This is a genomic window from Romboutsia sp. Marseille-P6047, from assembly GCF_900604535.1.
Lineage (GTDB): Bacteria > Bacillota > Clostridia > Peptostreptococcales > Peptostreptococcaceae > Romboutsia_E.
In genome coordinates this window covers 1-195,967 of the sequence record NZ_UWOT01000006.1, presented here as the reverse complement: position 1 = coordinate 195,967, position 195,967 = coordinate 1, and the positions used below count along the sequence as shown (strand labels likewise).

The 195,967-nt window shown below is 27.1% G+C and carries 221 protein-coding genes, 1 tRNA gene, 3 pseudogenes and 2 riboswitches; of the genes and pseudogenes, 176 read left to right on the top strand and 49 right to left on the bottom strand.

Going from position 1 to position 195,967, the window contains the following annotated elements; genetic code table 11:
* Positions 1-244 precede the first annotated feature (244 nt).
* The 5 genes from EIH23_RS08575 to EIH23_RS08555 all read right to left on the bottom strand — a co-directional run bounded on the left by EIH23_RS08575 (position 245) and on the right by EIH23_RS08555 (position 3,664).
* A complete protein-coding gene (locus EIH23_RS08575; RefSeq protein WP_122639877.1) occupies positions 245-448 on the bottom strand; it encodes a hypothetical protein in 204 nt (67 codons plus the stop codon).
* 110 nt (positions 449-558) lie between these two features.
* On the bottom strand, positions 559-846 hold the full coding sequence (locus EIH23_RS08570) for a hypothetical protein (RefSeq protein ID WP_122639876.1): 288 nt from the start codon (positions 844-846) through the stop codon (positions 559-561).
* Positions 831-1,736 (bottom strand): ParM/StbA family protein, encoded by a 906-nt coding sequence (locus EIH23_RS08565; protein ID WP_122639875.1) that lies wholly within the window; start codon positions 1,734-1,736, stop codon positions 831-833. Before EIH23_RS08565 ends, EIH23_RS08570 begins: the two co-directional genes overlap by 16 nt.
* A gap of 107 nt (positions 1,737-1,843) precedes the next feature.
* Positions 1,844-2,410, bottom strand: coding sequence for a replication-relaxation family protein (locus tag EIH23_RS08560; RefSeq protein ID WP_122639874.1), 567 nt, complete (start codon positions 2,408-2,410; stop codon positions 1,844-1,846).
* Positions 2,411-2,416: 6 nt separating this feature from the next.
* Positions 2,417-3,664, bottom strand: coding sequence for an FtsK/SpoIIIE domain-containing protein (locus EIH23_RS08555; protein ID WP_164489027.1), 1,248 nt, complete (start codon positions 3,662-3,664; stop codon positions 2,417-2,419).
* Positions 3,665-3,911: 247 nt separating this feature from the next.
* Here EIH23_RS08555 and EIH23_RS08550 point away from each other — a divergent pair, with 247 nt between their 5' ends.
* Complete coding sequence (locus tag EIH23_RS08550; RefSeq protein ID WP_164489026.1) at positions 3,912-4,355, top strand: nucleotide excision repair endonuclease; 444 nt, start codon at positions 3,912-3,914, stop codon at positions 4,353-4,355.
* A gap of 5 nt (positions 4,356-4,360) precedes the next feature.
* Here EIH23_RS08550 and EIH23_RS08545 read toward each other — a convergent pair whose 3' ends face one another.
* From EIH23_RS08545 to EIH23_RS08535, 3 genes are all read right to left on the bottom strand, one after another.
* A complete protein-coding gene (locus EIH23_RS08545) occupies positions 4,361-5,284 on the bottom strand; it encodes a hypothetical protein (protein ID WP_122639871.1) in 924 nt (307 codons plus the stop codon).
* A 394-nt stretch (positions 5,285-5,678) separates the two neighbouring features.
* Positions 5,679-5,906 (bottom strand): helix-turn-helix domain-containing protein, encoded by a 228-nt coding sequence (locus EIH23_RS08540; RefSeq protein WP_122639870.1) that lies wholly within the window; start codon positions 5,904-5,906, stop codon positions 5,679-5,681.
* A 334-nt stretch (positions 5,907-6,240) separates the two neighbouring features.
* The gene (locus tag EIH23_RS08535; RefSeq protein WP_122639869.1) at positions 6,241-6,567 is read right to left on the bottom strand and encodes a helix-turn-helix domain-containing protein; all 327 of its coding nucleotides are present in this window, start codon (positions 6,565-6,567) and stop codon (positions 6,241-6,243) included.
* Between the two features lie 272 nt (positions 6,568-6,839).
* Between EIH23_RS08535 and EIH23_RS16310 the strand changes: the two genes are divergently transcribed.
* The 46 genes from EIH23_RS16310 to EIH23_RS08340 all read left to right on the top strand — a co-directional run bounded on the left by EIH23_RS16310 (position 6,840) and on the right by EIH23_RS08340 (position 33,800).
* Positions 6,840-6,980 carry a hypothetical protein gene (locus tag EIH23_RS16310; protein WP_164489025.1) on the top strand — a complete coding sequence of 47 codons (141 nt, stop codon included), beginning with the start codon at positions 6,840-6,842 and terminating at the stop codon, positions 6,978-6,980.
* A gap of 9 nt (positions 6,981-6,989) precedes the next feature.
* Positions 6,990-7,835, top strand: a complete 846-nt coding sequence (locus EIH23_RS08530; RefSeq protein WP_122639868.1) for a phage replisome organizer N-terminal domain-containing protein — start codon at positions 6,990-6,992, stop codon at positions 7,833-7,835.
* Positions 7,819-8,508: an ATP-binding protein gene (locus EIH23_RS08525; RefSeq protein ID WP_164489024.1), complete on the top strand. Its 690-nt coding sequence runs from the start codon at positions 7,819-7,821 to the stop codon at positions 8,506-8,508. The genes EIH23_RS08530 and EIH23_RS08525 overlap by 17 nt, the downstream gene beginning before the upstream one ends.
* 25 nt (positions 8,509-8,533) lie before the next feature.
* A complete protein-coding gene (locus EIH23_RS16735; protein WP_279265839.1) occupies positions 8,534-8,656 on the top strand; it encodes a hypothetical protein in 123 nt (40 codons plus the stop codon).
* Positions 8,631-8,777, top strand: a complete 147-nt coding sequence (locus EIH23_RS08515) for an aspartyl-phosphate phosphatase Spo0E family protein (protein ID WP_122639865.1) — start codon at positions 8,631-8,633, stop codon at positions 8,775-8,777. The genes EIH23_RS16735 and EIH23_RS08515 overlap by 26 nt, the downstream gene beginning before the upstream one ends.
* Positions 8,752-9,132 (top strand): single-stranded DNA-binding protein, encoded by a 381-nt coding sequence (locus EIH23_RS08510; RefSeq protein WP_122639864.1) that lies wholly within the window; start codon positions 8,752-8,754, stop codon positions 9,130-9,132. The genes EIH23_RS08515 and EIH23_RS08510 overlap by 26 nt, the downstream gene beginning before the upstream one ends.
* Positions 9,133-9,208: 76 nt before the next feature.
* Complete coding sequence (locus EIH23_RS08505) at positions 9,209-9,580, top strand: hypothetical protein (protein ID WP_122639863.1); 372 nt, start codon at positions 9,209-9,211, stop codon at positions 9,578-9,580.
* An 82-nt stretch (positions 9,581-9,662) separates the two neighbouring features.
* Complete coding sequence (locus EIH23_RS16305) at positions 9,663-9,821, top strand: hypothetical protein (RefSeq protein ID WP_164489023.1); 159 nt, start codon at positions 9,663-9,665, stop codon at positions 9,819-9,821.
* 1 nt (position 9,822) lies between these two features.
* Positions 9,823-9,996, top strand: coding sequence for a hypothetical protein (locus EIH23_RS16300; RefSeq protein ID WP_164489022.1), 174 nt, complete (start codon positions 9,823-9,825; stop codon positions 9,994-9,996).
* Between the two features lie 112 nt (positions 9,997-10,108).
* Positions 10,109-10,891 (top strand): NUMOD4 domain-containing protein, encoded by a 783-nt coding sequence (locus EIH23_RS08500; RefSeq protein ID WP_164489021.1) that lies wholly within the window; start codon positions 10,109-10,111, stop codon positions 10,889-10,891.
* A 366-nt stretch (positions 10,892-11,257) separates the two neighbouring features.
* Positions 11,258-11,479, top strand: a complete 222-nt coding sequence (locus tag EIH23_RS08495) for a hypothetical protein (protein ID WP_122639861.1) — start codon at positions 11,258-11,260, stop codon at positions 11,477-11,479.
* Positions 11,480-11,557: 78 nt separating this feature from the next.
* Positions 11,558-11,881, top strand: a complete 324-nt coding sequence (locus EIH23_RS08490) for a hypothetical protein (protein WP_122639860.1) — start codon at positions 11,558-11,560, stop codon at positions 11,879-11,881.
* Between the two features lie 9 nt (positions 11,882-11,890).
* Positions 11,891-12,301, top strand: a complete 411-nt coding sequence (locus tag EIH23_RS08485) for a YopX family protein (protein WP_122639859.1) — start codon at positions 11,891-11,893, stop codon at positions 12,299-12,301.
* Positions 12,302-12,315: 14 nt separating this feature from the next.
* On the top strand, positions 12,316-12,528 hold the full coding sequence (locus tag EIH23_RS08480; protein WP_122639858.1) for a hypothetical protein: 213 nt from the start codon (positions 12,316-12,318) through the stop codon (positions 12,526-12,528).
* Between the two features lie 133 nt (positions 12,529-12,661).
* Positions 12,662-13,054, top strand: a complete 393-nt coding sequence (locus EIH23_RS08475) for a YopX family protein (RefSeq protein WP_122639857.1) — start codon at positions 12,662-12,664, stop codon at positions 13,052-13,054.
* Positions 13,055-13,079: 25 nt separating this feature from the next.
* Positions 13,080-13,211 carry a hypothetical protein gene (locus EIH23_RS16730; protein ID WP_279265837.1) on the top strand — a complete coding sequence of 44 codons (132 nt, stop codon included), beginning with the start codon at positions 13,080-13,082 and terminating at the stop codon, positions 13,209-13,211.
* Positions 13,212-13,232: 21 nt separating this feature from the next.
* The gene (locus tag EIH23_RS08470) at positions 13,233-13,664 is read left to right on the top strand and encodes a nucleoside 2-deoxyribosyltransferase domain-containing protein (RefSeq protein WP_122639856.1); all 432 of its coding nucleotides are present in this window, start codon (positions 13,233-13,235) and stop codon (positions 13,662-13,664) included.
* 19 nt (positions 13,665-13,683) lie between these two features.
* The gene (locus EIH23_RS08465) at positions 13,684-13,872 is read left to right on the top strand and encodes a hypothetical protein (RefSeq protein ID WP_122639855.1); all 189 of its coding nucleotides are present in this window, start codon (positions 13,684-13,686) and stop codon (positions 13,870-13,872) included.
* A 22-nt stretch (positions 13,873-13,894) separates the two neighbouring features.
* Positions 13,895-14,053 (top strand): hypothetical protein, encoded by a 159-nt coding sequence (locus EIH23_RS16295; protein ID WP_164489020.1) that lies wholly within the window; start codon positions 13,895-13,897, stop codon positions 14,051-14,053.
* Positions 14,054-14,146: 93 nt separating this feature from the next.
* The gene (locus EIH23_RS16290) at positions 14,147-14,299 is read left to right on the top strand and encodes a hypothetical protein (RefSeq protein WP_164489019.1); all 153 of its coding nucleotides are present in this window, start codon (positions 14,147-14,149) and stop codon (positions 14,297-14,299) included.
* Positions 14,300-14,319: 20 nt separating this feature from the next.
* Positions 14,320-14,580 carry a hypothetical protein gene (locus tag EIH23_RS08460; protein ID WP_122639854.1) on the top strand — a complete coding sequence of 87 codons (261 nt, stop codon included), beginning with the start codon at positions 14,320-14,322 and terminating at the stop codon, positions 14,578-14,580.
* 14 nt (positions 14,581-14,594) lie between these two features.
* Positions 14,595-15,230: a DUF5651 domain-containing protein gene (locus tag EIH23_RS08455; protein WP_122639853.1), complete on the top strand. Its 636-nt coding sequence runs from the start codon at positions 14,595-14,597 to the stop codon at positions 15,228-15,230.
* A 4-nt stretch (positions 15,231-15,234) separates the two neighbouring features.
* Positions 15,235-15,693 (top strand): sigma factor-like helix-turn-helix DNA-binding protein, encoded by a 459-nt coding sequence (locus EIH23_RS08450; RefSeq protein WP_122639852.1) that lies wholly within the window; start codon positions 15,235-15,237, stop codon positions 15,691-15,693.
* 232 nt (positions 15,694-15,925) lie between these two features.
* A complete protein-coding gene (locus EIH23_RS16285) occupies positions 15,926-16,117 on the top strand; it encodes a hypothetical protein (protein ID WP_122639851.1) in 192 nt (63 codons plus the stop codon).
* Positions 16,062-16,667, top strand: coding sequence for a tyrosine-type recombinase/integrase (locus EIH23_RS08445; RefSeq protein WP_122639850.1), 606 nt, complete (start codon positions 16,062-16,064; stop codon positions 16,665-16,667). The genes EIH23_RS16285 and EIH23_RS08445 overlap by 56 nt, the downstream gene beginning before the upstream one ends.
* A gap of 232 nt (positions 16,668-16,899) precedes the next feature.
* Positions 16,900-17,202 (top strand): HNH endonuclease, encoded by a 303-nt coding sequence (locus EIH23_RS08440; RefSeq protein ID WP_122639849.1) that lies wholly within the window; start codon positions 16,900-16,902, stop codon positions 17,200-17,202.
* 86 nt (positions 17,203-17,288) lie between these two features.
* On the top strand, positions 17,289-17,675 hold the full coding sequence (locus tag EIH23_RS08435) for a hypothetical protein (RefSeq protein ID WP_122639848.1): 387 nt from the start codon (positions 17,289-17,291) through the stop codon (positions 17,673-17,675).
* On the top strand, positions 17,672-19,357 hold the full coding sequence (locus EIH23_RS08430; RefSeq protein WP_122639847.1) for a terminase large subunit: 1,686 nt from the start codon (positions 17,672-17,674) through the stop codon (positions 19,355-19,357). Before EIH23_RS08435 ends, EIH23_RS08430 begins: the two co-directional genes overlap by 4 nt.
* 16 nt (positions 19,358-19,373) lie before the next feature.
* Positions 19,374-20,522, top strand: a complete 1,149-nt coding sequence (locus tag EIH23_RS08425; RefSeq protein ID WP_122639846.1) for a phage portal protein — start codon at positions 19,374-19,376, stop codon at positions 20,520-20,522.
* Positions 20,523-20,524: 2 nt separating this feature from the next.
* Entirely contained in the window at positions 20,525-21,256 is a 732-nt protein-coding gene (locus EIH23_RS08420; RefSeq protein WP_243113357.1) for a head maturation protease, ClpP-related, read from the top strand.
* 2 nt (positions 21,257-21,258) lie between these two features.
* Positions 21,259-22,476, top strand: coding sequence for a phage major capsid protein (locus tag EIH23_RS08415; RefSeq protein ID WP_122639845.1), 1,218 nt, complete (start codon positions 21,259-21,261; stop codon positions 22,474-22,476).
* 14 nt (positions 22,477-22,490) lie between these two features.
* On the top strand, positions 22,491-22,754 hold the full coding sequence (locus tag EIH23_RS08410; protein ID WP_122639844.1) for a head-tail connector protein: 264 nt from the start codon (positions 22,491-22,493) through the stop codon (positions 22,752-22,754).
* The gene (locus EIH23_RS08405; RefSeq protein WP_122639843.1) at positions 22,747-23,052 is read left to right on the top strand and encodes a phage head closure protein; all 306 of its coding nucleotides are present in this window, start codon (positions 22,747-22,749) and stop codon (positions 23,050-23,052) included. The genes EIH23_RS08410 and EIH23_RS08405 overlap by 8 nt, the downstream gene beginning before the upstream one ends.
* Positions 23,045-23,401, top strand: a complete 357-nt coding sequence (locus tag EIH23_RS08400; protein ID WP_122639842.1) for an HK97 gp10 family phage protein — start codon at positions 23,045-23,047, stop codon at positions 23,399-23,401. The genes EIH23_RS08405 and EIH23_RS08400 overlap by 8 nt, the downstream gene beginning before the upstream one ends.
* Positions 23,394-23,753, top strand: coding sequence for a tail completion protein gp17 (gene gp17 / locus EIH23_RS08395; protein ID WP_122639841.1), 360 nt, complete (start codon positions 23,394-23,396; stop codon positions 23,751-23,753). Before EIH23_RS08400 ends, gp17 begins: the two co-directional genes overlap by 8 nt.
* A 9-nt stretch (positions 23,754-23,762) precedes the next feature.
* Positions 23,763-24,245, top strand: a complete 483-nt coding sequence (locus EIH23_RS08390; RefSeq protein ID WP_122639840.1) for a hypothetical protein — start codon at positions 23,763-23,765, stop codon at positions 24,243-24,245.
* A 126-nt stretch (positions 24,246-24,371) separates the two neighbouring features.
* Positions 24,372-24,704 carry a hypothetical protein gene (locus EIH23_RS08385; protein WP_122639839.1) on the top strand — a complete coding sequence of 111 codons (333 nt, stop codon included), beginning with the start codon at positions 24,372-24,374 and terminating at the stop codon, positions 24,702-24,704.
* 56 nt (positions 24,705-24,760) lie between these two features.
* Entirely contained in the window at positions 24,761-24,997 is a 237-nt protein-coding gene (locus tag EIH23_RS08380; protein ID WP_122639838.1) for a hypothetical protein, read from the top strand.
* 3 nt (positions 24,998-25,000) lie between these two features.
* Positions 25,001-27,169 (top strand): phage tail tape measure protein, encoded by a 2,169-nt coding sequence (locus tag EIH23_RS08375; protein WP_122639837.1) that lies wholly within the window; start codon positions 25,001-25,003, stop codon positions 27,167-27,169.
* Between the two features lie 11 nt (positions 27,170-27,180).
* Positions 27,181-27,570: a hypothetical protein gene (locus tag EIH23_RS08370; protein ID WP_122639836.1), complete on the top strand. Its 390-nt coding sequence runs from the start codon at positions 27,181-27,183 to the stop codon at positions 27,568-27,570.
* Positions 27,567-30,158: a phage tail spike protein gene (locus EIH23_RS08365; protein WP_122639835.1), complete on the top strand. Its 2,592-nt coding sequence runs from the start codon at positions 27,567-27,569 to the stop codon at positions 30,156-30,158. The genes EIH23_RS08370 and EIH23_RS08365 overlap by 4 nt, the downstream gene beginning before the upstream one ends.
* Positions 30,159-30,171: 13 nt before the next feature.
* Positions 30,172-30,411 carry a hypothetical protein gene (locus EIH23_RS08360; protein ID WP_122639834.1) on the top strand — a complete coding sequence of 80 codons (240 nt, stop codon included), beginning with the start codon at positions 30,172-30,174 and terminating at the stop codon, positions 30,409-30,411.
* 12 nt (positions 30,412-30,423) lie between these two features.
* On the top strand, positions 30,424-32,430 hold the full coding sequence (locus EIH23_RS08355) for a CD1375 family protein (RefSeq protein WP_122639833.1): 2,007 nt from the start codon (positions 30,424-30,426) through the stop codon (positions 32,428-32,430).
* A 56-nt stretch (positions 32,431-32,486) separates the two neighbouring features.
* The gene (locus EIH23_RS08350) at positions 32,487-32,711 is read left to right on the top strand and encodes a hemolysin XhlA family protein (RefSeq protein WP_122639832.1); all 225 of its coding nucleotides are present in this window, start codon (positions 32,487-32,489) and stop codon (positions 32,709-32,711) included.
* Between the two features lie 13 nt (positions 32,712-32,724).
* Positions 32,725-32,991, top strand: a complete 267-nt coding sequence (locus EIH23_RS08345; protein ID WP_122639831.1) for a phage holin — start codon at positions 32,725-32,727, stop codon at positions 32,989-32,991.
* A gap of 2 nt (positions 32,992-32,993) precedes the next feature.
* The gene (locus EIH23_RS08340; RefSeq protein ID WP_122639830.1) at positions 32,994-33,800 is read left to right on the top strand and encodes an N-acetylmuramoyl-L-alanine amidase; all 807 of its coding nucleotides are present in this window, start codon (positions 32,994-32,996) and stop codon (positions 33,798-33,800) included.
* A gap of 920 nt (positions 33,801-34,720) precedes the next feature.
* On the opposite strand, the gene EIH23_RS16725 is transcribed toward EIH23_RS08340, so the two are convergent.
* The gene (locus EIH23_RS16725; RefSeq protein WP_279265836.1) at positions 34,721-34,855 is read right to left on the bottom strand and encodes a hypothetical protein; all 135 of its coding nucleotides are present in this window, start codon (positions 34,853-34,855) and stop codon (positions 34,721-34,723) included.
* Between the two features lie 216 nt (positions 34,856-35,071).
* Between EIH23_RS16725 and EIH23_RS08335 the strand changes: the two genes are divergently transcribed.
* Together EIH23_RS08335 and EIH23_RS08330 are read left to right on the top strand one after the other, a co-directional pair.
* Positions 35,072-36,061: a hypothetical protein gene (locus tag EIH23_RS08335; protein WP_122639829.1), complete on the top strand. Its 990-nt coding sequence runs from the start codon at positions 35,072-35,074 to the stop codon at positions 36,059-36,061.
* Positions 36,062-36,369: 308 nt separating this feature from the next.
* Positions 36,370-36,618 (top strand): hypothetical protein, encoded by a 249-nt coding sequence (locus EIH23_RS08330; RefSeq protein ID WP_122639828.1) that lies wholly within the window; start codon positions 36,370-36,372, stop codon positions 36,616-36,618.
* 366 nt (positions 36,619-36,984) lie between these two features.
* Here EIH23_RS08330 and EIH23_RS17200 read toward each other — a convergent pair whose 3' ends face one another.
* Positions 36,985-37,161 carry a VanZ family protein gene (locus EIH23_RS17200; RefSeq protein WP_122639882.1) on the bottom strand — a complete coding sequence of 59 codons (177 nt, stop codon included), beginning with the start codon at positions 37,159-37,161 and terminating at the stop codon, positions 36,985-36,987.
* Entirely contained in the window at positions 37,149-37,424 is a 276-nt protein-coding gene (locus EIH23_RS17195; RefSeq protein WP_442970290.1) for a VanZ family protein, read from the bottom strand. Before EIH23_RS17195 ends, EIH23_RS17200 begins: the two co-directional genes overlap by 13 nt.
* 889 nt (positions 37,425-38,313) lie before the next feature.
* On the opposite strand from EIH23_RS17195, the gene EIH23_RS08315 reads away from it, so the two are divergent.
* The 4 genes from EIH23_RS08315 to EIH23_RS16280 are packed head-to-tail and all read left to right on the top strand — an operon-like array spanning position 38,314 to position 39,653.
* Complete coding sequence (locus EIH23_RS08315) at positions 38,314-38,877, top strand: hypothetical protein (RefSeq protein WP_124097563.1); 564 nt, start codon at positions 38,314-38,316, stop codon at positions 38,875-38,877.
* Between the two features lie 31 nt (positions 38,878-38,908).
* A complete protein-coding gene (locus EIH23_RS08310; protein WP_122639825.1) occupies positions 38,909-39,124 on the top strand; it encodes a hypothetical protein in 216 nt (71 codons plus the stop codon).
* A 4-nt stretch (positions 39,125-39,128) separates the two neighbouring features.
* Positions 39,129-39,458, top strand: coding sequence for a hypothetical protein (locus tag EIH23_RS08305; RefSeq protein WP_122639824.1), 330 nt, complete (start codon positions 39,129-39,131; stop codon positions 39,456-39,458).
* Positions 39,459-39,476: 18 nt separating this feature from the next.
* The gene (locus EIH23_RS16280) at positions 39,477-39,653 is read left to right on the top strand and encodes a hypothetical protein (protein WP_164489018.1); all 177 of its coding nucleotides are present in this window, start codon (positions 39,477-39,479) and stop codon (positions 39,651-39,653) included.
* 37 nt (positions 39,654-39,690) lie between these two features.
* Here EIH23_RS16280 and EIH23_RS08300 read toward each other — a convergent pair whose 3' ends face one another.
* Positions 39,691-40,113 (bottom strand): helix-turn-helix domain-containing protein, encoded by a 423-nt coding sequence (locus EIH23_RS08300; RefSeq protein WP_122639823.1) that lies wholly within the window; start codon positions 40,111-40,113, stop codon positions 39,691-39,693.
* Complete coding sequence (locus tag EIH23_RS08295) at positions 40,092-40,712, bottom strand: ABC transporter ATP-binding protein (protein WP_122639822.1); 621 nt, start codon at positions 40,710-40,712, stop codon at positions 40,092-40,094. Before EIH23_RS08295 ends, EIH23_RS08300 begins: the two co-directional genes overlap by 22 nt.
* A gap of 443 nt (positions 40,713-41,155) precedes the next feature.
* Between EIH23_RS08295 and EIH23_RS08290 the strand changes: the two genes are divergently transcribed.
* The 9 genes from EIH23_RS08290 (at position 41,156) to EIH23_RS16915 (ending at position 50,826) form a co-directional block, all read left to right on the top strand.
* On the top strand, positions 41,156-42,895 hold the full coding sequence (locus EIH23_RS08290) for an ABC-F family ATP-binding cassette domain-containing protein (protein ID WP_122639821.1): 1,740 nt from the start codon (positions 41,156-41,158) through the stop codon (positions 42,893-42,895).
* Between the two features lie 450 nt (positions 42,896-43,345).
* Positions 43,346-44,014, top strand: coding sequence for a YkgJ family cysteine cluster protein (locus EIH23_RS08285; protein WP_122639820.1), 669 nt, complete (start codon positions 43,346-43,348; stop codon positions 44,012-44,014).
* A 144-nt stretch (positions 44,015-44,158) separates the two neighbouring features.
* The gene (locus EIH23_RS16275; protein ID WP_164489017.1) at positions 44,159-44,296 is read left to right on the top strand and encodes a hypothetical protein; all 138 of its coding nucleotides are present in this window, start codon (positions 44,159-44,161) and stop codon (positions 44,294-44,296) included.
* Positions 44,297-44,579: 283 nt separating this feature from the next.
* Positions 44,580-45,770, top strand: a complete 1,191-nt coding sequence (locus EIH23_RS08280; protein WP_122639819.1) for a DUF819 family protein — start codon at positions 44,580-44,582, stop codon at positions 45,768-45,770.
* A 264-nt stretch (positions 45,771-46,034) separates the two neighbouring features.
* On the top strand, positions 46,035-46,331 hold the full coding sequence (locus EIH23_RS17105; protein WP_122639881.1) for a metallophosphoesterase family protein: 297 nt from the start codon (positions 46,035-46,037) through the stop codon (positions 46,329-46,331).
* 304 nt (positions 46,332-46,635) lie between these two features.
* Positions 46,636-47,970 carry a magnesium transporter gene (mgtE, locus tag EIH23_RS08270; protein WP_122639818.1) on the top strand — a complete coding sequence of 445 codons (1,335 nt, stop codon included), beginning with the start codon at positions 46,636-46,638 and terminating at the stop codon, positions 47,968-47,970.
* Between the two features lie 117 nt (positions 47,971-48,087).
* A complete protein-coding gene (locus EIH23_RS08265) occupies positions 48,088-48,777 on the top strand; it encodes a response regulator transcription factor (RefSeq protein ID WP_122639817.1) in 690 nt (229 codons plus the stop codon).
* Positions 48,764-50,167 (top strand): sensor histidine kinase, encoded by a 1,404-nt coding sequence (locus tag EIH23_RS08260; protein ID WP_243113356.1) that lies wholly within the window; start codon positions 48,764-48,766, stop codon positions 50,165-50,167. Before EIH23_RS08265 ends, EIH23_RS08260 begins: the two co-directional genes overlap by 14 nt.
* Positions 50,168-50,230: 63 nt before the next feature.
* Positions 50,231-50,326, top strand: a riboswitch (guanidine-I (ykkC/yxkD leader).
* Positions 50,327-50,541: 215 nt separating this feature from the next.
* Positions 50,542-50,826 carry a hypothetical protein gene (locus EIH23_RS16915; RefSeq protein WP_330566201.1) on the top strand — a complete coding sequence of 95 codons (285 nt, stop codon included), beginning with the start codon at positions 50,542-50,544 and terminating at the stop codon, positions 50,824-50,826.
* Positions 50,827-50,931: 105 nt separating this feature from the next.
* On the opposite strand, the gene EIH23_RS08250 is transcribed toward EIH23_RS16915, so the two are convergent.
* Positions 50,932-51,525 (bottom strand): sugar O-acetyltransferase, encoded by a 594-nt coding sequence (locus EIH23_RS08250; protein WP_122639816.1) that lies wholly within the window; start codon positions 51,523-51,525, stop codon positions 50,932-50,934.
* A gap of 329 nt (positions 51,526-51,854) precedes the next feature.
* Between EIH23_RS08250 and EIH23_RS08245 the strand changes: the two genes are divergently transcribed.
* Positions 51,855-52,262 (top strand): nitroreductase family protein, encoded by a 408-nt coding sequence (locus EIH23_RS08245; protein WP_243113355.1) that lies wholly within the window; start codon positions 51,855-51,857, stop codon positions 52,260-52,262.
* On the opposite strand, the gene EIH23_RS08240 is transcribed toward EIH23_RS08245, so the two are convergent.
* Positions 52,215-52,658: a MarR family winged helix-turn-helix transcriptional regulator gene (locus EIH23_RS08240; RefSeq protein ID WP_122639815.1), complete on the bottom strand. Its 444-nt coding sequence runs from the start codon at positions 52,656-52,658 to the stop codon at positions 52,215-52,217. The genes EIH23_RS08245 and EIH23_RS08240 overlap by 48 nt on opposite strands.
* 89 nt (positions 52,659-52,747) lie before the next feature.
* Positions 52,748-52,903 (bottom strand): hypothetical protein, encoded by a 156-nt coding sequence (locus tag EIH23_RS16270; RefSeq protein WP_164489016.1) that lies wholly within the window; start codon positions 52,901-52,903, stop codon positions 52,748-52,750.
* Between the two features lie 171 nt (positions 52,904-53,074).
* Here EIH23_RS16270 and EIH23_RS08235 point away from each other — a divergent pair, with 171 nt between their 5' ends.
* The 17 genes from EIH23_RS08235 (at position 53,075) to EIH23_RS08160 (ending at position 69,128) form a co-directional block, all read left to right on the top strand.
* The gene (locus EIH23_RS08235) at positions 53,075-54,016 is read left to right on the top strand and encodes a DMT family transporter (protein WP_122639814.1); all 942 of its coding nucleotides are present in this window, start codon (positions 53,075-53,077) and stop codon (positions 54,014-54,016) included.
* Positions 54,017-54,095: 79 nt separating this feature from the next.
* Positions 54,096-54,210, top strand: a riboswitch (FMN riboswitch).
* Between the two features lie 231 nt (positions 54,211-54,441).
* Entirely contained in the window at positions 54,442-55,515 is a 1,074-nt protein-coding gene (gene ribD / locus EIH23_RS08230) for a bifunctional diaminohydroxyphosphoribosylaminopyrimidine deaminase/5-amino-6-(5-phosphoribosylamino)uracil reductase RibD (RefSeq protein ID WP_122639813.1), read from the top strand.
* A 9-nt stretch (positions 55,516-55,524) separates the two neighbouring features.
* Entirely contained in the window at positions 55,525-56,172 is a 648-nt protein-coding gene (ribE, locus tag EIH23_RS08225; RefSeq protein WP_122639812.1) for a riboflavin synthase, read from the top strand.
* A 17-nt stretch (positions 56,173-56,189) separates the two neighbouring features.
* On the top strand, positions 56,190-57,383 hold the full coding sequence (locus EIH23_RS08220) for a bifunctional 3,4-dihydroxy-2-butanone-4-phosphate synthase/GTP cyclohydrolase II (protein WP_122639811.1): 1,194 nt from the start codon (positions 56,190-56,192) through the stop codon (positions 57,381-57,383).
* Between the two features lie 24 nt (positions 57,384-57,407).
* Positions 57,408-57,869 (top strand): 6,7-dimethyl-8-ribityllumazine synthase, encoded by a 462-nt coding sequence (gene ribH, locus EIH23_RS08215; RefSeq protein WP_122639810.1) that lies wholly within the window; start codon positions 57,408-57,410, stop codon positions 57,867-57,869.
* A gap of 171 nt (positions 57,870-58,040) precedes the next feature.
* Positions 58,041-58,817, top strand: a complete 777-nt coding sequence (locus EIH23_RS08210) for a sulfite exporter TauE/SafE family protein (protein WP_122639809.1) — start codon at positions 58,041-58,043, stop codon at positions 58,815-58,817.
* Between the two features lie 386 nt (positions 58,818-59,203).
* Entirely contained in the window at positions 59,204-59,500 is a 297-nt protein-coding gene (locus EIH23_RS16910) for a GNAT family N-acetyltransferase (RefSeq protein WP_306666837.1), read from the top strand.
* A 133-nt stretch (positions 59,501-59,633) separates the two neighbouring features.
* Positions 59,634-60,407, top strand: coding sequence for a histidinol-phosphatase HisJ (hisJ, locus tag EIH23_RS08200; protein WP_122639808.1), 774 nt, complete (start codon positions 59,634-59,636; stop codon positions 60,405-60,407).
* A gap of 125 nt (positions 60,408-60,532) precedes the next feature.
* Positions 60,533-60,667 (top strand): hypothetical protein, encoded by a 135-nt coding sequence (locus tag EIH23_RS16720; protein ID WP_279265833.1) that lies wholly within the window; start codon positions 60,533-60,535, stop codon positions 60,665-60,667.
* A gap of 126 nt (positions 60,668-60,793) precedes the next feature.
* The gene (locus EIH23_RS08195) at positions 60,794-61,363 is read left to right on the top strand and encodes a sugar O-acetyltransferase (protein ID WP_122639807.1); all 570 of its coding nucleotides are present in this window, start codon (positions 60,794-60,796) and stop codon (positions 61,361-61,363) included.
* Positions 61,364-61,445: 82 nt separating this feature from the next.
* Positions 61,446-61,982, top strand: a complete 537-nt coding sequence (locus tag EIH23_RS08190; protein ID WP_122639806.1) for a flavodoxin family protein — start codon at positions 61,446-61,448, stop codon at positions 61,980-61,982.
* 299 nt (positions 61,983-62,281) lie between these two features.
* A complete protein-coding gene (locus tag EIH23_RS08185) occupies positions 62,282-62,893 on the top strand; it encodes a pyridoxamine 5'-phosphate oxidase family protein (protein WP_122639805.1) in 612 nt (203 codons plus the stop codon).
* A gap of 2 nt (positions 62,894-62,895) precedes the next feature.
* Complete coding sequence (locus EIH23_RS08180; protein ID WP_122639804.1) at positions 62,896-64,440, top strand: ABC transporter permease/substrate-binding protein; 1,545 nt, start codon at positions 62,896-62,898, stop codon at positions 64,438-64,440.
* An 11-nt stretch (positions 64,441-64,451) separates the two neighbouring features.
* Positions 64,452-65,195 (top strand): ATP-binding cassette domain-containing protein, encoded by a 744-nt coding sequence (locus EIH23_RS08175; protein ID WP_122639803.1) that lies wholly within the window; start codon positions 64,452-64,454, stop codon positions 65,193-65,195.
* A gap of 262 nt (positions 65,196-65,457) precedes the next feature.
* On the top strand, positions 65,458-67,236 hold the full coding sequence (locus EIH23_RS08170) for a 1-deoxy-D-xylulose-5-phosphate synthase (RefSeq protein WP_122639802.1): 1,779 nt from the start codon (positions 65,458-65,460) through the stop codon (positions 67,234-67,236).
* A 122-nt stretch (positions 67,237-67,358) separates the two neighbouring features.
* Positions 67,359-67,706 (top strand): winged helix-turn-helix transcriptional regulator, encoded by a 348-nt coding sequence (locus EIH23_RS08165; RefSeq protein WP_122639801.1) that lies wholly within the window; start codon positions 67,359-67,361, stop codon positions 67,704-67,706.
* 84 nt (positions 67,707-67,790) lie between these two features.
* Positions 67,791-69,128 carry an aminopeptidase C gene (locus EIH23_RS08160; protein WP_122639800.1) on the top strand — a complete coding sequence of 446 codons (1,338 nt, stop codon included), beginning with the start codon at positions 67,791-67,793 and terminating at the stop codon, positions 69,126-69,128.
* Between the two features lie 40 nt (positions 69,129-69,168).
* Here the strand turns inward: EIH23_RS08160 and EIH23_RS08155 are convergent, their stop codons facing one another.
* Entirely contained in the window at positions 69,169-69,861 is a 693-nt protein-coding gene (locus EIH23_RS08155; RefSeq protein ID WP_122639799.1) for a YoaK family protein, read from the bottom strand.
* A gap of 257 nt (positions 69,862-70,118) precedes the next feature.
* On the opposite strand from EIH23_RS08155, the gene EIH23_RS08150 reads away from it, so the two are divergent.
* The 3 genes from EIH23_RS08150 to EIH23_RS08140 all read left to right on the top strand — a co-directional run bounded on the left by EIH23_RS08150 (position 70,119) and on the right by EIH23_RS08140 (position 75,104).
* A complete protein-coding gene (locus tag EIH23_RS08150; RefSeq protein WP_122639797.1) occupies positions 70,119-71,525 on the top strand; it encodes a YfcC family protein in 1,407 nt (468 codons plus the stop codon).
* Positions 71,526-71,712: 187 nt separating this feature from the next.
* Positions 71,713-72,696 (top strand): aldo/keto reductase, encoded by a 984-nt coding sequence (locus EIH23_RS08145; protein ID WP_122639795.1) that lies wholly within the window; start codon positions 71,713-71,715, stop codon positions 72,694-72,696.
* An 83-nt stretch (positions 72,697-72,779) separates the two neighbouring features.
* Entirely contained in the window at positions 72,780-75,104 is a 2,325-nt protein-coding gene (locus EIH23_RS08140) for an ABC transporter ATP-binding protein/permease (protein ID WP_122639793.1), read from the top strand.
* Between the two features lie 53 nt (positions 75,105-75,157).
* Here EIH23_RS08140 and EIH23_RS08135 read toward each other — a convergent pair whose 3' ends face one another.
* Together EIH23_RS08135 and EIH23_RS08130 are read right to left on the bottom strand one after the other, a co-directional pair.
* Positions 75,158-76,201 carry a sensor histidine kinase gene (locus EIH23_RS08135; RefSeq protein ID WP_122639791.1) on the bottom strand — a complete coding sequence of 348 codons (1,044 nt, stop codon included), beginning with the start codon at positions 76,199-76,201 and terminating at the stop codon, positions 75,158-75,160.
* Positions 76,191-76,868, bottom strand: coding sequence for a response regulator transcription factor (locus EIH23_RS08130; RefSeq protein WP_122639789.1), 678 nt, complete (start codon positions 76,866-76,868; stop codon positions 76,191-76,193). Before EIH23_RS08130 ends, EIH23_RS08135 begins: the two co-directional genes overlap by 11 nt.
* Positions 76,869-77,044: 176 nt before the next feature.
* On the opposite strand from EIH23_RS08130, the gene EIH23_RS08125 reads away from it, so the two are divergent.
* Together EIH23_RS08125 and EIH23_RS08120 are read left to right on the top strand one after the other, a co-directional pair.
* Positions 77,045-78,814: an ABC transporter ATP-binding protein gene (locus EIH23_RS08125; protein ID WP_122639787.1), complete on the top strand. Its 1,770-nt coding sequence runs from the start codon at positions 77,045-77,047 to the stop codon at positions 78,812-78,814.
* Positions 78,807-80,570 carry an ABC transporter ATP-binding protein gene (locus EIH23_RS08120; RefSeq protein ID WP_122639785.1) on the top strand — a complete coding sequence of 588 codons (1,764 nt, stop codon included), beginning with the start codon at positions 78,807-78,809 and terminating at the stop codon, positions 80,568-80,570. The genes EIH23_RS08125 and EIH23_RS08120 overlap by 8 nt, the downstream gene beginning before the upstream one ends.
* 253 nt (positions 80,571-80,823) lie before the next feature.
* Here EIH23_RS08120 and EIH23_RS08115 read toward each other — a convergent pair whose 3' ends face one another.
* On the bottom strand, positions 80,824-81,171 hold the full coding sequence (locus EIH23_RS08115; RefSeq protein WP_122639783.1) for a phage holin family protein: 348 nt from the start codon (positions 81,169-81,171) through the stop codon (positions 80,824-80,826).
* A 243-nt stretch (positions 81,172-81,414) separates the two neighbouring features.
* On the opposite strand from EIH23_RS08115, the gene EIH23_RS08110 reads away from it, so the two are divergent.
* Positions 81,415-85,629 (top strand): acyl-CoA dehydratase activase-related protein, encoded by a 4,215-nt coding sequence (locus tag EIH23_RS08110; RefSeq protein WP_122639781.1) that lies wholly within the window; start codon positions 81,415-81,417, stop codon positions 85,627-85,629.
* A gap of 78 nt (positions 85,630-85,707) precedes the next feature.
* On the opposite strand, the gene EIH23_RS08105 is transcribed toward EIH23_RS08110, so the two are convergent.
* The 5 genes from EIH23_RS08105 to EIH23_RS08085 form a co-directional block, all read right to left on the bottom strand.
* On the bottom strand, positions 85,708-86,055 hold the full coding sequence (locus EIH23_RS08105) for a DUF1540 domain-containing protein (RefSeq protein ID WP_122639779.1): 348 nt from the start codon (positions 86,053-86,055) through the stop codon (positions 85,708-85,710).
* A gap of 117 nt (positions 86,056-86,172) precedes the next feature.
* Positions 86,173-86,742, bottom strand: coding sequence for an HD domain-containing protein (locus tag EIH23_RS08100; protein ID WP_122639777.1), 570 nt, complete (start codon positions 86,740-86,742; stop codon positions 86,173-86,175).
* 37 nt (positions 86,743-86,779) lie between these two features.
* Complete coding sequence (cdd, locus tag EIH23_RS08095; RefSeq protein ID WP_122639775.1) at positions 86,780-87,202, bottom strand: cytidine deaminase; 423 nt, start codon at positions 87,200-87,202, stop codon at positions 86,780-86,782.
* Between the two features lie 12 nt (positions 87,203-87,214).
* Positions 87,215-87,886: a Crp/Fnr family transcriptional regulator gene (locus tag EIH23_RS08090; protein ID WP_122639772.1), complete on the bottom strand. Its 672-nt coding sequence runs from the start codon at positions 87,884-87,886 to the stop codon at positions 87,215-87,217.
* A 133-nt stretch (positions 87,887-88,019) separates the two neighbouring features.
* Positions 88,020-88,880 (bottom strand): LysR family transcriptional regulator, encoded by an 861-nt coding sequence (locus EIH23_RS08085; protein ID WP_122639770.1) that lies wholly within the window; start codon positions 88,878-88,880, stop codon positions 88,020-88,022.
* Positions 88,881-89,117: 237 nt separating this feature from the next.
* On the opposite strand from EIH23_RS08085, the gene citD reads away from it, so the two are divergent.
* The 16 genes and pseudogenes from citD (at position 89,118) to EIH23_RS08030 (ending at position 99,358) form a co-directional block, all read left to right on the top strand.
* Positions 89,118-89,402 (top strand): citrate lyase acyl carrier protein, encoded by a 285-nt coding sequence (gene citD / locus EIH23_RS08080; RefSeq protein ID WP_122639768.1) that lies wholly within the window; start codon positions 89,118-89,120, stop codon positions 89,400-89,402.
* 12 nt (positions 89,403-89,414) lie between these two features.
* Complete coding sequence (locus EIH23_RS08075; RefSeq protein WP_122639766.1) at positions 89,415-90,317, top strand: aldolase/citrate lyase family protein; 903 nt, start codon at positions 89,415-89,417, stop codon at positions 90,315-90,317.
* Position 90,318: 1 nt separating this feature from the next.
* Positions 90,319-91,869: a citrate lyase subunit alpha gene (gene citF / locus EIH23_RS08070; protein WP_122639764.1), complete on the top strand. Its 1,551-nt coding sequence runs from the start codon at positions 90,319-90,321 to the stop codon at positions 91,867-91,869.
* 137 nt (positions 91,870-92,006) lie between these two features.
* Entirely contained in the window at positions 92,007-92,177 is a 171-nt protein-coding gene (locus EIH23_RS16905; RefSeq protein WP_330566200.1) for a hypothetical protein, read from the top strand.
* A 108-nt stretch (positions 92,178-92,285) separates the two neighbouring features.
* Positions 92,286-92,435 carry a hypothetical protein gene (locus EIH23_RS16900; RefSeq protein ID WP_330566199.1) on the top strand — a complete coding sequence of 50 codons (150 nt, stop codon included), beginning with the start codon at positions 92,286-92,288 and terminating at the stop codon, positions 92,433-92,435.
* A gap of 15 nt (positions 92,436-92,450) precedes the next feature.
* Positions 92,451-93,683: a hydroxylamine reductase gene (gene hcp / locus EIH23_RS08065; protein WP_330566204.1), complete on the top strand. Its 1,233-nt coding sequence runs from the start codon at positions 92,451-92,453 to the stop codon at positions 93,681-93,683.
* Between the two features lie 237 nt (positions 93,684-93,920).
* Positions 93,921-94,559: a hypothetical protein gene (locus EIH23_RS08060; RefSeq protein ID WP_122639762.1), complete on the top strand. Its 639-nt coding sequence runs from the start codon at positions 93,921-93,923 to the stop codon at positions 94,557-94,559.
* A gap of 37 nt (positions 94,560-94,596) precedes the next feature.
* Positions 94,597-95,148 (top strand): hemerythrin domain-containing protein, encoded by a 552-nt coding sequence (locus EIH23_RS08055; protein ID WP_122639760.1) that lies wholly within the window; start codon positions 94,597-94,599, stop codon positions 95,146-95,148.
* A gap of 18 nt (positions 95,149-95,166) precedes the next feature.
* The gene (locus tag EIH23_RS08050) at positions 95,167-95,460 is read left to right on the top strand and encodes a cupin domain-containing protein (RefSeq protein ID WP_122639758.1); all 294 of its coding nucleotides are present in this window, start codon (positions 95,167-95,169) and stop codon (positions 95,458-95,460) included.
* 254 nt (positions 95,461-95,714) lie between these two features.
* Positions 95,715-96,155 (top strand): annotated as a pseudogene (locus EIH23_RS16895) (ABC transporter ATP-binding protein).
* A gap of 9 nt (positions 96,156-96,164) precedes the next feature.
* The gene (locus tag EIH23_RS16890; protein ID WP_330566198.1) at positions 96,165-96,362 is read left to right on the top strand and encodes a hypothetical protein; all 198 of its coding nucleotides are present in this window, start codon (positions 96,165-96,167) and stop codon (positions 96,360-96,362) included.
* Positions 96,349-96,573, top strand: coding sequence for a hypothetical protein (locus tag EIH23_RS16440; protein ID WP_206425651.1), 225 nt, complete (start codon positions 96,349-96,351; stop codon positions 96,571-96,573). Before EIH23_RS16890 ends, EIH23_RS16440 begins: the two co-directional genes overlap by 14 nt.
* Positions 96,486-96,710 carry an FtsX-like permease family protein gene (locus EIH23_RS17100; protein WP_334294988.1) on the top strand — a complete coding sequence of 75 codons (225 nt, stop codon included), beginning with the start codon at positions 96,486-96,488 and terminating at the stop codon, positions 96,708-96,710. The genes EIH23_RS16440 and EIH23_RS17100 overlap by 88 nt, the downstream gene beginning before the upstream one ends.
* 17 nt (positions 96,711-96,727) lie before the next feature.
* A complete protein-coding gene (locus EIH23_RS08040) occupies positions 96,728-98,206 on the top strand; it encodes an ABC transporter permease (protein WP_206425649.1) in 1,479 nt (492 codons plus the stop codon).
* A 193-nt stretch (positions 98,207-98,399) separates the two neighbouring features.
* Positions 98,400-98,513: an FAD-dependent oxidoreductase gene (locus EIH23_RS16565; RefSeq protein ID WP_122639757.1), complete on the top strand. Its 114-nt coding sequence runs from the start codon at positions 98,400-98,402 to the stop codon at positions 98,511-98,513.
* Positions 98,474-99,358 carry an FAD-dependent oxidoreductase gene (locus EIH23_RS08030; protein ID WP_330566203.1) on the top strand — a complete coding sequence of 295 codons (885 nt, stop codon included), beginning with the start codon at positions 98,474-98,476 and terminating at the stop codon, positions 99,356-99,358. The genes EIH23_RS16565 and EIH23_RS08030 overlap by 40 nt, the downstream gene beginning before the upstream one ends.
* A gap of 50 nt (positions 99,359-99,408) precedes the next feature.
* On the opposite strand, the gene EIH23_RS08025 is transcribed toward EIH23_RS08030, so the two are convergent.
* The gene (locus EIH23_RS08025; protein ID WP_122639753.1) at positions 99,409-100,350 is read right to left on the bottom strand and encodes a helix-turn-helix transcriptional regulator; all 942 of its coding nucleotides are present in this window, start codon (positions 100,348-100,350) and stop codon (positions 99,409-99,411) included.
* Positions 100,351-100,443: 93 nt separating this feature from the next.
* Between EIH23_RS08025 and EIH23_RS08020 the strand changes: the two genes are divergently transcribed.
* Positions 100,444-100,971: a dihydrofolate reductase family protein gene (locus tag EIH23_RS08020; RefSeq protein ID WP_122639751.1), complete on the top strand. Its 528-nt coding sequence runs from the start codon at positions 100,444-100,446 to the stop codon at positions 100,969-100,971.
* A gap of 63 nt (positions 100,972-101,034) precedes the next feature.
* On the opposite strand, the gene EIH23_RS08015 is transcribed toward EIH23_RS08020, so the two are convergent.
* The gene (locus tag EIH23_RS08015) at positions 101,035-101,601 is read right to left on the bottom strand and encodes a TetR/AcrR family transcriptional regulator (protein ID WP_122639749.1); all 567 of its coding nucleotides are present in this window, start codon (positions 101,599-101,601) and stop codon (positions 101,035-101,037) included.
* 224 nt (positions 101,602-101,825) lie between these two features.
* Here EIH23_RS08015 and EIH23_RS08010 point away from each other — a divergent pair, with 224 nt between their 5' ends.
* The 9 genes from EIH23_RS08010 to EIH23_RS07970 all read left to right on the top strand — a co-directional run bounded on the left by EIH23_RS08010 (position 101,826) and on the right by EIH23_RS07970 (position 115,957).
* Positions 101,826-102,527: an ABC transporter ATP-binding protein gene (locus tag EIH23_RS08010; protein ID WP_122639747.1), complete on the top strand. Its 702-nt coding sequence runs from the start codon at positions 101,826-101,828 to the stop codon at positions 102,525-102,527.
* Between the two features lie 9 nt (positions 102,528-102,536).
* Complete coding sequence (locus EIH23_RS08005; protein ID WP_122639745.1) at positions 102,537-105,695, top strand: ABC transporter permease; 3,159 nt, start codon at positions 102,537-102,539, stop codon at positions 105,693-105,695.
* 282 nt (positions 105,696-105,977) lie between these two features.
* The gene (locus EIH23_RS08000) at positions 105,978-109,037 is read left to right on the top strand and encodes a ligand-binding sensor domain-containing protein (protein ID WP_243113354.1); all 3,060 of its coding nucleotides are present in this window, start codon (positions 105,978-105,980) and stop codon (positions 109,035-109,037) included.
* Positions 109,038-109,475: 438 nt separating this feature from the next.
* A complete protein-coding gene (locus tag EIH23_RS07995) occupies positions 109,476-110,081 on the top strand; it encodes a DUF3786 domain-containing protein (protein WP_122639744.1) in 606 nt (201 codons plus the stop codon).
* Positions 110,082-110,265: 184 nt separating this feature from the next.
* Complete coding sequence (locus EIH23_RS07990; protein WP_122639742.1) at positions 110,266-111,888, top strand: peptide ABC transporter substrate-binding protein; 1,623 nt, start codon at positions 110,266-110,268, stop codon at positions 111,886-111,888.
* Positions 111,889-111,972: 84 nt separating this feature from the next.
* Positions 111,973-112,926, top strand: a complete 954-nt coding sequence (locus EIH23_RS07985; RefSeq protein ID WP_122639740.1) for an ABC transporter permease — start codon at positions 111,973-111,975, stop codon at positions 112,924-112,926.
* Entirely contained in the window at positions 112,919-113,932 is a 1,014-nt protein-coding gene (locus tag EIH23_RS07980) for an ABC transporter permease (protein ID WP_122639738.1), read from the top strand. The genes EIH23_RS07985 and EIH23_RS07980 overlap by 8 nt, the downstream gene beginning before the upstream one ends.
* An 8-nt stretch (positions 113,933-113,940) precedes the next feature.
* The gene (locus EIH23_RS07975) at positions 113,941-115,023 is read left to right on the top strand and encodes an ABC transporter ATP-binding protein (protein ID WP_243113353.1); all 1,083 of its coding nucleotides are present in this window, start codon (positions 113,941-113,943) and stop codon (positions 115,021-115,023) included.
* Entirely contained in the window at positions 115,016-115,957 is a 942-nt protein-coding gene (locus tag EIH23_RS07970; protein WP_122639734.1) for an ABC transporter ATP-binding protein, read from the top strand. The genes EIH23_RS07975 and EIH23_RS07970 overlap by 8 nt, the downstream gene beginning before the upstream one ends.
* 34 nt (positions 115,958-115,991) lie before the next feature.
* Here the strand turns inward: EIH23_RS07970 and EIH23_RS07965 are convergent.
* Positions 115,992-116,067 (bottom strand) — tRNA-Asn (locus EIH23_RS07965).
* 158 nt (positions 116,068-116,225) lie between these two features.
* Positions 116,226-116,453 (bottom strand): hypothetical protein, encoded by a 228-nt coding sequence (locus tag EIH23_RS07960; RefSeq protein ID WP_122639732.1) that lies wholly within the window; start codon positions 116,451-116,453, stop codon positions 116,226-116,228.
* A gap of 329 nt (positions 116,454-116,782) precedes the next feature.
* Between EIH23_RS07960 and EIH23_RS07955 the strand changes: the two genes are divergently transcribed.
* Both EIH23_RS07955 and EIH23_RS07950 read left to right on the top strand, forming a co-directional pair.
* Positions 116,783-117,592 (top strand): HAD family hydrolase, encoded by an 810-nt coding sequence (locus tag EIH23_RS07955; protein WP_122639730.1) that lies wholly within the window; start codon positions 116,783-116,785, stop codon positions 117,590-117,592.
* A gap of 198 nt (positions 117,593-117,790) precedes the next feature.
* Positions 117,791-119,134, top strand: coding sequence for an MATE family efflux transporter (locus EIH23_RS07950; protein ID WP_122639728.1), 1,344 nt, complete (start codon positions 117,791-117,793; stop codon positions 119,132-119,134).
* Between the two features lie 110 nt (positions 119,135-119,244).
* Here the strand turns inward: EIH23_RS07950 and EIH23_RS07945 are convergent, their stop codons facing one another.
* Positions 119,245-119,811, bottom strand: coding sequence for a cupin domain-containing protein (locus EIH23_RS07945; protein WP_122639727.1), 567 nt, complete (start codon positions 119,809-119,811; stop codon positions 119,245-119,247).
* 236 nt (positions 119,812-120,047) lie between these two features.
* On the opposite strand from EIH23_RS07945, the gene EIH23_RS07940 reads away from it, so the two are divergent.
* The 12 genes and pseudogenes from EIH23_RS07940 to EIH23_RS07890 all read left to right on the top strand — a co-directional run bounded on the left by EIH23_RS07940 (position 120,048) and on the right by EIH23_RS07890 (position 131,348).
* Complete coding sequence (locus EIH23_RS07940) at positions 120,048-121,172, top strand: aldo/keto reductase (protein ID WP_122639725.1); 1,125 nt, start codon at positions 120,048-120,050, stop codon at positions 121,170-121,172.
* Positions 121,173-121,288: 116 nt separating this feature from the next.
* A complete protein-coding gene (locus tag EIH23_RS07935; RefSeq protein WP_122639723.1) occupies positions 121,289-121,675 on the top strand; it encodes a MerR family transcriptional regulator in 387 nt (128 codons plus the stop codon).
* Between the two features lie 368 nt (positions 121,676-122,043).
* Positions 122,044-122,511 (top strand): hypothetical protein, encoded by a 468-nt coding sequence (locus EIH23_RS07930; protein ID WP_122639721.1) that lies wholly within the window; start codon positions 122,044-122,046, stop codon positions 122,509-122,511.
* 153 nt (positions 122,512-122,664) lie between these two features.
* The gene (locus tag EIH23_RS07925) at positions 122,665-123,735 is read left to right on the top strand and encodes an ABC transporter ATP-binding protein (RefSeq protein WP_122639719.1); all 1,071 of its coding nucleotides are present in this window, start codon (positions 122,665-122,667) and stop codon (positions 123,733-123,735) included.
* On the top strand, positions 123,735-124,616 hold the full coding sequence (locus EIH23_RS07920) for a carbohydrate ABC transporter permease (RefSeq protein WP_122639717.1): 882 nt from the start codon (positions 123,735-123,737) through the stop codon (positions 124,614-124,616). The genes EIH23_RS07925 and EIH23_RS07920 overlap by 1 nt, the downstream gene beginning before the upstream one ends.
* Positions 124,617-124,624: 8 nt before the next feature.
* On the top strand, positions 124,625-125,443 hold the full coding sequence (locus EIH23_RS07915; RefSeq protein WP_122639715.1) for a carbohydrate ABC transporter permease: 819 nt from the start codon (positions 124,625-124,627) through the stop codon (positions 125,441-125,443).
* Positions 125,427-126,722, top strand: coding sequence for an MBL fold metallo-hydrolase (locus tag EIH23_RS07910; RefSeq protein WP_122639713.1), 1,296 nt, complete (start codon positions 125,427-125,429; stop codon positions 126,720-126,722). The genes EIH23_RS07915 and EIH23_RS07910 overlap by 17 nt, the downstream gene beginning before the upstream one ends.
* A 15-nt stretch (positions 126,723-126,737) precedes the next feature.
* Positions 126,738-128,000 carry an ABC transporter substrate-binding protein gene (locus EIH23_RS07905; RefSeq protein ID WP_195251926.1) on the top strand — a complete coding sequence of 421 codons (1,263 nt, stop codon included), beginning with the start codon at positions 126,738-126,740 and terminating at the stop codon, positions 127,998-128,000.
* A gap of 73 nt (positions 128,001-128,073) precedes the next feature.
* Complete coding sequence (locus EIH23_RS07900; RefSeq protein ID WP_243113352.1) at positions 128,074-129,435, top strand: bifunctional metallophosphatase/5'-nucleotidase; 1,362 nt, start codon at positions 128,074-128,076, stop codon at positions 129,433-129,435.
* 330 nt (positions 129,436-129,765) lie between these two features.
* A pseudogene (locus tag EIH23_RS17190) lies at positions 129,766-129,972 on the top strand (GNAT family N-acetyltransferase); the annotation flags it as partial.
* Positions 129,973-130,194, top strand: a complete 222-nt coding sequence (locus EIH23_RS17095) for a hypothetical protein (RefSeq protein ID WP_243113351.1) — start codon at positions 129,973-129,975, stop codon at positions 130,192-130,194. It abuts the pseudogene before it with no gap.
* A gap of 296 nt (positions 130,195-130,490) precedes the next feature.
* Complete coding sequence (locus EIH23_RS07890) at positions 130,491-131,348, top strand: deaminase domain-containing protein (protein ID WP_122639710.1); 858 nt, start codon at positions 130,491-130,493, stop codon at positions 131,346-131,348.
* Between the two features lie 22 nt (positions 131,349-131,370).
* Here EIH23_RS07890 and EIH23_RS07885 read toward each other — a convergent pair whose 3' ends face one another.
* Together EIH23_RS07885 and EIH23_RS07880 are read right to left on the bottom strand one after the other, a co-directional pair.
* A complete protein-coding gene (locus EIH23_RS07885; RefSeq protein ID WP_122639708.1) occupies positions 131,371-132,222 on the bottom strand; it encodes a MurR/RpiR family transcriptional regulator in 852 nt (283 codons plus the stop codon).
* A gap of 64 nt (positions 132,223-132,286) precedes the next feature.
* A complete protein-coding gene (locus EIH23_RS07880) occupies positions 132,287-133,138 on the bottom strand; it encodes a Cof-type HAD-IIB family hydrolase (protein ID WP_122639706.1) in 852 nt (283 codons plus the stop codon).
* A gap of 354 nt (positions 133,139-133,492) precedes the next feature.
* Here EIH23_RS07880 and EIH23_RS07875 point away from each other — a divergent pair, with 354 nt between their 5' ends.
* From EIH23_RS07875 to EIH23_RS16875, 14 genes are all read left to right on the top strand, one after another.
* Complete coding sequence (locus EIH23_RS07875; protein WP_122639704.1) at positions 133,493-134,059, top strand: hypothetical protein; 567 nt, start codon at positions 133,493-133,495, stop codon at positions 134,057-134,059.
* A gap of 213 nt (positions 134,060-134,272) precedes the next feature.
* Positions 134,273-134,728: a hypothetical protein gene (locus EIH23_RS07870; RefSeq protein ID WP_122639702.1), complete on the top strand. Its 456-nt coding sequence runs from the start codon at positions 134,273-134,275 to the stop codon at positions 134,726-134,728.
* A 328-nt stretch (positions 134,729-135,056) separates the two neighbouring features.
* The gene (locus EIH23_RS07865) at positions 135,057-137,375 is read left to right on the top strand and encodes a hydratase (RefSeq protein WP_122639701.1); all 2,319 of its coding nucleotides are present in this window, start codon (positions 135,057-135,059) and stop codon (positions 137,373-137,375) included.
* A 211-nt stretch (positions 137,376-137,586) separates the two neighbouring features.
* A complete protein-coding gene (locus EIH23_RS07860; RefSeq protein ID WP_122639699.1) occupies positions 137,587-138,699 on the top strand; it encodes an AI-2E family transporter in 1,113 nt (370 codons plus the stop codon).
* Positions 138,700-138,944: 245 nt separating this feature from the next.
* Positions 138,945-139,778 (top strand): peptidoglycan recognition protein family protein, encoded by an 834-nt coding sequence (locus EIH23_RS07855; protein ID WP_122639697.1) that lies wholly within the window; start codon positions 138,945-138,947, stop codon positions 139,776-139,778.
* Between the two features lie 143 nt (positions 139,779-139,921).
* A complete protein-coding gene (locus EIH23_RS07850; protein ID WP_122639695.1) occupies positions 139,922-140,431 on the top strand; it encodes a GNAT family N-acetyltransferase in 510 nt (169 codons plus the stop codon).
* Between the two features lie 253 nt (positions 140,432-140,684).
* A complete protein-coding gene (locus EIH23_RS07845; RefSeq protein ID WP_122639694.1) occupies positions 140,685-141,296 on the top strand; it encodes a hypothetical protein in 612 nt (203 codons plus the stop codon).
* Between the two features lie 5 nt (positions 141,297-141,301).
* Positions 141,302-141,655 (top strand): lysozyme inhibitor LprI family protein, encoded by a 354-nt coding sequence (locus EIH23_RS17185; protein ID WP_442970289.1) that lies wholly within the window; start codon positions 141,302-141,304, stop codon positions 141,653-141,655.
* Between the two features lie 93 nt (positions 141,656-141,748).
* On the top strand, positions 141,749-142,342 hold the full coding sequence (gene rbr / locus EIH23_RS07840) for a rubrerythrin (RefSeq protein ID WP_122639692.1): 594 nt from the start codon (positions 141,749-141,751) through the stop codon (positions 142,340-142,342).
* Between the two features lie 371 nt (positions 142,343-142,713).
* Positions 142,714-143,004 (top strand): hypothetical protein, encoded by a 291-nt coding sequence (locus tag EIH23_RS07835; RefSeq protein ID WP_122639690.1) that lies wholly within the window; start codon positions 142,714-142,716, stop codon positions 143,002-143,004.
* Between the two features lie 649 nt (positions 143,005-143,653).
* Entirely contained in the window at positions 143,654-144,178 is a 525-nt protein-coding gene (locus EIH23_RS07830) for a flavodoxin family protein (protein WP_122639688.1), read from the top strand.
* Between the two features lie 300 nt (positions 144,179-144,478).
* A complete protein-coding gene (locus EIH23_RS17180; protein ID WP_122639687.1) occupies positions 144,479-144,805 on the top strand; it encodes a VanZ family protein in 327 nt (108 codons plus the stop codon).
* 256 nt (positions 144,806-145,061) lie between these two features.
* On the top strand, positions 145,062-145,346 hold the full coding sequence (locus EIH23_RS16880) for a sulfite exporter TauE/SafE family protein (RefSeq protein WP_330566197.1): 285 nt from the start codon (positions 145,062-145,064) through the stop codon (positions 145,344-145,346).
* Between the two features lie 71 nt (positions 145,347-145,417).
* Positions 145,418-145,606, top strand: a complete 189-nt coding sequence (locus tag EIH23_RS16875; RefSeq protein ID WP_330566196.1) for a hypothetical protein — start codon at positions 145,418-145,420, stop codon at positions 145,604-145,606.
* 263 nt (positions 145,607-145,869) lie between these two features.
* Here the strand turns inward: EIH23_RS16875 and EIH23_RS07815 are convergent, their stop codons facing one another.
* Complete coding sequence (locus tag EIH23_RS07815) at positions 145,870-147,075, bottom strand: MFS transporter (protein WP_122639685.1); 1,206 nt, start codon at positions 147,073-147,075, stop codon at positions 145,870-145,872.
* 130 nt (positions 147,076-147,205) lie between these two features.
* On the opposite strand from EIH23_RS07815, the gene ilvA reads away from it, so the two are divergent.
* From ilvA to bcp, 4 genes are all read left to right on the top strand, one after another.
* On the top strand, positions 147,206-148,408 hold the full coding sequence (gene ilvA, locus EIH23_RS07810; RefSeq protein ID WP_122639684.1) for a threonine ammonia-lyase: 1,203 nt from the start codon (positions 147,206-147,208) through the stop codon (positions 148,406-148,408).
* A gap of 139 nt (positions 148,409-148,547) precedes the next feature.
* Positions 148,548-148,736, top strand: coding sequence for a hypothetical protein (locus EIH23_RS07805; protein WP_122639683.1), 189 nt, complete (start codon positions 148,548-148,550; stop codon positions 148,734-148,736).
* Positions 148,737-148,903: 167 nt separating this feature from the next.
* Entirely contained in the window at positions 148,904-149,941 is a 1,038-nt protein-coding gene (locus EIH23_RS07800; RefSeq protein WP_122639681.1) for a branched-chain amino acid aminotransferase, read from the top strand.
* Positions 149,942-150,051: 110 nt separating this feature from the next.
* Positions 150,052-150,507, top strand: coding sequence for a thioredoxin-dependent thiol peroxidase (bcp, locus tag EIH23_RS07795; protein WP_122639680.1), 456 nt, complete (start codon positions 150,052-150,054; stop codon positions 150,505-150,507).
* A 46-nt stretch (positions 150,508-150,553) separates the two neighbouring features.
* On the opposite strand, the gene tpx is transcribed toward bcp, so the two are convergent.
* The 3 genes from tpx to EIH23_RS07780 form a co-directional block, all read right to left on the bottom strand.
* Positions 150,554-151,039: a thiol peroxidase gene (gene tpx, locus EIH23_RS07790; RefSeq protein WP_122639679.1), complete on the bottom strand. Its 486-nt coding sequence runs from the start codon at positions 151,037-151,039 to the stop codon at positions 150,554-150,556.
* A gap of 56 nt (positions 151,040-151,095) precedes the next feature.
* Positions 151,096-151,926, bottom strand: coding sequence for an FUSC family protein (locus tag EIH23_RS07785; protein ID WP_122639677.1), 831 nt, complete (start codon positions 151,924-151,926; stop codon positions 151,096-151,098).
* A 99-nt stretch (positions 151,927-152,025) separates the two neighbouring features.
* Positions 152,026-152,325 carry a DUF1540 domain-containing protein gene (locus EIH23_RS07780; RefSeq protein WP_164489015.1) on the bottom strand — a complete coding sequence of 100 codons (300 nt, stop codon included), beginning with the start codon at positions 152,323-152,325 and terminating at the stop codon, positions 152,026-152,028.
* A 122-nt stretch (positions 152,326-152,447) separates the two neighbouring features.
* On the opposite strand from EIH23_RS07780, the gene EIH23_RS07775 reads away from it, so the two are divergent.
* On the top strand, positions 152,448-153,314 hold the full coding sequence (locus EIH23_RS07775; protein WP_122639673.1) for an aldose 1-epimerase family protein: 867 nt from the start codon (positions 152,448-152,450) through the stop codon (positions 153,312-153,314).
* A gap of 48 nt (positions 153,315-153,362) precedes the next feature.
* Here the strand turns inward: EIH23_RS07775 and EIH23_RS07770 are convergent, their stop codons facing one another.
* The 3 genes from EIH23_RS07770 to EIH23_RS07760 all read right to left on the bottom strand — a co-directional run bounded on the left by EIH23_RS07770 (position 153,363) and on the right by EIH23_RS07760 (position 155,849).
* Positions 153,363-153,683 carry a (2Fe-2S)-binding protein gene (locus tag EIH23_RS07770; RefSeq protein WP_122639671.1) on the bottom strand — a complete coding sequence of 107 codons (321 nt, stop codon included), beginning with the start codon at positions 153,681-153,683 and terminating at the stop codon, positions 153,363-153,365.
* Between the two features lie 104 nt (positions 153,684-153,787).
* Positions 153,788-155,014, bottom strand: a complete 1,227-nt coding sequence (locus EIH23_RS07765; protein ID WP_122639669.1) for a deoxyguanosinetriphosphate triphosphohydrolase family protein — start codon at positions 155,012-155,014, stop codon at positions 153,788-153,790.
* A 76-nt stretch (positions 155,015-155,090) separates the two neighbouring features.
* Positions 155,091-155,849: a DUF6873 family GME fold protein gene (locus tag EIH23_RS07760; protein ID WP_122639668.1), complete on the bottom strand. Its 759-nt coding sequence runs from the start codon at positions 155,847-155,849 to the stop codon at positions 155,091-155,093.
* Positions 155,850-155,982: 133 nt separating this feature from the next.
* Here EIH23_RS07760 and EIH23_RS07755 point away from each other — a divergent pair, with 133 nt between their 5' ends.
* Both EIH23_RS07755 and EIH23_RS07750 read left to right on the top strand, forming a co-directional pair.
* Positions 155,983-156,513, top strand: a complete 531-nt coding sequence (locus EIH23_RS07755; RefSeq protein ID WP_122639666.1) for a hypothetical protein — start codon at positions 155,983-155,985, stop codon at positions 156,511-156,513.
* A gap of 205 nt (positions 156,514-156,718) precedes the next feature.
* On the top strand, positions 156,719-157,312 hold the full coding sequence (locus EIH23_RS07750) for a 3D domain-containing protein (protein WP_207734771.1): 594 nt from the start codon (positions 156,719-156,721) through the stop codon (positions 157,310-157,312).
* Positions 157,313-157,350: 38 nt separating this feature from the next.
* Here the strand turns inward: EIH23_RS07750 and EIH23_RS07745 are convergent, their stop codons facing one another.
* Both EIH23_RS07745 and EIH23_RS07740 read right to left on the bottom strand, forming a co-directional pair.
* Positions 157,351-157,902 carry a hypothetical protein gene (locus EIH23_RS07745; protein WP_122639664.1) on the bottom strand — a complete coding sequence of 184 codons (552 nt, stop codon included), beginning with the start codon at positions 157,900-157,902 and terminating at the stop codon, positions 157,351-157,353.
* Between the two features lie 68 nt (positions 157,903-157,970).
* Entirely contained in the window at positions 157,971-158,216 is a 246-nt protein-coding gene (locus tag EIH23_RS07740) for a small, acid-soluble spore protein, alpha/beta type (protein ID WP_122639662.1), read from the bottom strand.
* Positions 158,217-158,310: 94 nt separating this feature from the next.
* Here EIH23_RS07740 and EIH23_RS07735 point away from each other — a divergent pair, with 94 nt between their 5' ends.
* The 4 genes from EIH23_RS07735 to EIH23_RS07720 all read left to right on the top strand — a co-directional run bounded on the left by EIH23_RS07735 (position 158,311) and on the right by EIH23_RS07720 (position 165,629).
* Complete coding sequence (locus tag EIH23_RS07735) at positions 158,311-158,538, top strand: YgjV family protein (protein WP_122639660.1); 228 nt, start codon at positions 158,311-158,313, stop codon at positions 158,536-158,538.
* Positions 158,539-158,660: 122 nt separating this feature from the next.
* Positions 158,661-159,212 (top strand): glycerol-3-phosphate responsive antiterminator, encoded by a 552-nt coding sequence (locus tag EIH23_RS07730; protein ID WP_122639658.1) that lies wholly within the window; start codon positions 158,661-158,663, stop codon positions 159,210-159,212.
* Between the two features lie 226 nt (positions 159,213-159,438).
* Complete coding sequence (gene glpK, locus EIH23_RS07725; RefSeq protein WP_122639656.1) at positions 159,439-160,968, top strand: glycerol kinase GlpK; 1,530 nt, start codon at positions 159,439-159,441, stop codon at positions 160,966-160,968.
* A gap of 317 nt (positions 160,969-161,285) precedes the next feature.
* Entirely contained in the window at positions 161,286-165,629 is a 4,344-nt protein-coding gene (locus EIH23_RS07720; protein WP_122639654.1) for a 2-hydroxyacyl-CoA dehydratase, read from the top strand.
* A 61-nt stretch (positions 165,630-165,690) separates the two neighbouring features.
* On the opposite strand, the gene EIH23_RS07715 is transcribed toward EIH23_RS07720, so the two are convergent.
* Complete coding sequence (locus EIH23_RS07715) at positions 165,691-166,101, bottom strand: hypothetical protein (protein ID WP_122639652.1); 411 nt, start codon at positions 166,099-166,101, stop codon at positions 165,691-165,693.
* 393 nt (positions 166,102-166,494) lie between these two features.
* Here EIH23_RS07715 and pxpB point away from each other — a divergent pair.
* The 6 genes and pseudogenes from pxpB to EIH23_RS07685 all read left to right on the top strand — a co-directional run bounded on the left by pxpB (position 166,495) and on the right by EIH23_RS07685 (position 172,104).
* Positions 166,495-167,211, top strand: a pseudogene (pxpB, locus tag EIH23_RS07710) (5-oxoprolinase subunit PxpB).
* Positions 167,212-167,213: 2 nt separating this feature from the next.
* Positions 167,214-168,242 (top strand): biotin-dependent carboxyltransferase family protein, encoded by a 1,029-nt coding sequence (locus tag EIH23_RS07705; protein ID WP_122639651.1) that lies wholly within the window; start codon positions 167,214-167,216, stop codon positions 168,240-168,242.
* The gene (locus EIH23_RS07700) at positions 168,232-168,651 is read left to right on the top strand and encodes an acetyl-CoA carboxylase biotin carboxyl carrier protein (protein WP_122639649.1); all 420 of its coding nucleotides are present in this window, start codon (positions 168,232-168,234) and stop codon (positions 168,649-168,651) included. The genes EIH23_RS07705 and EIH23_RS07700 overlap by 11 nt, the downstream gene beginning before the upstream one ends.
* A gap of 17 nt (positions 168,652-168,668) precedes the next feature.
* On the top strand, positions 168,669-170,009 hold the full coding sequence (locus tag EIH23_RS07695; RefSeq protein ID WP_122639647.1) for an acetyl-CoA carboxylase biotin carboxylase subunit: 1,341 nt from the start codon (positions 168,669-168,671) through the stop codon (positions 170,007-170,009).
* Positions 170,010-170,040: 31 nt separating this feature from the next.
* Complete coding sequence (locus tag EIH23_RS07690; protein ID WP_122639645.1) at positions 170,041-170,814, top strand: LamB/YcsF family protein; 774 nt, start codon at positions 170,041-170,043, stop codon at positions 170,812-170,814.
* Between the two features lie 21 nt (positions 170,815-170,835).
* On the top strand, positions 170,836-172,104 hold the full coding sequence (locus EIH23_RS07685; RefSeq protein WP_122639644.1) for an Nramp family divalent metal transporter: 1,269 nt from the start codon (positions 170,836-170,838) through the stop codon (positions 172,102-172,104).
* Between the two features lie 51 nt (positions 172,105-172,155).
* On the opposite strand, the gene EIH23_RS07680 is transcribed toward EIH23_RS07685, so the two are convergent.
* Together EIH23_RS07680 and EIH23_RS07675 are read right to left on the bottom strand one after the other, a co-directional pair.
* Positions 172,156-172,368 carry a hypothetical protein gene (locus EIH23_RS07680; RefSeq protein WP_122639643.1) on the bottom strand — a complete coding sequence of 71 codons (213 nt, stop codon included), beginning with the start codon at positions 172,366-172,368 and terminating at the stop codon, positions 172,156-172,158.
* 628 nt (positions 172,369-172,996) lie between these two features.
* Positions 172,997-174,196 carry a cation:proton antiporter gene (locus tag EIH23_RS07675; RefSeq protein WP_122639642.1) on the bottom strand — a complete coding sequence of 400 codons (1,200 nt, stop codon included), beginning with the start codon at positions 174,194-174,196 and terminating at the stop codon, positions 172,997-172,999.
* 261 nt (positions 174,197-174,457) lie between these two features.
* On the opposite strand from EIH23_RS07675, the gene ymfI reads away from it, so the two are divergent.
* Positions 174,458-175,195: an elongation factor P 5-aminopentanone reductase gene (gene ymfI / locus EIH23_RS07670; protein WP_122639641.1), complete on the top strand. Its 738-nt coding sequence runs from the start codon at positions 174,458-174,460 to the stop codon at positions 175,193-175,195.
* A 48-nt stretch (positions 175,196-175,243) separates the two neighbouring features.
* On the opposite strand, the gene EIH23_RS07665 is transcribed toward ymfI, so the two are convergent.
* Positions 175,244-175,444: a hypothetical protein gene (locus tag EIH23_RS07665; RefSeq protein ID WP_122639640.1), complete on the bottom strand. Its 201-nt coding sequence runs from the start codon at positions 175,442-175,444 to the stop codon at positions 175,244-175,246.
* A 557-nt stretch (positions 175,445-176,001) separates the two neighbouring features.
* Here EIH23_RS07665 and clpB point away from each other — a divergent pair.
* Positions 176,002-178,599, top strand: a complete 2,598-nt coding sequence (gene clpB, locus EIH23_RS07660) for an ATP-dependent chaperone ClpB (protein WP_122639639.1) — start codon at positions 176,002-176,004, stop codon at positions 178,597-178,599.
* Positions 178,600-178,687: 88 nt separating this feature from the next.
* On the opposite strand, the gene EIH23_RS07655 is transcribed toward clpB, so the two are convergent.
* The gene (locus tag EIH23_RS07655) at positions 178,688-179,539 is read right to left on the bottom strand and encodes a YitT family protein (protein ID WP_122639638.1); all 852 of its coding nucleotides are present in this window, start codon (positions 179,537-179,539) and stop codon (positions 178,688-178,690) included.
* A 209-nt stretch (positions 179,540-179,748) separates the two neighbouring features.
* Between EIH23_RS07655 and EIH23_RS07650 the strand changes: the two genes are divergently transcribed.
* The 7 genes from EIH23_RS07650 (at position 179,749) to EIH23_RS07620 (ending at position 185,188) form a co-directional block, all read left to right on the top strand.
* A complete protein-coding gene (locus tag EIH23_RS07650; protein WP_122639637.1) occupies positions 179,749-180,390 on the top strand; it encodes a histidine phosphatase family protein in 642 nt (213 codons plus the stop codon).
* 14 nt (positions 180,391-180,404) lie between these two features.
* Positions 180,405-181,610 (top strand): NAD(P)/FAD-dependent oxidoreductase, encoded by a 1,206-nt coding sequence (locus tag EIH23_RS07645; RefSeq protein ID WP_122639636.1) that lies wholly within the window; start codon positions 180,405-180,407, stop codon positions 181,608-181,610.
* Positions 181,611-181,620: 10 nt separating this feature from the next.
* Entirely contained in the window at positions 181,621-181,986 is a 366-nt protein-coding gene (aroH, locus tag EIH23_RS07640) for a chorismate mutase (RefSeq protein WP_122639635.1), read from the top strand.
* A 26-nt stretch (positions 181,987-182,012) separates the two neighbouring features.
* A complete protein-coding gene (gene cmk / locus EIH23_RS07635) occupies positions 182,013-182,663 on the top strand; it encodes a (d)CMP kinase (RefSeq protein WP_122639634.1) in 651 nt (216 codons plus the stop codon).
* 17 nt (positions 182,664-182,680) lie between these two features.
* Positions 182,681-183,277 carry a lysophospholipid acyltransferase family protein gene (locus EIH23_RS07630; protein WP_122639633.1) on the top strand — a complete coding sequence of 199 codons (597 nt, stop codon included), beginning with the start codon at positions 182,681-182,683 and terminating at the stop codon, positions 183,275-183,277.
* Between the two features lie 10 nt (positions 183,278-183,287).
* On the top strand, positions 183,288-184,127 hold the full coding sequence (locus tag EIH23_RS07625; RefSeq protein ID WP_122639632.1) for a 4-hydroxy-3-methylbut-2-enyl diphosphate reductase: 840 nt from the start codon (positions 183,288-183,290) through the stop codon (positions 184,125-184,127).
* A 98-nt stretch (positions 184,128-184,225) separates the two neighbouring features.
* Complete coding sequence (locus tag EIH23_RS07620; RefSeq protein WP_122639631.1) at positions 184,226-185,188, top strand: magnesium transporter CorA family protein; 963 nt, start codon at positions 184,226-184,228, stop codon at positions 185,186-185,188.
* 300 nt (positions 185,189-185,488) lie between these two features.
* Here EIH23_RS07620 and EIH23_RS07615 read toward each other — a convergent pair whose 3' ends face one another.
* The gene (locus EIH23_RS07615) at positions 185,489-186,604 is read right to left on the bottom strand and encodes a tyrosine-type recombinase/integrase (RefSeq protein ID WP_122639630.1); all 1,116 of its coding nucleotides are present in this window, start codon (positions 186,602-186,604) and stop codon (positions 185,489-185,491) included.
* Between the two features lie 234 nt (positions 186,605-186,838).
* On the opposite strand from EIH23_RS07615, the gene EIH23_RS07610 reads away from it, so the two are divergent.
* The 4 genes from EIH23_RS07610 (at position 186,839) to trmB (ending at position 189,634) form a co-directional block, all read left to right on the top strand.
* Complete coding sequence (locus EIH23_RS07610) at positions 186,839-187,435, top strand: GNAT family N-acetyltransferase (RefSeq protein ID WP_122639629.1); 597 nt, start codon at positions 186,839-186,841, stop codon at positions 187,433-187,435.
* Between the two features lies 1 nt (position 187,436).
* Positions 187,437-188,501 (top strand): leucine-rich repeat domain-containing protein, encoded by a 1,065-nt coding sequence (locus EIH23_RS07605; RefSeq protein WP_122639628.1) that lies wholly within the window; start codon positions 187,437-187,439, stop codon positions 188,499-188,501.
* A gap of 76 nt (positions 188,502-188,577) precedes the next feature.
* Positions 188,578-188,901 (top strand): Fe-S cluster assembly protein HesB, encoded by a 324-nt coding sequence (locus EIH23_RS07600; protein ID WP_122639627.1) that lies wholly within the window; start codon positions 188,578-188,580, stop codon positions 188,899-188,901.
* 82 nt (positions 188,902-188,983) lie between these two features.
* Entirely contained in the window at positions 188,984-189,634 is a 651-nt protein-coding gene (gene trmB / locus EIH23_RS07595; RefSeq protein ID WP_122639626.1) for a tRNA (guanosine(46)-N7)-methyltransferase TrmB, read from the top strand.
* 60 nt (positions 189,635-189,694) lie between these two features.
* Here trmB and EIH23_RS07590 read toward each other — a convergent pair whose 3' ends face one another.
* The gene (locus tag EIH23_RS07590; RefSeq protein ID WP_122639625.1) at positions 189,695-189,967 is read right to left on the bottom strand and encodes a hypothetical protein; all 273 of its coding nucleotides are present in this window, start codon (positions 189,965-189,967) and stop codon (positions 189,695-189,697) included.
* Positions 189,968-190,145: 178 nt separating this feature from the next.
* Here EIH23_RS07590 and EIH23_RS07585 point away from each other — a divergent pair, with 178 nt between their 5' ends.
* The 5 genes from EIH23_RS07585 to lexA all read left to right on the top strand — a co-directional run bounded on the left by EIH23_RS07585 (position 190,146) and on the right by lexA (position 194,624).
* The gene (locus tag EIH23_RS07585) at positions 190,146-190,802 is read left to right on the top strand and encodes a hypothetical protein (RefSeq protein ID WP_122639624.1); all 657 of its coding nucleotides are present in this window, start codon (positions 190,146-190,148) and stop codon (positions 190,800-190,802) included.
* A 129-nt stretch (positions 190,803-190,931) separates the two neighbouring features.
* Positions 190,932-191,192, top strand: coding sequence for a stage V sporulation protein S (locus tag EIH23_RS07580; protein ID WP_122639623.1), 261 nt, complete (start codon positions 190,932-190,934; stop codon positions 191,190-191,192).
* 150 nt (positions 191,193-191,342) lie between these two features.
* Positions 191,343-191,540, top strand: a complete 198-nt coding sequence (locus tag EIH23_RS07575; protein ID WP_122639622.1) for a small, acid-soluble spore protein, H family — start codon at positions 191,343-191,345, stop codon at positions 191,538-191,540.
* A 1,104-nt stretch (positions 191,541-192,644) separates the two neighbouring features.
* Positions 192,645-193,826 carry a tyrosine-type recombinase/integrase gene (locus EIH23_RS07570; RefSeq protein WP_122639878.1) on the top strand — a complete coding sequence of 394 codons (1,182 nt, stop codon included), beginning with the start codon at positions 192,645-192,647 and terminating at the stop codon, positions 193,824-193,826.
* A 162-nt stretch (positions 193,827-193,988) separates the two neighbouring features.
* Positions 193,989-194,624: a transcriptional repressor LexA gene (gene lexA, locus EIH23_RS07565; protein ID WP_122639621.1), complete on the top strand. Its 636-nt coding sequence runs from the start codon at positions 193,989-193,991 to the stop codon at positions 194,622-194,624.
* A 76-nt stretch (positions 194,625-194,700) separates the two neighbouring features.
* On the opposite strand, the gene deoD is transcribed toward lexA, so the two are convergent.
* Positions 194,701-195,420: a purine-nucleoside phosphorylase gene (gene deoD, locus EIH23_RS07560; protein ID WP_122639620.1), complete on the bottom strand. Its 720-nt coding sequence runs from the start codon at positions 195,418-195,420 to the stop codon at positions 194,701-194,703.
* A gap of 161 nt (positions 195,421-195,581) precedes the next feature.
* Here deoD and EIH23_RS07555 point away from each other — a divergent pair.
* Positions 195,582-195,967: DUF4829 domain-containing protein (locus tag EIH23_RS07555; RefSeq protein ID WP_122639619.1), on the top strand; the 386-nt coding region annotated here is incomplete at its 3' end.

The window sequence follows — 195,967 nt, the reverse complement described above, 5'->3', positions numbered from 1 at the left end:
AAGTAATATGTTGATAACTTGCTAATTTATGTTAGTAACCCTGTTGATATCGTTATGTACTGGTAATGTCAGTTCTAAAATCATATATAATGTTTAAATTTCAATATCGACATAAAATAATAAATTTTATGTTATTTGTATTTTTATGTTTTTTTAATCTGCTTTATTTGATTTATTAATATCGCTAAAAGTAATACTAATAAATAACTTAGTATTACCTTTAAACGTATAACATAATATTCCACTATCTTAATGTCCAACCATTAAATAGTTTAGGGAATATATATTCAACTATGCTTAACCAGCATTTAAATGTTAGTCCAATAATTACTATTGCAGTAATAGTTACTATAGCTAAAATTAATAAAGCAATTAAAGTTCCCATTTTACCATTATCCTTTTCAAATTTTTCTAACACTAAAATTGATTTTACTATTAAATTTTCCATAAAAAATACACCGTCCTTATTTTATTGTTGAATTTAATAACCGAATGGTGTATACTCATAGTTGCGAAGTATGGGGCATACACCTTCGGGTTGTGTCTCTTTTTTTATTTTTATAAATCTAAATCCTCAATATCAAAATCATATTCTACATTAGGCGTTTTATTTTCATTGTCCTTATCATTATCATTTGAAGTTTCAATAACTCCTATTTTATTAATTAATTTATTTGCTATTTCATCTAAGTGATTTTCTAGAGATGAATTAATATAATTTTCTTCTCTTTTCTTTTCTACACTAGCTAAGTCTTTCAAAAATGCTGTTTTAGAACTTTTACTTACAATGTAATTATAAAGATCCTCCTCTTTATCCGTAAAAGTTACTCTTATTTCTCTTGCCATTTTTTCACTCCTATTTTATAAAATCCTTTAGCATTAGATTTTATATCAGTTACTGGTATAGTTTGAGGATATAATTTCTTAAAGGTTGGATATACTTTCTCAGCACCACCACCTGTAAGGATTATATTTGTATTTGATAAGTTTGGATATAAACCTCTTAACTCATTTACTATTGTCTTTATACTTTGTAGCATAATTTCATTTTTGTAAGATGTATCTTTATTTAATAAATCTTTATCGCCATCAAAGTATTTTTTTGCATCTGCTAAAGTTATATCTAGATTATACGGCTTATTGCTTAGTGCCTTTCTAGCAACCCTATATAAGTCTAATAACCCATACTTAATTGACTCTCCACCTATGAAGTTATAACTCTCATTGAATTCTGCTATATCAGTAGTACCTCCACCGATATCAACTACTAATGTATCAAGCCCCTTTTCACATTGAGCCATAACTCCATTAGCCTTTAATCCATATGATTCTGGAACTACTAATACGTTATCTATATATATTTGTCTTTTATTATCATTTATAGATATTTTTCTAAAATTATTTTCTTTTATAAATTCCTTTAGTTCATCCTTTCTGTCATTGTACTGTCCTGCTGGTATACCTATAACAAGATTTACATGATCTTCTTCCGTAACTTTTGCTATTGTATAAAACATTAGTGGCAAGAAGTTTTCTTTTTCATGTTTAACTAAATTATTTTCAAATTCCCCTTGCTCAACAACATATTTTTTACCTTCAAACTCTATTACATCATTTGAGCCAAGTTCATTTATATTTGTGTACTCCTTTATTCTACTTTCAATAATCTTATGATTATCATTTGTAAATCCTATAGTAGTTATATTTCCTACATCAATACTTACTATTTCAACCATTTTTCTCCTCCAAAATTGTTAGTTATTTTGTAACTCATATTTATAATATACACTATATTTTCGCATCTGTAAATATATTTATTACAAAATTTTCCGTAATTTTGTAACTATATTAATTTTTCTAAATTATTTAAGTCTAATTTTATATTTATAATATTAAAATTAGTATGCTTTGAGACATGTTTATTGCTTACAACAATGATATCTGGAAACACAGGGAATACATCTTTCCACTTTCGGCTATAGTAAAGTTTTTCATATTTATCTAAATCGAATTTTTTTCTATTTTCAACTTCTACAAAATAGATTTTGTTTTGTCCATTAACATTTATAGCTATAAATGCATCTGCTATTATATTTTCTAATTTATAGGGAACTTTATATTTTAATAAATTTATATTATTAACTTTTAACTTTGATATGAATTGTGAGAGTATTAATGCATGTTTTAAGTTAATTGGCTTTTTTCTAACATAATGTATTTTTTCTGTGATTACATTCTCTTGGTATGATCTTATATATCCATGTTCGGATAAATACTTTAATCGTCTTTGACATGGTCTAACACTTGAATTAAAATATAAATCTGAAATAGTAGTAGTAGTAGCAACTTTAAAATCCTTTAAAAATTGTATAATTTCTTTATCTCTATCTGTAATAATAATTTTTTTCATAATATTTTATATATTGTCTAAAAAACTCAAATCTTCTAATATATTCGTTTTTAAAGGCTTTTCTTTTTTATTACTATCTACTTTATTATTTAAGTGCTTATAACCGCTATACGGCTCTTTTACGGCTTTTATATTTGATATATATTTTCTAGTCAGTTCCTTTACTTGTTGATCTGTTATAAAAAATGATTGAAACTCAACTATATAAGACCCTCTTTTAATAAGTCCATGTCCTTTACCTCTTAATTTATCTGCACCTTCTTGATCCAATGCAACTATACTATTCTTACTATCTTCACATTTAAATACAATTCTGTTGTTTATGTTCGCCTTCACAACATTGTCTATTACGTCATTTGAGGGTCTTTGGGTTGTAAGAAATACATAGCACCCACTAGCTCTAGAGATAGCTATAAGTTGCTTTAATAATTTCATAGCTGTTTTCCTTTTATCCTCTAATAGTAGAACAATTTCTTCTACATAAAGTATTTGGTACTTTAGTTTCTTAACTCCTGGAAGTCTATTGTATTCAAATATACTTGTTACGTTATTTTTCATAAATAAATCATATCTATTATTTGTTTCTTCTAACAGATCTGCGATAACTTCTGTTGTATCTTCGACTGTATATACAAATTTCTTGGTATGCTTTAATTTAGAAAATAAATTTAACTCAACTCTTTTTAAATCACATAGATATAATTCTAATTCACCAGGACCATATAAATTTGATACACTTGTTAATATTGACTTAGTACATACAGATTTACCAGAACCAGTTGTACCAACAATATAAGTATGCGGATCTTCTTTAAGGTCTAATATTACCTTTTCATTAAGACTTTCTCCTATAGGGAATTTAATACCTTCTGTCTTTTCTTTTATTGGTAGTTTGTATGGTATATTATAGTTCAATTCTTTTGTTATAACCTCAATCTCTATATATCCCTTACGCTCCCTTATATCTATTTTGTGTCTCAATTGAAGTTCAAGTGATTCTTTGCATTTTAAAAAATTTGATAATCCTAAACCTATTGGTGCTGACATTAAATAAATATAACCTTTATCGCTTGAATAAATTTTTATTTGCTTTGGGTATTGATCCTTTTTATTCTTTAATTCGACAGTCTTAAAAAATGTCTCAATATTAAATTGTTCTTTTATATCTAATAACTCATACAATAACTTTTTTGATACTTTTGCTACATCAAATATACAGTCAACTAAAGGCTCTAAAATATTCTCGCTACTCATAATAATCCCCCTTATATAATAAATAATGAGCATTAGAGGTATATAAACTATAGGTATTAAAGTTAAACGGGGTGTACGTTCTTATAAATGCCTAAATAGCTTATTATTTACGAACGTACAATATCTAATTTAAATCTAAAAGTGTTACCTCTGAACGCACACTTTGAACGTACACTATAATTTATTCTACTAACTTGTATAACATTCCTATTTAATGCCCAAAATAATTTTAAAGGGGTGTATATTAATGCTAAATCAAAAATCATATGTATATAGATTTATCGATAAAAATAAAAAAATAATTTACGTTGGCAAAACCAATAATCTAGATAGAAGGTTTGGTCAACATTTTAATAAAGGCGGCCATCTTCCAAAAGAATGTTATAACTCTGTTTGGAAGATGGAATATATAAAAGTTGATAGTGAGTTAAATGCACTATTACTAGAAACTTACTATATAAACAAATACAGACCTAAGTATAATAAGTTAAATAAAACGTACAAAGCCACATCTACTAAAAATGTAAATCTTAAGGAGATAAGTACTAATTGGAAAACATTTAGAATAGTTCATCCATCATTATCTCCGAAAGATCATGTACATAAAAAGCTAACTCTTAAGCAAAATATAATTTTTTACTCTATAGCAGTTGTATCTATAGCGATAGTCACAGTTATATATTTTAGATAAGGCATTTAATTGAATTTTTCTTTTTGACTATCCATAAGCAATTTTTCTAATTCATCAGGTGTATATTTAGAAAAAGTATTATTTACATTATGAGCTCTATTTTTAGGAATAAATATGCTTTCGTTAACATCAGATCTACTATAAAAATTCTTATCATCATTATAAATTTTTTCTAACAAAGAAAAATATTCTCCTTTTTCTTTTAAAAATATATCTATTGCTTTTTCTAACCTAGAGGAATTAAATTTTTTACATTTATTTTCCTTGTTTTTTGAATTGATAATTAAATGAGTTCTTTCTTCTATTAGTTTTATATTTATATGCTTTTCTTTATCTTCACTACAGCTAAAATCTTTTGATTTTTGCTTATTATGTGTAGTAGAAGAATAAGTATTAATAGTAGAAGAATCTATAGTACATTTTTGTACCACGGTGTCCGTAGTACATTTTTGTACCACGGTGTCCGTAGTACATTTTTGTACCACGGTTATATCATCACTTATTAGCATCTTAAAAACTACTGGATTTATATGCACATATATTTCACTTTTTACTCTACCTTTATCATCTCTCTCAGTAGATTTATTTCTAAGTAGTACTTTAGAAAGGCTTCCGCTAAGCATTCTTTTAATTTTTTGCTTACATGCCTTTGTATACTTTTTATCTAGTTCGATTTTTTCAACGCTTGAAAGCTCATCATAATCTGAAATAGTATATTTAGGGTGTGTTGTAAATAGTATTGGCAGTTCTTGTATTAAGTAACTATAACTTATCCAATAACCCATATCATTTACTTGTTTTATATATTTCTTTTTCATATCAGCTGTATTTTTAAAATCTACAAACCATCTAAGTAAAACAAGATCTTCTGCATTAAGACCTAATGTAATTGCATTTTTCTGATTAAATCCTTCGATTGTGTATTTCATATATTATTTCCCCCTTATAATTAAAAAAACCTTGATACTTTTCATATCAAGGCTTAAAGGACAAATTTAAATACACAAATTTAATCTATATAGTTGAAATACTAACATAATTATGCTAATATTATTACATAAATTAATAAGTATATAAAATAAGTCTACTAAAAACTACTTGATATCTGGTTCATATCATTTAGTGCTTTAACTTCGAGTTTGCGCTCTTAGTTAAGCAGTAGGCTTTTTTTATGTTTAATTTTAATTCAATAATAAAACTAAATGTAAAAAATGTCAAATAAAAAATGAGGTTATGTGTGCAAACTAATACGGTAAGTTATATAATTAAAAATTTTATACAATAAAAAGTAACACTAATAGTTTATATAAACTAGATCTAGTGTTACTTTTTTAAATACAGATATATATTTTTTATATTAGTTCTACCTAATAGGTAGTCAGAGCTTACACCAAAATAGTCAGCAGTTTTATTTATTATATCTTCAGTAGCTGCAGTCTCACCATTTTCTAATCTAGATAACGCTCTTTGGGTTATATTAAATACTTTAGCTAATTCAACTTGAGTAAGTTTATGTTTTTTTCGTAGCTCTTTTAATCTTTTATTAAACATTATACACCTACTAAAATATATTTTTATAATTAATATTTTAGTATATTTTTACCATATATTGTAATCTATTGACCTTCGAGACGAAAAACGTCTAAAATGATTAGAGGGTTGCAAGATAAATAGTAAAAAGGTAATATAAAATAGAATAGATGTTCTATTGTGTAGAATATATCTACATAGTTACAGGGAGGAATAATTAATGAATTTAAGTACCGAATATTTTTTACTGCTAATGAGCAAATTAAAAAAAAAGGATTATAAAAATTACAAAAAAATAGTAAATAAGATACTTAAAGATAAAAAAAGAGAAGATTGATTACCAATCTTCTCTTTTTTATTTTGTTAATAGCCTCAAAGTATCCATTATATTTTTTTTCATTGAATCATCAAGTTTTTCATATAAACAAGCAAGTTCACGTAACTCTGGATCATCTATATCTAACTCATCAATAATATCAATAAACATATCTCCTTCACCAGCGATAAGCCATGATTCATTAACTCTATATACTTTAGAAATATCCTTGATAACTCGATTTGGAATATTTCTTGCTCCATTTTCATAAGAGGCTATTTGACTTTGACTTATATTGATTTTTTCGCCGAACTCTTTTTGAGATAAGTTCTTTAATTTTCTTAATTCTCTTAATCTATAATTCATTATAGCAACCTCATTTCATCAAAAATTATTAAAATATTATATATTTTATATTCTATTTTGATTTTATTTAAGTTAAGTATAATATAAAAAAAATCGCAATGCAATTAAAAATAGTAAAAAACTCTTGCTATATTCTAAAATTCGACAAATAAATACATAGCCTATAAATAAAAAATATTGAAATGCGATAAAAAACTATTGCAAAAAATTGGCAGGTATAATACTATTATATTGTAATAAAAAAATATTACAAGGCGATAAATGGAGGGAATATGACGAATAAAGAAAGAAAAGAAGATATAAAAAGGTTTGTAGAACTTGCAAAAATTCTTAGAGAAAAAGATCCAGTTAAATTTAATAGAATTTACGGAAAGATAGAAGGACTTACAGAAAAGATGGAAAAAGGAGAATAGTAAATAAGAATGTCAAATAAGAAGTATTATTGGCTAAAGTTAAAAGAAGACTTCTTTGAAGAAGATGCAATAGCATGGCTTGAAGAACAAGAAAAAGGAAAAGATTATTGCTTATTTTACTTAAAGCTATGTCTAAAATCTTTAAAATCAAATGGGTTATTAATAAGAAATGTTGGAAGTATGCTAGTTCCATATGATGCAAAGACTTTAGCAAAAATTACGAACACAGATATGGACACTGTAAGAGTTGCAATGGATATTTTAACTAAAATAGGATTAATTCAAATTTTAGAAAATGGAGAAATATTTATAACTCAATTACAAAATATGGTAGGATCAGAAACAAAATGGGCCGAAAAGAAAAGGTTACAAAGACAAAAAAAGGACAATGTCCCTAGGTTGTCTGGACAATGTCCGATAGAGAAAGAGATAGAGAAAGAGATAGAGAAAGAGATAGAACAAGATACAGATAAAGATAATGTTGTTGTAAATTGTTTTAAATATGCTCAAAAAGTAGGAGTACTTTTAACTCCTTATCACTATCAAGAATTAGTATCTTATATTGAAGATGGTGTAGATGATAATCTGATTATAAGAGCTATTGATATAGCAGTTGGAAGTGGAAATAGAAATTTTAATTACATAAAAGGAATAATCAATAATTGGTTAAGCAGTAATATAAAAACTCTTTTAGAAGCAGAAGATCATAAAAGAAAGTTTAAAAAAAGTAAATCTATAGGAGAGAAAGATGGAAAGTATCAAGACTATGCAAAACACTTGGATTCAAAAGTTGAGGGAGGATTATCAACAGAAGAAACAATCAGGGCAGCTGCAGAACTTGGAATCGAATTATAAATGCAATAAGTGCAATGATAAAGGGTACACAATTATAAATGAAGATGGAACCGAAGCAGTTAAATTTTGTGAATGTAGAGAAATTACTTTAGCAAAAGAAAGATTAGAAAAAAGTGGAATAGCTGATAGGGTTAAAACTAATACATTTAAAACTTATAAAGTAGATAATGATGCAAGAAATAGCGCAAGAAATATTTGCATAAAGTATATCACTGATTTTAATAAAGAAAAGTCTCTACTACTCCAGGGGCAAGTTGGAAGTGGGAAGACACATTTAGCAATAGCAACTTGTAATAAACTTTTAGAAAAGTATTCAGTTAAGTATATGAGCTATACCAAAGATATAAATGAACTTAAGTTTAACATGACTGATACTGATTTTTATAATAAGAAAATTAGTGAGTATAGAAATACAACAGTACTGTTTATAGATGACTTATTCAAAGGTTTTGAAAAAGGAGATTACTCAAGGGCTAGAGCTGAATTAAGAATAATATACGATATTGTGAATTTTAGATACGATAATAAAAAATCAATGATTATAACAACAGAATTAAGCGTAAATCAGTTATTAGATTTAGATGAAGCATTAGCAAGCAGAATAATTGAGATGTCGAGAGGATATAGACATGAATTTAAAGGCAGAGAACTTAACTATAGAATATTTGGATAGATTGACGATTTTAGAAAAGGCTGAGATGGTAAAGAATCGCTCAGAGGATATCTTAAATAGCAATAAAAGTATAAATAAATTAGATGCATTCAATAAAGCATCAGAAATGTTGAGGGGAGAACATGGAGAAGTTAAGAAAAGAACTTGAAAAAGCTTTTGAGAAAGAGGGGTTAACTCAAAATACATTAAAAATGAGTATGGAGTTAGATATATACATAGCGAAAGAGCAAAGGAGAAGATTAAATGAACAATATATCAATTGTAGGTAGATTAACAAAACAACCGGAACTTAGATACATACCAGGAACAGGAACTGCAGTAGCAAGTTTTACTGTTGCTGTTGATCGAGATTATATAAAGAATGATGGTTCAAGAGAAACAGATTTTATACCAGTTGAAATTATGGGGAAAAAAGCTGAGGCATGCGCTCAGCACTTAGTAAAGGGGAGCTTAGTATCTCTTAGTGGATCATTAAGAGTAGATAATTATACAAAAGATAATAAGATTATGTCATTTACAAAAGTTGCTGCTAAAAATTGTACATTCTTAGATAACAGAAATAAAATTAATGAGAATAAGAAAGAGTTCGATGAAATAGATGATACAGACATTCCGTTTTTATAGTGAATATAAGTATCTGAAGAATAATAATATCTCCAGGAATTACCCAGTAGAGAAAAATAAATAAAGGAGTAGAAAAATGAGTTTTTTAGGATTTTACAGTGAAAAAGAAGTAGAAGAAATTAAAAATAAACTTAATAAAGATTATAAAACATTAAGAGCGTGTAAAGAGGTTGAGATTAATAGCTTAAATTTAGAAAAAGAAAATTTACTAGCAGAGATAGAAGAAATAAACGAAGAGCATAGCAAGATCATTGAAGATTTAGAAAAACAAGTCAAAGAACTAAAAAAACAAGTATTTATTTTGAAAAATTTATTACATTGTGATGCAGATAAAGAAATAAATAGATTAGAAAGAATAGCTAAAAGAACTAAAAAGATAAGAGTTAAAAAGAAATGTGAATCTAGTATTTTAGACTATAAAATGAGGAAGATGGCATATGGACAATAATCAAATTACAGGAGTAATTATATTTGTGATATTGATTATTTACACAGGGATTGTAAATTTTTTTAATAAAGAGGGGAAATAGATGGATAATTTAGTTAATTTATTCGAATGTTTAAAACTTAGATGTGGGTATTGTGGAATAGAAAAGTATGAGATATATATAGATTCAGTAGATGGGAACTATACATGCAAATGTGGGTCTCATACTTTTACACCTTTAAACTTAGATTTGGGAGAGTAATATGAAGTTAACAGAAAATTTTATTACACAAGATAATCCTAATTTATCAAATTGGGGACATGCAAGAACAACATTAAAAGGTACATATAAAAGTGAATATTGCAATGAAGTTAAGAAATATAAATTAAGTAAAAAAGAACTTGAAGTATATTTAAAAGATATAGATAGAAAATAAATTCCTCGTAGAAAATAACTAAATATATTAATCAATACTAAGTATCTACTTAGTTGCACTAGGATTAATTTATGGGGATAAAAGGTAGGTTTAGTTTGGAGGGGTGAGTACGTTGTTATATTTGTATGATGCTAGATACAACTTAAAAACAGAAACAACGTTAGAGAAAATATCAAAATTATTAAAGAAAAAAGAAATTGATTTAAGTAGAGATATTAACACTTTAGAAAAAGTAAAGAAGTGGTATATCGTAGATGAAAGTGTAGATGTAAAGGAACTAAAAAAGTTATATGAGAAAGAAGTATTCAAAAATGAGGTATGGAAGGTTATAGAAGGTTCTGATGATAAATTCTTAGTTAGTAATTATGGAAGGTTTAAGCGAATATACAAGAACTCTCCAAATGGAAAGTTTATAATGCCTTATTATCAAACAAGAAAAGTTAATGTAAATAAAAATAAGCAGTTTATAAAAGTTAAATTTAAAGAAGTTTATAAGGAATACTCTGTTAGTAGGATAGTAGCTTATCACTTTGTAGAAATATTTTATGATGGATATGGATTTACTAGTGAAAGCAAGCCGATTAAATATAAGAATAAAAAGTTTGAGGACTTAGTTGTATATCATAAAAATGGATTAGTATATGACAACTATCATGCAAATTTAGAATTTTTAGATAGAGAAGATCTTGCGAAGAAAACTGCTCATAAGTCTAAAGGAGGAAGAATTATAGTAGCAATAGATGCAGAGACAGGGGATATAATAGATTACTTTAAGTCAACAAGGCATGTAGAAGCTAATTTACCAGTTAGTAAACAAGCTGTATCAGATAGTCTAAATAAAGTATGGAAAACTAATATAGTTGGTGGAAAATATATATTTGAATATGAACAATAATTTATCGGGCCATATTATTTGGTCCGATAGTAAAGAAAAGAGGAGTTTTAATTTATTAAAACGGAGCAATTAAAACTTTTAGGAAATATTATAGAGTTTCCTAAGAATCAAGAATTTAAAAATAAAGAGATACAAGATAAGTTTTATGTTGCAACAGAACTTCTAAGAAGCATCATAGAGAAAGATCATGAGTTTAATATAACAGTTACAAGGGATGCAGCGTTAGAGGTATTTGAGGAACAAGATGAAGAAATAAAAGATTTATTAGTTATAAGTACTAGCAAAGAATTTGAAAGAAAACTTAGATATAAAGATAAAAGTTATTTTTATGCAACAGGTGATGAATTTAAATAGAAGGTGGAGATTATGAAATTTACATTAAAAATAGTTTTTAAAAATGGATATGTTCATTCGAGTAAGCATATATGGGAAGATGTTAAAAATAAAAAAGAATTACATAATAAATTTTCTAGATTTATAACTTCAAATGAAAATGCGTTTTGTATGGAGGGGGGAAATAGTATTCATTACTTTATTAAAAGTGAGATTGCTTGTATTTCAATAAATATCGAGGAAGATGAAAAATAAATAAAAATATATAAGGATCATACTGTTGAAGCTAACAATATGATCCAGTGCAAAAAAAGTATTTAGGTGGTGGAGATTATGAAAATAGGACAAGAGATAATAGTAAAAAATGATTTTAAAATAAATACGATAGTTAGTGATAAGGTCAAAACTGTTAAAAAAGGTGATAAGGGATTCTTAGATAGTACAGGATTTTTACATCTAGTAAATGGTGCAGGAAGCGGGAAAATAGTCAAAATAGATGATATAAAAGTTAAAGGATATGACCACAAAAACATAGCAAAAATGATATATAAAAGACTTAATAACACATTTTTAATAGAGACGATTCTAGAAGATGATGGATATGAAGTTGAAGATATTTTAGATGAAATTGAAGATGTTCTAACAGATATACTATAGGAGGGTACTATGAGAAAAATTAAATTTAGAGCGTATAGCAAGTCGTTTAATATCATGTTTGATTATGATATGTTACAAATAGCTACAGCGGAAATGGTAGATATATGCAATGAAAAGTTAAAAGTAAAAGTTCCAGAATCAACGAATATACAAATGGGATTGTTTTTACCAACTGAAGATGAAGATTTAGTATTAATGCAATATACAGGATTAAAAGATAAGAACGGAAAAGAGATTTATGAAGGTGATATTTTAGATTACGGGACTTATGGTAAATTTGAAGTTCTTTATAATAAGGGTTCATTTAAGATTCGAAAACTTAAATTTGAAAATGGTAACGTACATTTCTTAGAGGAATGCTCTTTTGATGATATAAAGGTAATAGGAAATATATATGAGAATTCGGAGTTATTAGGTTAAAAGGGAGGCTTTCTATGGGTAAGAGGTATAAGTATTATTTCAAAGTATTAAATGATGAATTATTCGGTGGAGAAGGTTCAGAGGGTTATATGCATATAGCTGTTAATGATAAATACGATAACCCGGTTGAAATAGCAAAAAATAAATTCTATGTGACTAAGTATTCAAATGATGTTGAAATAATTGAAATATCAGAAGAAGAATATTTAGAAGCTACAGAAGAGTAGCAAACAAAACAATAATTTTAGTTTATAAGGGTAGAGTATTATAACTCTATTCTCATATGATAATAAAGGACCAGGAAAAGTTGCTAGAGTTAAAATGAATCAGATTAATGTTAGAAAATAGGTGGTGGAGATTATGAGAGAAATAAAGTTTAGAGGATATTCAAAAGAAAAACTAATAGGTTCTCAATGGATTACTAATGGGTATGGAGTATCAAAAATCAATTATACAGATGGAACGAGTTCAGTTCATTTATTAAGTCCATATGGAGACTATTTGGTTGAAGAAGATTCAATAGGTCAATACACAGGTCTTAAAGATAAGAACGGGAAAGAAATATGTGAAGGTGATATTATTAAATATTCACATAGTATCGTAGGAACAATAATCAGAGAAGTAAGAATTAAGTACGGAATGTGGGGAATAGAGGGTATGACCAAAGGAACTCAAATACCCTTTGCCAATCTTCTTGAAAATGAATATGAGGTTATAGGAAATAAATTTGAAAATCCAGAGTTATTAGGTTGAAAGATAGGGTTTAAGAGGAGAAGTTATGAATAAACAAGAAATAATAAGATTTATATATGATATTATAAAATGTAATGGCAAAAACCTAGATTGCATAGGCAAAGATTGCTATCTATGTATTTCTGAAAAAATAGCATACTATATTAAATATGAATAATTATTTTAAGAGGAGGAGATTATGAAAAAAGTATTTTTAGGTGGAACTTGTAATGGAAGTACTTGGAGAGAAGAATTAATAGAGTTATTAGAGATAGATTATTTTAATCCAGTTGTAGATGATTGGACAGAGGAGCGCATGAAAGAAGAAATAAGACAAAGAGAAACATGTGATTATTGCTTATATGTAATAACCCCTAGAATGACAGGAGTATATAGCATAGCAGAAGTAGTTGATGATAGTAATAAAAGGCCAGAAAGAACAGTATTTTGTGTCTTAAAAGAAGATGTAAACCCAGCATTGAATTATACGACAGCAATTGGAACATCAACACATATATACTTTAACAAAGGACAATTAAAGTCTTTGGAGCAAGTGGGTAAGATGGTGAGAAAAAATGGAGGAAAGTATTTTAGAACATTAGAAGATGTTGCAGAATACTTAAATGCGTAGAAAAGAGGAGTTTTTAGTGATGAAAAAAAGACCTTTAGATTATAGAAATGATATAAAAAAATGTAAAGAAAAATTATATGCACACATGGAAAATGATGATTATGTTAGTCCTCAAATGCTAGATGAAGCTTTAGCGGTAATTAATGCTCAAAATGGCTATATTAAGTGGTTAGAAAAAGAGCATGGGGATTGGCTGAATAATATTTAATTAGATTAGGTGGTGGAGATTAATGGTTCATAGACTGATAAGTTCGATTAAAGATAAAGACGGAAATAGACATGAAGTGATATCTACAAGAATGAAGTTTGAAAGTTATAAGCTTTTTCATAAAAGACATGACTTAAAAGTTCAATCAAAGAGATATAAATTGAGATGTTTAAGTAAATAAAAAACATATTTTAGGTAGTGTAGCACCTAACCAATACCAGCAGACTACACCTTGCACCATGACTGGTATTTAAACGAAAAAAGTAGATTTTATATGAATCCAATAGAAGTTATAGATAAATTAATAGAAAATAAAACAGACCTAATGGATGTATTTGGAGAAGATTACAAAGCCATGACTGAAACTATTCAAGAGATGTTTGAATTTAATGGATACAGATTAATAGTCGAACAATTAAAACAATAATTTTAATAAGGTGAAACAATATGGAAATAGTTAAAATTGGAGAAGTATACTCAGATAGCATAAGGGATCTATCTGTTTTACATAATTTTATTTTTATAAATTCAGAAATTCATGCTCAAGGAGATATGATACTACTTAGGTTAAGAGCAAAATATGAAAATAAGTTTAAGAAGACATTTAATAAATTTAACGTTTTAGAGGAAGAAGAGCTTAAAAAAGAGTTTACGGAAGAAATGGAACATGTATATAAAAAATATGAAGGCAGAATAAAAATAATTTAATGGTGGAATAACACATGAAAAAATATTTAAATTCTAATGAAATGCTAGATATATTATTTGTATATCACTTAGCAGATACAAGTGAGAAGATCGTTGAAAGCTGGACAAGTAGAAGTAATATGACCAAGAATGAGGCAAAGTATCTTAGAACCTCAATTACATACGCTCAAAAGTTTCTGACAGGAGTTAGGGATAGATTAGATAATAAAGAACAAGAAAAACTTTCCAAGAGAACTATTAAAGCATCAGAGAAGCCTATAATATTTGTAGATGAATGGATGAAACAAAGAGTTATGGGAACTTATGAAAAAGAATTAGAAATAGTTAAAATAGGAAGAAGTAAATTTAAAAAGGTGGCATTACTTGCAATGAAAGCAGTTTGTGAAGATTGTACCGACAGCTTTGCTACTTGTAGCCTATATGATATATTTGAAGATTGTTTAATGCCGCGAGCAGATAGGGAAAAGAACTGTCCATATTGTTTCTTATCTAAAGAAAAGGAAGAACAAAGGCAAGAAAATCTAAAAAGACTAGAAGAAGAAAAAAGGTTGAGAGCAGAACAAAAAAGCAAGAGAAAGCAGAGAAAGCAAAAAAATAGATATGATGAAGAAGATGAAATAATAGAATATAATTTTAAGACTAGAAGGTGATCTTATGAGTATTGAATTAGTTTATATAAAAAAAGTAGAAAAGGAACTTGAAAAACTAAAAAAAGATTTAAGTAAAGTTAGATCTTGGGAACTTGAAATAAAAGTACTAAAAGAAAAGTTAAACTCATATAAATCATCAGGATTTAGCCTAACATCAAGATCGAGTGATGTAGTTACATTAGATGATATATTAGCAAGAGATGAAACCAGACTTAACACTTTAGAAAGTAATTTAGATTATATTAATTATAGATTAAATAAATATAAGGCATCTTTAAATGTATTAAATGACAATGAATATGAAGTAATAAATAGACGATATTTATCTGTTGAGTGCAAGCGTAATTCTTATGAAAAGATTGCAAAAGATATGCACTACTCACACATGACAATTAAAAGATGGCATGACTCTGCTATAAAAAAAATAGCAGAATATCAGTACGGGAGCATTGAAATTGCATAAATGTTATGAAAGTGTTATGAAAATGTTAAAAAGTAGTTAAGCACTTGTTATAAAAACAGTGTTACTATTGTAGAGTAGAAAGATATAAAAGTTAGAACAAAAATTAATATTTCAACAACGTATTAGGCTATAGACATTATCGACAAAAATTAGCAAAATTAAAAAAGTCAAAGTGAATAAAAATACCATCTCAACTCCAGGGATGGTATTTTGCCGTTTAAGGAGAAGTTCTATGAAAGTATGGAAAGATGCAAGCGAAATTAGTATGATCCATGAATTAGAAGATAGACACTTAAGAGAGATTGACAAAGAAATGAGAAAGAAACCTAATTTTGATAAGAAGAAAGGAGGTTCAAAATGCTTTAAAAATGAAAAAAGTAAAAAGACCTTCAAGACCAATAAAAGATATAAAAAGGGTTTTTGATATCCAGGATTATTTAAGGTATAAAAGTGAAAGAAACTATATACTTTTTATATTAGGAATAACAACAGGGTATAGAGCTGGAGATTTAGTTGAATTAAAGGTTAGAGATGTAAAAGAAGCGTTGAGACGTGGGAAATTCGAAATTATGGAAGGTAAGAAGAAAAATAGCAAAAATATAAGAGAAAGAAATAGAAAGCCACGTTCAGCTGAAATATTACCAGAAGTTGAAAAAGAGTTAAAAAGATATATAAAAAATAAAAAAGATTATGAATACATGTTTCCTTCTAGGAAAGGCAAAAGTCATATTAAAGTAGATAGAGTAACAGCAGTATTAAAAGAAGCAGCAGAATATTTTGATATGGATGATATAACGGCACATAGCATGAGAAAAACATATGCATACACAGTATATATGGAAAATGGATGTGACATTATAGCAGTAAAGGAAATGTTAGGACATAGCTCTATAGAAGAAACAAAATTATATTTAGGATTAGATAACGATAAGTATCATCAATATAGTCAAGCATTAAGAAGACTAATTAGATGATATTTTTTTATTTTTTACATTTGAATGTCTTATAATTTGGTGATTATTTATTCAAGGTTACAAAATGAAGATATATATAAGAAGAAAAATTACAAAATGAATATGGTATTCCCTAAGAAAACCATTGATTCAAAAGGTACAAACACAGACGATAACTGGATTACAAATAATAATATTCGTATAAATATTAGGCTTTTTTAGTACAGTTTTAAAACACTAAATGAGGTGGAGTATGGCTCGAGAATTTAGTAGAAAGTTTTATAAAAGTAAAGCATGGAAACAATGCAGAGAATATATATTCAATAAGTATCATGGGCTATGTAACAAATGTGGAGAACCTGGAGAAGAAGTACATCATGTTACATGGTTAAGTCCTAAGAACATAGATAATCCAGAGATAACATTAGGAGAAGATAATCTAGTATTACTTTGTAGAAACTGTCATGTAGCGATACATAGGAAAGTAAACGCAACAAAAGATGAATATACATTCAATGAGAATGGGGAATTGGTTCCTATTGAGACCCCCCTATAATTTTTTTTATAAAGGCTCATAGGAGACCGTCGGAGTGGACCTATATTTTCCTCCACATGAAATTTTCAAAATTAGGGAGGGGTAAAATGAAAATCAAAAATGAACAATTATTACAGAAATTAGAAAAAGAAAAAAAGATTAAAACTGAAATAAATAGACTTAAAAAAATATATAAAGATTTTCCAAAAGAAAAGGTTAAGGTCCTAGAAGGGTTAATTCAAGAAGCAGCATTCATGAAAATATCACTTGAAGAAATGCGAGAAGATTTATTAACTAATGGTTTAACTGAAATATTTGAGCAGGGATCCCAAAGTTTTGATAGAGAAAGACCTCAAGTTAAAATATATACAACCTTTATGCAAAGATATTCTAGAGTAATGAAACAGCTTATAGATCTTTTACCAGAAGAAGAGAAAAAAGAAGAAGCAGATGAACTATTAGCCTTTTTATCAAAAGGGAAGATTAAAAAATGACAGGTACGTATATAGAAGAATACTATCAAAAAATTCTATCTGGTGAAATAGTTGCTTGCCAAAGAATAAGGCAAGTATATGCTAAATTAGTTGATGATATATATAATCCTAAAGGTGATTATATATTTGATTTAGAATTGAGCCTTAAGCCTATTGAGTTTATAGAAACATTTTGTAAACAAGCTCAAGGAGCTATGGGTACAACTTTAAAATTAGAATTATTTCAGAAGGCAAAATTTCAAGCGATATTTGGGTTTGTACATAAGGACACAGGGCTTAGAAAATATAAAGAAAGCTTAACTATAGAAGGTCGTAAGAATGGAAAGACTACAGAACTTGCTGCAGTAAATCTTTATATGCTTATAGGAGATGGAGAAGGAGCAGCAGAAAATTATTGTGTTGCTACTAAACTAGAACAGGCTCAAAAGTGTTTCATGGAGATTCATAACATGGTGAAACAGTCTCCTTTACTTAGTAAGCATATAAGAAAAAGAAAATCTGACTTATTCTTTAATCCAACTTTATCATTTATAAAAGCATTAGCATCTAATTCTAATGGTCTTGATGGACTTAATGGACACATGATAACTATAGATGAGTTGGCAGCTATTAAGAATAGAGATTTATATGACCTAATGAAACAGTCAATGACTGCAAGGAGACAACCTTTATTATTTTGTATAACTACAAATGGATTTGTTAGAGAATCTATATTTGATGCTCAGTATGATTATGCTTGTAAAGTTTTAGATGGATATACAAGCAATGATCCAGATAAAGTAGTTGATGAGACTTTTTTACCATTTATCTATGAGTTAGATGATAAAGATGAATGGGATAAAGAGGAGCGTTGGATAAAAGCTAATCCTGGATTAGGAACAATAAAGAATATACAAGATTTAAGAGATTTTGTTAATAAGGCTAAAAATGATCCATCATTTAAGGCTACAGTTATGGTTAAAGATTTTAACATGAAGGAAAACTCATCTAGTGCATGGCTTAGATGGGATGAACTTAATAATGAAACTAAGTTTAATATAAAAGATATGGGATTCAGGTATGGAATAGGATGTTTTGACTTGGCAGAAACTACAGACTTAGCAAGTGCAAAAGTTTTATGCATGAGACCTAATGATGAAAACATCTATGCAATGTCAATGTACTTTATTCCAGAAGGAAAACTTAATAATTTGGAAGATAATAAGGAAGCTGACGGAGTTCCTTATAAGTTATGGGAAAAGCAAGGATTATTAAGAGTATGTCCTGGTAATAAGGTTAATAAATTTCATATGTTAGAGTGGTTTAAAGAAATTAGAGATGAATATGATATTTATATTCCTTGGATAGGATATGATCCTTGGCATGTTGATGATAGTTTATTACAGGCATATGAAAATGAATTTGGGAAAGAAGCAATGATTAAAGTTAGACAAGGAGTTCTTACTTTATCATCTCCTATGAAAGAGCTAAGAGCGGATTTAATGGCTCATAGAGTTATATACAATAATAATCCTATAGATAAATGGTGTTTATCTAATACAGAGATAAAAACTGATATAAACGGGAACATTCAACCTATAAAAGGTGTTGATAGTAGAAAACGTATAGATGGAGCTGTCAGTTTAATTATAGGTTATGTTGTATTAAAAGATAAGATGTCGGAGTATCTAGCTATAATTTAGATAGGAGGTGAGAAAAATGGGGATACTAAGTAAGTTTTTCAATAAAAGTCCTTCATTAACTAGATATGAAATGATAACAGATAAAGGAAATGGATTTTATGCTTGGAATGGTAAATTATATCAATCTGATATAGTGCGTTCTTGCATAAGACCGAAAGCTAAAGCTATAGGTAAGCTAGTTCCTAGTCATATAAGGAATTCTGCAGAAGGATTTGCAGTCAATCCAGAACCGTATATTAGATTTTTACTAGAAGATCCTAACCCGTATATGACAGGACAAGTGCTATTTGAAAAAATAACAAATCAACTAGAATTAAATAATAATGCCTTTATATATATACATAGAGATGAAAATAATTATCCTATGGAATTGTATCCTATAATAGCTGATAGTATAGAAGCCTTATATGATAAAGATGGTTTTTTATACCTAAGATTTAATATGAAAAATGGCAAGATAGTTAGTTATCCTTATGAGGATATAATACATATTAGAAAAGATTTCAATGAAAATGACATATTTGGAGATAGTCCAACAAAAGCCCTTACTTCATTGATGGAAATAGTAAATACAACAGACCAAGGTATTGTAAAAGCTGTTAGAAATGGCGGTATAATACGTTGGTTACTTAAATTTAATCAAACTCTTAGACCAGAAGATATGGAAGAGCAGACTAAAAAGTTTACTGATACATTCTTAAATATTGAGAATAGTGGAGGAGCCGCTGCTACAGATTCCAAGTTTGATGCTAAACAAGTAGATCCAAAAGACTATGTACCTAATGCAACTCAAACTGAAAAAACTGTACAACGTATTTATTCATTTTTTAATACAAATGAAAAAATAGTACAAAGTAAATATACTGAAGATGAATGGATTTCATATTTTGAAGCTGAAATAGAACCGTTAGCTATGCAGTTAAGTAATGAATTTACTAGAAAAATATTTACTAGAAGAGAAAGAGGATTTGGTAACAAAATTGTATTCGAAGCGTCTAATTTACAATATGCTAGTATGTCTACTAAATTAAATTTGGTTCAAATGGTAGATAGAGGTTCATTAACACCGAATGAATGGAGAGGAGCTCTTAATTTGCCTCCAATTGAAGGTGGAGATATAGCAATAAGAAGATTAGATACGGCAGTTGTGAAAGGGGGTGAGTAATATTGATATTTGTTGATGTAAAAGGTGAAGTAGTCGCAAGTGGTAATGAATGGCTTTACTCTTGGTATGGAATACAGGCAGTATCGCCTAAAATGGTACAAAATACACTAAGTAGAGCAAATGGTCAGCCTATAACTGTTAGAATCAACAGTGGTGGTGGAGATGTATTTGCTGGATGCGATATCTATAACATGCTTAAAACCTATCAAGGTGATGTAACAATTGAAATTCATGGACTATGTGCAAGTATAGCAAGTGTTATAGCTATGGCAGGTAAATGTAAAATGTCTCCTCTTGCAGAAATTATGGTACATAATGTTTCAACACAAGCTAGTGGAGATTATAGAGATATGGAGCATACTGTAGAAGTATTGAAAAAGGCAAATAAGACAATTGCAAATGCTTATATAATGAAAGCTGGACTAAATGAAAAAGAAATTAAGCAAATGATGGATAAAGAAACGTGGCTTACAGCAGAAGAGGCACTAGAGTTAGGACTTATTGATGAAATAATGTTTACCAATGAAAAAGTAGATAAATCAATGGTAGATTTATTAAAAAATAGTGCAGTAAGCATGTGTAATTCAATAGGTAAGATAGATAATAATCTACTTCAAAGATTTAGAAACTTTAATCCAATAATCAATCAACCTAAAGAAAATAAGGTTGATATTTTTATGCAAAAAAAACTAGAAGCACAATTAAAATTATTAAAATTAAAAGGAGAAATATAAATATGAATAAAGAACAATATTTACAACTAAGAAATGGGTTATACAATGAAGCAGAATCATTTATAAATGAAGGGAAAATAGAAGAAGCTAATGCTAAAATGACAGAAATAAAAGATTTAGACAATAAGTATGAACAAGAAGCTAAAGCAGCAGCTAATTTAAATGCATTAAAAGATAATTCTAAAATAACAAATATAGCTAATAATTCTAGAAATGTAGCTGGAGCAGTAGTTTTAGATACTACTAATAATACAACTACAGAGGATTTAACTAATACAGTAGAGTACAGAAAAGCATTTATGAATTATGTATCAAGAGGTATATCTATGCCTAAAGAATTTGTAAATTCAAATGAAAGTACTAAGACTACTGATGCATCAGTAATGATACCTACAACTGTATTAGAAAAAATAATAGAAAAAATAGAAGCTACAGGTATGATATTACCTTTAGTAACTAGAACATCTATAAAAGGTGGAGTAACAGTTCCAACATCTACAGTTAAACCAGTTGCATCATGGGTATCAGAAGGAGCGACAAGTAACAAACAAAAGAAAGCAGTACAAGGAACTATAACTTTTGCTTATTATAAATTAAGATGCGCAGTATCTATGTCTTTAGAAATGGATACTATAGCATTACCTGTATTTGAAAAAACTCTTATAAATAATGTCGTTGAAGCTATGACAAAAGCTATAGAACAATCTGTAATATCTGGAACTGGCGTAGGTCAACCTAAAGGGATATTAACTGAAACTCCAGTTGAAGGACAATCTATAGATATAGCTAAGGCTGAGGGATTAGAATATGACACTTTAATAGAAGCAGAAGCAGCATTACCATTAGCGTATGAAAGTGGAGCACTATGGTTCATGACTAAAAAAACATTCATGAAATTCCAAGCTATAAAAGACTCTACAGGACAACCTATAGCTAGAGTTAATTATGGAATAAATGGAGCGCCGGAAAGAACTTTATTAGGAAGAAAAGCAATATTAAATGACTATATGGAAAGCTATGTAGAGTCTCCAGAATCAGATAATAAATTTGCTTTCTTATTCAATCCAAAAGATTATGTATTAAATACAAATTTAAATATGACTATGAAAAGATATGAAGATGATAATACTGATGACCAAATAACTAAAGCAATAATGTTAGTAGATGGTAAGGTGTTAGATAAAAATTCATTAGTAATATTAACTCATAAATCAGTTTAAAGTAGGTGATTCTAATGTTAGAATCAATAAAATTGGCACTACGAATAAAAAGTAGTGCCTTTGATGAAGAAATAGATGATTTAATATCAGAAGCTAAGTTAGATTTAAAAATATCAGGTGTAGTTAAAATAGATGAGTATGATCCTTTGATATCAAGAGCAATTAAAACATATTGCAAAGCTAATTTCGGATTAGATAATAAAGATAGTGATAGATATCAAGAATCTTATGAATCGTTAAAACAACATTTAAGTTTGTGTGGTGAATATAATGAGTAGTTTTGATGATGTATTAGAATTAATAAAGATTACATATTCACAAAATGAAATAGGTGATAATGTTGAATCTAAAGAATATAAAGAGATATTTGGTAAGAGAAAAAGCATTAAACAGAGTGAATTTTATCAAGCACAAGCTAGTGGATTTAAACCTGAATTTAAGTTTGAAATAAATTCATTTGAATATGAAGATGAGACACAAGCAAGGTATAATAACAAAGAATATAAGATAATTAGAACTTATGAAGTAAGTGTAGATAAGTTAGAAATTATATTAGAAGGTGCTGTAAATGGCTAAGACTAGGTCAGAGCAAAAATCATATATTTCAAAAGTTGATAAGGCTAAAAAGAAAATACAGGAAAAACCTGAACGTGTATATAACTTCATTGGACAATTTTTAGCTAGTGAAGTAAGAAGAAAAGCACGTAGGAGAAGTGGTAAGTTAAGAAGAAGTATACAATATTGGGCAAGGAAAAGAGAAAAGGACTTACTAATTGGTAGTAAGTCCTTTTACGCACCTGCATGGGAACTTGGTAATAGTCAAATGAGAGCAGAGCCTTTTTTGATGCCTACAGTTCTTGAAAATGTTGATACAATTACTACTTTAACAAAACAAGTATATAGTGAGCTGAATAGTGATGAATAAATTACTTGAATTAATATTGAAAACTTTAAAAACTAAGCATTCAAGAGTGTATCATGAAAATGCACCTAAAAATGTAGAATATCCATATATCGTATTTAATATAAACGATGGATTAAAGAGCCATAGAGATGATTTAATATTAATAATCGATATATGGGATAGAAATGACTCATCAATGCGTATAGAGGATTTAACAGATAATATTGATAAGTTATTAGATGAAGCAAATTTACCTAATGAATTTGTATTACCGACATTTTATAGGCAACAAAGATTAAAGATTGAAGATGAAGATAAATCATTAAAGCGAAGACAACTTCGATTTAATGTACAGACATATTTTAAAAAGTAGGAGGTAACTATGATAATTTTAGGACATGGAGTATTCTCTATTGGTGAAAAAGATATAGCTGTTACTAGAGGTGGTGGTCAATTTGTAGTTGAAAGAGAATATAGAGATATAGAAGCAGATGGTGATAGAGGTACTGTAAAAGGTCGAACTATAATAGACAAATCTGTACCTAAGCTTACAATAAATGCTCTTAGCATGTTACCAGAAGATTTTACGAGTTATTATCCTGGTATGAAATCAACAACAGATACTAATACAACGGTAACTGGTAAAACAGATATATCAACAGAGGATTATAAAACTGTAAAATGGACTGGAAAAACTAAGGCAGGAAAAGGAGTTATTATAACCCTTAAAAATGCAATAAACCTTGAAAATCTTGACTGGACTTTACAAGATAAAGATGAGGTTATACAAGCATTAACATATGTAGGAACATATGATGAAGGAGAATCAGAAACTGAACCTTGGGAAGTTGAATTTATAAAATAATTTATAAAAATAGCACTATTAATTTGGTGCTATTTTTTTATTTAAAAATTGACTTAAATAAATCATTTTTGAGGTACTTAGAAAAATAAAGAAAGGTATTTATACCTTTAAATTCGGAGGGAAGATATGAAATTAAGAAAGTTAAACGGAAATGACATATTTAAAATGTCTAGAATACTAAAAAAAATTGATTTTACAGTAGATATGAGTGGAGTTACTGTTGGTTCAAAAGATACTGAATCTATGCAAATAAATCTAGGTATAAACATGTTTAAAAATGTACTTGAAAATTTACATTTAGCTCAAGATGAAGTTAATGATTTCTTAGGTGATTTATATGGATGTTCTGGAGAAGAATTCGGTAATAAAGAGTTAGATGAAGTTGCAGAGGTAATAGTTGAATTTAAAAATATGGTTAAAGGTAGCAATTTTTTTACGCTTGTAAGCAAATTGATGTAGATGATTGCCTAGATCTCCTATTAAGTAGATATTCAAATATTGATTATATTCTTAATATGGAGTGGGAAAATGCGATAAGGCTTATTAATAAAGCATATGAAAAAGAATTTGATAACAAGGCTTTTAGTATGTGGCTTACTTTATATCCTAATATGGATAAAAATACATTTGTAAGCTTTAGTGATTATAAGAGTAAACTTATAATTCCGACTACAAATACACTTTCTAGTATGGATGACATATTAAGAGATGTTGCTGAAATAAGGCAAAAGAAAGCTAGAAAGGAGGTCTAATATATGGAGATTTTCAAACTGTTTGGGAGCATCGTTATTAAAGATGAAGAAGCTTTAAAGAAACTTGATTCCATTGATAAAAAAGGTAGTGGAGTTGGAAAAACCTTTGATAAAATGAGACAAGCAGGTGAAAAGATAACTAGTGTAGGGAAATCACTTACAGTAGGAATAACCTTACCATTAGCAGGCATAGCAGCTGCAAGCGCAAAGACTGCAATGGATTTTGATGCAGGTATGAGGGAAGTATCTGCTATATCTGGTGCAACTGGAACTGATTTAGAGAAACTTAGTAAATTAGCTAAAGAAATGGGAGCTAGTACTAAGTTTAGTGCTACTGAAAGTGCAGAAGCATTAAAATATATGGGTATGGCAGGATGGAAAACGCAAGATATGATGGATGGTTTACCTGGTATTCTTAGTCTTGCAGCTGCAGGTGGAACTGACTTAGCAACAACTAGTGATATAGTTACAGATGGATTAACTGGTTTGGGATTGTCTGCAAAAGATACCCAAGGATTCGTAGACATAATGGCTGCAACCTGTTCTAATGCAAATACTAGTATAGAGTTAATGGGTGAAACCCTTAAATATGCAGGACCAGTAGCAGGAACATTAGGTATAGAAATGGAAGACTTATCTTTAGCGATCGGCCTTATGGGAAATGCTGGAATAAAAGGTAGTGCTGCAGGTACTGCATTAAGAGGAGGTTTAACAAATCTTGTAAAACCTACAGATTCTATGACTGCTGCTATGGAAAAATATGGTGTTGAGTTAGTAAAAAATGATGATGGATCTGTAAGTCTTATGGGAACAATGATGAATCTTAGAGATAAGATTGGATCTTTAGATGAAACAACACAAGCTAATGCGCTTGCTACTATATTTGGTAAAGAGGCTATGTCAGGATGGGCTTCTATTGTAAATGCGAGTAAAGAAGATTTCGATAAATTAGCATTTGCAATAGGCGATTCATCAGGGAAAGCGAATGAAATGGCGGATACTATGATGGGAGGAGCTAAAGGAGCACTAACAGAAATGAAATCTGCCCTAGAAGGGGTAGCTATAACTATTGGAGAAAGAATGTTACCTCATATAGAAAGGGCCGCTGATTTTGTATCTAAACTATGTACAGGATTCCAAAATCTTAGTCCAGAAACGCAAAACGTCATATTAGTTATAGGTGGACTTTTGGCCGCACTTGGTCCAGTTTTAGTTATATTAGGTATACTTGTTTCATTTGTAGGAAATGTAGGACTTGCATTTACAACATTTTCTCCAATTATCTCAAATGCAGGTGGAGTTGTAGCTTTTCTTAGTGGAGGAATAAGCGGACTAATAGGGACAATGGTAAGCTTACTAGCACCAATATTGGCTGTAGTAGGAGTTGTTGGTGTATTCGTAGCAGCTATAGTAAAGGCTTATAATGAAAATGAAAGTTTTAGAAATAAGGTAAATGAAGTATTTTCACAAATACAATCAATAATATCTAATGTTATGTCAATAGTGAAGGATGTAATATCTATGGCATGGGGAGTAATAAAGGTTGTATGGAATAATGGATTAAGTCAAATATTAGGTTTAGCAGCTAGTATTCTTACATCTATAGTTGGTTTCTTTACGTCTAAGTTAAATACTGCTACTAGCATTGTTAAAACGGCGATATCACTTATTAAGGCAGTTTTTAGTGGTGATTTTCAAGGCGCAGTTAATATAGTAAATACTGTTCTTCAAAAGATAGTTAATGGATTTAATGAAAAAATGGAAAGTGCTAAAAATAAAGTCAATAATGCGATTCAAAAAATTAAATCATTTTTTAATTTTAGTTGGTCCTTACCTAAGTTAAAATTACCTCATATAAATATTAGTGGTAAATTTAGTTTAAATCCTCCATCAGTACCAAAGTTCGGTATAGAATGGTACAAAAATGGAGGGATAATGATGAATCCTACAATGTTTGGGTTCAATCCTATGAGTGGGAAAGCTATGGTAGGTGGAGAAGCAGGTCCAGAGGCTATATTACCATTAAGTAAATTACCAGGTATATTAAGAGAAGCTGGTATTGGTGGAGGAATAAATCTTAATATAGAAAATTTTATAAATAACAGAGAGCAAGATATAGAAAATTTAGCAGAAGAGCTTGCATTCTATTTGCAACGAAAAGGAGCATTTTAGGAGGTGGTTAGATGAAAGAATTTACTTTCAATGGAGTAAGTAGCAGAAATTTTAATTTAAAGGTGAAAAAATCTAATCATCTTTCAAAAGCTAAAAAAAGAATTGAGTTAATAGAAATCCCTGGTAGAACTGGGGATTTAATTGTTTCTGATGGAAGTAGAGAAAATTTAAATTTAGAAATAGTAGTTTATTTAGATGCTAGGGATTTAAATACTAAAGAATATTCAGATAGGATTGACGAATGGCTAAATGGCCATGAAGGATATAAACCTATTGTATTTGATGATGGAACTAAATTAGACGCAGTATTTATAGGACAGATAGATTTTGAAAATATAGTTAAAAACTTTGAAGAAGTAGTATTGTTATTTAGTGCTAAACCAAGTGAGGTGATTAAATGATACCTAAGCTACATGATAAGACAGGAACAGTTATAGGAGAATTAACAGATTGTTTAAAAGGTATAACAATAGAAGAACGAAATGGTATGCTTGAAGCAGAGATAACATATCAATTATTTTCACCTCATTGGGATAAACTTATTAGAGGTAATATATTTACTGCAGATGTTAATGATAAAATTAAAAATCAACAATTTAGAATATATAAAGTAGGTAAGACAATAAAAGGTGTATTTAATGTTTATGCTAGACATATTTCTTATGATGCACAAAGGGATATGACAGAAGGATTAGATATACAAAATCAAAGTTGTGAGTATTGCTTAAATATGATATTTAGAAACTCACAGTTCTCTCAAAAGTTTAAAGGGCATTCAGATATAGTTAATGCTCAAAACTTTAAAATAGGACCTACAAAATTATTAAGTGCAATAGGTGGAGTACGAGGATCTATAATAGATACATTTGGAACTGGTGCTGAAATATTAAGAGATAATTATGATTTTTATGTATTAAATAAACGAGGACATGACAATGATGTAATTATAGAATACTCCAAAAATATGACTGGACTTGATTATACTGAAGATGAAGAAGGTTTAATAACTAGGATTAAAGCTATAGCTAAATATACAGCAGAAAGTGGAGAAGAAACTGAAATATTTACATATGTAGATAGTCCTAAGATATTAGATTATGAAACACCTTTTATAGAGACTATAGATTTTAGTGATAAATTTGAAGATGAAGAAATCCCAACGACTGAAAAATTAAAAATATTAGGAGAAAAATATTTTAAGAATAATAAATGTGACTTCGTAAAGTTTAATTACAAAATATCTTTTATACCTCTTAGTAAATGCGCAGGTTATGAAGATATACAAGATAAAATAGAACTATGTGATACAGTAGGAATTAAAGATTATAGATATAACTTAGATACTAAAGCTAAAGTAATAAAGACTACATATGATTTTTTAAGAGAGAGATATGATAGTATGGAGGTTGGAGAACCAAGGACTACCCTAGGTGATGTTGTAGGTGGAGGAAGCGAAGAATCTAAACCAGGACCGCCTGGTCCACAAGGACCTCCCGGGGCAGATGGGAATATTGGAGATTTCCCCAACAGTTTACCAAGTGTACCTGTTTTATCTAGTAAACTATATGGATTTTCTAGTATTGAGCTTAGTTGGACTTATGAAAATAAAGTCTATTACAATTATGAACTATATGCAAGTAAGATAAAGGACTTTACACCTAATGTATTTGACTTAATACATGCAGGACAAACAAGTTCTTTTTTATTTCAAGCAAAACCTAATGAAATCTGGTATTTCAGAGTATGTTGCGTGAATAGTCATGGAAATAGAACAGAATTTAGTTCTCAAGTTGTAGTTACTACTAAAAAAGTAGATGATTTAAGTAATTATGTAGATAATATGGCTATAAATGATGCTCTTATAGGCACTTTATCACTTGAGAGAGGTTGGATAGGTCAATTAAGAGGTAACTGGATAGATGCAAAGAACTTATCTGTAACAGATGGTAATGGTAAAAGAACTTTAGATATAGATAGTTTTGGGAATGTGAATATAACAGCTACTAACATAAAGATGATAGTAGATGGAGAAGAACAAGGAATAGTTGGTCAATCTCAATTTATACAAAATAATAAAGAATTTGAATTTAAAATAACAGAAAGCACTAGTCCGAACTTAGTGCCGAACAGTTCTTTTGAAAAAGAAGAAGTCTATACTAAAAACCATCCCTTTATATTAGATTGGACCAAAGGTGGAGATGGAACTTATCCTTCTACAATAGATGGTGGAAAAGCAATATTAATATATACCAATGGAGGAGATAGTTATTTTGTTAAAGATACAGCTATAAAAATAGACCCAAATTCAACATATACTATAAGTTTTTACTATTGCTGCACTCATGGTAGAAATGGAAGTAATTATATATTTATAAATGGAAACCCTGTACATATTCCAATAACATATATAGGCGATAGAGCTTGGCACAGATATGAATTTATTTTTAATACACCTGAGAATGTTGATGGAATAACTGCAATTAGACTTGGTATTGTAGCTCAAGAACGTTGTTGGATATTATTTGATAATGTTCAAATAGAAAAACGTAAGGGTGCATCAACATATAGGTATATGCAAAATGAAGTGTGCAACGGGAATGGATTTATTGATAGTGAAGGCATAGGATTTAAGCATGAAGATGGTAGCTATACTAAGATGCTAACTAACGGATTAATGCGATATGTAGGCAGCACTGGATATTCATATCATTATCTTACTTACATTGGTAAAACTCAAAAGTTAGATTTAAACCCTGTAACAATACAACTTCCTGATGATTTTAAGGGTAAGGATTTCAAAGTGAATCTATCTATAGAAGAAATAGCTAATCCGGAAGGGTGGATGGTACAATCATTTCAAGTATTAGTTCAAAATATAGATAATTCAAATGCTACATTTCAGATATATGGAGGTTCTCAATCACAGTTATATGATGGAACTCAAGGTACAATGAAGCCTACTACAATTTCATACACAGTAACTGCATAAGGAGTGATATTAAATGAAGTTAGAAGAATATAAAAATAAGATGACATTGTTTTATTCTAAAAGAACTGGAGAGATACAGACATTTTGTACAGGGATTCAAGATATGAATCTATTCGGTGATAATAAAGAAGATTATGATGTTATTTGGGATTTTATAGTAATAGATTATAATAATAAAATTCTTAATAATAAAGATATGTTTTGTGTCGATTTAAGCAGTAAAACATTAAGGTTAAAAGAATTTAAATTTTAAGAAGGTGACTCAATGGCTAAGCGAAATATTAAATTTAATTTAGACTTCTCTAATAAAGATATTCTCCCTAAGTTCAATATAAAGCAGTTTGATAATGCTTTAATTACTATCTCAACTTACTTAGAAGGGAATATATTCAATCCTACAGGTAATACTTGTAAGCTTTATGTAAGTATAGGTAAAGAAGTTTTCTTACAGGAAAGTAATATAAGTGTATTAGAAAATGCAATAAAAATAGATTTAGATAAGAATATAATTAGTGAAGGCGGAAAGGGACTTGGAGAATTAGAGTTATCAGATATTAATGGAATTCTAACAAGTGCTACTTTCTTATTTAATATTGATTCTAAAATAGGAGAAGGCTCAACAATACCTGGACAAGTAGAGGGGTTTATTGCAAAGCATGAAAGATTAATTAAAGAATTTAAAGAAGAATATAATAGTAGGCTTGAGATCATACAAACTGAACTTAACACTAATACGAATAGAATAGATCAAGTTGAAAGTAAAAATGAGGAACAAGATTCAAGGCTTCTTGATATTGAGGAGAAGAACAAAGTTCAAGATGTATATATACAAGGTTTATTTAATGAAAATAAAGATGGAAGGTTAACTATAGAGGGTGAAGGAAATTCTTTAAAGTTAGAGGGTAGTAAAGAAGGACTTGTTACCATCGATAAAGTAGTTGGAAATACTTTAGTTAATGAAGAAATGCAGTCTACCTTTGAAAACTGTAAAGTAACACAAGAAATGGTTGAAAGCGGTGAAGAAAGTGTAAAGAATTTAGGTAAGTATAAATGTGAAGTTGTGATAAATGGTAAGAATTTATTAGGGTTGCAAGATGTTACTCAAACATTAGATTTAACAGGTTCATTATCACCTCAAAGCGGTGTTAGTAAAGGTTCAATAATATACAAAAATGTTGATGTATCTAGTTTTAAAGGACAATACATTTTAAGTGGCGACTTTACTTTAGATAGTAATAAATATAATTTGAAAGTAATATGTCACAACATAGAAAATACAAAAAATACACATAATGATAGCTACAATTATTTGATTCAAAAAAACGGAGGTAAAGAATTTAACTTTAATACAACTATAGACTTAACTAATTATAAATATATAACTATAACAACAGGTAACATTGTACCATTGGAAAGTAAAATTTATACGGTTAAGGTAAATAAACTTCAAATAGAGGAAGGAACACAAGTAAGTTCACACGAACCTTATTATTACTCAACTAAAACAATATATCTAAATTCACCACTACACAAAAGTGATGAGATAGTTTACATTGATGGTGAGCTAAAACATTATCATAAGATGGGTAGATATTTATTATCACATAACAATGATATAAGAATGTATGATAATAATTTACCTAATTATAATAAATATGGTTTAGCAATGACAGGTTATAAGTTTAAACCAAATGGTGAAGGATGTTGTGATAAAATACCATATATTCAAAACAATTCTGATGATATATTTCATGTCAGACTGGATGGCACTAAACCTTATGGAGGTCTAACACTATGGTTGCCGAAACAATATGGTTCTACAGTTGATGAACTAAAAACATATATGAGGGATAATAACATTGAATATAATCTAATCCTAGAGTTAGCAGAACCTTATTATGAAACAATAGATACAGATAGGTTATTACTAGAAATACCCAATAATGCAACTGTAAGCGTTAAGAGTGTAGTTCCAGTTCAGTCTATGGCTGCTAGCTATACTAATGGAATACCTAACGTATATGGTTTACAAGAAACAAATCAAGTTCAAGATGATTTGATAAATATATCACTTTTAGCGACTGATGAAATGTATACGATGTTAGAACCTATATTAGAATCAATACCACAAGTAATTAATAACGAAAGGACGATGAGTAAAATGGTAGATATGTACGTAGCTATGGTTATAAGAGGACTTAAAACAATAGAGGATGTTCCTGCGAGATATAGAAAAGAAGTACAAGATATATTAAATAAATTAGAAAAGTAGAACTTGTTACAGGTGAGTAATTAAGTTCTTTTTTATTGTATATAAAGGAGATTGTTATGGCTGAAGACACTTCACAAGAAGTTAGAGAACGTCTAATTAGAATTGAAGTTCTCTTAGAGAATATAAATAAAAATCATGAATTGAAGAATGAAATTATAGAAGAAAAAATAAAAGTAGCAAATAATAGAATATCTGACTTAGAAAATAGTAATACATGGTTATGGAGAGCAATAGCAGGTGCTTTAATTAGTTCTGTTATTGCTCTTTTAATAAAATTTTAAAGGAAGGTAATTTATGAAAATAAACTGGAAAGTAAGATTTAAGAACCCTTTATTTGTAGCACAATTAGGAATGAGTGTATTAGTTCCTATATTAGCCTATGCAAACTTAACAGTACAAGATTTAACAACGTGGAAAGCACTTGGTGATTTATTGCTAGGTGCTTTTTCTAATCCATATGTATTAGGATTAGTTGTTATAAGTGTTTATAATGCAATTTTAGATCCTACAACAAAAGGTATAAATGATAGTTTAAATGTATTAAATAAGGAGGTAGAGTAATTATGAATTTTTTAATAATGGCAGGGCATTCAGATAATGGGTATCTAGGTAGTGGAGCAGTAGGAATTATAAATGAAAGTACAGAAACTAGAAGAGTTGGACCAGTAGTAGTTGATTATTTACATAAATTAGGTCAAAATGCTACATATTTAAAATTGGATAAGCCAACAACTTCTTCATACCTTAATGATCAAGTTAAATTAGCTAACTCAAAAGGTGAATTTGATTGCGTCGTACAAATACATTTTAACGCAGGAAGCAAAGATGCAAATGATGAACAAGCTGGAACAGAAACTTATTATCGAAGTGAAAATGGCAAAATATTTGCAGTAAGAGTCAATAATAAGTTAAATGAATTATTTAGAAAAAGAAGTACAGGGGCTAGAAATGATAAACCAAATCTATATTGGCTTAAGTATACTTCTTATCCTGCAATACTTATCGAAGTGTGCTTTGTAGATGATAAAGATGATGTTAGAGTATACCAAGAAAATTTTGATAAAATATGTAGGCTTATAGCAGAAGGTTTAGCAAATAAAACGATACAAGAGTTACCTGGTGATTTTAATCCAATAACATATTTAAAATTATATAAGGACGTGTTGCTTGAGTGTATGCATAAATCTACATTTAAGCCACTTGATCATTATAAAGAATTTGGTGCTAAAGAAGGAAGAGTATATAATAATGATATAGATTATTTATTCGCATATGAAGATGTATTGTTAGCAGTAAATAATAATTCAAGTCTATCTGCAGAAAAGCATTATTTAGATAACGGTAAAAATGAAGGTAGAAAATATAAATAGATACAATATACATACAAGGAAAAATAAAGGCTTTTTACTTTTATTTAAACGTATCTGATGAAAAATAAATATCAATGATATAATATAAAAAAGGGATTTAATCCTTCGAGAACTTATCGACCCAAACTTACATGAGGTGAATTGTAAGAGCTTTATTAGTGCTTAACTAACATAAAAAGGTAGCCATTCCCAACTTGGCTACCTTTTATTTTTATTGTTGATAATTACAAGTAATATGTTGATAACTTGCTAATTTATGTTAGTAACCCTGTTGATATCGTTATGTACTGGTAATGTCAGTTCTAAAATCATATATAATGTTTAAATTTCAATATCGACATAAAATAATAAATTTTATGTTATTTGTATTTTTATGTTTTTTTTAAAAAAATACAAATATGATATACAAATTAAAATTAAATATGCTATAATATATCATACCCTTTGTTTATCGCTAAAGAGTCTATAAGTAGGGTTTGTGACTCTACCTCTTAGAATCTTTCAAAAGATTGTAATCGTGAAAAAGCACTCTTTAATAGAGTGCTTTTTATTTTATTTATTTCTATAAAAAAAGTGTCCCCCGGGGACACTTTTTTAAATTTTAGATTGATTAGTATATAAATCTGTTTGTTCATTTAAGAATTTTAACTCTAATTTTAAATTATTAACTTCTTTCATATCATTTGTATTTTTATGTTTAAAAAAAATACAAATATGGTATACAAATTCAAGTTAAATATGCTATAATATTCCAAACCCTTTGTTATTGATAAAGAATCTATAAGTAGGGTTTGTGACTCTACCTCTTAGAATCTTTCAAAAGATTGTAATCGTGAAAAAGCACTCTTTAATAGAGTGCTTTTTATTATATCGAAATTTACTTTTCGATGTTTTCTTACCATTACTAACTCTTTTACAATCTAATCACAACCAAATTCTTTACAATCAATATTTTCCAATAATTCGCCTGTTGCAATAGCTTTTCTAAAAGTAGAGTCTTTTAGATTATATTTTTGAGTTACTTCTGCAAATAATAATACTTCAAATGAGCACATGTATTTTATATACTATCTTTTCCTAAAAAATATATAATTGGTAGCTTTATAATTTCTACAAAATATTCCATTTTTACATACTTAACGACCAATTACGTTAAAACCATTTACAAATTCAGCTTTTCATAATATCTTTTTAAAAGAAGTCTGGTAATTGCTACTAATAATTTTTAGGGGGAATCATTATAAAAACAAAAAAATAAAGGAGAATTTAGAATGAAATTTAGTAAAAAAATTTATTGCGGAGCTATAATAGGTAGCTTACTATTAGGGAACTTAAGTACACTAAATGCATATGCAGATGGCTATAAGGAGGTTAAAGTTGATAACTTGCAGGTATATACAGATAAAAACGAAGTCTTATCTAAAGAAACACCTATATCAAGCATTGAATACAAAGGTGATTCTCTAAATATAATTAATGCAAAAAGTAATGAGAATATAATTTTTCATAATGATGGAAAACCAATAGAGACAAACTTATTTGAAGATAAGCAGGGTAATGAGCTTTTCGCAGTATCACTAGATAATGAAAATGGACAAAATATATACACTTATCATATGGCTGATACAGATGAGGTAAACATAAACGATACAATATCTAAAATACAAAAAGAAGAATTCAATGTAAGAAATACAACAAGAGCTCTTACTGGAGATGGAATGTATTCAGAAGGTTTTAAATGGGATTTTTATGCTACAATCAATGGAGCGAAGCAACAACAGGGAAGTCTATCTACTTCAGTGCTTATGAAGAGGGATCGTGCTAGTTCAAATACACAATCAATTTGGTCTGTAGAAGAATCATCTCAGCTATTATCTCGTTCAAATAGAGAAATAAAAAATCATGTAGTTAGAATGGATGTAAATCAATCTACCCAAATATTACATGACTGGGGTCCAAGAGCTCAAACTAATGGAGATAAATTAAGTGTTAGTCTTGGAGGTTTATCAAATCCTAAAAGTTGGTCTTTTAGTATAAAAGGATTTGGATTTGTTGATCATTCAAGACAAGGAAGCAAATATGGCAGATGGGAATTTATTAATAAAGGAATATATCCATCTAGGGAGCTTAATGTAAAACCGGGTATAACTGTTACCAATAAAAAAGGTAATTTAATAGTTAAACTAAGCCAAACAGTACAATTCTCTAAAAGTAGCCATCAAACAGGTGTCATTACTATAACAGAACCAGATTTTAAGTAATTACAAAATATCTTATTAACCTATAATGATATAATCTTATTTTGTATATTTACAACGTTAATCAAAATTAAATAATCCAAGTTGTAAAGTGTGCACTTATATAAACTTAAATTATTTTAATTTTCAGATCATAAATTGTTTCATATGTTGTTGAAGAATTTTTAAGATACATTAGTCATCAATAAATAACTCAAAATATTAGAAATAATTGGTAAAATATCCTTGTATAGTTAATACTCGTTTTTAGGACTCTAAAATGAGTATTAACCATCTTTTACCTTTTACTAAAAGAAAAGGAGACATTTTTTATGAAAATAGATAAAATTCTTAAAGTAGTATCAATTATAATTGGATTTGTAGGAGTTATACTTGGACTTTATACATTTTCAATGGATTTAAGATGGATGCTAACATCAAAAAACTTTGAATTAATATTAAAGTATGTATTTATAATAAGTGGCTCTATTATAACTGCATTAATAATATATGGGTTTGGAGAAATGTTAGAGTTATTATATAAAATCAATGAAAATTTATCAAAGCAAATAGAAAAATAGATACGCTTGTGATTTATATTATTGAAAAAGTCATCAACTAAATCTGAATAAGATAAACCTCGTAGAGTTGTACCTATGAGGTTTATTTTTTTAACACTATTCAAGTTGGTTCTAAGGTTAAAATAATTGGTTCTAACTATGCAACAGGGCAAACTATACCAAATTGGGCAAAAAGTAAAATTTATACGATTAGTAAAATAGATGGAAATAAGGCTCTTATACAGGAAATTACTAGTTAGGTATATATTTCAGATTTGAAATTAGCATAAAACTAAGGGATTAATGAAAAAAATAAAGGGCTTAGAATCGATTCTATGAGGTCGATTTTAAGCCCTTTTTATATAAATTCAATTTAATATAAAATTTTTATTCACCCTTTAAAATTACTTTTAAAATATTACAATACAATATATACCCTAATAATGATCCTAATAAATTTAATAATAAATCATTGATATCAAATACTCTATATGGTGCTCTTATCCATAATAAACATATTATTAATTGTGATAATTCAATTAATAAGCTAGTTAAAAAGAATATTTTATTAAAATTTTTATATCTTTACATTTTTCAAATGATAAAGGAAGTAAAAATCCTAAAGGTATAAACATTACGATATTTCCAATTACTTGCTTTATAAAAGAAAATTTATCCATTTTGATAAAATCGTTGAATGGAATTAAATTTAAATAATAATTATTATATGAAGCTAGCTGAAGTGATTCAACACCAATTTTATCTAATGGTAATGGTAATATTGTAATATGGAAAACTATTACTCCGTAAAAATATAATAATGTAATATAAAATATTTTTTTAAAATTATATTTGGATTTTTTTAAATATATAAAAGAACACTATATAAAATTATCGAAATTAAAAATGTAAATAAACTTTTTTCTAACCACATATTATTGAGAAATTGTACCTGAAATAGTTCCAGGAACATTTCTTTGAGCCTTTCTTAATATTAAGTAATGCTTTCCACTTTTACTTGGTGTAAAACTTGTAATTATATCGATATAACTTTTATATGATTCGCTTGTAAAATAATGCTCTCTTACACTTCCTACTGTTGTTTTTCTTCTAACTTCAATATAAGCCTTCTCGGTAGCTCCTAAGTTTGTATTAGTTACTTTAGCAGTAGCTGAAATTTTAGTATATTTAGCATTTAAGTCATAATATTTTCCGTTAGCTCCACCATCTATAATATTTCCATTGCCCCAAGTTCATGAAAAATTTGCTGAATACGCTAAGCAAGTTCCTGATAATGTAAATATCATTATCAAGCTTGAAACCATAATTGCTTTGATTTTTTTCTTTTCATAATTATTTCCTCCTCAAAATTATTCTTAGTAATTTATTTAATTCCTTCAAATTATATTATTAATGACAAAATTTGCAAATAGTTTTAACATAACTGGTCGTTAAATGTGCAAAACTAGAATATTTTGTAAAAAAATATACGATTTAACGATTAAAACTTATGTAATATAAAAAAATAGAAATTATAAAATTCTAATAAAAATCTACCTATTCCAACAAATTCAATTCCATTTACATTTATATCTATGTCTTAAAGTTGTCGAAATATAAGTAGTTTTATCTAAAGTATTTACACAACAGTAAATTATGATATTATTAGACTTAAATAAGGAATATCTTAGGAGTATATATATGAAATTTTAAAAAATGAAACTAATGTTATCTGTAATGTGTTCAGTATTAATTGTAGGAGTTAACGTTAATAAGTCATATGCAGGTTATAATCGAAACATTGACAATTTAAGAGTTACTTTAAAGGTTAGGAGTTCACCTTCAATATATTCAACTCATATAACTACTTTAGATGCAGACAAAGATGTAGTAGCAGGTAGTGACTCAAGCTCTAAAAGATGGGTAACTGAAGGTGGTGTTAGTAGGCTTTGGTGTTCATATGCTTACCCACAATTATCAAATGGAAAGTATCTAAATAATACTCGAGGATGGATGTGTGTATCTGAGACAGGTATAAGTAATGGTAGTTATATTGAGTCAACAGGTGGAGCTGTTATAACTCCTTCTTCAGGTGGATACTTATACCAAAATAGTTCATTAACATCTAAATATCCTACCAAATATGCACGTGGAACAACATTTGGTCCTGGTCAATTTTATTTTCAACATAGTGCATCAAATTTAAATGCTTGGGAAGTTAGACCTGGTGGAGTACTTAAATACATGGATGGTTGGTTGACAAATGCTTTTAACAAATAATATTTACAATGTTATATGATAAGGAGAGGTTATGTTAATTAAGAGGAAAATAACAACGATAGCAGTAATAGGGTTAGTACTCATATCTAGTGGTGTTATAAGTAAAGCTAATTATGATGAAAATGAAATATCTAAAAATAGAGAAATTGTAAAAACTAGTTATGAAAATTTATTAACGGCAGATGGAATAGATCATGTTAGAATAACATATGCTAATGGGGAATATGTAGATATAGAGAGATACTGAAAGAATGTTAGATCAAACAGACCATTATCATGAAAATGGAGAATTAATGTCTCGAATATTAATATTGAATGAAGGATCAGAGGCAATATCAATCGGAAATGACAACGGTGTATATTCAGGCTTAAGACAAGAGCTAACACATGATATAATTAAAGAAAATAAGAAAATGCTAAAAATATCTATGGTAGAATCTTATTTTACCTCTGATATTGAATCTGGATTAGATATTAATTGGGAGTCATCATATACAGAGGATGATAATATTATTAAATATTCTAGCAAAAACCATAATATATATATAGATAAGAATGATAATAGAGTATTAAAGAGATAGATTCTATCTAATGGAGAATTGTATCAGACTATAGAATATGATTTTATTAATAGAAATTCAAGAAGTGGTCAAGAATTATTTAGAATAGATAGTCCATTGACATCAAAAATGAGAAATTCTATAGACCTTAGTAATATTGAAATAACAGATAGTAAGGCTGAACCTGATGTTCCACTTAAAGATGCCAGAGGATAGCTGTATTAAAAATAAAATACTAGGGATAACTTTATCCCTAGTATTTTATTCTATAATAAATTAAATTATTTTTTATTTTATTATAGGTAGCATAACTCATAATTGATCCATTGAACCAAAATCTAAGCGAACCATGTGTTACACCTAGCAATTTAGCGGACTTGTCCATTGTGAAGTTATTATTTTTAATCCAAAGTTTTAAACTATTTATAAAGTTATCATAGTTCCAAACTAAATGAGTATATCCATCTCTACAAAGATAATTAATATCAAAGTATTCTGATAAAAGTTTTAGTATAGATATTGACGGATAATATCTGCCGACTTCATAAGCACTTATTATACTATTTGTAACATTGCATATAGATGCTAAATCTTTAATATCAAGATTCTTATCTAATCTAGATTTTCTAAGCCTTCCACCAAATGTATTTTCATTTATTTCATCCTTAATATACATGGAAATATTTGTATTTTTATCAATAGAGCATCTGATATATCGTGGGTAACCATAATAGTTGATTTATGTTCATTTTTTATAATCTTATATACATCATCATTTACTAAAAGTCTTGTTTGATAATCAAGTGCAGAGAATGGTTCATCTAAAAGTAATATACTAGGATTTACAGATAGTGTACGAATAAGAGCAACTCTTTGTCTCATACCACCGGATAATTCTTTTGGGTACATAGTTCTAAAATCCCAAAGGTCGTATGTTTTTAAAAGTCTTTCAACTCTTTTCATAGCTTCAGGTGTTTTTTTATGTTGAATCTCAAGTCCTATAGTTATGTTATCCATTATATTTCTCCATTCAAGCAAATGGTCTTTTTGAAACATATATCCTATAGTTCCATCAATTTTTACTTCTCCTGATGTTGGTTCCAATAATTTTGTCAAGATGTTTAAAATAGTAGATTTTCCACTTCCAGATGGTCCAAGGAGTGTTAGGATTTCACCTTCTTTTAGAGTGAAGTTTACGTCTTTTAAGACTTCTAGTTCACCGTCTTTACCATAGAAGATTTTGTTAAGTTTTTTTACGTCTACTATTGTTTTCAATATATCACCCCCTGTTATCTATATAGTTTATTGTATTAAAATTAGGGGAAATTTGTACCAATTTATAGGTTTTATTATTATATTAAAATTATTTAGGTAGATATTTTGATTAGAATTAGGTAGATATTTTGATTAGAATAGGCATTAATTTATATTTAGAATTGAAAGTAATTTGGAAATAATTAGTAGGTAAAATGGGAATCAGAATGAGGTATTATATTTGTAAATTATATCAATAATAATTTAATTAGCTTATATTTCTGGAATTAAAATAAGGATTATAAAATGATTGAAATTTGTCTAAAAAAGTGTTATGCTATCAACAGTAAATTTAAAAAGAATATCGTTACTACATATATAATTAACTTCAGAATTACGATTGATTATATATAGAAGAGCTTATTTTTATAAGCTCTTTTTTAATGATAAAGAGAGGTAATAATATGATAAAAGTAGATAATTTATCCTACTCATTTCCGCAAAAGGATCTATATAATAAGGTTTCATTCACATTAAAAGAAGGTCAACATTGCGCTTTTATAGGATCTAGTGGTAGCGGAAAAAGTACACTTATAGATATAATTATGGATCCAGAAAGATATATGTTCGATGGTAAATTAGAAATATACCCAAATTGTAAAATTGGATATGTAAGCCAGTTCTCGCAACTAGACAAAACAAAAGAAACTACAGTTTTTGAATATATAGGTGAAGAATTTATTAAACTACAAAAGGAAATAGAATCTATTTGTAATGAAATGGAGACATCTTCAGATATTGAAACGTTATTACAAGAGTATCAAGAAGCTTTAGATACATTTGAAGCAATTGATGGAGATGATTTCGAAAATAATATTAATAAAAAATTAAATCTTGCAAATCTAAATAGGCATAAAGATAGAATGATATCTGAACTTAGTGGTGGAGAATTTAAACTTGTACAAGTAATTAAGGAAATGCTTAATAATCCAGACTTAATGGTTATGGATGAACCAGATGTGTTTTTAGATTTTGAAAACCTTAATTCTCTTAAAAATCTAATTAATTCATATAAAAAAACAATGTTAATTATTACGCATAATAGATACTTGTTAAATCATTGTTTTAACAAAATTATTCATCTTGAAAATACAGAGATTCAAGAATTTGATGGAAGATATATTGATTATAATTTCTCATTACTTCAAACTAAAATTGAGTTACAAGAACTTGCTATTGCTGATGAGGAGGAAATTGAGAGAAATGAAGCTTTAATCAATGTATTAAGAGAGAAAGCAACTTATAATCCTGATGCTTCTAGAGGTAGAGCTTTAAAAGCTAGAATTAAAATACAAGAAAGATTAGAAGAACGTAGAATTAAAGCTCCATTTGTAGATATTAAACAACCTAATATTAATTTACTTACTAATAATGAAATAGAAGAAACTATAGCTTTAAAAGTTAATGACTTTAGTGTTGTTTTTGATGAAATCCTTTTAGAAAATGTTAATTTTGAGATTAAATCTACTGATAAAGTAGCTATTATTGGAACAAATGGTGTTGGAAAAACTACTTTACTAAGATCAATATTTAAAAATAATAATGAGTGTATTGAAATAAATGATAATATTGAAGTTGCTTATTTATCTCAGATGCAAGGTGAAATATTAAATGAGTCTAATACAATACTTGAAGAGTTTTTTGAAGTAGGATTTAAAAATTACAGGGAAGTTAGATCATATATTTCAAGATATGGTTTTGAAGAAGAGGTTATTGAACAAAGGATAGAATCCTTATCTGGAGGAGAAAAGAATATACTACAACTGGCTAAAGTTTCTGCTAGAAAGGCCAATATGTTGCTTCTTGATGAGCCAACAAGTCATTTAGATACTTATTCACAAATAGCATTAGAAAAAGCTATAGAAAATTATAATGGAGCTATTTTAATGATTTCTCATGATTATCACTTTATAGTTAATTGTATGGATTATGTTTTAATGATAGAAGATAAGACCATTAGAAAAGTTAGCATGAAAAAATTTAGAAAAATGATTTATGCTACTCATTTCGATAAAGATTATTTAGAAATTGAGCAAAAGAAAAAATCCGTTGAAACTGAAATAGCATTGGCTTTAATAGATACTGATTTTGAACGTGCAAAAACTTTATTAGAAGATTTAGAAAATCTTATTAAATTACTTTAATCTATTTAAAAATATGTTGGTATAATTATCAGCATATTTCTTATAATTTGTATTTTAAGTATATTATATATAGTAAATAAAAGGTGTGAACAGTTAAAGGTTCACATCTTTTATTTTAATTAAGAAATTTTATAAATTATTAAAATTAAGCTTCAAATTATAAATTTAATTGAAGAAATCATTATATCACCAATTGATTAAATAAATTAAGAATATATTCATACGATAGATAAATAAAGTCAGAATATATCTCAATATATAATATGGATAAAATACAAATTATGACACAATATCTATATTTTTAGTAACCTAATAAAAGAGGATATAAATTAAAAATTATTTTAAATATAGAAAATACGAACTGATATAAGTTGTAAGAATATTTTCTGTGTGATAATATTTTATTTAGTATTTAATAAAATCTAAATAATAAATGAGGATGAGAAATATATGAAATCTATAAACATACTAGAAAAGATATCAGATGGAAAATTATATGATATTGATGACACAGTAAAAGCAGATACATGTGGTTGTAATGGTTGCAGTGATTGTTGTTATGATATTGGTGAACTAGTAGTGCTTACACCCTTTGATGTATATGAAATAGTTAATTATTTAGGTGTAGAGTTTGTTGAATTACTAGGAGATAAGATTGAATTAATTGAAAGTAACAAAATTTTATTACCGCATTTAAAGATGAAAGATGATAATAAAAGATGCAGCTTTTTAAATAAAGAATTTAGATGTATGATTCACTCTAAACGACCAAACATTTGTCGTTTATTTCCACTTGGAAGGGTATATAAAGATGATGACTTTAAGTACTTTTTACAAGTAGGAAATTGCCCTAAGACTGATTTAAAAGATGTTAAAGTAAGAGACTGGATAGGTATTGAAAACTATGATGAAAATAAAATATTTATATTAGAATGGTATAAATTTATTAAAGCATTAACCTTCCGTTTGAAATTCGTCAGAGATGAAGAAGAATTAAATGAAATTAATCAATTTATATTAGATAATTGTTATAATATCAAGGTAAAAGAAGGAGAGAGTTTTTACTCTTTATTTGAAGAAAATTTACCTTATGTAAAAAATAAATTAGGAATTATTTAAAAGACAAACAGATATCTATTGTGGCTAAGCAATATTAGATATCTGTTATTTTGTTTATGTAAAAATACACTGATTATAATTGTTAAATACTGTATATTATTGTACTATTATAATAGTTTCGATTATATAAATGGGGAGGGTATCATGGAACTTTATACTAACGGTATTTTATATATGGGGATCTTTAGCATGATTTTTAATGGATTAATAAAAATTATGGCTATATATACAATGTATTTAACTATAAAATCTTTTAAAATATATATAAGTAAAAATTCATAATAGTTATATGGTTTTGGATAATATTAAATGAAAAATATAGATCTAATTATGGATAAAACTAATAAAAATAGATAGATATATTGAGTATGCAAAATATCTATCTATTTTTATTAGTTTTTTTAATACCATGTTCTTTGATTTATAATTTAAATAAAGTAGATAAATAATACATTAAAGTTAAGGTCCACTATACAGTAAAAAAGTAAGTATAGTGGTTCTGTAAGGAAATACATTCTATATGGTAAAATCTAGCTGGATTAAAAAGTAAAGAGGAGAAGTTAATATGAATTCATTAATAAGTAGTGATAACACATGGATGTTATGGACGTTCTTAGTGGTTTGGTCTGCTATAAGTATAGTATTAGAACAAAAATACAAGTGGGCATCTAAAGTAACAGGAGCAATTATAGCATTATTAGGAGCAATTATATTTGCAAACTTAAAAATAATACCTACAGAAAGTGCTGTGTATGATTCGGTATGGTCATATGTAGTACCAGTTGCAATACCACTATTATTACTAAAAGCAGATATTAAAAAAGTTAAAAATGAAAGTGGAAAAATGTTAGGTGCATTTCATATATCAGCTTTAGGTACAGTAGTAGGTACGTTTATATCAGCATTTTTACTAAGCTCATTAATACCACATGTAGCTGAGATAGCTGGTATGATGACTGGATCATATATTGGAGGAGGAGCTAATTTTGTTGCTATGACAAATGCTTTTAAAACTCCAGAAAATCTAACTAATGCAACAATAGTAGCAGATAATTTAGTTATGGCTGTGTATTTTTTTGCAACTATGTCAATACCTTCGATACCATTCTTTAAGAAAAAATGGGGTATGGCTACAGAGGGTGAAGAAAGTATTAGTGGAAGTTCTACATATTGGACTAAAAAAGAAATATCATTAAAAGATATAGCTATATGCTTAGCAATTGCCTTTTCAGTAGCAAGTTTATCTAACTTATTGTCTGAGTTCATCTCATCAATAATACCTACTTCAAATATACTATTAAAAATGGCTAATTCTATTTTTGGAAACATGTATTTAATAATGACAACATTAATGTTAGTAGTAGCAACAGTATTTTCTAAACAATTAGACGAAATTAATGGAGCAGAAGAAATAGGTACGTTTTTAATTTATTTATTTTTCGTAGTTCTTGGAGTACCTGCATCTATATCAGAAATAATAAAAAATGGTGCTTTTATATTAGTTTTCTGTATACTAGCAGTGTTTATACATTTAGTTGTAACTTTAGGAGTGGGAAAATTGTTCAAGTTTAAACTAGATGAATTATTACTAGCATCAAATGCTTGTATAGGAGGTCCAACAACTGCTGTAGCTATGGCTATAGCTAAAGGGTGGAATAGTTTAATAGTACCTACAATGATAGCTGGTGTATGGGGATATGTTTTAGGAAATTACGCTGGAATAATTGTTGGAAATATACTTCAAGTTATTTTATAGTATGAGTTATAAATATAATACCAATAAAGTCCAGTAAATAATATTTACTGGACTTTATTGGTATTATATTTAGATTTAATTAATACGAGTTTTATAATTGCTTATATTTTAATTTTAAAGATATAAAAATACAATTCAAACTTATACAATGGTATAATGAAAGAATAAAATAATAATTATTTAATATAAACTATATAGGAAAATTTTATGAAAGATAAGAGTTATATGTAGCTATATATGTGAATATTTTAATGAACAAAGTAAATCATCCAAATAGGAGGAGTCATAAATGAATATTTAAAAGAAAACTCTAGAGAAGCAGATGAAGTTACGAGTGGCTTAGATAAAGATATACTAGTTTGTGGACATACTCATATACCATATGCAAAATATTATGGTGAAAAACTCCTTGTAAATGTAGGTAGTATAGGAAAGCCAAAAACTAATAAACCTGATGCAAATTATGTTATTATAGATATATCAGATACGAATGTTAAAGTTGAAATAGTGGAAGTAGCTTATGATTTTGCAAGACTTATAAGGGAAGGTAGTGCAAAGTAAAATAAATAACTAATTTAAATTTAAGAATAGAATATTTAAAAAATTGAGAATTTAAGATAGTAATAAAAAATAACTGTATCTAAGATTATAAATTATTAGGTACAGTTATTTTTTATTACTATCTTCATAAGTTCTACATATTTATTTCATATAATTGATTAATAAAATAAAATGAAAGGTTGTGATTTATATGGACAGTGATCCTCTACTGATAAAAAATAATAAAAATATAAAAATAGAGTTCATATATTATATCACAAAAAGATTACTTAAATGATATGAACTCTATAAAAGGGAGATTATCATGGTACAAGTAATAAGCAATTTAATAGAAGAAAGAAAAATATTAGAGCTAAGTGAGTATTTTCAAGGATTAAACTCAGTAGACATAGCTAAAGATATGATTTATTTAAGTGGAGAAGAAGTAGTATTAGCATTTAGGATACTACCAAAAGATGTAGCTGCAGAGGTTTTTTCATATTTAGATAAAGATATGAAGCAATATATAATACAGTCAATTACAGATAGTGAAATAAAAGAAATAGTAGATAAACTATTCTTAGATGATACAGTAGATTTTATAGAAGAATTACCATCTCATATCGTAAAAAAAGTTTTAAAAAATACTTCAAAGGAAAAGAGAGAACTTATAAATCAATTTTTAAAGTATAATGAAAATTCTGCGGGATCAATAATGACTATAGAATTTATAGATTTAAAAGAAAGTATGACGATTAAGGAAGCGATAAACTATATAAGATATGAATGTCTAGATAAAGAAGATGTTGATACTTGTTTTATAATTGATAAAAATAGAAAATTAAAAGGAGTACTACCTTTAAGACAATTAATTTTAAATGATGAAAATACTATTATAAAGAACATAATGGATAAAAATATAATCACTTCTAAAACTATAGAAGATCAAGAAGTAGTTGCATCTGAATTTAAAAAATATGACTTAACATGTATGCCAGTAGTAGATGGTGAAAATAGATTAGTAGGAATAATAACAGTAGATGATATTATAGATATAATTGATAAAGAAAATACAGAGGATTTTCAAATAATGGCAGCTATGAAACCTAATGAAGTTCCGTATTTAAAGACTCCAGTTATAGAGCTTGCAAAACATAGAGTTATTTGGCTTTTAGTTCTTATGATATCTGCAACCATAACAGGCTCAATTATTAAAAAATTTGATGATGTATTACAATCTGTAGTAATACTTGCAGCATTTATACCAATGCTTATGGATACTGGTGGTAATGCAGGGTCACAATCTTCAACTTTAGTAATAAGAGGCCTAGCGTTAGGTGATATAAAAATAAAAGATTATTTAAAGGTTATGTACAAGGAATTTAGAGTAAGTTTAATAGTTGCATCTATTCTTACGATTGTAAATTTCTTAAGAATATATTTATTAGAAAAAACTGATTTAATAATTTCTCTTACTGTGTGTGGAAGTTTATTTTTCACAGTAATAATAGCAAAGGTTGTAGGAAGTTTACTACCAATTATAGCAAAGAAATTGAAGTTTGATCCTGCAATAATGGCCAGTCCACTAATAACTACTATAGTAGATGCCTTTGCTCTAATGGTATACTTCACTTTTGCAAAAACTCTCTTAGGAATTTAGGAATATAGAGGGCTATTTTAGATATCCATTTTTATATTTTAGTTGATAGTTTAATATTAAAGTGATTGTACGTTATACTATAGTTAGCAGATAAATTTGAATTTTAGGAGACTTTATATGGTTAATATATTGGTTGTTGATGATGAGAAAAAAATTTGTGAATTTGTGAAGGCTTATTTGGATAAGGAAGGATATTGTACTTCTGTTGCTTATGATGGAAATACTGCTATAGAGTATTTTAACAATGATAAATATGATTTAGTTATATTAGATAGAATGCTTCCAGATATAAGTGGTGAGAACATTTGCAGGTCTATTAGGAATAAGTCTGAAGTACCTGTAATAATGCTTACTGCTAAAATTGAAGATGAAGATAGAATAGAAGGGTTTGATTTAGGTTGTGATGACTATTTGTGTAAACCATTTAATGTAAGGGAACTTGTACTTAGAGTTAAGGTTATTCTAAAAAGAAGTAAAAACTTAAGTGATAAATGTGATAGTGGTATTATAAAATTTGGAAATGAAATTGAAATAAACACTTCATCATATGAGGTTAAGGTAAGAGGTAAATTTATTTCTTTAACTAGTACTGAGTATAAAATATTATTAATGATGGCATCTAATCCTAAAAGAGTATATACAAGAGTTGAGATTTTAGATAATTTAGTAGAAGGATATTATGAAAAAGACGATAGAGTTATTGATAGTCATATAAAAAATTTAAGACAAAAAATAGAAGTAGACCATAAAGACTGTAAAATTATACAAACTGTATATGGTATAGGGTATAAGTTTGGGCTTAAATAATAAAGTTATATCTCTAAGAAATAAAATAATAATATCTTTTGCAATAATAATGACTCTAACAGTTTTAGTAATAACCGTATTTGTAAGAAGAACTTTTGAAAATGAGTTTGGAAAATATGTAGATGATAGTAACAAATCTGAGGTTGAACATTTAATAAATTTTGATTTGAAAAATATTTACAAGGATAAAGTATGGGATATTGATTTAATAAAAGGTTTATGCGAAGACTCCATAGGAAAAGGGATTGCCTTAGAAATATACGATATAAATAATGAAGTTATATATGGAATATTTGAAGATGAAAACAGTTTATCCAATAAGATATTAAATAATATAAGAGAAAATATGGAGAGTATAGAAGATAATTGGAGTGCTAGATTAAAGGAATATAAGGTTGATATATATGGAGAAAATAATAATATAGTTGGATATGGACAGATATTATATTATGAATCACTATATTATATGGAAAATGATATTATGTTTCTGAATATAATAAATACTTTTATGAAAATTATAAGTATTATATCCATAGGTAGCGTGATTATAATATCTTTAATCATTTCAAAGTCAATATCAAGTCCTATAGAAAAAGTATCTATGATGGCTAAAACTATTGGTGATGGAAAATATAAAAATAAAGTTGAGTACAAAAATAATATAAAAGAAGTTAAAGAATTAGTGGAATCCATAAATAAGCTATCTTACAAATTAAATGAACAAGAGCAGCTGAGAAAAAGGATAACTACTGATGTAGCTCATGAACTTAGGACACCACTCACTAGTATTCAAGGTCATCTAGATGCAATGATAGATGGAATTTGGGATATGACGACAGATAGACTTGTAAGTATAAGAGAAGAAGTAAGTCGCTTAAGTGATTTGGTAGGTAGTCTTAGACTTTTATCAAAATATGATAGTGAGAAAAATGCTCTAAACAAATCTAATGTTAATTTACAGAAACTTATACAAAATATTGTATATAACTGTGAAAGTGCTGCTTTAGCTAAAAATATAAAAATTAATTGTAATTTAGCTAAAATAAATATTAATATTGATAAAAATCAGTTTTCTCAAGTTATAGTAAATTTATTATCTAATGCTATTAAGTATACTAATAGAGATGGGGAAATAAATATAAAATCATATGAGGAAAAAGATAATGTAATTATATCTATTAAAGATAACGGAGTTGGAATTCCAACAAGTGATATAGAATTTATATTTGAAAGATTTTATAGAGTTGATAAATCTAGAGATAAAGAAACCGGAGGTATAGGAATAGGTCTTACTATAGCAAAAAGTATAGTACATGCTCATAATGGAGACATATATGTAGATAGTGAATTGAACAGAGGAAGTATGTTTACAATAATAATTCCTAAATAATTATATATATATAGTTGCTTTGATATTGATAACATGATATTTTTTGAAAAAATCAAGTTTTATATTTTAGTTTTCTAGGGTTTCGCAGTTTATAGCTGGCTGCTCCGAGAGAAAACGCACAGCTTACTGTGTACACGGAACGATAAAAGCCTGGGAGATATTTTTTATAATACTCCTATGGCTTTTTTTTATTACTATTTTTAAGGAGGGGTTGAGTAGTGAATAGTTTTACGCATAAAGATATTTATATAGAAGATGGGAAAAGAGTATTAGAGATTAATATATTGCCAGAGAAATATTGCAATTTTGATTGTATATTTTGTCCTATAGGTAGATAAAAAAATAAGCTAGATACTCAAATATTATTTGATGGTGTGGATAATTTATTAAGTGAATTAGAATGTATTATAGACGAAAGTAATGCAGAGTTAATTTTTATTAACTCAAAAGGTGAAGTTTTTGTAAATGATAAGATTAGTGATATTATAGATTTTATAAAAAGTAAGGGATTAGTTATAAGGCTACTTTCTAATGGATATTTATTAGGTAGAGATGAGTATAAATATATTGCTAATAAATGTGATGAAGTTAAAGTAGAAAGAATGGATGATGATATATTTAAGAAAAAGTTAGGGATATCAGATGAAAGATATGAGTAAGTGTCCAAGGAATTATTAGAAATAGTAAAATAGTATATAATAAAATTAACTGTACCTATAATTAAAAAAAATAAATGATTAAGTACAGTTAATTATTTTGATTTACTATTTATTTAAATTATTTAAATCCCATTTGTCAGCATCTGTAACTTCTCTTAATACCTTGCAAGGATTACCTACAGCTATAACACCTTTAGGTATATCTTTTGTAACGACACTTCCAGCACCAATTATACTACCTTCTCCTATAGTTATACCTCCTAGGATAGTACAATTTGCACCTAACCATACATTATCTTCAATATTGATTGGCTTTGAATCACCAAAACCTTCAGATCTTTGTGTTGCATCAATGGCATGACCTGCACATGAAATACAAGTTCCAGGACCTATGAATACACCGTTACCTATATAAATAGGAGATGTATCAAGCATTACACAATTATAATTTACAAATGCCATACCGCTAAAATGTATATTAAATCCATAATCGCACTTAAATGTTGACTCTATAAAAGTTAAAGGAGTACTTGTACCTAAAAGTTCTTTTATAATATCTTGTTTTCTTTTTTCATTGTCTGGTCTTAAATTATTAAATTCCCATAGCAGATTTTTAGCTTTTGATTTTAAATCTGGACTTATGTCCTTATAGTGATAAATATAAGGTTTATTTTTTTTCATTTCTTCTGTAAAGTTCATAGTTTTATATATTAACCTTTCGTTTAAATTTATACTTTATTTTATTTATATAAACTTGTATATTATTAAAATTATATCTCAATAAACTTAATTTTGTTTATAAAATTATGTATAGTTATCATCAACGTAAATACATAAATTCAAAAATAACTTACATGTTATTATAAAGCAGATAACACTTAGTATAAATATAGTTCAATTTAAAAATTTTTTTTTATAATTATGCCCTTCTAATTAAATTATCATTATATTATACTAAAAATTCCAAATAATCCATAATATAAAAAAGTTTGACGTCAAATTAATTTTATAATTAAAGGAGTACAACTATGAATGTTATAGAAGCAATAAAAATGCGTAAAAGTGTAAGAAAATTTAAAGATGAAGTAGTACCAAAAGAAGATATATTAAAAATGTTAGAATTAGCAACTGAAGATCCTTCACCAAAGCATCAACAAAATTGGAACTTTGTTGTACTAACTAATCGTGAGATAATTAATAAAATGGCTGATATAGTAACGAAAAGTCATGAAAGATTAGGTGAAATAGCAAAGACTGAAAAAGATAGAAAAATACATATGAGTGTAATAAAATATTATACATGCTTTAGAAATGCTCCAGTAGTACTGGTATATGGTTCAGAATATAAAATGATAGAGTATAAAATACTAAAAGATAATGAGGCATTTTTATTTTTTATTTTCAGTTTTAAAGTTTGTGCTAAGCTTTCTAAGTAATCTTAAAAACTCTTCTTTTTTCTCTTTAGTAAAATTTTTATAAGCAGTTTCTCTTACTTGTGATGAAATAAAATTAAATTTATCCTCAATGTCTATAGCTTTTTGAGTTAAGCTTATATATGTAACACGTTTATCTATAGCTGACTTTTCTTTTTCTATATATCCTAAACTTATAAGTTTATTTACTAGTGAAGTTACTGTAGATTTATCTTTACCAATTTTTTTAGCTATCTCTTTCATAGTTAGTTTCTTATCACTTTCATAAAGAGCAGTTAATATATTACCATGTGTTGGTATTAGGTCAGTTAAATTATTTTCTTTTAATTTATTTTCAATGAATTTTATCATATTAGCTTTAGTTCTACTAATAAAATAAATAATATATTTATCCTTCATATCAATTCTCCAATCTAGATAAGCTATATTTATCTTTATATATAATACCATATTTAAATAGGTATTTTCTTAATTAATTATTAGCAGATTCAATAAAATTTACTATCTTTATGCCAATACCATCTTATATAGTATTCATAGAATAAACAAAAGTTATCTGTGTATATAAGTAAGGTGAAGTCAACTATAAAATGCTTTAATATTTCTACTAAATTATTATCTAACTGTACTTTATCTACTTGCATTTTTTAAACCTCATTAATATAGTTACAGCATTAAGCAATATATTAATTGTCATATGTGTAAATTATTAGTAAAATTATTGAAGAGTCGAAATTATAAGATAATATTTATAAGTTTGATTTTGGATTATATTATAGACTAATAAAATTTTAGCAAAGGAAAGGAAAAAATCTATGATAAGTAATTTACGTATGAAAGGTATAACTTTAGTTATGCTTGGAGCTATGTTATGGGGAATATCTGGAACCGTAGCTCAATTTTTATTTCAACAAAACGGTTTTACCCCAGAATGGCTAGTTGTTGTTAGGCTATTAGCATCGGGGATATTATTACTATTTTTAGGTTTAATTAAAAAAGATAAAGGCATAAAAGAAATTTGGAAAAATAAAAAAGATAGAACAAATCTTATATCATTTAGTATATTAGGAATGTTAGGTGTTCAATATACTTACTTTGCTGCAATTAAGCATGGCAATGCGGCAACTGCGACTATACTTCAATATTTATCACCAGTAATTATTACGTGCTATATGGCATTTCGTTGCAAGAGGTTACCTAAGTTAAATGAAGTTTTTGCTATAGGTTTGGCAATGATTGGCGTATTTTTCATAATTACGAAAGGTGATATACATAGTTTATCTATATCAGAATTAGCATTATTCTGGGGATTAGCATCAGCTTTTGCTTCAGCATTATACACACTTCAACCTATAGAGTTATTAAAAAAATATAGTTCTACTACAATTGTTGGATGGGGGATGCTAATTGGAGGTATAGCTTTTAGTTTTATAAATCCACCATGGAAGTTTAGTGGAGTAGTTTCTATATACTCAATTGTAGGTGTTGTTTTTGTTGTTGTATTCGGTACACTTATAGCATTTCAATGTTATTTAGAAAGTTTAAAGTATATACTTCCAACAGAAGCAAGTACATTAGGATCGGTTGAACCTTTATCAGCAGCATTTTTATCTGTAATATGGTTAAAAGATCCATTTGGATTTATGGATTTTTTAGGTATGACTTGTATTATTGTTACAATTATAATATTATCTTATGTTAAAAAAGGTAATAAAGACGAAATAAGTGAAAATAGTTTATTAGATACGAAGTTATAAAATATTAATTAAAAAATATAGTTTAAAGTTTTTGTTGACAATCCAAAATCAGTAATATAAAATTTAATTAAAATTAAATATAAATCTTCAGGGCAAGGTGAAATTCCTTACCGGCGGTTATAGCCCGCGAGCCTTATGGCAGATTCGGTGAAACTCCGAAGCCGACAGTAAAGTCTGGATGGAAGAAGATTAAAATAATTGATACTATAATAGGTATTATTTATTGTCTTGCAAATTTTAGCTCTGAAATCATTGATTTCAGAGCTTTTTAATTTTACGTACATAAAATACTTTAAGGCAAGCAGCTTATTAAACAATAGCTTTATTAAATATACTTAAATAGTAAATATATTAAAATCAACTTCCTACCTCCTGAAATTAGCCAGGAGGTTTTTTAATAGTAAAATTTATATAAGGAGGTTAACATGGATGAATATTTTATGAATATGGCAATAGATTTAGCACGTAAAGGAGAAGGAAGGGTAAGCCCCAATCCTTTAGTAGGTGCTGTAATAGTAAAAAATAATAAAGTGATTTCTACCGGATATCACAAACTATATGGAATGGAACATGCAGAAATTAATGCAATAAATAATGCAAAAGAACCTCTTGAAGGAGCAACAATTTATGTAACTTTAGAGCCATGTTCTCATTATGGAAAAACTCCACCATGTGCTTTGACTCTGATAGAAAAAAAGTTCAAAAGAGTAGTTATTGGAATGAAAGATGTAAATCCAATAGTTTCTGGAAATGGCATAGATATGCTATTAAAAAATAATATAGAAGTTAAAGTTGGAGTATTAGAAAAAGAATGTAAAGAACTAAATGAAGTATTTATTAATTATATTAAAACTTTAAAACCTTTTGTTTTATTAAAATATGCTATGACACTAGATGGAAAGATTGCAACTTTTACTAAAGATTCTAAGTATATAACTTCAGAAAAATCTAGAAAAGAGGTACATAAGCTTAGAAACAAGTATAAAGCTATAATGGTTGGAATTAATACAATACTTAATGATAACCCTCTTTTAAATTGTAGAATAGAAGGCGGAGTAAATCCTATTCCAATTATAGTGGATTCAAATTTAAGAATACCAATGGATTTAAATATTTTTAATGTTCATGAAAAGATAATAGTTGCTACTATATCTGATGATGAAGATAAGATAAATAAATTAAAATCTAAAGGCGTTGAAATAATAAAGACTTCTAATATAGATAATCAAGTAAACCTCAGTGAATTAATGATTAAATTAAAGGAAAAAGAAATAGATAGCATTTTATTAGAAGGTGGTTCAACTCTTAATTACTCAATGGTTAAGTCTAATTTAGTAAATAAGGTCATGTCATTTATCTCGCCTAAAATATTAGGCGGAAAAACATCGCCAACTCCTCTTGGAGGCAGGGGAATAGAGTTTGTTAGAGATGCTATAAAATTAAAAAATATAAATCAATATATTATAGATGAAGATATTGTCATTGAAGGATATTTATAAGGAGAAATTATGTTTACAGGAATAGTAGAAGAAATTGGAGTGGTAAGAAGTATAAAGAATGTAAATGGAGGCAAAGAAATCTGCGTACACTGTAAAAAGATACTTACTGATATAAAGTTGGGAGATAGTATATCAACCAATGGTGTATGTGTAACTGTAACTGATTACTATAAAGATAGTTATACCTTCTATATAATGGAGGAAACTATAAGAAGAAGTAATTTAGGAAATCTTAAAGTAAATGATATTTTGAATTTAGAAAGAGCTTTAAAGGTAGATTCTAGATTTGATGGTCATATAGTTAGTGGACATATAGATTCATCGTGCATTATTTCAAATATAGAAAAATCACCTACAAGTTTGGATATATTTATAGAGGCAAATGAAAATATCTTAAGGTATATAGTAAAAAAAGGTTCTGTAACTATAGATGGTGTAAGCTTAACAGTTGTATATGTTGATGATTATAGATTTAAGGTATCTATAATTCCACATACACAAGAAGAAACCACTTTATATAAAAAGCAAATAGGGGATTATGTAAATATTGAATGTGACATTGTAGGTAAATATATTGAGAAGTTTTTAAAAATAGATAATATATCTAAAAAATTAAATATAAATAAAGAGTTCTTATCTAATAATGGATTCATGTAAATTTTAAAGGAGGAAGTATGTTAAATAGCATAGAAGAAGCATTAGAAGATTTTAAATTAGGAAAGATGTTGATTGTAGTTGATGATGAAGATAGAGAAAATGAGGGGGATTTAGTAATAGCATCGGACATGGTAAAAGATGAAGATATTACATTTATGTTAAGATACGCAGGTGGTCTTATATGTACACCTATGGCTAAAGATTTATTAGATAGATTAAATATAAAAAGTATGGTTTATGAAAACACAGATTCGCATAACACAGCATTTACAGTTTCTGTAGATTATATAGATACTACAACTGGAATTTCATCGAAAGAAAGAGCTTTAACTATTAAAAAACTTATAGATAAAAACTCAACGGAGCATTCTTTTAAAAGACCTGGTCATGTATTTCCTCTAGCAGCTAAAGAAGGAGGAGTACTTGTAAGAAATGGTCATACAGAAGCAGGTGTTGATTTAGCTAGAATATGTGGATTTTCTCCTAGTGCTGTAATCTGTGAGATAGTTAAAGATAATGGAGAAATGGCTAGACTAGATGATTTAATAAAGTTTTCAAAGTGTCACAATATAAAGATAGTATCTATAAAAGATTTAATTGAATATAGACTAAAAAATGAAAATTTAATGCTAAAAGTTAGTGATTCTAAAATGCCAACTAAATATGGAGATTTTAGAATATATGGATTTGAAAATAAATTAACTAAAGATCATCATATAGCTATTGTCAAAGGAAATATAGAAAATAAGGATTCGGTATTATGTAGAATACATTCAGAATGTTTTACAGGCGATATACTTGGTTCTATGAGATGCGATTGTGGAAATCAATTACAAGCAGCTCTTAAACTTATAGAAGAAAATGAATCTGGTGTAGTAGTTTATATGAGACAAGAAGGTAGAGGAATTGGGCTTTTAAATAAAATAAAAGCTTATAACTTACAAGATAATGGACTTGATACAGTTGAAGCTAATTTAGCACTTGGATTGCCTGTAGATTCAAGAACTTATTATGAGGCATGTCATATTTTAAAAAAACTGAATATTAAGAATATAAGGTTAATGACAAATAATCCTGATAAAATCAAAGATGTTGAAAAGTACGGTATTAATGTAAATAAAAGAGTAATTTTAGATTTAGATTTAAATGAAAAGAATAAAGATTATTTAAAAACTAAGCAAGATAAATTAGGTCACTTATATACAGTATAAAGAAAAATAGGAGGATAAATATTTATGAAAATTATAGAAGGACACTTAATAGGAAAAGATTTAAGAATAGGAATTGTAGCAGCTAGATTTAATGAATTTATAGTTTCAAAATTAATATCAGGTGCAATAGACGGACTTAAAAGACATGGAGTAAATGAAGATGATATTGAAGTAGCTTATGTTCCAGGATCATTTGAGATTCCATTACTTGCTAAAGCTATGGCAAAGTGTAATAAATATGATGCAATTATAACTTTAGGTTGTGTCATAAAAGGTGCAACACCACATTTTGATTATGTTTGTGCAGAAGTATCTAAAGGTGTGGCATCAGTAGGAATTGAAAGTAATATTCCTGTTATATTTGGAGTACTTACGACAAATTCAATAGAACAAGCAATAGAAAGAGCAGGAACTAAAGCTGGTAATAAAGGATATGATTCTGCACTTACTGCAATAGAGATGATTAATTTAGTAAAACAATTTTAATTATAGAGTTTAGATGTATTAAAGTTAAAATTATAGATTAATATAAGATAAAAACACCAAATATTGTATTTTCTACATAGCAATATTATAATATAAAAAGCATAGTGACTAGAATTTATATTACAAAGTATATAGTATAAGAAGTAAAAGTAGAAGGAGAAGAGACACAGTATGTTATATTTAGTTTACATTTTTGCAGGATTAGGGGCAGGAATTGTAACAGGACTTGCAGGACTTTCTGCAGCAGTAGTTATAACACCTTTATTAGTAAGTTTATGTAAATGGCAAAGTTATGATGCTGTAACGGTAGCACTAGCAGCTGATGTACTTGCTAGTATGTTGACAGCCTACACTTATTATAAAAATAAAAATATTGACTTAAAAAATGGAATCCTTGTTACAATTACCGCTTTTATAGGAACTATTATTGGTAGTTATAGTGGATTTCTTTTTTCCCAGTCGCAGCCAGATGGTCTAGGGTATATTTCTATGGCAACTACCATTTTACTGGGGATAAAATTTTTAGTACAACCTATTGAAAAAGGTTTTGGTGCAGAAGATGGTTCAGAACAAATAAATCATAAAAAAATTGCAACAGCAATGTTCTTTGGATGTGGAATAGGTTGGATTTGTGGTTTTACAGGAAGTGGTGGAGGAATTTTAATGCTTACAGTATTTACATTACTTCTTGGATATAATTTAAAAGTAGCTGTAGGTACAAGTACTATGATTATGACTTTGGTCGCTTTAACAGGAACAGTAAGTCATATTTCTATGGGTGCTAAAATACAACCATTACCTATGCTGTTAGTTATCATTTCTTGTGTTATAGCTGCTTATGCTAGCGCACAATTTGCAAATAAGTGTGAGATTAAAAAGTTAAATAGAGTCGTAGGTATATGCCTTGCAATTCTTGGGATAATAACTATTTTAATAAAATTGATATAAATAGAAACTTATATTAAATGATTAGTAGAAAAAACTATGAGATAATATGCAATAGTAATATGGTATAGAGCGTTAACTCTATACCATATTTAATTATAATATGATGAGAATAGTTTTAGAGATAAAAATTAATACATCCAAGGAGAGTATATGATAAATATAGTAATAAGAAAAGAAGAAAGAGATTTTAAAGAAGTCAAAGTAATGATTAAAAATCATTTGAAAGTTCAGAACACACAGATAATAATGAACATAATTTAGTAGAAAAGCTTCGTAAATCGGATAACTTTATAGAAGGATTATCCTTAGTAGCAAAACATAATGGTAAAATTATTGGACATATAATGTCAACAAAACTGGATATAGTATTTTAGAATGAAAAATATATGTCTTTAGCATTAGCACCTCTTTCTGTTCATCCGGATTTTCAAAAAATGGGGGTTGGTAGATTACTTATAAAAGAAACTTTTAAAATAGCTAAAGAATTAGGTTATGAATCTATATTTGTTCTAGGTAGTGAAAAATACTATCCTAGATTTGGATTTGAGAAAAGTACAAATTTTGGTATAAATGCACCTTTTGAAGTACCAAGTGAAAACTATATGGCTATAGAGTTAATTAAAGGAGCATTAGAAAATGTATCTGGAGATATAGTTTATGCAAAAGAATTTTTTGAAGTTTAGAATATATTAAATCAAGAAAACAACTTAAAAATAGGTCAGGAAGTTTGTTTAGAAATTTCTAAAGTTGATATTAAGTATTTAGGAAACAAAGATAATAAAGAAAATTTAACAATAGCTGTATAGGGGTAAAGATATGAAAGATGGACACATACATACGCCATATTGTCCTCATGGTAGTAAAGATAAACTAGAGGATTATATACAAAAAGCAATAGATGTAGGATTAATTGAAATTACTTTTACAGAACACTTACCACTGCCGAATAACTTTGAAGATCCATCACCTAAAAAAGATAGTGCAATGGATGAAGATGATATATTAAGTTACTTTAAGGAAGTTAATTTTTTTAAAGATAAATATAAAGATAAGATTAAAATAAATGTAGGTGTAGAAGTAGACTATATAGAAGAATACGAATATGAGATAGAAAAAATGTTAAATAAGTATGGTAATTATTTAGATGATTCTATATTATCAGTACATATGATAAAAATAGGTGAGAAGTATTATTGTATAGATTTTAGTGCTGAAGAATTTTTAAAGATAGTTACTAAGCTAGGTTCTATAGAAAATACTTACAATAAATATTATGAAACATTAAAGTTAGCAATAAATAGTGATTTGGGAATATATAAACCCAAAAGAATAGGTCATTTAAATTTAGTTAGAAAGTTTAATAAGTTATTTCCATATGATTATGATGGAAATAAGCGACTAGATGAAATTATTAATCTTATATGTGAGAAAGATTATGAGCTAGATTTTAATACTTCTAGTATTAGAAAAGTATATTGTAGAGAACCGTATATACATGGATATCTACTAGAGCTTGTAAATAAATATAAAATTAAAACCGTTTTAGGTTCAGATTCACATAGTTTTGAAAGTGTAGGATTTAATATATAACTCAATTTTAGCTGTTACATCAAATATTCTCTTATATTCTCTGCTAAATTGAGATAGGGTTTCATATCATAGTTCATAATAAACCAATTTATATGTTATTTTATTATTCTCATAAGAGACAATTGATGAAATTTTCAACAAGATCTATATTATTTATAATGGATGATAGAGCGCATTATAAATTTTTTAGTGAAAATGCTTATGATAAAACAGATAAAACTCCATTTAATAAATTGGAAGAATTTTTTTATCAAATTTAAAATAAGTATAAAAATAACTCTATAATAGTACTTTACTATAATAGAGTTATTTTATTATGGTTATTTAGAACGTATATTTTGATAATAAAGTAAATTAATTTTTTAATAAAGAAAGGTGATAGAAAAATGGAATTAAAAGAGTATTTATCATATTTAAATCAAGGAAAGAAGGTAACTGAAGGTTCAAAAGTCCATGAATTTATGCATAAATTATCACAAGAAGCTTTAAAGATTACATCAGTATTAAATAATGAATATCATGAAGCTCATGAAATTAGAGAAATTTTTTCTGAGTTGATTGGCAAGGCAGTAGATGAAAGTTTTGGACTGTTCCCACCATTTTACACTGACTGTGGTAAAAACATAGAAATAGGAAAAAGAGTATTTATAAATGCTGGATGTAAATTTCAAGACCAAGGAGGCATAATTATAAAAGATAATGTTTTAATTGGTCATAATGTAGTATTAGCTACACTTAATCATGAAATTGATCCTAATAAACGAGGAGATATGTATCCATCACCAATTGTTATAGGAGAAAATGTATGGATTGGATCGAATGCCACAATTTTACCAGGAGTAACTATTGGTTATGGTTCTATCATTGCAGCCGGTGCAGTTGTAACTAAAAATATTCCTAAGAATGTTGTTGTTGGAGGTGTTCCAGCAAAAGTTATTCGTAAAATTGAGAAGTAAATTATAAAACTAGTTGACTTGAAGTTAACTCTAAGTACTATCATTAATTTGTAAAACACAATAAATTAGGGGGGATTAAAGAGTGAGCAAAAAAGTATTGGTATTATCAGCAAGTCCAAGAAAAAATGGGGATTCTGAGATTTTATGTGAACAATTTATAAATGGGGCTAGAGAATCTGGTAATGATATAGAAAAGATATTTTTAGGAGATAAGATTATTAATTATTGTATAGCTTGTTATAGATGTAGAAGAGATGGAGTATGTGTTCATAAAGATGATATGGCTAGTATATTGCAAAAAATGATTAATGCAGATGTAATAGTAATGGCAAGTCCAGTTTATTTTTATACTATGGATGCACAGATGAAAACTTTAATTGATAGAACCGTAGCAAGATACACAGAGATTACTAATAAAGATTTTTACTTAATAGCAACTGCAGCAGATCTTAATAAAGCAATGCTGGAAAGAACTTTCGATGGATTTAGAGGATTTATGGATTGCTTACCAGGGGCAAAAGAAAAAGGCATTATTTACGGAGTAGGTGCTTGGCAAAGAGGAGATATAAAAGAAAGTAAAGCTATGAAAGAAGCGTATATAATGGGGAAATCAGTTTAATAAATAAAAGAAGAAGTTGATGATGAAGCATACAAAATGCTTAAATAAAATTAAATAAATTATAAAAAAAGCTAGTTTGGAAATTAATTTAAACTAGCTTTTTTATTCTAATACTTAGATAAAAAAATAAATACACATCTTAACTTATACATATATTTTATTCAAGGCTATTTTTGAAAATTACTTAATAGTTATCTACTTAATAGTTATCTATAGCAAACTATACAACATTAATGGGTGTACTTAATAAAGTATATAATTTGATTTAAATTTTAATTAGGGAAAGAGAGGTATATGTTATGAATGCTAATAAATGTCTAAAGCTTTTACGTGAAATTAAAGACGTTGCTTTAGCAACAGTTGATAAAAATGGAAATCCTCAAGTGAGAATTATTGATGTAATGATTGTGGAAAATGAAACTTTATATTTTGTAACAGCAAGAGGTAAAAACTTTCATAGTCAATTATTGGAGTCAAAGAAAGTTGCAATTGCAGGTTTAACTAAAAATTATGAGTCTATTAGATTAATGGGAAAAGTAAGTTTAGTTAAAGAACAAAGTAAATGGTTAGATCGTGTATTTGAAGAAAATACAGTTATGAATGATGTTTATCCAAAGGATAGTAGATATATATTAGATGTTTTCTATATAAATGAAGGAGAAATTGAATACTTTAATTTAAGTAAAAGTCCTATTTATAGAAAAACATTTTCTTTAAAAAGTAAAAATATATTTAAAAAAGGATTTTATATAACTAATGATTGTATAAAGTGTGATAAATGTAGAAAAAACTGCCCTCAGCAATGTATTACTAAGGATGAACAATACTTAATCAATCCAAATAATTGCTTACATTGTGGATTATGTTTTGAGAAATGTCCTACAAAAGCAATTATTAAGGCAGGTGAATAGGTGTGTTAAGTGAAATGATAAATTTACTTCAAGAAAAAAGTGCATTTTTTATAAACTTACTATGTCAACACTTACAGATATCATTTATTGCAGTAACAATATCTTGCATTATTGGTTTAGTTATTGGAATTATTATTAGTGAATTTAAGAAGAGTTCTAAATGTGTATTAGGTATTATTAATTTTTTATACACCATACCATCAATATCTTTATTAGGGTTTTTAATACCTTTTTCTGGTATAGGAAATAAAACAGCCATTATAGCATTATCTATTTATGCATTATTACCAATGGTAAGAAATACATTTACAGGAATTGAAAATATTGATGATGCAGTAATTGAAGCAGCTACAGGTATGGGAAGTACAAGACTTCAAATTATATATAAAATAAAATTACCTTTAGCAATGCCAATAATTATGTCAGGTATTAGGAATATGGTAACAATGACAATTGCATTAGCCGGAATAGCATCTTTTATTGGAGCAGGTGGATTAGGTATTGCTATATATCGAGGCATAACTACTAATAATACATCAATGACAATAATAGGAAGCTTATTAATAGCAATTTTAGCACTTATTATTGATGGAATACTAGGAGTTATAGAAAGAATAATTATAGATAAAAAATCTAATTTACAAATAGATTTAAAAATTTTTATATCAGCTATTGTGTTTATATTTTTAATTATTGGTGGTTTAACTTTTTATAAGAATAAAGATAATAACCAAGTTATACATTTAGCAACAAAGCCAATGACAGAGCAATATATTATTGGGGCTATGATTAAGGAAATGATAGAGGAAAAAACAGATATTAATGTAGAGGTAACACAAGGTGTTGGAGGCGGTACATCTAATATTCAGCCAGGAATGGTAAGTGGTGAGTTTGATATGTATCCAGAATATACTTCAACAGGTTGGAATATGGTATTAAAGCATGATGGTTTTTATAATGAAGAAATGTATGATGAGTTAGTAAAAGAATATAAGGAAAAATTTAGTTTTACATGGACTGGTATATTAGGTTTTAATGATTCTTATGGAATAGCTGTAAGAAAAGAAATTGCAGATAAATATAATTTAAAAACATATTCAGACTTAGCCAAAGTATCAGATAAATTAGTTTTTGGTGGAGAGTATGATTTCTTTGAACGACCTGATGGATACAGTGCACTTTCCGAAAAATATAATTTTAAATTTAAAAAAACTATGGACTTAGATATAGGATTAAAGTATAAAGCAATTAATGAAGGTAAAGTAGATGTTATGGATATATTTACTACAGATGGACAGTTAACTGAATCAGGTGTTATTGTATTAAAAGATGACAAAGAATTTTTCTCCACAGCAATGGGTGCTATGGTTGTAAGAAATGAAGTATTGGATGAATATCCTGAATTAGAAGATGTTTTTAGTGAAATGGAAGGAATACTAAATGATAGTGAGATGGCAAAATTAAATTATATGGTAGAGACAGAAGGTATGGATGCAGAAACTGTTGCACATGAATATTTAGTAAAAATAGGTATTTTAAGTAAATGAGGTGGGGTTATATGAAAATTACAATTGAATTCAAGAATATAAAAAAAGTATATAAAGATAAAGTAATTTTAGAAAATTTTAATCTATCAATAATGAAAGGTGAATTTTTAAGTGTAGTAGGAAGTTCAGGATGTGGGAAGACTACACTATTAAAGATGGTAAATGGATTAATTACTCCAGATAAAGGTAAGGTATTTGTTCATGGAAAGTGTACTCAAGACGTAGATATTATAGAATTAAGAAGAAATATCGGTTATGCAATTCAAGGAAGTGTATTATTTCCACATATGAGTATAGAAGATAATATCTCTTATGTACCAAATCTTTGGAATAAAAGAGATAAAAATAAAACTAAAGAAGCAGTAAAGAAATGGATAAAAATAGTTGGATTAGATGAAGAACTATTAAAAAGATATCCAAATGAATTAAGTGGTGGTCAGCAGCAAAGAGTAGGTATAGCTAGAGCACTTGCTGCATCTCCTGATATATTACTTATGGATGAACCATTTGGAGCTGTGGATGAAATTACTCGTTCTAGCTTACAAGATGAAATTATAAGAATACAAAAAGAAGAAAACATTACTATTATTTTTATTACACATGATATTAGAGAAGCATTAAAGCTTGGAAGTAAAGTTTTAGTTATGGATAAAGGAGGGATTCAACAATTTGGTACGCCTAGTGAAATATTAAATAATCCTAAGAATGATTTTGTAAAGAAGCTTATTGAAAGAGAAGTAAGTTATATTAAATAAAAAATGACCTAAATATATTTTTAGGTCGTTTTTTTAATTATTTTTATACTTTTCTCCCAATGAAAGCATAGATTTAAGAATAGGCTTAAGGCTATATCCTGTTTCAGTAAGACCATATTAAAGATCTCATTAGCTTAGGCTATAAATTTTATTTTGATTAATAAATTTAAAAAAATTTAGAATAATCTATTGACTTGGAGTTAACTCTAGGAATTATACTTTTCAATGTGATAAGAAAGAGATAATCAACTGGAGGAGAGATATGTCATTAAATATTTTAAATAAAGTTAATGAACCTAAAGATTTAAAATCTTTATCAAGAGAAGAATTAAATTTATTATCTTCGGAAATAAGAGATGTATTAATTAAAAAAGTAAGTACAACAGGAGGTCACTTTGGACCAAACTTAGGTATGGTAGAAGCAACTATAGCACTACATTATGTATTTAATTCACCAGTAGATAAGTTTGTATATGATGTGTCACATCAATCATATACACATAAAATACTAACTAGAAGAAAAGAAGCTTTTATAAATCCTGAAAAGTTTGGAAGTATCACAGGATATACAGAGCCTAGAGAAAGTGAACATGATTTCTTTACAATAGGTCATACATCAACTTCAGTAAGTTTAGCTTGCGGACTTGCAAAAGGAAGAGATGTAGTTGGAGGAAAAGAAAATATTATAGCTATAATAGGTGATGGTTCTTTAAGTGGAGGAGAGGCTTATGAAGGTTTAAATAATGCCGCATCATCTAATAAAAATATAATAATATTAGTAAATGATAATGATATGTCTATAGCAGAAAACTATGGTGGATTATATCAAAACTTAGCCATACTTCGTGAAAGTGAAGGAAACGCAGAAAATAACTTTTTCAAGTCATTAGGATTTGAATATCACTTTGTTAAAGATGGAAATAACATAGAATCTTTAATAGAAGTTTTTAAAAAAGTTAAAGATACAAATCATCCAGTAGTAATTCATATGCATACTGTAAAAGGTAAAGGATATGAAGATGCAGAAATAAATAAAGAAGCATTCCACTGGGTAATGCCATTTGATTTAGAAACAAAAGAATTAAAATTTGCTGGCCAACCTGTTAAATCTTATGCAAATATAACAGAAGAATTTTTAATAGAAAAAGCAAAAAAAGATAGTAGCATAGTAGCAATAACAGCTGCTACCCCAAGTATAGTAGGAGTAAACGGTTTTAGAACTAAACTAAAAGATCAATATGTAGATGTTGGTATAGCAGAAGAACATGCAATAGCACTTGCATCAGGTATAGCAAAAAGAGGAGGTAAACCAGTAGCATCATTCTTAAGTTCATTTATACAAAGAACATATGACCAATTATCTCAAGACCTTGCTATAAATAATAATCCAGCAACGATTATGGTTTATTGGGGAGGAATAAGTGGGTCAGATATAACTCACTTAGGATTATTTGATATACCTTTAATATCTAATATACCGAATATAGTTTACTTAGCACCAACTACTAAGGAAGAACATCTTGCTATGGTTGAGTGGGCTATAGACCAAGAAAAGCATCCAGTAGCTATACGTGTTCCTAATATGGAAGTTATATCAAGTGGGGTTGAAGTTGAACCTAATTTTTATGATTTGAATAAGTATGTCAAAGTTGAAGATGGAAATGAAGTTGCAATAATAGGCCTTGGATCATTCTTCCATTTAGGTAAGAAAGTTCAATATAAATTAAAAGAATTTGGTATTAATGCTACATTAATAAATCCAAGATTTATAACTGGCTTAGATGAAGAGTTATTAAATGAGCTTAAGAAGTATCATAAGCTAGTGATAACATTAGAAGATGGAATACTTGATGGTGGATTTGGTGAAAAGATATCAAGATTCTATGGTGATTCATCTATGAGAGTATTAAACTTTGGTGCAAACAAAGAATTTACTAATAGTGTTCCATTAGAAGTATTATATGAGCGCTATCATCTAACTGAAGAATTAATAGTTAATGACATAGAAAGAGTACTTGAAGATTTAAAAATATTAGGGTAATATAAAAACAAGTGGTTAGCTCAATATTGAGTTAACCACTTGTTTTTATATCAATGTTATTAATAATTTAAATTAAGAAGTTATGCTAATCTATAGATTATTTTAATAAAAGGAGAATAAATATGAATGAAATACAATTAGAAGAAAAAGAAATTGATGTAAGACCATTTGCATATGCAATTTCACTAATTAGTGGTAAGTGGAAAATGCACATATTGTTTTGGCTATGGAAAAAAGAAATTCTTAGATATAGCGATTTAAAGAGAGCATTGGGTAAAGTAACACATAAGATGCTAAGTAATCAACTAAAGGAATTAGAGAGTGATAGTATTATTATAAGAAAGGAATATCCACAAGTACCTCCAAAAGTGGAATACTCACTTTCAGATACTGGTAAATCTATGATGCCTATTTTAAATTCACTATGTAAATGGGGACATGAATATGTACCTAAAGATTACAATTTATAAATAAATTGTAATAGACTTATTTACACTGGAATAGTATTTAAAAGGATATATACCTAAACATGATTAATAAAATAGAGGTGGATTATGACTTTTAAATCAATAAATACAAAAATTCTAGATGAACTTGAATATATGTTTGACAAAGAAACACAAAATATTATAGCTATGAACATGGTAAATAAATCAGGTGTAAGTGCGGCTATAAGAGATTATGATCTTAAGCGTAGAATGCAATATACATTTTCCATTGATATAGAATCTGGAGAAATAACAAATCAAAAAAGGGCTGGACTATGCTGGGTATTTGCGGCATTAAATACTATGAGATTGGATGTTATGAAGAATCTTAACTTAGATAATATGGAACTTTCTCAAAGTTATATATTATTCTATGATAAACTAGAAAAATCTAATTATTTCTTAGAAAGTATTCTAGAAACATTAAGAGAGCCTACAGATAGCAGATTAATTAGTTTTTTATTATCAGCACCTCTTAATGATGGTGGTCAGTGGGATATGTTAGCAAATCTAGTTAGAAAGTATGGTGTTGTTCCAAAGGATGTAATGCCAGATACTTTTGTATCAACTTCTACAGATGAAATTAATCCATGGCTTACAAAAAAATTAAGAGAATTTGCATGTCAAATAAGAAAATCTTATAATTTAGGTGAAAGTATAGAGGAACTTCGAGCTAAGAAAAAAGATATGATGGCTACAATATATCGTATGCTTTGTATATCTATAGGAAAGCCTCCAAAGAAATTTACTTGGGAAGTTAAAGATAAAGAGAACACTTTTATTAGAATTAAGAATATTACACCAAATCAATTCTTTGAAGATTATGTAGATTGGAATTTAGATGATTATGTAAGTATTATTAATGCACCTACAAATGACAAACCATTTAATCATAGTTATACTATAAAATTCCTTGGTAATGTAAAAGAAGGAAATATTATAAGACATTTAAATCTTCCAGTTCAAGACCTAAAGAAATTAGCAATTAATCAGTTAAAAGATGGAAATGTGGTCTGGTTTGGATGTGATGTAGGTCAATTTCTTGATAAAGAATATGGATCTATGGATATTGATGGAGTTCAAGCTAATAAATTATTTAAAACTGAGTTTGCTATGAATAAAGCAGAAAGACTTGATTATGGTGAGAGCCTTATGACTCATGCTATGGTATTTACTGGAGTAGACTTAGAGAGATATGATGAACCTATTAAATGGAAGGTAGAGAATAGTTGGGGAAACGATAGTGGGAATAAAGGATTTTATATAATGTCTGATAAGTGGTTTTCTGAATATGTATACCAAATTGTAATAAATAAGAAATATTTAACAAAAGAATTAATAGATCAATACGAATCAGATCCGATTGTTTTACAACCATGGGATCCTATGGGTTCATTAGCATAAACCTTAAATAAAAAAGCAATAGCAACTAACTATTGCTTTTTTATTTAATAATATCATATGTATGTATCCATATCATTTGAGATAATAATATGATACTAGGAATCCATACAGACTTAACACTTATAGAAATCGAAATTAAAGTACCTAAAGCAGCTCCTAGAGCAAATGAAAATGTAAGTACAGTGAATGTAATTAGCTTTATTGTATAAAATTTATTCTCTTCTTCTAATGCATCGTATAAAAACTGTCCTATAGTTCTAATATTTCCTGTACATATAGTTGTACTGTACCCAACACCTAGACACTTTTTAAACAGGCATAATTGATATCCCATCCAAAAAGATACTAAGTTCGTAACTATAAAATCTAATACAGATAAAGGTATAAAGCCAATACTAAACAACCCTATTGACTCTATAAGTAAAGCTATTTTTCTCCAATTTCCTTTATACTTACTTTTTTTTATTAAATATGCAACATATTCAGAAAATGCAGCACCTAATACACAAGCTATAATAGGAATAAAGAAGTTAAGCGCATTTTTCCAATTTCCAAGAGCAATATTAATCCCTAATTTAGACATATTAGCAGTATGCATATTTGCTAGTATTTCATTTCTTGTAATGTAAGTGTAAGCATTCATAAATCCTCCGATAATAGTCATTATAATTAAGAATATTGGATTTTCCCAAGGAGGTATTTTTTTATCATTATTATCTTGTTTTCTATTCATATAATTTTACCTCTTTTATATTCTAACATTTGTGATAGTTAGATTTTACTTTTGATTATAGTATGTTAAATAATATTCTCATATACGTGTATATGTTAGAATTAATTTTTTATCTAAGTTATCCTTATAATTAACGCTAAAGATTTTTAAATAAAGTATACATAAATAACATGATTATAAATTGAAAATATTAATATATAAAAAATTAATTTATGGGGAAATTAATAAAAGTAATAGGAATTAAAGGAGAAATAAAAATGACTACAAATGACAAAAAGGTATTTAAACTACCAAGTGCGTATACTGTTTTATTAGCTATAACCACTATTATAGCTATAGTAACTAACTTTATACCAGGAGTTAGAGGTGCAAAATTATCTGATTTTGTTATGGCTCCTATAAATGGTCTATTAGAAGCAATTGATATAGCTATATTTGTTTTATTAATTGGCGGATTCTTAGGTGTAACAACAAAAACTGGTGCTTTAGATGCGGGAATAGGTTCAGTTGTTAGCAAGTTAAAAGGAAAAGAATTAATACTAATACCGGTACTAATGTTCCTATTCTCTTTAGGTGGAACTAGTTTTGGTATGGCAGAAGAAACAATAGCATTTACAGCTCTTGTTACAACTACAATGATAGTTGCAGGATTTGACCCTTTAGTATCAGTGGCGACATTAATTTTAGGCGCAGGTTGTGGTGTTTTAGGTTCAACTGTTAATCCATTTTTAGTTTCGACAGCAATAGGAGCTCTAAATGGTGTAGGAATAGATGCTAACCAAGTGATAGTAATAGGTACAGCAATAGCATTATGGTTAGTATCACTACTTATCTCAATATACTTTGTCATGAGCTATGCTAAAAAAGTTCAAAAAGATAAAAGTGCTACATTATTAACAGATGATGAATTCCATCGTGCAAAAGAAGCATTTATAGGAGATAAATCAAGTGATGATGTAATAGAATTTACTTCTAAAAGAAAAGTAGTTCTTGCATTATTTGGATTTACATTCTTAATAATGGTAGCAGGGATAATACCTTGGGAGAAATTTGGTATAACAATTTTTAATAATACTTCATTTTTGACAGGTTCTTCACTTGGTAATTGGTGGTTTTCTGATTTAGGTATGTGGTTTGTAATTATGTCAGTTATCATAGGATTAGTTTATAGAATGAAAGAAACAGAAATAGTTGTGGCTTTTATAGATGGTGCAGCAGATATGGTAGGTGTATCATTAGTTATAGGTGTATCAAAAGGAATATCTGTAATAATGAGTTCAACAGGATTAGATAACTATGTTTTAAACTCTGCATCTTCAGTACTAAGAGGAATGTCACCTATAATATTTACAATAGTTGCTTTATTAATTTATATAGTTTTATCGTTCTTTATACCATCTACTTCTGGTTTAGCAGGATTATCAATGCCAATATTTGGACCATTAGCAGTTAGCTTAGGGTTTCCAGCAGAAGTAGTTATATCAATATTCAGTGCAGGTAGTGGTATAGTAAACCTTGTAACACCAACGAGTGGGGTTATAATGGGAACACTTGCAATTGCAAAAGTAGATTATGCAACTTGGGTAAAATTTGTTACTAAAGTTATAATAACAATATTTATAGCATCAGCAATTATATTATCAATAGCAATGATGCTTTTATAATAACTTTAAATAACCTAAAGTTATGTACTTAACATAATTTTAGGTTATTTTTTATTAATGAAAAAATTTTTAATTGTATGTAAGTAATTAATAGGAATAGAAGGTTAAAAATTTAATTTTGTATTGACTTAGAGTTAACTCTAAGTATTAGTATATTAAGAAAGGAAGCAAATTATAGGGGGTATTTATGAAATATACAAAATTAGGAAATTCAGACTTAGAGGTTTCAAGAATATGTTTAGGTTGCATGGGATTTGGGGATGCAAGTCAAGGTATGCACTCATGGACACTTAGTGAAGAAAAATCTAAAGAGATTATAAAGAAAGCTCTTGATGTAGGTATTAATTTTTTTGATACAGCAATAGGATATCAAAATGGTACGAGTGAGATATATCTTGGTCGTGCATTAAAGGATTTAGCTAATCGTGAAGATGTTATTATAGCTACAAAATTTCCAATAAGAAGTCAAACAGAAATAGACTCTAATGTTAGTGCAAAAGAACATATTAATAATATGCTTAATCAAAGCTTATCTAACCTTGAAACTGATTACATAGACTTATATATATATCATATGTGGGATTATAACACACAAATTGAAGAAATAATGAAAGCTTTAAATGAACAAGTCCTAGCAGGGAAAATACGTTATATTGGTATTTCAAATTGCTTTGCATGGCAATTAGAAAAGGCAAATAGCATAGCGGATAAAAATGGATGGAGTAAGTTTATATCAGTTCAAAATCATTATAATTTATTATTTAGAGAAGAAGAAAGAGAAATGGTAACTTGTTGCAAGGAAAGTAATATTGCTATGACACCTTATAGCTCACTTGCATCAGGTAGATTAGTTAGAGATATATCACAAATAACTAAAAGATTAGAAGAAGATTCATTTGCTAAGAGTAAATATGACTTAACTGTAAATCAAGATAGAATAATAATAGACCGTGTTGCAGAAATAGCACAGAAAAGAAATATGACAAGAATACAAGTAGCTCTAGGTTGGTTATTATCAAAGACAACATCGCCAGTAGTTGGAGCAACCAAACTTTCTCATATTGAAGAAGCAATTAAGGCTATTGATGTAAAACTAACAGATGAGGAAATAGAATATTTAGAAGAACCATATATACCTCATAAATTAGTTGGAATTATGGCTCAAAAGTAATATTTTAAATTATTTTTTTAAAGTTAATGTTAAGTTCATGTTTAAGATGTAGTATTATATCATAATTTACAGGAGGAGAAAATATGCTTACATTAAAAAACATAAGAAAAAGCTATACCACTGGGGACTTTACACAAATAGCACTAGATAGTGTGTCAGTAAATTTTAGAAAAAATGAATTTGTTGCCATATTAGGTCCAAGTGGTTCTGGAAAAACAACATGTTTAAACGTTATAGGTGGACTTGACAAATACGATAGTGGAGATCTTATTATAAATGGAAAATCCACAAAGGAATTCAAAGATACAGATTGGGATGCTTATAGAAATAACTCTATAGGATTCATTTTTCAAAGCTACAATTTAATAAACCACTTAGACATAATTTCAAACGTAGAGATGGGGATGACTCTAAGTGGTGTATCTCAGAAAGTAAAAAGAGAAAAGGCACTAGAGGCTCTTGAACGAGTTGGATTAAAAGATCATGTTCATAAAAGACCAAATCAACTATCTGGTGGGCAGATGCAAAGAGTTGCTATAGCTAGAGCATTAGCAAATGACCCAGATATAATTTTAGCGGATGAACCTACAGGTGCACTTGATACTAAAACTAGTGTACAAATTATGGAATTAATAAAAGATATAGCAAAAGATAAGTTAGTAATAATGGTTACTCACAATCCAGAGTTAGCTCATAATTATGCAGATAGAATTATAGAGTTTAAAGATGGAAATATAGTATCAGACTCAAATAAGTTAAATGAAGGAATACGTGATGGAGCTTATTCATTAAAGAAAACAAGTATGAGTTTTTTAACAGCCTTAAAGTTATCTTTTACTAATATTAAAACTAAAAAAGGAAGAACATTTTTAACAGCTTTTGCATCGAGTATAGGTATAATAGGAATAGCGGTAATACTTAGTTTATCTTCAGGTTTTAACACAAAAATAGAAGAAGTTCAATCTGATACTTTAGCAGAATATCCTATAACAATATCTCAAACTTCTCAAGAAGTAGATATGGAAGCTATGCATAATGAAATGGCAAGTAATGCTGCAGGTAAAAAAGAATATGTTGATAGTAATGAGGTATTTTTATATGACCAAAGTGATACTATAAAAACTCATAAAAATAATTTTAGTGATGACTTTTTAAACTATTTAAATAATATAAATAAAGATATTTGTTCTAGTATTGGTTATACAAGAATAGCAAATATGAATCTTATAAGTAAAATAGATGATAATTATAAAGTATCATCATTTACAAATCAAAGTAATAATTCACCTATGCCATCAACTTATATATCATCTTATCCAGAAATGATAAATGATAATGAAGGTTCTTACATAGAAAAGAATTATGATGTATTAGCTGGAGAATACCCAACTAAGGATACTGACTTAGTTCTTGTAGTAGATTTTAAAAATAGAATAGATAAAAATACTATAAAATCTATTGGGTTAGATATAGAAGACTTAGATAGTATAGATTTTGATGATTTAGTTGGAATGGAATTTAAGCTTATAGATAATAATGACTACTATGAAGAAACTTCTTTTGGAACATTTATGCCTACAACTGATTTAGAAAAAGCTTATAATAGTGATAATAGTATAACTTTAACAATAAAAGCTATAGTTCGTGAAAATGCTAATAGTGGAGTTGGTATGTTAGCTAATGGAATAGCATATAGTGATAAGCTTACAGAATTAGTAGTAGATAATGCACTAGATTCAGAGATAGTAAAAGCACAAAAAGATGCTGACTTCAATGTTCTTACTAGAGAGGCAGTAGATGAAGAAAATAAATCGTCTCTAATATCTTACTTAGGTGGGGATTCTACTCCTTATGCTATTATGATTTATCCAAAGAACTTTGATGCAAAAGATCAAGTTGTAGATTATTTAGATGCTTACAATGATAAAGTAAAATCAGCAGATGATGAGATTGTATATACTGACCTAGCTCAAGCTATGTCTGATATGACGGGTGGTATAATGGATGGAATAACAATTGTATTAGTAGCTTTTGCATCTATATCATTAGTTGTTTCATTAATAATGGTTGGTATAATCACATATATATCAGTATTAGAAAGAACAAAAGAAATAGGTATACTTAGAGCTTTAGGTGCAAGAAAGAAAGATATAACAAGAGTATTTAATGCAGAAACATTTATAATAGGTTCTTGTTCGGGATTATTAGGAATATTCTTAGCATGGGCATTAACATTCCCAATAAACAATATTCTTTACCAAATGACTGATTTAGAAAATGTTGCTAATTTAAATCCAGTACATGCTGTTTCATTACTAGTAATAAGTGTAGTACTTACTATGATTGGTGGATGGATACCAGCAAAATTTGCAGCTAAAAAAGATCCAGTGGAATCTTTAAGGAGCTAAAATTAAAAATAGAGGTACTATCGATAAAGATAGTACCTCTATTTTTAATTTTCCTAAATTGGAAGATATACATTGAATGTTGTTCCTTTATTTATATTACTTTGAATAGTAATTTCACATTTACATAAATCTAGAATTTTTTTTACTAAAGTCATTCCAAGGCCATTACCTTGTAAATTTCGAGAGTTGTCACCTTGATAAAACTTATCAAAAATTCTATCTTGAACTTCCTTACTCATTCCAATACCGTTGTCACTTATAGTAACACAGATACCTTTAGATGTAGTTTTTAATCTAGTTACAATCAGTCCATCATTTGGAGTAAATTTAATAGCATTGCTAAATATATTTAACCAGACTTGCATTAGTAAATCTTCACTTCCATAGTAATTGATACTTTTTAGATCCATATCAATGTCTATATTTTTTTTAGACCATTGAGTTTCAAGTAATAATAGAGATTGTCTAAGCTGTTCATCTAAAGAAAAATATTTTTTATCAGGTATAATTTCTTGAGTTTCTAGTTTAGATAGTTTAAGAATATTTCCAGAAAGAGATGATATCTGTCTAGAACTATCTAAAATAATTTTAGTGTATTCCATTCTTTCCTCTTCTGTTAAACTATTATCTTGTAATAATGTTGCATAGCCTTCAATAGCTGCTATAGGTGTTTTAAATTCATGAGAAACATTTATGATAAAGTCATTTCTTAATGTTTCAATACTACTTAATTCCTTAACCATTTTATTAAAAGATGCATTCATATTATGAATGTCAGGTGGATGAGTATTCTCATCGAGTCTTATAGAAAAGTCACCTTTTGCAACCTCATTTGTAGCTTCAATCAACTTATTTACTGGCTTCATAAAATTATTAGTTAATACACCTATAATTAATGTAAATGTAGAAGCTAGAGCTATGTTTATTAATATAAATAGACTTATACCCCAAAAAGTACTTAAATTTTCATTATTAGCCACGTCTAATTTTGTTCCTATAGAAAAACCTAAACTAACTACAAGTAAAATAATAGACGAAGTTAGAAATATATTCATTAAAAATGGAATCCATATATGTGATGGTTTTCTAAATCTCATTTTTTGTCACCTTATACCCTAATCCTCTTACTGTAATAATTTTAAAGTCAGGATTATTCTCAAAACGTCTTCTAAGTCTGTTTATATGAACATCTATAGTTTGTACATCAGAAGGGCTATCTAATCCCCAAATTTCATCCATAAGTTGATTTCTAGTAAATACCTTATTAGGATAAGATAAAAGTTTATATAATAGATAAAACTCTTTTTGAGTTAAAACTATAGTTTCGCCATCCCTAGTTACAGATAAAGAGTCATAGTCTAAAACTGTTTTTCCTGCAACTTGTTTTTTATCTTGGACGATTTTACTTCTTCTTAGAAGGGCATTAACTCTAAGTATCATTTCATTAACATCAATAGGCTTTACCATATAGTCATCTATACCAATTAAGAAGCTTTTTTGTTTTGAATGAAAATCATCTTTTGCAGTAATCATTAGAATCGGAATTTCAGAATTTACTTTTCTAACTGAATCTGTGAATTGATATCCATCCATTTTAGGCATCATTATATCGGAAATAATTAAATCAACATGGTTATTTTCTAAGATATTAAAAGCTTCAATACCATTATGAGCACTATACATATTAAATCCTTGCTTAGAAAGAATGGTATAAAATAATTTATTTAATTTTTCATCATCTTCAACTAATAAAATATTAATCATGATATCACTCCTTTGTAATTTTAATTATATTAGATTATGTTTAGTAGTCAATATATATAAATATGAAATAAAAAAGTTCATTTTTAGTTCATCTTCAATTAATCTTTAGTTAATTTTTGTATCATAAAATAGCTAATATAATATTTACTGATTTAATTAAGAAAGGAATAAAAATAATGTTAAAAATATTAAAGTATTTAACAAGAAAAGACTGGTCGTTTATATTATGTAGCTTTATATTTGTGGTTTTACAAGTATACTTAGATTTAAAACTGCCAGATTATATGTCTGAAATAACAATGTTAGTTCAGACACCAAATAGTGAGATAAGTGAAATATTAAGTTCTGGGGGATATATGTTACTATGTGCTCTTGGGAGTTTAGTAGCATCATTTATAGTAGGATACTTTGCAGCAAAGATTGCTACAAACTTATCATGGACTCTTCGCTCTAAGTTATATGATAAGATTGAAGGATTTTCATTAGCAGAAATAAATAAGTTTTCTACATCAAGTTTAATAACACGTTCAACTAATGATATAACTCAAATTCAAAATATAGGAGCTATGGGTCTTCAATTAATAATAAAGGCTCCAATAACAGCAATTTGGGCAGTATGCAAAATATTAGGTAAAGGATGGGAATGGACTGCCGCTACTGGTGGGGCATTATTAGTATTATTATTTATTATATTAATAATAATGATTTTTGCATTACCTAAATTTAAAAAGATACAAAAATTAACGGATAGACTTAACTTAGTTACTAGAGAAAACTTAACTGGAATTAGAGTAGTGCGTGCATATAATGCCGAAGGATATCAAAGCGAAAAATTTGAAAAAGTAAATAATGATTTAACAAATAATAACTTAGTTATAAATAGAGTTATGTCAATAATGCAACCAGGAATGATGCTTGTAATGAATGGTTTGTCACTAGCTATATATTGGATAGGCGCGTACTTAATAGATGGTGCTAATATGATGGATAAAATGGGCTTGCTCAGTGATATGATAGTATTTTCATCTTATTCAATGCAAGTAATAATGGCATTCATGATGCTAACTATGATATTTATAATGCTACCAAGAGCTTCTGTATCATCTAAGCGTATATTAGAGGTTTTAAATACAAGAGAAAGTATAATAGATGGAAACAAAGATATTAAAAATATTTCAAAGACTGGTGAGATAGAATTTAAAAATGTTAGCTTTAAATACCCTGATTCTGAAGAGTCTGAATATGTACTACAAGATATAAACTTTAAAGTTAATAAAGGTGAAACTGTTGCGATAATTGGTTCAACAGGCAGCGGTAAAACTTCATTAATAAACTTAATACCAAGATTTTATGATGTCAGTGAAGGTGAAGTTTTAGTAAATGGAGTTAATGTAAAAGATTATAAACAAAAATCCCTTAATAACATATTAGGGTATGTTCATCAAAAAGCAGTTTTATTTACTGGAAGTATAATGTCAAATGTTGCTTATGGTGATAATGGTAAGGATATTTATTCTGAGAATGATGTGAAAAAAGCAGTAAAAATAGCTCAAGGAACAGAGTTTGTTGAGAAGATGACTAATACTTATAGTGCATCTATTTCTCAAGGAGGAAAGAACGTATCTGGAGGACAAAAACAAAGATTATCAATAGCAAGAGCAATCTGTAGAAGGCCAGAAATTTATATATTTGATGATTCTTTCTCAGCACTTGATTATAAAACAGATAGAAAACTACGCTCAGTATTAAAATCAGAAATAAAAGGAGCTACAAACTTAATAGTAGCTCAACGTATAGGAACTATAATTGATGCAGATAAGATAATAGTTCTAGATGAAGGTAAAATAGTGGGTATTGGAACACATAATTATCTTATGAAAACATGTAAAGTTTATCAAGAAATAGCATATTCTCAACTTTCAAAGGAGGAGTTAGTAAATGCGTAGTAAGAATAAATTAAGATCAGAAGGTGGTTTATTAAACCTTATGAGATATATGAAAAAATATACAACAGCATTAGTTTTTGCATTAATATTTGCAATAGGAGGATCTATAATCACAGTTATAAGTCCCAATAAACTAAGTGAAGTAACTGATATAATCACAAATGGTATAATGACGGGAATTAATATAAATAGAATAAATGAGATAGGTATGTTCTTAGTTATACTATATGCGATTAGTATTACATTATCTTACTTACAAGGATTTATAATGGCAACAGTAACTCAAAAAACAACTAAAAAGTTAAGAAGTGACATAAGCGATAAGATAAATAGATTACCACTAAAGTACTATGATAAAACTACTGTTGGTGAAGTTTTAAGTCGTGTGACTAATGATGTAGATACAATAGGTCAAACATTAAATCAAAGTATGGGAACTTTAGTTAGTGGTATATCTTTACTTATAGGTTCTTTATATATGATGTTTGTTACAGATGTAACTTTAACAATTACAGCAATACTATCTACTGCTTTTGGATTTGCACTAATGATGATGATAATCTCAAAATCTCAAAAACATTTTGAAAATCAACAGCGTCTTATTGGTGAGGTAAATGGTCATGTAGAAGAAGCATATACAGGTCATAGTGTAATTAAAGTGTATAATGCTCAAGAAAAAACAAATAAAGAATTTAAAGATTTAAATAATAAGCTTCGTGAAAGTGGATGGAAGGCACAGTTTATATCAGGTCTTATGATGCCTTTAATGACATTTATAGGTAACTTTGGATATGTAGCAGTGTGTATAGTTGGAGCCATGCTTGCTTTTAATAATAAAATAACTTTTGGTGTAATAGTAGCATTTATGATGTATATTAGATACTTTACACAACCACTTGGTCAGCTTGCACAAGTTGCTACCAGCTTACAATCTAATACAGCAGCATGCAAACGTGTATTTGAGTTTTTAGATGAAGAAGAAATGATTAATGAAAGTGACAAAAACATTTATATTGAAAATATAGAAGGTAATGTTAGTTTTGAAGATGTTAAATTTGGATATAACGAAGATAAATTAATAATAAAAGATTTTTCAGTGGATATAAAATCTGGGCAAAAGGTTGCCATAGTAGGTCCTACTGGAGCAGGAAAAACTACTTTAGTAAACTTGCTTATGAAGTTCTATGATGTAAGTAGTGGACTAATTAAAATAGATGGAGTCCCTATTCAAGAATTAAGTAGAGAGAAAGTTTATGATTTATTCTGCATGGTACTTCAAGATACTTGGTTATTTGAAGGAACTATTAGAGATAATATAGTTTACAATAAAAAAGATGTTTCTGAATCTGTTATAGTATCTGCTTGTAAAGCTGTTGGAATTGACCACTTTATAAGAACATTGCCTCATGGATATGATACTGTATTAGATGATAGCACAAATTTATCAGATGGACAAAAGCAGCTAATTACTATAGCGAGGGCAATGGTAAAAAATGCACCTTTATTAATATTAGATGAAGCAACAAGTTCAGTAGATACTCGTACTGAAGTTTTAATTCAAGAAGCTATGGATAAATTAACAGTAGGTAAAACTTCTTTTGTTATAGCTCATAGATTATCAACTATCAAAAATGCTGATGTGATATTAGTTATGAAAGATGGAGATATAATTGAAAGTGGAAATCACCATGAATTATTAGAAGCTAAAGGATTTTATGCAGAATTATATAATAGTCAATTTGAGAAGGCAGGTTAATAAAAAATAAATATATTACTACCTTTTTATAAGGAAAGTATATATTATTCTAATTACATGAATATAAATTTATAATGCAATTAAAATTTATATTATTAATAAAAGTGTGCAAATTACTACAGTTTACTTTATAATATACAATAATTGTGTATAGAAATCATGCTTATATTTAAAATATGATACGTATGTAATATTTTAAATATAAGCATTTTATATTTTCTAAAATCATTATTTATAAATTATCATTAAATATTTATCTATCTGAATCTAGTACATTATAAAATATGGTATTGGCAATAGATAAAAGTATAGAAGCTATGATGGCGTTAAAAAGTCCATATAGATGAGCTCCATTAACTATAGAAAAAGCTAACTTTAATACAATACCGTTTATTACAAATGAAAATAGACCTAAACTTAAGAAAGTAATAGGTAAAGATAAAAGTTGTAATATTGGTTTTAAAAATGTATTCAATAATCCAAATATTAAAGTTAATATTAATAAAGCTTTTAAAGAACCAATATATACGCTACTCATTAAATTAGATACTATAAACAATGAAATAGCGTTAATAACAATAAATAAAGAAAATCTTTTCATAGAATTCAACTCCTTTTTTAATTTTAATTATTATAAATTTTACTCATTTCTATACTACCTAAAGTAAGTATAACTAATATACTATATTTTATTATGTTAATATACTTTTATTTACAAAATTTAAAATCTAAAAATCTAACTTTTTATAACAAATTTTAAGATTTTAATATGAAAAATAAGTAGAAATTTGATATACTTAATTATTGTAGTATACAGACATCAAGCATATCTTAAGGAGGAAGAATGAGTAAATTATTAAGGATAGGAATTGATATAGGTTCTACAACTATAAAAATGGTAGTTATAGATGCAAAAGATAATATTATATATAAAACATATAGAAGACATTTAGCGGATATAAGAAATGCATTTATGAAATGCTTAAATGATTCTAAAGAATATATAAAGGACAGTAAATTAATATTTTCTATAGCAGGTTCTGGTGGTATGAGTTTAGCTAATGACTTAGATATAGATTTTGTACAAGAAGTAATAGCAAGTACTAAAGCTATACAAGTAAATAATCCAGATACAGATGTAGTAATAGAACTAGGTGGAGAAGATGCAAAAATTACTTATCTACAAGGTGGAGTAGAACAAAGAATGAATGGTACTTGTGCAGGTGGTACAGGAGCATTTATAGATCAAATGGCTGCTCTTTTAAATACAGATGCAAGTGGATTAAATGAGTTAGCTAAAAACTATTCTCATATATATCAAATAGCAGCTAGATGTGGCGTTTTTGCTAAGACAGATGTTCAACCTTTAATAAATGAAGGTGCAAGAAGAGAAGATATAGCAATATCTATTTTTCATGCAGTAGTGGTTCAGACAATAAGTGTACTTGCTTGTGGTAGACCAATAAAAGGAAAGGTAGCTTTCTTGGGTGGACCCCTAACATTTTTATCAGAATTAAGAAAACGATTTATAGATGTTTTAGAACTAGAAGATAAAGATATAATTTTCCCTGACGATTCAGAACTATATATAGCATGGGGAGCAGCTTTATCATGTGAAAAAAGAAATATAACTGACTATAATACAATTTTAAATAAATTAGAATCTATAGCATGTAATTGTGAAGAAAAAACAGATAGCTTAGAACCATTATTTAAAAATGAAAAAGAGTATAATGTTTTTAAAGAAAGACATAACAAAAACAAAGTCAATCATTTATCTATAAAAGAAGCTAAAGGAAATTGTTATCTTGGAATAGATGCAGGTAGTACAACTACTAAAGCAGTTTTAATAAATGAAAATGGAGATATACTTTACTCTTATTATGCTAGTAATAAAGGAAATCCAGTAAATTCCACTATTGGAATATTAAAAGAGATATATACAAATCTTCCTAAAGAAGCTAATATTGTAAATTCTGGTGTTACAGGATATGGAGAAGCTTTATTGAAAGAAGCATTTGGAATAGATGTAGGAGAAATAGAAACTGTTGCACATTATAAGGCATCTAAATTTTTCTGTGAAGATGTAGATTTTATACTAGATATAGGTGGACAAGACATGAAGTGCTTAAGAATAAGTAAAGGAACTATATCAAGTATAACTTTAAATGAAGCCTGTTCAGCAGGATGTGGTTCATTTTTACAAGCTTTTGCCAAATCACTAGGACTTGATATACAAGATTTTGCCAATAAAGCATTATTTGCTAAGTCTCCAGTCGATTTAGGTTCAAAATGTACTGTATTTATGAATTCTAAAGTAAAACAAGCTCAAAAAGAAGGTTTTACAGTAGAAGATATATCAGCAGGGCTTGCTTATTCAGTAGTTAAAAATACTTTATACAAGGTTATAAAATTGAGAAATCCAGATGATTTAGGTGAAAACATAGTAGTTCAAGGTGGAACTTTCTATAATGAAGCAGTACTTAGAAGTTTTGAGCTTTTATCAAGTAGAGAAGTTATAAGACCTAATATATCGGGGCTTATGGGAGCTTTTGGAGCAGCAATACTCGCTAAAGAAAGATTTACTAAAGATCATAAAACTACTTTAGCAACTCTTAAAGAAGTAGATAACTTAGAAATAAAAAATAACACTGTAAGATGTGGTAAATGTTCGAATAACTGCTTATTAACGGTAAATAGATTTGGAAATAATAAAAAATTTTTATCAGGTAATAGATGTGATGAACCATTGGCTACGGCTAATAAAAATGATAATTTACCAAACTTATATCAATATAAATATGATAGAGTATTTTCATATAAGCCATTAGACAAAGATAAAGCTAAAAGAGGAACAATAGGAATTCCTAGAGTACTAAATATGTATGAAAATTATCCATTTTGGTTTACAATATTCACAGAATTAGGATTTAGAGTAGAATTATCAAGTGAATCTTCTAAAAATATTTATGAAAAAGGATTAGAATCTATAGTATCAGAAACTGCATGCTATCCAGCTAAAATGGTACATGGTCACGTAGAAGATTTAATAGAAAAAGGAGTAAAAGATATATTTTATCCATGTATAATCCATGAAGTTAAGGAACAAGAGAATGCAGATAATTGCTTTAACTGTCCAGTAGTTACTTCTTATGCAGAAGTTATAAAAAATAATATGGAGACTATAAGTGAAAAAAATATAAACTTTATGAGTCCATTCTTACCGATTAGAGATAAGAAAAAGCTTAAGAAAAGACTAGTAGAAGAATTAAAGAAATTTAATGTTACAAAATCAGAAATAAGTAAAAGTGTAGATAAGGCCTATGAAGAGCAAGATCGTTTTAAGGAAGATATAAGAAAAAAAGGTTCAGAAACACTTAAATATATAAGTGAAAATAATACAAAAGGAATACTATTAGGTGGTAGACCATATCATATAGATCCAGAAATAAACCATGGTATACCAAAACTTATAAATAGCTTAGGTCTAGCTGTATTTACAGAAGACTCTTTAGCATACTTAGGAAATGTAGTAAGACCACTTAATGTAGTAGATCAATGGGCATATCATTCGAGATTATATGCATCATCTACTTATATTGCAAATAGAGATGATATTGAATTAGTACAGCTTACTTCATTTGGATGTGGTCTAGATTCTATAACAGTAGATCAGGTACAAGAAATACTCGATGTTCATTCTAAGATTTATACGAATATAAAAATAGATGAAGGAAGTAATTTAGGGGCGGCAAGGATAAGACTTAGATCCCTAAAGGCAGCAATTGATGAAAGAGAATTAAATAATGTAGTAAGAGAAATAAAACAATTACCAGAAGTTAAACCATTTATAAATCCAGGTAAAAATAAAACTCTTATTGTACCAGAATTTTCACCTATACACTTTGAAGTAATACATGCAATGCTTAGACAAAATGGTTATGATGTAGTTCTTTTAAAGAATAGTGAGAATGTAGTAAATGAAGGTTTAAAGTATTTAAATAATGATATATGCTATCCAGCTGTAGTGGTTATAGGTCAAATCATAGATGCTTTAAAATCGGGTAAATACGATTTAAGTAATACTTCAATATTACTTGCACAAACAGAAGGCCAATGTAGATTTACAAATTATGTAAAGTTATTAGAAAAAGGATTAAAAGATGCAGGAATTGAAGATGTACCGGTATTATCACTTAGCCTAGCTGGTGTTAAAAAAGAAAATGCTCTTGAAGGCCTAAATTTCGAAATTCTTAAAAATGCTATAATAGGTATGATATATGGTGACTTATTAACTAAAGTACTTTATAGAGTTCGTCCTTATGAGAAAGTAAAAGGAAGTGCAAATAAACTTTATGAAAAATGGTTAAAGATTTGTCAAGAATCATTTAAAGGTATGAACAAAGAGATATATAAACAAGTTATACATTATATGATTAAAGACTTTGAAAATTTACCTAAAGTAGATATAGAAAAGCCTAAGGTAGGTATAGTTGGAGAATCTTTGGTTAAGTTAAGCCCAATAGCCAATAATAATATAGTTGATATGCTAGAAAGTGAAGGAGTAGAAGTTGTTTCCAATGATTTATTATCCATGTTTTTAGCACCAGCTTATAATAATATATATAACTATAAAAACTTAGAAGGTAGCTTAATTGGTAGTTTAAAAGGGAGGTTTACTATTAAATTTATTGAACAATACCAAAAAATATATATAGATGCTTTAAAAAATAGCAAATTATTCTATGTATCTGAGAGAATAGAAGATACAGCTAAAAATGCTAGAAAGATAGTATCACTAGGGAATCAATCAGGTGAAGGTTGGAAGTTAGCAGGAGAAATAATGGAGCTTACCCATTGGGATGTAAAAAATATAGTATGTATGCAACCATTTGGATGTTTACCAGCTCACGCTAATACTAGAGGTGCTATTAAAGCACTAAAGAAGCATTGTAAGGGACTAAATATTGTACCTATTGAATATGATCCAGGATCAAGTGAAGTTAACCAAATAAATAGAATTAAACTTATGCTTGCAAGTGCATTTAATAGAATATAATGAGAAAAGTCCAGCAAATTATTTGCTGGACTTTATCATGTATCGTAAGCTCAGATACATTAATGTGTTTTTATAATGTTAAATATGTTTTTTATAATTAAAAGTGTCACAGTATGTATTGTTTTTATCTATTTGAACACTTTTTGCATGACAGTTTTTATTTTCGTTATATATACAATTATGAGCTTCACATTTTATATCACTTGGTTTTGTAATTGAGTTACTTGAACTATTTACAAAAGTACCATTAGCTTTATTATAAAATGCTCCATTATCATTTTCTAAAATTTCTGCAAAAGTTAAACAAGTAGTTCCTTCAACTGATACAGCACCAAGTCCACTTACATGTATATTTCCTGCTTTACACTTAAGATCTTGATTATATGCACATTCAGTTGCATTACACTTTAAATTTTCTGTTTGCATTTTATTTACCTCCTTAAGAAATATCTATTTTATTATTTCCAAAAGGTAAAATATAATTCGATTATATATTTTTAAAATATATAAAATACAATATTAAATATAGGATATGTTAAGTAGTTAAGATTCATTTTTTTGAGATATTTTTTCTTTAGTTCTTTTGTCTATTTCTTTTTTTAGTTCTTTTAAATAAGGGGAAAATCCAATCTTATCTACACCATAAGTAAACTGCAAATCATATTCTAGTGGAATCCAAGTACTAATATCCGCTTCGTTATGCTGAATAACTGCCTCCAAGTTATCTAATGCTTTATAAAGTTTAGCTTCATCAGTTTTGCGTTCATTCATTTCTTTTAAAAGTTCTGTGAATTCTTCACGATAAGGAGTAGGGAAGGTTTCAATCCAGTTAAAAAATATTTCTTCTTCTTTTTTACTATCTTCTTCTTTTTTCTCAAAAGTAGGAATATCACCAGTAAAGGCCTCACCTAAATCATGAATTAAACACATACGAATTACCTTATCCATATCAATATTAGGAAATTCATCACGCATTAATAATGCCATTAATGCAATACGCCAGCTATGCTCGGCTACACTTTCATTGCGTCCGCTAGATGTCCATGAGTGCCTAGTATTACATTTTAGCTTTTCTGCTACTGTTAATATTTCTAGAAATGTTGATGTATTCATTTAAATTTACCCATATAGGTTTTTATTTAAAAAATATTTAGTCTAAGTTTTTACCAGTAAATGCCAATGGTAAAAGTTCTTCTAATGTATATTCTAAATATTCATCTGTGCTTTTTGCAATAATTATTTTGAAATTTTTTAAATTACAAAACTCTGCCATTACTTGTCTACATACAGCACAAGGAGCACAAAAATCTCCTTCTCCAGCTTTTACACCTTCTTTATTACCTACAACTGCTATAGCAGTAAAATCTTTTTCTCCTTCAGAAATCGCTTTAAAGAAAGCAGTTCTCTCAGCACAGTTTGTTGGAGTGAATGCTGCATTTTCAATATTACATCCTTGATAAATTTTACCACTAGCCCCAAGTAAAGCTGCACCTACATTAAAGTTTGAGTATGGAGTATAACAAAACTTTTGAGCATCAAATGCTTTTTCTATTAGTAGCTTTTTATTAATCATATAATTGTCCTCCTAATTTTCATTAAAGTTGTCTAATATAGAATGATTACTTTTAGGTGGAAAAATCATATTAACAAGCTTATCAAAATCCTTAACTCTTATAAACCCTTTATTATATTCGATGATATTATCCTCAATGAGCTCTTTTATAACCCTATTAACACTTCTAATATTTGATCCAACACCTTCGACTAAGATGTCTTTATGGACTAAATCTAAGTCATACTCATCTAAAAACTTCCATAAAAAGAAAAGTAATCTATGTTTTAGAGAATAAGCAATATTTGCCTTACTATTAATAGATGTATGATACATTCTCTGAGAAAGTTGAATATTTATATATAAAGAAAAATCACTATCAGATTTAACCCATTCTAAAAAATAATTTTTAGGTATTTTAATAACATCACAAGGTTCAATTGCTTCTACATAGTTTAGTATTGGTTTATCAATAAAAACTTCTAATTCACCGAATAATTCATTTTCACAATAAATGTTTTCTAAATATTTAATTCCAGTGGGTGTTAGAGAATAAACTTTAACCTTACCTTTTTTTATTATATATACAAAATTAGCAGTTTCATTTTGTGATAAGATCTTATCAAAAGTATTAAATGTTAAATTAATAAAGTTATTTTTTATATAATTAGGACAAGTATCTAAAAAATAAGATAAGTTGTTCATATGTATTCTCCTTATTAAATATAATGTAAACAAATTATATCATATAACTTATTATAAACAAGATATAGACAATAAATTAGGGACAATTGTCCAAAAACAAAGAATGCAAAAGTAAACTAGGTAAAACAAAGTTTTAATTATCTTTGTTAGAAAGTATAGTTCTAATAAATAGCTCAACTTGTGGAAACTTATAATAAGAATTTTTATATAAAATATAAGAATTTCTTACAAAAGGAGTACCATCATTAAAATATAAAGGCTTTTTATAGCCTTCAAACTTATCTAAACAAACTTGTGGAAGGACACTCCAACCTATACCAGCTTCACACATTTCCAAAATAACCTCTATATTATCAATATCTAATCTAGATGAATTCATAAGCAGATTATTTTCATTAAACCATTTCTTTATTAAACTTTGAAAAGCAGCGTCAGTATGCCGATTAATATATGGTAGAGAATTAAGATTATCAATATCGAATTCATTTTGGTAAACAAAGTAAACTTGTTCCTCTTTTAAAGGTATTTTTCCCTCATCCCAATTAAAGTCGCCTCTAACTATAGCAATAGAAATTTCGTCATTTTTTAACATGTTAAATATATTTATACTTTTACTTACAATCATTTTAATATTTACATTTGGATAATTTAGAGTAAAGTCTCTAATAACAGGTGGAAGTTTATAATTTGCATAGTTTACAGAAACTCCTATGTTTAAATTGCCACTAATAGTTCCTTTATTAGAAGATATATACTCCTTCATATCTTTTATGCTGGAGTTAATTGTTTTTATATAGGGTACTATAGATTCTCCGAAAGGAGTAAATAAGACTCCTTTTTTTGAGCGCAATATAAGTTCAAATCCTAGTTCTGATTCTATATTTTTTATTCTTTTTGTTAAAGTTGGTTGTGTTAAATAAAGCTTATTTGCAGCTTTTGTTATATTTTTAGTTTCGTGCAAAGTTAATATAATCTCGTAATCTTTTTCGTTCAAGTTAAATTCATCCCTTCTAGAAGTTTATTAAATATGTATGTCATAAATATTATAACATTCAAATCAAAAGATATTAATATTTTACAACCATTCCAAAATGGAATGAATAATTATAAAATTATACTATTTTACTAATTATTCATAAATTGATATATTAGGGGTAATAGAGAATGTATACAAAAATAAAAAAATGTATACATATAATTGTTAAATATGAAGTCAAAAAGGAGAAAAAGTATGGAATTATTAGTTACGGCTACTGCTGGTACACTAGAATCAAGTGATATTCAAATTATATTAGAGCCAAATGATAATGGAATAGTTATTGAACTTGAGAGTACAGTAATGGCTCAGTTTGGAGAGCAAATTGAAACTGTTATAAAAAAAACACTAGAATCTTTAAATGTAGAAAATGCAAAAGTATTTGCAAATGACAAAGGGGCTATAGATCCTGTAATAATAAGTAGAGTACAGGCTGCAGTATATAGATCTGCTCAAAATAATGACTATAAGTGGAGATAAGGAGATATAAAAATGAAATTAAGACGTTCGATGCTATTTGTTCCTGGAAATAATCCTGGAATAATAAGAGATGTTCATATATATAAGCCAGACTCAGTAATGTTTGACTTAGAAGATGCTATTGCAATAACAGAAAAAGATTCTGCAAGATTTTTAGTACATAACATGTTAAAAAAACTTGGAGAATACTATAAAGAATTAGGAATAGAAACTGTAGTTCGTATAAATGGACTTGCTACAGAGTTCTGGCAAGAAGACTTAGCTGCTGTAGTAAGTGCTGGTGTTGAAGTTGTAAGAATACCTATGACTGAATCTGTAGAAGATGTTATGGCAGTAGATGCTGAAATAGAAAAAATAGAAAAAGCATGTGGAATGGAAGTTGGTAGCACTAAAATAATGGTTGCTATAGAAACTGCTCTAGGAGTAATGAACTGCTTTAATATAGCTAAATCTCCAACTAAGAGATTAATAGGTATGGCATTAAGTGGAGAAGACTTTGTAACAAGTATGAAAACTACAAGAACTCCAGAAGGTGACGAATTATTCGTAGCTAGAGGAATGATAGCTATGGCAGGTCGTGCTTGCGGACTTGAAGTATTAGATACAGTTTATGCTGACGTTAATAACGATGAAGGATTCTTAAAAGAGGCTAACCTTATAAAGAGAATGGGATTCGGTGGTAAGTCACTTATACATCCAAGACAAGTTGAACTTATACATGATGTTTACACTCCAAGTGAAAAAGAAATAGCTAAGGCTCAAAAAATAGTTGATGCTACAGCTGAAGCTTTAAAGAATAACTTAGGGGTATTTACAGTTGATGGTAAGATGGTAGATAAACCAATAATAGAAAGAGCTCAAAGAGTGTTACAACTTGCTGAAGCTGCAGGTGTATTAGTTGGAGGTGAAAATTAATATGCAAACTAAAAGAGTAAACGACGAAATGTTAAAAAACATAAAAGGTTATGAAAATAGAAAAGCTTACGTTGCACCATTTAGTAGTTTAAGTGCTGATAAATTAGGTAATGTTGACAGTGACAACTTAAAGGAGCACGTAAGAAGAACAAAATTAGTTTCTTCTTTAAGAGAAGCTATAGAAAAATGTGAAATAAAAGATGGAATGACAATATCTTTCCACCACCATTTTAGAGCTGGGGATAAGTTATTAATGCAAGTTGTTGATATATTAGCAGAAATGGGAGTTAAAAACTTAAGAATAGCTGCTTCTTCATTAACAAGTGCTCATAATGGTCTTGTTGCTCACATTGAAAACGGTGTCGTAAATAGAATAGAAACTTCAGGACTTAGAGGAAAATTAGCTCAAGCTGTTTCTGAAGGAATACTTGAATATCCAGCTGTTATACGTTCTCATGGAGGTAGAGCAAGAGCCATATCTTCAGGAGATGTTAAAATAGACGTAGCATTTTTAGCTGCATCTTCAGCCGACTGCATGGGGAACGCTAACGGTGTTAAAGGAAAATCTATATGTGGTGCTATGGGATATGCTAAGGTTGATGCACAATATGCTGAAAAAGTTGTAGTTGTAACTGATACATTAGTTCCTTATCCAAATTTCCCACAAAGTATACCTCAAACTCAAGTTGACTATGTTGCAGTAGTTGATGAAGTTGGAGATTCTTCAGGAATAATGTCTGGAGCTACTAGATTTACAAATAACCCTAAAGAGTTATTACAAGCTAAGAGAGTTGTAGATGTTATGAAAGCTTCTGGATTATTCGTAGATGGATTCTCAATGCAAACTGGTTCTGGTGGAGCATCACTTGCTGTTACTAGATTCGTTAAAGAAGAAATAAAGAAAAGAGATATAAAGTTAAGCTATGCATTAGGTGGTATAACAGCACCAATGGTAGAGTTATTAGAAGAAGGTTTAGTTGATCAGTTATTTGATACACAAAGTTTCGACTTAACTGCAGCTGAATCAGTAGGAAGAAATGAAAAACACGTTGAAGTAAGTGCTGACTTCTACGCTTCTATAGGAAATAAATCGGCAGCTGTTAACAAATTAGACTTTGTTATATTATCAGCTCTTGAAATAGATACAGATTTCAATGTTAACGTAATATCTGGTTCTGATGGAGTTATAAGAGCAGCGTCAGGTGGACACAGTGATACAGCTGCAATGGCTAAAATGTCTATACTTGTTGCACCACTAACAAGAGGTAGATTATCTACAATAATAGATAAGGTTACAACTGTTGTAACTCCAGGAAGTACAGTAGACGTAGTTGTTACAGATTACGGAGTAACTGTTAACCCAGGTAGAAAAGACTTATTAGAAAAGTTCAAAGCTGCTAACCTTCCATTAATAACTATGGAAGAATTAAGAGCTATGGCTACAAGATTAGTTGGAACACCAAAAGAAATAGAGTTTACAGATGAAGTAGTTGCTGTAGTTGAATACAGAGATGGAAGCATCATAGACACTATAAGAAAAATAAAAAAGTAGATTAAGTATAAAAATCGATGGATAAGTTTTTCCATCGATTTTTTTTATTTATACGAAAATCATAATAGTAATATATATTTTATACAGATTTAGGGAATTATAAATTAGTACTTAAAAATATATAAGGAGAAATAAATATGGAGAATAACATGGCAATAGAATATCCAATGTTTTGCTATCAATGTGAGCAAACAGCTGGAGGAAAAGGATGTACTAAGATTGGTGTTTGTGGTAAAACACCTGAAATAGCAGTACTTCAAGATTTACTTATATTTCAAATAAAAGGAATAAGTTGTTATGCAAAATAAATAGTTGAAAAAGGTGAAAATGTAGATAAAGATATAGTTAGTTTTGTAGAAAATTCATTATTTACAACTTTAACTAATGTAAATTTTGATGCAGATGTACATGTAAAAATGTTAAAGGAGTCTCAAAAGATAAAAGAAACTTTAAGAAGTAAAGTTGGAATCATAAAAAATAATACAGAACATGCTACATATAACTTAAGTGATACAAAGGCTGAAATGTTAAAAGATGCAAAAAAAGCAGGTATAATGTATGATTAACAATTAGACCCAGATATACGATCATTAAGACAAACTATAGTATATGGTTTAAAAGGAATATCAGCATATGGTCATCAAGCAAGAGAACTTGGATATTATGATGATCAAGTAGATAATTTTTACATAAGAGTATTAGAAGCAACAACTGATGATAATTTAGGTGTAGAAGAATTAATAAGATGGACTATGAGAACTGGAGATATGAGTGTTGCTGTTATGAAAAAGTTAGATGAAGCTAATACTACAGTTTATAAAAATCCATCACCACATAAAGTAAATGTGCATATGAAAAAAGGTCCATTTATAGTAGTATCAGGACATGATTTATGGGATTTACAAATGTTACTTGAACAAACAGAAGGTAAAGGAATAAATATATATACACATGGTGAAATGATACCTTGTCATGTATATCCAGAATTAAAAAAATATCCTCATTTAGTAGGTAACTTTGGTGGAGCATGGCAAGACCAACAAAAAGAATTTGATAATATACCTGGATGTATATTAATGACAACTAACTGTTTAATGAGACCTAGAGAAACATATAAAGATAGAATTTTTACGACAAGTGTAGTAGGATGGGACGGAGTACAATACATAAGCGTAAATGAAGACGGTAAAAAAGATTTTACTCCAATAATAGAAAAAGCTCTAGAACTTGGTGGATATGAAGAAGATCAAGAACCTCATGAAATATTAGTAGGATTTGGACATCATGCAACACTTTCTCATGCAGAAGAAATCGTTAATGCAGTTAAAGAAGGTAAAATAAGACATTTCTTCTTAATAGGTGGATGCGATGGAGCAAGACCTGGAAGAAATTATTATACTGAATTTGCTAAAAAAGTACCAAAAGATTGTGTGATACTTACATTAGCTTGTGGTAAATATAGATTCAATAAACTAGAATTTGGAGAAGTAGCAGGGCTTCCAAGACTATTAGATGTTGGTCAATGTAATGATGCTTATTCAGCAGTTAGAATTGCAACAGCACTTGCAGATGCTTTTGGAACTGATGTAAATGGATTACCATTATCGTTAATAATATCTTGGTATGAACAAAAAGCAGTAGCAGATTTATTAGCATTATTATCTCTTGGAATAAAAGGAATATACCTAGGACCTACACTTCCTGCATTCTTAAGCCCTAATGTACTTCAATATTTAGTTGATACATTTGATTTAAGAACAATAAGTACACCAGACGATGATTTAAAAACTTGCTTACAACAAGGATTAAAATAAAAATATATGTTATTTAATTATGTATAATTAAGCTCTAAAAATAACTGTAGAATAAGAATTTGAATAATTTAAATTCCTAGGTACAGTTATTTTTTATTTTATTAAAATTTGTAACTTATGTTACAGAAATATAAACTAAACTATTATATATTCAATTACAGTAATCACAAATGTGATTACTTAAATTAAGAAAATAAAAGAGTATATAAAATACACTTTAAAATAGGAGGAATAAAAATGAGTTTATTTTTAGGAAAGATACATTATTGGTTATTTAATAAAATATTATGGTTTGAAGGATTAGAAGATGAAATAATTAAATTAGCTAAAAATGAAGGTTTAGATATAGAAAGTTTAACAAATGAAATTAATCTAAAATATGAAGAAAAACTTCCAAATAAAAATTTAGAAGATATGATAGATACTGGTAATATACACGGATGGTTACAAAGTAAAATACATTCAGCAGAAGGAAGAATGGCTATATTAACAAAATCTATATTAAAAAATAATGAAAATTCACTAGCAAAAATAGAAAAAATATATACATTTCAAGGTATTAAAGCAGCTAAAGAAGTTAAACAAAGTAAAAATCTTACAACTGCGACAGAAATATATACAAGTATTAATGACTATATATTAGATGGTATGCCATGCGATAGAGTAAATCAAATAATAACTTCAGAAGATGATAAAGTAGAATGGATAAGAAGAATATGTGTACACAAAGATATATGGGATAAAGAAAATATTGATGTTGATATATTCTATAAATTAAGAAATTTATGGATAAAAGCTTTTGTAAGTGAAGTTAATAGTAATTTTAATTATATTGAAAAAGAAGATAAAACTTATGTTATAAGTAAGAAAAATTAAAAGTATACAAAAATAATATACAACAGGGAGATTTCGAATGAATGCAATAGAAATAATGAATGAAGAACATCAATATATAAAACGTATGCTAAAAGTAGTTAGAGCTGTAAGTTTTAAAGTATTGCAAGGTGAAGATATAAATTATTATGATTTTGAATTAATAATAGATTTTATATCAAATTATGCGGATGCTCATCATCATAAAAAAGAAGAAAAGATGCTTTTTAATAAGATGATTGAAAACTTAGGGGAGGTAGCTGAAAGAGTTATAAAAAATGGAATGCTTGTAGAACATGAATTAGGTAGATTATATATAAGAGACTTAAAACAAGCTTTAGTAAACTTAAAGTCAGGTTATGAAGAATCTAAGTTAGATGTAATAGCAAATGCTATATCTTATACGCATTTACTAGAAAGACATATTGATAAAGAAGATAAAGTCATATATAAGTTTGCACAAAGAGAACTAGATAAAAGTATATTAAGCACAATAAATGAAGAGTGTATAGAATTTGAAGAAAATAACTTAAATGTTAAGGATAGATGTATATTAATACTAAAAAACTTAGAAAATAAATATGTTAAATAAAATATGGAGGTAATTAATATGAATCCTATAAATATAAATAAAATAGATACAAATAGAGAGTTTTTAGTAGTAAATGAAAAATTTAAAACCTTATTTTTTAAATTTGAAAAAGATAAAGGACTTCCAAATCATTCACATAATGGTTATGCGACTATACAAGTTTTAGATGGTATTATAGATATAGAATTTGTAGGCGGAGAAAAATTTGAATTAAGAGAAGGGGATTTTTTACCTTTTGATGCAAGAGTAGAACACAATGTAATAGCAAGGGTAACAAGTAAAGTACTAGTTACGATATCTTTTTATTTATAAAGATATTATATTACTATTAATAAGCTTTGTACAATGTTACATAAATGTTATATTAGATATAAATACTGTAAGGTTAATGGATGGAAGCAAAGTTATTTAAAATATAAAATAATATTGTAATAAAACTTAATTGAATTTGGAGGAAGTTATGTTAAAAGTAATAAACTTAAAGAAAGAGATTAGAAATAGTAAAAATACATTTGAAATCTTAAAAGAAATAAATTTAGAAGTAAAAAAGTGAGTTTATTTCTATAATGGGACCATCGGGAGCAGGGAAAACTACTTTATTAAATATTTTATCAACAGTAGATAAGCCTACATAAGGAAATGTATATTATGAAGGTAAGGATGTAGGTAAATTAAATAATAAAGAACTATCTAAATTTAGAAGAGAAAATATAGGATTTATATTTCAAGACTATAATTTATTAGATAGTATGAGTATAGAGGATAATATTGCTTTGCCACTTATTATTTCAAATGAAAAGCAAGATAAAATAAAATCAGAAGTAATGAGACTCGCTAAATTATTTGGAATAGAAAATCAACTAAAAAAATATCCATATGAATTAGCGGGTGGTAAAAAACAAAGAGTTGCAACAGCTAGAGCACTAATAACATCACCAAGTATTATATTTGCAGATGAGCCTACAGGAGCACTTGATTCTAAATCTTCAACAGAACTACTAAGTTGATTAAATAATATGAATAAAAAGTTTAATGTTACTGTTATAATGGTTACTCATGATCCATTTAGTGCAAGTTATTCTAAAAAAGTAATATTTATAAAAGATGGAAGATTAAATGCAAGAATAGATAATAGTGGAAATAGAAAAGAGTTTTATAACAATATAATGAATTTACTTACTGCTATGGGAGGTGAAATAAATGAAATTGTTTAAATTGTCATTAATGAATTTAAAGCAAAATATAAAAAACTATGGAATGTATATATTCTCAATGATACTTTCTATTGTAGTTTTTTATAATTTTGAAACCTTAGTATTTAGTAATCAATTTAAGCAATTAGAAAACTTAGAAGTAGCATCATCTATAGCAGGAGTATCAGCAGTAGTGCTTTCTTTATTTCATATTCAAGTAGATTCTTTATAGAACAAAGAAAAAAAGAATTTGGAATTTATACTTTTATGGGTGTTGAAAATAATAAAATAGCTTTTTTATTTACTCAAGAAGGACTATTAATAGGAATAGTTGCTCTTGTTGGAGGTATATTGGGGGGGGGATTATAAGTAATAAATTATTTTTAATGGCACTAGCTAAGATTTCATTTGTAAATAAGTCAATTAAATTTGAAATATGTATGCCAGGAGTAATAATAACATTAATTATGTTCTTAGTTATATTGGTATTTGTATTTATAAAAGAATATATAAGTTTAGTAAATACAGATATAACTAAGCTTATATATGCAACTAGTATATATCAAAATGAAAATAATAAAAATAAAACTTATAAAGGTATACTAGGACTTATTGTTATAATAATAGCTTACGTTATTATACTTTATTATAAGAAATTTAATATACAGTTTCCAATTGCTATAATGATTACAGTTCTAATGGTTATACTAGGAACAACATTATTATTTAAAGGATTCTTTACTTTTATAGTTTCAAAACTAATAGATAATAAAAACTTTTTATATAAAGGAACTAATGTACTTAGTTATAATAATATAATTTTTAGGATAAGAGATAATAATAAGGTTTTAGGTCAAATTGCAATTCTAATAACATGTTGTTTAACTTCAGCTATAGTAGCAATAACAACTAAAAGCTTATTAGTACAAGGAAAAGATAGTGAGTATCCATATAGCTTGACTTATATAGGAGATATAAATAATGAAGTTGTAAATAATGCAATTAATTTAAGTAAGGAAAAAATAGATTATAAGCTTACTACAGAGGTCATACCTTATGAAGTAGAATCTTCTCAAATACCGCTTGCAAATAATATTAATATAATAAAATTCTCAGAGATTGAAAATATAGTAAACAATAGAGAATTAAATGATAAAATATTAAAGCATAATTTAAAAAACAACCAAGCATTATTAATTCTACCTAAAAACTATGTTAATGGATTTAACTTTAATATAAGTATAGATATAAATGGAGAAAAATTTAATATAATTGATTCAGCTCCACTTAGTTTGTTTGGACTATTTAAAGAAAATAAGATAACTTTAGCAGTAAATAACAGTGCTTACAATGAGTTAAGTAAAACAATAGGAAAAGATAAGTTTAATATAACTACGATTACATTAAAGAACTTTGATAATACAAAAGAAATAGCAAGTTATATAAGAAATAATAGTGATATAGATTTATATAGTGTAAATGAATTTAATCCCAATGATTATGGATTTATAAATGCAATTTACTTTATAGGACTATTTTTAGCATTAGTGTTTGTTATATCTGTTGGAAGTATAATGTACTTTAAATGCATATCAGACGCTAGTAAAGATAAGAGAAGATTTGATATTTTAAGAAGAATAGGAACAAATCAAAAATATATAAATAAAGCTATATATAAACAAATTGGTATTTTCTTTATGATTCCAGCATTAGTATCTACTCATAGTATAGTAGCTGGATATGCTATAACTGATTTGTTTAATCAAAATAGTATATTACTAACTTCAACCACAATAGTTAGTTTTTTAGCTATATACTTAATATATTATATATTAACAGCTAGAAAATATATAAAGTTTAACTAAATAAGATATAGAAATATAAAAATCTAGTTATTAGTAAAATTAAAGCTTTTAACTAGATTTTTACTTTATATTAACTTACCTAGATTATTATAAAATCAAGTATAAATAATATTATTATAAATACATTAATAAATGAAAATAATAAATACAAAAGATATAAATTTATAAATGAACTTGATAGGAGATAATTGACATGGATAAGTTATATGACGTAATAATAATCGGTGGAGGACCGTCTGGATTATCTGCTGGAATTTATGCAGGAAGATCAGTCTTAGATACATTAATAATAGAAAGGAATACTTAGGTGGTCAAGCTGTTACAACTTTTGAAATTGTAAATTATCCTGGAATAATAGAAACTGATGGACCTAGTTTAATTGATACTATGAGAAAACAAGCTGAAAGCTTTGGTGTTAATTTTGAGTATAGTGAAGTAATATCTATGGAGTTAGATAAAAAAATAAAAATAATAAAAACTAAAAATGCTGTTTTTAAAACTAAATCAATTATAATTGCCACTGGAGCAAAGCCTAGAAAAGTAGGTTTTAAAGGTGAAGATAAATTTTATGGAAAAGGTGTGTCTTATTGTGCAACTTGCGATGGTAACTTTTATAGAAATTTAGATGTATTCGTAATAGGTGGAGGATATTCTGCAGCTGAAGAATCTTTATTCCTTGCAAGAATTGCAAGAAAGGTGACTATATTTGTTAGAAAGCCTAAGTTCTCTTGTGCAAAATCTATTGCAAATAGAGTTTTAGAAAATGATAAAATAGAAGTTAAATTTAATACTGAAATAGTAGAACTAGGAGGAGAAGCTCAACCAACATATATAGAGTATATAAATAATATTACAAATGAAAAAAGTAGATATGAACTTTCAAAAGAAGATAGAGCTTTTGGCTTATTTGTTTTAGCAGGCTATATACCAGCTACTGATATATTTAAAGATATTATAGATTTAGATGATTATGGATATATTACCACTGATGATAATATGAATACAAATATAAAAGGAGTTTATGCTTGTGGAGATTTAAGACAAAAATCCCTTAGACAAGTAGTTACAGCAGTATCTGATGGAGCAATAGCTGCAACTGAATGCGAAAAATATATAGACGAAAATAAACATTTATTTAAAGATATATATTAAAAATTAAAATTATAAATAAAATATACCCTAATTTATAGGAGATATTTTATTTATAATTTATATAAGTTAATTATATCTAAAGCTTTTCTTTTTATTTCATCTATAGCTTCAATAGGGTGTATTATTTCAATATCCTTACCATATCCAAAAGCAAATTCTATTCCTTGAAATAAAGAATCAAAGCTTATATCAATATAATTGTTATTTTCTTTAAGAATAGTAATAAATGGCCTTGATTTTATATGATTTATAATAGAAGGATTAACCTTAAACGTAAAATTATATTTAGGTATTAAATTTTTAAATTTAGTTGTACTACATTTCCAATAATTTTCTAAATTAAAACATTTAGGTCTATCAAACTTTTCTTTATTTAAAATTACAGACTCAATAGAGCTAACTTTATAAGTTTTGATAATGTCATTATTTTCACCTATAACATACCAAGTACCTCTTTTACAAACTAGACCAAAAGGCTTTAAGATTACTTCTTTTGTTTCATCTATTTTTCTATATATCATTTTTAAGATATTATGATTCCAAATTCCTTTTTGCAAAATACCTAAAACATATTTATTAGTAGTAATAGGGCTTTTGCTCCAAGTATGCATATCAATATAAATGTAGTTTTGAATATTTTCAATTTCTTTTATCTGATCAATAGAAGAATTTTCTAGAATTTTTAGCATAGTAGAATCTTTTAATTTTTCAATACCTAAGTCCTCTAAAATTTTATTTCCAGATGGTAAAAATAAAGAATAAAGTTCATTTTTATTAATGCCAGTTAAATTAGTTTTATAATCACCTAAAAGCCTTATGCCGCCATTAGTTCCTCTATTGGTGAATATTGGGATACCTAGGGAACTTAAAGAGTCGATATCTCTATAAATAGTTCTAACAGATACTTCTAACCTTTTAGCTAAATCACTTGCTGTTAATTGTTTATGTATTTGTAATAACATTAAAATTGAAATTAATCTATCTGCTTTCATAAAATTTCCTCTCTAATATGACATAAGATGTCAGTTATTATATATTATAATCTATTTTCTATCAATATATAAGTATAATAAAGGAGAATAAATATGAATGGAAAAATAATACTAAACTTAGCAATGAGCATAGATGGATATATAGCAGATGAAGAGGGTGGATATAATTGGATAATTGGAAATAACAATAGCTTGCTAGATACAGAAAATAAATGGAGCCATGATGAGTTTCTAAAAGATATAGATATAGTAGTAATGGGAAAAAGATGTTATGAGCAAAATATGCATAAAGAGTACAAAAATAAGAAGGTATACGTAGCAACTTCAGAAGATAAAGAAGATTTTGATAATATTCATTTTATAAATAATGAAATATGTAATGTAATATTAGACTTAAAAAATAAAGGGCAGAATATATACTTATTCGGCGGAGGGGTTCTTATAGATGAATTTATTAAAGAAAATATTATAGATGAGTATATATTTGGAATAATACCTACAGTTCTAGGAAAAGGTAGACCTTTATTTTTAGGTAATAATACTAAAATAGACTTACATTTGGATTATTATTCAATAGAAGATGGAATTATAATTTTAAAATACTTAAAGATAAATAAGTAAACTAAAACTATAGCTGTAAGCATTAGTATAAGCTTATAGCTATAATTTTAATTTAATAAGTAATTAATTGAAGCAATTATGATTTAGTTTATTTATATCATTTATTATTTTAACTATTTCACTAGGCGATTCAACTATATCATTTTCTAGCCATACCTGTATAATAGCTAAAATACCACCAACGGAATATCTTATTAAATAATCAAAATTAAATTCATTAATATTATTAGATCGACTAATAACTTGCTCAATATTTGCTTTACTTGATATATATAATATTTTATCAATTATTCTAGAATCTCTTTGTCTACAGAATAATATTTTGCATAAATCTTTATTTTTAGCAATTAACCCAAGTACTTTTATTAACAATGCATCTGTATATTCCTCAAAAGGCGTTTCATTTAAATATTCAATTACTTTATCAAATAATTCATCTTCCATAGATTGTAAAAGATCAAATGCATCATTATAATGAGTATAAAAAGTTCCTCTATTAATATCGGCCTTTTTACATATATTAGTAACTGTAATTTCATGAATTTCATTCGTTTGAAGTAATTCAATTAAACTTTCCTTAATAACCTTCTTAGTATATATAACTCTACGATTTCCTTTAACTCCAGACATCTAAATACTCCTTAAGATAAATATTTTATATAAGTCAATTTTAAGTAAGATGTTATTAAATAAACAAAAAATAAAAAAATGTCTATTTAATAACGGTATGGTTTTATATGACTATTGTCTATAATTTCTTAAATATTTATAATATATTATAGTATTAAATATACAAAGTGTCTATTTAATAACTTGTATAACAATATGTATTTATCATAAAAAGGGAGGTTAAAATGTCATATATAGAAGTTATTGATACATATAAGAGATATAAAGTCGGAGACGATATAATAGTAGCTAATAACGGAATTAACTTTTCTATTGAAAAAGGGGAGTTTGTTGTAATATTAGGACCAAGTGGTGCAGGAAAATCTACTGTACTTAATATACTTGGTGGAATGGACTCATGTGATGAAGGTAAGATTATAATTGATAAAACAGATATATCAAAGTTTAGTAATAAGCAACTTACTAAATATAGAAGACATGATGTAGGATTTGTATTTCAATTTTATAATTTAGTACAAAACTTAACAGCGAAAGAAAATGTAGAGTTAGCCACACAAATTTCAAAGGATTCGCTTGATGTAGATGAAACACTTGATTTAGTAGGTCTTAGTCATAGAAAAGATAATTTCCCATCTCAATTATCGGGTGGTGAACAACAAAGGGTTTCTATAGCAAGAGCAATTGCAAAGAATCCTAAAATTTTACTTTGTGATGAACCAACAGGAGCACTTGATTATAAAACTGGAAATCAAGTTTTAAAAACGCTACAAGATACTTGCAGAAATACGGGAACTACAGTTATTGTGATTACACATAACTCAGCAATAGCACCAATGGCTAATAGAGTTATAAGAATTAATGATGCGAAGGTCAGAAGTATTGAAGTAAATGAAAATCCACTTCCAATTGAAAATATTGAGTGGTAGAGGTGAAATGTGAAAAATAGTAAAGCATATAAGAAATCCATTATAAGAGAAATTTTATCTTCAAAAGCCAGATTTGCTTCAATATTAATAATTATTTTGTTAGGTGTAGCTTTTTATGCAGGAATTAAATCATCTGGTCCTGATATAAATGAATCTGTAAACGAATTTTATAATAGTCAAAAACTTATGGACAGTAAAATAGTATCAAGTTTAGGATTGACAGAAGGTGATTTAAACTTACTTGAAAATAATGATAAGATACTAGATTACTATGCTTCTCATACAATAGATGCTAATCTTACTAATAAAAATAGTGTAGTAAAATTTATGGAGTATAATAAAGATAATAATATAAATGACTACATTATATTAGATGGAAACCTACCTCAAAATAGTGGTGAAATAGCATTAGATGAACAAGCTTTAAAGGTAGATAAGAGTTTGAAAATTGGAGATACTTATGTAATTGATACAGATGAAGAAACTATGAATTCTTTTAAGCAAAAGGAATTTAAAATCGTTGGTATAGTAAGAAGTCCTATGTATATGGAAAAAGAATCAAGGGGAACAACAACTATTGGAAAAGGGACTATTGATTACTTTGCTTTATTAAATAGTAAAGACATAGAAGTGGACGCTTATACAGAAATATATGTAAGATTTAAAAATCTTCAAAACATAGACACTTACAGTGATGAGTATAAAGATAAAATGGAGGAAAACACTAAATATCTTGAAGCTTTATATTCAAAAAGAGGTTTAGAGAGAGTTGAAGAAATAAAGAAAGACGCTCAAGAAGAGCTTGATAAAGCGTATAAAGAAATAAAAGAAAATGAATCTAAACTTTTAAGTGCTCAAAAAGAAATAGAAGATGGTAAAGTAAAGCTTGAAGATGGTAAAGTTAAGTATGATCAAAGTTTAAAAGAATATAAAAATCAGATAAAAGAAGGTGAAGCAAATATTTCACAAGGAAAAAGTGAAATAAGTGCAGCACAAAGTGAGATTGAAAAGCAAAAGAAATCTATTGAAGAAGGTAAACTTAATCTTATCAATGCCAAGAATACATTAGATAATACAAAACAAGAGTTTTTAAATTTAGGTATTGATCCAGATCAAGATTTAAATGATTTAAAAAATAATATATCTAGTGAAATGCCTAATTTTGAAACTTTACTAGATGGAATTGTAAGTTATCAAGAAGGTAAAGTACAATATGAAACACAGTTAAGTGTACTTACTGAAGGTGAAGTAAAACTTAAAGAATCTCAAGAACAGTTAAATAGTGCCAAAGCTGAACTTTCAAAAGGAGAAATTGAACTAGAGAAAGGCAAACTAAAAGGACAAGCAGAACTTGATAAGGCTAAAGTACAACTAGCAGATTCAGAAAAAAGTTTAATTGATGGTGAAAAAGAAATAGATGAAAATAAAGCTAAATTAACTGAAGCTAAAGAAAACATAAAAAAAGAAGAGGATAAACTTAATGATATAGAAGAAGGAAAGTATTACTTCTTTGATAGAAATGATAATGTTGGATATTCGGGTCTTAAAGATGCAATAAATAGTTTAGATAGTATAGCATCAGTTTTACCAGTATTTTTCTTCTTAGTAGCTATTATGATTTGTTTAACAACAATGACAAGAATGGTAGAAGAAAATAGAGGTGAAATAGGAACTCTTAAAGCCCTAGGATATAATAACTTTGAAATATCTAGAAAGTTTGTAGTTTATGCATCTTTAGCTAGTATCATAGGTAGTGTACTTGGTATCTTAATAGGATGTACTATACTTCCTAATGTAATTAATGAATCATATAAAAGTTTATATAATTTACCAAGATTAACTGTATACTATTATCCATCATATATAGTTCAATCTATATTAATATCAATATTATGTACAGTTGGTGCTGCACTATTCGTATTAAGTGTTGAACTTAAAAGTACACCATCTAATCTTATGAGACAAAAGGCACCAAAGCTAGGTAAGAAAATACTATTAGAAAGAATTAAACCTTTATGGAGTAGGTTAAACTTTAATCAAAAAGTTACATTTAGAAATATCTTTAGATATAAGCAACGTATGATAATGACAGTACTTGGAATCTCCGGGTGTATGGCAATGCTTATTACAGGATTTGCCCTGAAGGATTCTAATACAGTTATACTAGAAAAACAATTTGATAAATTATGGAAGTATGATGCTATGGTGATTTTTGATGACACTTATAATAAAGAAGAAAATAAAGAATATAACAATACTTTAAATAATTTAAAAGGATATGAAAGTAAATTAAATATACATCAAGAATCGGTTACATTTAGTAAAGAGGGAATGAATAAGCAAAGTGTTAGTTTATATGTTCCAGAAAGTACAGATAGGTTTGATAATTTCATAGTATTAAATAATAGAAAATCTAGGGAAAAATATAAAATATCAGATGATGGCGTTATTATAAGTGAAAAGTTAGCTAATTTATTAGGTACATCAGCTGGTGATACCATAACTATGAAAGATGAAAACAATGACTTATTAGATGTAAAAGTTTCTAATATATCTGAGAATTATCTGTCACATTATATGTATATGTCTCCTTCATATTACAAAGAGATATTTGGCAAAGATGCAGAGTACAATTCACAATTTTTAAACTTTAATAAAGGTATAGATAAAGAAGAAGTTTCTAATAAGCTTATGGATTGTGAAAATGTTATAAATGTTACATTAATGTCAGATATAAAAGCTTCTAGTGAAGAATCTAGTGCAAATTTAAATATGGTTATGTTAGTAATAATAATATCTGCAGGAAGTCTTGCTTTTGTAGTTTTATACAATTTAAATAACATAAACGTATCAGAGCGTATAAGAGAATTATCTACTATAAAAGTATTAGGATTTTATGATAATGAAGTTACTATGTATATATTAAGAGAAAATGTAATACTTACATTATTTGGAATACTAGCCGGATCATTCTTAGGAAAGATACTTCATGCCTTTATACTTTACACATCAGAAACAGACACTATGATGATGTATCCAGATATATTTATAAATAGTTATGTATTTTCTGCTTTAATAACAATGTTATTCTCAATGATAGTTATGATTATGATGCATAATAAGTTAAAGAAAGTTGATATGATAGATGCGTTAAAGTCTAATGAATAATAATAAATTAAAAGAGCAATTATTTTATAGTTTAAAATAATTGCTCTTTTATAAGAATGCAAAGCGAATTTATTTGAAATTATTATATATAGATAGAATAAATATTTTTTTAATATAAAATTATCTCCATGTTAATTCTAACTAGCATAATAGATTAAATTAATATATACTGAAATAGTAAATAGCAAAAAAACAGAAATTTGTCTTAATATCAAAATTTAAAGGTGAATTATGATAAAATAAATATATAAAAATGATTTTAGTGTATTTATATTTTCATTTATGAAAGTTGATACAAGTTATGCAAATATAAGTGAAAGTCTTAACTTCAAAAATATAACAATTGAAGATGGATTATCTCAATCAACAGTAGAAGCTATATATCAAGATAGTAGAGGATATATATGGATAGGCACTAATGATGGTTTAAACAGATATAATGGATATGAGTTTAAGCATTATAAACACGATAAGTATGATGAAAATTCGATAGCAAATAATTATATAGTTGATATTATAGAAGATAAAAATGGATACATATGGGTTTCAACGATAGGAGGACTAAGTAAAATAAATCCTGATACAGATAAGGTAAAGAATTACTATTCAAAAGAAGATAGTGGTAATTTATCTAATAATAACTTATGGCAAATTCTTTGTACTAAAGATAATAAAATAATTGCATCTACAGTAGATGGTCTTAATTTATATGATGAAAAAAATGATAAGTTTGTTAGGGTTTTAGAAAATGAACTTCCTAGTCAATATATATATTCGGTTAAAGACGATTTATATGGGAATATATGGGTTGGAACAGATAATGGATTAATAGAATTAAATAAAGATTTAGAGATAATTAAACGATATGAAGATACAATTGGAAATAGTGAAGTATATAATATATATGATGATTCAAAAGGGAATATATGGATTTGTACATTAGATAATGGATTATTTAAGATAAAATTAGATGATAAAAGTATTGATAACTACAAAAATAGTGAAAATAAATTTTCAATCCCAAGTAATAATACAAAAGATATATTACTTGATTCAAAAGGAAAGCTTTGGATTGCTACTGATAAAGGTATTTGTAACTTTGATTATGAGAAAGAAGTATTTACAACCTATAATAAAGAACCATATGAAAACAATAGTTTGATAGATGATGAAACATTTTGTTTACTAAAAGATAGCAGTGGACTTATATGGGTAGGTACTTATAGTGGTATATCATTATTTAATCCAAATAGTAACTTTATTCATTTTAAATCTAATCCATATGATGAAAATAGTTTAAGTGGAAATATAATTCATGGTATATATGAATATGATAATAAAACGTTATGGATAGGTACTAATGAAAATGGAGTAAATGTTATAAATGGAGATATAATAAAACATTTAAATAAAGAAAATAGTAATATTATTAGTGACTTAATAGAAGATATAACTGGATTTAATAACTATGTATTTATAGGTACGAATGAAGGATTATCGGTTTTAGTTCAAAATGATGATAAAGGGTATACTATAACCAATTATACAGATAAAGATGGTTTGCCATCAAATAAAATAAGGTCTTTATTTATAGACTCTAAAGGTTACCTATGGATAGGAACTAATAAAGGATTAGCGATATTAGATGTAAATAATGAAAAAATTATAGATGTTACATATATACTTGATAACATAGGAGTATCAGATAAATTTATAAGAGCTGTATATGAAGATTCAAAAGGAAATTATTATATTGGATGCTTCTTAGAAGGAGGATTAATTAAAATAAATCCAGACACTAAGGAGTATAAAATATATCAAAATAATGATAATGATAGTATAAGTAACAACTCTATAAGATATATAACTGAAGATTTAAATGGAAATATATTAGTTGGAACTAGTCATGGTATTAATATCCTAAATTTAAGCACAGATAAATTTAAGCATTATACAGAAAATGATGGTTTAATAAATAATACTGTATATGGAATATTAGTTGATAAAAATAATGATATATGGATGAGTACAAATGGTGGTATATCTAAATTTTCAATCAAAGAAGGAGCATTTAGCAATTTTACAGTTACAGATGGTATTCAGTCTAATGAATTTAATGGAAGGTCATGTTTTAAAAGCAAAGATGGATCTATATATTTCGGTGGTATAAATGGATTTAATGTTCTTAATATAGATGATATAGAGTTATCTACATTTGAGCCAAAAGTTATATTTGATAACTTTGAGATAAATGGTATAAATGAAAAATATATATCAAATATAAAGCTTAAATTTAATCAAAATAATATAAAAATAAGCTTTTTTACAAATGACTATAAAAATACAAAAACAACTAAATATTACTATAAGTTAGAAGGCTTAGAAGATAATTGGAGTGTAACTAATAGCAATTCACTTGTATTTGCAAGTTTAGCACCAGGAGATTATACTTTAAAAGTAAAAACAATAACACATCATGGAGTAGAAAGTGAAGAAAGCTCTGTAATTTTTACTATTAATCCAGCTATTTGGAAAAGTAAATATGCTATATTCATTTATTATATTTTAATAATTTTAGCAATATATGCATATGCAAATAAGGTTAAAAAGTTAGATAGATTAGTTAATAAAAGAACTTATGAGTTAAGAAAAGAAATGGATAAAAATGAACAATTGTTCAATCAAGTACTAGAATTAGAAAAAAATAAAAATAATTACTTTATTAATCTATCACATGAGCTGAGAACTCCTTTGAATGTATTAAGTAGTATAAATCAATTAATAAGATCATTTATTAAAAATGATAAATTTATAACTATTGAAAAACTTTCTTATTATATGGATATAATGGATAGAAACTGTAATAGATTATTGGGATTAATAAACAATTTAATTGATTATACAAAGATTGAAAATAATAACTATATAATACATAAACAAAGAGAAGATATAGTTTATTTGGTTGAAGAAACAGTTCTTGATATGAAAGATTATATAGAAGAAAAAGGACTTGAATTGATTTTTGATACTGATGTAGAAGAAAAGTCAATTATATGTGATAAATTTGATATAGAAAGGTGTATTATAAATTTAGTTGGCAATGCTGTTAAATTTACACCGAAAGGAGGATTAATTGAAGTATTAATAGAGGACTTAGGTGATAAAGTAAAGATAGTTGTAAAAGATAATGGAATAGGTATTAGTGAAGAAAATCAAAATATAATTTTTGATAGATTTAATCAAGTGGTAGATAAAAATTCCGAACAAAAAGGTGGAAGTGGACTGGGACTTACTATAACTAAACAACTTATTGCACTTCATGGTGGATATATATGTAAATAGTAAAGTTGGTTTAGGGAGTGAGTTTATAATAGTACTTCCTGTATACAGTGAGTAAATAATATAACAAATAATTATATATAACAATTGAAGAGCTAAATTATTGAGTAATAATTTAGAGAGTATAGTTAATAAAATAAAAGTAAAAATACCTAGTAGAAATAAAGATAATATATAAAAAAGAAATTATTGTATATGAATTTTTCTATTAGAAATGATATTTTTATAATAAGATATGTTATATTGATAAAATAAATAAATTAACATAGAAAACAATATGAAAAATATATTACTAGTAGACATATATTATTGTAAAATTGAAAAATAATTATTTTATATGTAACGAGAAAATGAAGGATGATACTATGAAAGGATATCGTAGGTTACAAGAATTAATATAAAAATTATAAAATTATTATATAGGGGTAAGGGAGATTATATATGGAAAGTAATTATAAAGTTGCATATAAAAATGAATGGTATAGATTAAAAAAACTAGATCCATTTGATATATCAAAAAGGCTAGATGTAAAGTATAACAAAGAAAGCAAGCAATTTATTGTAAATTTTTTAAATGAAGATTACATATTAGACATTGAAACTGAAACAATACATAGAGAAAAAGATAAACATGAGCCACTAATTGATGACTCTATAATTATATTAAACTATCTTACATACTCAACTGAAAATATAAACAAAACTAATAAATGGGTAAGCTTAAAAGAAATTCCAAATGGAGGGGCGTTATTTTATCCAGCTTTTTATAATACATCAATAAAAAAACTTATAAATATATTTGGGTATAACATTGATGAATTTGAAAAACGAGTAGTAAACTTAGGAGCAAAATATATTAAATTAGGTGATAAAGGATATGAATTTAAAATACTTCCTAAAATAAGTATCTGCATAGCAATATGGGAAGGTGACGATGAAATTTCACCTAATGCTACTATCTTATATGACTCATCAATATCATATTTAGTACATATAGAAACGGTAATTGGAATAGGGTATTCTATATCTAATAAACTAGTTAATTAAATAAATTATAATAAGCCATAGATATAATTACAAAGTCTTAATTATACCTATGGCTTTTAGTATTAATATAGAGTAAAGCTAAAGAATTGAAATTTAATAAAAATTCAGAAAATTAAGAAAAATAATTGACCTTTTTAAAACATAAATATACAATTAATATATATATTAAATAGGGGGACGTACAATGAAAAGAAGATTAAAAAAAATATTAGTAACATTATGTTCATTGACAATGGTATTTTCTTTAGTCGCTTGTAGCTCATCAAATGATTCATTTGATGGAAAAACAGTTACTTTAGCAAAAGAATTAGATATTATATCGATGGATTCAAGCTATGCTACAGACGGATCATCTTTTGAGGCAATTCAAGCTACAGTTGATGGATTGTTAACAGTAGATGCAGACGGAAATATTATTCCTGCATTAGCTAAGGATAAAGCAAAGATAAGTGAAGATGGATTAACTTATACTTACGAGTTAAAAGATGCTAAGTGGGATAATGGAACAACAGTAACTGCAAATGACTTTGTATATGCTTGGCAAAGAACAGCTTCAAGCGCTGATGCAGAGTACAATTATTTATATGGTGAAGATGGAGCATGTATTGCTAATGCAGATGCCGTAACTTCTGGAGAAAAAGAAGCAAGTGAACTAGGGGTAAAAGCTATAAATGATACTACTTTAGAAATAACACTTTCTAAGCCTTGTGCATACTTTGAAAGCTTAATGTCTTTTCCTGTATTCTATCCAATAAATGAGGCATTTGCAACAGAAAAAGGTGATCAATACGCATTAACACCAGAAAATATGCTTGCATGCGGTGCTTACAAAATGACTAGTTGGGAAACTGGTAGTAAGTACGTTTTAGAAAAGAATGAATCTTATTATGATGCAGATGCAGTTAAGGTTGATAAGTTAGTATTCAATATTGTAAAAGATTTATCAAGTTCTGCTTTAGCATTTGAAAGTGGAGACGTTAATTTTACTAAGTTAAATAAAGATTTAGTTGATAAATATAAAGGCTCAAGTACATACACAGAAGTGTTAGAAGGTTATTTATGGTACTTCCAGTACAACTATGCAAATGAGTATTTAGCAAATGCTAATATTAGAAAAGCTATTTCTTTAGCAATTGATAAAGAAGACTTAGTAAATAATGTATTAAAAGATGGTTCTATAGTTGCTAATGGTTTTGTTCCTACTGAACTTACAACAGGTCCAGATGGAAAAGATTATAGAGAAACAGCACCTACTTATATGGAAACAAATGTAGAAGAAGCTAAAAAAGCTTGGGAAGCTGGACTTAAAGAATTAGGAGTAGAGTCAATTACACTTTCTATGTTATTTGATAATGCAGATCCTGCAAAATCTGCAGCTGAATACCTTCAATCTAATTTACAATCAACACTTGAGGGGCTTACTATTGAAATGGTAGCTCAAGAAAAGAATAATCGTATAGAAATGCAAAAAGCACGTGATTTCGACATATCATTAACTCGTTGGGGTCCTGACTATGCTGACCCTACGACTTATCTTTATTTAATGACTACTGGTAACTCATATAACTATGGAGATTACTCTAGTGCAGAATATGATGAGAAGATTAAAGAAGCTAGCAATGAACAAAATATGGAAACTAGATGGCAGTTATTAAAAGATGCTGAAGGTATCTGTATGCAAGACTATCCAGTGGCTCCTATATTCCAAGTTGGAGGAGCTAGCTTAATAAGCGAAAATGTAAAAGGTATTGAAACTCATGCTGTGGGTGTACCATATATCTATAAAAATGTTGAGATAGTTGAGTAATAGAAATTAAGTATTATATACAGACACATTGTGGTGTTTTTCCATAATGTGTTTGTTTATTAGGAATAGAAAGTAGGGGAATTTATGGATAAATCGACGTTTAAATATATTGGCAAAAGATTAGTTATGTCAGCTATTACACTTATGATAATAGTATTTGTACTATTTGTTATGCTAAAACTTATGCCAGGTACACCTTTTAATGATGAAAAGTTAACAGAAACACAAAAAGCTTTAATTTATGCTAAATATGGATTTGACAAACCTATATGGGAGCAATTTGTAGTGTATTTTAAAAATATGTTAAGTGGTGATTTTGGAATTTCTTATGGTATTTCAAGAAATCTTCCAGTATCAAGTCTTGTTTTACCTCGTATATCAATTAGTTTTGGTATAGGATTAGCAGCTGTAATATTAGGTACGATTTTAGGAATTTTATTAGGGATATTTGCAGCTCTTAATCGTAATACAGTTTGGGATTCGTTATCTACAGTAGTTGCAGTTTTTGGTGTTAGCATTCCATCTTTTGTATTTTGTTTAATTTTACTTATTATATTTGGAGTAAAAATGCCTGCACTACCAATACTTTATAATTCTTCACATCCAATAAAATCTGCAATTATACCAGTGATAGCGCTTTCTGTTTCTGTAATTGCTAATGTAGCTAGATTTACAAGAAGTGAGATGATTGAAGTTATGGAAAGTGATTATATACTTTTAGCAGAGTCTAAGGGATTAGACAGAAGAACATTAATAAAAAAACATGCTCTTAGAAATACTCTTGTTCCTATAATTACTGTTCTTGCGCCAATTTTAGTAGCCCTTATGACAGGAAGTATGGTAATTGAACAAATATGTGGTATTCCAGGTCTTGGAAGTTTGTTAGTTCAAGCTATAACTGTAAATGACTATAATGTTACAATGGCAGTAGCTTTTATATACAGTGTTATGTATGTGGTAATTATGTTATTAGTTGATATTTTATACGGAATAATAGATCCAAGAATTAGACTAGGAAAGGAGAGTAGCAATGAGTAGTGAAAAATATGAATTTAAAAATGATGATTTTGAGTTAGTTAGAGATAAACATGATATTAATAAAGATGAAGTTATTCCTGATACTCCTTTTTTTAAAGATGTTTTAAATCGTTTTACGGATAATAAAGGAGCTATGATTGGTGGTATATGTATTTTAGTTATTGTTGCTCTTGCTATTATATGTCCTATGATTAGTAAATATAAATTTGATAAAGTTTCAACTAGTGAGCAATCAATGGCACCTAGAATTCCTATTATAGAGAAAATTGGTATATTTGATGGTGAGGTAAATAATGTAAATAAATATGATAACCCTGATTTTAAAGATACATATCATTATTTTGGTACGGATACACTAGGACGTGATTTATGGACTCGTGTATGGTCAGGTTGTAGAATTTCTTTATATGTTGCAATAGCAGCTGTGTTTATTGATATTTTTATTGGAATGTTATATGGGCTTATTAGTGGATATTTTGGAGGTGTTGTAGATAATGTAATGCAACGTTTCCAAGAAATTATAAATAGTATACCAAGTTTAGTAATTTTAGTATTATTAATGCTAATATTTAAGCCTTCTTTATATACAATAATTTTAGCTTTAATGCTAACTGGATGGATTGGCATGGCTCGTATTACAAGAGCTCAAGTTTTAAAAATAAAAGAACAAGAATTTATTTTAGCATCTAGAACTCTTGGAGCAGGTGACTTTTTCATAATATTTAAAGAAGTTCTTCCAAATATTTTTGGTCAATTGATAATTATGTCAATGTTTTCTATACCAAATGCAATATTTTATGAAGCATTCTTAGCTTTTATAGGTCTTGGAATACCAGCTCCTACTGCATCACTTGGGACACTTATTAATGAAGGATATAAATCTATTTTAGTATCTCAATATATGGTTATTATTCCAGTTATAATTCTTGCTTTATTGATGCTAAGTTTTAACCTTATGGCTGATGGACTTAGAGATGCGTTTGATCCAAAAATGAAAGAAATGTAGGTGTTATTATGGGAAAACAAAGAGTATTAAAAATTAGAGATCTTTCAATATCTTTTAAAACAGGAAGAGGAATGATAGATGCTATTCGAGGTATTAAATTGGATTTATTCAAAGGTGAAACTATAGCCATTGTCGGAGAATCAGGTTCTGGTAAATCAGTAACAACAAAGGCAATTATGGGAAATATAAGCTCAAATGGAGTGATTAAAAGTGGATTGATTGAGTTTACATATGATAAAGAAAATGATGGTAACTTAGTTGTAGAAGATATAGTCAAATTAAGTAAAAAAGAGATGGGGAAAAATATTTGTGGTAGACGTATTGCAATGGTATTCCAAGATCCTATGACAAGCTTAGATCCTACTATGACAATAGGAAAACAAGTTATGGAAGCTATGATATATCATCATCATTTATCAAAAGAAGAAGCTTTTAATAAAGCAGTAAATCTTTTAGAGGAAGTTGGAATTGTAGATGCTAAAAAACGTATGAAAAATTATCCACATCAATTAAGTGGTGGTATGCGCCAAAGAATAGTCATAGCTATTGCACTTAGCTGTGAGCCTGAGGTATTGATTTGTGATGAACCAACAACAGCCTTAGATGTTACAATACAAGCTAAAATACTTGAACTTATTAAAAAAATTCAAGTGGAAAGAAATTTATCTGTAATATATATTACTCATGATTTAGGAGTTGTAGCTAAGGTAGCCGATTATGTTGCTGTTATGTATGCAGGAAAAATTATTGAAAAAGGAAGTATAGAAGAAGTATTTTATGATCCAAGACATCCATATACTTGGGGGCTACTTAGCGCTATGCCTGATTTAGAAACGGAAGATGATGAGTTATACACTATTCCAGGAACACCTCCTAATCTTATACAAAAAATAGATGGTGAAGCCTTTGCTCCTAGAAACTTTTATGCATTAAATATTGATTATCGAAAAGAAGCCCCAATATTTAATGTAGGAGGAACTCATCGTGTAGCTAGCTGGTTATGTCATGAAAATGCACCAAATATAGAAATGCCAGAATCTTTAAAAAAACGCCTACTTAAAATGAGAAAGGAGGCTGGTCTAAGTGAGTAATGTGGAACCACTATTAATAGTTGAAAATTTAAAGCAACACTTTAAAGTTAATCGTAAATTTACGGTAAAGGCAGTAGATGGTATTTCTTTTGAGATATATCCAGGAGAAACCTATGGACTTGTTGGAGAATCTGGCTCTGGAAAATCTACAACAGGACGTAGCATAATTAGATTATATAAGCCAACATCAGGAAATATAATATTTAATGGAAAAAATATATCAGGAAAAATGAGTAATGAGGAAATAAAAATACTTAGAACTAAGATGCAAATGATATTCCAAGATCCTATGGCATGTTTAAATCCAAGGAAAAAAGTATTAGATATTATTGGAGAAGGACTAGATATTCATAAAATGTGTGCATCAAAACAAGAACGAGATGAAAAAGTATATAATATATTAGAAAAAGTAGGATTAAGCAAAGAACATGCATATAGATATCCTCATCAGTTTTCTGGAGGGCAAAGACAACGTATAGGAATTGCTAGAGCTTTGATTATGGACCCTGATTTAATCATTGCAGATGAAGCAATATCTGCCCTAGATGTGTCAATACAAGCTCAAGTTGTAAATCTTATGAAGAAAATTCAAAAAGAAACTAACACGGCATATTTATTTATAGCACATGATTTGAGTATGGTTAAGTATATATCTGATCGTATTGGAGTTCTTCATTTGGGTTATATTGTAGAGACTGGTACTACAGAGGAGATATTCTCAAATCCTATTCATCCATATACAAAATCACTATTAAGTGCTATTCCTTCTCCAAATCCTATTGTTGAAAAACAACGTGTTACATTTAGTTACGATGCAAAGGAAGAAGGTGTTGATTATTCTAAAGGTGTAGAGCATTTAATTGAAGGTACACATAGTGTTTTAGCAACAAAAGAGGAGTTAAAAAAATGGGTGAGTGTGGCTAAGTCAAAATAAAAAAACTCTTAGTTTAAACTAAGAGTTTTTTTATTGGCGGGAATAACAGGACTCGAACCTGTGCCCCATTGATTAACAGTCAATTGCTCTACCAACTGAGCCATATTCCCAAATATTTTATATAAAATAGAAATTTTTTAACTGTCCCTTACAGTTATTATTTTAACTAGTTTATTTAATTTTATTAATATTTTATATTACAAACTAATGAGTAGCAATATAAGATGATCTTTTTACTATTAAAATATACTTTATTTTATAAACTATCTTATTTTACTAATTTTACTAACTCCTTATAAATTGCATTAGTTTTATTTGAATTATTTTCATTAAAAATAATTACCAAATCTTTAGTAGTAACTCTTATAAAAGGGCTTACTTTATTATGGATACATACTTTGGATTTAAAATTATCTCCATTAACTTTATAAAATCCATTATTGGTATTAGGAGTATTACTACCTGAACCTCCTGAAAGTATTACTTTATCAAGCAACTATACATTGGTTATATCCTCTATATTGTAAATAGAGTTCATGATTTTAATTGAATTATTATACATTACTATTGATGTTAACTTTGAATCCATTTGTTTAAATAGAAAATTTACTGATAATTCAATCCCTAAAAATATTATAAAAATAAATATTAAACTATATTTTTTCACTTTATTTATATAAACTCCCCTTTATTCTATATATGATAATAGTAAATACTATTTTAGCGGAATCCTCTCAAATTGACAAGAAAGTTCTATTTCTATAAAATAGTAAAAGAGAGAGCAAAATATAAAATGATAATGACTAATAATGAAGGGGGATTATTATGAGAAAAGCGGTATTTTTAGATATAGATGGAACCTTAATAGATTGTTTTGCAGGTATTAGAGATATTACACCAAAGGTAAAAGAAGTAATACGTAATTTACAATCAAGAGGAGATTATGTATTTATTGCAACAGGAAGGCCGTATGCTTTTTTAAGCAAAGAAATAAGAGATTTTGGTTTTGATGGATTTGTTTTAGCTAATGGTGCTCATGTAATGATAGATGGAAAAACGATTCATAGTAAGCCTATGAATAATGAATTTATCAAAGAATTAGTATCTAAATTAGATCAAGATAATATTCAATATGTATTAGAAGGTGAAAAATACTCATATGTAAAAAATGAACATAAAGAATTACATGATTTTTATGATAAAGTGGGTATGTCTAAAAAGTATTTTAAGAGAGAATACAACCTAGAAGAGCTTGATATTCATAAAGTTGAGATGCTATGCCTTAGCAAGGATACTATGAATAAATGTGTAAAGTTTATAAATAATTTTCCAGAGTATGGATATTTTAGTAGTATAAATCAGATACATCTTGAATTGTACTTTAAAGAAAGTACAAAGGCAGCAGGTATATTAAAAGCATTAGAATATATTAATGTACCTATAGAAAATACTTATGCATTTGGAGATGGAGAAAATGATATCGAGATGCTATCAACAGTTGGGTGTGGTATAGCAATGGGGAATGCTAATAATGACGTTAAAAAGTATGCAAAAGAAATTACAGACACAGTTTATAATGATGGTGTAGCTTTAGGGATTGAAAAATATATACTACAAAAAGAAAATGCTTTATAAATAAATGAAAAAGTGAGATTCATGAAAATTTAGTACTTTTTATGCAGATCACTTTATTAATTAGAAAAACATTGAATAAGTTTAAGCAATATGATATATTATTTAATAATTGAGAAATATTATCAAAGTCAAAGGGATTTTACAAATTATACAGTTAAAAATCTCATTGGCTTTTTATTTTTATTGGGAGGATTTTAGATGACAAGTAATCAAATGACTGAAGGTAATATAGCAAAGCAGATTACTTTATTTGCTATTCCTATACTAATATCTAATCTTTTTCAACAGCTATATAATACAGTAGATGTTGCAATAGTAGGTAGATATGTAGGTGCAAATGCATTAGCGGCAGTAGGGTCATGTAATTTAATAGTAGTATTTATGATTTACTTTTTTATAGGTATATCGAATGGAGCAAGTGTTATTATTTCTCAATCTTTTGGGAAAAATGATAAAGATAAAATACATAAATCAGTTCATACTATAATAGCGCTTAGTTTAATATCTGGCTTTTTACTTATGGTTTTAGGCTTAACGTTTGGTGGTATGTTTTTAAGATGGATAAATACACCAGATAATGTATTGACATTTTCAATTACATATATAAAGATATATTTTATAAGCATGATACCTATGATGATATTTAATATGGGGAGTGGTATATTAAGGGCTGTAGGAGATTCCAAGACACCTCTATACTACCTTGCAATATCAGGAATTACAAATATAATTTTAGATATAGTATTTGCAGTTGTATTTAAACTTGGTGTAGCAGGAGTAGCAATGGCAACAACTATTGCACAATTTGTTTCTTCTATATTAATTTTAATTAAGCTTATAAAAACTAGTGAAGTGTATAAATTATTTATTAATAAAATAAAAATAGATTTTAAGATTCTTAAAGAAATTTTATTAATAGGTATACCTACTGGTATACAGTCAGTTTTAGTTTGCTTTGCAAATACAATAGTTCAATCAAAGGTAAATATATTTGGGTTAAATGTAATGGCAGGATATACAATATATTATAAGATTGAAGGATTTATATATATGCCAATTTCAGCTATTGCTTTAGCTGTATCAAATTTTGTAGGTCAAAATGTAGGTGCAAGTGAATTTGATAGAGTAAAATTAGGAAAAAATATAAGTATGATAATATGCGTTTCTTTGACTATTATCATAGGAAGTATAATATTATTTAATGCAAGTGATATTATAAGAATCTTCTCTAAAGACTTAGATGTAATTAATGAAGGTAGTAAGTTTATATATTGGATAGTACCTATTTATAGTATATATGCTATAAATGAAGTTTTAATGGGCGTAATGAGAGGTGCTGGAGAAACATTTATTCCTATGATAATTGGAACTATATGTATGTGTGGACTTAGAATATTATGGCTAAGTGTTATGATATCTCATTATAAAGATATAAATATTGTTTACTTAAGCTATCCTATTACATGGATAGTTACAAATATATTTACAATTATTTACTACTCTAAAGGTAACTGGTTAAGTAAAAATTTTAGATATGAATAATATAGTTTTCAATTGAATATGTATATAAAAGTAAAATACTCATACATAATTATATATAATTATGTATGGGTATTTTATATCAATTATAAAGTTATATAACCATCCAGTATTTATTTTTTAAGTGAATCTGTTTTAGTTTCATGCATAGTGTTATTTGCGAATTCAGGTGGTGCATATGTTATATAAAGTTTAAGTGGAACATTTCCTAAGTTTAAGATAGTGACCCACTTACAAGAAGGTATTATAACAGATGAATTTTTATTAATGTATGTTTGATAATCGAGTTCATTCTGACTAGTACCGATTTTTATAAGTCCTGTACCAGATGATGTATGTATAAATTGATCACTTGTTTTTGTTAGGTAAGGATCTACTGAGTATGATACTGGAATGCTCATTAATACAATTTGTAAGTTATTTCCTGTCCAGATTACTGTTCTAAATCTATTATTCTTTTCAGCAGCATTTTCAAGATTTACTACAAGTGGTTCGGGTCCATAATCACTTAGCTTGATACTATTCTTTTCAGTATTAGGCTGATCGATTTCTCTCTCATTCCATAGATTATTTTGATACATATAAAACATTTGTGGATTTGACCATGCAAAATATGGATATCTGTTATATATTTGTGAATTACTGTAATAATTATATAATCTTATAAGATTATAATACATACTTAGTTACTCCTTTTAAATACTTTAAAAATTTTTAGACTCTAAAATATTGTATGATAAAGATTATTATAAATATGTAAATATACTGAGTATATTTAGAGATATTAGGTATTGGATAAAAAAGAGTATAAGTAAAATCTAGATTAATATGAAATTTACTTGACTTAGAGCTAACTCTAAGTACTAAGATTAATATTGTAAGATATAAATAAATTCATACAAAGGGGGATTAAAGTATGGCAAAAAAATTGGGATTAGGATTTATGCGTTTACCGCTTATAGATGAAAATAATCAATCAAATGTAGATATAGAACAAGTAAATAAGATGGTAGATACTTTTATAGCAAGAGGATTTACTTATTTTGATACGGCATATATGTACCATAACTTCGAAAGTGAAAATATACTAAGAGAAACATTAGTAAAGCGACATAAAAGAGAAAGTTTTACTGTTGCAACAAAAATGCCTACTATGTTTTTGAAGAATCAAGAAGATTTAGAAAGAATATTTAATGAGCAATTAGAAAAAACAGGTTTAGATTATTTTGATTACTATTTACTTCATAATTTAGGGGTTACAAATTATGAAACAGCAAAAAGATTTAATGCTTTTGAATTTATAAAAAATAAAAAGGAAGAAGGAAAAATAAAACATATAGGATTTTCATTCCATGATAGTGCTGATTTATTAGATAAGATATTGAGTGAGCATCCAGAAGTAGAATTTGTTCAATTACAGATTAATTACTTAGATTGGGATAATGAAAGTATTCAGTCTAGAAAATGTTACGAAGTAGCGACAAAACATAATAAGCCAGTTATAGTTATGGAGCCAGTAAAAGGTGGATCACTTGCTAAAGTACCTAAATACGTAGAAGATTTATTTAAAAATTATAATGAAAATATGTCAGTAACCTCTTGGGCAATTAGATTTGCTGCAAGTCATGAAAATGTAATAATGGTTCTCAGTGGAATGTCTTCTATGGATCAATTATTAGACAATACAGCATATATGAAAAACTTTAAAGCTCTTAATAATGAAGAGTTCGATATAATTAATAAAGCAGTTGATATGATTAATAATTCAATAGTAGTTCCTTGTACTGCATGTCAATATTGTGTAGAAGGTTGTCCCAAAAATATACCAATACCACAGTATTTTGCGCTTTATAATACTGAAAAACAAGAATTTAATAGAGGGTTTTCCACACAAGGAGTATACTATAAAAATCTTACAAAGAGATATGGAAAAGCATCAGAGTGCGTAGAATGTAATAAGTGTGAAAGAAGCTGTCCTCAACATATAAAAATCACAGAATTTTTAAAAGATGTAGCTAAAACATTTGAAAGTGAAGAATAAATATAAAATTGATAGAAGTATATTTATTTAAAGTAGGATATTATGGTAAAATTATGTGAAGAACATAACCTATCATATCAATACATCAATCAGTTAATAAAAAAGGAGTGCAGTTTATGACAATAACAGAAGTAAGTAAAAAGTATAGAATTTCAGCAGACACAATTCGTTACTATGAAAGGATTGGTTTAATACCTCCTGTAAATAGAAAATCTAGTGGAGTTAGAGATTTCACTCAAGAAGATTGTAACTGGGTTGAATTTGTAAAGTGTATGAGAAGTGCGGGATTATCTATAGAAATATTAATTGAATATGTTACTTTATTTAAACAAGGAAACAATACTATTAAAGCTAGAAAAGAACTACTTATAGATCAAAGAAATCAGTTAGCTGATAAAATTAAAGAAATGCAATTAATTTTAGATCGTTTAGATAATAAAATTGATAGATATGAAGATAGAGTTTTACTACATGAAGAAAAGTTAAGAAAGAATGATAATTAGTAAGTTTCATATAAATTCATAATAGTATAAAAGCCATTCAATTACGTTAAGGTAAGATGTAATTGAGTGGTTTTTTAGTAGTTGAGGAGTAGAGTCTAAAGAAGAAACAAAATTTTGCCCTAATTGTGGAAAAGAAGCAACACGGTTAACAGATAGACCACAATTATTAGATGAAACTCAAATTAAGCAAGCTAAAGCTAAAAAAGAGAATTTCGCATATAAATATGAGTATATAAAAAAATGAATGATTTAGATGATGATATAAGTAAATCATATTATCTATATGAAGAAAACTATTTGACTACTCTAAGGATCATTCTGGGGTAAGTTTTGATATTGTAAATGAACAAAGCAATAATTTATTTAGAATGTTAGGTGAAGATAGTTTAGCATTAGGATTTGTATGCGGAGATTATGAAGGGGCAGTAAATAAGGTTTTAGTAAAACAAGATAAAGCATATATAGTATCTAAATATACTATTGATATAGATAAACTTCTTCAAATGCAACGTATTGACTATAAAAGTAATTATAAGAGTATAGAAATACTTAATAAGTGTCGGAATGAAAGGTATAAAGAAAATCAACACAAAGGTATGTTCTCTGGTTATATTGATTTTGCGTGGAAGCTAATAGATAAAGGCCTTGGATATACCACGTGCTTTTTAGCTGATGAGTTTAAAAATAAATATAATTTAGAGTTGTATTCTTTATTAGATTCTAGAGGGAAAAATATAACAAGAAATACCTGGTTTATATATTCAAAAACAAAGAAGTTTAATAAAATAGAAGAAGAATTTATAAAATTTATACAAGATAAAATGATTAGTATATAATGTAAAACATTTAAATTCATTGAAATATCAATATCTTAAGTTAAAAAAAAAATAGTAGTATTCATAAAAAATGAATACTACTATTTTTTTTTATATTTAATAATAAGATTCTTAATTTGAAGAAATAATATCTTTATGAGAGGTGAGAAATACATGATACATATAAATAAACTAAGAAAAGTTTATGATAATGGATATGAAGCATTAAAAAGTATTAACCTTGAAATAAAAGAAGGAGAGCTAATATGTTTACTAGGTCCTAGTGGATGTGGAAAAACAACTATATTAAATTTATTAGCGGGTCTATTAGATCCTACAAGTGGAGATATTAAATTTGATAATGAATCTATTATAAATAAGCATCCTAAAGACCGTAATATAGGATTAGTATTTCAAAATTATGCGCTATATCCACATATGACAGTTTTAGAAAATGTTATGTTTCCTTTAACTGTTGGCAACAAAAAGAAGCCAAAAGAAGAAGCTATGAAAATAGCTAAAGAGTATATGAAAATAACCAGCATAGAAGAATTAGCTAACAAAAAACCTGGAGAAATGTCTGGAGGTCAACAGCAAAGAGTTGCGATAACAAGAGCACTTGTTCAAAATCCTAAAATATTACTTTTAGATGAACCACTTAGTAATTTAGATGCAAGACTTAGATTAAAAATAAGGGAAGAGATAAGAAGGCTTGTAAAAGAAATAGGTATTACTACAATATTTGTAACTCATGACCAAGAAGAAGCTTTATCGATAAGTGATAGAATAGTTCTAATGAATCAAGGTATTGTACAACAATTTGATATACCTCAAAATTTATATTTAGAACCAGCAAACTTATTTGTAGCAAAATTTATGGGAAACCCAATTATCAATATTTTTGAAATGCATAAAGAAGGAGATATGCTAGTTGGAAAAGATTTTTCTATAGATTTAAATTTACTTACAAAAAATAGAATAAAAGAAGATTTTAATGAAAGTAAATATATCATTGGTATAAGGGCAGAATATTTTGTTGTAAGTGATAATTCATTATTTAAAGCAAAAATAGAAACTGTTGAATTAATAGGTAAAGATTGTATATTAAATTTTAAAATTAATAATAAAAATGCAAAATCAATTACAGATATAAATCAAGGTATATGTGAAAAAGATGAAGTAGGATTTGATATTGAATATGGAGGCATTTATATATTTAAAGAAGACGGAACGAGGGTTTACTAATGAAGAAGCTAAAATATAGTGCAGAAAATGTACCACATGCATGGTTATACCTATTACCATCTTTAATTATAATCATAATATTTCATGTATATCCATTGATAAAAACATTTATTATATCTTTTCAAAAAGGTACTTTAAATAACTTAGTGTTTAATGGTATTAAAAATTATCAAATAGTATTAAGTGATCCTAAATTTCATAAAGCAATAATCAATACAACTTTGTACGCATTTACAGTAGTGCCAATAGGTGTAATTATTGCAATGATTATAGCATTAACTATTTTTGAAAAAATTAAATATAAAGATATTTTTGAGACTATATTTTTCATACCATACTTAACAAGTATTATAGCTGTAGGGATAGTATTTAGATTTTTACTAAATAAAGATTATGGATTTATAAACTATCTATTAGGATTTATAAATGTGGGGCCAATAAACTTTTTGGACAATCCTAAAATGAGTATGTTTACCTTAATCATATTTGGTATATGGTCAGGTCTTGCATTTAATATAATAATATTAATTTCAGGACTTAGAAATGTAAATGAAAGTTATTATAAGGTTGCAGATATGTTTGGAGCAAGTAAATCAGAGCAATTTTTTAGGATAACTTTACCTCAAATGATACCAATTATTACATTTTTATTGATGGTTAACTTTATAAATGCATTCAAGGTATATGCCCAAGTTTTTGCTATATTTAATGGAAAATCGGGAATCGCAGATAGTGCTACTACAGCAGTATTTTATATTTTTAATAAATTCTACGTTGAATATCGATATGGGCAAGGTATGGCAGCTGCAGTTATATTATTTGTTCTTATACTTATATTTACGTTAATTCAAAACTATGTATTGAAGAAAATATCTAAGTAGGTGAAAATATGGAAAAATTTAATTCAGTTATAGCAAAAATATTTATATTCATTATGGCGATTATAACATTATTTCCATTTGTATATATGATTTTATCAAGCTTAATGACTTTTCAAGAGGCGACTAGTATACCTCCAACATTGTTTCCAAAGTCTTTTCAATGGCAAAACTTTAAAGAGGCAATGAAGCAAGCTCCTTTTGTTAGATATTTCTTTAATACAGTTTTTGTAGCAGGGGTATCAACACTTGGAACATTAATAACATCTGTACTATCAGCATTTGCACTAGTAAAGTTAGAGTTTAAATTTAAAAATATACTATCAATGGCAATGGTTACTTTACTAATGGTGCCATATGAAGTTACAGTATTTACAAATTATCAAACAATAGCACAACTAGGATTATTAGACACATACACAGCTTTAATTGTACCATCACTAGCAAGTGTGTTTTATATATTTTATTTGAGAGGTTATATTTCAAGTATTCCTATATCTTATTATAAAGCAGCTAAAGTTGATGGATGTAGTGACTTAGAATTTATTACAAGAATACTAGTACCCCTTATAAAACCATCATTATTCACAATGGGAATACTTAGCTTTATAGGTGGATGGAACTCTTTCTTATGGCCAATACTTGTAACTAATAGCAAAGAAATGAGATTACTTAGTAATGGATTAAGTGCATTTGCAACAGAAAGTGGAACAAATGTTCAGCTACAAATGGCTGCATCTACAATAGCGATAGTACCTATATTAATAATATATTTAATATTTAGAAAAGAAATAATTAAAGGAGTTGCTAGCAGTGGTATTAAAGGATAAAAAAACAAAAATAACGTTTCATAATGGAATACTAACTATTGGAGGGACAATTATAGAAATTGTCTATGAAGATAGCCATATATTCTTTGATTTTGGAAGTGAATATAATCCAAGTTCTAAGTTTCAACCATCTAATTTACAAGAATTATTAGATGAAAAATTAGTACCTTATTTAAATAACATGTACGACCCAAGTATTCCTCTTAAGGGATATAAATCAAGTGAAGATAATTTTAAAAATACTGCTGTGTTTTTATCACATATGCATTTAGATCATTCAAAAATTATAAATTACTTGAATCCTAATATAGACATATACACATTAGAAGGTACAAAGTCTTTACTTAATACATTAAATGTAAATAATGATTTTCTCTTTCCTCTTTATAATAAAGGAAAATCAAATACTAGGGATATAATTGGAGTAAAAGAAAATGAAATAATTGAAGTAGGAAAAATAAAAGTAAAAGTTATGCCTGTAGACCACGATGCATATGGTGCATGTGGGCTACTTATAAAAACTCCTGATTTAGTTATTTCTTATACAGGAGATATAAGATTACATGGATATAGAGAAAAAGATACTTTACAGTTTTGTAAAGAAAGTGAAAACTGTGATGTTTTATTAATAGAAGGAGTTACAGTTTCATTTAAAGATTTTGATGATGAGAAGGATGAGAATGACGTATGTAATGAAAATGAGCTGATAACAAAAATTAATGAAATTGTAAATAATAATCCTAACAAGCAAATAACATTTAATTATTATATATCTAATATAGAAAGGATTTTAAACATAATAAAAACTAATACAAGAAAGGTTGTATTAGATGCATATTATTCTTATGTTTTAAAAGAAGCTACTGACTATGAATCATATTACTATAAATTAGATGATAAAGATTATGGATTAAATCCAGAATATGAAATTGGTTTTGAAGAGCTATTAAAAGATGAAAGTAAATATATGTGGCAATTAGATAATTTAGCTCTTAAAGATTTTAATGGATTAAAAGAAAATGGAATTTATATTCACTCAAATGCAGTTCCTCTAGGACCATTTGATCCTAGTTATGAACCTTTTGTAAATAGATTTAAAGAAAAAGATATAGAATTTATAGCAGTATCATGTAGTGGACATGCTCATCCAAGAGATTTAATAAAGATAATAGATTTAATTAAACCTAAACTATTAGTTCCAATACACTCTTATAAGCCTGAAAAGCTTTATAACGAGCATGGAGAGAGATTATTACCAAAGAAAAATCAAACAATTTAAAGGAGGCATAAAATAATGAAATTTAAGACTTTAGTACCACTAGTGTTATCACTTAGTTTAATGGTTGGTTGTTCTGGAAAAAAAGAAGATACATTAAGTAATAATGAAGAAATAGTTACGGAGTTAAACAATCCTGTTGAAATTACTTTCTGGCATGCAATGAATGGTGACCAAGAAAAAGCACTACAAGAATTAGCAAATAATTTTACAAAGGAAAATCCTAATATAACTGTAACTCTTCAAAATCAATCTAGTTACCCAGATTTACAGCAAAAAATAACTGCGACAATGGCAAGTCCTAAGGATTTACCAACGTTAACTCAAGCCTATCCTGATTGGCTATTAAATGCAATAGATGAAAACTTAGTAGTTGACTTAAAACCATATATAGAAAATGAAACTATTAAGTTTGATAATTATGATGATATAGTAAAAGGATTTAGAGAAGCATCAACAATAGATGGTAAGATATATGGAATGCCTTTTAATAAATCAACAGAAGTTTTATGGTATAACAAAACATTACTTAACAAATTAAATATAGCTGTACCAACAACATATGAAGAATTTGCAAAGGCATCAAAAGAAATTTATGAAAAAGAGAAAATAGTTGGTGGAGGATTTGATTCATTAAGTAATTACTATACAACATATTTAAAAAATGAAGGTGTAGTATTTAATCAAGATTTAGATCCAACAAGTGATAAATCATTAAAAGCAGTAAATTATTACTTAGATGGAATAAAAGGTGGATATTTTAGAATAGCAGGAACGGACAAATACTTATCTGGACCATTTGGAAATGGAACAGTAGCATTATATGTTGGTTCTAATGCAGGTGAAGCCTTTGTAAAAGAAGGTGTTGGAGATAAATTTGAAATAGGTGTTGCTCCATACCCATCAAAAGAAGTAATGCAACAAGGCACAGATTTATTTGTTTTTTCTAGTGCAAGTGCAGAACAAAAAACTGCAGCATATGAATTTTTAAAATTTTTAACAACAAAAGAAAATCAAATAGCTTGGGCTAAGAAAACTGGATATATTCCTGTTAGAGAAAGTGCTATTACATCAGATGAATATAAAAATTCAGGAAGTTTAATAGCTCCGATTGTAGCTGATGCAACTAGTGATTTATTTACAAATCCAGTTATAAAAGGTATGGATAGTGCATTCCGTGAATCTAATACAGTATTAGAATCAATACTAGCAGATACAAAATCAGATGTTAAAGATAAGTTAGAAACATTTAAATCTACTTTAACATCTATTTGGGAATAAATAAGTAACTAGGGCGTTTTCTTATCTAAAGATAACGCCCTAGTTTTAATTATATAAGAAAGGAATAAAGTTTATGAAAATTGTTATATATCAAACTAGTGATTTACATGGGTATATTTATCCTACAAACTATGTAAAAGATCAACCATTAGGTTTTTTAAAAATTGCTAGTTATATATTAAAGGATGAGAAAAAATTTGATGCATCTTTAAAAGTAGACTGTGGTGATTTAGTTCAAGGTTCCGCACTTACACATTATTTATCTAAACAAAATATAAATGAAAATCCTATAATAAAAGGATTAGAAGCTATAAATTATGATGTTTATGTATTAGGAAATCATGAATTTAATTATGGATTAGATTACTTAAAAAATGCATATAGCTTAGTATCTGATAAGATAATAAATGCTAATATAAAAGGTCTTCCTTTTGATACTAAACCATATAAAATATTTGAATTTGGAAATTTTAAAATAGGATGTATAGGCTTTACAACTTCTTATATACCTAATTGGGAGCAAGAAGTAAATATAAGAAATTTAGATTTTTTAGATCCTGTAAAACAATATAAAAAGTATGAAGAAGAATTAAAAGATAAATGTGATTTTATAATAGTTTGTTATCATGGAGGATTTGAAAAGAGTTTAGATGAAGATATGACTCCAACAGAAGCACTTACAAAAGAGAATCAAGGTAGTGAACTATTAGAAAACTTTAACTCTATAAATATGATATTAAGTGGACACCAGCATCGTGCATTTATAACGAAGATAAAGAATGTAATTTGTTCTCAGCCAATGAATAATGGACAAAGCTTTTCCAAAATCATTATAGACACTGATAATAAGGATATAACTTATGAATTAGTAGATGTTAGTAGTTTAGATAATGAAATAGATAATAAACTAGAAAATATATTTAAAGATACACAAAAAGATTTAGAAGTTTATTTAGATCAAGTTATAGGAGAATTTGATAAAGATATGAAAGTAGATGACATATTTTTAGCAAGATTAAAAGGTCATCCTTTTATAAATTTCTTACATCAAGTTCAGTTAGATGTTTCTGGTGCTGATTTTTCTGCCTTATCTGTATTTGACAGTGCTATAGGATTTTCAAAGAAGATATCTATTAGGGATGTTTTGATAAATTATCCTTACCCAAATACATCAAAGGTACTTTCTATTACAGGAAAGCAATTAAAAAAAGCTATTGAAAAAAGTGCAACTTACTTTGTAATTGAAGATAAAAAAGTAGTAGTAAATAAAGAGTTTCTTGTTCCAAAAGTTCAACATTATAATTATGATACTTATGGTGGTTTAGATTATAAAATAGATTTATCTAGAAATTTTTATGACAGAGTTGTTTATATGAAAAAAAATAATAAGGATATTTCTATGGATGAAGATTATACTATTGTTTTAAATAACTAGAGCTAGCAATACATCTATTTATCCTGCATATGAAGGGTGTAAAGTAGTTAAAGAAATTAATTTAGATATGAGTGAGGTAATTATTGATTATATTCAAAAAATAGAAATTATTGTTAATGAAAAAAATTACTTTATAAAAGCTAATTTTTTGATATTGAATATATATATATTTACATGATATTATATATCAAATAATATATACGAAAATTAGAAGAGGTAAAGAATGAAGTTTATAAGAATAGAAGCAAAAGAAGATCCTTATCATGATGACGCAATGAATATATATATAAATAGTTTCCCTATATTTGAGCGAAGGACAGAAAAGATCAAATAGATGTATTAAAGAATGAAAAATATAAATGTAATGTTGTCTGTGATAATAATAAAGTAATAGGGATATTATTTTATTGGGAAATTAATAGTTATAGGTATATAGAGCATTTTGCAATAGATAAAAATTTAAGAGGAAAAAGTTATGGAAGTAAAATATTAAAAGAATTTTGTGAAGAAAATAAAACTACTATATTAGAAATTGATATGCCAGTAGATGATATATCAATTAAACGATTAAACTTTTATTCTAATTTAGGATTTAAGATACAAGAATTTGAGCATATTCATCCTCCTTATAGAAAAAAATATGATGGACATAGATTGAAAGTAATGAGTTTTGATAAAAATCTATCTAAGGTAGAATATGATGAATTTTGTATATTTTTAAAAAGCGTAGTAATGGAATATTCAGAATTTAATGACTAATATTATGATTAGAATAAGTTATAAGATGAAAGAGGTTAAATATACTTAATGTTGTATTTAAGCCTCTTTTTTAATCATAAGGAAAAAATAAATCTCAAGATAAACTTAATATGAGAAATTAGTTAGAAATATGATAAAATAATATCTTATGAAACTATAAAAAATAATGAGGTAGACATGACATCAAGGAATATTGACCACAAGAATAGAAAAAAGAAAAGATAAAAATAAGTAATATAAAAGATTTTAACAATGCTTTAAAAAAAGAAGGATATAATATAAATCAATTAAATGAAATGAATTATAAGCAAGAACTTGCAAGTATATTTAATGTAGATATAAGTCTAATAAATTATTTGTATCAGTGTATAGATAATTCTAAGGTTACTTATAGAGCAAGGGATGTTAAACATTTTATTGATTATGTGGAAAAAATATTAATATTTGAAAATGAAGATGAAAAGTCAAAGATTAATGAGTTGGAAGAAAAAATAAGCAAAGACTATCTATACTCCAAAGATATAGAATTATTAAAAAAGATGATTCTTTCTAAGCAAAGTAATATAGAAGAAAAGTATGATGATAAAACTCAAGTTAAAACAATATTAATGGATATACCAAAAAATTTAGATTCTAAATATATTAAACCAGAGAAAGGGTCAGTTGAGTATCATCAACATATAAATAGTAATATACCAAGAATGAAAAGATTATTAAGAAATATGAACAAATACATAAAATGTGAAGATGATAAAATTTTTAAAATAAATCAAAGTAATACTCTGCAGGATTCAATAAATATAGCGGTAGTAGAATATGATAATCAAGAATTTAAGGCAATAAGTGGTAGTAATGAAATTGTAGATTATTGTAAAGCACCGCCAATAGATAAGCAATTTTTTAGAAGTAGCAAAGTTAATAAGTTAGGAAAATTAGGCATAGGTTACAATAGAATTAATGACAGTGAAAAAAAGATCTTTGAAGAAATACATAAAAAAATACAATCTAAAGAATTAAGAAACAAAGGAAATCTTACGTTATATAGTAAGTGGGAACCATGCCCAAGTTGTTATTTTGTAATTAATCAGTTTTGTAATGAGCATCCAGATATAAATGTAAAAATAAAATATATTAAAAAATATGGAGAAGTGTAAATAAATTAGAATAAAAATATATTTATTTTTTATTAGATAATTTATTATATGTATTTAGTTTATATTTTATATTTGCATTATAATTCAATTTAAAAAATTGTGTATACATACAATCTAAAATGTATAATAAGGATAGCCTTGTTGAAAATGATGAGATTTTATTGAAATGGTTTTCATTTGAGCTTAGATATAATTGATAAGTTGCATATTTATTAAGAGGGTTTTCATTAGTAGAAGAAATTAAAATAATAGGTGTTTTATTATTTTTTAATATTTCAGCTATATTTTGCATTATAGCACCCCTTCCTTCAAATGATACTATTATTGCAACATGATTTTCATCACTACTAGAAGCTGTTAAACGCTGATGATATTCTTCTATAGGAACATTGATCAATCTTCCTATTTCTTGCATCTGGAACTTAAAATTTTCAGCAAAGTAAATATTACCAGCAGATGTATAAAAGTCTATATGCTTGGAGTCTTTTAACGCATTAGAAATTAAATTTAACTGATTAATATCTATTAAATTTAATGAAGATATAAGGGTTTGTTCATATAGTTCTTTCATCTTTAATATGACTTCATATTGTGTTTCATTTCCGTTAAAAGGATAGTTATAGTCGATTACGTTTTTTTCATTAAGATATTCATTAATAGATGAAGAAACCTGTATTTTTAAATCTGACAAACCTAATAAATCTAGCTTTTGGCATAATCTATAAATTGTTGAAGTTGAAATAAAGCAAGCATCACTAATTTCACTTGCACTCATTTTTATAAAATTCTCAGGATTATTCTGCATATACTTAGCTAATATTTTTTCATTTTCAGTTAAGCTAGTTAATTGATTTAATTTATTAAAAATGTTCATGAAGATCACCTCATGAACATTATACAGTATTTTGTAAAATTTTAGTGTTATAAATTTATCTAATTTAAATATTAATACAATCAAAATAATCACTTAATGCATGAGCAATACCATCATCTTCATTAGATAAAGTTATTTTATTAGATACAGACTTTAAATCATCAACAGCATTATCCATTGCTACTCCTATACCTACGTATTTAATCATAGATATATCATTGTGTCCATCTCCAAAAGCAATCATTTCATCACTTTTGTAACCCATAGGTACTAATACGCTATCTAGTGCCTTAGCTTTATCAATTCCTTTAGCTGTAAATTCAAAGTAGAAAGGTGAGGTAAACATACAACTTAAAATATCTTTAAATGGTTCCATTATTTCTATATAATTTTCTTTAAGGTACTTAGAATCACCAGCAGTTAAAATTTTATTTAAAGGATAGGTGGCAAAGCTAGCTAGATCGTGTTCTTCACATAACTTAAAGTTACCACCACGAGATTCGTACTGAATCACATTAAAAGGTTTACCATCATGTTCTATTTCATTATCAAAAACATTATTTACGTATAAGTAATCTTCTTTATCAATCATAGGCTTAACCTTAAATTTCTTTAGATGTTCTAGTACAGCTTGTCCATGTTCAATGCTAATAGTTTCATTAAATAAAACCTTGTTAGTTTGGCAATAAACAACTTTAGATCCATTAAAAGAAACTAAAAGACCATTATTTTTATCCATTTTCAATTCTTTAGCAAAATCTATTAAGCCAGATGTAGGTCTTCCAGAAGCTAAAACTAATTTTGCTCCTGATTTTTGTGCATTAATTAAAGCATCTTTAGTTTTTTTAGTTATTATTTTTTTATTATTAGTTAATGTTCCATCAACATCCATAATAATCACTTTTATATTATTCATAAAAATTCCCCCTGTCTATTTTAATTATATCGGTATTATTTTATAAATAAATATAATGAATTAAAAATGAATAATATATGTCAAAAACAAATAAGAAAATAAGAAAACAATGAAATAAATTTATCACAGAATAAAATAAACTTAACAAAAGTTAAATTTATAAATCTATATATATATTTATAATGATTATTGAAAAAAATATATATAATATCGAAAAATATACAAAAAGCTTATAATATCGAAAAATATACAAAAAGCTTATAATATGGAAAAAATATTAACAAAATATACTATAAAAGCATAATATATATGGATAGCAGTTAGAAGCTATCAATATATTATGGAGGTAAAATAATGGCTTATTATAGCGATAGAGATAATTATAAAGAGTATAAAAATGATAGAAATAGAGATTATGGATATAAATATGATGATTATGAAGAAAAAGGATATAAACATGGAGAACATGAATGCAATTATAATGATGTAAAAAGATATAAAAATTATAAAGAAGTACAAGGTAAAAAATGTAATATGAGAAAAGATAATTATTATGATAATTACTATACTAGATATAATAACTATTATACAAAAGAATGTAATCATGTAAAAGATTATTATAGAGATGTAAATATATATCATTATAGTCAAGAAACAATATATGAAGGATGTGAATATTTAGGATCAACTACAGTAAAAGATTGTGAAAAAGGATATGGACAAAAAGATGGACAAGACTTCGGTCCAAAATTTGAAAAAGGATATGGAGAAAAATATGAACAAGACTTTGGTCCAAAATTTGAAAAAGAATATGGACAAAAAGATGAATTTGATTGTGGATATAGACCTATGGATAAAGATGATGATAAATTAAAATGGAAAGATATGTGTCCTTGCAAAAAAGGTGGAGCATGGAAGTAGATTAAAATAAAAATCTAGTTTCATAGATTGAATATGTTCATCCTAAACATATAAGCTAAATATAAGTTTGAGTTGAATATTTAAATCTATACATGTCTAAAAAAGTAAAAAAATGAAAAATATATTAACAATATTTATAATAAAGTCATATTATATATGGATAGAAGTTAAAAGCTATCAAATATATATTATTATTATTATGGAGGTAAGACAATGGGTTATTGTTGCGATAGAGATAATTATAAAGAGTATAAAAATAAGGATTATAGATATAATGATTATGAAGAAAAAGGATATAAACATGATGAACATGAATGTAATTATAATGATGTAAAAAGATATAAAAAATATAGAGAAATACAAGGTAAAGAATGTAATATAAGAAAAGATAATTATTATGAAAATTACTACACTAGATATAACAATTATTATGTTAAAGAATGCAACCATGTAAAAGACTATTATAGAGATGTGAATATATATCACTATAGTCAAGAAACAGTATATGAAGGATGCGAATATTTAGGATCAACTACAGTAAAAGGCTGTGAAAAAGAACATGGACAAAAACCTGAATTTGATTGTGGATGTAAGCCTATGGATAAAGATGATGATAAATCAAAATGGAAAGATATGTATCCTTGTAAAAAAGATAAAGCATGGAAATAGATAGTATGAAAATAGATTAATCTAAGAATCTAGTTTCTTAGATTAAAATAAATTAAACCTAACTTATATTTTAAATATAAGCTAGGTTTAATTTTATTATTTAAAAAGCTTTATATATAACAAATACATATTCATTATAAACATAATTTTTAATTTTTAATTTATAAAATTTATTAATAAATTTATAGATAAAAGGTAATTTCAAGAATAAAAGTAAAAATGTACTATAATATAAAGAAAATGATAAGTCTATCAGTTAAAGAGTTAATGTATTAAAACTTATATAATTGGCATATAGAATTTATATTAAAAGGGGGAAATAATATATATGATATCTGTATATAAGAAAGGAGCGTATTTGCTTAAGGGTATGGAGATAGTATCAGAAGAAGATACAGAAAAAGTAAATTCGCTTAAATTAAATTTAAAAAAATATGAAGCTAAAAAAGGTACTATAACATATTCAATTTTAAGTAATCATAATATTTCAGATAACATGGATAGACTTAAGATTAAATTTGATGCTATGGCATCACATGATATAACTTTTGTTGGTATAATTCAGACAGCTAAGGCATCAGGGATGAGGAAATTTCCAATACCATATGTACTTACTAACTGTCACAACTCATTATGTGCAGTAGGGGGGACAATAAATGAAGATGATCACATGTTTGGACTATCAGCAGCTAAAAAATATGGAGGAATATATGTTCCTCCTCATATATCTGTTATTCATCAATATATGAGAGAAATGATGGCAGGATGTGGGAAAATGATTTTAGGTTCTGATAGCCATACTCGTTATGGAGCGCTTGGAACTATGGCTATTGGAGAAGGTGGTGGGGAGCTAGTTAAGCAATTACTATGTAGTACTTACGATATTAGTTACCCAGAAGTAGTAGGGGTATACTTAACTGGAAAGCCACAAAAAGGTGTAGGTCCACAAGATATAGCTTTAGCTATAATAGGTAAAGTATTTAAAAGTGGATATGTTAAAAATAAAGTAATGGAATTTGTAGGTCCTGGAATATCTAATCTTTCTGTTGATTTTAGAAATGGAATAGATGTTATGACAACAGAAACTACTTGTTTAACTTCTATATGGAGAACCGATGAAGAGGTTAGAATGTACTTAAAAGTTCATAATAGAGAAGAAGATTATGCTGAGTTAAATCCAGATGAAGTAGCTTATTATGATGGAATGATATACGTAGATTTAAGTATTATAAAACCAATGATAGCATTACCATTTCATCCGAGTAATGTTTATGAAATAGACTACTTAAATAATAATTTAAAAACAGTATTAAAAGAAATAGAAGAAGAAGCAAATAAATTATTTGATAACCAAGAAATTGAATTTAATTTAAAAGATAAAATAGTAGATGGTAAGTTAAGAGTAGATCAAGGAATAATTGCAGGTTGTGCTGGTGGAACATATAGTAATATAATGGAAGCTTCAAAAATAATAAAGAATAAAAGTTGCGGAAATGGAGAATTTTCTTTATCAATATATCCATCATCGCAACCTATTATGTCAGAGCTTATCAAAAGTGGAGCTGCAATAGAACTTATAAATTCAGGGGTAATAATAAAAACTGCTTTCTGTGGACCTTGTTTTGGAGCCGGGGATACTCCAGCGAATGGGTCATTTAGTATAAGACACACAACAAGAAATTTTCCAAATCGAGAAGGTTCAAAGCCAGGAAACAATCAGTTATCATATGTTGCATTAATGGATGCAAGAAGTATAGCGTCAACTGCAGCTAATGGAAGAATATTAACACCAGCTACTGATTTTGATATAGATTACTTAGATAATTATAGTTATGAATTTAATCAAATATCATATCTAAATAGAGTTTATGATGGATACAGTAAACCTAATAAAGAAGCTAAGTTAGTATATGGTCCTAATATAAAAGATTGGCCTAAAATGAGTAAACTTACAGACAATATATTATTAAAAGTTTGTTCTAAAATAATGGATGAAGTAACAACTACGGATGAGTTAATACCCTCAGGAGAGACATCTGCATTTAGGTCTAATCCCCTAGGTCTAGCAGAGTTTACACTATCAAGAAGAGATGAGAGGTATGTACCAAGAGCAAAAGAAATATATGAAGTAGAAAAGTATAGAATAAATGGCGGAAATCCTATAGAAAAGGATTTTGATTTGGCTGAAGCTTATAAGAAGATAAAATCAATAGATAATTTCAGTAATATAAATATTGAAGATATAGAAATAGGAAGCGTTATTTACTGTAACAAACCAGGTGATGGTTCAGCTCGTGAGCAAGCAGCAAGTTGTCAAAGAGTTATAGGTGGGCTCGCTAATATTTGTAAAGAATATGCAACTAAGCGTTATAGATCTAATGTTATAAATTGGGGAATGATACCATTTCAAACTAATGAAGAACCAGAGTTTAATATAGGGGATTATATATTTGTTCCTAACATAAGGCAATTACTAGATAAAGATATGGAGAATATAAAGGCTTATGTAATAGGAAATGAAGTAAAAGAAATAAACTTATATATATCTAATATGACATATGAAGAAAGAGAAATAATTAAGGCAGGATCTCTAATAAATTACAATAGAAGTCGTAACTTAGATACAGTTAAGGCACAGCATATTTAATCTTGATATGGAAGTTATTGAAATGGTGAATTTATAATAAATTCACCATTTTTTAATACAAATTTAATAGATAAGTAACATACTGTGCTAAAGCTTTCTTGATATACAGTGTACAGAGAATTTAATTTAAAAGAATTTAAATAATATATAATTTATTACAAAATAGGAAGAATATAAATAATGTAAGAAGTATGGATTATAGGAGGAAATAATGATTAAATTAAAAAATCAATTTTTATTAGCTACATATATAATGATATTTCTCTTGTTTATTATAAAGCCAGCGCTTGTACCAAGTATAATAAGTAGGATAATAATTGCATTTAAACCATTTATAATCGGTGGAGTAATCGCATTTTTAATAAATATACCAATGAAAATTATAGAAGAAAAATTAGTAAAACCACTTCTGAAAAGTCATAAGAAATATGAAAATTTATCAAGAACAATAGCGTTGGCATTAACTTTAATATTAATTTGTCTGGTAATAGCTGCGTTTATAAATTATATAGCGCCTCAACTTATAGAGAGTGTAACTACTTTAACTAATAGCATACCAGATTATATAAGTTCAGTTCAAAGTTTTATAATGGAAAAATCAGATAAATTAAATATATTTAATGATATTAAGATAGATATTCCTTCAATGGTTCAGAAGTCGATGTCTTATATTGGTAACTTAATGAATATGTTTATATCGAATTTATTTAACTTTACACTTGGTATTACAAATTTGTTTATTAATTTTTTCTTAGGAATAATAATAGCTATGTATATATTGCTTACTAAAGATACCCTTGCATTACAATTCAAAAAAGTTATATATGCATTTTTTAGTGAAAAAGTATGTGAGAAAATTATGTATATTTTAAAGTTAGCTAATCGTAAATTCTCTAAATTTATTTTAGGTCAATCTACAGATGGATTAATTCTTGGAACTATATTTTTTATAGTATTTTCATTTGTAAAAATACCGTATGCATTACTTATAAGCATAATGATACCTATACTTAATTTTATACCCATATTTGGTACATATGTAGGTATTTTGATATCAGCATTTATTATACTTATGGTAAAGCCTTCAGCAGTTATATTATTTTTAGTACTTATCATAAGTATTCAGCAGTTAGATGGAAAATTTGTATATCCAATAGTTGTTGGTAATTCTTTAGGACTTCCTTCGTTATGGATATTATTTGCAATTATAGTTGGAGGAAATTTATTTGGAGTTATAGGTATGATAATAGGCATGCCTCTTGTAAGTGTTATTTATGAGTTATTTGGAGATTATGTAAATAAGAGAATTAAGCATAAAAAGTAGTTATAAAATAAAAAAGTTATGATTTAAAATTAATAAAATCATGACTTTTTTATTTTAAACATTCCTAAAATATAAACTCCTAGTAGATGTAATTATGTTAATAAAATATAATGAATAAAACTTATAATAAAAGTATCATTAGAAAAATGATTTTCATATATTATAATAGGCTCAAATATGCCTAATTTTGCTACCTTTAATTAAAACTTATAGAAATAATACCAAATATATGGAGGTATAAATATTTGAATATAACAACTAATTTTTTAACTATAAATAAATATTCAAGACCAGGGACTAAGAGAAGTAAAACTACAAAAATAGCATGGCACTATGTTGCAAATCCTGGAAGTAGCGCATCAGCTAATAGAAATTATTTTCAAAATAGTAAGGTATATGCTAGTTCTCACTATATACTAGGATTAAAAGGAGAAATACTTTATATAGTTCCAGATGATGAGATAGCTTACACAACTAATAGTGCAAATAGCTATAGTATAGGTATAGAATGTTGCCATCCTACAAGTGATGGGCATTATAATGATGCTACTTATAACTCAATGGTAGAATTAGGTGCTTATTTATGTGAAAAATATAATCTAGACCCAACTGATGATATGATTAGACATTATGATATAACAAGAAAAATTTGTCCAAAATGGTTTGTAGATAATCCAAATGCTTGGATTAAGTTTAAAAATGATGTTAAAAATAAAATGAATAGAAGTACTTCAGATGATGATAATGGTAACATAATTCATATCTCACCTAATACAAAATCTGATTGGGTTAAAGAGTTACAAACTTATTTAAACAATGCTTATAGTGCAAAACTAAATGTTGATGGTTATGTAGGTCCGAAAACTTATGCAGCCGTAAAAAATAGAGTTGTAGGAAAAGGATATATAACGAAAGGAACTCTTGTATCTTTATTACAAGAAGCTTTAGGAGATTTAGATATAGATGGAAGTTGTGGACCTAAAACTATTGCTAGAATAAAAGAATATCAAAAAAATAATGGATTAGCTATAGATGGACTTTTTGGCCCTGACAGCTGGAAAAAATTGTTTAATATGTAATATAAATTTGTAGTATATAAGTAATAAAAAGAGAATCTATATTAAGATATAGATTCTCTTTTTATTGATTAAAAATAGATATTATGGTATATCTATTGAAGAGTATATATATTTATTAAGATATATTAAAAAGGAGAATTAGTATGAAGTTTAGGAGAGCAATTAATGAAGATGTGTTTGGTATAATGAATATTATCAATCAAGCTCAAGTTTATTTTAAAGAACAAGGGATAGATCAATGGCAAAACAACTATCCTAATATTGAAACTATAAATAATGATATTGAAAATGAATATAGTTATGTATTATTAAAAGATAATGAAATTGTAGCTACAGCAGCTATTTCTTTTGATGGAGAAAGTACATATGATTCTATTTATGATGGTGAGTGGTTAAGTAATGACGATTATGCTGTTATTCATAGAGTAGCAGTAGATAATGCCTATAAAGGATTAGGTTTATTATCTGAAATTATTAGATATGTAGAGAAAATTTGTTTAGACAAAGGAATTAATAGTATAAGGATAGATACACATGAGGAAAATATATCAATGCAAAGATCACTTAATAAAAATAGATTTAAGTATTGTGGATTGGTACTTTTAGACGATGGAAGTAAAAGAATAGCTTTTGAGAAGATTCTAAGTATATAATATAAAGAAATAATAAAATTTAATTTATTCATAGTTAAATAGAAGTCGGATACTATTGTTATGAGTGTAGTTAAGCTTGTGAGAACACAATCTTAACTACACTTTTTTATAACTTTAAATAAATTTCATAGAATAAGAATTAGAAATGTATGACAGTATAGAATTTATATTATTTTAGGTAAAAATAATATAATAATTAAGTAAATATATAGTAAAATATACTATAATTTATAAAAGGGGGGATAAATAAAATATGAGATGCACAACTTGTAAAAATAGATTAGATGAAGATGCTAAATACTGTAATAATTGCGGACAAGATATAAATTATACAATGATAAATAAAAATGAGTATATGTTAAAAGCTATAATAATAATACTTATAATTACAATATTAAGTATGACATTTACTATATTAAAAATTATAGAATATATGAAAACATCAGAAGATAATATTAGTAATAGTCAAAAGAGTCAATTTATAGAAGAGAGTAGCCAAGAAGAACAAAATCAAAAAAATTCTCAACATATAACTAATTTAGTAAGCACACAAAGAATTGAACAAATTAAAGATACACATATATCACAAGAAGAAGCGTTAGAAATTTGTAAACAAAAGTTAAGTAATATAATGGATACTACCTATTTTAATATAGGAACGGATGAATCTGGACTTAATAGTATTATAGAATTAAATGGATCAAAATATTATTGTGTATATATAATTAATTCAGATGAAGATATAGATTTTAGATTTTGTATAGATAGTATAACAAAAGAAGTATATTATTCAAATGAAGATAATTTTGATATTTTAATTCCTATAGAAGAATATATAGAGGAATGTAAAAAAGAAATAATCTAGAATATATAAAAGAAGAATATTTAAATAGAATTTATATAATAAGTAATGAAGAAGAAAGTGCTTTAGAAAAATTTAACAGTGGGCTAAGTAGTAAAGAGTATGGAGATATATTATATTCATTATATCAAAAATATGACTTAGTTTTAAATGAAATATATAATGATTTAGAAATATATTTACCTAGTGAAAAAATAAAAATTTTAAAAGATGAAAAAATAAAATGGATTAGTGAAAAAGAAGAAAAGTTAAATATAGAACATAGTGATTTAGAAGATAATTTAAGTTATATAGAAGTTAATGAAATGTTATGTAGTTTAACAAAAGAACGATGTTATGAATTAATTGAATGTATAGAATAATATAGTATACTTCCTTTTATTTAAAAATGAATAAATTCAAAGGGTTATAGGAGATAATAATAAAAGAATTTACCATAAATAGGAGGAAATAAAATGAACTTATTAAAAGATAGCATTACAAAAGTTAATTTAATGAGAGCTTTTGCAGGAGAAAGTCAAGCTAGAAATAGATACACTTTTGGAGCATCACAAGCTAAACAAGATAAATTAACTTTAATAGAGCAGGCATTTTTATATACTGCAGATCAAGAAAGGGCACATGCAAAAGTATTTTTTAACCATCTTAAGGAACTTTCTGGAGGAACTATACACATAGATGGAGGGTATCCTGTAGAGGTTTTTGATAATATAGTTCAGACACTAAGAGCTGCTCAACATGATGAATATCAAGAATATGAAGAGATTTATAAAAACTTCGCAAATACAGCTAGAGAAGAAGGTTTTATAGCTGTTGCTAATAGCTTTGAGCAAATATCTCAAATTGAAAAAACTCATGGAGATAGGTTTGGGGATTTTGCCCAAAAGATTGAAAGTGGAACATTATTTAAAAGTGATAAAGAAGAGCAATGGATTTGTTTAAATTGTGGTCATATTCATACTAGTAAAGAAGCACCTAAATCATGTCCTGTATGTCAACATCCACAAGGATATTTTATATTATATTCAAAATCACCTTTTGAAAACTAGAAAATAGTGACTTTGAAATAAAATACATAAATTTATAACTATTTTAAATATTTAACTTGAGATTGATATAAAAAAGAACTAGGTAGTTAGAATACTTAGTTCTTTTTTATATCAATTTTCATTTAATGAGTTTGTAAGATAAAGTATAATATTATATACTTTATAAATAAATATAACATATGGAGTGAAATTTACTTTTGAATAGTATAATATGTGAACGTAGAATATATCAAGATAATAACAAAGTGCACACTCATCCATATGGACAGTTGATTTTACCTATTAACGGAAATATTAATATAGAAACTAACTAAAAATTCTTAAGTATAGGAAATGAATCTATATTTTTTCTTCCTCCAAATTGTGAACACTTGTTTAATGCTAATAAAATTAATGAATTTTTAGTTCTTGATATACCGACTAATTATCTAAAAAAATGTGATATGAATAAAATAGATGGAGGTAAAGAGATTATATTTGATGATAAGTGGAAATCAATAAAGCATCTATTTTTTAGTGAGTCTCAAAAAAAGAAAAGCTCTTCTTCTATAAATAATTTATTCATGTATTGTTATGAAATGATAATTAATGAAAATGAATTTAAGTCTATTAAATATATAAATGAACATTATGCAAAAAATATTTCAATTAAAATAATATAGCAAAGTATAAAAAGTTGTATAAATATTTATTAACTTATCAATATATGTACAACTTTTTATGTTTTATCCATATTCCTAGTAGGAATATGGATAAAACATAAAATAAAAAACTAATTATAAAAATTAAAATTCAATAATCAATTATAAATAATCACCATGGTTTAGACCAAGGTGCATAGTAATACTCTTCATTCCAAACAAGGTCTGTACTTACTCTAAATAATCCACCAGAATAAAAAATATTAATTACTTCTATATTATTTGCTAAGTCTGTATTTAAAATGACATTATAATCATCAACTTTAAATACAGTATCATTACCAGTAGGCTCATCCAGAGATACATAAAATATAGGTCCATATCATGAACTAATTTGTTGAATATAAACCATAAAATATTTTTCTATAAGATTATAATTATTAAACATATCATCTAGATTAGACTTGGCTGGATCAGTTATATTTATAATCATAATTATTCTCCTTATGTTTTGACATATAAGTATTTTACCAAATGAAAGTAATTTTTAACCTAATAAAAAATGAACTTGTTCTTAAGCGAAATATAGTAAGAAGTAGTGTAATATAAAAGTTTTTATAAGAATATATTATTACATACAAAGTTAAGTTAAATAAGTGAGGATTTTTATATGTGGAAGAATATACTTGTCATTACAGGTAGCCCAAGGAAAAAGGGCAATAGTGATCTAGTTGCAGATGCATTTATATCAGGTGCTAGAAAAGTTGGTCATATTGTAAAAAAAGAGCAAGCAGCTTTTCTTAATATAAAACCATGTCAATCATGTAGACAATGTTTTCAAAATAAAAAAGCATTTTGTATGGATGATGATTTTAATAAAATAGCACCATTAATAGAAGATGCAGATATAGTAGTATTTTCAACTCCACTTTATTGGTTTTCATTTCCATCACAACTTAAAATGTTAATAGATAAGTTTTATCCATTTTCTATAGGGAAAAGAAGTTTAAAAGGGAAAGAATGCGCAATATTAGTATGTGGAGAAGACATTAATGATAGTGCTTTTGATGGTATATTGGACTCATATGATTTAATAGTTGATTATTTAAATTGGATGGATATAGGAAAGCTATATTTTAAGGGATTAAATGAAAAAGGTGATATAAAAAATACTGAAGGTTTAAAAAATAGCTGAAGAATTTGGAATGAGTGTATAATTTATATAGTAAACGTATATTTATTTAAATTAATTATTAAAAGTTGATTTAATCCTATGTTTAGACAATTTTCGCACCGATGTTATGATAAAATTGTAATGAGTTATGAATAAAATAATAAGTAACAATATTAAAGAGGGAGAATTGTCATTTAGGGAGAAGTCAAATATGCATTTATTTAGATTGAAGGGTTTATTAGCTTTATGTTTATTAATTTGGATAATTACAAGAATTATAATATTAATGAATAAAAGTAAAAATAAGATTAGAATTAGAATATGGGAAGAAGTTTTGACAAGTATATTTACAATATATATATTTATACTTGTAAGAATTACTATTTCACATATACATACTGGAGTAAATATATTAATTTATCACCATTTATCATATATTTATGTATAAAGTATGAAAATAGAAGAAGTTTAAAAAAGTCTATTTCAACATCTTTTCTAATATCATTCACAATAGAACTAAGTAAGTTAGTTATTAATATTTTGTATATATCAAATTTAAAAATCTTTTATCCAGAAGATTTAATACTAAATATACTAGGTGGATCTATAGGTTGGTTTGCTTTTAATATTTTATATAAGGAAAAATAAAGAATATAATAGAGAGAGTATATATAAATGAAAAAAAACCTATTATTAATGCTTAGATATAATTAAATACCTAAATATAAACAAAATGGTTAACAAGTTAACTATTTTAAAGGAGGGTATATGCAAGATTATATTATTGAGATGGCACAGATAATAAAAAACTTAACTGAAGGCATTGGAGAAGAAGAACTTAAAATTTTCACTAAAGTTTTATAGAAATGAGTAGTAATTTTATAAAAGAAGGAGAAATATAAATATGTTATTTTCATTGTTAATATATACTATAGCAGGACTTGCAAGACTTTCTGCAGCTGTTATAATAACACCAATGATTACTACAATTTTAGGATTTAATGCATATGAAGCAATAGGAATAGCATTAGTTAGTGATGTGCTAGCATCAGCCGTATCAGCATATACTTATTATAAGAATAAAAATATAGATATAAAAAATGGCATAGTTATGCTTGTAACTACACTAATATTTACAGCAATAGGTAGTTACCTAGCCTCACTAGTCCCTCAAAAAAACATTAGGTAATTTTTCTATATATATGACATTACTTTTAGGTATAAAATTTATAGTTAAACCAGTTATAAAAGCAGACATAGTTGAAGAAATTATCTATATCATCAGAAAATGTTAGTATAAAAGTGGATATTAAAAATAAAAAATATATAAAATCAGCAATATCAGGATGTATAGTAGGATTTATTTGTGGATTTATAGGTGCTGATGGAGGAATGATGATGTTAATCATCTTAACTAGTATCTTAGGGTCTAATTTAAAACAGCTGTAGGCACAAGTGTGTTCATAATGTCGTTTACTGCATTTACAGGAGCCGCTAGCCATATGGTTATTTGAGGATTAGGTGATAGTATAGCTCTTATAACTTGTGTAATAGCTACTTTACTTGGTGTATGGGTAACATCTAAGTTTGCTAATAAAGCTACTCAAGAAAAACTTAATAGTGTAACGGGAATAGTTTTAGTAGTATTAGGTATATTAATGTTAGGAATAAAATTCTTTGGATAAAAAATAGCCTTGTATATTTTTACAAGGCTATTTTGTCGTTTTAATAAATAATGAATAATAAGTAACTGTTATTACTAGATATATTAACCAAGCAGTTTTATATCCATAAGATGTATCTGCTATTAATCCAGATAAAAATGGTCCAATAGAAGCACCTATTGTCATAAACATATTAGCTATACCGAATATAACAGAGTAGTTATCATCAGAAAAAATTTTACTCACACCAAATGCTGGCCAAATAGAAGATATACACATAGTCATTCCATAGAATATTGCAAACAAATAAGCAAATATAGGTTTATTAGCAATAAGTAAAAATATTATACTTATAATAGTTATGATACCAAGACCAGTTAATACTTTTCTAGTTTTAAATTTATCAAATAATATTCCTCCAATTATATTTGCAATAAGTCCAACTACTGCTAAAATTGAACCTATATTAGCATTGAAATTAAGTGGATAACCTAAAATAGATAAGTAAGATTGTATATGTTGCTTAATTCCAGCAAAACTTATTCCCATTAAAAAAAGTCCTATTGTAAAAGACCAAAAACTTGGAGTTTGAGATATCTCTTTAAAATTTAAATTTTTATTATTTAAATTATCATCATAATCATTTCCTAATTCTTTAGCCTTTATATAAGCATGAGAAGGTCTTCTTGCTATAAATAAACTAATTATAAGAGATACTACTAAAACGACTGATCCTAATAATAGGTAAACTAATCTATAATTATAATTTTCTAATATTCTAGATACAAATTGCATCCAAAAAAATGTACCTGTACCAATTCCAGCAAAAACTATACCCATTATAGAACCTTTTTTATGAGGTTCAAACCAATCAGATATCATTGTAGAAATTGGTATTGTTGTTAATCCACATACTCCTATAGAAACAATTATCCCAATAAGATAAAAGTTAAATATACTATTGGCAAAACCGTATAATATATATCCACCTCCTGCTAATAGAGAAGATAGAGTCATTATAATTTTTATATTAACTTTATTTAGTAAAGTACCAATTACTGGTGAACATATAGAAATTGTTATGGCATTAATTGTAAATAAAAAAGAGTATTCACTTATAGTAAATCCTCGAGCATGTGTAACTGGAGCTATAAGTATAGTACTTACACTATTGATTATACTAAAAGTAGTCGCCATTAATATAAATCCTGATACTTCAATTACATATTTATAATTACTATTATTATTAGTCATAGAATTCTTCCTTTCAAAAATAACTTATGTATATTTATAATTCCCCAAGCTTAATAAAAAATGTAAAATATAAAATTTGATTATTGGAAAATATATATTTGTGTAAAAAATAAGCAATAGGAGTGAGAACATGACAAATATCACACTAAAAGATATACAAGATGCAAAAAAAGTTATACAAGGTATTGTAAAAAAGACTGATATACTAGAAAGTGTAAAACTAAGCAATATGACAAATGCTAATATTTATTATAAATGCGAAAATTTACAAAAAACTGGTTCATTTAAATTAAGAGGTGCCTGTAATAAAATAGCTAATTTAACAGAAGAAGAAAAAGCCAATGGAGTTATAGCATCAAGCGCTGGAAACCATGCTCAAGGTGTAGCATTAGGTGCAACAATGAATGGGATTGATGCAACAATAGTAATGCCATCAACTGCGCCACTTGCAAAAGTAACAGCAACTAAAGGATACGGAGCAAAAGTTGTTTTAGATGGATTAGTATATGATGATGCTTATGCAAAGGCTGTTGAAATACAAAAAGAAACTGGAGCAACATTTTTACATCCATTTAATGATAAATATGTCATAGCTGGTCAAGGTACCATAGGACTTGAAATATTTGAACAATTGGATTATAAAGTTGATACTATAATATGTCCAATTGGAGGTGGCGGTCTTATTTCAGGAGTAGCTATAGCTAGTAAAGCTCTTAATCCTAATGTTAAAATAATAGGGGTACAAACAGCAAATATACCTTCTATGCATGAATCCATAAAACATGGAAAAGTAACTACTGCTTTCAAATCAACATCAATTGCAGATGGTATATCAGTTAAGACTGTAGGAGATATTACTTTTGAAATAGCAAAAGATTTAGTAGACGAAGTTATATTAGTAGAAGAAGATGAAATATCACAAGCACTATTATTTTTAATGGAAAATCAAAAGGTAATTGCAGAAGGATCTGGAGCTGTAACAACTGCTGCAATACTGAGTGGTAAGTATAAACCTAAAGAAAATGAAAATGTAGTATGTATAATATCTGGTGGTAATATAGATGTTAATACTCTTCAAAAGATAATTTCTATTGGACTTACTAAAAGTGGTAGAAGATATTCATTTGAAACTGCTATACAAGATAGACCTGGTGGATTAGCAGAGCTAAGTAAAATAATAAGTGCCCTTGATGGTAATATAATTACAGCAAATTTATCTTCAACAGGAGATATAGGTAAGTTAAATGCTAAAATGACAATAGAAACATTTAATCATGAACATATAGCTAAAATAAAAAAAGCTATAAAAGATGCTGGATTTGAAATAATGTAAATTTCAATAATATAAATTTAGGTTATTGAATATAGTATTAAGAGCAATCATAATTTTTATGTATTGCTCTTTTTATATTTAATAAAAGAATTAAAAAAGAATAATAAATAAGTAACAATAAATAAGGAGGGATAGTAAAATGAAAAACTTAAAACTAGACCATGATGAAATGACTTTATTAAAGGAAATAGTACATAAATATAGTAAAGAATCAGAAGATAAATACTATAGACTTATAAATACATCTATAACTGAAGAAGAGAACAAAACACATGCTACAGAGAAAAAAATACTAGATAAATTAATAAGTAAATTAGATAAAAAGTAATAAAAAAGGATTCTCCTTTTAGAGAATTCTTTTTTATTACTTTTTATCATGTTTACAATATAAATAATATTTATAAAAAATACAGAAATTAAAATAATAATAACATACTTTGAAACTATGTTATTATATATTAAAAGTACAATAAAGTTTGGAAAGAGGGAATAAAGATGGAAAAAGCAAATATAAATTGGGGTGAACTAGGTTTTAATTACCAAAAAGTAGATAAAATATATGTATCTTATTGGAAAGATGGTAAATGGGATGAAGGATCACTTCAAGATGATGATAAAATATCTATAAGTGTAAGTGCTACATCTCTTCACTATGGACAACAATGTTTTGAAGGACTAAAAGCATATACAACTAAATCTGGAAATATACAGTTATTTAGACCAGATATGAATGCTAAAAGACTACAAAATAGCTGTAAAAGAATATTAATGCCGGAAGTTCCTATAGATAAGTTTATAGATGCATGTCTTAAAGTTGTAGAAGCTAATGAGAAATATGTTCCACCTTATGGGACTGGAGCAACGTTTTATTTAAGACCATTTGTTATAGGTACAGGTGATAATATAGGAGCAGGACCAGCGCCAGAATACATATTCTGTGTATTTGGTATACCTGTAGGTCCTTATTTTAAGGGTGGATTTAATCCGGTAAAAATGACTACTGCTAAATTTGATAGAGCAGCGCCTTATGGAACTGGTGGAGTAAAAGTAGGAGGAAATTATGCTTGTGGAATGCTACCTCATCAAATAGCTGTAAATGATGGATTCGCAGATTGCATATATCTAGATCCAGAAACTCACACAACTATTGAAGAAGCTGGAACATCTAACTTCTTTGGTATAACTAAAGATAATAAATTTATAACGCCAGATTCACCATCAATTCTACCAAGTATAACTAGAAATTCATTACTTACAGTAGCTAGAGATTATTTAGGAATGGAAGCTATAGAAGGTGAAATAAAAATAGATGATATAGATATGTTTGAAGAGGTTGGAGCTTGTGGAACGGCAGCTGTTATAACACCAATAGGAAGTATAACTTATAATGGTAAAAAGCGTATATTCCATAGTGAAGAAGAGGCCGGACCAAAGATTACTAAATTATATAATACTTTATATGGAATACAATTTGGAGATATTGAAGCACCAGAAGGATGGATAGTAAAATTACAAAAACAATGTGCTAAGTAATAAATTTATTAAACTAAAAGATGCTAAAATATTTTAGCATCTTTTTTGTTTTAAATATTAAATTATTTGGTATAATATGTAATAATAATATTAATATAGGAGAAAATTTTATGTTAGAAGCGGGAATAAAAGCACCAGATTTTAAACTACAAGATAAAGAAGGAAACTTAATAAGTTTATCAGATTTTAAAAATAAAAAAGTAGTACTATATTTTTATCCAAGAGATAATACTCCAGGATGTACTAAGCAAGCTTGTTCATTTAGAGATAATTATGATGAATTTAAAAATAAGGATGTAGTAGTAATAGGTATTAGTAAAGACAGTATAAAATCTCATGAAAAGTTTGCAACTAAGCATGAGTTACCATTTATTTTATTATCAGATCCAGAACTTGAAGCTATAAAAGAATATGATGTATGGAAAGAAAAAAAACTATATGGAAAAGTAAGTATGGGAGTAGTAAGAACAACATATATAATTGATGAAAACGGAATTATAGAAAAAGTTTATGATAAGGTTAAAACAGATAAAAATGTAAGTGAAATACTTGAATATCTAAGATAATGTAAAAAATGTAGTTACTTATATAAAAATAAGTAACTACATTTTTTTATTTTAAAGATTCTAATGCTTTATCATAATTAGGTTCTTCAGTTATTTCATTTAAATATTCTATATAAGTTATTTTATTATTTTCGTCTACAACAAATACGGCTCTAGATAAAAGACCTAATTCATTTATGTAAACGCCATATTTTTTACCAAAATCTCTATATTTATAATCAGATAAAGTTTTCACTTTATCAATACCAGCACCACCGCACCATCTACCTTGAGCAAATGGTAAGTCCATAGATATAGTGTATATAGTTACATTATTAAGCTTGCTTGCTTCAGTGTTAAACTTTCTAACCTCAGTATCACATACTGGAGTATCTAATGATGGAACTGTTAAAAAAACTTTTTTACCTTTTGTATCATTTAATTTAAAATCATTTAAATCATTATCAGTAACTGTAAAGTCAGGAGCAGTATCTCCTACCTTAACTTGTGTACCATGTAATGTTAGTGGTGAACCTTGAAATGTAACCTTCATGTATTTATACCTCCTATTATTTAATACCATACTATTATTCCTATTTTATATATTTTTTATTTCTTAAATATATTATCAAAGTTAAAATTCTTATTAGAAGCACAAGATAATAAAAATGAAATACTATTTATATGATAATTAAAAATAGAGTTGTAACAAGTAGTATTTTCTTTAGATGGATTTTTTTCTAATAAATATAATCCATGAGTATGATGAAGTATTTGCTCACAAATATAAAAATATAAGTGAATTTGTTTTAAATCGATATCTCCATTTGAGTAAGTTACTTCATCTATAAGTTGAGTATAGTAATTTTCTAGGTTATAAAACTCATTTTTGTATTTAGAGTATGATGAAAAATCTTTTTTTTCTAACATAGTGTAAACTAAAGAAATACAATCATCATGCGTTAAATTGAACGAATTAAATAAATACTTTAAATATTTTTTACGGCTTATACCATAATTAACTAACAACGCAATTAAAATACCTACCATAGTATCAAATGTACGCATTATAGAATAGTGCAGTGGATTACTTTTACCAATACCTATAATAATTGCAGCAAAAGTAACTGAAGCTATTCCTGCTGAATCTGAAATCCCAATTAATGTACAAAGATGTATTATAAAAATAACTCCAAGTGAAGAACTAATAATGTTGCTTTTTATGAATAAAGCAAATGCATATCCGACTAAACCACCTAATAAAGTTCCGATAATTCTAGAGTATGCTTCTGAAACAGAACTTTTCATTGTATTCTTTATAGAAAATATACATACGGAAACAGTGTACACTGGTGTTTCTATAATTCCATACTTTCCTGCTAATGTAGCCAGAAATACTGCTATTCCAGTTTTAATAGTCCTTAATCCAATCTTTTTCATAAAAGGCCTCTCTAAAATTTGATAATATATGCTTTAATTACAGTAAAAGTAGCTCATTAAATAAAGACCTATCTCTTTAATTTAGAGATAGGTCTTTATTTATTTACATATAAAAGTATCGCAACATGCATTATTTAAATTAATATGAACACTAGTAGCTGTACAAATATAATCACTATTATAAGTACATTTTTTTGCTTTACATTTTATATCACTAGATGTAGTAAAAGTATTACTAGTATTATTGCTAAAACTTCTATTAGAATCCTCAGGTGTAAAAGTAGCACAAGTAGTATTTTTTGTAGATGTTGCATCACTTCCTAATATTTCTATGCTGCCTGCATAACAAGTTCCTGATGTATTATAAACACAATTATGTACTGAACAATTTAAAGTCATAATATTTACCTCCATAAATTAATCTATACTTTATTATTTCTAAAAAATTTTCCAATTATACTATAAAATATGTATATATATATTACTATATAGATATATACATATTTTATAGGAGGGAATATATGAATATATTGCAAAACAAAAATTTAATAGTAGAATCTAACTGTTCTGGTGCAGAAATTACTAGAATATATTCTAAAAAAAGTAAAAGGGATATATTATGGTGTGGTGATAATACATATTGGGGAAGACGCTCACCAATATTATTTCCTATAGTAGGAAGATTAAAGGATAATAAGACAATTATTGAGGATAATATATATTATATGAATCAGCATGGGTTTGCAAGAGATATGAACTTTAAAATAATTGAAGAAAGTGAAAATTCTATATCATATCAGTTAATTTCAAGTAATGAAACCAAATCTATGTATCCTTATTCATTTGAATTAACAATTAAATATACCTTAATTGATTCTACTATAGAAGTAGAGTGGACAGTTAATAATAGTGACACTAAAGATATATACTTCTCAATAGGTGCACATCCTGCATTTAATATTCCTATGAGTGATAATGAAGCTATTGAAGACTATTATCTAAAATTAATATGTAGAGATGGAGTAGAAAATATTACTCTAAATGGTCCATATTATGAAACTATAAAAAATATAGATAATATAGACATTATAAATTTAAATCCAAATCTATTTAAAAACGATGCTTTAATTTATACTAACATAGATAAAGTCTCTATTTTTAATAAGGAAAATAAAGAGTGCTTAAATGTGGAACTTAAAGAATTTCCATTAGTAGGTATATGGAGTCCTTTTAATGATGGTAGTATTGCTCCATTTATTTGTATAGAACCTTGGTATGGTTTAGCTGATAATATTAATACTGACTACCAATTTAATAAAAAAGCATTCATAAATAAATTAGAAGTTAATAAAATACTTAATACTTCTTATAAAATAAATATTTTCTAATAAAATAAAAGACACCTACTGCAATATAAGTAGTAGGTGTCTTTTATTTTATCTCTTTAATTCTATTACATTTTCAACAAGTACTTTACATCTTCCACAGCATGAACCAGCTCCTGTTATATCTGCAACCTCATCTGTAGTATTAGCTCCATTTTTAACAGCATCAACAACTGATTCTAATGAAACTCCTTTACATCCACATACAGATGCTAATATCTTTTCTATTTCATCTGCACATCTACCACATCCTGTAGCAGCACCAGTTGCTTCTTTAATTTCATCAAGAGTACGAGCACCCTTAACCATTGCCATTCTAATATCTAAATAACTAACTTTTTTACAGTGACATATTATTTTATCTGCAGCCATATCTAACTTCTCCCTTATATATAAATTATAATGTAATATTATGATTATAATATTACATTATAATTTATTCCCAATCAATGCTTTTTAAAACATTTTTTGACAAATTAGAATTGTAGTATTTCATTAAATATTTTTATAGCAAAGGCATCTGTCATAGATGAAACATAATCAACTATAGACTGATAGTAATCATCTTTATTTTCTAAATTGTATATTTTTTTATTATTATATTTTTTACCTCTTTGATTATCTTTATAATTAGTACTATATTTTATAAGCCACTTAGAAAAACTATCACATAAATTAGGATATATATCACAGTGTTCATCTAGCTTTTTTAATGTATTTATACCATCATACATAGAATCTATAGTTTCTAAAATTGTATTTATAACTAACTCAACATATTTTTGAAAATTGCTAAGCCTACTGTGATAATATATATTTTTATAGCAAAAAGCTTTTATACTATCCATAAATTCAAAATAATCATTTGATAAAGTGATTCCATCTTTAATACTACTATTTTCACATAAATTTGTTACTAAATTATGTACTATAACAGTATTATTTATTTTATTAAAATCAGGTATATTAAACTTCTCAGTTATGCTATTTAATTCTTTTATTTGATTTTGAGTTAATATTTTAAGTCTAAGAGCGTCCTCAATATCTCTTCCTAAATAAGATATTTTATCAGATATTTTAACAACGCAACCTTCCCAAGTATATGGAGAAACTTGTCCAGGTTTAGATATTAAGTTTAAATCTATTTTATTTTCTCTTGGAAATAAAGGCTTTGATTTTACCTCACCACAATGACATATAATACCATCCCTAACTGCATAGGTTAAATCTAAATTTATTTCTTCATCAATTTGAGTGGGCAAAGTTTCGATTACATCAGCAAAACGCAAACTATTTTTTTCATGCCAAAATTTGTAATTAAGCTTCTTACTAGTAAAGTTACTTAAAACTCTTTCACCATCATGACCAAAAGGTGGGTGACCTATATCATGACCAATAGATATAGCCATTGTAAGTTCTGTATTTAATCCAAGATAGTTTGCAATAGAATAACTAACAGATGACACATGTCCAACATGCTCCATTCTAGTACAGATATGATCGTTATTAGTGGCAAAAAATACCTGGGTCTTATGCTTAAGTCTTCTATAAGAATTAGAGTGAAGTATTCTGTTATAATCTCTATTAAATTCACTTCTAATATCATTATTACGCTTGTATATTAGGTCATCTCTAAATATACAAGCACTGTATTTATCATTATTTTCTTGAATAGCTACATTTTCAAATTTTCTTTTCCCCATAAAAGCTCCCCTAAATAAAGTATTATTCAATAAAATTATATCAGCAGTTATAATTTTATTTTTATTGTAGTAATATTTATGTATTAATTACACATAAAGGTATAAGTGAACCTAAATCTAATAAATCCTCATTACTTAATGAAAGTATGTTTTTACTTTTACTGCTTACAAATTCTAAAATTTTATCATAGTCAGGATGATTTTTTATATTACCAAAGAATGCTATTATATCTTTAGATATTAATCCACTACATCCTCCTATAAATCCGTAATTTAAATCAAATAATTGGATATGTCCTTTTTCTATTAATAAACAATCTATATTATATTTTCTTACAGAATTATATATACCTTCATCTGAAGTTATTATAGAATTATCATCAACTATACATATAGAGCATTTACAATATCCTTGATTAACATTTATTTTAATAAAATTATTATCATCTAAATATTGTAATATTTTACTATCTGTATAATTAAAATTATGTATAGCAATATTCCCTAATATAGCTACATTATATTGAATATTGTTAGGATATTTATTGCTTATAATTGAGTTTCCTTTTATTACATTAAAGCCATATTTTTTTAGTTCCTTATTATAAAAATCATATACGTTAGGTGCTACTACTATATTATTATCGTTTAACTTACATACAGTTATATCAGGATGATGCTTTATAGCATTATATGTTTCTTCACATGAAGGTGTTTTTATTATATTTATATTCATTTCTTTTAATTTATTTTCCATATTCATTGGAATTCTTTTATCTACTATACCTAATAATAAATTGTCTTCAAGAATAAATGATTTTTTTACAAATTTCATATTTAATCTCCTTAATTTTGTTATTACATATATTATTATAAATTATATTTAATTAAAACTATAAATTATATTTAATTTATGATATATTATAATTTCCTAAAGACATAAAAATAGACAATGGAAGGAATTATATATGGAACCAATAAGATTACACCCTAATGAATTTAAATTAACTAATTTTATAAATTATTATAAAGATAACTATGATGAATTACTTTCTGAATATCCTAACTATGTATCTAGAATATGTTTAATAGATAAGGATTATATGGATGTAGTTACTTTTGATGAAGATTATGAAGAATTAAGTGATGCAAATGATTATGAAGAGTTATTATTAAGTGAGCAGTATGCACTTCATTTTGTAATAGGTAAAACTACTGAAAATCAAGAATCAGTTGAATTTATAGATGGTAAGACACAAGGATTAAAGCATTACATTGATGATGTATATGAAGAAGATGTAGTAAAAGATATCGGAGATCTTAATTTAGATTTAGATCACTTAATAGGATTACTATTTGATATTGAAGAAGATGACCTTATTATAAGTGTTGTTAACTTTGAACACGGTGGAGAAATGTCTACACCGAGAATAATAGAAGTAGATGATTGTGGAGATTTAGATGAAACTATAAAAAACTTCATAAATAGATTTATGTAAAAAAAAGACTATCTCAGTAAAATATAACATTAAATGAGATAGTCTTTTTTTACTTTTTGAAGTTATACAAAAAATGAGAACGAAGGCAATTATAAGTAATTTCCTAAAAGCTATATAAAAAGGGCAAGGGGTAGTGTATAATACAAAACAAGAAGTAACAAAATTGTAATTTGACAAAATAAATTTTTCATCTAGGAGGCAATTTATGAAAAGAATGCTACTTATGACGGCAGCTGCTATGACTTTATTACTTACCCCGTGTGGATTATCTAAATCATATGCTGCAGAAAACTCATCAATAAACATAGAAAATACAATAATAGGACATATAAATGCATACACAGTAAACTTTAGAGATGGAGCTAGTTTAGATGCTAATATATACTATACATTAGATAAAAATGAAGAACTTCAAATAATTTCAAGTGAAGGAAATTGGACAAAGGTAATTCATAATAACCAAACTGGATATATATACTCTAAATATGTTACTAAAGATACTAAAGATATTGAAGTGTCAGATATAGAAAATTATTCATCAATAACTGTAAAAGCTACAGCATATGCTGGAGACACTATAACTTCAACAGGAACTACTCCAAAATGGGGAACTATAGCAGTTGATCCAAATGTTATACCTTATGGAACTAAAGTTTATATACCAGAATTTGATATGATATTTATAGCAGAAGATACAGGTAGTGCTATAAAAGGAAATAGAATAGATATATTTATGTATACAGAAGATAATTGTAATCAATGGGGTGTCAGGAATATAGAAATATATATAATATCATAAAAATAAAGGTCTTACATATTTGGTAAGACCTTTATTTTTTATATTTTATTTCCTGAAACTAAAAACATTAAAATATTATGCTTATCTTCACTTACTTTAAACTTACCTTCCATTCTACAATATATAAATACTACTAGACTTATAAATAATATATGACTTATAATACTATACTTAAAATTAAAATAATTGAATATATTCATATATATTCTACTTGTATAAACTAAAACTATGCTTAGTGTAAGAAATTCTAAAGCAAGAAACAATTCTTTAAAGTTATTTTTTATTATATCATTTATTAAGTTACTTTCATTATACAATTCATCTTGTAGATCTATATTAGTTGTTACAATCAAAACATCTAGTCTATGCTTTACAAATATAAATGAATATTTTAATACTCTTAATATATAAAATCCCATTATACAATATAATCTTATGTAGATATAGTTTAAAGCGTAGTTTAAGTAAGAAAATTTATATAGTATGTTTATAATCAATATATCTAATATCAAAAAAATTAAGTTTCTTATAAATATTCCTTTTTTATTAAATTTAGGTTGATACATAAAAAAATATTTATTTTTACTCATAAAATTATCTCCCATTATATTTTATATACACTATAAATTATAGGAATATTTATTTGATTTAACAACAATTACTTAGGTCTATAGTTATTTAAAAGAGACTTTTCTGCCATTTCCACTAAATTCTTAGTCATTTTACCACCAACCTGTTCTCCTGCAAGTACATTTTTAGCGATACCTTCTAATGTATTTTGGGGACTATTACATTCTACTTTATCATTTAATTCATCATAACTATATCCAAGTTCATTAGCTACTTCCATCTTCATCATATTTAAAGCTACTTTTGCATTTGAATTATTTATTTTATTTTTCATAATAAAATACACTCCTATGATTATATTTTAACAATAGTTTATACATATAACTGAAATTTATTAAGCATAATAAATAAAAAAAGGAGAAGTTGTTATGTTCGATGTAGCACCTATAGAATGGGTTGGATATCTAGCATCTATTTTAATCGTTGTATCACTAACAATGACAGATATAATGCGATTAAGAATAATAAATACACTAGGATGTATATGCTTTGTTATATATGGTTTATCTGTAAAAGCGTATCCAGTAGCCTTATCTAATCTAGCAATAATATTAATAAATTTCTATAACTTATATCAACTCAAAAATAATAAATAAAATAATATATTATAAAAATAAAGACATAAATTTATGTCTTTATTTTTATCTTTTACTTAGTTTTTTCAATTAAAATGATATAATATAGTCGTTGGATAATTAAACATGGGGGTAAAGTATAGATGAAAGAACTATTAGAGGTTAATCCTATAATTGGAGCTATAAAAAGTGATGACTGTATTGAAAGAGTAATAAATTCAGATTGTGAGGTAGTATTTCTGTTGAATGGAGATATAATTACATTAAGAGATAAGATAGATTTATTACATAAGAATAATAAAAAAGTATTTGTTCATATAGATATGATTACTGGGATATCTTCTAATCCAATAATTATAGATTATCTAAAAAAAGAATCAAATCTAGATGGAATTATAACTACAAAAACTAATATTGTAAAAAGAGCTGTTGAATTAAACATAGATGTTATTCAAAGATTTTTCTTTATAGATTCTATGTCTCTTGAAAATGCTATTGAAAGCTTAAGAAAGGTTAAGCCTCAAGCTATAGAAATTATGCCAGGTATTATACCTAAAGTTATAAAAAGAATCAATAAGGAATTTAGTAATATCCCTATAATTTGTGGTGGGCTTATTGATGAAAAAGAGGAAATAATAAAAGTTTTATCTTCTGGAGCTATGGCAGTATCAACTAGTAAATATGAAATTTGGTAGAAAAAATTAATTAATAAAGTAAAAAAGCTCGTTATATATATAACGAGCTTTTTGATTGACAAGGAAAATGTTTTCTATTAATATTTAATTAAGTTAATATTACGGCGAGAGATGAGAGAGCCATAGTCTTTACTATAGGCTTTTTGTGTTTATTTATGCTTAATATTAACTAGTATCTTTAAATAAATTAGTGAATAATTATTATATAATAAATGGGGGTAAAAATATGAGTAAGAAATACATAATGGCATTAGACCAAGGTACAACTAGTTCAAGATCAATACTATTTGATAAGTCTGGAAATATAGTAGCAACAGCACAAAAAGAATTTACACAAGTATATCCACATCCAGGTTGGGTAGAACATAATCCAATGGAAATATGGGGATCTCAAAGTGGGGTAATGAGAGAAGTTTTAGAAACAAACTATATATCTCCTAATGAAATAGCTGCTATTGGTATAACTAATCAAAGAGAAACTACAATAGTCTGGGATAAAAATACTGGTAAACCTATATATAATGCTATAGTATGGCAATGTAGAAGAACTTCTGAAATATGTGATGAATTAGAAGCTAAAGGGTATAAAGATATGATAAAAGAGAAAACAGGTCTTATACTAGATGCCTATTTCTCTGGAACTAAAATAAAATGGATACTTGATAATGTTGAAGGTGCAAGAGAAAAAGCTGATAATGGAGAGTTATTATTTGGTACAGTGGATACATGGCTAACTTGGAATTTAACTAGAGGTAAAGTTCATGTTACTGATTATACTAATGCTTCAAGAACAATGCTTTATAATATAAAAGAATTAAAATGGGACGATGAAATATTAGAAATATTAAATATACCTAAGAGTATGTTGCCTGAAGTTAAACCTTCAAGCTATATATATGGGTATACTGATGAGAATATGCTAGCTGGAGCTAAGATACCAATAGCAGGTTGTGCAGGAGATCAACAAGCTGCATTATTCGGTCAGACTTGTTTCGAAGAAGGTAGTGCTAAAAACACTTATGGAACAGGATGCTTTATGTTAATGAATACAGGAGAAAAACCTGTTGAATCTAAAAATGGATTAGTAACAACTATAGCATGGGGAGTAGATGGAAAAGTTGAGTATGCTTTAGAAGGAAGTATATTCGTAGGAGGAGCAGTTATTCAGTGGCTAAGAGATGAATTAAAGATATTATATAATGCTAAACAAAGTCAATTCTATGCTGAAAGTGTTGAGGATACAAATGGTGTATATATAGTTCCTGCATTTACAGGTCTTGGTGCACCACACTGGGATATGTATGCTAGAGGATGTGTAATGGGACTTACTCGTGGGGCTAATAGAGAACACTTAGTTCGTGCTGCTTTAGAATCTATAGCATACCAAGTTAAAGATGTTCTTCATGCTATGGAAGAAGACTCAGGATTGAAATTATCAAGCCTTAAAGTTGATGGAGGGGCAAGTTCTAATGACTTCTTAATGCAATTCCAATCTGATATATTAGATACAAATATAAATAGACCTAAAGTAGTTGAAACTACTGCTCTAGGAGCTGCATACTTAGCTGGTCTTGCTGTAGGATTCTATGAAAGCAAGGCTGATATTAAAAATTCTTGGATAATGGATAGAGAATTTACTCCAAGTATGAATGAAGATAAAAGAAATAAACTATATAAAGGATGGAAAAAAGCAGTTAAAAGATCTCTTGAATGGGCAAGAGAGGATAATGAAGAATTAGTAAAGTCTGAGTGTTAAGAATTAAAATTTCTAAAATTTACTGATAATTAATTAAATAGTCTATATAAATAATGAGATCCAAGAAATCGTTTTATTTAATTATTGACAATGGTTAATATCAGACTAGATAATAAAAGCCTTTCTATAAATTTATAGAAAGGCTTTTTAGTTTGACTTATTCAGATAATAAACTTAATAATTATAAATTAAAGAGGAATAAGTCCTAATTTGGATTTATTCCTCTTTAATTTGTATTTAAAAATTATCACATTATTTATAATTTTCAAGAGTATATATATTATATAATGGTATTTATGTAATATGGGGGAATGACTATGAACAATGTTTACAATATTGGTATTGATATAGGTTCCACTACAGTTAAAGTAGTTGTTTTAAAAAATAGAGATATAATTTATAAAGAATATACTAGACATTATTCTGATGTAAAAAAATCAGTAAGAAAAGTAATTAATAATATCTATGATGAATTAGGGAATATAAGAGCACGTATATTAATGACTGGTTCTGGAGGAATAAATATAGCAAAAGAAATTAAAATAGAGTTTGTGCAAGAAGTCATAGCTAGTACAAAAGCAATTGAAACTTTTAACCCAGAAGCTGATGTTGTTATAGAACTTGGAGGAGAAGATGCAAAAATAACCTATTTAACCGGTGGAATAGACCAAAGAATGAATGGTATTTGTGCCGGAGGAACTGGTGCCTTTATTGATCAAATGGCGTCACTATTAAAAACTGATGCTAAAGGTTTAAATGAACTTGCAAAAGGCTATGCTGTAATTTATCCAATAGCATCTCGATGTGGTGTTTTTGCTAAAACAGATATACAACCACTTATTAATGATGGGGCTAATAAAAGTGATATCGCTATGAGTATTTTTAATGCAGTTGTGGTTCAAACAGTAAGTGTATTATCATGTGGAAGACAAATAAAGGGTAATATAGCTTTTTTAGGAGGTCCATTATATTTTTTATCACAGCTAAGAGAAGCATTTAAAAACAATCTAAACTTAAAAGATGAAAATATAATATTTCCAAATAATGCTCAGCTATATGTTGCAATTGGAGCGGCATTGTTATCTGAAAAAGAAGATAGTATAGATTTAAAAACACTACTTTTAGAAATAGATAAATCACAAGAAAATATAACTTCAAATACAGACACTTTACAACCTTTGTTTTTAAATGAAGAGGAATATATAAATTTTATAAAAATACACGATAATAGCAATAAAGTAAAATATAAAAATATAAATGAACACTCTGGAAATTGCTACTTAGGTATTGATGCAGGTTCTACAACTACTAAAGCAACTTTGATTGATGATGATTGCAATATATTATATACATACTATAAAAGTAATGAAGGAAAGCCATTAGATTCAGTTATATATATATTAAAGGATATTTACTCTAAGCTTACTCCTAATAGTAAAATCGTTAACTCTACTGTTACTGGTTATGGAGAAGGATTTATAAAAAAAGCTCTTAGTATAGACATAGGTGAAATAGAAACTATAGCACACTATAAAGCAGCTAAATACTTTAATCAAAATGTAGATTTCATATTAGATATAGGCGGACAAGACATGAAATGCTTAAAAATAAAAAACGGTGTTATTGACAGTATTATTTTAAATGAAGCATGCTCTGCAGGCTGTGGTTCATTCTTAGAAACCTTTGCTCAATCATTATCTATGGATATAAAAGAATTTTCTAAAAAAGGCATCTACTCTAAAACTCCCATAGATTTAGGCTCTAAGTGTACGGTATTTATGAACTCTAAAGTAAAGCAAGCACAAAAAGAAGGTGCAAGTGTATCTGATATATCTGCTGGACTTTCTTATTCTATTATAAAAAATGCTTTATTTAAAGTGATCAAATTACACAATATATCTGAAATTGGTGAAAATATAGTTGTCCAAGGTGGTACTTTTTATAATGATTTAGTATTAAGAGCATTTGAGAAGCTTATAAATCATCATGTTATAAGACCTAATATATGCGGACTTATGGGAGCGTTTGGTTCAGCATTAATATCTAAAAATCAATATATTGACGGCTATAAAACTACTTTAATTAAAGAAAGTGATATAGATAATTTAAAATTTGAATCGTATGTAAAAAGATGTAATGGTTGTTCAAATAAATGCTTGTTAACTGTAAATGAATTTAATAATAAGGACATATATGTATCTGGTAACAGATGTGAAAAAGGGGAACTAATTATTAATAAAAAAAATACAAAACATACAGACTCAAAAAATGTAATTAATTTGTTTAACTATAAATACAATAGAGTATTTGAATATAAACCACTAAATATAGAAAAAGCATATCGTGGTGAAATAGGTATACCTAGATCCCTCAATATATATGAGGATTACCCATTTTGGTTTACATTTTTTAGTGAACTAGGCTTTAGGGTTGTTTTATCTAACAGATCTTCAAAAAGCGTTTATGAAAAGGGTATAAGCTCAATTGCATCAGAAAGTGTTTGTTATCCTGCTAAAATGGTTCATGGCCATATTGAAAATCTAATTGAAAAAAATATAAAAAATATATTTTATCCATCAGTTGTATATGAAACTTCAGAAGATAAATATAGCGATAATCATTTCAATTGTCCTGTAGTTACTTCTTACTCTGAAGTTATAAAAAATAATATGGAAAGCTTAAAATCTAATAATATAAATTTCATGAATCCATTTGTAACTATTAATAATAAGAAAAAACTAAAAAAAGTCCTTTATGATGAATTATATCATAAGTTTAATATTAATAAATCTGAAATATCTAATGCAGTAGATAAAGCAAGTATAGAACAAGAAAACTTTAAAAGTGATATCCAATATAAAGGTTTAGAATGCTTAAAGTACTTAGAAGAAAACAATAAAAAGGGTATTGTATTATGTGGAAGACCATATCATATAGACCCTGAAATAAACCATGGTATACCAGAATTAATAAATTCTTTAGATATGGCAGTACTTACAGAAGATTCAATCTGCCATTTATCGAATTTAAAAAGACCTCTAAGGGTTGTAGATCAATGGGTATATCATTCTAGATTATATAAAGCAGCTGATTTTATAAAAGATAAAACTTACTTAGAATTAGTTCAATTAAATTCCTTTGGATGTGGGATAGATGCTGTGACTACAGATCAAGTTCAAGAAATATTACAACAAAAAGGAAAAATATATACTTTAGTAAAAATAGATGAAGGTAATAATTTAGGTGCTGTAAAAATAAGACTTCGTTCTTTAAAGGCTGCTATTAAAGAGAGAGATTTAAATAATTCTATCTCATTAGAATCAAAAATAACTGAATATAAAAGAAGTCCTAAAGATCCTTTAAGAAATACCATATTAGTACCTCAGATGGCACCTATACATTTTGATTTATTCGAAAAAGCAATTAATCTAAGTGGTATAAATTTAGAGGTTCTAAAAGACACAAATAAAGAGATTATAGAAGAAGGTCTAAAATATGTAAATAATGATGCTTGCTATCCAGCTATTATTACTATTGGTCAATTAGTAAAAGCCTTGAAATCAGGTAAGTATGATTTAAATACTACCTCAGTCGCTATAACACAAACAGGTGGAGGATGTCGTGCAACTAATTATATTGGTTTTTTAAGAAAAGCAATTAAAGATGCTGGTTTTAAAGATATACCAGTAATATCGCTTAATGTTAGCGGATTAGATGGTATAAATATAGCTAAAAAAATAACTCCTAAGCTAATAAATCGTTTATTTATGGCTTGTATCTATGGTGATTTATTGATGAAAGTTCTTTATAGAGTAAGACCCTATGAAAAATATAAAGGAAGTGCTAATCAATTATTTAATAAGTGGATGGATATCTGTAAAGATGCCTTAATAGATTGTAAAATATCTAAATTTAAAGAAAATATTAAAAATATAGTTTATGAATTTGATAATTTAGAAGTAGTAGACATGCTAAAACCTAAAGTTGGATTAGTAGGAGAGATACTTGTTAAGTTTCACCCTATAGCAAATAATAATTTAGTTGATATAATAGAATCTGAAGGTGCTGAAGCTATTGTACCAGATTTAACTAACTTCTTTTTAACATGTGCTTATAATACTAACTATAAAAATGAATATTTAGAAGGTAGATATAAGAATAAGCTACTTGGAAATTTATTTATTAAAATTGTAGATATATATCAAAATGTATATAAAAATGAACTAAAAAAGAGCACGCGATTCTCACCTCCAGAACATATTAAAGTTATTGCTGAAAATACAAGTTCCGTAGTATCTATTGGAAATCAAACGGGAGAGGGATGGCTACTTACAGGAGAAATGATAGAGCTTATACATGAAGGAATTAATAATATAATATGTATGCAACCATTTGGATGTTTGCCAAACCATATTGTTGGTAAAGGACCTATAAAAGAATTAAAGAGATTATATAATGATGTAAATATAATACCTATAGATTATGACCCTTCAGCAAGTGAGGTTAATCAATTAAATAGAATAAAATTAATGCTTTCTAAGGCTTTTAAGAGTATTGATATTACAAATAATAGTAATTTAGATTTAAGTGAAAAATATTCAGATTTTAATGATAAAAAAATGTATAAAATTAATCTTGATAATGTTAAAGTTAACAATTAATAAAAGGCGTGTATATAAATACATTAGTATTTATATACACGCCTATATAGAATAACATAAATTATTTTTCTATATACATAAACTCGGTAAACTTTTTATAGTCATCATACTTTTCGTTAATTATCTTTATATAAAACTCTTCAGATCTAAAAGAAAACATCTCTTCATAAGATTTATAATTTAATTTAATTTCGTCTCTAACATCTGATATATCTTTTTTTATTTCTACTACGTTTTTTATTTCAGCTTTATCTTGTAGATTTGGATTGTACTTTAATTCAAATTTATATATTCGCCCACATTTAGAGCATACTGCTATTATTTGACTTGATAATCCTACTAATGTACTAGTAATATCTTTCTCTATTGAATTGGAGTGTGTAAATAACACTCTGTATTTTTTCGAGTCACCACAAGTGCAAATCGTCTTTTCTAAGTCAGAATTAAATATGTATCTTGGAGTATATATCATAAGTTTGCCTCCTTTTAAAATAATTCTTATATTTCAATATAATTGTATCACCTTATAGTCCTACTTTCATCATATGCTAAAAAATAATCTTTATTAAAAAAATAATAATCATATAAAGGTTAATATATGCTTAATAAACAAATAATTGAAGCTTATTTCAGATATTAAGTCAAAAAAAACAGTGTTTTTAAAATGCTAATTTATTTATCATAGTAAAATATAGTTATATAGTTGCAAATTCATACTAACTTTATATGCTTTGTTTTTATATAATCTTAAAATTGCAAGTTCTATAAAATTTATTGCAATTTTATTTATTGATGTACAATTTATAAAAAGAATATTTAGAAAATTCTTAAACCGGTGCGCATCTAAAAAAGGAGGGATTTACTTATGAGATTTTTAACAGTTGGTGATTGTGCTATATCAGTTGAGTTTGGAAATGAAATCAATGCTGAAATAAATAATAAAATAATAGTTTTTAATAATATAATAAAAGATTCTAATATTAATGGAATTATTGAAACTGTACCATCATTTAGATCGTTACTAGTTTATTATGATCCTTTAAAATTGTATTTTATGAAATTAAAGATATATTATCCAACCTATATAAAAAATTAGATATAAAAAAACAATAACAAAAGAATTATAGAAATACCAGTTTGCTATGATAAAGATTTTGGTGTCGATTTAGAATTTGTTGGAGATTATACAAATCTTTCTTTAGATGAAGTTATTAAGCTTCATAGCGAGAAAGAATACTTAATTTATATGTTAGGTTTTTTACCTGGATTTGCTTATTTAGGAGGAATGAATAAAAAATTAAATACTCCAAGATTAAATACTCCAAGATTAAATTTAGAAGTAGGATCAGTAGGAATCGGTGGAGAGCAAACCGGTATATATCCATTAGTTTCTCCTGGGGGATGGAGAATCATCGGTAGAACACCTTTAAAACTATATGATATAAATAGAGAAGATACTATATTATATAAAGCTGGAGATTATATTAAATTCATACCAATAGATAAAGACGAATTTTATGAAATAGAAAATTTAGCTAATAAAGGTAAATACGAATTGAAGATACTTGAAAGGAGTGCTTAACATTGGGAATCATAATAAGAGAAGGAGGATTATATACCACAGTACAAGACCTTGGAAGAATAGGATATCAAGATCTTGGATTTTCGGTATGTGGTGCAATGGATAAAAACTCACTTAAGATAGCTAATATGTTAGTTAATAATAAAGATAATGAGGCATGCTTAGAAGTAACTTTAGTTGGTCCTATTTTAGAATTTACTAAAAATAATATTATTGCGATTACCGGTGGTAATCTACAGCCTAAGTTAAATGAAATTAAAGTAGATATGAATAAGGCTATAGTAGTAAAAAAAGGAGATATATTATCTTTTGAAAGTGCTATTGATGGAGCTAGATCTTACATAAGTTTTTCTGGTGGGCTTGATATACCGACTATTATGGGGAGTAAATCTACAAATGTAAAGTGTTCGATAGGTGGATATAATGGTAGGACATTAAAAAAAGGTGATTTTATTAAATTTAAATCACCTAAAGAATACATACCTAATTTTGCATCAAAAAATATTATTAATAATGAAACCTACGGCAATAAGGTTATTTTAAGGGTAATATTAGGTCCGCAAGATGATGCATTTACAAATGAAGGATTAAATACATTTTTATCATCTACATATAAAGTTACAAAAGAGTTCGATAGAATGGGTTGTAGACTTAATGGTCCCGAAATAGAGCATAAAAAACAAGCTGATATAATTTCAGATGGAATAGTACTAGGATCTATACAAGTTCCATCTCATGGTAAACCTATAATAATGCTAACAGATAGACAAACAACTGGTGGATATACCAAAATAGGAACAGTTATATCGGTTGATATATGCAAATTAGCTCAATGTAAAACTGGAGATATCATAAACTTCAAACAAATATCTTTAGAAGAAGCTCAAGTCTTATATAAAGAAGAATATTTTAAATTTGAAGAGATAAGGAAGCAAATAAATAAGCCTTGTGTTGAAATTTTAAACCCAAGAGTTACATCAATAAAAATAGAAAAGTTACTAATTAAGGGGAGATTAAATAATGGAATATGATAAATTATTAGAATTAATAAATGTAATAGGAACATCTTCTTTAACAAAATTCACTTACAAAGAAGGAGATATGAAAATAGAATTAGAGAAAAAATACGAAAATACAAATCAAATACTTAAAGAAGATAGACAATTAAGCAAATCTTTAATTGAAAACAATAATACTAACTATGAATATATAAAATCACCTTTAGTCGGTACATTTTACAAATCACCATCTGAAAATGAAGATGCCTTTGTCTCAATAGGAGATAAAATTAGTAAAAATCAAGTTTTAGGAATAATAGAAGCAATGAAGGTTATGAATGAAGTTACAAGTAATGTTGACGGAATAATAGAAGATATTTTGATAGAAAATAATGAAACTGTAGAATACAGTCAAGTATTATTTAAAATTAAACTAATTTAGATATTGGAGATTTAACTATGTTTAATAAAATACTAATTGCAAATAGAGGAGAAATTGCAGTTCGAATAATAAGAGCTTGTAAAACTTTAAAAATAAAAACTGTTGCTATTTACTCTGAGGCAGATGTAAACTCTCTTCATGTAGAATTAGCTGACGAAAAGATTTGTATTGGCCCAGCAAGTCCTAAAGAAAGTTATTTAGATATGAACAAAATTATAAGTTCTGCTTTAGTTACGAATTGCGATGCAATACATCCAGGATTTGGATTTTTATCTGAAAATAGTTCTTTTGTAAGTTTATGTAAAGACAATAATATAAAATTTATAGGTCCAGATAGTAAGGTAATAGACTGTATGGGGAATAAATCTCAAGCTAGAAATACAATGATTAGTGCAGGGATTCCGGTTATACCTGGAAGTGAAATACCAATATATAAAAGCGAAGATGGAAAGAAAGTCGCAGATAAAATAGGATACCCAGTCATTATAAAAGCTTCTTCCGGAGGAGGAGGAAAGGGGATGAGAGTAGTTGAGTTAGAAAGTGATTTTAATAAATTATTTAACTTAGCTCAAAGAGAATCATTAAATGCATTTAATGATGACACAATGTATATAGAAAAATACATAAAAAATCCAAGACATATAGAAATACAAATACTAGCCGATCAATATAATAATGTTATTCATCTCGGAGAAAGAGACTGTTCTATACAAAGAATGCATCAAAAGATGATTGAAGAGTCCCCTTCGCCTATTATTAACGAAAACTTAAGAACAACATTAGGAGAGTATGCTGTTAAAGCTGCAAAAGCTGTTAATTATGAAAATGCAGGTACTGTAGAGTTCTTAGTAGATAATGAGTTGAATTTTTATTTTATAGAAATGAATACTAGAATTCAAGTAGAACATCCTGTTACAGAAATGGTTACAGGCATAGATTTAATCAAAGAACAAATTAAAATTGCTTACGGATATAAACTATCTTACACTCAAGATAATATTAATATTAATGGTCATGCAATAGAATGTAGAATAAATGCCGAGGATCCATCAAAAAACTTTATTCCCTCTCCTGGAAGAATAAATACACTTCATCTTCCTGGCGGTAATGGAGTAAGAATTGATACATCAATATATTGTGGATATGAGTTACCATCCTGTTATGATTCCATGATTGCAAAGATTATAGTACTAGGAAATGATAGAGACGAAGCTATCGAAAAAATGAAAGTCTCATTGGATGAGTTGGTTATAAACGGAATAGAAACAAATGCAAATTTTCAATATTCAATTATGAATAACAAGATTTATATAGAAGGTAGAGCAAATACTGGATTTATAGAAGATCTATTATCATAATATAAAATACTAATTATAATGAGGTATAAAAATGTTAAAAGTTGATTTAAATTGTGACTTAGGAGAAAGCTTCGGAAAATATCAATTAGGTTTAGACGAAGACGTAATAAAGTATATATCATCAGCTAATATAGCTTGTGGATTTCATGCATCAGATCCATTAGTTATGGAAAAAACAGTAGATTTAGCTAAAAAAAATAATGTATCTATAGGAGCTCACCCAGGTTATCCTGATTTGTTAGGTTTCGGAAGAAGAAATATGAATATATCTTTAGATGAAGCTAAAGCATATATAAAGTATCAATTAGGTGCACTTTATTCATTTTGTAAATGTAAAAATATAAAGTTATCTCATATTAAACCACATGGTGCATTTTATAATATGGCAGCTGTTGACTATGACCTTGCAAAAAGTATCTGTGAATCTATATACGAATTTGATAAAGAGATTATTTTATTAGGACTTTCTAATAGCCAAATGATTAAAGCTGCAAATGATATAGGAATTAGGTATGCTAGAGAAGTTTTTGCAGATAGAGCTTATGAAGATAATGGTTCCTTAGTCGATAGGAGTAAGGATGGTGCCCTCATAGCTGATGAAAGTTTAGCTGTATCCAGAGTTATAGAAATGATAAAGAATAAAAGAGTCAAGACTATAACTGGTAAATACATAGATATTGAAGTTGATTCAATATGTGTTCATGGAGATAGCATTAAGGCATTAGAGTTTGTTAAGACTATAAAAAATAAATTAGAGAATGAAAATATAAAAATAGCACCATTAGATGACATTGTAAAAATTTAAAAAGAAGAAGGGAGTTTTTATATGGAAGCACTAAAAGAAAATAATATAAAAAAAGAAAGTATATTAAAAGAAAGATTAAAAAATATTGGCCCAGGAGCCTTAATAGCAGCAGGATTTATCGGACCGGGAACGATAACTACCGCTACAAAATCCGGTGCAAGTAGTGGGTATACTTTGTTGTGGGCAATGCTATTTTCTACAATAGCTACTATCATATTTCAAGAAATGGCTGCTCGGCTTGGAATCGTAACTCAAAAAGGTCTTGGTGAGAATATAAGAGAGAAAATATCAAATAAAACTCTTAAAGTAATTGCTATATTTATAGTAATAGTTGCAATATTCATAGGTAATATAGCCTATGAAACTGGAAACTTAGTTGGTGGTTCAATAGGTTTATCTACATTAATGCCATCAATACCAAACACAATTTGGGCTCCAATTTTAGGACTAATAGCATTTGTACTTTTATGGTCAGGTAATTATAAAAAAATAGAAAAGATGTTAATTGGCTTAGTATTAGTTATGAGTGTTACTTTCTTTACTACGGCAATAGTATCAAAGCCTGACTTAGGATCAATCATAAAAGGATTGTTCATCCCTAGAGCAGGTACTAATGATTGGTTAACAATAGTTGGTCTTATAGGTACAACTGTAGTTCCCTATAATTTATTTTTACATGCTTCTACTGTATCAGAAAGATGGAAAAATGTAGAAGATATAAAAAATGCTAGAATAGATACAGTTTTATCTATTGGATTAGGTGGATTAATATCTATGGCTGTTATAATATCAGCATCAGCTTCTTTTTATGGTAGTGGTATAGATATAGATAGTGGAGCAGTTATGGCGCAGCAATTAGAACCATTATTAGGTTCTTGGGCAAAATGGTTCTTTGGTATAGGTTTATTTGCAGCTGGTTTCACTTCTACAATAACATCTCCACTATCTGCTGCATTTGCTACAGCAGGTGCTCTTGGATATAAAAAAGACATGAAGAGTATGAAGTTTAAATCTATATGGATGGTAGTTCTTGGTGTGGGTATAATATTAAGTGCTTTAGGAATGTCATCAAGCCCTACAGAATTAATACTTATAGCACAAGCTGCAAATGCTGTAATACTTCCTATAATAGCATTGTTTTTAATATTAGTATTAAATCATAAAGATTTAGGAAAGTATAAGAATAAATTATGGAATAATGTTTTAGGTATATTTATATTAGGTGTAACTTTAGTAATAAGCTATCGTTCATTATTATCGTTTATAACAGCATTGAAAGGATTATTTTAATAACAATATAATAAAAGGCTTACTTAAATATAGTAAGTCCTTTATTATATATTAAGACATTAAAAATATAAGATCTACGAAAATACCAATTATTGAGCATAAAATATTTTCGATAATAAGTATTTTTGCACAAGCCTTATTATATTGAAGTATTTTACAAGCAAAAACTATTCCAAACGAAATAATCAAGGGTCTAAAACCTGTAACATTTATTAATGAACAAATAACAGCTAGATAAAAATACCCTATATATCCGATTTTCATTTATACTACCTCCTTGAAAGTAGTATTATATACTTTATACTATTTAATTTATTATGTTATTTTGAATATACTCTATACTGTCTTCTATTTTATTAAATATCTTTTGCGATATAAGCATTCTTTCAATACCTTTATATTTAATATAATTATCAAAAACCTTATCTACATTTATATAAATCTTATTTTTTATTTTATTTATATAAATACATCTTGTGTAATCATATTTAATATTAAAATTACAATTTTATTTGACTTTGTTTGTAATAGCTTATAATTACCTAAATTTATATTAGACTTTATTATATCAAGCATAAAATATAACCTCCAAAGCTTTATGTACAGAGATTATTTCCAATTTATACTTAATTTAATCTTATATCTTAGATTAAATTGCATATATAACAAAAAAGAACAAATGTTTGCATAACTAAAATTGGCACTTTTATATAAATTAAAAATAAAAACTAATATTCAATATAAAATATATACTAGATACAATTATAATATTTGTTTACTAAGAATATGTGATAGTATTTAAGGAATATAGGTAGATAATAGATATTTTATAGACATGATTAACTTTTATAAAATAATAAGTAAAGGCTAGTAGTGCATTATCTACCAGCCCTTATTGTTGTAACAGACTTTTCTTTATGTTTAAAAAAGCAAATTTTAATAATATAGGAGAAATAATTGTAGTGGCTACGACAACAATTATAACGGGACCTAACATAGATGTTGATATTAACCCTATTGCAGCACCTTTGCTTGCTACTATAAGTGCAACCTCACCTCTAGATACCATACCGATACCTATTTGAATAGATTCCTTATTAGAGAACTTACATAATTTAGCTCCAATACCTGCACCAATTATTTTAGTGATAATAGCAATTATAGTTAAAATTACTGCAAATAATATGACATTTAAATCCATTTTAGGTAATACTACTTTAAGTCCTATACTTGCAAAAAATACAGGAGATAATAAAGCATATGAAACTATATTTAATCTATTCGATATAAACTCTTTTCTATCAATATTAGATAGAACTAAACCTGCAATAAAAGCTCCTGTTATATCAGCAACACCAAATACTTCTTCTGATATATAAGATAATAATAAACAAAATACAAAAGATGCTATTATAAACCTTCTTCTATCTCTGTTTTCATATCTTGACCAAGCCTTAAATACTTTATAAGCTATAAATCCTACTACCCCTACAAAAATAAAGAACACAATTATTTTAAAAAGAACTAAACCTATACTTATTGATGTATCTTTTAAGCTAGTTACAATAGTTAGAGCTATAATTCCCAATATATCGTCTATAATTGCAGCTCCTAGTATAGCTGTACCTGCTTGTGTATTTAATTTACCCATTTCTTTCAATGTTTCTACCGTAATACTAACTGAAGTTGCAGTTAATATTATTCCTATAAATATATTTTGCAAAATAATACTACCGCTAGTTTCGTTATATAATTCTGGAATTCTAAAGAAGTGAGCAAATAAAAATCCTCCTAATAGAGGAATTACAACACCAAGTGAAGCTATTATAAATGAAGCTTTTCCAGTACTCTTAAGTTCTTGTAAATCTGATTCAAGACCTGCGCAAAACATCAAAACAATAACACCTAATTCTGATAATTGTATTATAAAATCTGTTTCACTTAATACATTAAACATAGCTGGCCCAAGTATTAACCCTGCCAGTAGTGCACCAACCACTTGAGGCATTTGGAACTTTTTTGTTATTATTCCAAGTACCTTTGTACTTAACAGTATTAGAGCTAAGTCTAATAAAAAATTATATGACAGCATTTAAACCCATCCCCTTTTTCTCACATAATATTAATATCGGTTGGAAACATCTTTAATAGTTAGTCTAGTTATGTGAGTTAACTTTGTCAACTTGATTTAGCAATAAATAAATCATTATATACTTTATCTTACTTAAATAAATTACATATAGTTACTCTAAAAATAATATTTTTAAATAAAATGTTTAAATATAAAAAAATATATTATTTTGATATAATAAACTTTATAAGTACTTATAAATTAATACATAGGAGGATATATATGAATAAAAAGACAGTATTAATTACAGGAGCTTCAAGAGGTATCGGAAGAGCTATTGCAAAAACTTTTGCAGAAAATAACTATAATGTGATAATAAACTATAATAAATCAGAAGAAGAAGCTAAAAATTTATATAATGAACTTAACGATAAAGGATATTCAGTTAGAATTTTTAAAGCTGATGTTTCTAATATAATTGAAGTTAATTCATTGGTAAATTATTGTATAGGCCAATTTGAAAAAATAGATGTTTTAATCAATAATGCAGGTATAAGTAAAACAAATTTATTTACAGATATTACTTATGAAGAATGGAACGAAGTCATGAATGTAAATTTAAATAGTGTATTTTATACAACTAAAAAAGCATTACAATATATGATACCTGAGATGAGTGGTAAAATAATAAATATATCATCTATCTGGGGGATAGCAGGTGGTGCATATGAAGTTCATTATTCAGCTTCTAAAGCAGCATTAATCGGGATGTCAAAAGCTTTAGCTAAAGAACTTGGACCTTCTAATATAACAGTTAACTGTATAGCACCTGGTGTAATAAAAACAGATATGTTAAATAATATAAGTGATGATACTTTAGATATGCTAAAAGAAGAAACACCTCTTATGAGACTTGGAACTCCTGAAGATATCGCAAGATGTGCATTATTTTTAGCAAATGAAGGTGGAGACTTTATTACGGGTCAAGTAATAAGTCCTAATGGTGGATTTATAATATAAATAAGTAAAAGGATGAGTTTGTAAATGCTATCTCATCCTTTTACTTATTTATTCATTTATATCATCAACTTTTTTACCTTCAGGATATGGATTATTGCTATTTATAACTCTAAATCCTACTATATCTGTGGTTTCACTATCAGTGCTTTCTTCAATATCTAAAGCATCTTTTATTTGTTTACTTTGATCGTCATATTTATTTAATACAAGTTCTTCAGTCATTGTATCCATATCTTTTATTTTTTTCATTTTATCCTCCTTTATATTATATAAAATTATATATCTATAAATTAGGTTTATATTTTAATAAAATATATATTCAAGAAAATAAAACTTTATTTTGAATAATTTAATACAATATGGTTACTATATTAGTAGTAGATAATTACTTATCTACTTTCTAAGCCTACTATACAAAGCCTAGAGTATTCTATCCGTTTACTAGTATCCTTTGGAGGTTTAGAATAAATGCTTAGGTGACTGCTTACCTGAAAAATAAGCTATTAGATATGTTAAAAGTATTAATATACCCAAATTAACACTTGTGATTAGTTAATGTATCTTTAACCAAAGGAAAGATAAGAACTAAACCCACAAATCATATTTAATAAAGCATAGGGGAAAAAGAGTAGCCTATAAGTTATTCTTTTGTAAAAAGCATTAGATTTGATAGAAAATTCAATCTAATGCTTTTTATTTTGTTAAAATAAAACTATAATAAATTTATGTAGATTAATATTAATTAGTTAGTTTTTGTAAATACTATAAAAAATATCTATTATATAGATATAATTGGAGGGATTTAAATGGATATAGAAAGAATGACTGTAAGAGTTCAAAAAGCTTTAAATGAAGCTTATAATGAAGCTGTAAAGCATCATAATCAACAAGTAGACTCAATACATTTATTTGCTGCTTTAGTTAATCAAGAGGATGGCCTTATCCCTAATATCTTTGAAAAGATGAATATATCTATTGAGTCTTTAAAACAAACTATCGACTCTGAATTAAATAGGCTTCCTCAAATATACGGAGAGGGTGTAAGTTCACAAGGTGTAACTGCATCTAGAAGAATAAATGAAGTTTTAATAAAAGCTGAAGACATATCTAAAGAATTTAAAGATTCATACATAAGTGTAGAACATGTAATGCTTGCTCTTATAGATATGGAATCTAATTCTAACGTTGGTAAAATATTAAAACAATATAATATAAATAAAAATGACTTTTTAAATGTATTATCTCAAGTTAGAGGTAATCAAAGAGTTGAAACTCAAGATCCAGAAGGTACTTATGAAGCTCTTGCTAGATATGGTACTAATTTAGTTGATTTAGCTAAAAAGCATAAATTAGACCCTGTTATAGGTAGAGATGAAGAAATAAGAAGAGTTATTAGAATACTTTCAAGAAGAACTAAAAATAATCCAGTTTTAATTGGTGAACCAGGAGTAGGGAAAACTGCTATAGTAGAAGGTCTAGCTGAGAGAATAGTAAGAGGAGATGTTCCTGAAGGTCTAAAAGATAAAGTCATTTTTTCTCTAGATATGGGTGCATTAATAGCTGGTGCTAAATATAGAGGCGAATTTGAAGAGAGGCTTAAAGCTGTACTTAAAGAAGTTCAAAGTTCTGAAGGTAAAATAATATTATTTATAGATGAAATTCATACTATCGTTGGCGCTGGAAAAACAGAAGGATCTATGGATGCAGGGAACTTAATAAAACCAATGCTTGCTCGTGGAGAATTAAATTGTATTGGTGCAACTACGTTTGATGAGTATAGACAATATATAGAAAAAGATAAAGCTTTAGAAAGACGTTTCCAACCAGTTATAGCTGATGAACCTACCGTTTCAGATACAATATCTATTCTTAGAGGCTTAAAAGAACGTTTTGAGATACATCATGGTGTCAGAATACATGATAGTGCAATAGTAGCTGCTGCTAAATTATCAGATAGATATATATCAGATAGATTTTTACCAGATAAAGCAATCGATTTAATAGATGAAGCAGGTGCTATGATACGTAGTGAAATAGATTCAGTTCCAACTGATTTAGATATCGTAAGAAGAAAGTTATTTACATTAGAAACTGAAAGAGAAGCTTTATTAAAAGAAAATGATGAAAAAAGTAAAAAGAGATTAGAAAAAACAATTAAAGAAATAGCTGAATTAAAATCTAAAAATGATGAAATGACTGCAAAATACGAAAAAGAAAAAGGTCAAATACTAGAAATAAGAAATTTAAAAACTCAATTAGATGAAGCTAAAGGAAATGTTGAAAAATATGAAAGAGAGTATGACTTTAATAAAGCAGCTGAAGTTAAATATGGAGTAATACCAAAGCTAGAAGAACAAATAAAAGCATGTGAAGAAAATATGCAAAAAAGTTATGAAAATGCTTTATTAAAAGAAGAAGTTACTGAAAATGAAATTTCTGAAATTGTTGCTAAATGGACAGGAATACCAGTTACAAAGCTAATGGAAGGAGAAAGAGAAAAGCTTCTTAAATTAGAAGATGACCTTCATAACAGGGTAATTGGTCAAGATGAAGCAGTAACAGCTGTTGCTAATGCAGTAATTAGAGCAAGAGCTGGTCTTAAAGATGAAAATAAACCAATAGGTTCATTTATATTCTTAGGACCTACAGGTGTTGGAAAAACAGAACTTGCGAAAACTTTAGCTAATAATTTATTTGATAGTGAAGAAAATATTATTAGAATCGATATGTCTGAATACATGGAAAAACATGCAGTATCTAGACTAATAGGACCTCCTCCTGGATATGTAGGATATGAAGAAGGTGGTCAATTAACAGAAGCAGTAAGAAGATCTCCTTATTCAGTAATATTATTTGATGAAATAGAAAAGGCTCATGAAGATGTATTCAATTTGTTTTTACAGATATTAGATGATGGTAGACTTACAGATAATAAAGGTAAAACTGTAGACTTTAAGAATACACTTATAATAATGACATCAAATATAGGAAGTAGCTATTTATTAGAAGCTAAAAATGGTTATATAAACGAAGAAACAAAAGAATTGGTAATGAATGAAATGAAACGTAGATTTAAACCAGAGTTTTTAAACAGAGTAGATGACATAATTATGTTTAAACCTCTTGATAAAAATGAAATCAAGAAAATCATCGATATCTTTATGTCTGACTTAAGAAGAAGATTAAGTGAGAAAAATATATCTGTAGAAGTTACTGATGTTGCTAAAGATATAATGGCTAAAGAAGGTTATGATCCTGTATATGGTGCAAGACCACTTAAAAGATATATAGGAAATACTTTAGAAACTATTATAGCGAGAATGATCATAGCAGGTACAATATATAGTGGTTGTACTATAGTTGTAGATGGAGAAGATGAAAATATAGATATACATGTTAAATAAATAATATATCACTTTAGATAAATAATAAAAATAGCAATATGTTAGTGTACTAAATCTAAACATATTGCTATTTTTTATATGCATTTAATTAAAGTCTTTTAAATCCTTCTCCTATTGTTTCAAATGTATCACTTATTATTATAAAAGCATTTGGGTCTATAGTCTTTACCAACTTTTTCATAGTTACAACTTGTTTTTTTGATACTACAACTAAAAGTACATTTTTATTATTTTTAGTATAGAATCCTTCTCCTTTTAAAATAGTAGCTCCTCTATCAAGTTCTTCCATAATTGAGCTTCCTATTTCTTGATATTTATCAGATATTATAGTGAAAGAACTTGATGTATTTATACCTTCTACTATAATATCACTTACCTTTACAATTATATATAATGCTATAGCAGAATAAAGAGCAATTTCTATATTTCCACTTACTATACCAGAAAGAATTACTATTACTCCATCAGCACATCCCATAAGCATCGATATACTAATAGATGGCATAAATTTATTAGCTAATACCCCAATTAAATCGGTTCCACCTGTACTACCATTTATTCTAAATATTAATCCTAAGGAAATACCCATTATAATTGCACCTGATATAGTTGATAATAAAACATCATTTGTTATATGAATAGATCCTAATCCTTCTGTTAATTTTAATGATAAGGTAAGAAATGTTATACCTAAAGCTGTTTTAAATGAATCTTTTTTACTTAAAATTCTATAAGCAAATAAAAAAAGAGGTATATCTACACTTATATTAATTAGCCAAATAGGTATTCCTGTAAGTGTACTTACTAATATAGATACCCCTGTTAACCCACCTGGCGCTATATCATGAGGATCAAAAAACATATTTATAGATATTGCCATAAGTAAGCAACCTATAATTAATATAAAAACATCACTAATACTTAGTTTTGTATTTTTCATATTGCCCTTCCTCCAGTTATAAAATTTATATTATATATATTTCTATTAAATTAATTTCATACCTTCTTATAACTTATATGTTTAACTTAACCAATAACCTCAGTCATATACTCGAATTCAAAGTTAAAATATCTTTATTAAATAATATATGATATAATAAAAAGTTGGTAAAAGCTAAAAATAAATAAAAGATGATTTAGGAGGGCATTATGGCAAATACATTTTACATAGTAAGACATGGTGAAACTAATTGGAATATACTAGGTAAAACTCAAGGACATGGAAACTCTAATCTAACACAAAAAGGTAAAGAGCAAGCATCAACACTTGCCAAGAGTATGAAAAAATATCCTATTAATTATATATATACTAGTGATTTAGGTAGAGCTATAGAAACTGCAGATATAATTGCAAATGAATTAAATCTAGAAGCTAAGCAAACTTCAAGTTTAAGAGAAATGGGATTTGGTGTATGGGAAGGCTTATTAATAGATGAAATAAAAGAAACTTATGGTGACATGTATAGTATATGGAGAAACTCTCCTCACTTAGTAGATATTCCAGGTGGAGAAACCTTATCTATAATTAGAGATAGAGTTAATGAATTTATAACAGAATTAAATGAAAAGTATGATAATAAGCATATAGTCTTAGTAAGTCATTCAGTAACTGTAAGAGTTATTCTTTTATCTTGTTTAGCTTCAGGACTTGAAAATATATATAGAATAAAACAAGATAATACAGCTTTAAATATTGTTGAATTTAGAAACTATGGTCCTGTTGTTATAAAAATGAATGATACAAGCCATTTTAAGACTAATTACAATACCAATAAATCAGCATTAGAATAAAGGAGAGTACCTATATGGCAAAAGTTATAGTAGTTGGAGGAGGACCATCTGGTATGATGGCAGCTCTAACAGCTTCAAAACAACATGAGGTTACATTAATAGAAAGAAATAGTGAGTTAGGAAAGAAACTTAAGTTAACTGGTGGAGGAAGATGCAATATAACTAATAATAGAGATATTGAAGAATTCTTTGAGAAGGTAGTTAATAATAAAAAATTCTTATATAGTAGTTTTTATACATTTACAAATAGAGATTTATTAAACTATTTTTCTAATAAAAACTTAGAGTACAAAGTTGAAGAACATAACGACCAAAAAGTTTATACTAAAAGTGACAAAGCTGAAGAAGTAATAAATACTTTACAACATGATTTAATAAGTAACAACGTAAATATAATGTATAATACAAAAGTAGTTGATCTTATAGTTGAAGATAGTATTGTAGTAGGAGTTATAACTGAAAATAATAAGCGTATATTTGCAGATAAGGTTATTATCTCTACTGGTGGTAAGAGTTATGAAAGTACTGGTTCTGATGGTTTGATGTATGATATTTTAAAAAGATATAACCATACTGTAACTCAAATTTACCCAGCTTTAATTCCTCTTACTATAGAGGAGCATTGGATAAAAAACTTACAAGGAATATCACTTCAAAAAGTCGAATTATCTTGTAAAAAGAAAAAGATATCTAAAGTAGGAGATATGTTATTTGCACATTTCGGCATTACTGGACCTTGTGTACTTATAATGTCATCATATATTAATAAAATGCTTTCCAATGGAAAGGTAATACTTACAATAGATACTTTACCTAATATGAGTATAGAAGAACTCTCTAGTATTTTAAGAGAAAATCCTAATAAAAATGTAATTAATAATTTAAAAGGAGTTCTTCCTCAAAATTTCTTAAAGGCAATATTTGATGTCCTTAACTTAAGTGATAAAAAAGCTAATGAACTATCTAAAAAAGATGAAAATAGAATTCTAGAGTATTTAAAGAATATGCAGCTTACTTGTAATGGTTCTTTAAGTATAAAAGCTTCTCAAGTAACTAGCGGAGGTATTTCTGTTAAAGAAATAAATTCATCTACTTTAGAATCTAAAATAATCAAAAATTTATATCTTACAGGAGAAGTTATTGATATAGATGCTGAAACAGGTGGGTATAATCTACAAATAGCATTTTCAACAGGTTATCTTGCAGGATTAAGTGTATAGGTGATATATTATGAAAGTTTTAGCAATAAGAGGAGCGACAACGGTTAATTACAATACCAAAGAAGATATTTTAAAAGAAACAACATTGCTTATAAATGATATAATAAAAAGTAATGGTTTACATAGCGATGATATAATAAGTATGTGCTTCACTATGACAAGTGATTTAGATGCAGCATATCCGGCAGTTGCTGTTAGAGAGAATTTAGAATTAATTGATATACCTTTACTAAATTTTGAAGAAAAATATATAGTTGGAAGTTTAAGAAAATGTATAAGAGTATTAATTTATATTAATAGCAAAAAAGAAAAAAAAGATATAAATCATATTTATTTAAATGAAGCTAAAATTTTAAGACCGGATTTAATAAAATAAAATTAGACAAAATAGGAGAAACAAGTATGAATAATTTAGTAATAGCAGTTGATGGACCAGCAGGCGCAGGAAAAAGTACAATAGCGAAGATAATAGCAGAAAAGCTAAATATAAACTATATAGATACAGGAGCTATGTATAGAGCTATAACTTATAAATGTTTAAAAAACAACATAGATATAAATAATGAGGAAGAAGTTATAAAGATAGCTAAGAATACTGACATAGACTTTAGAGACAATAACCTATATCTAGATAAAGAAGTTGTTAAAGAAGAAATAAGAACTATGGAAGTTAGCAATAATGTTTCAAATGTAGCTAAAATAAAAGAAGTTAGATATCTTATGGTAGATGTCCAAAGAGAAATAGGTCAAAGAAACTCTGTTATATTAGATGGAAGAGATATAGGTTCTTATGTATTCCCTAATGCAGACTACAAATTCTTCTTAGTAGCAACACCAGAAGAAAGAGGAATGAGACGTTTCAAAGAACTTACTGAAAAAGGATATGAAACATCTTTAGAAGAAATAATAAAAGATATAATAAAGAGAGATGAAATAGATTCTAATAGAGAATTTGCTCCGTTAGTAAAAGCTGATGATGCTATAGAAATAGATACTACTGGAAAAAGTATAACTGAAGTAGTTGAGTCTGTTTTAGCGAAAGTAAGTCTTTAAATATAAGGGGAGATAGAATGAATTTTTATAAATTTACAATTAAATCATTTAAATTATTTTCTAAAACATTTTTTAAATATAGAGTCATAGGGGCTGAAAATATTCCTAATGAAGGTAACTTAGTAGTTGCAGCTAATCATAAGTCTAACCTGGACTCAATATTTATTGCAGCTGCAATTGAAAATAGAGAAGTAGCTGCAGTTGCAAAAAAGGAATTATTTAAAATAAAACCATTATCTTATATTTTAGATAAATTAAATGTTATACCTATAAATAGAGAAAACCCTGATATATCTACTATAAAAAATATTTTAAAAGCTATAAAAAATGGGTATGTATTAGGTATATTCCCTGAAGGAACAAGAATTAAAGAACCAGGATTTGGAGAAGCTAAAGCTGGTTTATCTATGTTTGCAATAAAAGGAAAAGCTGTAGTGGTTCCTATATCTATAATATCCAATTATAAACTATTTAATAGGGTTACTATATATATAGATAAACCTATATCATTTGAAGAATATTATAGAGAAAAACTTACTACTAAAGATTATGAGAGATTATCTCAAAATATATTAGAAGTAATAAAGGAAAACTACTATATAAATTCAAAATAGGAGATAACATATGAAAGTTAAAATATCTAAAAATGCTGGCTTTTGCTTCGGTGTAAAAAGAGCTATGAATATGGCTTGGAACGAATTAGAACAAAGAGACAGTGGAGTATATGCCTTAGGTCCACTTATTCATAATAAGCAAGCTGTATCAAAGTATGAAGAAAAAGGCCTTAAGACAGTTGATAATCTAAATGAAATACCATCTAATGAAAGTGTAATAATAAGATCTCATGGTGTTGGAGAAAGTGTATATACAAAGTCTGAAAGTAAAGAAATTACTATTATAGATACAACTTGTCCTTTTGTAAAAAAGATTCATAATCTAGCTAAAGACTATAGTGATAAAGGTTACAAGATAATAGTGATCGGAGATAAAAACCATCCTGAGGTAATAGGTATAAATGGATGGTGCAAAGAAGATGCTATTATAATAAAAACTTTAAATGAAATCGATGATATAGACTTTGATTTAAATAAAAAATACTGTGTTGTATCTCAAACGACAATAAATCCTGAATTATATAATTCTATAGTAGATAAACTTTCAAAAATATTAGATGATGTTATATATAAAAATACAATATGCTCAGCTACAAAAGAAAGACAACAATCAGCTAGAGAATTATCCAATGAAGTAGATTGTATGATCGTTATAGGTGGTAAACATAGTTCAAATACTCAAAAACTTGTAGATATATGTAAGGATATAGTTCCTACATTTGCAATAGAAACGAAAGATGAACTAAATAAAGAAGATTTAGGTAAATACAATGTAATTGGTGTTACAGCTGGTGCATCAACTCCAGATTGGATAATATCGCAAGTTATAGATTTTATCCAATCTATATAAAAAAGAGAAGCTTAAGCTTCTCTTTTTTCTTTTGTAGTATAAAATATTCTAAAACTCACATATTAAAGTAAGACGTAAAAATCTTAAAAGGTGATTATATGCATATACTAGATTTAACATCTAATGAAATGTTAGATAATATTGATGATACATCTTATAAAAAAAGTAACTATAATCTAATATTATGTACTCCAGATGAGTTAAAGTCATTAAAAGATACATTAGAAATAGATGAAGTTACATTTGATGAGTGTTTAGAATTTGATGATAGTATGAAGTTAGACATATTTGAAAAATACGATTTTATAAGTCTAAATACATACCAATTAGATAAAAGAACACTTCTTCTTGAAGAGATAAATATGTATTTGTCAGATAAGTTTATATTAATAGTTGTGAAAGAAGATCATTTTTTATACGATTATATAAAAGATTTGATGAGTAATAAAAGGTTTATAAATTCAAATCCTACAGTTGTACTTTATAGAGTGAACTATTTAATATTTAAAAAGATAATGCTAAATGGATTTGAAAATTTAGAATTAATAGAAGATATGATATTAGAAATGGAAGACAATATAATGAATGGAACATCAGATAAAAATATATCTGATATAAATGAAATAAGAAATTTAACTAGAATTATAGTAAAAAACACAAGACCATTACTATACATTGGTGACAGGATATTAAAAGAGGATATAAGATATATGAAGAGTTCTAAAATGAAAAAGCATGGTATATCATTAGAAAATTTACAAAATATTGATTTTGGGATAGATAAGCTATATAGTTTTGCTATATCTACAAGAGAACTTGCTGATAGGTTATTAGACATATACTCTTCACAAGTAGCAGAGAAGACTAATTCATTAATAACAAAACTTACTATATTGACAGGTATAGCTTCTCCCCTTACAATTATTACCGGTATATATGGTATGAACTTCAAATATATGCCAGAACTAAATAATCATTATTCTTATTTTATAACTTTATTAATTATGTTGGCAATTGTCATTGTAAGTTTAATCACACTAAAAATCAAAAAAATACTCTAAGTTTACATAATAAAGTTATTTTAAACATAGAGTATTTTTTTATATAAAAAAAGTTGGTAATTTATTAAACTTAGTTTTGATAAGCGAATTTTTATAAATTTTATGAAAATTATCTAAAAAACTTCTATTTTTTTGTTTATTTTTAGCAATTTCTATTATTAGCCTCTAAAATCGATTTTAAGGACATTTGTATTTTTTACGATTAAATACATTATGTATTTTCTGTAATGTATTTAAAATCGAATATAGAAGGTGGATTTTTTTACGATTCCCTATTATGTTTACCATATTAATATTATGTTAACTAAGTTTAAATAGACTTTCTGAAATTTTATCTGAAGCTTCTTTATCCATTTCTTTAAGTACATGAGAATATATATTAAGTGTAGTATTGATATTAGAATGACCAACTCTTTCTGATATCACTTTTATGGGAACTTTAGAGTTTATAAGTAAAGTTACATGAGAATGCCTTAAGTCATGAAATCTTATATGATCTAAATTATTTTTTTCTAAAAATCTAGAAAACTTCCTGCTGAGTACATCTTGAGCTATAGGCATACCATTATTATCAAAAAATATAAAATTATTATCTTTTTTGATAATACCTCTCAATTTAAGCTCTATGCATTTACGTTTGTGTTCTCTTAGTAAGTTTATGATTTCTAATGGAGCAGATATAGTCCTTATAGATGCATCTGTTTTAGGGCTTTTTAAAATAACCTTTCCATTAGAGCGTACAGTTATCTTATTTATTGTTATATGCTTTTCTTCAAAATCTATATTGTCCCAAGTTAAACCTAATATTTCTGATATTCTCAAACCCAATCCAACAGCTAGCACTATAGGTAGCTCTAACTCTGTATTCTTAGATATGTTCAATAATTTCAACATATTTTCTTGATTGTATATCTTATTTTTGAATTTTTTAGACTTTGGAATTTCTATATATTCCACTACATTATCTCTAATTAACTTAAGCCTATAAGCTCTTCTTAAAGCTAAATTTAAGATATTTATATGTATTTTTATAGTTTGAGGACTTAATATTCCTACTAAATCATCTACATAGTTTTGTATGTGAATAGGTTTTAAGTCTTCTAATTTTATGCTTCCTATTATGGGGATTATATATTTATTACAAATTCTAAGGTAATTATTATATGTAGTTATAGATAGATTTTCTTTATATTTTTCTAAAAACTCTAATATGTGATTTTTTAATGTTACCTTATTAGGAGTTAAAAAGTCATCATTATAAATTTCATCTTTTAACTCAACTAATCTTTTATTTGCATCTCTTTTCTTTTCGAATGATCCCATATTTTTCTGCTTTTTCTTTCCGCTCTCTGGATCTTTATATTCTAAATAAACTATATAGTTTTTACTTCTTTTTCTTATAAAAACAAAACTCATGTTATTCCTCCAAATTGTTTTATATAAATGATTTTATCATAAAACTTCTACAAAAAACAGTTTAAAATTCTGACATATAACTGACATAAAAGAAACTTCGTAGTATAAACTCGTTGAAAATACGCATTTATTAAAAAATGGCATAAAAGTATATATTTTATGTTTCTATGAACGAATATATTCTCTAAATCATAAAGTATATAGAAAGTTATATAAACTCAAAGGGGGTTGAGTATGAAAAACAATACTTATCCTCAAATGAAAATTATAAAAACTAATCGATGTATATTAAGACCTGCAACATTAGAAGATGCAAATGATATGTTTGAATACTACAGTCAAAGCAAAGTTGTTAAATATCTCCCAATGCAAAAGCACAATACCATAGCAGATACAAAAAGATTCATCAAAACATTCTTTTTAAGCAACTATAAAAAAGGAAATATCGGTCACTTCGCTGTTGTATTCAAAGAGAATAGTAAAACTATAGGTAATGTAGGATTCAATAACATAACCAGCACTTCTAAAGAAGGAGAAATAGGAATATGCATCAATCCTAAATATTGGGGCCTTGATTTATCATCAGAGTTAGCTTTAGCTATGTTAAGATATGGATTTGAGGATCTTAATTTACAAAAAATAATAGCGATTACATTTGAAGACAATAATTATTCACGAAAATCTCTTGAGAAGCTTGGTTTTAACTACTTAGGAGTATTTAAGAAGAACCTTCATTCTTCTATATCTAGTCTAGTAACTTGTCATAAGTACGAAATGTCACAAGAGTATTATTTTAAAAGATTAAACAAAAAATATAAAAGGAATGATTAATTTGGCGAATGTTAATGACGATAATTGGATAAATAAACATTTAAAATTTTCTATAGCCCGAGCGTGTAACAAAAAAGAAAAAGATATAACAAAAGAATTTCTAAGTAAGTTGACAGAGCTTAACTTATCAGAGCAAAGCATAAAGAGTTTACATGGGTTACAATATGCGAGAAGCTTAAATAATCTTATCCTTAATAAAAACTACATTAAAACAGCAGACGAAATAAGTAATTTATCAAATTTAGAAAATCTAGAATTAAGCGAAAATAGAATAGAAAATATCTCTTTTTTACCTAAACTAAAAAAACTTAAAAGTGTCAGTTTGGATTATAACAATATACGCAACATCCCCAATTTATCAGAATTAAAGCACCTAGATTTAATAAATATCTCCAATAACCGTATAGATGATTTTTCTTTTATGAATTCCCTAGTAAATAAAGAAATAAAAATAATAGCCAGCGAACAATTAGTATGCTTAAATCCTATATTTGTAAATCAAGGAGACAATTACATTTTTAAACCCACTATAATATGGGAGGATAATAACATTATTTCTTGCAACAACGTACAAGTTACCGGTAAGTACAGTGATTTATATACAGATGAAAGACCTTCACTTTTATATTCTATTTCAAAAATAATAATAAAAAATATTTGTTCAGACTGCCTTGTTAAAGCGGATTTTTATCACGAGGTTCCTTTTTTTAAGTCAGGTTTATTAAGCGGAGTTCTTATACAACCATTACTTTTAAATGTAAGTAATGCTTCTTTTAGCTTAGAGAGTACAAATCCTAATATATATTCTATATCAGGAAAACTAGTTCTTAACGATTCTGATACATTAAATAACAAAGTAATTACAATAATAGATTCTAACGGTAATAAATATTATAGCACTACAAATAGTAACGGAATGTATACTTTTAATAACTTAAAAGAAGATAGATACACATTATTATTTCCATTTCTTAATGATTATAACTATGTAACTCCAAGCTTATATGTAATAAATTTAAAAGATAAAAAATCTATCAATATCGATGCCTTTGTATCTTCTGTTTAGATAAAATAAAATGTTTGATTCTTTTTTATAATGGTATATAATATATATATCTAAGAAATAGAGAGGAATTGATTAAATGAAAGTTACTTTACCACAAACAGCAATCGATACATTAAACAAAATAATAGGAGAAAATGCAGATAAACCATCAAGCATAAGAATATACTTTGCAGGTTTTGGATGCAGTGGTCCATCATTTGGTCTTGCTTTAGATGAGCAAAATAGTTCAGATGTAACATTTGACCATGAAGGATTACATTTCGTAATGGATCAAGCAGAATACGCTCAATACGGAGACGTGACTATAGAAGATACTGGATATGGATTCAGAATAGTAGTAGAAAACATGCCTGAAGGTGGCGGCGGTTGCAGTGGAGGATGCTCTGGTTGCGATTGTTAATTAGATTATATTAATAGAGTATTGGCTTAAAGCTAATACTCTATAATTTTTTACAAATTTATTACAACTTAAGGAGAGGCCAATGAGAAGAAGAAAGAAAAAAGGATCCGATGAGAAATTAATCAGTTATACAAATTATGTAATAAAAGAAAATATAGAAGATTTAAAAGGTAATTGGAGTCTAAAATTTAAAAATGAAAATCCTATATATGTAGAATTTGGTACAGGAAGAGGAAAGTTTATAACAACTTTAGCAAAGCAAAATCCAAATATAAACTATATAGCTATGGAAATTAAAGAAGAAGTACTATTAAAAGCTGTAGAAAAAGCAGATGAGGCCAAGTTAGATAATATCCTATTTGTATGGGGGAATGTAAACAATATTCTAGACTCCTTTGATAAAGGAGAGATAAGCCGAGTATATGTTAATTTTTGTGATCCATGGCCAAAGAAAAGGTGGTCAAAAAGAAGGTTAACACACTCTAACTTCCTTGATAAATATAAAGAAATACTATCAGACGAAGGAGAATTACACTTCAAAACTGACAACCAAGACTTATTTGAATTTAGTTTAAATGAAATAGCTTCTAACAATTGGTTATTAAAAAATATATCACTAGATTTAGCTAAGAATACAGAGATAAACAATGTAACTACAGAATATGAAGATAAATTTATGTCACAAGGTATGAAAATATTTAGATGTGAAGCTTCTAAGCGACTTACATTATAATTAAACTACAAAGCACCTAAATAGGATAATCGAAGTTCAATTATCCCATTTGGGTGCTTTTTAAAATAAATTTCGATCTCTAGTAGTAGAATAAACTCCTAATAATACAACAGCACAATATATAGCATATAATGCAACCTTTACTTCTTGTATTGTTACTGTAGTAGATATTTCATTACCTTCTGGTAAAACTACTAATATAGCCGATATACCTATAAGTAATGGATTTATAACAATTTGTTTATCAGTTCTTAATATCATTATTTTACCTATCCAAATAATAGTTAATACTATAAATGCTATTTTAAGTACAAATTCTGCAGTATCCAACATAATAAAACGCCTCTCATTCGGTGGATTAACACCATCGTAAATTAATTTAGTTTTCAGTATATAAATTATAATACTTTTCATAAAAAATATAAATAGAAAATTAACAATAAATAGAATATGATATATTTATAAGTTTTAAATCATACTTATTATTATACATATTATTAGGGGGGATAACATGAATTCGCATTTCTCAAACTATTACACAGAAGCTCTCGGTGCAATAATTGGAGTTTTTACAAGTTTATACGCCTATTTGAATGGTTGGATGTATGTATACGGAAATATAAATAGAAATTTCGATTCATTAAGCTTTGGAGGAGTAATTGCCAGTTACTTTTTATTGCCGCTTTGTGTAATTATGTTGATTCTATCAGCAATAAACACATATACAAACGAAAAATATATTTTCAATATACCAATAAGTACTATAAATAAAGCTATATGCATTATAACTGTTATAATTGGATTATTAGGAGCTAAAGCTTACTTTTTAATACCTTCAATTTTTATTTTATTCAACATATATAAGGAATGGTTTAAAGTAAAAATTAAGAGGATAAATGAAGAAAGTGTCAATAATGATGAAGGAGAACAAATGTTCTTAACAAAATCATTCTCCAATAAAATATTAGAAAATGATCTTGAAAATGTATTTTTTACAGAACAAGAAAAGGAATTAGCTCTAGAAAAAGAAATAAAAACACTAGCAACAAAAAAAGTCATGGCATTAGAGCTTTTAGAAAAAAAATCTGATCCTCAATTTATAATGGAAATTACAGGTTTAACATTAAAAGAAATCCAAGAATTAAAAAAGCAAGAAGCTAAAAGCTAAATTCACTTATATTTAATAATATATGTATAAAAATTAAAGGTATTTTTTAGTTTAATATCGAAGTATAATTTAAACAAAGTTAATTTAGTACTGTAGATATTTTAAATAATACAAAAGGAGGATATTGAAATGGAAGTATTAAAAGTTTCATCAAAATCTAATCCTAATTCTGTGGCAGGAGCTCTAGCAGGAGTACTAAGAGAAAAAGGAAACGCAGAAATCCAAGCTATCGGTGCTGGCGCATTAAATCAAGCTATAAAGTCAGTAGCAATTGCAAGAGGATTTGTAGCTCCAAGTGGTATGGATTTAGTTTGTGTTCCAGCTTTTACAGACATTGAAATTGACGGAGAGCAAAAAACAGCTATAAAATTAATAATAGAACCTAGATAATAATTAGGATAATAAATAAAAAAGCAACAAGCTATTTTTAAGCTGTTGCTTTTTTATTTACTTATAAACTTGATCAAATGCATAAAATAATCTTTAATGGTAAGTATAAATAAAGTAATAAAATAGTATATTATCATTTAGGAGGATTTTATGCAATTAAGAAGAGCTATGGAGATAGTAAATTCAAAAGATTCAAATACAAATGTCAATTCAAAGATTTTCTATAAAGAGAATCAGGTTAATATCATAAGTGTAGATAACAATATTGGTACTGCATATGTTGAATCTATGGATGGAAACTATAAATATGAAGTAAGCCTAGAACAATTAAATGAAGTTTTATATTAAATTACATACAAATAATTAATTAATGAGAATTTACTTAGTTTATTTAAATTTTATGAAGCTAAACTAAATAAATTCTCCTAAGCCTAAAATAGTTTAATCTTAAAGCTATAGCTAGTAATCATAAATATTATTATTTTTAAGTAGTAATTTCTAAATCGTTTGTTTAATTCCATTCTAAAAAATAGGTTAGTCTAGTAGGGTAATTTGATAGAGAAGGGTTTTATTAAAATCGTCAAATAGGATTAACTTAATATGAAGCTATATATAATGAAAAGAAAGTAAATGTGTTAAAGGTTAAAGTTTATAAAATAGAATAAATAAATGATCATATCTTATTAAAACAACTCATGAATCCGATAAATTAAAGTAAATAACAATATTAACCATATTTAATTAAGTAAAATGAAATTTCTACGACGGAGCGAATTAATTTTATTAAGTTTAAATTAAAATCAAGCAATCTTAATAAAAATACAATTTTTCACACATATATATACATACGTAATGATATTTTGAATAAATTTGTAGATATATGTATATAAATATCTATACATATATAATGCGTAAGAATATACATTTTATAACATAGTTGCTGTAAATTAAATTTATATATGTATATAAAAACTAAATATATATAATATCTGCGTATATGTATGTACAAAGGAGTAGTTATAATAATCAACATATAACTAGTTTCTAAATGTATATTTAGGGAATAGTTATATAAATAAACATTATATACAGTACTCTTAATATAATTTTTTAGTATTTTTTAAATTTATAAATGTATACTATTTTTTCTCTTCACTCTTATTTTATTCATATTCATATTCAAAATCTGTATATAAATGTAAATATAAATTAATAATTAATAAACTTCATATAATTTTATTTATATATAATACTTAGTTATTTTAGTTATTTTAAATTTTTTTGATCCTTACAATATATTTATATAGATATATTATTTATTTTGTATACATACATATTTAATTTTAATATCTATCTAATCTCTTCTTATCTTTTATCCATTGAAAGAAAAAAACTAATATGATATTTTATATTATTATACACATAATAATTAATTTGAAATTTAGGATTATTTTGAACAAGGATAAAATCTTAAAAATTAACAATAAATCAGACAAACCAGATAATATAGTTATTAGAGATAACAACATTGTGGAAAAATGTATTAAAATAGAAAATCAACTACCTAAGTTTATGAAAGATTATTTCATATATCTAAAAGGCTCTGTAGCCGTTTCTACGCGTTATGCTTACCTTGAAGATATAAACTTCTTTTGCACTTATTTAGTCGAGTCTCAGGAGCTTACGAGAGCTGAAAGTACAAAAGATATAACTCTTGAGGAATTTAATTCTATAAAAGCAAGAGATGTTAATCTATTTCTTGGAGATTATTGTAGTAGATACTATAAGCATACAGAAAAAAATACATTAATATTTGAAAATAACAATAGAGCTTTAGCTAGAAAAAAATCATCTCTGTCTACCCTATTTAAATTTCTTTATAGGAATGAACAATTAGAAAATAACATTACAGATGGATTTAACCCAATTAAGCTTCCTAAGCCTCAACCGGATGCAATAAAAAGGCTTGATATTGATGAAGTTACTAAAATGCTAGATGCAGTAGAAAGCGGCGAAGGTCTTACTGAAAAAGAAAAAGTATATTGGAAAAAGACTAAGCTTCGTGACAAGGCTATCTTAGCATTATTCGTAACCTATGGACTAAGACTTAATGAGCTTAGAGAACTTAATATTTCTTCTTTTAACTTCTCTAGAGGTGAATTTAAGATTTATAGAAAAAGAGGTAAAGAGGTTCTTATGCCTATAAACCATACATGCGAAACTGTTGTAAAAGATTATATTTTTAATGAAAGGCCTAAAAGCGAGTCGTTAAGTGATGATGTTAAGGATGCTTTATTCTTATCTCTTCAGAAAAAAAGGATTACACCTAAGTCTATTAGAGATCTTGTGAAAAAGTATACGTCTATTTCTATGGATACATCTAGAAATAAAGGATATAGTCCACATAAATTAAGAGCCACTGCTGCTACTTCTTTAATACAAACAGGTTTTTCTATTTATGATGTTCAAAATCTACTAGATCATGATAATGTTACAACTACCCAACTTTACGCTGCTCATAAAAAGAATGTTAAGCGTGATATTGTTAATAACTTCGAATGGGTTGATGACAATGATAAACTTGAATCTATAAAAGAAATTGAAAATGACATAGAAACCAATGAATCTTTATAAATTTTGCTTACTAATATGTATTTAACTTATTTAGAACAAACGTTTGTGAAATCAAGCTTCTTGTGTTAAAATATAATTATAAAAGCTTAATTAGATTATATTACGTTGGAAATTTTAAACGTTATTTAATACATCATTTATAAATAGAAGGGAGTTGATTTTATGTATTTAGACTTAAGTGAAAAACAACTAGGTGTACTAGAATTTATTAAAGAACAACTTATTGCAAAGGGATATCCACCTTCTGTAAGAGAAATATGCGCTGCTACTGGTGTAAAATCTACATCAACAGTTCATGGATATTTAAACAAATTAGAAGAATTGGGATATATCAGAAGGGACCCTACTAAACCTAGGGCAATTGAGATATTAGATGATACTGTAGGATATAACGTATCAGGATTTAATCAAGAGGTTTTAAACTTACCTCTAGTTGGTCAAATAACTGCTGGTGAACCAATATTAGCCCAAGAAAACATAGAGGAATATATTCCGCTACCTGCAAACCTTATACATGGTCATGAAAACTTTTTATTAAAAGTTAAAGGGGAAAGCATGATTAACGCAGGTATATTAGATGATGACTATTTAATTGTTGAAAAGAAAAACATTGCATTCAATTCACAAATAGTTATTGCTCTTATAAATGGAGAGGTTTCTACTGTTAAAAGATTCTTTAAAGAAGGGAATTATGTAAGATTACAACCTGAAAATGATTTTATGGATCCAATACGTGTTGAAGCTAAAAATGTAGAGATTTTAGGTGTAGTTACAGGGGTATTTAGATCTATGGTCTAAAATATAAACTAGTTAAAAAATAAAAAAGATATGATTTATTTTTAAATCATATCTTTTTTATTTTATGTAATATTTATTAAGCTAATTCTAAAGCTATTTCCATCATTTTAGTGAATGCTACTTGTCTTTCATGTGCAGTAGTTTCTTCTCCAGTAAATGGACAATCAGATATTGTAAGTATTGTTAAAGCATTCACTCCTGCTCTAGCCGCATTCATATATAAAGCTGCAGCTTCCATTTCTACACAAAGTACACCCATTTTTTGCCACTTAAGTAATGCATTTGAACCGGGCTCTCCATAGAATACATCTGAAGATAAAATATTACCTACTGTTACATCTGTACCTTGTTCCTTAGCAACATTTACAGCTTTTTGTAATAATTCAAAGCTTGCTATTGGAGCAAACGTACCTGGTAATTCATATGAAGATGCATAATTTGAATTTGTACAAGCACCCATACCGATTACGACATCATGTAACTTTAAGTTTTCATTTATTGCTCCTGCTGAACCAACTCTTATTAAGTTTTTTACACCATAGAAATGTATTAATTCGTATGAGTATATTCCTATTGATGGCATACCCATTCCACTACCTTGAACCGATACTCTTTTACCCTTATAGTATCCAGTGTAACCATACATACCTCTAACTGTATTATATTGCACAACATCTTCTAAGAATGTTTCTGCTATGAATTTCGCTCTAAGAGGATCTCCTGGTAATAAAACTGTTTCTGCTATGTCTCCAACTAATGCATTGTTATGCGGAGTTGGTACTGGTGATTTACTCATTGTTTGTGCCTCCTGAATATTTATAAATTATATTTTTTAATAGCAATATTATAACTTCTTTAATCATTGCATGCTTTAGTATACTATAATTGTTTAAATAAGTATATATATAAAGTATAAGTATAACATTGTTTCTTGTATATCTATGTGGAGGTGTGAATTTGTTTAAGAAAAAACAACGTATTGCAATTATAGTACTTATTCCTATGCTACTTTTCACTTTTATAGTCACCGTAAAAACAAAATCTTATTCTTCAAATCCAGCAAATATTATTCATGAATATTATGAATATAAAAATCAAAAGAAAATAAATGAAATTTCCAAATTACTATATAATAAAAATGAATTGGATAGTATTAAGCTTCAACTCTCCTATCTTTCAGAAGTAAGTATCGTAAGCATAAGAGAATATAATAATCCAAGTCTACTTAATCTATATTTAAAATCAAATGATAGTTTAAAGAATGATGATATAAAAATTTATAAGGTTATTTATACGGCATCTTACTCATCTCAAGAATTATATAAAAATGGAGAATATGAATC

Excerpts from the sequence above, each read along its gene's own strand:
- EIH23_RS07770 (WP_122639671.1), bottom strand. The coding sequence starts at position 153,683 with ATGGCTGCAGATAAAATAATATGTCACTGTAAAAAAGTTAGTTATTTA.
- EIH23_RS07860 (WP_122639699.1), top strand. The coding sequence starts at position 137,587 with ATGATTAAATTAAAAAATCAATTTTTATTAGCTACATATATAATGATA.
- EIH23_RS08285 (WP_122639820.1), top strand. The coding sequence starts at position 43,346 with ATGAAATCTATAAACATACTAGAAAAGATATCAGATGGAAAATTATAT.
- EIH23_RS08125 (WP_122639787.1), top strand. The coding sequence starts at position 77,045 with ATGTTAAAAATATTAAAGTATTTAACAAGAAAAGACTGGTCGTTTATA.
- EIH23_RS08505 (WP_122639863.1), top strand. The coding sequence starts at position 9,209 with ATGAGTTTTTTAGGATTTTACAGTGAAAAAGAAGTAGAAGAAATTAAA.
- EIH23_RS07955 (WP_122639730.1), top strand. The coding sequence starts at position 116,783 with ATGAGAAAAGCGGTATTTTTAGATATAGATGGAACCTTAATAGATTGT.
- EIH23_RS07685 (WP_122639644.1), top strand. The coding sequence starts at position 170,836 with ATGGAAGCACTAAAAGAAAATAATATAAAAAAAGAAAGTATATTAAAA.
- EIH23_RS16900 (WP_330566199.1), top strand. The coding sequence starts at position 92,286 with ATGTTAAAGGAGTCTCAAAAGATAAAAGAAACTTTAAGAAGTAAAGTT.
- EIH23_RS08335 (WP_122639829.1), top strand. The coding sequence starts at position 35,072 with ATGAAATTTAGTAAAAAAATTTATTGCGGAGCTATAATAGGTAGCTTA.
- EIH23_RS08000 (WP_243113354.1), top strand. The coding sequence starts at position 105,978 with ATGAAAGTTGATACAAGTTATGCAAATATAAGTGAAAGTCTTAACTTC.
- EIH23_RS07845 (WP_122639694.1), top strand. The coding sequence starts at position 140,685 with ATGAGATGCACAACTTGTAAAAATAGATTAGATGAAGATGCTAAATAC.
- EIH23_RS08570 (WP_122639876.1), bottom strand. The coding sequence starts at position 846 with ATGGCAAGAGAAATAAGAGTAACTTTTACGGATAAAGAGGAGGATCTT.
- EIH23_RS08545 (WP_122639871.1), bottom strand. The coding sequence starts at position 5,284 with ATGAAATACACAATCGAAGGATTTAATCAGAAAAATGCAATTACATTA.
- EIH23_RS07925 (WP_122639719.1), top strand. The coding sequence starts at position 122,665 with ATGATACATATAAATAAACTAAGAAAAGTTTATGATAATGGATATGAA.
- glpK (WP_122639656.1), top strand. The coding sequence starts at position 159,439 with ATGAGTAAGAAATACATAATGGCATTAGACCAAGGTACAACTAGTTCA.
- EIH23_RS07915 (WP_122639715.1), top strand. The coding sequence starts at position 124,625 with ATGGAAAAATTTAATTCAGTTATAGCAAAAATATTTATATTCATTATG.
- EIH23_RS08025 (WP_122639753.1), bottom strand. The coding sequence starts at position 100,350 with ATGAAAGCAGATAGATTAATTTCAATTTTAATGTTATTACAAATACAT.
- EIH23_RS08305 (WP_122639824.1), top strand. The coding sequence starts at position 39,129 with ATGTTAGATCAAACAGACCATTATCATGAAAATGGAGAATTAATGTCT.
- EIH23_RS16270 (WP_164489016.1), bottom strand. The coding sequence starts at position 52,903 with ATGCAAGTAGATAAAGTACAGTTAGATAATAATTTAGTAGAAATATTA.
- citD (WP_122639768.1), top strand. The coding sequence starts at position 89,118 with ATGGAATTATTAGTTACGGCTACTGCTGGTACACTAGAATCAAGTGAT.
- EIH23_RS08280 (WP_122639819.1), top strand. The coding sequence starts at position 44,580 with ATGAATTCATTAATAAGTAGTGATAACACATGGATGTTATGGACGTTC.
- EIH23_RS08150 (WP_122639797.1), top strand. The coding sequence starts at position 70,119 with ATGACTACAAATGACAAAAAGGTATTTAAACTACCAAGTGCGTATACT.
- EIH23_RS08565 (WP_122639875.1), bottom strand. The coding sequence starts at position 1,736 with ATGGTTGAAATAGTAAGTATTGATGTAGGAAATATAACTACTATAGGA.
- EIH23_RS07715 (WP_122639652.1), bottom strand. The coding sequence starts at position 166,101 with ATGATATATACTCCAAGATACATATTTAATTCTGACTTAGAAAAGACG.
- EIH23_RS08160 (WP_122639800.1), top strand. The coding sequence starts at position 67,791 with ATGACTTTTAAATCAATAAATACAAAAATTCTAGATGAACTTGAATAT.
- EIH23_RS07830 (WP_122639688.1), top strand. The coding sequence starts at position 143,654 with ATGTGGAAGAATATACTTGTCATTACAGGTAGCCCAAGGAAAAAGGGC.
- EIH23_RS07585 (WP_122639624.1), top strand. The coding sequence starts at position 190,146 with ATGAATTCGCATTTCTCAAACTATTACACAGAAGCTCTCGGTGCAATA.
- EIH23_RS08130 (WP_122639789.1), bottom strand. The coding sequence starts at position 76,868 with ATGATTAATATTTTATTAGTTGAAGATGATGAAAAATTAAATAAATTA.
- EIH23_RS07905 (WP_195251926.1), top strand. The coding sequence starts at position 126,738 with ATGAAATTTAAGACTTTAGTACCACTAGTGTTATCACTTAGTTTAATG.
- EIH23_RS07655 (WP_122639638.1), bottom strand. The coding sequence starts at position 179,539 with ATGAAAAATACAAAACTAAGTATTAGTGATGTTTTTATATTAATTATA.
- EIH23_RS08220 (WP_122639811.1), top strand. The coding sequence starts at position 56,190 with ATGTTAAATAGCATAGAAGAAGCATTAGAAGATTTTAAATTAGGAAAG.
- EIH23_RS08550 (WP_164489026.1), top strand. The coding sequence starts at position 3,912 with ATGCTAAATCAAAAATCATATGTATATAGATTTATCGATAAAAATAAA.
- EIH23_RS07740 (WP_122639662.1), bottom strand. The coding sequence starts at position 158,216 with ATGAAAAATAAAATAAATAATTCAAATGCAAAAGTAGCTTTAAATATG.
- EIH23_RS07870 (WP_122639702.1), top strand. The coding sequence starts at position 134,273 with ATGGGTTATTGTTGCGATAGAGATAATTATAAAGAGTATAAAAATAAG.
- EIH23_RS08110 (WP_122639781.1), top strand. The coding sequence starts at position 81,415 with ATGAGTAAATTATTAAGGATAGGAATTGATATAGGTTCTACAACTATA.
- EIH23_RS08350 (WP_122639832.1), top strand. The coding sequence starts at position 32,487 with ATGGCTGAAGACACTTCACAAGAAGTTAGAGAACGTCTAATTAGAATT.
- EIH23_RS08410 (WP_122639844.1), top strand. The coding sequence starts at position 22,491 with ATGTTAGAATCAATAAAATTGGCACTACGAATAAAAAGTAGTGCCTTT.
- EIH23_RS08090 (WP_122639772.1), bottom strand. The coding sequence starts at position 87,886 with ATGAACAACTTATCTTATTTTTTAGATACTTGTCCTAATTATATAAAA.
- EIH23_RS08415 (WP_122639845.1), top strand. The coding sequence starts at position 21,259 with ATGAATAAAGAACAATATTTACAACTAAGAAATGGGTTATACAATGAA.
- EIH23_RS07600 (WP_122639627.1), top strand. The coding sequence starts at position 188,578 with ATGAAAGTTACTTTACCACAAACAGCAATCGATACATTAAACAAAATA.
- EIH23_RS08355 (WP_122639833.1), top strand. The coding sequence starts at position 30,424 with ATGGCTAAGCGAAATATTAAATTTAATTTAGACTTCTCTAATAAAGAT.
- EIH23_RS16890 (WP_330566198.1), top strand. The coding sequence starts at position 96,165 with ATGAATAAAAAGTTTAATGTTACTGTTATAATGGTTACTCATGATCCA.
- EIH23_RS08115 (WP_122639783.1), bottom strand. The coding sequence starts at position 81,171 with ATGAAAAGATTTTCTTTATTTATTGTTATTAACGCTATTTCATTGTTT.
- EIH23_RS08405 (WP_122639843.1), top strand. The coding sequence starts at position 22,747 with ATGAGTAGTTTTGATGATGTATTAGAATTAATAAAGATTACATATTCA.
- EIH23_RS16290 (WP_164489019.1), top strand. The coding sequence starts at position 14,147 with ATGAATCCAATAGAAGTTATAGATAAATTAATAGAAAATAAAACAGAC.
- EIH23_RS07785 (WP_122639677.1), bottom strand. The coding sequence starts at position 151,926 with ATGAAAAAGATTGGATTAAGGACTATTAAAACTGGAATAGCAGTATTT.
- EIH23_RS16285 (WP_122639851.1), top strand. The coding sequence starts at position 15,926 with ATGAAAGTATGGAAAGATGCAAGCGAAATTAGTATGATCCATGAATTA.
- rbr (WP_122639692.1), top strand. The coding sequence starts at position 141,749 with ATGAACTTATTAAAAGATAGCATTACAAAAGTTAATTTAATGAGAGCT.
- EIH23_RS07630 (WP_122639633.1), top strand. The coding sequence starts at position 182,681 with ATGAATTTTTATAAATTTACAATTAAATCATTTAAATTATTTTCTAAA.
- EIH23_RS08495 (WP_122639861.1), top strand. The coding sequence starts at position 11,258 with ATGAAATTTACATTAAAAATAGTTTTTAAAAATGGATATGTTCATTCG.
- EIH23_RS07980 (WP_122639738.1), top strand. The coding sequence starts at position 112,919 with ATGAGTAGTGAAAAATATGAATTTAAAAATGATGATTTTGAGTTAGTT.
- EIH23_RS08560 (WP_122639874.1), bottom strand. The coding sequence starts at position 2,410 with ATGAAAAAAATTATTATTACAGATAGAGATAAAGAAATTATACAATTT.
- deoD (WP_122639620.1), bottom strand. The coding sequence starts at position 195,420 with ATGAGTAAATCACCAGTACCAACTCCGCATAACAATGCATTAGTTGGA.
- EIH23_RS07800 (WP_122639681.1), top strand. The coding sequence starts at position 148,904 with ATGGAAAAAGCAAATATAAATTGGGGTGAACTAGGTTTTAATTACCAA.
- EIH23_RS07665 (WP_122639640.1), bottom strand. The coding sequence starts at position 175,444 with ATGAAAAAAATAAAAGATATGGATACAATGACTGAAGAACTTGTATTA.
- EIH23_RS07945 (WP_122639727.1), bottom strand. The coding sequence starts at position 119,811 with ATGTATTATAATCTTATAAGATTATATAATTATTACAGTAATTCACAA.
- EIH23_RS08210 (WP_122639809.1), top strand. The coding sequence starts at position 58,041 with ATGTTATATTTAGTTTACATTTTTGCAGGATTAGGGGCAGGAATTGTA.
- EIH23_RS08490 (WP_122639860.1), top strand. The coding sequence starts at position 11,558 with ATGAAAATAGGACAAGAGATAATAGTAAAAAATGATTTTAAAATAAAT.
- EIH23_RS16905 (WP_330566200.1), top strand. The coding sequence starts at position 92,007 with ATGGAGAATAACATGGCAATAGAATATCCAATGTTTTGCTATCAATGT.
- EIH23_RS07575 (WP_122639622.1), top strand. The coding sequence starts at position 191,343 with ATGCAATTAAGAAGAGCTATGGAGATAGTAAATTCAAAAGATTCAAAT.
- EIH23_RS07890 (WP_122639710.1), top strand. The coding sequence starts at position 130,491 with ATGAATTATAAGCAAGAACTTGCAAGTATATTTAATGTAGATATAAGT.
- EIH23_RS07625 (WP_122639632.1), top strand. The coding sequence starts at position 183,288 with ATGAAAGTTAAAATATCTAAAAATGCTGGCTTTTGCTTCGGTGTAAAA.
- gp17 (WP_122639841.1), top strand. The coding sequence starts at position 23,394 with ATGAATAAATTACTTGAATTAATATTGAAAACTTTAAAAACTAAGCAT.
- EIH23_RS16725 (WP_279265836.1), bottom strand. The coding sequence starts at position 34,855 with ATGTGCTCATTTGAAGTATTATTATTTGCAGAAGTAACTCAAAAATAT.
- EIH23_RS08400 (WP_122639842.1), top strand. The coding sequence starts at position 23,045 with ATGGCTAAGACTAGGTCAGAGCAAAAATCATATATTTCAAAAGTTGAT.
- EIH23_RS07775 (WP_122639673.1), top strand. The coding sequence starts at position 152,448 with ATGAATATATTGCAAAACAAAAATTTAATAGTAGAATCTAACTGTTCT.
- EIH23_RS07750 (WP_207734771.1), top strand. The coding sequence starts at position 156,719 with ATGAAAAGAATGCTACTTATGACGGCAGCTGCTATGACTTTATTACTT.
- ribE (WP_122639812.1), top strand. The coding sequence starts at position 55,525 with ATGTTTACAGGAATAGTAGAAGAAATTGGAGTGGTAAGAAGTATAAAG.
- EIH23_RS08445 (WP_122639850.1), top strand. The coding sequence starts at position 16,062 with ATGAAAAAAGTAAAAAGACCTTCAAGACCAATAAAAGATATAAAAAGG.
- EIH23_RS08040 (WP_206425649.1), top strand. The coding sequence starts at position 96,728 with ATGGCACTAGCTAAGATTTCATTTGTAAATAAGTCAATTAAATTTGAA.
- EIH23_RS08385 (WP_122639839.1), top strand. The coding sequence starts at position 24,372 with ATGAAATTAAGAAAGTTAAACGGAAATGACATATTTAAAATGTCTAGA.
- EIH23_RS08050 (WP_122639758.1), top strand. The coding sequence starts at position 95,167 with ATGAATCCTATAAATATAAATAAAATAGATACAAATAGAGAGTTTTTA.
- EIH23_RS08475 (WP_122639857.1), top strand. The coding sequence starts at position 12,662 with ATGAGAGAAATAAAGTTTAGAGGATATTCAAAAGAAAAACTAATAGGT.
- aroH (WP_122639635.1), top strand. The coding sequence starts at position 181,621 with ATGAAAGTTTTAGCAATAAGAGGAGCGACAACGGTTAATTACAATACC.
- EIH23_RS07590 (WP_122639625.1), bottom strand. The coding sequence starts at position 189,967 with ATGTTGGATACTGCAGAATTTGTACTTAAAATAGCATTTATAGTATTA.
- EIH23_RS08365 (WP_122639835.1), top strand. The coding sequence starts at position 27,567 with ATGATACCTAAGCTACATGATAAGACAGGAACAGTTATAGGAGAATTA.
- mgtE (WP_122639818.1), top strand. The coding sequence starts at position 46,636 with ATGGTACAAGTAATAAGCAATTTAATAGAAGAAAGAAAAATATTAGAG.
- EIH23_RS08185 (WP_122639805.1), top strand. The coding sequence starts at position 62,282 with ATGAATGCTAATAAATGTCTAAAGCTTTTACGTGAAATTAAAGACGTT.
- EIH23_RS08310 (WP_122639825.1), top strand. The coding sequence starts at position 38,909 with ATGTTAATTAAGAGGAAAATAACAACGATAGCAGTAATAGGGTTAGTA.
- EIH23_RS08165 (WP_122639801.1), top strand. The coding sequence starts at position 67,359 with ATGAATGAAATACAATTAGAAGAAAAAGAAATTGATGTAAGACCATTT.
- EIH23_RS08465 (WP_122639855.1), top strand. The coding sequence starts at position 13,684 with ATGAAAAAAAGACCTTTAGATTATAGAAATGATATAAAAAAATGTAAA.
- EIH23_RS08245 (WP_243113355.1), top strand. The coding sequence starts at position 51,855 with ATGAATGTTATAGAAGCAATAAAAATGCGTAAAAGTGTAAGAAAATTT.
- EIH23_RS16730 (WP_279265837.1), top strand. The coding sequence starts at position 13,080 with ATGAATAAACAAGAAATAATAAGATTTATATATGATATTATAAAATGT.
- EIH23_RS07805 (WP_122639683.1), top strand. The coding sequence starts at position 148,548 with ATGAAAAACTTAAAACTAGACCATGATGAAATGACTTTATTAAAGGAA.
- EIH23_RS16295 (WP_164489020.1), top strand. The coding sequence starts at position 13,895 with ATGGTTCATAGACTGATAAGTTCGATTAAAGATAAAGACGGAAATAGA.
- EIH23_RS08195 (WP_122639807.1), top strand. The coding sequence starts at position 60,794 with ATGGAATTAAAAGAGTATTTATCATATTTAAATCAAGGAAAGAAGGTA.
- EIH23_RS07990 (WP_122639742.1), top strand. The coding sequence starts at position 110,266 with ATGAAAAGAAGATTAAAAAAAATATTAGTAACATTATGTTCATTGACA.
- EIH23_RS08075 (WP_122639766.1), top strand. The coding sequence starts at position 89,415 with ATGAAATTAAGACGTTCGATGCTATTTGTTCCTGGAAATAATCCTGGA.
- EIH23_RS07865 (WP_122639701.1), top strand. The coding sequence starts at position 135,057 with ATGATATCTGTATATAAGAAAGGAGCGTATTTGCTTAAGGGTATGGAG.
- EIH23_RS16720 (WP_279265833.1), top strand. The coding sequence starts at position 60,533 with ATGAAATTTTCAACAAGATCTATATTATTTATAATGGATGATAGAGCG.
- EIH23_RS08300 (WP_122639823.1), bottom strand. The coding sequence starts at position 40,113 with ATGTATATTAAGGATGAAATAAATGAAAATACATTTGGTGGAAGGCTT.
- EIH23_RS07620 (WP_122639631.1), top strand. The coding sequence starts at position 184,226 with ATGCATATACTAGATTTAACATCTAATGAAATGTTAGATAATATTGAT.
- EIH23_RS07765 (WP_122639669.1), bottom strand. The coding sequence starts at position 155,014 with ATGGGGAAAAGAAAATTTGAAAATGTAGCTATTCAAGAAAATAATGAT.
- EIH23_RS07880 (WP_122639706.1), bottom strand. The coding sequence starts at position 133,138 with ATGAATAATATAAAAGTGATTATTATGGATGTTGATGGAACATTAACT.
- EIH23_RS08235 (WP_122639814.1), top strand. The coding sequence starts at position 53,075 with ATGATAAGTAATTTACGTATGAAAGGTATAACTTTAGTTATGCTTGGA.
- EIH23_RS07675 (WP_122639642.1), bottom strand. The coding sequence starts at position 174,196 with ATGCTGTCATATAATTTTTTATTAGACTTAGCTCTAATACTGTTAAGT.
- EIH23_RS07755 (WP_122639666.1), top strand. The coding sequence starts at position 155,983 with ATGGAACCAATAAGATTACACCCTAATGAATTTAAATTAACTAATTTT.
- EIH23_RS08175 (WP_122639803.1), top strand. The coding sequence starts at position 64,452 with ATGAAAATTACAATTGAATTCAAGAATATAAAAAAAGTATATAAAGAT.
- EIH23_RS08460 (WP_122639854.1), top strand. The coding sequence starts at position 14,320 with ATGGAAATAGTTAAAATTGGAGAAGTATACTCAGATAGCATAAGGGAT.
- cmk (WP_122639634.1), top strand. The coding sequence starts at position 182,013 with ATGAATAATTTAGTAATAGCAGTTGATGGACCAGCAGGCGCAGGAAAA.
- EIH23_RS07875 (WP_122639704.1), top strand. The coding sequence starts at position 133,493 with ATGGCTTATTATAGCGATAGAGATAATTATAAAGAGTATAAAAATGAT.
- EIH23_RS07690 (WP_122639645.1), top strand. The coding sequence starts at position 170,041 with ATGTTAAAAGTTGATTTAAATTGTGACTTAGGAGAAAGCTTCGGAAAA.
- EIH23_RS08135 (WP_122639791.1), bottom strand. The coding sequence starts at position 76,201 with ATGAGATTTAGAAAACCATCACATATATGGATTCCATTTTTAATGAAT.
- EIH23_RS17180 (WP_122639687.1), top strand. The coding sequence starts at position 144,479 with ATGGGAAGAAGTTTTGACAAGTATATTTACAATATATATATTTATACT.
- ribD (WP_122639813.1), top strand. The coding sequence starts at position 54,442 with ATGGATGAATATTTTATGAATATGGCAATAGATTTAGCACGTAAAGGA.
- ymfI (WP_122639641.1), top strand. The coding sequence starts at position 174,458 with ATGAATAAAAAGACAGTATTAATTACAGGAGCTTCAAGAGGTATCGGA.
- EIH23_RS07760 (WP_122639668.1), bottom strand. The coding sequence starts at position 155,849 with ATGAAATTTGTAAAAAAATCATTTATTCTTGAAGACAATTTATTATTA.
- EIH23_RS07735 (WP_122639660.1), top strand. The coding sequence starts at position 158,311 with ATGTTCGATGTAGCACCTATAGAATGGGTTGGATATCTAGCATCTATT.
- EIH23_RS08315 (WP_124097563.1), top strand. The coding sequence starts at position 38,314 with ATGAAACTAATGTTATCTGTAATGTGTTCAGTATTAATTGTAGGAGTT.
- EIH23_RS16910 (WP_306666837.1), top strand. The coding sequence starts at position 59,204 with ATGTCTTTAGCATTAGCACCTCTTTCTGTTCATCCGGATTTTCAAAAA.
- EIH23_RS07935 (WP_122639723.1), top strand. The coding sequence starts at position 121,289 with ATGACAATAACAGAAGTAAGTAAAAAGTATAGAATTTCAGCAGACACA.
- tpx (WP_122639679.1), bottom strand. The coding sequence starts at position 151,039 with ATGAAGGTTACATTTCAAGGTTCACCACTAACATTACATGGTACACAA.
- cdd (WP_122639775.1), bottom strand. The coding sequence starts at position 87,202 with ATGATTAATAAAAAGCTACTAATAGAAAAAGCATTTGATGCTCAAAAG.
- EIH23_RS08380 (WP_122639838.1), top strand. The coding sequence starts at position 24,761 with ATGGAGTGGGAAAATGCGATAAGGCTTATTAATAAAGCATATGAAAAA.
- EIH23_RS08145 (WP_122639795.1), top strand. The coding sequence starts at position 71,713 with ATGAAATATACAAAATTAGGAAATTCAGACTTAGAGGTTTCAAGAATA.
- EIH23_RS08535 (WP_122639869.1), bottom strand. The coding sequence starts at position 6,567 with ATGAATTATAGATTAAGAGAATTAAGAAAATTAAAGAACTTATCTCAA.
- EIH23_RS07645 (WP_122639636.1), top strand. The coding sequence starts at position 180,405 with ATGGCAAAAGTTATAGTAGTTGGAGGAGGACCATCTGGTATGATGGCA.
- EIH23_RS07815 (WP_122639685.1), bottom strand. The coding sequence starts at position 147,075 with ATGACTAATAATAATAGTAATTATAAATATGTAATTGAAGTATCAGGA.
- EIH23_RS08435 (WP_122639848.1), top strand. The coding sequence starts at position 17,289 with ATGAAAATCAAAAATGAACAATTATTACAGAAATTAGAAAAAGAAAAA.
- EIH23_RS08510 (WP_122639864.1), top strand. The coding sequence starts at position 8,752 with ATGAACAATATATCAATTGTAGGTAGATTAACAAAACAACCGGAACTT.
- EIH23_RS08540 (WP_122639870.1), bottom strand. The coding sequence starts at position 5,906 with ATGTTTAATAAAAGATTAAAAGAGCTACGAAAAAAACATAAACTTACT.
- EIH23_RS16305 (WP_164489023.1), top strand. The coding sequence starts at position 9,663 with ATGGATAATTTAGTTAATTTATTCGAATGTTTAAAACTTAGATGTGGG.
- EIH23_RS08430 (WP_122639847.1), top strand. The coding sequence starts at position 17,672 with ATGACAGGTACGTATATAGAAGAATACTATCAAAAAATTCTATCTGGT.
- hisJ (WP_122639808.1), top strand. The coding sequence starts at position 59,634 with ATGAAAGATGGACACATACATACGCCATATTGTCCTCATGGTAGTAAA.
- EIH23_RS08290 (WP_122639821.1), top strand. The coding sequence starts at position 41,156 with ATGATAAAAGTAGATAATTTATCCTACTCATTTCCGCAAAAGGATCTA.
- EIH23_RS08010 (WP_122639747.1), top strand. The coding sequence starts at position 101,826 with ATGTCATATATAGAAGTTATTGATACATATAAGAGATATAAAGTCGGA.
- EIH23_RS07940 (WP_122639725.1), top strand. The coding sequence starts at position 120,048 with ATGGCAAAAAAATTGGGATTAGGATTTATGCGTTTACCGCTTATAGAT.
- EIH23_RS07580 (WP_122639623.1), top strand. The coding sequence starts at position 190,932 with ATGGAAGTATTAAAAGTTTCATCAAAATCTAATCCTAATTCTGTGGCA.
- EIH23_RS08265 (WP_122639817.1), top strand. The coding sequence starts at position 48,088 with ATGGTTAATATATTGGTTGTTGATGATGAGAAAAAAATTTGTGAATTT.
- EIH23_RS07695 (WP_122639647.1), top strand. The coding sequence starts at position 168,669 with ATGTTTAATAAAATACTAATTGCAAATAGAGGAGAAATTGCAGTTCGA.
- citF (WP_122639764.1), top strand. The coding sequence starts at position 90,319 with ATGCAAACTAAAAGAGTAAACGACGAAATGTTAAAAAACATAAAAGGT.
- EIH23_RS16275 (WP_164489017.1), top strand. The coding sequence starts at position 44,159 with ATGGAACTTTATACTAACGGTATTTTATATATGGGGATCTTTAGCATG.
- EIH23_RS08330 (WP_122639828.1), top strand. The coding sequence starts at position 36,370 with ATGAAAATAGATAAAATTCTTAAAGTAGTATCAATTATAATTGGATTT.
- bcp (WP_122639680.1), top strand. The coding sequence starts at position 150,052 with ATGTTAGAAGCGGGAATAAAAGCACCAGATTTTAAACTACAAGATAAA.
- EIH23_RS16880 (WP_330566197.1), top strand. The coding sequence starts at position 145,062 with ATGTTATTTTCATTGTTAATATATACTATAGCAGGACTTGCAAGACTT.
- EIH23_RS08345 (WP_122639831.1), top strand. The coding sequence starts at position 32,725 with ATGAAAATAAACTGGAAAGTAAGATTTAAGAACCCTTTATTTGTAGCA.
- EIH23_RS08555 (WP_164489027.1), bottom strand. The coding sequence starts at position 3,664 with ATGAGTAGCGAGAATATTTTAGAGCCTTTAGTTGACTGTATATTTGAT.
- EIH23_RS07985 (WP_122639740.1), top strand. The coding sequence starts at position 111,973 with ATGGATAAATCGACGTTTAAATATATTGGCAAAAGATTAGTTATGTCA.
- EIH23_RS16565 (WP_122639757.1), top strand. The coding sequence starts at position 98,400 with ATGGATAAGTTATATGACGTAATAATAATCGGTGGAGGACCGTCTGGA.
- EIH23_RS07850 (WP_122639695.1), top strand. The coding sequence starts at position 139,922 with ATGAAGTTTAGGAGAGCAATTAATGAAGATGTGTTTGGTATAATGAAT.
- EIH23_RS07885 (WP_122639708.1), bottom strand. The coding sequence starts at position 132,222 with ATGAACATTTTTAATAAATTAAATCAATTAACTAGCTTAACTGAAAAT.
- EIH23_RS07720 (WP_122639654.1), top strand. The coding sequence starts at position 161,286 with ATGAACAATGTTTACAATATTGGTATTGATATAGGTTCCACTACAGTT.
- EIH23_RS07730 (WP_122639658.1), top strand. The coding sequence starts at position 158,661 with ATGAAAGAACTATTAGAGGTTAATCCTATAATTGGAGCTATAAAAAGT.
- EIH23_RS08440 (WP_122639849.1), top strand. The coding sequence starts at position 16,900 with ATGGCTCGAGAATTTAGTAGAAAGTTTTATAAAAGTAAAGCATGGAAA.
- EIH23_RS08370 (WP_122639836.1), top strand. The coding sequence starts at position 27,181 with ATGAAAGAATTTACTTTCAATGGAGTAAGTAGCAGAAATTTTAATTTA.
- clpB (WP_122639639.1), top strand. The coding sequence starts at position 176,002 with ATGGATATAGAAAGAATGACTGTAAGAGTTCAAAAAGCTTTAAATGAA.
- EIH23_RS07650 (WP_122639637.1), top strand. The coding sequence starts at position 179,749 with ATGGCAAATACATTTTACATAGTAAGACATGGTGAAACTAATTGGAAT.
- EIH23_RS16310 (WP_164489025.1), top strand. The coding sequence starts at position 6,840 with ATGACGAATAAAGAAAGAAAAGAAGATATAAAAAGGTTTGTAGAACTT.
- EIH23_RS07610 (WP_122639629.1), top strand. The coding sequence starts at position 186,839 with ATGAAAAACAATACTTATCCTCAAATGAAAATTATAAAAACTAATCGA.
- EIH23_RS08425 (WP_122639846.1), top strand. The coding sequence starts at position 19,374 with ATGGGGATACTAAGTAAGTTTTTCAATAAAAGTCCTTCATTAACTAGA.
- EIH23_RS07780 (WP_164489015.1), bottom strand. The coding sequence starts at position 152,325 with ATGACTTTAAATTGTTCAGTACATAATTGTGTTTATAATACATCAGGA.
- EIH23_RS08485 (WP_122639859.1), top strand. The coding sequence starts at position 11,891 with ATGAGAAAAATTAAATTTAGAGCGTATAGCAAGTCGTTTAATATCATG.
- ilvA (WP_122639684.1), top strand. The coding sequence starts at position 147,206 with ATGACAAATATCACACTAAAAGATATACAAGATGCAAAAAAAGTTATA.
- EIH23_RS08055 (WP_122639760.1), top strand. The coding sequence starts at position 94,597 with ATGAATGCAATAGAAATAATGAATGAAGAACATCAATATATAAAACGT.
- EIH23_RS08015 (WP_122639749.1), bottom strand. The coding sequence starts at position 101,601 with ATGTCTGGAGTTAAAGGAAATCGTAGAGTTATATATACTAAGAAGGTT.
- EIH23_RS07995 (WP_122639744.1), top strand. The coding sequence starts at position 109,476 with ATGGAAAGTAATTATAAAGTTGCATATAAAAATGAATGGTATAGATTA.
- EIH23_RS16440 (WP_206425651.1), top strand. The coding sequence starts at position 96,349 with ATGAAATTGTTTAAATTGTCATTAATGAATTTAAAGCAAAATATAAAA.
- EIH23_RS08340 (WP_122639830.1), top strand. The coding sequence starts at position 32,994 with ATGAATTTTTTAATAATGGCAGGGCATTCAGATAATGGGTATCTAGGT.
- EIH23_RS08480 (WP_122639858.1), top strand. The coding sequence starts at position 12,316 with ATGGGTAAGAGGTATAAGTATTATTTCAAAGTATTAAATGATGAATTA.
- EIH23_RS07950 (WP_122639728.1), top strand. The coding sequence starts at position 117,791 with ATGACAAGTAATCAAATGACTGAAGGTAATATAGCAAAGCAGATTACT.
- EIH23_RS08060 (WP_122639762.1), top strand. The coding sequence starts at position 93,921 with ATGAGTTTATTTTTAGGAAAGATACATTATTGGTTATTTAATAAAATA.
- EIH23_RS08240 (WP_122639815.1), bottom strand. The coding sequence starts at position 52,658 with ATGAAGGATAAATATATTATTTATTTTATTAGTAGAACTAAAGCTAAT.
- EIH23_RS08515 (WP_122639865.1), top strand. The coding sequence starts at position 8,631 with ATGGAGAAGTTAAGAAAAGAACTTGAAAAAGCTTTTGAGAAAGAGGGG.
- EIH23_RS07920 (WP_122639717.1), top strand. The coding sequence starts at position 123,735 with ATGAAGAAGCTAAAATATAGTGCAGAAAATGTACCACATGCATGGTTA.
- EIH23_RS08105 (WP_122639779.1), bottom strand. The coding sequence starts at position 86,055 with ATGCAAACAGAAAATTTAAAGTGTAATGCAACTGAATGTGCATATAAT.
- EIH23_RS08455 (WP_122639853.1), top strand. The coding sequence starts at position 14,595 with ATGAAAAAATATTTAAATTCTAATGAAATGCTAGATATATTATTTGTA.
- EIH23_RS07975 (WP_243113353.1), top strand. The coding sequence starts at position 113,941 with ATGGGAAAACAAAGAGTATTAAAAATTAGAGATCTTTCAATATCTTTT.
- EIH23_RS16300 (WP_164489022.1), top strand. The coding sequence starts at position 9,823 with ATGAAGTTAACAGAAAATTTTATTACACAAGATAATCCTAATTTATCA.
- trmB (WP_122639626.1), top strand. The coding sequence starts at position 188,984 with ATGAGAAGAAGAAAGAAAAAAGGATCCGATGAGAAATTAATCAGTTAT.
- EIH23_RS08155 (WP_122639799.1), bottom strand. The coding sequence starts at position 69,861 with ATGAATAGAAAACAAGATAATAATGATAAAAAAATACCTCCTTGGGAA.
- EIH23_RS08120 (WP_122639785.1), top strand. The coding sequence starts at position 78,807 with ATGCGTAGTAAGAATAAATTAAGATCAGAAGGTGGTTTATTAAACCTT.
- EIH23_RS08575 (WP_122639877.1), bottom strand. The coding sequence starts at position 448 with ATGGAAAATTTAATAGTAAAATCAATTTTAGTGTTAGAAAAATTTGAA.
- EIH23_RS07700 (WP_122639649.1), top strand. The coding sequence starts at position 168,232 with ATGGAATATGATAAATTATTAGAATTAATAAATGTAATAGGAACATCT.
- EIH23_RS08020 (WP_122639751.1), top strand. The coding sequence starts at position 100,444 with ATGAATGGAAAAATAATACTAAACTTAGCAATGAGCATAGATGGATAT.
- EIH23_RS08450 (WP_122639852.1), top strand. The coding sequence starts at position 15,235 with ATGAGTATTGAATTAGTTTATATAAAAAAAGTAGAAAAGGAACTTGAA.
- EIH23_RS17095 (WP_243113351.1), top strand. The coding sequence starts at position 129,973 with ATGCCAGTAGATGATATATCAATTAAACGATTAAACTTTTATTCTAAT.
- EIH23_RS08250 (WP_122639816.1), bottom strand. The coding sequence starts at position 51,525 with ATGAACTTTACAGAAGAAATGAAAAAAAATAAACCTTATATTTATCAC.
- EIH23_RS16735 (WP_279265839.1), top strand. The coding sequence starts at position 8,534 with ATGGTAAAGAATCGCTCAGAGGATATCTTAAATAGCAATAAAAGTATA.
- EIH23_RS07680 (WP_122639643.1), bottom strand. The coding sequence starts at position 172,368 with ATGAAAATCGGATATATAGGGTATTTTTATCTAGCTGTTATTTGTTCA.
- EIH23_RS07615 (WP_122639630.1), bottom strand. The coding sequence starts at position 186,604 with ATGAGTTTTGTTTTTATAAGAAAAAGAAGTAAAAACTATATAGTTTAT.
- EIH23_RS08375 (WP_122639837.1), top strand. The coding sequence starts at position 25,001 with ATGGAGATTTTCAAACTGTTTGGGAGCATCGTTATTAAAGATGAAGAA.
- EIH23_RS08100 (WP_122639777.1), bottom strand. The coding sequence starts at position 86,742 with ATGAATACATCAACATTTCTAGAAATATTAACAGTAGCAGAAAAGCTA.
- EIH23_RS08470 (WP_122639856.1), top strand. The coding sequence starts at position 13,233 with ATGAAAAAAGTATTTTTAGGTGGAACTTGTAATGGAAGTACTTGGAGA.
- EIH23_RS07900 (WP_243113352.1), top strand. The coding sequence starts at position 128,074 with ATGAAAATTGTTATATATCAAACTAGTGATTTACATGGGTATATTTAT.
- EIH23_RS08530 (WP_122639868.1), top strand. The coding sequence starts at position 6,990 with ATGTCAAATAAGAAGTATTATTGGCTAAAGTTAAAAGAAGACTTCTTT.
- lexA (WP_122639621.1), top strand. The coding sequence starts at position 193,989 with ATGTATTTAGACTTAAGTGAAAAACAACTAGGTGTACTAGAATTTATT.
- EIH23_RS08140 (WP_122639793.1), top strand. The coding sequence starts at position 72,780 with ATGCTTACATTAAAAAACATAAGAAAAAGCTATACCACTGGGGACTTT.
- EIH23_RS08360 (WP_122639834.1), top strand. The coding sequence starts at position 30,172 with ATGAAGTTAGAAGAATATAAAAATAAGATGACATTGTTTTATTCTAAA.
- EIH23_RS07930 (WP_122639721.1), top strand. The coding sequence starts at position 122,044 with ATGTTAGGTGAAGATAGTTTAGCATTAGGATTTGTATGCGGAGATTAT.
- EIH23_RS07745 (WP_122639664.1), bottom strand. The coding sequence starts at position 157,902 with ATGAGTAAAAATAAATATTTTTTTATGTATCAACCTAAATTTAATAAA.
- EIH23_RS08170 (WP_122639802.1), top strand. The coding sequence starts at position 65,458 with ATGTCATTAAATATTTTAAATAAAGTTAATGAACCTAAAGATTTAAAA.
- EIH23_RS08390 (WP_122639840.1), top strand. The coding sequence starts at position 23,763 with ATGATAATTTTAGGACATGGAGTATTCTCTATTGGTGAAAAAGATATA.
- ribH (WP_122639810.1), top strand. The coding sequence starts at position 57,408 with ATGAAAATTATAGAAGGACACTTAATAGGAAAAGATTTAAGAATAGGA.